Below are 230,686 nucleotides of genomic sequence, written 5' to 3'. Positions count from 1 at the left end.
GCAATATAGTCAATTGCCGCATCAAGCTGTTTTTTTGGCACTCCCATCCCAATTTGTCCAGAAAACCGCCTTCTAGTACAATAGCGGCAGTACATCGAGCATTGGTTGGTGACAAGAAATAATACACGATCAGGATAACGATGTGTCAACCCGGGAACAGGTGAATCTTCGTCTTCATGAAGCGGATCCTCCAGGTCGTATTTCGTTTTGTACATTTCCTTTGAGATGGGAACTGATTGCATTCGAATTGGACAGCGGGGATCATCTGGATTCATGAGCCATGCATAATAGGGTGTTATATTTAAAGGAATCGTTTTTGTCGCAATTTTCACGCCTTCTTCTTCATCTTCTGTTAGGTTGATCACCTTTTTTAAATCGTCGAGAGTTCGAATCGTATTTGTCAGCTGCCAAAGCCAGTCATTCCATTTTTCGTCGGACACATCTTTCCAAAGTTCAATCTCTTTCCAATGTCTTTCAGGCTTATATAAATTGTATTTCATGCAAACTCCCCCTTTATCCTCTTTCATAAATATAGAATGCAAGATTCATGCCAAAGTTTAAAACCTTTGCATTAACATATTCAAAAGACTAAAATCATGCGACTTTGCCGGCTGGCGAGCCTGTTAGCCGACCATTAAGCTTAGCTGCACTTCTATTCTCTGAATATCCGAATGAGGAGGAGTTCTATTCTTTAATGATTTGCCGAATTTTCGGCAGTACTAATATTGTATTTTTGAATTTTGTATTGTAAGGTTTGGCGGGGGATTTGCAGGAATTGTGCTGCCTTTTTGATATTTCCTTCTGAGTCTTCTAGTGCTTGTTGTATTAGCTCCTGTTCAAATTTCATCATCTTCTCCTTTAATGGCGCGGAGCCCATCGCCGCATCCGCTTTTTTGTATTTAAGCATAATGGGGAGATTGGCCTCTGTCAGCATCTGTTCTTCACATAAATTCATCATATATTCGAGCGTGTGTTTTAGTTCTCGGACATTGCCTGGCCAGGAATGGTCTAAGAATATATATTCAGCTTGTTTTGACAGACCTTGCACTTGCTTGCCTAACAAATTATTATATTGTCCGATAAAGTAATTGGATAAATACAGAATATCTTCTTTTCTGTTTCTTAAGGGCGGGAGTTCAAATGTTAATACATTCAGCCGATAAAATAAATCTGCTCGCATCAGCTTTTTTTCAATCGCTTCTTTTGGATGAATGTTCATGGCAGCAATCACGCGTACATTCACAGTTTTGCTTTTTACCGAGCCAACGCGCCGAAGTTCACCATCTTCTAGAATTCGCAGCAGCTTTGCCTGGAGCTCAGGTGGCATTGCATGGATTTCGTCTAAAAACAAAGTCCCTTCATCAGCAAGTTCAAACAATCCTGGACGGTCAAGTGCACCGGTATAGCTTCCTTTCGTTGTGCCAAATAGGATGCTTTCCAATAGGGTTTCAGGAATGGCTGCACAATTTTGTGTTATAAACGGACCTTTTGTAGCAGTCGAGGCTTGGTGAATTGCTTGTACAAATAATTCCTTGCCCGTTCCGCTTTCCCCAAAAACAAGAATCGGTGATGGAGAACTTGCCAGTTTTTTAGCATGCTCCTTAATTTCCATTAACTCTTTATTAAGTGTTAGTAAGTTATCAAATGTATATATATGCTGTGTTGCTTTTTTTCGTTTTTGCTGTGGTGTAAACATAAAGCTCTGTAAATGCAGTAATTTTTCTGAGATGGCTTTTAATCTTGTGTAATCCTTCGCGATCTCAACAGCACCAACTAGTTCGCCATCTACATATAGCGGATAGGTTGAATTGACCGTTTCAATTTTCTTTCCATGGATATTCACATAAACTTGTGTTTCGTTTAAAATCGGCTTACTTGTATGAATCACCCGCAGCAATGTACTTGACTGGCTGTTTAGTGATGGAAATGCTTGAAGTAGCTGCTTTCCAACCACTTCATTCGCTTTCAGCCCGTCGTGATTACTCGCTACATCATTATAATAAATCGTGGTGCCAGTCAGATCGACTACATGAATTGCTTCGTCAATCCCTTTTAAAATCGCATCTAACACCTCTCTTGAAATCTGCTGATTCATGCACACCACCCTCTCCCTTTGCATCTGCCAAAAACTCGGCATATAGTGCCCGTTTTTCAGCAGCCTTAATGAGCAGATAAATCTTTCACCCACACATTCATATCCTCAAGCTTATTAAAAATAAAACAATTTTTAGTTAAACGGCCGCGATATTTATATCCGAGTGAATGAAGGGAAGCATTCATGCCAAATGATAAAGATCTTGCGATGGAGTAAGCACAATAAAAGTTATGCTTCTTTAAAACTTCTTCAAGCTGCACAAGAAGAATTTTCATTAATTGATGCTTTCTATGCTGAGGAAGTGTCGCACAATCTGTCAGCTCTGCATTGCCATGCTCCCAGTCAATTTCGGCTGCAGCAGCACTCACTAGGTCTTTTTCAAAATAAACTCCATAATACACGGTTCCTTCTTCCATTGTTTTACGAATATAAACTGGATCGTGGAGCGGAACTGGATAGATTTCAAATACAGTTTGATAGAGCAATGCCATAGCTTGCACGTCTTCGGCAGAAAGCTCTTTTAATCTATATGGTTTCGGCAGCATAATAGCAGTCTTCTCAGAAACTTCTTTATCCTGCACAGACTGTAATACATCATCCTCTTCTAGCCAGTGCTCACTGTTTCTGCGTTCGCTAGAATAATATTTACAGAAAAAGTACATATCGGTTCCCCTAAAAAACTGATCAATCTTAGCTTCTAAAGAAAAACCCTGCTCCTGAAAAATGGGTAAATCCTGAAGCTTCCCTTTGACAATTAATTTTTCTGCCTGATTCTCCCGGGCAATCTCTTCTGCATACTTTATAGATTCTAAAAGACTTCCTATCAGTTTATCAACACGAATTCTTTTATTAAAAGGGTCCATATATATGATAAGCTTACAAGCATCTTTTTCGAATTCGACTGTTTTGCCCACATCCTCACCATCCAATCATCATTTAGTTTAAGTATATGAAAAGAAAGACCCGGAAAACCGGGTCCTGAATACTGCTTCTATCAATCAAGCTTAATGGTAATAAGCTTCAGCTCAGTCATCTCTTCAATCGCATACTTAATTCCCTCTCTGCCGGTGCCGCTTTCCTTAACACCGCCGTAAGGCATATGGTCTACACGGAAGGTTGGAAAGTCATTAATCATAACCCCTCCAACCTCTAATTTTTTCGCTGCTTGCATTGCATGCTGAATATTTTGAGTGAAGATGCCGGCTTGTAAGCCATATTTCGATGTGTTCACCATGGTAATGGCATCCTCTAACTGTGAAAATGTATTGATGTGAACAACTGGGGCAAACACTTCCTCACAAGAAACCTTCTCCTCTTCGTGCACATTTAGGAGAACAGTAGGCTGAAGAATACCATTCTCTGTGTTTCCTCCCAAAGCCAGCTGTGCTCCGCGGCTTACAGCACTATTAATCCATTCTACTGCACGATTCGTGTCATCCTCTGAGATTAAGGCTGAAAGGTCGGTTTCTTCATTTAAAGGATCACCAGTAACTAAGTTTTTGGCTGCCTGTAAAAATGATTCTGAGAAGCTTTCCGCCAGGGTTTCATGTACAAAGATGCGCTGTACCGAAATGCACACTTGGCCTCCAAATACAAATGCACCAGCTGCGATACGCTCTGCCGCTTTCTTTGGATCTGTTCCTTCATCGACAATTACCGCAGAATTGGAGCCTAATTCGAGTGTCACCTTTTTCAGTCCGGCTTTTTCTCTTAAAGACCGTCCTACGCCTGGACTGCCTGTAAAAGTAATCATAGAGAGGCGTTCATCTGTGACCAAAAGATCACCGATGGTTTTGCCGCTGCCTGAAACTACATTTAGTGCACCTGACGGCAAGCCTGCTTCATGAAAATATTGGGCAATGCGATAGGCTGAAAGGGGAGTTTGCGATGCAGGCTTAAGGACAACCGTGTTGCCTGCTGCAATAGCTGGCCCAATTTTATGAGCGACTAGATTCATTGGGAAATTAAATGGTGTAATAGCCCCGATGATTCCAAGTGGTTCTCTCATCGTATACGCAATACGATTTTCTCCGCCAGGCGCTGCATCCATCGGAATGGTTTCTCCATAAATTCTTCTGGCTTCCTGAGAAGCAAATTTATAGGTCATAATGGTGCGATCTACTTCACCGCGTGCTGTTTTTATTGGCTTAGCTGCTTCATTTGCAATGATCTTAGCACAATCCTCCCGATCTCTTTCAAGGAAACTTGCCACTTTTTCAAGTATATCAGCCCTTTTATGTGCGGGCATCTCTCTAAGTGCAGAAGCAGCTTCCTCTGCTGCTTCAATTGCCAGGTTTACATCCTCTGCTGCTGCAGAAGCTACTTCTGTAATCACCCTGCCGCTGTAAGGACTTTTTAATGTAGAATAAGTATTAGTTTCAACGTTTTTCCCGTTAATCCATAAATGTTGCTTCATCTTTTATCCTCCTGTCTGACAGCATTCCTTTATAACGTCTTCTAAAATTGAGAAGCCTTCCTCCAGCTGTTCATCACTCACAACTAAAGGAGTTAGCAGGCGGACAATGTTGCCATATAAACCAGCACTCATGATAATTAAACCTCTGCTTTGTGCCAGTGCTGTAATGCGCTGAACAAGCTCTTTGTCCGGCTCCTTTGAAACTGATTCTTTAACAAATTCAATGGCACACATTGCTCCTAAAGCTCTAATTTCGCCTACCCTATTATATTGTAAAGGAAGTCTTGAGAATTTTTCAGCAAAAAGGCTTCCGATATGATCCGCGCGTGCGAGCAAGCCATCTTCTTCGATCATGTTAATAACCTCTAACGCTGCGACACAGCCAAGCGGACTTCCGCCATACGTTCCCCCAATCTCTCCTACGCCTGGGGCATCCATTATTTCGGCTCTGCCTGTTACGGCACTAATCGGTAAACCGGCTGCAATTGATTTTGACATCGTTACTAAATCAGGAACAACGTCAAAATGTTCGATTGCAAACATTTTCCCTGTCCGTCCAAATCCTGTTTGCACCTCATCGGCAATAAACAAAATCCCATGTTTTTCACAGATTTTTTTCACCTGCTGTACAAAATACAATGATGGAATAACAAAGCCGCCTTCTCCTTGTACAGGTTCCATAATGACCGCAGCGATCTCTTCTGGAGAGGCTTCATTTAGGAAAAAATCATGAAATTGAGCGAGAAGCATATCATCCAAGCCTTTTTGATCACTATGTTCATTTCGGTAATAGTATGGATATGGCCATTTATAGGTTTCTGGAACAAAGGGCCCAAACTCATATTTATATGGCTTCACCTTGCTTGTCAGTGACATGGACATGTATGTGCGGCCATGAAAGCCGCGCTCGAAGGAGATAATCCCTTTTCTTCCGGTATATTTTCTTGCAATTTTAATCGCATTTTCCACCGCTTCGGCACCTGTGCTTAAGAAAAAGGTCTTTTTATGATGTGATCCTGGCGTTATTTCATTGAGTTTTTCAGCAAGCTTTATATAAGGTTCATACATCATGACATGAAAGCTTGGATGCAGATATAAATCGATTTGTTTTTTTAAAGCATCAACTACTCGCTGTGGACAATGACCTGTATTTAATGAACCGATGGCACCGGCAAAATCAAGAAACGTATTGCCATCAACATCTGTTAACAGTGCTCCGTTTCCTTTTGCTGCGAAGGTTTCTACTGTATTAAACGGACCTCTGGGTACATGCTGTTTCTTTGCTTCAAGCAGCTTTTTTGCCCTCGGCCCCGGAATAGCTGTTTTCAAATAGATATCTGACATCCTCAATCCCCCTGTTCATCACATATTTCGCACCAATTCATGATTGCTTCAGCAATAACTTCAGCAGCCGTAAATACCTCTTTTAATTCGATATATTCGTTTACATCATGTGCTGCGGCTGTCACACCCGGTCCAATGACAACAACTGGTGTATTTCCGACATTAGCGAGCAGACCTCCATCCGTCCCCCATGGAGATGCTTCAATCACTGGCTCAATTCCTTTTACTTTCTTATAAGCTTTTGCTACTGTTTGAATTAATTCATGATTTGTTTCTAAATTGCCCGGCTGCCATCTGGCTCCAAACCATTCTACTTCTGCCGGAAACTCTTCAAACCACGGATCAACATTTGCCAGTTCTTTCAGACAGGTTTCAAGCTGAACTGCAGCGTCTTCCATTTTTTCATGCGGTGCAACTCCAATTCTTCCTTCAATCCAGGCCAAATCAGGAACAGAGGAGGGCCATTGCCCGCTTGTTATTTTTCCAATATTAATCGGAATGGGGATCGGAATATTTTTATATAGAGGATCGGTAATCTGATCATTCCTCACTTTTTCCAATCTGTTTAAAGCATTCATAACCAGAATACTCTTTTCTATCGCATTAACTCCTTCATAGCGTGTGCCGCCATGTGCTGATTTTCCTTTCACCGTAATTCTGAACCACATGGAGCCTTGCTGTTTAGGAAATATTTTCATATTGGTAGGTTCCGGAATGATCGCCCCGTCCGCCTTGTAACCTCTTAAAATAGCTGCCAATGTGCCAGCTCCGCCGCTCTCTTCTTCTATGACACTTTGAAAAATAATATCTCCTTTTAATTGAATACCCACTGATGAAATCGCTTCCATAGCTAATAATAAAGCGACCGTACCGCCCTTCATATCAGTTGAGCCTCTACCATATAGCTTCCCATTTTCGACCACAGCACTATATGGATGATGGATCCAATCTTTTTCATTGCCTTCAGGCACAACATCAATATGACCATTTAGAATAATCGACTTACCGCCTCCGCTTCCCTTTTTTACGGCTACGACATTTGGGGTGCCAGAAAAATCTTTACGGTCACAATAAAATGCCTGATGCTCTTTAAGCTCATCACTGCCAATTTCCCAGATATCAAGTTCAAGACCCAGCTTTCTGCATTTTTCAATAATGACTGCCTGGGCACTGCTTTCATTTTCTCTTACACTATTTTCTTGTACAAGCTGCTGCAGCAGCTTGATTCCTCGATGTTCATTCTTATGCAGCCATTGCTTAATTTTTACCGTTGTATTCACTTTCCTGCCTCCTTTCTGCAAAAGCATTCACTCTTCATGCCATATTACATTTTCTGCGATAGTTAACTGGCAATCGGTGGAATGAATTACATCTTCAATACTGTAAGGCGAAAATACTTCCTTCAGCAGCAGACCTTGCTCTGTTACTTCAATAACCGCCAGATCCGTAATGATTAAGTTGACACATTTAGGGGAAGTGAGCGGCAAAGAGCACTTTGCTGCAATTTTTGATTTTCCGTTTTTATCGGTGTGATTCATTAAGACAACAACCTTTTTAGACTTTTGCGCAAGTTCAATTGCACCACCCATGCCTGGAACCTTTTTACCTGGCACAATCCAATTCGCCAAGTCTCCTTCTTCATTTACTTGTAATGCACCTAAAATGGTCATATCCAATAATCCCCGTCTGATCATTCCAAAAGCAATCGTACTGTCGCAATAGGATCCGCCCTCTTTTAAGGTGACAGGCAAACCGCCTGCATTACATAAATTAGCATCCTCCGTCCCTATTTCTGGGCTTGGACCTATCCCGGTTATACCATTTTCCGCATGAAAAATGACTTGGATTTCATCTGGAAGATGATTCGGCACAAGAGAAGGAATTCCGATCCCTAGATTGACAATCATCCCATTTGTAATTTCAGCAGCGGCTCTTTTCGCCATTTTATTGCGGTGATCTATTCCCAAACCCATTTCCAGTTCACCCCCTCAGATACAACGATATAATCCACAAAAACACCTGGAGTCACAATTTGATCAGGATGAAGTTTGCCCACAGGAACAATTTCCTCTACTTCAGCAATCGTGATTTCCCCTGCCATGGCAACAAGCGGGTTTGTATTTCGTGCACTCTTGTCATAAATTAAATTTCCATATGGATCTGCCTGTTTTGCATAAACAATGGAGATATCAGCGGTTAAAGCCGTTTCAATTAGATACTCTGTGTTCTCCAGCTTAACTTTTGGTTTATGATTTGCTATAAAGGAGTTTTCCGTTCCAATATCAGAAAGGATGGCGGGTATTCCCACTCCGCCTGCCCGAATTCTTTCTGCTAAAATACCTTGCGGTGAAAACTCAATATCCAGCTTACCTTCTGTCATCAATTGTCCAGCAACAGGATTTGAGCCAATATGTGAAGTAATAATCGATTTTGCTCTTCCGGCACAAACAATTTTGCCAATTCCAATGTCTGGGAATCCCGTGTCATTTCCTATTAAATGCAAATTTTCTGCCCCGCTGTCCAAAATCACATCAATTAGTCCAGGAGGTGTCCCAATTCCTCCAAAACCGCCATACATAATCGTCATTTCATTTGTAAATAGATGCTTTATTTTATCGAACGATGTTTTCTTGTTAAAAGGTTTAACCAAATTTATGCACCTTCCTCCTTTGTAGAACTGCTATCAGTCATCATCATTTGAAACGTTTTCTCAAGTCGTTTCCCTAAATCATCCATTTCGGGTTCAGTAATTGTTAAAGGGGGAGCAATTATAATAGCATCGCCATGAATTCCATCTTCACCAGCACCAGCTGGATAAAGAAGCAAACCATTCTTCTGAGCAGTTGAAATGAGACGCTGCGTAAATAGCATTTCACGCGGGAATACAGACTTTTTGATTGGATCTTGCACAAATTCAAGACCAATCATTAATCCTTTCCCGCGAATATCACCTATAAAAGGAAAGGAGATTTGCAGTTTCCGAAGAAGATTCATTAAATAAACGCCTTTTTTTTCTGCCTGCTTTACAAGATCATTCTTCTCTAAATAATCCAAAACAGCTAAAGACACGGCACAGCTTTGCGGATTTGCACTAAGGGTGTGTCCACTCATAATGCTTTTGCTGCCTTTTAGAATTGGTTCCATCACAGAATCACTGACTAAAGCAGCTGCGATCGCCGTATAACCTGCTCCCATCCCTTTTCCTAATGCAACAATATCTGGAGCTGCGTCCCAATGCTCAGCCGCAAACATTTTTCCCGTTCTGCCAAAACCGGTCATAACTTCATCCGCAATAAAAAGAACGCCATGCTTTTTACAGATTTCTTTTATAATCTTGTAATAGTCCTTTGGAGGTGTCAGGGCTGCTCCGGCAGCTCCAACGATCGGTTCGGCAATAAAAGCTGCTATATGTTCTGGTCCAATCCTTTTAATTAAAAGATCAAGCTCATGTGCACAGCTATACTGGCAGCTGCCCTCGATTTCATCATAAGGGCATCGGTAGCAATAAGGAGGCGGCAATACAGGGCAATCTTCGAGAAGAGGCATAAATCGTGCTCGTCGTCCTTTATGTCCTGACATGGATAAGGCACCAAGCGTAATTCCATGATAGCTGATCCATCGTGAAAGAATTTTTGTTTTTGTAAAAACACCTTGTTCCTGCCAATATTGAATGGCAATTTTCATAGCTGTTTCAGTTGCTTCAGATCCGCTGTTAACAAAAAAACTCCAGTTCAATTCACCTTTTGCCAATTCAGCCAATTTTAATGCCAGCTTTTCAGCAGCTTCACTTGTAAATTGAGAGCGATATACAAAAGAGACCTTTTCAGCCTGTTGCGCCGCTGCCTGGATAATCTCTTTTGCACCATGACCAATATTGGATGTTATCGCTCCAGAGCTTCCATCTAAATAGTCATTTCCGTCCATGTCATATAAGTAGACTCCTTTGCCATAATCAATAACCGGATATGTTTCATCAAGCAGTGGTTTAATTAAATAAGAAGGATCCACTGTTCCCACCTCATTCTTGTCAATTCTTTCAATTATATGATCTTAACGACGGTTTCTTTCATACAAAAAAACTGCCTGTAACAGGCAGTTTCTTTGAGTCATACATTTTTTATTTTCCGTAGCAGCTTGCGCCGATAATAATCAACAAGATAAATAACACAACGATTAATGCGAAACCTTGAAATCCGCCTGTATGACCAGTATATGCACCAGCAACTGGGTAGCTGTATCCAGGTGTGTAGCAAGGGTCTCCGCATCCGTAGTTATATCCGTAGTTCATCAATATCCACTCCTCATTTGTATTAGGCATTTTCAATATTAACTTATGTAATAGGTGCTTGACCTGAGTGTGCATTCGCCCATATTCTAAAATTTCCAATTGTTTCTTTATCTTTCATTTATGTTACATTTACGTTACGATAAGATTAGTACATAAATGCGAGGGAAAACTTATATGCTAAAGAAAAAAATCAGAATTTTCGTTTTTATTATTGCTGCAGTTACTGGAATAACGTTTATAATTAATTATTTTTCTTCTTCTAAAGGTGTGGCTGAATCAGCAAATCTTTACGAAAAACTCGCCAAAAGAGAAGAAATCAGCTATTTAATCATAGGAGACAGCATAGGCAGAGGCTCTGGTGCCTCACATAAATCTAAAACCTGGTTCAGAAAAATGGAAGCTGCACTGTTTGCAGAATACAGGGTGAAAACGGAAAGACATCTGCTTGTCCAAAGTGGCGCTACCGCCTTCGAGGGCTTATACAAACTCCAAAACGCAAAGCAGCTTGAACATATTGATCTAATTTTTATCGTCTTTGGTGAAAATGATCGTAAATATATGGATGTCACTCAATTTGCTCACACATATGAGGCATTAATAAGAAAAGCGAAACAGACCTACCCTAACAGTGAAATTATTACGTTTACAGAAAGCTCTTTGACGGAAGATGAATTTGCCGATAGTATTAAAGAAATTACCTATCATTATCATGCTAAAAATATAGATATGCGCCTTCCTTTTTCAAAATCTGAATACCCTGCAGATCAACTGACCACTGATCTGGTCCATCCTAATGACCAAGGATATGAGCTGTATAGCGCTGCCGTATTAGAAACACTACAGGAACTTACTTCTAAACAGGAAAGTATTGCTTACTTGGCAGAACCTATTTTTCCTAATGCGGATATCAGCTTAAAGGAAATACATGATGTGCATATGTCAAGTGGATTTACAAAGGAAAAGAATTATTGGGTTAGCGAATCAAAAGGGGATACACTGGAATATTCCTTTACAGGCACAATGCTCGGTATACGCGCGTTGCGCAGTGAAATAGGAGGAAAAGCAGATGTTTATCTGAATGGCAATTGGATTACCGAAATTTCAACTTGGTGGCCATTTGAAAGAGAAAGATATTTATATATTGCCAGCGGCTTAGAAAATAAGAAACATACAGTTGTTTTTGTATCAAAAGGTGAAAAATCGATTAACAACACAACAGATCATCACACTGTAGCCATATCATCAATCATTACGGATTAGTCATTCGATTCCTATGATAAACAAAAGCCTAAAAGCAATTTGCTTTTAGGCTTTTGTTAAAAAGAGAACGTATATATGTCTCAATTACTTCATTGTTACTGTCATGACGACATTCGATGCTCGCTGAACAGAAGATGCTAACTGTTTTTCCAGTGAAACTTGGTCAGTATTTGTAATAATAACTGGAGTGATCGTGCTTTTAGCTTTTTCTTTTACCAGGTTCATATCGAAAGTTACAAGCTGATCTCCAACTTCTACCTTTGAGCCTTCTGAAACATGTGCTTCAAAGCCCTCTCCATTCATAGAAACAGTCTCTAAACCGATATGAATCAAGATTTCTGCTCCATTTTCAGCTTTAAGCCCAATCGCATGCTTTGTAGGGAACACTTGAAGTACCTCTCCTTTTACAGGAGAAACAACAACACCTTCAGTTGGTTCGATAGCAATACCATCACCCATCATTTTCTCTGCGAACACAGGATCAGGTACAGTTTCTAAAGAAACAGCTGCACCAGAAAGGGGTGCCAAAATGTCTACAGATTTTACTTCTTCTTTCTTACCGAATAATTTTTTAAACATCATAATCACCTTTTACTTTTATTTTTCTTGAAACAATTTTAGATAAACTTCATAGCCCTCTTCCTGCAGCTGATCTTTCGGAATAAATCGTAATGCAGCTGAGTTGATGCAATAACGAAGACCTGAGGGTCCCGGACCATCGTCAAAGACATGCCCAAGATGAGAATCAGCTGATTTGCTTCTTACCTCGGTTCTAACCATAAAATGGCTTAAATCTTTTTTCTCAAGAATTTCTTCGTCTTCAATTGGTTTTGTAAAGCTTGGCCATCCGCAGCCTGCATCATATTTATCAAGTGAACTGAATAGAGGTTTACCTGATACGATATCTACATAAATGCCATCTCCGAATTCATCCCAATATTCATTGCGGAAAGGCGGCTCAGTTCCATTGTTCTGAGTTACATCATATTGCATTGGGCTAAGCTTCTCTTTTAAGTCCTTCTGATTGGTCATTTTTATTCACCCCAATGTCTTTTAATATAGTCCGCTCGACCAGATCCTTGCTGGTAAGCATTATACCGAGTCGGATTCTTTTTGTAAAAATGCTGATGATAATCTTCTGCAGGATAAAAGACAGATGCAGGCAAAATCTTTGTTTGGATCGGCTTTTGGAATTTACCGCTTTCCGCGAGATCGTGCTTTGATTGTTCTGCCAGCATTTTTTGCTGTTCGTCATGATAAAAAATAGCTGTCTGATACGATTGACCACGGTCGTAAAACTGGCCGCCAGCATCCGTTGGATCAATTTGCTGCCAGTATAATTCAAGAAGCTTTTCGTAAGGATATACCTCTGGATCAAATTTAATTTGAACAGCTTCATAATGACCTGTTGTTTCCGAACAGACTTCTTCATAGGTTGGATTTTCTTTCGTGCCGCCTGTATAACCTGACAATACCTCAATAATTCCAGGCTGTTCGTCAAATGGTTTTACCATGCACCAGAAGCATCCCCCTGCAAATGTAGCTAAATTGCTTCGCTGATTTTCCATTCCGTCCACCTCTTTCACATTCTCTTCATACTTATTCCCTATTCGAAGAGGTTTAACGCATTCAACATAAGAGTAAAGAAAAATTAGATATTATGCAAGAAAATAGACTAGATGAAGGCTAAGTACACAGGGAAAAAATCTAGAGGGAGGTTTAAAGATGAAAGTAAAAACTTTATATGGCTGGACCGAATCAAAAATGGACGACAGAATCAATCATTTTATCAATGATCCTCGTATTGAAGTCATTCATATCCAATATGCTTCGCCGGTCTTCTTTTTTAGTGCGATGGTTACTTATAAAGAGAAAAAGGAAATGCTATAAGCCATAAATGCTTACATGGCACCTGATAAAAAAAGTTAATAACAATATAAAAAAGCGCAGGATCCTGCGCTTTTTGCCTTTTATCGCTTATTCGATTGAACTGATACACTTTTCCAGAGTTTTTTTTGTTCTGCCTGTGCCCGCTTATCTTGTTTTCGGTCTAGATAAGCCAGCTCCCTCAGCAATTTTTTATAACTGTTTAACCTTGCTTTTTCTATCTCTCCAGCCTTTATCTTTGCCTTTACAGCACACCCAGGTTCTTTTTCATGCTGACAATCTCTAAATTTGCAATCCATGGCAGCCTTTTCGATATCGCTAAAGCTCTCACTAACTCCATGATCACTATCCCATAATTGCAGCTCTCTCATTCCAGGGGTATCAATTAAAATACCGCCGTTTGGAAGTAAAACTAATTCACGATGTGTTGTCGTATGTCTTCCTTTATCATCTGTACCTCTAATCTCCTGCACTTTTTGCTTTTCATTTCCAAGAAAAAAGTTTGTTAAAGTGGATTTGCCAACACCCGATGATCCCAATAAAGCAACTGTCTTTCCCTGCTGCAGATAAGATGTCAATTGATCAAGACCTTCCTCTGTCACAACACTAACTGAAATGACAGGTACACCAAGCGCTACTGATTCAATTTGAGCAATTTTCGAGGCAAGATCACTGCATAAATCAGATTTAGTTAAAACAATGACAGGATTTGCTCCGCTTTCCCATGATAATAGTAAATACCTTTCAATTCTTCTTACATTAAGATCCTCATTTAATGAATTGACTAAAAAAATAGTATCCACGTTTGTTGCCACAATTTGTTCTTCCGTACTTACACCTGCAGCTTTCCTTGAAAACTTACTTTTTCTCGGCAGGAGACGGTGAATGATGCCACGGTTTTCTCCGCTCATTTCTTTCACGGCAACCCAGTCTCCAACAGCAGGGTAATCTTCTCTTTCGGTTGCTTCAAAAGAAAATTTTCCTGATACTTCACAAAGTAATTCTCTTGTTTCTGTCACTACCCGGTAAGATCGTTTATGTTCTAATGTGACTCTTCCAGCCACATATCCGTCTTTCTCAAATGGTTTAAAAAAACCTTCAAAATGATCGTCATAACCTAAATTTTTTAATGTCAAATTTATTTCCTCCGCTTTCGTTTATAAAATAATAAAAACCATAGGCATACACAGCCCATGGTTTAATAAACGAAAGAGAAAAAAACATACTTTCTTCTATAAACTTTACAGATTAAAATCCATTTGGGCTGTGCTAGTGCATTCAATTAACGTTTGATTTACAAATAAGCTTGCCATAACACATCACCCTTTCACTTTTGATTTTTTTATTATATCACTAAATTCAGAAAAAGCAAACAGTTTATCATGTCATCCTTTATTCTTTGGTTTTTTAGACACTCACCTAATGCATTTCGCATAATCTGCTATTACATACTTTTATAACCATTGTTAGGAGGTCACCATTTTGGAGAATCATACATCAACACAGCCTCATTTTATGAAAGCTGAACACTATAGAATAAAAGCTGACTATTATAAGTACACAGATATTGAAAAGTATACAAAGTATTACCAAAAATACTTACAGCACATCTATTCAGCGATGAAGCATTCCAGAACGAACTCTCTCCAGCCTCTGCATGTCCTGCCAAGCAGAGTTCGCTTGCTTCATGCTGCACATGATGTAGAAAAAGCAGATATATACTTAAATGGTTCTAAGATTTTACAAAACTTTCGTTATTCTAATGGAAGCAGTTACTTAGCTTTGCCTTCCGGTACGTATCAGCTTGATCTACATCCAGCAGGCAATTCCAATCAAAGATTGCTGCACCAAGTGATTGAGATAGAGCCGGGCAAGGCATACACCATTACCATATCAGGTATTGGAGAAGCTATAAAAGGTACAATATTTGAAGATGATCAAATCGTTCCGCATGGTGAAGCGTCATTTAGATTTATTCATTTATCAACAGATGCACCAGCCATTGATCTAGCCGTTAAAAATGGGGATGTTGTGTTTCATAGCATCAGCTACCGGCAAGCAAGCGAATATCTTGGCATCTCTCCCATAACCGTTCATCTGCATGCAAGAGTAGCAGGAAGTGATAATCATATATTTCCAATCGAAAATATAGTCTTTAAGGCAAATACAATTAACACTATTTTTCTCGTTGGATCTATTACAGGCCGCCCTAAATTAGATGTCTTAATGATGTGAAGCTGCATTTAATGACTCTATTTTATACTGCGGAATTCTCATAATAAAAGAGGTGACCTTCTGGCCACCTCTTAAAATAACAGTCTATTCTTTTCGTTCTGCTTCTTACTGAACAGGTACAAGCAAAGAAAAACGAATATCATCTTGCTCTAAATTAAACTCATTTACTTTAACTTTCACATCACTTTTTAGCTTCATATCCGTTAAAGCGACATAAATACGCTCCTCACTAGGTACAATTTCCACCCATTCCGGAATATCATAGTTATCCTTCACAAATTTCATCACATATGATGCTGGAAGCTGCAGCTGACCGACAGACATTTCTTTCTTTTCTAATACAATATCTCCATTTTCCAGGGCAGTAGGCTCAAACGCAAGTTTCATCTGTATTTCCTGAGTAAAAACAGGCAGTGAACCGATTAGTTCCACATCATCATTTAGGAAAATCTGATAATCGAACGCACCTGTCAAACCTTCACTTTCTAAGTAATGGTTTATGACACCATTCAAATCCTGCTTGTTTGCACTAATAGAAAAAGGAGCATATCCACTTTCATTTAATTCTTTTTGTTCATAGGCCTGATGTTCAGTTGGTGTATAAATTAAAAGTGCTAACAAAACGAATAATGCAAGATTTAATCCCAACAAAACGAAAAAAAACAGCTTCCATTTATTCTTTTTCAAATCTCCTCACCTCTTAGCTGTCCATTGACTTCTCTAATAAAATATCTGTTAATGCTCTTTCTTTCACTACCTCATAAATACGATTCCCCATCTTCTCATAGCCTTGATCATTTGGGTGGAAATAATCAGTATATAGGAGGTTTTCCCCTTCTGTTTGAAAAATATCATCTACATCAACAAAAAATGTATTTGAATATTGGCTCAACATGGTCTTACTAGTTTGATTCCAATCACTCATAATTTCATCGATTTCTCTAATATCTGAAAACCAAGTTAAAAAAGGATTATATAAACCGATCAGACCAATTTTAACTCGTGGATTGTATTCTTTAATCGTTTGCAGCACATCCTGGAGATTTTTCTCATACGTCTTCTTTTGCTGAGCAAAAGCCTGCAGATTGAGCGCTGTGAAATTTTCCCTTACGACCTTCATAATATCATTTCCGCCAATAGTAACTAAGACTAGATCTGCTTCTGCAATCGAAGCTTTAACCTCTTCTGTTTTTAATTTTTTTAACAGCTGATCTGAACGATTGCCGCGCACACCATAATTAGCAAATGATGCGTCGCCGATTCCGCGCTCTTTCTCCAGCAGAGTCTCAGTATAGGGAACATAGCCGCCTTTGCCTGTACTATCCCCAACACCCTGTGTTAATGAATCGCCTACTGAAACAATTGCCAGATTTTGCATTAAAAATGCTGGATCGATCTCTTTCTTCTCAGCATAAACAACACTTTTTTCTATATGTTCAGCACTGCTTTTACTTAAGCCAATATTACAGGCAGACAGGAAAAGCATACTTATAATTATAATAATTATTAACAGAGGCTTTACTGATATACATAAATTACTTGCTGTTGAAGGTTTAAAGGTGAATTTTTTTACCATTTCATCACCCCTCTTAGAAGTATATCTATTATAGCATGATCATAAGAGTCTTGAAAAATAGGACTTGAACACCAGCCTTTCATTCTGTCCGCCGTTAAGTCTTATCCTGCAGAACTCATACGAACTGCATTAAGGCCAGTCTATTTATTTAAAACAAGAAAATACCTAAGCTGTAATTTCCCACTCTATCTGCTATCTAATTCATACATTGTATTATTTACGTAGATCATGAAAAAATAGACCCGATAAGAAAGGTCTATTGCAAAGTTTTAATATCGTCTATTATTTCTTCGTATGGAACGCCAGTCACTCCTTCATAATATTTCTGTATAACGCCCTCTTTATTTACAAGATAAAATTTCGTATCATGGATGACTTGTTCTTCATTTTTTGGCTTTTGGACAAGTGCCTTAAAAGAATTCAAAGCAAATTCTTCAATTTCTTTTTGTTCATAACCTGTCAGAAAGTGCCAGCCGCTATAATCAACTTCATATAGATCTCCAAACGTTTTTAATGCATCCGGAGTATCATTTACAGGGTCGACGCTGAAAGAGACAAATTGAATATTTTCGATCCCCTCTTCTTCTGCCATTGTTTGCAGCTTTTTCATATTAGAGGTCATCGGCAAGCAGACAGTATCACAATTTGTAAAAATAAAATCAGATACCCATACCTTGCCTTTTAAATCCTGTAACCCGACTTGCTCTCCATTCTGGTTTGTAAATTCAAAATCCTCCACTTCGTAATCTAAAGCCCCATCAATACCGCCAGCTCCACATGCTGAAAGCATTGCAACTGCAAGAATAGCTATGATTGCAAAATATCTCTTTAACTTCACTTCTTTCACCTGCTTCACTAAAGTTCAAGTTTCATTCTAGCAAACCTCCATGAAAGAAGAAAGAAAAGAATATGACAAAGTTGTGAACGCAGTAGTTATAACTCCCTTTCAACAGGGTTTGTCATGACACGATAGAACGTCTCGATGAATTGTCTATAATCAAATTTGACAGCAATATAATGAACTTGATAATTCTCTTTTTTCTCTGCTGGCAACTTTCTAAAATCTCCAATTGTTTGACCAAATGCGACTCCCTTATCGACAACTACTTTGACTGGCGCTTCAATATATTCAATTGCAGATTCCTCCATAATTGCCCAAAAAGTTAGTAAGTCATGCATGGGACTTCCGGATATATCAGCAAACTGTGTTTGATAGAATTCATAATAATAGTCAATCATCGGTTTTAGGAGCTGGCCAAATTGATTGCCTGTTTCAATAAAATGTTCATGAAGCCGATCCACAAGGGCGGGCGTTAAAATAGCGGACATTGTGACATCCAGCGGAATAATATACACCTTTTTTGGTGCATGTGATAAAACGATATTGGCAGCATACGGATCGCCATAAATATTGGCTTCGGCTACTGGGGTCACATTGCCAGGTACAAAAAATGCTCCAGCCATAATATATATATCGGATACTTGCTTTAATAAATTGGGGTATAAAATAAATGCTGTGGCTAGAGAGGATAATCGGCCGATGTTTACAATTAGAATATCATTTTCATATTGTTCAATAACTCTTTTGATCTCATCAAAATTCTCAAAAAAATCAACATCTACTACAACATCATTAAGAATTGGCCCTAATCCGCTTAGACCGTGAATCTCTGGATAAAATTCAGGCATATCTCCAGTTAGCGGCAGGCCAGCTCCTCCAAATACAGGGATTTCAGTCAGACCGGTAAGATCCCGCAAATAGGCGGCATTTTGCAGAGCTTTTTCTTTAGAAACATTCCCATAATCAGCAACAATGCCTACAACATTTACTTCCTCGTTAAAAACCGCAAATGCAGCTGCAACCATGTCATCAATTCCAAAATCACTAAATAGCAGGATATTTTTAACCTTCACTTTTTCACCCCCTACTATAGTAATATTCATTATGAAAAGAAATAGAAATATTTAACAGTATCATTAGAAAAACAGTGATATTTTCCTACAGGATTTATTAACGAAATGTTTAATTCTAATGCGAGGAAAAACATAAGGGTGATTTGTAAAAAGGCAATACATAAAAAAACAGCAGAGATTTTCCCCGCTGTTTTAACTCTTTAATCCAGATAATACATAAATCCTATAGCTCCTGCACCAGTGTGCGTACTGACAATTGGCGTTGTATCTTCAATTGAAATATCTGTATATCCCGTCAGATCTCCAATTGCTGCTTTTAGCTTAGATGCTAATTCAAAGCCCTCAGCATGAACAAGGCCTACACTTTTAATGGTTTTCCCTTTAGCATCTTCTGCAAATTGATTAGCTAAATACTTTACAATTTGTGCATGGCTTCGCACTTTGGCTACTGGTGTGTAAACACCACCCTCAAGTGATGCAATTGGCTTTATATTTAAAAGAGAACCTAATAATGCTTTACCTTTTCCTATCCTTCCGCCCTTGACTAAGTTTTCAAGCGTATCTACGACAACAAATAATTTTGTTTTCGCTCTAATATCATCAAGTGCTGAACATATTTCCTCAACAGAGCTTCCGTTCATAGCCATTTTAGCACCTTCAACCACTTGGAATGCAAGCGCTTTAGAAATATATCGGGAATCAATAACTTTAACATTGCCTTTTGCCATACTGGCTGCACTGTCCGCAGATTGCACTGTGCCGCTCATCCCGCCAGTCATATGGATGGAAATAATATCATACCCCTCATCAGTCAAGCGGTCATACAATTCTAAGAAAACACCTGCTGGAGGCTGTGAACTTTTTGGCAGCTCGTCTGATTCTTTCATCTTTTTCATAAATTCAACCGGTGTAATATCTTTTCGGTCTAAATAAGTCTCTCCATTAATATGAATGGACAATGGAACAACTTCAATATCATATTTTTGTAAAATTTCATCTTGCAAATCAACTGTAGAGTCTGTAACAATTTTGACTTTATTCACGAATTCACGTCCCTGCTATAACAATTCCATTTCATTATACAATTTTACATATATGAAGAAAAGCAATATCATCAATACAATACCTATTAAACTCAGTCATAATAAACACGAATAATCACTGCATTCCATTCAGATGTCATAATAGTCCGCTCTATTTAGCTGCAAAACCTCCGTACTCCGATGGAAGTAAGCGATCTGAATTAAGCTTACAAATTAGTATTTTTTATATGCTCCAATAAAAAACGAATGACCAGAAAGTGTATCTTCTAATCATTCGCAAATATCACTGAGTTGAATTCTTAGTCCAAGCTCTCTTCATTTTTAGGCATTATTCAGTAATTGCGGCGATTGATAGACTTCTTCATAGATCGTCCATTTTGTCATTCTCTTCATATATTCTTTAAAGGAATAAAATGGTCTTTCTTCTGCTGAAGCATAAATTTGATTCATATAAATCTGCAAACGCGCCTGAACTAGAAAGTAATTCGGATTATTTTTGTCTAGAACAGGAATATCGATGATCTTAACCTTCTGCCCAACAGCATTTTTGAACACTAGGCTTTTGAATAACAAATTATCAATCCTCTTTTTCACCCGTTTAACATCATTATACCCTAAAACTCTATTGAAAATTGTCGATTTTTGCATGCAAATAATTATAATTACAACAAGGTATTAGCCATCTTTGTAAAAATGCCAACTAATCAATAACTTCTTCGGTACCTTGCAGTTCTTCCCACTCTTTCTCTTTCTTGAGCTTTCTCTTATATACAATCTTAGAGAGGTTAATACTGACTTCATACAAGAATAACAAAGGAATTGTCACTAAAATATCTGATATAAAGTCTGGCGGCGAAATCACTACAGAGATGACAACAAGTACAAAATATGCATATTTTCTAATTTTCTGCAGCACATATGGATTTATAATCCCAAGTGTTGTAAGAAACATAGCTACTACAGGCAGTTCAAACAATACACCAAAAGGCAATGTCATATGCATAATAAAGCGGAAATATTTATCAGCCGTAAAGTTTGTTACCATCATGCCTTCTCCAAGTTCAACAAGGAAACCTAATACTGTCGGGAAAATAACAAAGTAACCAAAACAAAGTCCCACAATAAACAAAATAAACAATGCTGGAATATAAGAAAGCGAGACTTTTCGTTCAATTGGCGTTAAAGCCGGTTTAACAAACATCCATATCTGTGCAGCTAAGACTGGGATGGTTCCTGCAAGAGCTACAACACCAGCCAATGTGAAATATACCCAAATAATGTCACTAGGACCCAATACAATCAGTTTAACGTCTAAATCACGAACAACCCATTTATAGATCTCTTCCACATAGATAAAACCTAAGATAAAAAAAGCAAAGAAAGCAACAACTGTATAGATCAGTCTCTTTCTAAGTTCATCCAAGTGATCTATTATATTTAATTCTTTATCTTCCATAATCTTCCCCTGCCTGTCTCAATTTACATGCCCAGAGGCAAGGAAAAGTGAGTGCATCATAAATCCACTCACTGATCCAAAAAGAAAAAGTGTAAGAATGAATCTCACACCTTATTTAACAGTTTTTTTATTCTTATCGTCTTCGAATTCTTCCATAACATCGCTTGTTAATTCACGAGTCGATTTTTTAAACTCACGTAAGGTTTGACCAAATGCACGGCCAATTTCCGGAAGCTTTTTCGGACCAAATATAATTAAAGCCAGTACTAAAATTAAAATTAACCCAGGTACACCGATGTTTGATAACATATAAACATCTCCTTAATATGTCTTGTAAATCTGTCTTCATTATATTACTAATTTAGGCTATTGTGTAGAGGATAGCTAAAAATTCATATTATATACACATTAACAATAATAATATAGTAATGCAATAAAAATCACAGACAGCTAGTGGATCTTGGTTCTTTACATTAAAAAAGAGGATGGGACAAATCGAAATTAATATTTCTAAAACACGAATATTCAATATCTTAGTTTCGGTATTTAATCAAGACCGTTCCATTACGCTGCGGACCCTCGCTTTCCGCGGGGAGCAAGCTGAGCCTCCTCGTCACTTCGTTCCTGCGGGGTCTCACCCTTTGCTCTGCAGCCCGCAGGAGTCGAGGGCCCTCCGCTCCATTTCACTCATGTATATAAAATATATTTTATACTTATAAATAAAAAACCGAATGATTAGAAAGATGCCTTCCTTACCATTCGGTTCAATAGGTGTGTTAGTTACTTATGTCCCAGCCTCCTTTATCTATGAATTCTCCATCTTCACACAAGTAAATGGAACAGTTTCTTATCATTATTAATTTCTTGATAGGAGAATCCTTTCTTATCCATTCTTTGGATCATACCAGAATAGTCTTCTTTATTTTTCAGTTCAATTCCCACTAGTGCTGGACCATTTTCTTTATTATTTTTCTTTGTATACTCAAATCTAGTAATATCATCGTTTGGCCCAAGAACCTCATCAAGGAATTCTCTTAAGGCTCCTGCCCGCTGTGGAAAGTTAACGATAAAATAATGCAAAAGTCCTTCATAGAGTAATGAACGCTCTTTAATTTCCTGCATTCTGCCGATATCATTATTTCCGCCGCTGACAATACAGACGATATTTTTCCCTCTAATTTGATCTTTATAAAGATCAAGCGCAGCTATTGGCAGCGCTCCTGCAGGCTCGGCAACAATCGCATGCTCGTTATAAAGCTCCAAAATGGTTGTACAAACCTTTCCTTCTGCTACTGTCACCACATCATCTACCAGCTCCTGGCAAATAGAAAAGGTTTTGTCGCCAACAGCTTTAACTGCGGCACCATCAACAAATTTGTCTATTTTATGTAACGGAGTAACCTTTTGTTCTAACAAGGATTGTTTCATCGCCGGAGCACCATCTGGTTCCACACCAATCATTTTTGTATGGTGAGAGATTGCCTTAATATAAGCGGATGTTCCAGCCATGAGGCCACCTCCGCCAATACTGGCAAATACATAATCAGGTGCGACCTCACAGTCATTTAAGATCTCAACCGCGACCGTTCCCTGGCCAGCAATCACTTTATCATCATTAAACGGGTGGATAAATGTTCTGCTTTCTTCTTTAGCACAATCTAGCGCTTTTTCGTATGCATCATCAAATGTGTCTCCAACAAGAACAATGTCTACATTTCCACGGCCAAAAAGCTCAACTTGACTTACTTTCTGTCTTGGCGTTGTTGCAGGCATAAAGATTTTCCCGCTAATTCCAAGATGCTTACAAGCATATGCCACTCCTTGAGCATGGTTGCCTGCACTTGCACAAACAACACCGCCGTTTCGTTCCTCGTCTCCCAGTGAGTTTATACAATAATATGCACCTCTTAATTTAAAGGAACGAACATGCTGCAAATCTTCTCTTTTCAAATAAACATTACACTCATATTTTTCAGATAACCGTTCATTTTTTTGCAGCGGTGTATGCGCTACAATATCTTTGAGATGCTGATAAGCAATTAAAATATCTTCCAGCTGCACTCTCTTCTCCTTTATAGCACTATGTTTCATATGGCACCCCGTTTCAAATTCAAGTTTAATTTTTTCATTATAACATGATGAATCTGTAAATCAACGCATTATTTGTAAATTTTAGATTATTTCGTTTTTTGTATAGTGCCATTTTTAATGAACACAAAAAAACCAGGAGGCTCACCCCCTAGTTTATTTTGCATAGATTAAGAATTCGTAATCGTAAGGATTTTTTTCATCCTTTATACCTTGTTCTCTTGATTGCAGTGTCCACCCTGAGATGTCTAGCTCAGGAAAATAGGTGTCTCCGTCAAAGACATCGTGGATTTTTGTGATATAAAGACGGTCAGCTGCAGGTAAGATCTGCTTAAAGATCTCTGCTCCTCCAATGACAAATACTTCTTCTAATTTACCGCAGTATTGTAATAGCTCTTCAAATGAATAAAAGACTGTACAATCGTCACAAGTAAACTGCCGATCGCGAGTAATTACAATATTTTCTCTGCCTGGGAGCGGACGCCCGATGGAATCCCATGTTTTTCTCCCCATTACAATGGGACGCCCCATTGTCGTTCTTTTGAAGAACTTTAAGTCTTCAGGCAGATGCCATGGCAGTTTGTTGTCTTTACCGATCACACCGTTCTCATCCATAGCCCAAATTAGAGATATCATACACTGACAACTCCTTTAATATGCGGGTGCGGATCATAAGCTTCAAGCGTAAAATCTTCATAGCTGTAGGAAGAGATATCCTTTACATCCGGGTTAATAACCATTCTTGGCAACTCTCGAGGCTCTCTGGATAACTGCAATCGAACTTGTTCAAGATGGTTTTGATAGATATGAACATCCCCAAACGTATGTACAAATTCACCAGGCTCCAAATCACAAACTTGTGCAATCATCATAGTAAGTAAAGCGTATGATGCAATATTAAACGGCACTCCTAAAAAAACATCTGCGGAGCGCTGATATAGCTGACATGACAGTTTACCGTCCTGCACATAAAATTGAAATAGACAATGACAAGGTGCCAGCGCCATTTTTGGAAGATCGCCAACATTCCAAGCATTTACTATCAGTCTGCGGGAATCAGGGTTCGTTTTGATCTGATGGATTAGCTCACTAATTTGATCCACAGTTTCCCCATTGCGGTCTGTCCAGGAGCGCCATTGATGGCCGTAAACAGGTCCAAGATCACCGTGTTCATCCGCCCACTCATTCCAAATACGGACACCATTATCTTGCAGGTATTGAATATTTGTGTCGCCATTTAAGAACCAAAGCAATTCATGAATAATTGACTTTACATGCAGCTTTTTGGTTGTAATGAGCGGAAAACCTTCTTGAAGATTAAATCTCATCTGATAACCAAATGTACTGATGGTTCCCGTTCCAGTCCGATCGCTTTTCTCTTTCCCATTATTTAAAACATGCTCACACAATTGCAGATATTGTTTCATGTGTTCCCCAACCTCTCGTTATGCTCGTTATATTGTACCGCACCTTATTTGAGGTTGTCTATAAACACAAAAGTGAGTGGAGCTTTTTCCTTTAGCTGTGCTCGATATTCTTCATTTACGAAAAACATGGCAAAGCTTTCAGCAAAATACTCTTCTGGATAATTCAAAAAGTAATCCATTCCGGAGAATAATGTTGCTTTTTCTTTATTCCATATTTCTAGAAAACGAGTATTATAGCGAATTCCATTATACACATGACGATCGATCGAGTGTGCAAGTTCGTGTAATTCTAAATTAACAGAGCCATGTCCCTGCCCTTTTTCACTTGAGCCAATTTTAACAAGTACTGTTTGGCTTCCTCCGATTCCAGGTACCTCATCCCATGTCTTATTACTAGTATAACCGCGTGGAATAATGCCTTGTAAATGGGAAGCAGTGGGGTTATCTGTCAGTTTACCTGAAAAAAGCTTAATATAAATCCCTTCCTTATTTACTTTTGCCAATAATGAGGAAGGAATTCTGTCGACCCGAGAGATGATGGCAGCTGCTTCTTGCTCGTCAAAAAGTCCTTCAGGCAATATAAAGATATCTCCTATTTCTAGAGGAGATGCAAGATTTAAGTATTCTTCAAGGGTGGAACTGGCCGGGTAATCCTTTAAAAAGATCCCGCTCATTTTCGCTTGGGAATTTCCCATTAACGCGAGTGAAGCAAAGAATATGATTGAAAAAATAGTAACCTTCTTCATGTATGTAGTCCCTTCTGCTTAATTCGGAAGTCACTCATAAGGGATGTATCCGCAAGCTAAATAGTTAGAATATACTAAAATTATATCATAGGATTCTATTAAATTGAGAAAAAACAAGGGTGGGAATTAATGCTAATCAATGAGGCATATCAACATAAAAACAGGCCAAGAATGTGAGAGTCCACACCCTTGACCTGTTCAAGAAACAAATGTATTTAACTTGTAAATCAATTAAGAATAAGTTCTTACAACATCAGCTAATCCGGAAGCAGTTGTTCCTGTGCCGACAGCAGCAAATTTCCAGTCAGTACCATGACGATAGATTTCACCCACAACAAGGCTTGTTTTGCCGCTATAATCATCTGTTAAGTTAAAGTGAATCATTTCTTGATTGTTTGAAGAGTTAACAATGCGAATAAACGCGTTTTGAATCATGCCGAAATGCTGTTTGCGCTTTACACAATCATAGATGTTTACAACAAAAACCAGCTTTTGAATAGACGATGGCACTCTTGTTAAATCAATAAGAACCTGCTCATCATCTCCATCTCCATCACCTGTTAAGTTATCTCCAGTATGCTGAACGCTGCCATCCTTGCTCTTCAGGTTGCCAAAATAGATCACATCATTATTGCTTTTGATCTTATCATTTTCTCCAAGCATAATAACAGAAGCATCACAGTCAATATTTGCACTGCCGCCTCCGCCAAATAATGAACCCAGTAAACCGCCGCCTCCGCGGTTTTGCACAGGATCCCAGCCGAGACCAACAAGAATTTTAGATAAACCCGGATTCCCCTTTGTTAAATCTACGCGCTGTCCTTTTTGTAAGTTAATTGCCATAATTTCTCCACCTCATCATTGTTTATATATTTGTCCATTTATAGAAGCTATCTACTAATTTACAGTAAGCTTCATTATTAAGGCCGTGAATCTAATATTAATTGGCCATTGTTAACCTTGGTGTTTCAATTTTTTGAAGTTGTCCTGAAGCTGTTCAAGCTTTTTCGTTCCTTCTTCGCGAAGGCGCTTGTTTTCTTCCTCAATGGATTTGGTTTCCTGCATTCCTTTGATAATAATGTTCCAGGATTCCTCAATTGTTTCGATTTTGATGCTTGGCCCTCCAGCAAGACGGGCAATATCCGCACTTTGAGTTGAAATGTTTTGTGCATTGCGAACAAGCATTTCATTTGTACGGCGATCAAGCTCACTCATTGAATCAGCGACAAGCTTTTGCCTTTTCGCAGCCACAGCCTGGATTAAGCCGTTTTTAAAAATCGGAATCGTGGTCACAAACGCTGAATTAATTTTACCAATTAATTTCGTATTCCCGCGCTGCAGCAGGCGGATTTGCGGAGCCGTCTGCAAAGCAACCATCTTCGCCATTTCAAGGTCATAAACTCTTTGATCCAGCAAATCAACCGCGTTTCTTAATGTATCTAACTGCATGGAAGCCATTTGATCTCCGGCAGAGGCCCGGCTTTCTAACTGAGGAAGCTGATTTTGCTTTAATTCTTCTGACTTCATTTCTCCAGCAACAGCATACTTCTCCAATGTCAGATAATATTGATAGTTTTGTTCATACATTTCATCAAGCGTAGTTGTGGATTGTACCATTTCGTTTTGGTATTTGGAAATTTCAACATATATTTTATCAATTTCCTGACCCATTGTCTGGTATTTTCCAAATAGCTTTTCTACAAGTTTTTCTCCTCTTTTAAAGAGTTTCCCAAAGATGCCGCCAGACGTTTTTTCAAAGTCTTTTTTATCAAACTTGTCCATCACTTTGCCAAGCTGCTTTAATAGCTCTCCTGAGTCCTCTACCTTAGTTGTCCGCATATTGCCGAGAATTTGGTCAGAAAAACGAGAGATTTGTTCTGCCGGTTCTTTACCAAATTCAAGAATTTGAATTTGGTCTCTCTCATCAATCGTACGAACTAAATTTTGGACATCTGGGTCTTGCCTTAATGCTAATTTAATTTCGGAAGCATTTGCTTCTGTTAATTTATCATCTGTATTTGCTTTTACAAGATCAGTAGGCATTGAATTCATCTTTATCCTGCTCCTTTATAGCTTTTTAAACAATTTAGAAATAGTACTTTTAATAATGGAAGGCTCCTTAAACTCTTGATCAAAAACAACATCCTCGAGCCAGTGCACATCATACAAACTTTCATCAATGAAGTTTTCAATGTCATTGTGTCCTGGAGGGTTATAGATCACAACGTCAATCCCAAATTGGTTTAATAGCAGCAGTAATGCTGCATCTGTGCGGACAAGAAAACCATTTACCTCATTATTATACAGTACTACTTTAGGAACATCTTGAGAATAGTCAAATTTTTGAAAAAGTTTCAGCATACTAGGAGGGATCTGCATGCTTTGTGCAAAGAGATACGTTTTTATATCCTCTTCTGATTCATGCGGCTGCGCTTTTAGGGCAGGGACAGCACAAATATTGCGGATAGCTGTCGCAATCCCAGTTTGCAGACCTGCAGGCAGATGTCCATACTTCCAGTAATGAGCTGAAATCATTTTTTCTGGATCCAAAAGACCAGATTTATCGAGTGCATTTCGGAAATGATAGCGAAAATCATTGTTAATGCTATTTGTAAAAGGAAACCTTTTAATAAGAAGTGTATGATCAAGGGACGTTAATTGCTGAAGCCGATCCCAATATTCCTTTCGATTTCTGCTTACTCCTTGAACTTTAGCAAAAATAGATGGAATACTGACTGTCCCGTCCTTCACCTCAAAATTTGGACGGATCATCGCTTTCTCTTTCATTAATAAATACAGCTCATCATACGTAGTCTTAAGCGTAACAGATACCGGTGTATACTCACGAAGCTGCCATGGTTTATAAAAGCCTGAACCTTCATGATTGAGAATGCTCTCAATCTCTCTGGATGCCCGGTAAGCAACGGTAGCACTCCTTCTCCTTTTTTCAGTCGGAAAAGACGCAGGATCTTTTTCATTTGCATATGTTTCTAAGAAAGCAGCTGTTAGCTCACTTGCCAGCGGAGCAAGCGGATCCTTGCCAGCCGGATTGTAAATAACCATGTCACACCCAAGCTTTAACATAAAGTATAGAAAATAATAGTGGCTTTTAACTGTTTCTCCATACCAAAGGATCTTCGGCATACTTATTTCCGGATTGACTTGGATAAGCTGGCTTTCAAGATGATTAAAAGACCATTTAACCAAGTCTACAAGTACTCGCCTTAATTCTGCATTTTTCAACCCATCTTTTTCATTCGCAGTAAATTGCTTAAGCACCTCAATCATTGCCTCGCGTATTTTACGATGAATGGCACCGTTCTCAGATTTAATTAAAAGCTGTTCACCATCTAAAAAGGCAACAAAGCGGTTGACTGATAAATTTTGCTCGTTATTTATATTGATTATCTTTTGAATGGATTGAAAATGATTGTTATCAATTGTTTTATCCAAATGCTCTTCACTAAGTAAGATAAAACGAATATTTTGTTCGTTTACAAGTGAGAAAAGTTCATTGTAATACTCATCTTCATCCATTTTTACACCCAATATTCGAACAACTACCTGGCCAATTTGCAATAAGCCATTGTTCAAATGATAAGATGGCCTGTTATTTGTCTGTTTCTTTAGTGTTTCTAACCAGTTCTCAGCCGCAACGGTTGTGACTATTGGTTGTATTTGATTATATTCGTTATTCATAACTGAACCTTCCCCTCTCCAGAGCGAAAGAAGTAAAATGATTTACATATGTATAACTACATCATATCATATATATTCTTTTAATCTAAATGATTACGTATATATACGAAGTTTCTGAGAAAAAGTTTCAATTTTATATGTTAAAAAAATCTGCTCTACGTATATAGTACAGCAGAAATTCCTGTTAGCTTTCACCCTTTGCCTATGTTCCGCATATGATTTGGTAAATAAGCGAGAAAAAGGTGAAAAGGCATGAGATTGTTCCTTGATACAAAAAAATACACTCGAAACATCCAGCAAATCGATATAGAGATATTAAATAAAGTATTAAGTTCTGGATATTTTGTATTCCTTGATTTAATCTTCTGGTCATTTCTTCTAACCATGCTGACTTTTGAAGCACACGGTTCTATTTTTATCGGATTCATCATCTTTGTGAGTTCATATGTTTTTGGGGTAATTCTCTATAGCTTGCTAACTTTATGGCTGAAGGAGCAGCCAGGGGATTAGATTGGGATATTAACTGTTTTAATCACAGTATCAAGCATCTCTTCCCCTGCCCAAACTCCTTTGTTTTTAGTAATCTTGCAAGAAAGCTCCTTAATTTCAGGACGCTGCACCAGTTCTCCATGATTCGGAACAAGTGCTTCCTGACAATGTCGCAAAAAATCATAATCTAAGATTGAATCACCAGCGCCAATCATATGATCGATCATTTCACGCTCTTGAATGAATTTCAGAGCCTCTCCTTTACAAATCGGATTCGGCATAAAATACAGCTTCTTACCCTGAAGCGAAATTCTCCAGCCATGCTCAAAAGCAAATTTGCTTATTTCTTCTATATTAATCTGATCAGATACTGAATCTAAAATATAATAGAAGAACAAGTTCTCTGCTTTTTTCAGATTCCCTTGTATGGATAAGCAGGATACCTTATCAATCATATCCTGGTATAGTGTACAATCTTGACCAAGTCGAGCTTTTAGCACATCTTTCCACTCCAGCAGTTCCTGCCCTTTGTAATGAATATTAGCTCCATTTGCTGTTACAGCATAATTGACTTTAATATCCTCTGAAAATATAAAAATTCTCTTGTATTGTTCATACGTTCTTGTCGTAACAGGAACAAACATGAGTGAATCTGCCAATTCCTTTAACATAGCAAAAGAACGTCCTGTCATAAATGCAACATCATTTTCATCTTTTCTTTCCACTGGTACAAGATCAGATAGATGATCCTGAGAAAAAGATTGCAAAGCGCGTTTTGAATAAATTAATGTACGATCTAAGTCGGACGCAAACAGATTTATCATTATTGTTCAACCTTCTTAATTAATCCACAGCATGTGTAATCCATGTCACGATATTCAACCATTTCTACTCCTCTTTCTTCAGCAAGCATTTTTATATGGCGAATAAACGGGCTGTTTTGGTCTTTTACAAGAATTTTCCACGGAACACGTCTTAATAATACACGTGTGGTTTCGCCAACACCTGGTTTAACAAAGTGAGAGGAATCAATCCTAAATTCATCTTGAATGCGTTTCACACTGGCCATTCCGCTAAATGTTACATCAGGCTGCTGCTCCACTATTTTCGAAGCTTTTTCATAGGCTTCATTAAATATATGTTCATACTGTGCAGTGATTACAGAAATATAGTCATTTGATACATCTGCACTGCTTAATTCATCATAATATTTCGCCCCATGGAAATCCTCCGGCCCAATATAATGGTCATTAAGAACTGTTCTGCTGACTAAGCCTGATACGGTTGAATTAAGACAAGCACTCGGAATCAAAAAGTCCTCTCTTGTTCCATAAAGAGTTGTACAGTGACCAGGATCAGCTATAACTGCTAAGGTATCATCCAAAGTTATGCCATACTTGGCTTGAAACTGCTGGCAAGACTTTGTCAGTTCAATGGAAATTGCACCTTTTCCTGTCCACCCGTCTACAAACTGAATTTCCTTGTCCGGATGAGTCTTGAGTATATAATGCAAAGCATTTTCATCAATTCCTCTGTCACGAATAATTGAAATACTATAATGCGGAATGTTTAATTGGTATTTTTGTTTTAAATACCTTTTCATAAGGATTCCGACAGGTGTACCCGCTCTTGCAAGGGATACTAATACAACATCTTTTCCCTTTTTCAGATAAACCTGTTCAGTCACAACACCAGTACTTAGAGCAACTTTTCGCTTGTATGTTTCAAGTGTTTCTAAGAACAGGTTCATATAGGAGTCTGGCGGCTGATATTCAATGGGCAGACTTTCGCTATAATGCTGTCCAGACTGTATATTTTTTTCACGCTGCTCGGCAGGTCCTTCGAGCTTGTAATCACTTAAGTCTTTAAGTAAGAATATAACGTCATCAGAATCATAAGAACCGAATTTCTGTTCTTCCTTTACATGCTTCATCTGTCTTCCTCCCCGTTTAAATATACGACTTTTATATCTGGCACAGCTGAACTTAACAATTCAAGAAACGAAAGGAGCTGCTGCTTAGGCACTTCCCTTTCAAAAAATAGAAATATATCATCATAATTTCCTGGTGCTATGTTATAGACATAATTCATAATGCTTTGATCCTGAGGGTTTGGAAACATAAAAGCATTTTTTGCTCCATATCCTTCTTTATAGCATGGGAAAATGGGACTGCGAGTTGTACTGTGATAAAAAACACCTTCCCCCATATACGAAGCCATTTTCATCGGCAGATACATAAATTCACCTGTTCCCAGTACTAATGATCTGCTTCCTGCTCGCAGTGATTCTAAATAAGCACCAATTTCCCGGAATGCAGGAAAATTAGATTTATTGCTGTGAGCTGACAAACCAAATCTTCCAGTTGCCTGCAGATAAGAAGGAGAACTTTTTTCTGCTAAGGAAGCGGAAGGAATGGATTTGAGCCTATTTGGAAGGATGCTTTGTATATTAATAAAATGATAAGTTCCTTCTTGTCTCTCTGTTTCATACTTTGCGGACTCGCCGTCCAGATTTGCGCTGCCATCCACATTAATTGTACCGCTCATTAAACTAACGCAATGGATGCTGATATTCAGCTCTTTTTCCAGCAGTTCAAACTCTTTTTTATGCTCTGCAGTCCGCCAATCCAAAATAGATACAACCGTATACTGGCTACGAGGGAACTGCTGATGAATTGATTTAATGATATTTATGGCTGTCTTCCCAGTCGTAATCTCATCATCCACAAGAATGATTTCTCTATTATTGTCGATCAAATCCTTCTCGATATAAGTTCTATGTGAGGTCGCATGCGAATGCTCTTCTTCAAAATTAATGACCGATTCTTTATTTTCTATTTGTTCTCGTGTTGTGTGAAAATAATCACCTGCAGTGAAAGCATTAAAAAAAGCATGTCCAAGTGCAGTTGCCGTTTCAGCAAAGCCAATAATAACGGGATTCCACTTGCTGCTGACAAATGCATCTTCATCGTAATGCTGCAATGGATTTAAAAAGGCAGATAGAAGAGTATCCGTTTTGCCTGACGTTTCACCTTTAACTTCTAGTAAGAAACGGTCTGCAAGTAAAGCACCACACACTAACCCAGCGGATGGAGAGATCGGAATATGCTTCCCCAGCACCTTACTGACAAATAAAAATGAACGTTTTTTATTTATTCTTGCTGCCATCTCAAATAAATCTTCAGGTTTAAGTGAATATGGATTGTTTGTAATTGTAATATCAATATTTAACTGATTCAGAATGTTTTGCGTGTATGGTTGACTCAAGAATGTCGATGTATGTGTAGTCCTCATGCAGCACCCCGTATATTAATGATTTTTTGATCGTTTTCTCTGCCCAGTAATAGTGAGGTTTTATTTCGTTCATTTTGTTGCTGTATGAACTCTTTAAAACTCCTTTTTGACCATCTGCCTGTTCTAAGATCATTTTTGCATCCAAATATTCTTCGCAGGAGACGGTATTTAGTGCTTGGACCGCTTTAATATGTGTAGGATGAATAATCGTTTTTCCAATAATGCCATTGGATATATCCATTAAAACCTCTCTTATCAACCCATCCATTTGCTGATCAATTAAGTCTGTTCTTAACTCTAACCCTTTTTGACCATAACGCTGGCGAAATGGCGTTTGCCTTAATTGCGGCTTTAGCCTGCGTTCTTTTGAGGAAAAATGCTCCCACACAGGTCCAGATACTAAGTATGGAGAATCTGAACGCGAAAAAACGTTCAGAATATCTGTTATGCAGTCTCTCATTATCGCTATATCGTATATAGTTGTATCTGTATTTCTGCGAATACCAAATAAACCGCAAAAATCAGTTGCACCAATTCTGACATTTAATACATAATCACTAAATTCATCTAGAACAGCTTTAATTTTAAGAAGCTCGTCCAGTCTTGTTTCTTTATAAATGATTTCTCTAGTTTCAAGAATTGGCATCACATACAATTTAAAATTCTCTCTTTGATGAAGCATTTGGATTTCATTAATAATTTCAGTTCCATTTACCGGATTAAATTTTGGAATAACGATACCAGTCAGCAAACTGAGCGCTTGCTCAGCCTGATTGATAAGCCGAAGAAGCTGTTCATAGCTGCGGATACGAATGAAAAGAAGGGGCAGATCATCTTCTTGAATAAACCCTTTTTTCATATCTTCCTGCAGTCTTAAGAGTTCTTCTACAACAAGCTTCTCAGCTCTTTCAACTTCCCAGTCACCAATTGCATCTTCAAGACAAATAACCATAGAAGTCAAACCTGAATGCTTCTTGGACAGCAAATCCTGATGTATATTTGGTCTTGTAGCAGGCATATAAAGAGTTGCACCTAAAGCATATGCCAGCTGATCCTTATCGGACCGCTTATTAAAATCGACAGGCTGCTTATAAAAAATCTTACCCAGCTCCTCATCGTGCAAATCAGAAAATAACCGCATATACTCAACTCCTTATCAGAAAAGTGGAAGCGCCTTGCTCAGCCCCGACAAGCATAAGACAAGCCAGACGGAAGGTCGTTCTTTGACCTTTGGACTGGATTGGCTTATGACCTCGAGGGGCTAGGCGCTGGAACTAGACAACTTAGAAAAGTGGAAGGCGCTCGCCCAGTAACAATTTGTAATTTGTCATTGCCTGTAAATTAATAATCTGCAAAAATGCTAAATTAGCTGTTTTTTTGAAAAAATAGATAAAAAGAAAGGGAGCGGACAAATGTCTGATCCCTTTTTATACTCTAGTTGATTATAATTCTTGTTTGGCTGCTTCTTTTTTCTTATTTCTAAAGTGAATAACAAATGTAATCGCAAATACTAATACAAGTACCATGAAGAAGTAGATATGATCAATATGAACGCCAGCTGCACTTAAGAGCATTTTTGCTGCAATAAGCAAGATCAATACGTATGCACTTGTTTCAACTTCAGGAACTGCATCAATCAGTTTCAGGAATACTCCTGCAACTCCACGCATCATGATGATTCCAAGCATACCGCCTAGAAGTAGTACCCAAATCTCTTGGCTGACACCAAGAGCAGCTAAAATACTATCAATCGAGAATGCAATATCCATTAACTCAACGGAGATTACTGTACCCCAGAAAGTACCAAATAATCGTATTAAAAGGCCGCGCTGGTTAATTCCTTCAAGTGCCTCGTCATCTTCTGCTTCCTGGGCTTTCTTCTTATCAATAAAGTATTTGATAGCAAGCCAAGCAAGATAGGCCGCACCAAGCACTTTAATCCACCAGAATTCAATTAAGAATACACCTACACCAATCGCTAGGAAACGGAAGAAATAGGCACCTAATAGACCATAAAATAGCGCCTTTTTACGCTGATCTGGCGGTAAATGTTTAACCATTACAGCTAACACTAAAGCATTATCAGCTGAAAGAAGACCTTCCAGGATAACTAGTGTTCCAATTAACAGCCAATTGTCAGGCTGCGATAAAGCTTCTACCCACATGTCCCAATTGAATAGCTGAGAGTAGGTATGTAAAATTCCATCAATAATTTCCATTAAGCTCATTTCCCCCTGAATAGTAAATGTATATTTCATTAGAAAGACTCGGGCTATGCCGAGCCTTTTCCTTTTTTTATCTTAAAGACTATTAACCAATCTGTAAACCAAAATCTTTTGCCAATGCAGCTAATCCGCCTTGATATCCGCTGCCGTTTGCGCTGAACTTCCACTCCCCATTATGGCGGTATAGTTCACCAACTACAACAGCTGTTTCAATCGAGAAGTCTTCTCCCAAATCATAACGAATTAGTTCTTCTCCTGAATCTTCACTGACAATGCGGACATAAGAATTTGAAACTTGTCCGAAGTTTTGGTTTCTGGATTCACCATCATGGATGGTAATGGTAAATGAGATTTTTGATACACTTTGCGGAACAGCAGATAAATCAACTTTTACTTGTTCATCATCTCCGTCACCTTCGCCAGTACGGTTATCGCCTGTATGTACAACGGATCCATTTCCGCCAGTTGTGTTGTTGTAGAAGACAAAATCGCTATCAGATGCTACCTTGCCAGTATCTGCTAATAAGAATACGGATGAATCAAGATCAAAATCATGACCTCCATCGTACTTGTTAACATCCCATCCTAAACCAACAATTACTTTTGATAGACCAGGATTTGTTTTCGTTAGATCAACCTTTTGTCCTTTTGATAAACTAACAGCCATATTTGTTAAACCTCCATTTTTTTAATTCTCATTTCTTACGTACTAAGTACATAAATAGTTTCGAAAATACACTTATATTTTTTCACATATTTCATTTTTTTTCAATTTTTAACTCATCCACTTTGGAGGCGTATTTTTATCCCAGTAAATCGCGCCTAATTCATGATGCTTTTGAAAGTCGTCATGATAGGTGTGGAAATGAAAATTAAACCAATAGCCCTGCTGTGGAGGATGATCTTTTCTTACATGAAAACGAATGACATCCTTTTTGGTTTCATCATTCAAAATATGGAAAATCTTTTCAGAATTGCCTCCCGCTGGAGACTCTGTAATACTTAATTTTTTCAGATCTTCCTCTGGATATTGCTCAGCAATTTCAGCTATTGCTGCTTCAATATTAGGCAAAATACAAACATTGAATTCATCTTCAATAACAGGTTTGATTTTGGTACCAAATTTTTCATATGATTGGTATTCAGCTTCTTTAACCATTTGCTTTATAAACTCCTCCCTGCCATCTAAAAAAGAAACTTCATCATCATTCTGTGAATAATCTTCTTCTGTTTGCAGAAATTCAATATGGTCCTTTTTAGGCGAGCGATCCTGATATGAACTATCGTATAGTAAAGCTGCCTGTGAAGGGGTAACGACCCCAAAGGTAAAAAGAGTAACAAGAATGATAAATGAATTGCGAAGCCATTTTGACATACCTGAAACCTCCTTAACTATTACTGCCTGCTGTCCAGGCATGTGGTGTGATCATCCTGCTGTTTTTGATTTGCATAATGGCTTTATCTAAAATTTCTTCCGGCTGCACCATTGCCATTCTGATAAAGCCTTCTCCATACTCTCCAAAAGCACTTCCTGGTGTGACTACCACATGTGCTTTTTCAAGTAGCTCAAAAGCAAATTCCATTGATGTGTAATTCTTCGGAATTTCTGCCCAAATAAACATTGACCCTTGCGGCGGATCTATATGCCAGCCAATATCAGCAAATCCTGATAGTAAGTAATCTCTTCTTTTTTGCAAATTGCTTCTCATTTCATCTAAAAAGGAAGATTGATCCATAAGTGCTTTTGCTGCGGCCATTTGGAAAGGATGAAAGACACCATAATCCAAATTTGATTTTAGGCTGCCAAGCAGGCCGATTACTTCCTCGTTTCCAGCTGCATATGCAACACGGCAACCTGCCATGCTAAAACTCTTAGATAGGGAGTTCATCTCAATCCCTACATCCATTCCGCCTTCAATCGATAATAAGCTGATCGGCTTGGTTTCAAAATAAAGTTCTGAATAGGCAAAATCATGAAGCAGAACGATATTATATTTCTTTGCAAATGCAATTGCTTCCTTAAAAAATTCCTCTGTCGCCAAAACGGGGACTGGGTTTCCCGGGTAGCTGATAATCATTAATTTTGCTTTTTCGGATACTTCATCAGGTATGAGTGACAAATCAGGCAAGAAGCCATTCTCTTTTTTTAATGGCATAGGATATTTTACAGCACCGGCCAAATTACAGCCTGCTTCGTATGCCGTATAACCCGGATCTGGTACGAGCACATAATCGCCAGGATCACAAAGAACAAGCGGCAAATGAACAAGGCCATCTTGTGAACCCATCAGCAGCGCCACTTGAGTATCATGATTTATTTTCACATCATAATTTCTCAGATAATTGTCTGCTACAGACTTATGAAATTGGTCTGTTCCTTTTAATGTATATTGATACATCGTTGGATCTTTTGCCAAATCTGAGATCATCTCTGTTATAAATGAAGGTGGAGGCGTATCAGGACTGCCGATGCTTAAGTCAATCATATCTGCACCTTCAGAAAGTTTTGAATTTTTACGTTTTGAAAGTTCTGAAAATATACTTTGCTGAAAAGAATTCATTCGCTGTGATTTAATTATATCCATCATTTTGTTCCTCACTAACCTTAAATCTATAAAAATTAATATTATTGGAATCTGGAACTTCTTTTTATGTATCATTAAATGACTCTCATTTAATTTATACTATTTTATCATAATAATAGGGAATATAGATGAAAAAACGTCTTAAAATTAGCGATAATTTTTTGATTTCATTAATAAACATGGTTATAGCTATTTTAATAAGGGAATAATGAATAAACAAAACGGAAAGTGAAGAGGAGGACTTCTTATGGATATGAGTGTAGTGCTTATTGGTGTTATCTTTGTTATGATTGCCTATTTTATTTACCTTGCTATCGCAGATTAGATTAAAATCAGCTTAGTTGCTTTATGCTGTTCATTAATAAAATCAGATACTAATAAAGGATTGACTTGGAAAGAAGTATTCCCCGAGTCAATCCTTTATTAGTTATTGCTTTCTTTTAATTTAATTCCATAGTGAAATTTTGCGCTTTTTCTTTTGATTACTTCAAAGTTGTAATTTATAAATTTTTCACTGCGAAAATGATCCTTTAAAACTACACGATCTTTTGCAACTCTGATCGCTTCATTAATCAATTCAGAAGTAAATGGTTCATATACGGCGAAATTCTTTAATGTTTTAATGCCTTCTGAAGCATCAATGCTTTCCTCAAACATGGGATCAAAATATACACAATCGAAACGGTTATCAGGGAGGTTTTTTAGAACATTTAATGCATATCCCTGCCTGACAGTAATCCTCTTCATGGCTTCATCCATTTCTGCAACGCCAGAACTCCAGGTTCGCAAACCATTCTTTACAATATAAGCAATAAAAGGATTTGCTTCAATCCCTGCCACTTCCCCAGTTGAACCAACCGCATAACTAGCCATTATGCTGTCACCGGCTAATCCTAAAGTACAATCTAAAAATGAGTTTCCTTCAGACAGATTACACGCTGTAAGAAAAGGATCATGTTCATCTCTGATGATTCTTTTCATTCTAAACATCGCTGAATTAGGATGGAAAAAGAAGGGTTCTCTTTCACCTTTTAGGTAAAGTTCCAGTCTTTCTTTGCCAAATACGATGCAATCACTATTTTCCTGTTCTTGTATGCTCTGAATCGATCTCTTTTTTCTGTAAACAAATCGAATTCCCAATTGTTCTGCAGCTTGTCTCGCTTGCTGAATGTTTTGTTCATCTGGTCTACCACATGTTGTTAATAACATAATATTCACCTGCTCAGTTTAATACGAGAAAAAGGATGCCAACTGAGGACATCCTTTTTTAATATAAATTAAAGCTTTTCGTCAAATGCAGTCAGGAGATTTTCCATAATGGTTTCCATTGCATGGTCTTCAATATCATGACGGTGAATAAAATGAACTACTTCTCCGCCTTTGATTAATGCCATCGATGGAGAAGAAGGCGGAATTTCACCAAAAAACTCTCTCATTTGGGCAGTCGCTTCTTTATCCTGACCAGCAAATACAGTCACTAAACGATCTGGTTTCTTTTCTGTATTGATTACAGCTTGTGTAGCAGCAGGTCTAGCCAATCCTGCCGCACATCCGCATACAGAATTCACAACTACTAATGCTGATTCATTATTTTGACTCATAAATTCATTGACATCTTCTGCCGTTAATAGTTCTTCAAATCCTGCTCTGACTAATTCCTCACGCATTGGTTTTACCATTTGCTTCATATATTCTTCATAGGCCATTGACATATTTGTAATGCCTCCTTTTTAAAATTGCAATTCATTTTACTATATAATCTATTTAATGTGCAATGTGGTGAATGAGACTAGACTATTGCTTCTTAAGATCATATTATTTAAGATTTCCTTGACTCTGTCATCTGCTTCCAAACAGATCCTTTAGCTTCTTCGCCCATTTCGATTCTCTCAATGGCAAGCTTGATCTGCAGACTCACTTCAAATTCAGGGTCGTTTTCCGCATCTTTCAAAGCCGGCAGCGCTTGTTCATCGCCTACTTCATATAAAAACATAGCGGCACGCCAGCGGACAAGTTTGCTGCTGTCTTTTAATGCTTCCATCATGGCTGGTGCTGCTTGTTCAAAACCTAAATCTGATAGACAATCTCCTGCTGTTCTTCTGACCGTGACGGTTTTATCGTTTAAGGCTTTATAAAGAAGAGGAAGTACTTGCTGATCTTCAATCATGCCCAAATATACGGTTGCCAATCTGCGGATAGATGCTTTTTCGTCTGTTAATGCTTTTTCAAGTACAGGCAAGTCATTTAATTCAGGATCGTCCATTTGCTCCAGCTTTTGATAGCGTACACGCCAATCCGGATCATTTAGATCCTCCAGCGTAACCTTGCCTTTTTCCTTCTGCTTCAGCTGTTCCTGCTGATCTGGATTATTGGCGATTTCCACTAGAATATCTAATCTTTTCTGAGGATAAGCGGCTAAAAGCTCTTCTACTACTTCTTTTCCAATCGCGTCAAATTCACCATATCTAACGCCTAATTCTTTCCACTTACGTACTACTACAACATTATCGTCTGGACTTTGTGCTTGTCCAACAGCCTGAACAAATGCTTCTGGCAGACCATATCTCTTCTCTTCTGTCCCATTCGTTAATTTCACTTGCATGGGAATGCCTTTATAAACTTGCACTAAAGCGTTTATCTCACCGTAATGCTCATCGATACGCTGCTCATTTTGATTTGCTTCTGTTTCTTCTCCAAAACAGGCTCTAACCTGCTGAAGAAGCTCCTGCCAGTCAAATTTGGCATTTCGTTCAACTGCTAAGAAGTCGGCAACATGATATACACCTTTGATTCCCTGTATCTCCAGGATTTGCTTAATCACATCGGGAGCACCTTCACTTTGATCCTTTTTGTAATTATGGCTTTTTCCCATTGGCAGTTCTTCATGAAGTATGACTTTCATTGTGTTCGGACTCGGTGTTGGTTCAATCGCTTTTATCTTCAAAAGTATCACCCTTTATCACTTGATCTGCATGTAGACTTATTTTATCACAGCAAATCTTCTGAGTTCATACAGAATGCTTACGTTCATTTATTGATCAGCTATCTCAGACAAATAACTCCATCGTTCAATTAAATATTCAAGCTGCTGATTTAACTCATCACTTTCCTGTGTTAAGGACTGGGCCTTTTCAAAATCACTTCCCGTCTTGGAAAGTTCTGCTGCTATTTCTTCTATACGCGCTTCTGCGGCCTCAATTTTACTGTCAATTTCTTCCCATTCTTTCGTTTCCTTAAATGTCATCTTCTTTTTCTTTGGCTTTTCCTGTTGTTGTTTTGGTTTCTCTGAATCTGATTTTTCTTTTACAGGCTGTTTCTGATTTTCTTTTTCCAAGTAATCGCTATAATTTCCGTAGATTGATTCAATAACCCCATTGCCTCGAAGGACAATAAGCTGTTCTGCCACTTTATCAAGAAAATACCGATCATGGGAAACAGTAATGACCACTCCTGAAAAATCATCGAGATAATCCTCTAGCACCGTTAATGTTTGAGTGTCCAAGTTATTTGTAGGCTCATCCAGCAGAAGGACATTGGGTTCTGACATCAGGATCTTTAATAAATACAGCCTTCTTTTCTCACCGCCAGAGAGCTTTCGAATAGGCGTGCCATGCGAATATGGAGGAAAAAGGAATCGTTCAAGCATCTGTGCAGCAGAGATTGTTTTGCCATCAGATGTTTCAACAACTTGAGCAGTTTCCTTCAAATATTCAATCATGCGTTTATTTTCGTCCATATCTTCACTTTCTTGCGTGTAATAGGCAATTTTTACGGTTTGCCCAACCTGAACTTCTCCCGTATCAGGTGCGATATTACCGGCAAGCATATTTAGGAAAGTTGATTTTCCAGTTCCGTTTCTGCCGATGATGCCAATCCGATCACCAGGTTTAATAAGAAGATCATAGGAATTCATAATCGTCTTTTCACCGTATGTTTTGGTCACATTTTTAAACTCAAATACTTGTTTTCCAAGCCTGCTTCCCTGCAGCGACATATCAAGCCTTTCATTTGCTTTTACAGAGGATAACTCGTCGTCCAGCTTATCAAATCGCTGAATTCTGGCCTTTTGTTTAGTTGTTCGAGCTTTTGCACCTCGTCTAATCCACTCAAGTTCACGGCGATACAAATTATTCTGCTTTTCAATGACTGCCTGCTCATTTTCCTCACGCAAAGCCTTTGCTTCTAAAAAGGCTGCATAATTGCCTTTATAGGCATATAATTTACCGCCCTCTAATTCAAACATCCGATTGGTTACAGCATCTAAGAAATAACGATCATGCGTAACAATTAATAAGGCTCCCTGATATTTGCTTAAATAATCTTCAAGCCATTTAACAGACTCATAATCAAGATGGTTTGTCGGCTCATCAAGAATAAGCAAATCAGGTGATTGAATTAAGACCTGAGCGAGTGCAACGCGTTTCTTTAACCCGCCTGAAAGCTCTCCGACTGCCTTATTAAAATCTTCTATTCCGAGTTTAGTTAGTACAGTTTTAGCATTTGTACTCGTTTCCCAGGCATTCAAAGCATCCATTTGCTTCTGCTGCTGAAACAGTCTTTCCTGAACGTTCTGGTCTTCTGGATTCTCATTTAACTTCAGCAGTGTCTCTTCATATTCTCTTAACAGCTTCAAAACAGGAGCATCTCCCGCAAAGACTTGCTCCAAAACAGATAAGTCAGGATTTAAATCTGGTTCCTGAGGCAAATAAGCAATTGAATAATCTTTTGGCGCTGTTATATGACCGGAATCAGGCAAGTCAACACCTGCAACAATCTTCAAAAGTGAGGATTTCCCAGTACCATTTACTCCGATCAAACCTGCTCGATCTTTTTCGGCAATTGTAAAATCAATGCCGCTGAACAAGTCTTTTTCACCATATGATTTATATATATTTTCAAGAGAAATCATTTTCATAATAACCATTCCATTCGTTAAAAAATTGCTGTAAAAAAGTCTCCATAAAATGATGGCGATCATCTGCTATTTTTATGGCTGATTGTGTGTTTAGCCTTTCTTTTAGCTTTAAAAGTTTTTCGTAAAAATGGTTAATGGAGGATGATTTTCCCTGCCGATACTCCTCCACAGTCATTTCATTTCTAACTGTTAAAGCTGGATCATAAATTGGCAGATTTTTAGATCCTCCATATGCAAAGGTTCTTGCTATTCCAACAGCACCCAAAGCATCCAACCGATCTGCATCTTGTACAATCTTTGCCTCTATAGTCAAAGTACGATGATTATTTCCGCCTTTATAAGAAATGCCTGCAATAACATTGATAATCTCCTCTGAAGTTTCAGAAGGCAAAGAAAGTTCTTGTAAAAAGCTGTTCAGCTTTTTTTCTCCTGCTTCTTTTGATTTGTTCAGTTTTTCATCTGCCACGTCATGCAGAAGCGCAGACATTTCTATTATAAACAAATCTCCAAGCTTTTCTTGTTTATGTATATATTTCGCCGTATCCCGGACTCTGTTTACATGATACCAATCATGCCCCGTGCAGTCTTCCTGCATGACTTGCTGCACAAAAAGCTCCGTTTTTTCTATGATTTCTCTTTGATCCACTTGTGCCCCTCCTCATCCTGCTATAATACATATTATCATATAAATAAAAGAAGCCTAACTATGTGAAAAGCAAAAAAGCCGAACCATTAGACAGCGTATTATTAACAGCTGCTAAAATTGTTCGGTTTCAGAATATGATTGTCATTATTAAAATTTTAGCTTCTATATGTTTATTGCTTGTTAAACCAGCTAATTCCCAGTGTATCTTCGCCTGCATGAAGGCCAACTGCTGCTCCCAATGGGTAACAATTCAGCACAAGACCGGGGATTTCCATTTCGATTGTCCTTTTCCATTCTTCTGCTATTTCCCTGTGCAATCCATAAAGGATAAATGCTTCTTTCAGTTCATGCTGTTCATATGCTGACTTTAAATAATTTATCATTTTTTCTTGTGCTTTTTTCTTACTTCTCACCTTTTCTTTCGTGTTTAATTGACCCTGTTCCAGCGAGATGATTGGGGTAATTTGAAGCACGCTCCCTAGGAAAAATTGCAGGCCATTCATCCGTCCACTTCTATGAAGCTGTTCCAAGCTTCCTATTAATACATATAATTCATTCTCGTGTTTTAATGATTCCAGTTTTGTTGTAATCTGCTCTGGCTGCAATTCTTGCTCAGCAAGCTGCATTCCTTTTTTCACCAACCACGTAAGCGGATATGATATCAGCCCAGAATCAATTGTGTAAACAGGAATCTTCACAAGTTCTGCCGCCTGTTTACAGGAAGAAACGGTCCCGCTCAATTTTTCAGAGAGATGTACAGCAATGATGGCATCATATGTCTCCCCCAGCTTTTCAAACAACTGCTGAAACGTTCCGATAGAAGGCTGAGAGGTTTTAGGTACTGCTTTTATACTTTTTAACGTTTCATAAAGAGCTGCCGGTGTAAGGTCCACTCCATCAATATATTCTTGCTCGTCCAGCAGGATCGTAATTGGAACAATATACACATCCGGATGGTTTTGCATTACGTCATCCATTGCAGCTGTACTGTCTGTTACCCACGCAATTTTCATTTCGATCTTCTGCCCCCTTTTTCCATAATATATGTACAAGCATTTAAATAAAGACCGTCAGTGATTGACGGCCTTACTTCTTATTCTTTTAGAAATGGTTTTATCTTTGGAAAAAGCTTTACAGCTGTATTATAAAATACATCTTCATGATATTCTTCCGGTATTAAATCTTTGATAAATTGGATATATGGACCAACCGGAGCAAGCGGCCAATCAGTTCCAAATAACAGCTTATCATAGGAATCAGCGAACACAAGAGCATGTCTTAAATGATCTAAGAAACGGCCTTCGCTTCTTTTTTTCAGTTCCTCTTCAGTACCAACAATTATCCCAGATAAGTCGGCATATACATTCGAATTTTTATAAATGATTTCTGCACCAGTGATCGTCCATGGATCTCCAAAATGAGCCATCATAAACTGCACATTTCGGTGCTTTACAGCTACTTCATCAATTGCAAGCGGATGAGAATATTTTAATAGCCCTCGCTCTGAATATGTGTCGCCTGTATGAAACACGACCGGTACTCCATACTTTTCTGCAAGCTTATATACCGGTTCATATACCTCATCATATGCATAAAAAGGATAATAACCAAGATAGATTTTAATCCCAACCACTCTTGGATGCTGCAGTTCCTGCTCAAGTCTGCCTAAAGCAGCTTCATCCAAATCAAATGGATTTATTCCTGCACAATATACGATCTGTTCCGGCAAAGCATCTCCTAAATCCAAGCCCATTGGCGTTACAGCCTCATGGTCAGGGAAACCCATTTTATCTGTCTCCGTTAGCCCCATAGCGATGCTTAATACAACGTTCGCTTCTTTATATTCATTTATATAGCCATCATAAGAATAATCCACTTTAGAAATCTCTGCGGCAGTATGATGAAAAGATTTTACATTTGAAAAATGAATATGTGCGTCAATGATTTTCATATGTACTCCTTTAACTTTAAAATGTTTGCTTTTATTATAGTAACTGAACGTTCTAATTAATACCATAACATATGGCTTTTGAAAGAAGAGGTGGGACAAAAAGAAAAAAATATATCTAACACATGAAAGTTCAATGTCATGGTTTAGGTATTTAAAGACGCCCGTTCCATTGCGCTGCGGACCCTCGCTTTCCGTGGGGAGGAAGCTGAGCCTCCTCGAAGCAAAGCTTCTGCGGGGTCTCACCTTTTCCTCTATTGCCCACAGGAGTCGAAGGTCCTCCGCTCCATTTCACTCATGTTTGAAAGATATATTATAAAAATAATAACTAGTAAACCGAATGATTATAAAAAGTTGTTTACTAATCATTTAGATTTATCACAATGCTGAATACTTATTTCCCACATTCTTTTTATAGCCTTTTTCACGTATTACATGCTTTATTTATTAAATAACCATCTTTTAAGGGACAGAATTGATATTAACTATTAAAAAATGAAATTCCTCGCAGCTTCTCAAAGCTATCGGCTGTAAGAGGACGGTGATCGAATATCATAAACATTGGCGCAGTTACCGCGGCTGCTTTTTGGGATGAGGTTAATTCAGCAACTTCCTTATTTAAATAAGCTTCTGCTTCACTCTGTTCTTCTGCTGTTAATACATATAATCTTTCTTCCCGGCCATTAGAGCTTATGCTGCTGCCTTCATGCATAAAGATCGACATCTCTTCCATACCAGCTTTAAATATGTGCTGTTTGCCATCAGGCAAATGTACAGCAAGATCACTCAGCTGATCTCCTGTAAAAAAAACATCTGTATTCCAGGTTTCTCCTGCGATTGATTTTCCATTCTGATCATTAATCCGCACAAAATGAGCAACTGCCGGTACACCTGGAAGCACTGCAAAATATTGTGTGAACTGAAAATTCCCCCACGTATCATGCTGCTCAAATACCGTTCGTATCGCCAATGATCTCCACTTATTACCATACGAATCAGACAGATCAACAAATTTGGCATCACGTTTAGCTTGCTGCAGCGAAAATAGACTGATATTTGATGGAATGGTTTTATATCCTCCCGCCCACGGATTCCACCAGCCTTTTGCAATTAAATCCGGATAAGAACTGTGCAGCCACTGCATTCCATTCATCTTAAGCGAATAAATGCCAGCGTAGAAATCTGGTGATGCTTTCAATTCAATGAATTCATTGTGAAGAACGTAGGTGTCATAGTGTTCACCTTTTTCTATTGATGAGTGGACACTCCCACCTGCTGCAAATACCAGCTCCTCAAATCGAATTTCTTCATGATCGCTAAGAAGACTTCCTTTTACGGTTTGAATGCCTACATGATCCTTAAGCTGTAGTGTAGAGCCGAACTCTGTTTTCTCATCCTGCTCAGTCAGCTTTTCTTCCAAAACGACCGCATCATTTACGCGCATCTTCCATTTACCGTTCAAATAATTGTTTCTGGCAGTTTTTAAGACGATGTCTGCTTTGCCAAGAGTAACAACTGGATTGCCGTTATTAATGATAATTTCTTTTTCGAATAATAAAGTTGGCTGGTTATTCACCTTCTTTTTCAAGGCAAAATCACGCTGCTCCTTCCAGGAATGAAATGTACCCATTGCCAGAACAATTGCTGGCAATTCGACCTGTTCACCTGGGACAAGCTTTTCTATATGGAACTCCAGCTGCATTTGCCACCCTTCTGGATTCGCCTTCCAGTCGTCAGCCCAAGAAAGGCCGATTGGCATCTCTTCATGCTCACAAAAATACCAATTTTCCTGCAGATCTCCTTTATGAAGATCACCATATTCCAGCTCTCTTACTCTCGAAAACTTTGTTACACCAGCTTTAAGCGGGAAGATGGCGTTTTCAAGGTCATGATAATTTGCTTGCTGAAGGAAAAGATGATTATATATCTCAGAATGGCTGTTTTTTATTTCAGCCCACCTCTTTACAATGCCTTCACCAAATAAGGATGTATAGACTGCGAGCTGTATTCCAGCAAAATCTTCAGAATCAAATACCATTTTCAACGTAATGCACTCTTCATCCAAAATCCACTCAAGAGAAATAGGTTTTTGCTTTGAAAACTCAAATGAATATGGTTTTCCAAGCTTGGGAATAAAAAAAGCAAAAGGCTGGTCAATTAATTCATTTCTTCCAGCAGCAGTCGAATAATTTTGCTTGCTTATCCTGACTTGGCTGACTCCATTATACAAATGCCAATATTTTTTAGATTCCCCTCCAAATTTCTTTCCAAAGCCTTTTAGACCGAAGCCCACTTCATTATGCAGGAAGACCTGAACACTGCCATCCTTTTTTACAGCTTTTATTTTTATGTCCGGCTGGTAGAACCCATATTCTTTTACAATATAAGGAACCGTTAATAGCGCTCTTTCCTTTGGCTTTAATTCGAGTACAAATTGATTTGTCTTAAGTTCCACATGATTATGTTCACCAATTTCAACAGTAAAGGCTGCTTCTTCCGGCAAACTGTTCTCTACCTCTAGTTCAAAATGAGATAACTCATTTAGAAATGCTAAATTCATAGTTGATTTTCCGGTGATTTTTGCCGGCTGTTTTGGAAACACACCAAGAGATAACAGACAGGATTCTCCGTTAATTTTTACTTCTACTTGAACCACTGGATGCGTTTTCCAGATATTAGGTTCCTCTCCAGCTGCAAGCATCACTGTACCGTTTATAATTGCCTCATCGGCTACATTTAAATTTGAAGATAATTGAAGGGTTGAACGTTCATTGTCTATGCCTTCTGCCTGAACCTCTAAAGTGATTCCACTTTTGTTTTTCACATGCACTTCTACTAGCTCAGTCTGACCTTCTATCATTTCATGAGATGGCACTACAAGTTCAACCGCAAAATCATCCGTTTCAATTGCAGCAATTCCTCTTCCTGTTCGCTCAAATGTTACCCGTACGTTTTTACCATGACTGCTCCATTCATATTCATAAAAAGAAAAACCGTTTTTCTTAACTCCATCCGGCTTAATTTCTATTAATCTCGTACTCGCCTCATACCAATCTGCTTCTGCAAAAAACGGCTGTAAAACCGGCATCTTTAGCACTGATGGAATAAAGTTCATTAAATGTGTAGTATCATCGCGATCTTCCCAAAAAAAGCCGCATTTTTTATAGAGTGGAACTGCTTTCAAATTTCCCGGCCAGGTAAATAAATCTACGCGGGGAAAATCGAGTTCCACGGTTTTAGAAATGGCTTTCATCAATAGCATTTTACCGATCTTCTTGCCATGATAATCCGGGCGTACATTCAAAAGTGGTATATAAAGAGCGCCGATATCCTCCCTGTATTTAGATAGCCCGCAATACCCTACAACCTCATCCTGGTCCATCGCTAAATAGAGGGTAATATTGCCGGAGTTCTCTTCTTTTGTTTTCACATCTTCCGCAGTTGTAACCCTAGAATCTCCACCCCAGCTATCTCTGCTCAGATTCCACATCTTCGCTACTTGTGCAGCATGCTCTTCTCTATATTCGGTAATCACAATCTCATTTGTTTTTACGTTCATTCTCTTATCCTCCTAAGCTAGGTGACTTCTTGTCTTTTCTCCTCATTTTCCGATTTTTGCACAGATGAAATATTCATCAGCTTCTCCTCCTTCTTAATAATAGGAATGATTTCCCTATTTTATACTAGCTGTTCACAGCACAATTGTAAACATTATTCTGATTATTACACAAATACAAACAAGGCGCCTTATAAAGATAGCGCCTTGTTTGCTCAATGAAACTTTCTTATAAGATGATCCATTTCCTTTAAGGTTTTGACCATGTATTCAGCCATGTTTTGAAGGTCATCAATTTGATCTTCCTGGATGTGGCGATTGAAAGAAATGGTTAGTTCATTTTCTACGTGAGCATGTTCATTTAAGGCATTCTTTCTAATATGCTGCAGAACTGAATGATTGGCTCCCCAAATGATTTTTAATCGCTCTGCCGATTTTTTATATAATTCTTCGTTCTCAGGATGTTCGAGAGTTGTTTTAATAAAAACAGAAGCACCACTTTGCTGTACCCCATTTGAAAGAGGCAGCAGTTCAGCTGATAAATTAGCAAGGTCAGCTTGCAAAATAAATGTACAGAATACCTTGCTGCTTGAATTCTTCTTTAGTGTCATTTCAAACTTACGGGAAAGCTTTGCTAAGTTCACCCAATCATTACGGTCAGTAATAATGATTTCGCCATCCAGGTCGTAATCATAGAGACATCCTTCCATTACGACCTTCATATTTTCAAATGCTGTAGGATCAAACATATTAAAATAGTCCAACTGCCTGGCCTTGTTCGTCAACGTCCATCCGCAATGCAGCCGGATTTTTAGGAAGACCAGGCATGGTCATTACTTCACCCGTTAATGCGACGATAAAACCAGCGCCAATCGATGGCTTAAGTTCACGAATGGTAATTGAAAAATCTGCTGGTCTGCCGAGTTTGGAAGGATCGTCTGATAATGAATATTGTGTTTTCGCCATACAAATCGGCAGGTTCCCCCAGCCAAGTTCTTCAAATTGGGTTATTTGCTTTTTGGCTTTTTGAGAATACTCTACTTTTCCAGCTCCATATACTTTTTCCGCAATCGCTGTTATCTTATTTTCGAGAGAATCAGAAAGTTCATATAAAGGGGAAAAGGTTCCTTCATGCTGTTCGATGACTTCAACCAGTTTTTGTGCTAACTCTATTCCTCCGTCTCCGCCTCTTTCCCAAACCTCTGTAACAGCTGCTTCCATTCCATTCGCAGCACATAATTCCAGCATTGTATTCATCTCTGCCTCTGTATCTGTTATAAACTTATTAATAGCAATAACAAATGGCAAACCGAAATTCTGTAACGTCTCAGCATGTTTTTGCAGATTCGCAAACCCTATGCGAATCGCTTCGATATTTTCTTCTTTTAAATGGTCCTTCGCTACTCCTCCATGCATTTTTAAAGCTCGAATCGTCGCTACGATCACGACAGCCTCTGGCTTAATCCCTGAGGTTCTTGCTTTTATATGCAGGAATTTTTCTGCTCCAAGATCCGCTCCAAACCCTGCTTCTGTCACAACAAAATCAGCGAGCTTTGCAGCTGCTTTTGTGGCAATAACACTATTGCAGCCATGAGCAATATTAGCAAATGGCCCGCCGTGAATAAGTGCAGGTGTATGAGCAATCGTTTGAACGAGGTTTGGCTTGATGGCTTCTTTCAGCAGAAGTGTTAACGCCCCTTCTGCACCAAGCTGTGCTACAGTAACTGGCTGCTTGTCCATATTGTAGGCAATGACCATTTTTCCAAGTCGTTGTTTCAAGTCCTTTATATCTTCAGAGAGGCATAACACCGCCATAATTTCGGAAGCAACTGTTATGTCAAAGCCATCTTCTCTTGGCACACCTTGCATGGGACCGCCCAAGCCGATGATAACTTTTCTTAACGCACGATCATTTAAATCCAGCGCACGCTTCCAGACAATGCGGCGCTGATCGATTCTCAGCTCATTTCCCTGCTGGATATGATTATCAATTAAGGCAGCCAGCGCATTGTTAGCAGATGTTATGGCATGGATATCGCCCGTAAAATGAAGATTGATATCCTCCATAGGCAGCACCTGTGAAAACCCGCCGCCAGCTGCACCGCCTTTTATGCCCATTGTTGGCCCTAGGGAAGGTTCTCGGATGGCGATCATTGTTTTTTTGCCAATAGCATTCAGTGCATCACCGAGACCGACTGTTACTGTTGATTTCCCTTCTCCTGCTGGAGTTGGATTGATCGCTGTAACCAAAATGACTTTTCCAGATTCGTTCGTCTTGATTCTCTCTAGTGTGTCTGCTGAGAGTTTTGCTTTATATCTGCCATATAATTCAATATCATCTTCCTGTAAACCGATTGAAGCAGCAATTTCTGTAATCAGTTTCATTTTTGCCTGCTGAGCAATTTCTATATCTGACTTGACTTCAAGTTTAGTGTTCATGCATCTTCCCCCTGCAACATGATGTGATATGTATTTGCCACTTTTTATTGTACCATCACAGTGAGATAATATTTAAAAAACTTAGCAAATTAAAACACATTATCATTGCTGACTATTGCAATCGTTTATATAATGATCTTAATAAAATGGATAAGAGAGCATATTGTTATATATGTATATCGCCTTTCAATTAAGAAAAAATGGGAGTTGATCTTTTGCCTATTAACATACCGAAAAATTTGCCTGCCCGTGAAATATTAGAAAAAGAGCATATTTTTATTATGGATGATGACAAGGCCCTTCAACAGGATATCCGCCCGCTGAATATACTTATTTTAAATTTGATGCCTCAAAAAGAAAAAACGGAAACCCATCTGCTTCGACTTCTAGGCAATACACCACTGCAAACAAACATAACATTCTTAAAAACAGATACACACACATCAAAAAATACAAGCCAGCTGCATCTTGATCAATTTTATTCAACATTTCAAGAGATTAAAGACCGGAAGTTTGACGGCATGATCATTACTGGTGCCCCTGTTGAACAGCTTCCCTTTGAAGGGGTCGATTATTGGCAGGAGTTAAAAGACATTATGCACTGGACAAAATCAAATGTAACTTCGACATTACATATATGCTGGGGAGCACAAGCAGCTTTATATTATCATTTTGGAATCGGAAAATATAATTTAGAAGGCAAATGCTTTGGAGTCTTTCCTCACACCGTATATCAATCAGATGAAAAGCTCCTCAGCGGATTTAATGATTATTTCTGGGCACCCCATTCCCGTCATACAGATGTGTCTTTAGACGAAGTGCTTGCTCATCAAGAAATTACACTGCTTTCTTCATCAGATGAGGCGGGTGCTTTCATTATGTCTGCCAATAGAGGAAAGCAGATTATGATAACGGGTCATTTAGAATATGAAGCTACTACTCTTTTAGAAGAATATGAGAGAGATGCTTCAAGAGGTCTGGATATAAAAATTCCGGTTCATTACTTTCCAGAAGATAATCCTCAAAAAGCTCCAGCTAATATTTGGCGTTCACATGCATTTCTGCTTTTCTCGAACTGGCTGAATTATTATGTGTATCAGGAGACACCGTATAATTGGTCATAAAACATTAGCAAGCCTGGAAGGCATAAGAGTATGCTAAGCTGCCATTGTTCTTTTCACTAAATAATGCTACGGAACTTCTCAATATCCCTGAATCAAAAACAAGCCTGGATGACGAATCATCCAGGCTTGTTTTATTTATGATTGCTGACTGTAGTAAACTTCTTCGAACGGCTGCACGACAACAAATCCATTTCCTTCAAACTTCATTTGAATGGATTCTCCGCTTCCTCTGCCGATAAATGTTTTAAAAGATACATCTGTAACAAATTCCGGCTGAAGATTGCCAGACCAAGCGACTGTTGCATTCGGATCTGTATAAACAGGATTATCCGGAGTGACAAGCAGTGTTAATGGTTCGTAATGTGAGGTAATAGCCACCATTCCTGTACCTTCAAGACGGACATTAAATAAACCTCCGCTCATCATCCCCGCAATTTTTCTCATCAATTTGATATCCCAGTCAATTGACGGTTCAAAAGCGAGCAAATCATTCCCATTGACAAAAATCGATTCGCCATTGAGATGTAAGATGGAGATCTTCTTTCCTTGATCGGCTAAATACAGTTTTCCATTCCCAGTTGCCTTCATTAAAGAAGTGCCTTCACCTGTTAACGCTTTTTTAAACATTTTTCCTAAGCCGTGCTCCAGAATGCCTTCACGCTCAAATTTAATTTGCCCCCGATAAGAAATCATCGCTCCTGATTTTGCCCAAATTTGATTGGATAAGTTGATTTCCAGCATTCTAGGCGTCTCTAATTCAAACAAACCTTCCCCTTTGTCCTCTTGCTTTGTTTGATTTACAAATTGATCAATCGAATATCTGCTCATTTTCTAATTCCTCCTCTTTTCTATTTTTAAGCATAAACACCCACATGAAAGATAGTGCCTGCTTAAGCTCGACTGGAAGTGAACCCTTGGGTACCTGTTCTGCTGCTTTTTTAAAAACGGGCAATTCCGCTATTTTTTCCCATCCATTTTCTAGTGCCAAAGCCTCAAACTCCCATGGCATCATAGTATTGCAGATCACCTGATCGCCATATAATCTTTGAAAACTGCTTTTTCGGGGACCTGCAGTTGGTCCCAGCACACCAACACATGCATAGCCTCCTGGCTTAACCATATGTTTCATATGCATTAATACCTTAAGAGGATCTTCTGTCCATTCCAGCGAATTAATTGCAAGGACTGCGTCATAAGAATTTTCGGGTAATTGAAGTATGGTTATATCGCCTTTGATGAATTGAGAATGGTTCTGTTTGTTTGTTTCTTTTGCTCTATGTATCATTTCATCAGCAACATCATAGCCAGTCACTTCATAACCCTTTTTTGCTAGTTTTAATGAACCATAGCCATCTCCGCAGCCAAGATCACACACTTTTGAATAGGCTGGAACCACTTTACAAAAAAAAGGGATAATATCTTTGCGGCTGCCCTCTTCCCACATCGTTTTGCTGCTTGCATGCCATGTGGCAGATCGTTTATTCCATTGTTTCTCTGATTCTAGACTCCAATTTTGCATATCATCCCTCGCCATCTTCCCCTTTATATACGGTACACTTTCTCAAAAGTTTCATCCTATGTACATTCTAGACTTATTCATAACAATCCTATCTATGTCTGATATAAAAAACTATTTATTTAATCATTAGCCCATATAAGATAAGAATAAACAGCATAACAAAAAGAGTTGTATGCATAAAAGCTTGCATACAACTCTCTTTCACGATAAATCCAGCTGTTTAATCACTGCTGCAGGATTTCCTCCAACGACTGTATTTGAAGGAACATTTTTTGTAACGACAGCCCCAGAGGCAATAACAGCGTTGTCTCCAATTGTTACACCAGGATTGATGATCGCGCCTCCACCAATCCAAACATTGTTGCCGATTGTTACTGGTTTGCCGTATTCTTTGCCCGAGTTCCTCTCTTCAGGGTCAAGAGGATGTGTGGCTGTATAAATATGTACACCCGGTGCCATCATGCAATTATCACCGATTTTGACCTCACAAACATCAAGAATGACACAATCAAAATTAGCAAAAAAGTTTTCGCCAACATGCGTATTGCTGCCATAATCAAAGCGAATATTGGGTTCCATATACACATTTTCTCCTGTAGAACCAAGCAACTCTTTTAACATGCTAGTCCGCTCTTCGTGTTCTGATTCTAATGAAAGATTATAAAGACGCACCTTTTTTCTGGCCTCTGTGCGGGCATGAAGCAATTCAGGATCTAATGGGTCATACATTTCGCCAGCTAGCATTTTATCTTTCTCTGTTCGCATCTTCTCAAGCACTCCCTTATGGTTTATCTAAACATTTATATTGTAAGCCTTTTCTCAAATTCACAAAACAAAAAAACACACAAGACTTCTGTGTATTTTTCTTTCACTTAAGCATTTTCGTTATTTTTTTGAACAATCCTTAGGGCATTTATTCGGTTTTCATCTTCTTCAAAATATTGGACAAGATCCCCAATGCGGTCTATTGCATCCCAGCTTAAATGGTGTTCAATTCCTTCAACATCCTGATATATATTTTCATCTTTCACTCCGATGATTTTGAGAAGCTGTTCAAGCAACTCATGTCTATACACTAACCGCTTGCCAATTTTCTTGCCTTTTGCTGTTAAAACAAGACCTCTATACTTTTCATATACTAAATATTCATCTTTATCCAGTTTCTGCACCATTTTGGTAACAGATGAAGGGTGAACAGATAGCGCTTCTGCTATATCGGATACACGGGCATATCCTTTATCTTCAATCAGTATATATATTTGTTCAATATAATCTTCCATACTTGGTGTTGGCATAGGGTACCTCCTAAAAGAAAAGCGCTAGCGCCATGATTAAGTACTTCCATTTGAGGTACTTGACGCTGAAATAACTTGTCTATTTCTCATTTATATTTATAGCACAATGTAAATATACACTAAGCCATGACATTTATTTGTGATGCAAATACTTTTATCAAGTGCATGGCTAATATGACATTAGCCTTTAAAAAGTTTACTACAAAATGGCAATAGGAGACAAGCTTATGTCTCAAAATTACCATCAAGCCGAGATGTATACAGCAAACATCTCCGCTCTTATTTACACCTGTTTATCGAAAATAAATTTCAGCTTGTGATCTTTCTGATCCCATGCCAGTTTGGCTGAAAACATTTTTTCTTTGCTGGAAAAACCCTCAATTAATTCGGTCTCCCCATTCTTCAAGATCAATTTGACGTTCTTTTGTGTGATCGTTTTATTTAAGATTTTTTTCGATATACTAAAGCCGCAATTGCTTTTTTTATAATTGGAACATCCGTAAAAAGTTCCTTTATCAACAACTTTTCCATCGCAAAGCAAGCATTTTCCTACCGAAGATGTTCTTTTTTGCTTATAGGTTTTCGGTGTAAAATTATCTTGATCCTCTTGTGCAAATGTCCATTTATCCTTATTCTCGGAAGATGCCTGAATCAGATGGAGGACCATTTTATTTGTTTGCTCCATAAATTGTTTAGGTGATGCCGTTCCTTCAGAAATCTGCTGAAGCCTTGTTTCCCACTTAGCCGTCATCTCTGGAGAAGCCAAAATCTCTTCTCCAATTGCACTAATTAAGATTTTCGCTTTTGAGGTAGCATAGACAATGTTTTTTTGGATATCAATATACCCTCGATCCTTTAACATGGTAATAATCCCTGCTCTTGTTGCCTCTGTGCCAAGACCTTCTGTTTTGTTCAGCATTTGTTCAAGTTCTTTATCCTCCAAATGCTTGCCGGCCGTTTTCATTAAAGTGATGAGCTGACCTTCCGTATATCTTTTGGGCGGCTGTGTCTTACCTTCCTTTACTTCTGCCTTTAGCACCTCACCTTTTTCAGCTTTAGATAGAATCGGAAGATTGGGTTCCTTATCTTTCTCTGCTAAAGGAATGACTTTGCGCCAGCCAAGTTCCAGCTGAACTTTTCCTTTTGATTTAAACATCGCTCTTCCGTCTACAAGCGTATCAACCTCTGTATATTCCACGACAGACTTTTCATGAAATGCAGCAATTAAACTGCGGGCAATCATCAAATAAATCTTTTGTTCATCAGAAGAAAGCTTCTCGATTGAAGGCACCTGTTCAGTCGGAATGATTGCATAGTGATCTGTTACCTTTTTATCATCGACATATCGTTTGTTGCCTAAAAGCGATTGTTTTGGCAGAGGGAAATAGGTTTTGAATTCCTTTAAGTTTGATAGTTTTGCCAATATATCTGGAAACATTTCTGCTTCTCCTGCTGTTACATGCCTTGAATCTGAACGTGGATAGGAAACAAAGCCTTTTTGATATAATTTTTGCAGAATATCAAGCGTTTTTTTGGGAGGATATTTATACTTGCGGTTTGCATCTGCCTGCAGAGCGGATAAGTTGAATAGCATAGGAGGCAAATATTCCTTCTTTTCCTTTTTCACTTCTGTTATTTCTGCGTTTTTTCCTTTACAGAAAGCAGCAATTTTCTCAGCAAGCTCTTTTGATTCTGCTCTTGACTCTCCATCTTTGTCCCATTTGCCCTGATATGTTTTGCCATTCATATGAAACTCGGCAGTCACTTCCCAAAAAGGTTCTGAAACAAAACGTTCAATCTCTTTTTCTCTTTTCACGATTAAAGCTAACGTTGGTGTCTGCACTCTGCCGACAGAAAAAACGTCTGAAAAGCCTTTTTCTTTCAACAGAAGACTATAGAGCCTGGACGCATTCATCCCGACAATCCAGTCAGCACATGCTCGCGTATAGGCTTCATAATAGAGATTGCGCGTATCAGACTCTGACCGTAATGATGTAAAGCCTTCTCTTATTGATTTTGGTGTTAAAGAAGAGATCCACAACCGTTTCATGGGCTGCTTTGCACCTGCAACTCGAAGGACATTGCGGATGATCAGTTCTCCTTCTCGCCCAGCATCACCAGCATGAATAATTTCTGTGACTCGCTTATCCTGTACGAGTTTTTTTATGACATTAAACTGTTTTGCCTTATCTTTTGTTACTTCATACTGAAACTGCTCTGGAATAATAGGCAGATTGGTTAGTGACCATTTTTTCCAGGAAGAATGGTATTTTTCTGGTGCTGACAGCTGGCATAAATGGCCAACTGCCCATGTGACAAGGGCTCCTTCGGGGAATAAATCAGCAGGGAGGATTTCAACAAATCCTTGATGTTTTTTCATTTTGAAGATTGAGGCTAATGTTAAACCTTGATCTGGTTTTTCAGCAATGATAAGTTTCATAGCGTTTCACTTCCAAGTGTTCTAATAATAGTTTCTATTTTACCTGTAATTGAGCTGAAGAGAAAGTAAAAAAGAACGACTATTTTTTGTCGTTCTTTCCAATTAAACTATTATTCTTATATAACCTTATTGTTCGGAGCCATATTTCACTTTTTTTAATGCGAATTTTTTAAATAGATACCCTTTTGTTGGAGAAAAGAAGAAGACGAGAGCAAATAATATTCCATTGACTGCGGCCATGCTTCCTGAGATGGATACGTTAAACAGCATAGCAGCATAATATCCTATTATAGCTGCAGCTACTCCAAACACTCCACTTAAGATAAGCATCACACTCATTTTATCTGTTAATAAATAGGCAGAAGCCCCTGGTGCAATCAGCATGGCAACAACGAGAATAGCACCGACACTATCAAAGGATGCGACTGTTGTAAGAGAAACCATTCCCATCAGCAAATAATGAATGAATAGTACTGGGATTCCAATTGCAGCGGCCATAGCAGGATCAAAAGAGGTAATTTTCAGTTCCTTATAGAAAAGGAAAATAATAACCAGAACGATCAGCAATACTGCCGATAACATTAAGAACGCCTTAGGAAGTTCCGGGAGAAAACCAATTTGCACTGTGTCCCATGGCACAAATGCGATTTCTCCCATTAGTGCATGATCCACATCAAGATGCACATCACCTGCATAGAGGGTGATTAATATAACACCTATTGCGAATAGGAACGTAAATACCACCCCGATGGAGGCATCCTCCTGTACACCGCTGCTGTGGAGCAGCTGAACAAAAACAACTGTTAACAGTCCAACAACTGCTGCTCCAATGAGCATATAAATTCCATTCATGCTTTGACTTATTAAAAAGGCCAGCACAATCCCAAGCAAAACTGTATGACTAATGGCATCCGCCAGCATTGAAAGTTTCCGCAAAATGAGAAAGCAGCCTGTAATTCCACAAGTAATGCCAGCCATTGATCCGATTAGAATGATCCATGCCTCGTAACTCATAGGTACTCGCCTCTTTCCTTTTGCATTGTCAGTTCTCTATTAATCTTCTTATGATTTATTTGTCTCTTAATGGCATTCGTTACAATGCCTCTTCCTGGTGCAAAGAACATAGAGAATAAGAATAATGCCGTTGCTGTTACAACAATAAACGGTCCGGTAGCAAGGCCTTCTCCCAAGGTGCTGATTAATGTGCCAGCTACACCCGAGATCGCTCCAAAGATTCCGGATATAACAATCATTTTACCTAAAGAATCCGTCCAATAGCGCGCAGCAACTGCAGGAGTAATAAGCAATGCTGCCATTAAAATAACACCTACTGCCTGAATACCGATCACAATGACAGCCACCAATAAAGATAAAAATACCAGATTAAGAAATCCAGCCGGAAGGCCAAGTCCCTTTGCAAATTCCGGATCAAATGTCAGTACCTTTAACTCTTTAAAGATTAAGGCAGTGATGACAATTAATGCAGCGGCTGTAATGGCCATCATTTTAACATCACTGCCAACAAGTGATGCTGCCTGCCCGAAAATAAAATCGCTTAATCCGCTTTTATTGCCTGCGGGAGATTGCGTTACTTTTGTTAACAGCACAATGCCAAAGCCAAAAAAGACGGAGAGAATTAAACAGATGGCTGTATCTTCTTTAATAATGGAATTGGAGATAACAAATTGAATGCAGTAGGCTGCTAAAAGCCCTGTAATGGTTGCGCCGATCAGCAGAGCAAGCAATGATTTCTCCCCTGTTAGCATGAAGGCAATACATATTCCCGGCAAAGCGGCGTGTGCAACGGCATCTCCAATTAGACTTTGTTTCCTTAATAAAGCGATGCTGCCAAGGACACCGCTCGCAATGCCTAATAGCATTGTGGCGAGCAGTACCCATTGTGTATTAGCATTATTCAAAACCATATTCATCAGATCACTCATTACAGGCACCTCATTTTTGTTCTGCTATCATCTGGCCTTTTTCTAAAAATGCCAGCTTCCCACCGTACGTTTGATGAAGGTTTTCCATTGTAAAAGTGCTTTCTGTTGGACCTGACGCAATTGCTTCAACATTTAAAAGCAGAACATGATCGAAGTATTCTTTTACAGTCTGCAGGTCATGATGAACAACAAGCACTGTTTTCCCCTGTTCTTTCAACTCATTTAGTAAATCAATAATCGCACGTTCGGTTGCTGCATCGACACCTACAAATGGTTCATCCATAAAGTAAACCTTTGCCTCTTGTGCCAGTGCTCTAGCAAGAAATACTCTCTGCTGCTGCCCGCCTGAAAGCTGGCTAATTTGGCGGTCTGCAAAATCAGCCATTCCGACTTTCCTTAAACATTCCAGAGCAAAAGCTTCATCTTTTTTGCCTGGTCTTTTAAACCAGCCAACATGACCATATCTGCCCATCAGCACAACATCAAGTGCATTAGTCGGGAAATCCCAATCAACAGATCCTCTCTGCGGCACATAGCCTACAACCCGATCCTTCGCCCGATACGGTTTGTTGTAGATTTGAATCTGTCCTGCCGCCTTAGGGATTAACCCTAAAATGGCTTTTATTAACGTTGATTTACCCGCTCCATTTGGCCCAATAATTCCAATAAGCTTTCCTTCCGGCACTTCAAAGTTTATATCCTTTAGTACCGGCTTTTCTTGATATGCGACAGTTAATCCTTTTACAACGACTGGATTCATCATTTCCACTCCTTATTTCAGCGCATCAGCAATCGTTTCAACATTATGTCTATACATGCCAATATACGTTCCTTCTTCTGTACCTTCTTCACCCATTGCATCAGAGTATAGCTCTCCGCCAATCGTTACTGTGTGCCCTTTGTCTTTTGCTCCTTCAATAACAGCGTTAATTGATTTCTCAGAAATACTGGACTCAACAAATACAGCCTTAATTTCACGCTCTGTTAATGTATCTACTAAAGATTGTACGTCCCCTAGACCATATTCAGATTCTGTGCTGATGCCTTGTAAACCCATTACTTCCATATCGTAAGCATTTCCAAAGTAGCCAAATGCATCATGAGCTGTTACAAGAACTCGTTGATCTTCAGGAATGCTTGACATTTCTTCTGCAGCAAATTCTTTTAAGTCATCCAATTCAGCATAATATTTCTGAGCATTTTCTTCATAAAATGCCTGATTATCCGGGTCTGCCTCTATAAGACCTTCTTCAATCTTGTTTAAGGCCTGCTTCCAAAGATCGATATCAAACCATACATGGGGATCAGCAGCTGAACGATCTTCGGCATCTTCCAGCAATTCGCCCTCACTGACATTTTCAGCAATTGCGTAAGTTGGCTTATCAGCATTCATTTTTTCAAGGACTTCTAAGATTTTACCTTCTAGGTGCAATCCGTTATAAAAGATAACATCTGCTTCTTCAAACTTCGCGATATCGCCCTGTGTTGCCTTATAAAGATGAGGATCTGTTCCAGGTCCCATTAAACTAATAACTTCCACTTTGTCTCCGCCAATATTTTTCACTCCATCAGCTATCTGCCCAATTGTTGTTGTCACAGTTAGCTTTTCACCGTCTGATTGTGTTGAATCCTCCGATGCTGAATCACCTGAACACGCCGCCAAAACCATTACAAGCATTGCAATTGTTAACCCTAACAGCTTTTTCATTTTCTCCCCATCTCCCTTTGGAAATTATTTAGTTCAGCCTTAGATGAGTATATGCACAAATTTATGCTTAGTGCACACATTTTAACATAAGACATGTTTTTTTTATTAAGCAATAAATGTTTCCTTAGTGCAACATTTTAACTCTTTTCAGATATTTGTCAATTCAAAAGCAAAAAAAAATCGGCATTAGCCGATTTTCACATTAGAACCTTATTCTTTTATAAGTACTTTGCTGCTTTTAACCATTCTTTTTATAAGGAGTGATCGTCATATGTTCAAGCACATAAAAGCGATTCATACTGACAACATTTGATACGGTTAGGATGTGAGAGGGGATTTTTTCAACATGAAACACAATTAACCCAACTCGATCATTCATGATAATAAAAGAATCGCCATGAGAGTATGCCAGGATCTCTTTTCCTATCAGCCGAATAGAGTTGATTATTGCTTGTTTAATATCTTCATCAAGATGAAAGTTTGGAGAAAATCTTAAAATCCATTCTAAATCATCGATTGAAAACCTGAACATCTTTCTCTCACCCTCTTCTCAGAGTTTAAAATATTTGTATGAGGAAGGATGATTTTTATGTATTATTTCTTTAAAAATATTATTTTTTAAATTTTGTTACTATTTTATGTTTTTTTCCAATTATTGCGATCTTGAACCTTGACTGCGGGCAGGCATTCGTGTATATTATAATCATCATTTAACAGAATATATACAATTTATTTTGCAATATGTTTAAGTTGAGTGATAATATTTATCTTAGGCACTAGAGTGTCTTTTAAGGTTTAGGAGGAAAAGTTAACATGCAAAACGGTAAAGTAAAATGGTTCAACAATGAAAAAGGTTTTGGTTTTATCGAAGTTGAAGGCGGAGACGATGTATTCGTTCACTTCACAGCTATTACAGGTGACGGTTTCAAATCTTTAGAAGAAGGTCAAGAAGTTTCTTTCGAAATCGTTGAAGGAAATCGCGGACCTCAAGCTGCTAACGTAGTAAAACTATAATCTTATAATAAACTAGGCTGGCCTTGTGCCAGCCTTTTGTCATATTTTAAACATTCATTTTATTTTACTTTCAGGAAATCAGCACAATCCTTTTCCAATTGATTTTATTTTCTTCCCCACTGTACATTGTGTGATGCAGAAGCGGTGTGCAAAGCGCCTTCCTTTTTCCTCTTTATGATGCTGATGCAAGAAACAGCCTTTACAATATGTTTCCATAATGGATTCTGCCTCTTGGATCACTTTTTTTCTTTCCATAACCTTTACACCTCCGCTCCTTAAATCATTTGCATTTTGCTGTGGATGTTTTTCCCTTCAATTGCTTGAGTGGCAAGTTTATCTGCTTCTTTATTTTCATTTCTTCCCACCGGCGAATATGCTGGTATTAATCCAAGCTTCTTTATTTTTGCTTCGATACGATCAAGCCATCGATTTAAATTTTCTTCATAGCACGGCCACTCGCCAGCCAGCTGATTCAATACGACTTGGGAATCACCTTTAAATTCACAGCTCATATGGCGGACACCCATTTCTTCAAGCATATTAACACAAAAATAAAATGCTGCATATTCAGCTTCGTTATTATCATCAATCTCATGGAGCAATTCATTTGCACGCAGACGGTATTTTTTTTTGCCCTGTTTATAATAAATCACAGCCCCTAATCCTGCCAGCTGTTCCTGTTTATCATAGCCCCCATCAAAATAAACGACGATATCATGGGGTTCTTCCTCAATTTCTTCCAGCAGTTTTCCCAGTTCCTTTAACGTCCAGGATGTACCGCGTTCATCATAATATACCATATCTGAAGCCCGGCCAGACTTAGTAAGTTCTTCTCCTGTTAAAAGAGCCAATTCACCTGTCAGCCAATCTGATGTAAAAAATACATTTGAACTTCCTTTTAATTTATAATTCCATTCTAATTTATATTTCATTTATTTTATCCTTTCTTCCTAATTTGAAGCAAATCATGTAGTTTAGGTGGTCATACTTTTATGATACACTTATTTTTAGCTTACATAATTTACAGGATTTGATGGAGGATCATGAATGATTGAAGTATATATTGACGGAGCAAGTGCCGGGAACCCTGGACCCAGTGGTGCGGGCATATTTATAAAAGCCAATGGCAATGTTGAAAGGCACTCGATTCCATTAGGTATTATGGAGAATCACGAAGCAGAATATCATGCGTTAATAAAAGCTCTGGAAATTTGTATTCAGAAAAATTATCAGACGGTTTCATTTCGCACCGACTCACAGCTTGTTAACGCTGCAATGGAGAAAGAATTTGTAAAAAATAAAAGATATTCCCCATTATTAGAACAGGCATTACTGTTAAGCAAGCAGCTTCCGCTTTTTTTTATAAAATGGGTGCCTAGCTCTGAAAATAAAAGTGCTGATGATTTGGCTCGCGCTGCCATCCGGAAAAATAATACAAAGGATATTGAACAGTGATAAATAATAAACATAGTGTTGCCCACATCTCACTTCTGCTCGTAGCCTTCGTATGGGGCCTGACATTTGTTGTCGTCCAAAATGCGATTGCTTTTTTAGAGCCTTTTACATTTAATGCAATCCGATTTTTTATAGCAGGATTATTATTATTCCTCATACATATTGTTTTTACTAGAAGCAAACCTGGCCATTTCAATAAAAAATTGATTATTGCAGGAATGAAAGTTGGATTCTGGTTATTTATTGGTTATGCTTTTCAAACAGTCGGTCTTCTATATACCACTTCTTCAAAAGCAGGCTTTATTACTGGTTTAAGCGTTGTGCTTGTGCCCTTGTTTTCATGGATGCTATTCAAATTAAACCCAGGCAGAAACGCTCTTATCGGTGCTATCGTTGCTGCAGGAGGATTATATTTACTGACTATGACGGATACCGTTACCTTGAATATCGGTGATGGTTACATATTTATATGCGCAATTGGCTTTGCCATGCATATTATTATGACCGGAAAATACAGCAGCAAGCATGCCGTGCTTCCTTTAACGATTGTGCAACTGATGTTTGTTTCTCTGCTCTCTATGATTTTTTCTATAGCGACAGAAGATTGGCAAACTGTTCTTAACCCATCCATTATGTTTAATATGGATGTTATAATGGCGCTCATGATTACATCCGTATTTGCTACTGCTCTTGCGTTTTTAGCACAAACAGCATTTCAGCAATATACAACACCAGTAAGAGTTGCGCTAATATTTGCGACTGAACCGGTTTTTGCAGCTTTAGCAGGCTATTTATGGAATGATGAACGATTAGCTTCAACCGCCATTATTGGCTGCGGATTCATTTTTGCCGGGATGATTTTTGCTGAGATCCCGAAAAAAAGCAAGAAAGCACAGCTCGAAGCTTAAAGATCTTTATTGTTCACTCAACATTTTAAAAATGAGCCTTAAATATCGGCTCAGGACCTGTTCTGTTAAAGGTCTTATGGCACATGGATAAAAAAGAAAAGGCGTGTGGTTGCACGCCTTCTTAGTCTTTATTCAATTATATGGCAAGCAAATGCTTTTCTTTTACAAATTGTATAGCTTCCTGCCTATTTTTTATACCATGAGTTGTGAGCATTTCAAGTAAGGACATATAAAAACTGCCATCAAATGACTTTTGTATTTTTAGAGTAAGTTCTAAAGCGGCATTCACAAGTTCATCCCCAGCATTCGTATAATGCTTGCCGAAGTAGATAAAACCAATGGCATCTTCCTTCAGCTGAAAGCCTTTGCTTTCTAAAAAACGAACATATTCTTCCACTGTTTTCACAGTCATATTCATTCCTCTCCCTAATTGACAAAGCATTCCTCCTCAAATATTACCGTAAATTTCGACAATTATCTACCTTTTTTTGGTCAAATAATAGCCGATTGTACCTGTAATAACTCCGAGTATCGCTCCACCAATTACCTCTTGAGGCTGATGTCCCAGCATTTCTTTTAGCTTCTTTGGCTTTTCCTCTTTAAATTCAACTGTATCATCTGCATTAATTTTATCAACTAGTTCACCAAGGCTATTTACCTTTAATGTTAGTTCGCCAGTTTGACGGCGTATACCCTGTGCATCATACATAACAATAAGTCCGTATACTAGGGATAACGCAAAATCAACTGTAGGAACTCCTCTTTGTAATGCAATGAATGTTGTCAGAGAGGATACTCCAGCTGAATGTGAACTAGGCATCCCTCCTGTTTGAAAAAAGAGTTCTGGCCTCAATTCTTTCTCTTTTGCATAATGGATCGGAATTTTTAACCCTTGAGCAAGTCCGATACTTAAGAGTGCTATGTAAACTCCTTTATTCATATCATCACCTCCTGTTTATTTTGGAGTTTGTGTAGTGTAATTATTCCTTTTCGGTCATACTACTAAACATCGATCATAAAAGAGAGGTGAATGAAGATATGAGCAGAAGAGGCAATGATAATCGTGGTACAAAAGCATCTGGTGTAAACCCGCAAGGCTACGGTCAAGACGCTGAATTTTCTGAGGAGCCTAAAAGCAAGCTTGAGAATGCAGCGAAGAAGAAAAACACAAAATAAAGTAAGTAAAAAGGCCGATCACTCGTCGGCCTTTTCTATTCCGTATTCTATCACGGAATTTATATTATGCGTATTGCTGTTCTTCCTGTATCAATTTATGAAGACCGCGGAATTCAACTTCTGTAAATTTAGCAAGAACTTTTTCACGATTAATTTTATAGAGTGATTGTTCAAGTGTGCATGTAACAGGGACATCACATTTAATTTCCGCTAACTGCCTGCTTAAGTGGAGCATTTCCAGATCTTGTTCAATTTTCGTTCTTTGCCCTTTTGGAAGCTCTGTTAAATGAGCAAGAACTCCTTCAATATGCTCGTACTGCTGAAGCAGCTTTAATGCTGTTTTTTCGCCGATTCCCTTTACTCCAGGGTAGTTATCACTTGTATCCCCCATAAATGCCTTTAAATCAATCATCTGCTTCGGTGTAATGCCTTTTTCCTCAAAGAATGTATCTTTTGTATGCACTTTATAATTACCATATCCTTTTTGGAGAAGAACAACTGAGATCTGTTCATCCAATAGCTGTAAAATGTCTTGGTCACCAGTCAAGATTATAACATTGCATTCCTTGGAAGCACTTCTTGCAATGGTGCCGATACAATCATCTGCTTCGTAGCCTGATAATCCGATGTTGGGAACATCAAACGCTTCTACCACGTCTTTTACCAGTTCGAATTGTGGCTGAAGTTCAATTGGAGCCTCTGGTCTGTTAGATTTATAGCCATCAAACATTTCTGTTCTAAATGTTTTGCTGCCCATATCCCAGCACACAGCTACATGGCTTGGGTTAAATGAAGACATAGCCGTTAAAAAGTGTTTTACAAAGCCGTAGACTGCATTTGTTGGGATTCCTTTTGAATTGATCATAAATTGACCGCTGACTGCTGTGGCAAAATAGGCTCTGAATAAAAGGGCCATTCCGTCGACTAATAGTAGAGTAGATTTATCTTCTTTCATTTGTATTCCTCCTTGGAAAACTGCGTAGATACTATTATAGCATAGGTTAAGATGTTCTATAAAAACTGGATATAAAATGCCAAAACAGGTTAAAAAAACTATAATACTATGTCTAAAATACGAATTCAATGTCATGATAGGGGTATTATAACCAGCCCGTACCATTGCGCTGCGGACTCTCGCTTTCCGTGGGGAGGAAGCTGAGCCTCCTCGGCGCGCCTGCGGGGTCTCAGCTCCCCACTCGTCCCGCGGGAGTCTCGCACCATTCCGTTCCAATCGTAAGTTTCTTTTCTTATTACAAAATCAATGTGCTTAATAAAGCAAATATACTTACTTCTCTTTAAGCTTCCGTTTTACAATTGACCCTATCAAAGTCCTTTAAATGGTCCCGTTTCCACTTCATTTTCTTCATATGAAATCCAGTCGCTGAAGCTGCCTGGGTATAGTTTGACATGTGGGAAGCCAGCTTCTTTTAGGGCAATGTAGTTTGGTGCGGCTGTGACGCCTGAACCGCAGTAGACGATTAGTGTTTTAGAAGGGTCGATGTCTGTGAATCTTTTTTGCTGTTCTTTTGTATTTTTAAAGGTTCCATTTTCCAGTCCTTCAAACCAAACTTTGTTTATGGCGCCAGGTATTCTTCCTGCCTTTTTGTCTATTGGCTCTTCTATTCCTAAGTATCTTTTCTCCTCACGTGAGTCGATCATTACTATATTATTTGGCTTTTCTCTGACAGCTTCCTTTACTTCTTTGTATGTAGCAATCATGTCATGATTGTAGGCCGGACTATAGCTGACAGGTGCTGGAGTTGGAATTTCGTCAGTTACAACACCATCTTGTTTCTTCCAATCTTCATAACCGCCATTTAAAATATAAACCTTTTCATGTCCGACATATGTAAGCATCCACCATAAACGCGAAGCAAAAGCACCTTGCCCGCCGTCGTATGCGATAACAGTTGTGGTTCGGTCAATGCCCGAACGCTCCAATAACCCGATAAAATGATCCATTGGCGGCAATGGATGTCTTCCGCCATGCTGCTGAACTGGAGCTGATAAATCCTTTTCCAGATCAAAATAAAGCGCACCAGGAATATGATTGTTTTTATATAATTTTTCACCTTCCTCCGGATCACTTAAATTAAATCGGCAATCTGCGATAACGAGTTTTTCATCATTCAAGTGCTGTTTAAGCCAGTTAGCATCAATTGTTCTCAATTGAACTCCTCCTCCATTTCCAGTGTTTCATGTGCAATATGCTGTCATTTTACCAAAAAGCTTATTAGAAAGAGGGATTTTGATTTCAAAACCCCTCTAAAAATTATGAAATTTGCTTTTCAATTTCATATAACTTTTCTATTGGATATTGGTTAGAAAGTGCAGAAAGTAAGCCGTTATAATATTCACTTGTTTGCTCGATCATTGAGTCTGCTAAACGGCTATATTCATTAGCCAGCAGCGGATGATAATGATCTTTCAGCCGCTCTCCTTCCTTCTGTAAGTAGGCAAGCGCAGGATCCTCCATTGCAGTCTGTAATGCTTCGGCCAAAAGCTTCCGTTCATTTTTTTCAAAAAATGCTTTAGGATTTTTAAAATACGATAATGCTTTCTTAAACATCTGCTGATCCAGATCAGAGAAAGCAGTTGTAAATTCTATAGGTTCAAACTTTGCTTTTTCAAATGAAGTAAAAGAGATATTTTGATTGATTTCTTTCATTTCATTCATTAAACGTCCATACTGCTCCTGCAGTATTTTTCCTATAAAAACTTCTGCTCTTAAAGATGTGGCCCTCATTTCTTGTGCAAAATCAAACCCAAAGCTTTTTAGAAAGTCTTCTAAAGCTGCTTCTAATGCACGTTTTAAATTTCTTCCATCATCTTTCAGCAAGGATGGATTAAAAGATTCTTTAACAAAGTCATTGAATCTTAAAAATACTCTCTGTTTTATATAAAAGGTTAGCTCATCGGCTTCTTGAGCAAATCTTTTTTGCAGAAGATCTGTTCTTTGCTCTTTGAGAAGCTGCTGCATGCGCTGCTGCTCTTCAGCCAAAGCTTGAATTTTTTGCTCTTTTAGTGACTGATCTTCCATGGAAGATGAAATAAATGCCTGAAGCTGCTCTTTTGATCTTTCCTGTTCACGTTTAGCACTTAAGATTGATATGTTCATGAGGTCATGATGTATAAATGAATAGAAACGCTCTTCAAACTGCTGCATTCCCTCATGTAATGACCTATTATTTTTCTTTTGCTCTAGCGCCTGCAGACTTGATACACCATAAACGGAAGGAAGGCGCACACCATATTGAGTCAGCTGTTCCTCAACATATGTCCGAACATCTTCAAGCTCATCCTCGTTGTTAGCAAGGTCAATGGCATTGACGATAAAAAACATCTTATCAAGCTCAAAAGAATCCTTTACACGGCCAAGCTGAATGAGAAATTCTCTGTCCGCTTTTGAAAAAGCATGATTGTAATACGTAACAAAAAGGATTGCATCAGAATTTTTAATATAGTTGAACGCCACTCCTGTATGACGGGCATTAATTGAGTCTGCTCCTGGTGTATCAACAAGAGTAATACCGCTTCTTGTCAGCGGGCAGTCATAATACACTTCTATTAAGTCAACAAAACAGGATTTCTCTTCTTTCGCAACATAATCTGCTAATTCGCTAAGATTGGTTGTGATCATTTCCCCAAGATTGTTCTGAAATTCTGAAAAACCTTGTGAAAATGCTTTTAAAAAGGCAAAATGTGTTTTCTCATATGCCTCAAATTGTTGTTCAGGCTGAAAAATCTTATCAATTTTCTGCAGAGCATCACTCAAATTGAATGCAGACAAACCAAAAACCTTTAAAGATTCATTAATATCCTGAGCGAGGATGTCTTCTTTTTTTACATATACCAAAACAGTTCCGTGCCCATGGTCTGTATCAATTGGCATAATCTTATTAATGGCTGCAGTGGTGGGATTTGGTGAAACCGGCAGAACCTTCTCGCCTATTAATGCATTGGCAAAAGAAGATTTCCCTGCACTAAAGGCTCCAAAAAGTGCTACGGTGAACTGCTGATTTTTAATTCGGTCTGCTTTTATGATCAGTTGCTCTGATATGGTTTTAAACCCAGGAACGTCAGCAAGTAAAGTTGAAGTATGCAAAAGCTTTTCAACCAATGCTGATGTATCCTGCTTACTAACTGCGTCTTTTTCTGCTTCAGGCAGATCTATTACCTTTTTAGGGTGTTCCTTTTCTTCCTTTATTGTATATTCTTCAGTAACAATTTCTACATTTGCTTCTTCATTTGCTATAAGATCAGCCCATGTGATCTGAATATTGTCTGGGGAAGCTGCTCCAGTTAAAAGTTCATTCATATAGGACTTTGCTTGCTTTAATTGTTCTTTCACTGTGTGTATTTCCTTTATGGCTCCATCATAGCGTTTTAGTTCAGCAAGATCTGAAGATAGTTGAAGAAGCTGTTTTTCACCCTTCTTTTTAATAGAAGTTATAATTTGATCTTTCATTAAGCGATACTCAGATTTTGCGATTTTTTTAATAGTCTCGGCAACATCATTGGTATATTGAAGCACATAATCACCAGATAATCTTGCGCCGGTCTTAACGGTATTTGATAACAGGCTTTTATCAAACTTCACTTCAAACTGCTGGGCCTGTTCATAAAGAGTATCATTATTGATTTCCAGTTCTTTCAGTGTCTTTTGCAAAAACTGACGCAGATGCCAATTAATCTGGGCGTTTACCTTATCAGAAAAGTCATCATAAAACTGTGTTAGCCGCTGTTCTTTTTCAGCCATAGTCTTTTGTTTGGAAAAAAACAATCCAACTTTAAAATCAGGCTGCTCTGCCTGCAGGTAGTTTTCAGCGAGTTCTCTTGTCTGAAACGGCATCATATAAGCACTTTTAAGAATTTCATCTACCTGGTCATTTAAGTCAGCTTCAATTATTGTAGCCGCTTTCTTTTTTTCATCGATGATCTTATTTATTTCCTGCAGCTTTTCGGGAACGAGCGCTCGCTCACTTTCATTTAAAGCTGCTAACACCCGCTCAAATGAATCTAATTGATCCGCGTTTTGTTCCTCAAGCCATATATGGTGATCCTTCATTAATTTTTCTAAAGAATGATAAATTGACTGTGGCAGCTGCTTTCTTCCATCTTTTAATAAATTCTGCAGATTGTTCTGTAAATCGGTAAATTCATTATGTGGGTGATCATTTTCTCTTAAGGTCGTATAAAAAATCCTGTAGGGAATAACTCCCCATGATGCAAACGAATCTCTCACACCATTTTGAAACTGTTCAAAGCTAAGCTCTTCATCTCTATGCTTATCAATTTGATTGATAACTAGATACACCTTTTTCCCGGCGTTAACAAGTTCTTTAGTAAACAAGAAATTTAATTCAGCTTGAACATGATTATAATCCATCACATAAAAAACGACGTCAGCCAGATGCATCGCTGATTCCGTTGCGATCCGATGGGCATCATCCGTTGAATCAATACCAGGTGTATCCATAACAATTGCATGGGCAGGTAGTGATGTTTGAGAATGACTTATCTCAACTGATTGAATTTGATCTCCATCTTTGCTGTATTTTTTTATTTTTTCATAATCATATGGAGCTTCATAAAGCTTAATCGCACCACTTTTAAAATACACTTTTGCATAGTCATCGCCTGCTTTAATTTTCACTAAATTAGCACTCGTTGGAATCGGACTTGAAGGAAGAAGGTTCTCCCCTGCAACAGAATTGATCATGCTTGATTTCCCGGCAGAAAAATGGCCGCAAAACGCTATGGCATACTCTTCCTTCTGAAGTTTTTGAGCCAGGTCTTTCGCTCTTTCTGCTGTTTTGACATCAGCATTATCATGAAAATATTGATAAAATGAGGTAATTCGTTCTATTAATTGATTTTTGTCTAACTGCTGAAGATCCGTTTGAATCATTTTGAGTTCCCCTTGCCATCTGTATTGTTATTATTGTATATGATTTTTATCACTTTTCCTATGTATGTCTTTTGATTTTTCAAACTTTTTACATTCAAAATAGGCCTATAAAATTAGACAATAAAAAAACCAGGACTTTACTTCCAGCCCTGGTTTTGTATTTCTTATATGTTTGGTTTCACTACATTGTTTAATACGTGTTTCATTACGATCGAATATGCGGCGATGGTGCCAATAACTAAGACTGCTGTCATATGTAACAACACCTTCCTTATTAAAATCCTTTATTGATAATAATTTTCAACCTCAATTAGGATTCTAACATAGAACGAGAATCATTTTCAATATGTTCATGAAATTTTCACACATTTTACTCTCTCTCTAACAGGCGATTTTCTCCTGCAAGATTCAGCAAAGCTTTTTCCTCAGCTGGAATGCGGATCATCATCATCCCAATATTTAATAAAGTGAACAGTACAAATGTTATATATGCCTGAAATAAGAGAGGAATGACCATTAATTCTAATGCTACGATGACATAATTCGGATGTTTGATCCACTTGTATGGACCTTTTCGAACCGCTTCTGCATTAGGCAACACAATAATTTTTGTATTCCAATAGCGCCCTAATGAAAAAAGCGCCCATATCCTTCCTGCCTGCAAAAGAATAAACATCGGCAATAAGATTTTCCAGAGAGATGAAACCGAGTTTTCCAAAAACACCGTTTCTCCAAGCAAGCTAATAAAAAAAGCGGTGTGCAGGAGAACAATGAACGGATAATGAGCTTGTCCAAATTCCAAAGCTCCTCTTTCTTTCATCCACTTTTCATTGTGTTTTGCAACGAAAAGCTCGCATAATCTTTGGAGCACAATTAAGCTAAAGACGATATAAAACACGTTCATTATGATCAACTCCATTCCAGCAACAGCAATTCGGAGCTAAAGCCTGGTCCCAATGCAGCTGCAAGCCCTATATCTCCTTTTTTTCCGCTATGCATGAACCTTCTCAGCACATAGAGAATTGTACTGGAGGACATATTTCCGTATTCTTTTAACACCTGAAGGGATGTTTGAGTCATCTCTGGATTGAAATCAAGTGCTTCCTGATAGGCTTCTATTACCTTTCGGCCGCCAGGGTGTGCAATAAAATGAGTAATTTGTTCCAGCTTTATATGATTATTCTCCAGGAATCCAAGAGCATTTGGTTTAAGCCATTTTTCAACAATCGAAGGGATATCTCTTGAGAAAATGACATATAATCCTTCATTTTTAACATCCCAGCCCATCACATCTGTTGAATGTTTCATGGTAGTAGATTGTGTTGCAATCACTCTGGGTGCTGATTTCTTCATTAAATTAGAAGGTTTTCCTTCATCCCCAGTCACAAGCACACAAGCAACACCATCGGCAAAAAGAGAAGTCCCTACCAGATTGCTTTTTGAAAAGTCATTCCGCTGAAATGTAAGACTGCATAACTCAATCGTCAGCACAAGCACCTTTGCTTTTGGGTATGCAATACAATATTCATAAGCTCTCGCTAATCCCGATGCACCTCCTGCACATCCAAGACCCCAAATTGGGATTCGTTTCGTATGTTCGGAAAAGGGCAGGATGTTCATGATTCTTCCTTCAATGCTTGGTGTAGCAATGCCTGTACTTGAAATGGTAAAAATCGCATCTATTTCTTCAAAAGGAATATCCTCAACCAAAAATTCCTTGCTGGTGAGGCAGGCTTTCATCGCTTCTGCCCCCAATTCAACTGCACATTCTATATAAGCATCATTTTTTTCCTGAAATGTATGGTCTTTTTTAAACCAATTCAAGTCTTTTGCAAAATGCCTTTTTTCAATCTGGCCATTTTGAAACACTTTTAATAATCTTTCAATATCTTTATAGGATTCAGAGAACAAATCTCTCGCAAAATTCATCACTTCATTCTGATGGACGACCTGCTTTGGACTTGCCTCAGCAACTGAAATAATTGATGGCATATAACCGCTCCTTTTCCTCCAATGCGGTTAATTTTTCCAAACCACTTAAAATTATTCATTTGCGATAATAAGTTAAGTTAAGCAGGTATTTCGTGTATAAAAAAACTCCGCCCAATATGGACGGAGCGAATGTTTTGAAGGAGTTGTTGTGCTCTTTTATTATAAATCCTTCTTACCTTCTATTCATTGTATAATCTTTTCCAGTTATCTGATGATTGATTCTGTACATCAATTTTGATTTTTTTACTGACAGGTGTGCTGCATTTCTCACACAAGATTGGTTCATTGTATAATTGCCTGCAATAATCACAATAATATTTTTCCATAGGAACCCCACATTCTAGAAGATTGTGAGATATTATATTCGTATATTGACGAAATGATGCTTACTATGGATAAAATTATTAAAATTGTAATAGAAAAAAAGTTTTCGGATATAACGAAATAAGTAGGTTAAGATAATCGCGTTTCATTTTCCTGCATTCCTCTATTTGATGCGATTATGAAGCCTGCTGCACTTCTATTTCTGTCTCTTTTACTTTTGACTTTTTAACGCCAAATTCGTTAAAGATCAGATTTAATAGAATAGCTGTTAAGCTGCCTGCTACGATTCCGTTTTCTGTTAGAACGCTGATAGCAGCTGGCATTTCAGCAAATACTTCAGGCACAACCGTTACACCAAGACCCATCCCGATTGAGCAAGCAATGATGAAAAGATTTTCTTGAGAAGCAAAATTCACTTGGCTCAACATTTTAATTCCGTAAGCAATAACCATTCCAAACATTGCTACCATTGCACCGCCGAGAACAGATGACGGAATGACTGTTGTCAGAGCACCAATTTTCGGAACAAGCCCAAGCAATACAAGCAATCCGCCAGCGACGTAAATGACATTGCGAGTTTTGACGCCAGACAATTGCATAAGACCGACGTTTTGAGAATAAGTTGTATATGGGAATGAATTGAACAATCCGCCAAGCACGATCGCCAAACCTTCAGCACGATATCCTCTTGCCAAATCCTTTTCATCCAGTTTTTCTTCACAAATATCGCCAAGTGCGAAGTAAACCCCAGTTGATTCAACCAAGCTGACCATTGCGACTAAAATCATGGTTAAGATAGCAGATAGTTCAAATGTTGGCATTCCAAAATAAAATGGTGCCGGAATATGAAGCAAGGAAGCTTCTCCTACCTCCGTAAAATCAACCATACCCATGAAAAATGCAGCCAGAGTACCTGCTCCAAGTCCTAATAAAATAGAAATTGAACGGATAAAGCCTTTTGAAAATTTATATAAGATAATGATAAAGAGCAATGTCCCAAAAGCTAAACCAATATTTTCAAGTGATCCAAAATCAGCGCTGCCTTCACCGCCAGCAATGTTATTCATAGCTACTGGAATTAAAGTAATACCAATAATGGTTACGACAGAACCAGTCACAACAGGCGGAAAGAATCGTACGAGCTTTCCGAAAACAGTAGAAATAAGTAAAACAAATAATCCAGAAACAATAATGGCTCCATAAATAGCGGAAATTCCATATTCGCCGCCAATGGTAATCATTGGGGCAACTGCTGTAAACGTACAGCCTAATACAACAGGCAGACCTACACCAAAAAATTTATTCTTCCATACTTGTAAAATCGTTGCGACTCCGCACATTAAGATATCAATTGATACAAGATAGGTTAGCTGCTCCCCTGTTAAACCAAGCGCACCGCCCACTATTAGCGGTACTACGACTGCACCAGCATACATGGCAAGCACATGCTGAATGCCTAATGATGCGATTTTAAATGAATTCTGTTTCATCGTGTCACTTCCTCCAATTCTTCTTTATTTCTAAATGTGACTTCCCCATTTTCAAGAGATTCAATGATTGCGAGAGATTCGATTCTAATTCCTGCTTCACGCAATAATTTACCTCCACCCTGGAAACCTTTTTCAATGACAATTCCCACTCCGGCAACAGCTGCATTTGCCTTTTTAACAATCTCAACAAGTCCCTCTGCAGCCTGACCATTGGCAAGAAAATCATCGATAATTAGCACGGTATCGTTACTTTGCAAAAACTTTTTCGAAACCGAAATTTCGTTTGTTTCCTGTTTAGTAAAAGAGTAGACGGACGAAGTAATCAAATCCTCAGTTAGAGTCAGTGACTTCTTTTTCCTTGCAAAAACGATCGGCACATTTAAATGCAATCCTGCCATAACAGATGGAGCAATACCAGAAGATTCAATCGTTAAAATTTTTGTTATGCCTGCATCCTTAAAACGGGATGCAAACTCTTTTCCAATATCCATCATCAAATGCGGATCTACTTGATGATTTAAAAAGCTGTCAACTTTCAGTACCGAACTTGATAATACCTTTCCTTCTGCTTCGATTTTTGCTTTAAGTCTCTCCATCGTTCTCCCCCTGTTGTCTATGTATTTTAAATGAAATCTGCCTAATAAAAAAAACCTAAAAGCAATTGCTTCACAAGTTGAGTGAAGCAATGCCTTTAGGTTTTCATCGGAAAAGACAATAAAATAAGAGAGTTATCTCTTATTTTCTGCTCACTCATAGTCGAATCCTTTACGGTGATTCGGTAGAAACTCGCAGGCCATATCCCTGCTATTATATGAATGATTCATTTTTTAATTGTATTAACATTATAACACCGCAAATGAAGATTTCAATAGTAAATCGATTATTTTACGAACTTTATAGTTTAAAATAATCCGAATATTCGTGTTTGTCATATTTTCAACTGTGATAATTATCATAGCGCTCTAATTACCCGCGCTGCGTGCTTCCTTTTTATCATATCTGGTTTCTGTTTTTCTTCTTCACATTTTATTCACAATTTAACGATCTGTATTGTGACATATATCACTGATATATCAATTTTACAACATAAACATAGTGAAAATATTACCAATGAACAGTTTGTGAACTAGTGAAATCTATCTAGATTCTAACATTTAGTCTTGTATGATGGAGTTGTAATCATTCATTTTTCAAAGCTTTGAAAGGAGTGGACGAAGGTGGCGAAAACGGAACTCAGGAAAAATGTAAAAACAGAAGTGGAAGATAGATCTTCTCTTAAAGGGACGTTAGCTTCCGTATTCTTATTAGGTTTCTTTCTAATTGTTTCATGGGTAGGTGTGTTCTTTTTATTTTTAGATCGTTTTTAAGAAGTTGAAAGGGGAAAATAGCCATGCATATGCATAAGTTTGAAAAAGTTTGGCTAATCTTTGGGGTCGGGACATTGCTTGTTTTTCTGACAGTTTTAGGTGTAAGCGCATTCTACCTTGGAAACCAGCCTCCTAGCTGTTTAGCGACAATTGATCCAGAAAAGGTTGAAACACAGGCACCATTTAATGAACCTGGCTTAAAAAAAGTTGAAGGAAAAGCATGGGATTATGAGCTTGTCTTTGTTGCACAGGCATTTAACTATAATCCAGGTGATGTAGAAATTCCATTTGGAGCTACAGTAAAAATTATTGCAACCACTAAGGATGTCATCCACGGTTTTGAAGTTGCAGGCACAAACATCAATATGATGCTTGAGCCAGGCTATATCAGTGAACATATCACAACATTTGATAAGACCGGTGAATACTTAATTCTTTGTAATGAATATTGTGGTGCTGGACACCATTTAATGACTTCCAAAATCGAGGTGGTTGAATCATGATCAACTCAGCAGACAAACTGAAAGTTGACCGCCGTGACGGCAAATTGGTTATGGCACAGATCTATGTTGCCTTTATTGCTTTATTAATAGGAGGACTTGCAGGATTATTGCAGGTGCTTGTACGCTCAGGCAGGTTCGAATTGCCGGCAGGGATTGGCTATTATCAAATTTTAACTGTTCACGGTGTTGTTTTGGGTCTTGTATTAACCACATTCTTCATCATGGGCTTTATGCAGGCATGTGTAAGTAAAACAGCCGGAACATTTACAACTAAACAGCGAACCATCGCATGGATTGGTTTCTGGTTAATGACAATTGGAACAGTGATGGCTGCAGTTATGATTCTTCTAAATGAAGCTAGCGTGCTTTACACCTTCTACGCTCCGCTTCAGGCTCACTTCCTGTTTTATCTTGGATTAACATTAGTCGTTGTCGGCAGCTGGCTGGGAAGTGCTGCTATTATTATGAAATATGCCGAGTGGCGCCGTGCTAATCCAGGTACACCTAGTCCGCTGCTCACATTTATGGCTCTTGTGAATGTGTTAATGTGGATTGTTGCGACTCTTGGTGTAGCTGCAACCGTTTTGATTCAGCTTCTTCCATGGTCTCTTGGATTAGTTGAAACCGTTAATGTCGGTGTCAGCCGTACATTATTCTGGTATTTTGGACATCCGCTTGTTTATTTCTGGTTATTGCCGGCTTATATGGCCTGGTATGTTATCATTCCAAAAATCATTGGCGGCAAGATTTTCTCAGATTCTTTAGCACGTATGTCCTTTATCTTGTTTTTGCTTTTCTCCATACCTGTCGGGTTTCATCATCAGTTATTAGAACCGGGAATTGACGCCGCATGGAAATTTCTACAAGTTGTTTTAACATTCCTAGTCGTTATTCCGTCATTGATGACAGCCTTTTCACTCTTTGCAACCTTTGAGACATTTGGGCGCTCAAAAGGAGCAAAAGGCTTATTTGGCTGGTTTAAAATGCTGCCATGGGGAGATGCACGCTTCGCTGTTCCATTTATCGGAATGCTTTCTTTTATCCCTGCTGGTGCAGGAGGATTAATTAATGCTTCCAACCAGATGAACCAGGTTGTTCACAACACGATCTGGGTAACAGGACATTTTCATTTAACACTAGCAACCGCAGTTGTATTAACGTTCTTTGGAATCACTTTCTGGCTAGTACCGCATTTAACTGGACGTGTATTAACAAAAGCGATCAATAAATTAGCTCTTATACAAGGTGTGCTCTGGGCAATTGGAATGACGTTTATGTCCGGCGCCATGCATGCTGCCGGGTTGTTAGGTGCACCGCGCCGCTCTGCTTTTTCTGAATACGGTGGTGCCCCGCAAGCCGCTGAATGGATTCCTTATCAAGTCGCACAAGCAGTCGGCGGTTCCATTCTATTTTTAGCGATTATTCTAATGCTCTATATCTTTGTGAATCTTGCATTCTTTGCTCCAAAAGGAGAAGAGGAATTCCCTATTGGTGAAATGTCCACTCATGCTGAACCGGCTCCTATGGTTTTTGAAAACTGGAAAATTTGGATGGGTATTACCGTTTTATTAATTTTATTCGCTTATACCATACCATTTATTGACCTTATTCAAAATGCGCCGCCTGGTTCAAAAGGATATAACAATCTCTGGTAAAGCAAAAATAGACATTTTAAAAGCGTCTGCATATCAGCAGACGCTTTTTTTCTCACTAAGAGTGAACTCCTCTATCTTTTGGAACTCTCAACTTTTTGCTGTTTATATTGACGGCAATCACTGACCCAAGAATACAGACAGCACCTAATACTTGGGCATTACCGAAGAATTCACCAAAAACAGCTACTCCAATGACACAGGCAACAACTGGTTCGATGGTTGCTATAATCGCAGCCTTACTACCTTCTGTCTGCTCCAAACCTTTCGTATATAAGATATAGGCAACAACAGTTGGTATTAATCCTAGACCAAGACTTAGAAGCAATACTTCAAATGTCATAAATAACTGTATTTTCTCCCATAGTCTTGTAAAAGGAACTAACGCTACAGAAGCTACTAGAAAGGTATATAAAGTAACAGTGTAGGATGAGTACTTTCTTAAGGCAAATTTCCCAAAGATTGTGTACAATGCATAACCCAAGCCAGATCCTAACCCGATCAGAAAACTGATGGCTGTTAAATTTGAATTCCCTCCACTTAAGCCGGTGATCAGAGCACATCCTAAAATTGTTGCGAATACTGCTATTAATTTCTTCCTATCTATCTTTTCTTTTAAAAAGAAGAAAGATAGAACAGTGACAAAGGCAGGAGCGGTGTATAACAGGATGACCGCAACTGAAACACCTGCCTGATTCATCGTAGTAAAGTAACAAAAGTTAAAAAATACAATACTAAGTATCCCAGTACCGATAAAATAGCGGATATCATGCCATTGTGATAGCTGCATCTCTTTACGATAGGAAAAGACTCCTAAGAAAAAAAGAAAAAATGCAGCCGATATTACCCTGATAGCAACTATTTCCATCGCAGAAAACCCTAGATTTCCTAGCTCTCTTACAAATAAAGCTATACTTCCCCATAATGCAGCACCTGAGGCAATGAAAAGCGCAGGTTTGTATTTATTCATCATTCACATCCCTTTTTGATTGAGATGAGCCCATTAACCTGTCCGAGCAAGGGACCTTTTCTTAGTTTAATTGATATACTTTATTATATTTTTCATATAAATACTCTACTAAATGCTGTGCGTTTAACCCTTCCCCTGTTGCGTCCTGAAGGATTTCCAGCGGTTTTTTCATTTTGCCGAATTGATGTACATGCTTTGTAAACCACTCTTTAATTGGTGTAAGATTGCCTTCTTCTAACAGCTGATCAAAGTGAGGCAAGTCCTTCAGCATTGCATTTTTCAACTGGGCCGCATACATGTATCCAAGTGCATAGGAAGGGAAATAGCCAAAGCTGCCGCCAGACCAATGAACATCCTGGAGCACACCTTTTGCATTATTGTCAGGCACTACACCCAAGTATTCCTTATATTTTGCATTCCACACTTCAGGCAGATCCTTTACTTCAATTTCATCATTGAAAAGGCCCTTTTCAATTTCATAACGAATAATAATGTGGAGCGGATATGTTAGCTCGTCTGCTTCGATGCGAATCAAGGATGGCTTTGCTTCATTGATTGCTGTATAAAAATCTTCTACAGCTACATCATCAAACTGACCGCTGCTATATTGCTTTAATAGATCATAGTTCTTTTTCCAGAATGATAGATCTCTTCCAACAAAGTTTTCATAGAATAATGATTGTGATTCATGAATGCCCATTGATGTACCATCACAAAGCGGAGTTCCAATTAAATCTTTGCTTATATTTTGCTCATATAAGGCATGCCCGCCTTCATGGATTGTTCCAAACACTGCCGTCCGAAAATCATTTTCATCGTATTTTGTCGTGACCCTCACATCTCCAGGGCTCAGACCAATCGCAAACGGATGAACCGTCTCATCCAGCCTTCCCGCCTTAAAGTTATAACCCATTTGTTCAAGAATCTCTAAGCTGAAGTCTCGCTGAGCTTCTTTTGGAAACTGTTCATATAAACATTCCGTCTTAGGCTTTACTTTTGCCTCTGCAATTTGCTTGACGAGCGGTACAATCTTCTCGCGCAAGTTCCCAAACACCTCATCCAGTGTTTCAACAGTGATGCCTGGTTCGTACATATCCAGTAATGTATTATATTTATTTCCTTCGTAACCCCAATACTCAACAAAACGCTTATTCATTGAGACTAGCTTTTCAAGATAAGGTCTAAACATTTCAAAGTCGTCTTTCTCTTTTGCCTCTTCCCAAGTACTTTCCGCCTGTGATTGTAAAATAACATATTCCTTATACTCTTCAGCAGGAATTTTTTTATTGCGGTCATATTCTTTTTGGCATAGTTCAACTGTCTTCACTGTTCGTTCAGACAGTCCTTTTTTCACTTCATCCTGGGAAAGGGCTTGAAGAAACCCAGCCATTTCATCAGAAGTTGAAAGGTGAAATACCTCCGAAGAAAGCACACCAATCGTTTCAGATCGCTGCTCTACTCCTTGTTTTGGTGCTCCCGTGCGCAAATCCCAGAAAATAAGGGAAAGAGCTTCATTATATGCTTCCATTTTCTTTACATAATCAAGAAATTTTTGTTCTGTTTGTTGAATCGTCATCAGGCAGTCCTCCTATGTATTCATCTTCACTTTTACATCTTATCATATTTTTCTGAAATTTTTTCTCAAAATCGTTGAATTCCACATATGTCAAAGCCATTTTAGTACGTTATAATTAGGAAGTGCCTTAACTCTATGAATACATTAAAATATAGGATGAGGAAGTTTAATTCATGAGATTTTTCATTTTATTGATAGTGTTTATTTCCTTTTTTGACATGTTTTCGCAATTGCCCATCATGAGTACATATGCAAAAGGTTTAGGGGCAGGATCTGCCATTATCGGCATAATTGTCGGCATGTATTCTTTTTCTAATATGATCGGCAATATGCTTGCCGGCTATTATATCGACCGCAGCAGAGGAAAAACCATTCTGATGATTGGACTTGGTCTGTGCGGAGCAATTCTCTTTCTTTACCCCTTTGCCGTTACTCCTGCTCAATTATTAGGAATTCGCTTCCTTCATGGTTTTATCAGCGGATTTATTGTTCCTGCTGCCTTTACCATGATTGCGAACAGAAGCGAATCAGGTACTCAAGGCAAATCGATGGCCATTACTGGTGCAGCAGTAGGAATTGCCGCTATCGCCGGACCTGCTTTTGGCGGAATTGCCGGCTCTGGGAATGTTCAGACTGTCTTTATTGTAAACGGAATTTTAATGCTTCTAACAGCTGCCGCAGTCCCTTTTTTCATTCCAAAACAGGGAGTTAGCGGAGCCTCTTCTGAAAAGAAGGCTGCCAATCAGTCTGGCAGGTCCATCAGTTCATTAATGATATTCAGCTTTATCGGTGCCTTTAGCCTGATGTTTGCTCAAGGAGTATTAGCTTATATGCTGCCTCTTCAAGTGGAAATGCTGCAGTTTAGCTCATCAGCAAGCGGTACACTGTTAAGTACATTTGGCATTACGGCAATATGTATCTTTTTACTGCCAACAAATAAGCTTTATGACAAGTATAAACCTTTTCGTTTAATGACTCTGGGAATGTCGGTCATTGGCTTTGCTTTATTGCTTTTAAGCAATAGCACAAGCCTGCTTATGCTATATGTTTCGATGGTTATTTACGGCCTTGGCTTTGCATGGCTGTTCCCATCTATTTCTGCCCTATTGATTCAGCAGACAGCACCAGAAGCAAGAGGAAGAGCATTTGGTTATTTTTATGCCTTTTTCTCACTGGGATCTGTTGCTGGTTCAGCCATTACCGGTGCTCTGACAGTTAGTTTTAAGAGCGGTTTTCTGATTGCAGCCTGTCTGTTGTTTGGTAATGTATTATGGATGTCCTTATATAACCTATGGAAAAATCCCCCTAATATGGTTTAGGGGGATTTTTATGTTGAGTCTATTGCGGCTGTACAGGAACGACCTTTTCTATTGCTGAAAGAGCATCCCTGTTTTCATTTTCCTGTAATAAAATGTGTACTGTTCCTTGATCCTCGTGAGTTCGAATCAGCCTGCCGATCCCTTGGCGAAGCCTTAAAATCATGTAAGGCATGTCCACTTGTTTGAATGGATCCTCTGCTCCTTCTCTTTTAGCAGTAAACACTGGATCATTCGGCGGATACGGCAGAGAAAAGATTATAACATTTTCGAGTGAACGGCCTGGAATATCCAATCCTTCCCAAAGTGTCGTTGAACATAATACTGATTGTTCTTCATTTTGGAATTTAGATACCAAAGTACTAATTTCACTTTCACCCTCAAAGTAGACTGGCCATTGCAGCTTCCCGGCAGCTTGCGCTTTAAAGGCAGCCAATTCAGCCTGATTATTGAAAAGAACGAGTGCCCGTCCTTCTGATTTCTCTATTTGTGCCTTTGTATACTCTATTTTCGCATGTAAATTGTCTGTTTTAAACACTGGCATTTTTATGGTCATACTCTCATCATAATCAAATGGAGATTCTACCGAGAAAGATAGATAGTCTGTCATCCCTAAGCTGTTTGCCATATATTCAAACGATTTGTTTTCAGATAATGTTGCAGAAGAAAACACAAACGGCTGTTTTTGGGAAAAGACTTCTTCTTTCATTATTTCCTCTACCATTTTTGGCATGATGACAAGCGTATGTTCTAAGTTATGGTCTTCAAACCATGTAATACCCTTTAACTCTTTTAAGAATAAGGAAAGGGAATAAGAGATTTGCTCTAAATATTCCTCTACAATTTTCAAATCATATTCATTAATGACATACATTTCACTTTCGAATACCAGCTCTTCTTCTAACGTGCTGATTAAATTAAGAAGTTTCTTTCCTTCCGCCAGAACAGCCGGTGTTTTTTGGATCGTACGTTTTTCAGATCCAAGTTCCTCAGTAGAAGCATTAACCAATTCTGAAAAGAACACTTCGTTCTGATAAATCGTATCTTCGATTGTATTTAATGTTGTTTCCCGTACATCATTTGCCATTAAACGTGTAAGAAGAGATTCTAAAATCTGCTCTGTGAAACGATATGTCAGTGCTTTTTGCGATGCATACTCTAATAAATGGCCTTCATCAAAAACAACACACGAGCTCTCTGGCAAGAGCGGAAGCTGCCCTTCTCGTTTGCGTGATTCTTTTGTCCAAATATGCTCCATATAAAAGTCATGTGAACAAATGATAAGATCACTTGCTTTGCGATAGTGCTCGCGATGCAAAGTCTGTCCGCAGCGGTGACGCTTCTCACATGTGAAGCAGTCTTGCAATGAATCCCAAGCAACATTTCCCCAATGCTCATCTGTTAGGTGCGGATAATCCTTGCGATCACCATACTTGTTAAACTTTTGCATAGAAGATCCACTATGAATAAAATCAGGCAGCATATCAAACACTTCATTGTATACTTCATTATCGTTTGCTGCTACAAGCTGATCAAGCTTGTTTAAACATAAATACTGATCACGGGACTTTGCCAAACGGACATCAACATTTAAATTCAATGCCTTTTCAAGCTTTGCAATATCCCCTTCTTTTTTCACAAGCTGTTCAATTAAGTTTTCATCTGCACATGCAATAATCGCAGGTTTGTTTTTGTATCTGGCATAGGCAATCGCATATAAAAGATAGACAATCGTTTTACCCGTTCCTACTCCTGCCTCAGCAAAGATTATTTTGTTTTCTTTGAAAGCTTTCTCAAGCTGGAAGGCCATAAAGATCTGCTCATCCCGCATTTCAAAGCCAGCTTCAGGAAGAATATCGTAAAAGACATCTCCAATCCACTCACTGAGTTTTTCGTAAAAAGATTCTGTTTTTGCAATTGCAAATGGCATTCGGCTTTGCATGCTACCCCTCCGTATAATCTGCTCTAAATTTATTTAGATCTATCATTTCATTAAACAAATAAAAAACCTTGCACTGGGCATGGTTTTTCTTTATCGTCTTTTTTGTTGATGGAGTTCATATCGTATGCGACAACGTTTTTATACTATCAGAAAGGGATAAATGAGCCTCTCAGAAGAAGGCTCGACATCGTGGCTCATCTTAGGACTTGCCAGCAGGCTATTTAACTGCTTTTTTTGAAAACGAGAATGTCATGGCCTGCTGCAGTTCTAATTGTGCATGTTTGAGTTTATCAAGACCAGCATACGACTGTCCATTCTCCTCAATCATTTTCCCCATAGAGGCATTTAATGCATGAGCAATTTTATTAAAATCTATTCTGCTGTCTTTCATCGTCTTTCCTCCTGCCGAATATAATATAACTATTATATTCAGCAGAGGATCAGTCTATTCTTCTGTTTCAGTGAGTTCCTTAAATAACTATTGCTGCTGACGCGGCGGCCTTTTTCCCCAGAATTGATAATAATCTGTCTTAATAAATCCATTAAACAGCTTTCTCTTTTTCGTTGCCTTTTTTCCAAATACAGTTTCAAACTCTTCGTCGGAAGTCAGCATATAAATAGACCATGTATCATATGGTGAAAGTGCTTGTCCCATTTCCCGGTACATTTTCTGAACATCAGGCTTGTCCCCAAGACGTTCACCATATGGGGGATTGCCAATGATGACTCCATACTCTTTTGTGGTTGTAAAATCTCTCACTTGCATTTGTTTGAATTGAACCAAATCACCCAAACCTGCTTCAAAAGCATTTTCTTCTGCCATTTTCACTAAGCGGTGATCAATATCAGAACCTGTAATATCAAGGGGCTGATCATATTTAGCCAGATCCTCTGACTCTTCTCGCACTTTGTCCCAAATATCCTGTGGTATCCAATCCCATTGCTCTGAAATAAACTCCCGGTTAAAGCCTGGAGCAATATTCTGTCCAATTAATGCCGCTTCAATAGGAATTGTGCCTGAACCGCAAAATGGATCAACAAATGGCTTATCTGCTGTCCAATTTGTAAGCATCACCAAAGCAGCTGCTAATGTTTCTTTAAGAGGGGCTTCACCTTGGTCAATTCTGTAGCCGCGTTTATGCAGTCCGCTTCCTGAGGCATCGATCGTCAAAAGAGCCACATCTTTGTGAAGAGCTACTTCAATTTTGAACATCGGCCCGTTTTCTTCCAGCCAGCCTGGAATTTTATAATGAGTTTTTAGGCGGTCCACAATTGCCTTCTTCACGATTGCCTGACAGTCAGATACACTAAAAAGCTTAGATTTAACAGACTTTCCTGAAACCGGGAAATTTGCGTTTGCCGGCAAATACCTTTCCCAAGGAATGCTTTTTGTTTTCTCAAACAGCTCATCAAAGCTTGTTGCTCTAAATTCTCCGATCTTGATTTTAATTCGGTCAGCTGTTCGAAGCCACATATTGCTTCTCGCAATTGCAGTTTCGTCACCTTTATAAGTTATTCTCCCATTCTCAACCTCGCACTCATAGCCAAGATCTCGCACTTCTTTTGCTACAATGGCTTCTAGACCCATTGCAGATGTAGCAATTAAATCATATTTCGTCATATTCTCACCCTAACATCATTTTCTCTGCAATTACATTCTATGTAAAATTCTTGAGATCGAATTTTATCTGCCAATTTTTAGTTACATACTGCAAGAAAGGCTCTCCTGTGTGGAGAGCCTTTATAATTATTCCCAAAAAAAATCGCAATAATAACGTTCTGTAAGCCATGTTTTGTACCATTGTACTGCAAACGACTTCAGTCTCGTACATAGGTGGTAATCATCTATCTACAAACATATATATGTTTGTCCTTCTCTTCGTTCATTTTCTCAGAGAAAGTGCCCCTACCATAATTTGGGTTTCTCGCTCGTGGGGTTTACCTCGTTCCACCCTTTTCATTTCTGAAAAGGCTACGTCACTGTGGCACTTTCAAGGTATTCACACCATATCAATGATTGACTTAGGTGTTTTCCCTGCCGTCAGCTTTGACACTGCCCTAGCTTATGACTTCGCTAGGCACGAACACTACCGGCATCTCAGCCAGTGCGAGCATGGACTTTCCTCTACAATAAAAATTGCAGCGATTACCCGAACGTTATTAATGACACAAATAGTATTATATGAAATATGTTATGCAATAGCAATGGTTTTTACAAGAAATCTAGAGAAATCCTGTCAATCGTACAGTTTGTTGCCAAAAACATGCTTTTCAAGATTCGAGAGACGTTTTAAAATATCAAAATTTGTTGTACCTGCAGTCTGCGGTGCAGCAGCACGTCTTGGTGTTTCCTCTGCCTGCTTTTTCAATCTCATATTTTCCTGCTGCAGTTCATCAATCATGGAGAAAAATGTTTCGTAATCCTTAATTATGACATCAAGGAATTTATCAACATCTTCTGGTTTATAACCTCTCATTGATGTTTTAAATTCTTTTTCCAATATATCCTTAGCACTTAAATTTAACTTTTGCTCCAACATCATCTTCACCTCAGTATATCGCCAATCATTCTTTATATTTTTTCAAATCTATAGTCTTTTGTCAATTTTAATCATAGCTGTCATGTGAATTCAGTTGTTCTTCTTCAACAAGCACTTGCAGATCATAGAAAGTGATTTGCCTGATCTCATAGTTCTCTGCATCGTCCTTTTGTTTTGCAGCCTCATATAAGAACTTCGGACTTCCTTCTTTTTCTGGATCATAAAATAAAACTAATGTATCGCTTTTTTCAACAACAAATTGATTTTTTAGCCTGAGCTGCTGCGGACCCTCATATGGTTTGTGAGATACCGATTCAATAAAATCAGCACCGGCAAGCACCGATTCATACCATTCTTTATTTTTATCACTCCAGTTTTGTTCTTGCTCGTAAAATGGCGTGATGACTGCGAGCTGCAGTTCATGATATCCTTCAAGCTGCAATTCAAAAACGACTTCAGCCGCCCATAGCTCTGTGCCAAGCTGTCCGCTGATTAAAACCCACTCTAAACCCTCATCTGCTAATTGCAATATATGCTTTTTAAGTGCCAACTTAATAAATTTAACGGAAGGGTGATCCATTTGAAAAATGCCAAGTTCAAACGGCTTGTACCCTGATACCATTGCAACCTTAGCCAAATAAAAAAGCTCCCTATTTAATCACCTGCCTGCAGCAGGGATTATGTATTGACTTTATTTTACCATAACATCACTTCTTTTTGATAAGAAAATTAATCGAAGTGTTTATCAGTCATGTACTTGTCTTTTAATTTTAAAACTTTATTTACTAACAGCAAGAGGAAGACCTGTTTTCATGAAATACAAAAAAGCTCTGGAATGATCTCCATCATTCCAAAGCTTTCAGCAAAAACCTTATTTACGGAAACCGAAACCAGGAGCGCCGAAACCTGGTCCTGGAGTACCGAAGCCTGGTCCTGGAGTGCCAAAACCTGGTCCTGGACCGCCAAATCCTGGTCCTGGAGCACCAAACCCTGGTCCTGGACCGCCAAATCCTGGAGCAGCTCCGAATCCTGGAACTGGACCTGGTCCTGCTACAAATTGCTGGTTCGTTACCTCGTTTACAGTAGAATGAGTTTGCGGGAAGTAATGAACGTGATCATAGTTAATATGGTTGACTGTAGTTGTATGAGTTGGATGAATATGTGGCACCACGTTGTTTTGGAATGTGTTGTTCACACAGCACTTCGTCGGATGCACAACTGCAGGTAAAACATTCGTTTTCTTTGGTCCGCAATGCATAAGTGAAGATCCCCTTTCATCATTTATATTTTATTTACATTAATAATCTATGATGAAGCCGGGTATCTTGTACTAATGAAAGAACCTAATTTAAACCCATTTTGCTATTATAACAAGCTATAAAAACTATCCTTCATGCCTGATAAAAGCAGAGCAGTAAAAATGATCACAGCAAAAAACAAGAATAAAATCGCTTTATACATACTGGCAGTTCACTCACTTTTCCAAGTTTACTCATTATACATATCATTTTACAGCCATTAAGATGTACAGACAACTAGGAAAATGTGGATAATAGAAGAAATTTGTCATTTTTTGTCCATAGAAATCAAAATCAATTGCTCTTTCGATAATTTTGCTTCCAGCCGGTCTAGGCGCTTCTGTATATTTTCATTATTAGGAATAGGGAATTGCTGCTTTGCACTAAGGAGCCTATTGGCTTTATATGCATATTTGCTTGCTTCAGTATAGTCTTTCTCTTTATGTTCGTAGAACTTAGCGATTTCTATACAGGCTGCAAACATTTGCTTTGGCTCACCGTATTCAGCAACCTCTTTCCAAAGGGACAGAGCTTTGTTCACATTCCCATTCTTTTTATACTGCTTTGCTAATTCATATTTCGCTTTAAACTTTTCTGGCTCATTGCCCTTCAGCAGCTTTTTAAATGCTAATTCTGCGGCAGCTGTTTCCCCAAGTGCAGCATACCACCTTCCAGTCTCATATGCAGCCTTCGCTGTTTGCTCCCTTTCAAATTGAAGCAGCTGAAACGATATGTGGGTATACAAACTGATTAGAGATAAGATATCGATTTCATTATGGCGAATAATTCCCAGCATGCCTTCAGGATTTTTACTTTCCAGAAAATCATAATAAATCATTGGAGCCAAGTATCCAGGGATATCATCTTGCCGCTGTACTCCAAGTATTTCTTTTTCTACAATAGATAGCTTCATGCGTTCAAGCTGATGCTTCCATATTCTTCTTGCACCATGATACAAATCAAAATGACCAAAAGGAGGCAGCTTAGGCACCTGGTCACGAATTAAAGTGTGCCGTGTTTTCACTTGAGGCCAGTCAAATGCCTTTCCGTTATATGTCACCATGGTTGTATAATCAACACTTGTTAAAAAGCTTTGGTATAGAGCGACCTCTGCACCCGGATGCGGGAGAACATGCTGTTTTACGATTACTTCATCTCCAGCTATGCTTGCATGCCCCAGCAAAAAGATTGTGTTGCCCGCTCCCCCTCCTAATCCTGTTGTCTCTGTATCAAAGAAAAAAAGATCACTTGGTTTATGACCAGCTGAGGAAAGAGGATGGTTTATATCTGTTTGATTCCAAGCTTCCACAGCATCAATAAACTCATTTAAGGTATACGTGCCATGCCTAGCATGAAGAGGATAACGCTTCTCTCTTACCAAACAATACGTTTGATCAAAATAAAAAGGAAAGAAACCTGCTTTTTCCCATTCCGATTGAAATGGAATCTCAGTTTCATTATGCAGACTTGACGACTTTATCGTTTCTTTTTTAGGCTGCTCTGTTCCAAGAAAAGGCTTAAGCCTATTAAGTTTATTTTTAAGACTCATATTTCTCACCGGTATGAATGGAATTGATCAAAGTAAACACATCTTTTTTAGCAGAGGAAGATGTAATATCCATCCCGATACAGGAAGGACACCCGCTTTCACACTGGCATCTTGTGATTAGTCCTTTTGTCTCGTTCATGATTTGTTCAATGTTATCAAAGATTTTTTCACTCAATCCGACACCTCCAGGATAACGATCATAAAAGAAGATGACAGGAAGCTGATTATGTGTTGCCTTTACCTCCGGCACTACATGAACATCCTGCGGGTCACACATCACAAATAGCGGAACAATATGCTTAATGGCATGTGAGAGTCCAATTAAGCTCTGTTCAAGGCGATTTTGATCACTTTGAAATAAGTTCTCCTGCAGTGAAATCCAAGTTGCATTTGTGTGAAGCTCTTCCTCTGGAAGCGTGATTGGACCTGAGCCTATGTTTTCATGTGTTTCGAACTTGATCTTTTTAAATATAGTAGCCATCGCTCTGACACTTACATCGCCATAACCGATTTCGCCATATCCTCCACTTCTGGATTTGTCCTGTTCTAGCACCTTTAGCTCTACCGCTAGATTGGCATCCGTAAAATAATCAGCGTTTACTTCTCTGACAAACGCCTTTTTTTCCTCCCAATCTAGAAGCTCTACTTGGAATTGTCTGCCTTGATGCAAGTATATGGCCTCATCATGAAGCAAGGTCATCGCTGAAAAACGGTCCATCTCACCAATAACCCTGACATTGGCAATATCGCTTTGATCAATAATCACGACATTTTCCTGTGATGCAGAACGGAGGCTGACATTATGTGCAGGAAAAGCATCATTCATCCAGTAATATTTATCTCCATTTTGATGCAGCACTCTTTCTTCCGCTAAATAATCAAGCACTTCATCTGCTTCAAAGCTGCCAAAAGTATCTCCAAGTTTAAATGGAAGTTCAAATGCAGCACATTTCATATGATCAATCAGAATCACGAGGTTGTTAGCATGAATACGAGCCGTTTCAGGACTTTTACTAAAAAAGTAATCTGGATTACTGATTACAAACTGATCAAGCGGGCTAGAGCTTGCCACCATGATGACTAGCGACTCCTCATGTCTCCTGCCTGCCCGTCCAGCCTGCTGCCATGAGCTCGCAATCGAACCGGGATATCCTGTCATAATACAAACCTGCAGCTGACCAATATCAACACCTAGTTCAAGGGCATTCGTACTGACAACACCGTAAATATCTCCAGAACGCAAACCTTTTTCTATTTCTCTTCTTTCGGTTGGCAAATAACCGCCGCGATATCCTCTAATCGCTTTAGGTCCAAGCTTATGTTTTACAAGTTCCTGCAGATACGTTAACAAAATTTCAACTCTTACCCTGCTTCTCGCAAAAACAATGGTTTGAATTTTATTTTTCAGCAGTGTCCCAGCCAGCTTCCGAACCTCCAGAGTTGCACTGCGTCTAATATTAAGCGGTATATTTACAACAGGCGGATTGTAAAAAACAAAGTGCTTCTTGCCGCTTGGCGCTCCATTATTATCTATAAGTTTTACTTTATTTTCAGTCAGCTCTTCGGCAAGCTCCTGCGGATTAGCAATAGTTGCAGATGTACATATAAAAATAGGGTCGCTTCCATAAAAACGGCAAATCCTTTTCAGCCGTCTAATCACATTAGCTACATGACTTCCAAAAACACCGCGATAAATATGCAGTTCGTCAATAACAACATATTTAAGGTTTTCAAATAGAGATACCCATTTTGTATGGTGAGGCAAAATGGCACTATGGAGCATATCGGGATTGGTAATAACCACATGACCTGCTTTTCGCACTTTTTGCCGTATCCCTGGAGACGTATCTCCGTCATATGTATAGCTGTTTATATTTAAGCCAGTTCCGGCAATCAATTCATTTATTTCTGTTTTCTGATCTTGTGCAAGTGCCTTCGTCGGAAACATATACAACGCTCTTGCATTTGAGTCATTTATAATGGTCTGAAGCACAGGCAGGTTATAGCATAGTGTTTTACCAGATGCTGTCGGGGTAACTGCAACAATGCTTCTTCCTTGCATCACTGCATCATATGCTGATTTTTGATGTGTATATAAATTAGAAATGCCTCTTTCCTGCAATGCCTTTTGAAGTGATGGATGCAAATCATCTGGAAGGTGGGTGGTCTTTGCTTCCTTCTCCTCAATTGTTTTCCAATGAACAATATTTTCATTGAATTGGCTCGAAGAATTTAAATCTTTTAGTATATCCTGCAAACTTTTTTTAAGTTTCATAGCACTCACCCCTCTCTCATCTATTTTAGCGAATAAACGTTCGTTGCAAAAGAGCTTAACCTAAAAAAATTATTTCCAGCAGGAAAAAAGGAAATTGCTTTCTTAAATAGTGAGACCATGAAGAAGTATTGAAGAATTTGAAATGGTAATGGACGGGAAAGCGGCAGCTAGTTTTTTCCTTTTTGCTCACCATTTATTGATCATAAATTCTATTGAAAAGTTCATTTAATAGACAAAAGAGCTGTCTTCTCACCTCTGACATTTTTGTTATGCTAATTATAGGGAAAACCAACAAAATCAAAAAGGTTTCTCTATAAGGAAGTGAAAAGAGATGGGAGAGTTCCTTACTCAATTTTCGGTTTTTAAACAGCTTAACGCGACGGAATTGAAAAAAATTAAAGAGATTTCGATCATAAGGGAAATGAATAAAGGCAGCCATGTTTTTATGCAAGGCGAACAACTGGAGAATGTTTATTTTATAAAAAGAGGACGCATTAAAATATATAAATGTGATAGCAGCGGGAAGGAACAGATTGTTAATATGCTGAAAGCAGGAGATATGTTTCCGCATGTTGGCTTTTTTAGAGGGGGACAGTATCCAGCCTTTGCAGAAGTCATAGAACAAGCTCAGCTTGTTGTCGTACCCAATACAAAATTTGAAAAAATTCTCATGACAAACCCTGAGCTTGCGGTCAAAATGTTAAAAGTGCTGGGTGAAAAAATAGTTGATCTACAGGAGAGACTGGAAGCGCAAGTTTTGGACAATTCTAATATGCAGCTTGTAAAACTGCTGATTATGCTCGCTAAAAAAGAAGGAAAATTGATCGATAAAGAGACTTACCTTCTTAAATTAAAAATGACAAATAAGGAAATCGCCCAAATGATTGGCACATCAAGAGAAACCATCAGCAGGACGTTAACCAAAATGAAAAAAGAAAACATCATCTTAGAGCATAGTACCGGAGGCATCATTATTGAACCAGATCGGCTCCTTGCAGCAATGGATAAATTTTAATGATTTGTGTAATGAGGGGAAGTTTTGTGGATAAAAGAGGGAGCTCTGCTGGATCGACCAATTTCGGCGGAGATACCCCTCTCTTTTTAACTACTCATCTCGGCTAGATCAGTCCCCTTCGGTCGTTTATTTCTCTTTTTAACTACCCACCTCGGCTAGATTCTCTGACTTCGGTGTTTAACCCACGCCCCCTGCCCTTTTATGAAAACCTATCAAACTACCGTTTCCAATGCTCTGGCATTTCAAGTCTTTTCGGAAGCAGGGTTTGTTTATTTCCTATAGCAGCATTCACCTGAGCCTGTGTCTGAAAGAAGCTATCTGTAAGATTTGCTCCACTTAGATCTGCATCACGCAAATCAGCACCTATCATATCTGTCACACGGAGATCAGCATTTCTTAGGTCAGCAGCGATTAGCAGGGCTCCGCGGAAACTCTTGCCTCTAAATTTTTTGCCCGACAGCTTGGCTCCTATAAATTCCATCCCTCTGACCTGCTGCTCTTGTCCATCTTTCGGAAGAAATTTAGAGCGTACCATCTTGCTTGTTTTCAGCAGCAGTTCGTTTACTGCAGCACGATGTTCATCTATATTTATCTTCACCAATTCATCTGGACCTAAAAAAGTGATTCTTTCAGTTTCAGACTGGACTTCTTTCAATGAGGAATGCAGTGAACGGTTTTCTACAAATGATAAGGCCTCTGTCACATACATTAACATTTCATGCAGCTGCTGCATGATTGGAAACACATGAAACATTTCATCTGCTAGGTCTCTATTTTCCCTCCAGTCTCTTCCTTTAAAGGTCACTTGTGAAACTTTTTGACCGGCTCCAAAACATTCGTATACAGCACAGCCCCGGAAATTGCTTCCCCGCAGATTTTCGTGAATGCTGCACAAAAAGTTACTCTGTAAATTCCGGCAGGGTGTACCTGCATTTTTGTTGTATGCAAAGTCAGCAGATTTCGCGTAAGGCAATGCTACACAGCAAAGCCCAAAACAATTCAGACAATCTGCTTTAAAATTAATTTCAGCTGCATTATTTAATACTGCTCTATCAGTCAATCCTGCCACTTCCCTCTTATCATTCCAAACAGCTTTTCTATCATCATATTAACATATTTTCACAGCTGTTGAAGACTGAATCCCTTATCATACAAAATCTAAAATAAAAGAGCGTGAGACAAAACTAAAATAACCACCTTAAAACACGAACAATCAGATTTCCTTAAAAATGTTAAAACAAAGACCGTTCCATTGCGCTGCGTACCCTCGCTTTCCGCGGGAGCAAGCTGAGCCTCCTCGTCACTCCGTTCCTGCGGGATCTCACCCTTTGCTCTTCAGCCCGCAGGAGTCGAGGGTCCTCCGCTCCATTTCACTCAAGCAAATAAAATATATTTTATAATTATAAAAAAACCGAATGATTAGAAAGATCTCCTTCCTAACCATTCGGTTCAATAAGAGTGTTAAATACTTATTTCCCAGCCTTCTTTCTTTTTATGATAAATTCAGCATTTCTTCCATATCCTCTTGGGCGGTTCCAATTAACTTTAAGCCAAATGTTTCCTGTAGAACATTCATTACTCCGTCAGAGATAAATTCCGGCGGTTTAGGTCCTATGCGGATATCTTGAATGCCTAAGCTGAAAAGTCCTAAAAGAATTGCAACTGCTTTTTGTTCAAACCAGGACAGCACAATGCTTACCGGCAGCTCATTCACTTCACATTCAAAAGCGTCTGCTAAAGCAAGGGCAATCTTCACTGTAGAACCAGAATTATTGCATTGCCCTAAATCAATGTATCTAGGAATATCTGTACCAGGCACAGTTCCATAATCGACATCATTAAATCTGAATTTCCCGCAGGAAGTTGTCAGAATAACTGTCTCAGGCGGAAGTGATGTTGCTAACTCACGATAATATTCTCCGCCCTTTCCTGGAGCATCACAGCCAGCTATGACAAAAAATCTTTTTATTTTGCCATCCTTCACTGCTGCAATGACTTCTGGTGCCAAACCTAAAACCGTTTCATGGTGGAAACCGGTTAAGAGTGTTTCATCAGAATCAATAGCCGCTTCTGGCAGCTCCAACGCTCTTTTGATAAGTGCGCTGAAGTCATCACCTTCTATTTTTTGAACATTTTCAAGACCCGTCACCTCATATGTGAACATCCGATCAGCATATGAGCCTTTAATCGGCATGACGCAGTTCGTAGTTGCTAATATAGCACCAGGGAATTTCTCAAATAGTCTTCGCTGATCATACCACGCCTTGCCAATATTCCCTTTAAGATGTGCAAACTTCTTTAAGGCAGGATAGCCATGAGCGGGAAGCATTTCAGAATGCGTATAAATATTAATGCCTAACCCTTCTGTTTGTTTAAGCAGTTCTTCTAATGCATACAAGTTATGCCCTGTGACTACGATGCATTTTCCTTCTATTTTATTTTGTGATACTCTAATAGGCTCTGGTATTCCCAGTTTTTTTGTATGTGCGACATCAAGCATTTCCATTACACGTACAGCTGATTGACCTACCTTCATCGCCATCTCTATATGCTCTTGCACATTAAAATTTGAATTCGTTAAAGTCATATAGAGTGCCTCGTGTGTGACTGTGTCTACATAAGGATCTGTACAGCCAAGCTGATTTGCGTGTGTTCGGTAAGCTGCAATCCCTTTCAGAGCAAATATAATGGTATCCTGCAAACTTGCAATATTTTCATCTTTTCCGCAAACCCCAACAATTTTGCAGCCTCCTGCTGGTGTTTGTTCACATTGATGACAGAACATAATCCTTCATCCCCCTTTAATGTAAAAATACCCTTACCGCGTTCACACCTATTCTTTGAGAAAAATAGGCATTGACGCTTCTGTCTTATTACCTTAGCTTAACGGGAATTTCATCTGTATATAGTGACGTAAATCACTTGATAGACAATTGTCACAAACTATTCATTTTTAAACTGAGCTTACTGAACCATTCCCAAGCTTTAGGCATACGATACAATAAGCAGAATTAAGTGCAAGGGAGGATGTCCGACTATGAGCGATAACAAGAAGAAAGTTCGCAATGAGCCTTTTGGTGACATAATGAAATCTATGAATCAATTTTTTCATGAGAAGCCGGTTAGAGGATTTATGCAAACGATGGATGACTTCTTTAAAAATCCATTCCCAGCTGCCCATTTTCATGTTGAGGTATCAGAAACGGATGATGCCCATATTATTTCAGCAGAACTGCCAGGCATAAATAAAGAACAAATTCAGCTTGATGTTCTCGATAATTATATTACTATTACAATCAACCAATTAGAGAGCCTCACCGAAGAAGATGAAAACCGGCAAATCACTAGAAGACATCAATCTTTCCAGCGTTCCAGCAGAACGATTCCGCTGCCGCAGCCTATTAACGAGAAAAAAGTGAAAGCAAACTATAAAAATGGGCTGCTGCAAATCAAAGTTCCTAAGCAAAAAGGGAAAACCATATTTTTAGAGGATTAAATGTAAAAAAAGCAAACAGCGTTTTAGCTGCTTGCTTTCGTTGTCTCCGGGCAATGATTAAAGTATATGATGAAGTTTTGAAGGTGTTCATACCATTCTATAAATAAATTACTAGCTGACCCATTCATCCCCCACTAGATTTTTTTCACCAATATGCACAGTATATGATAGCTCTTCCTTTTCAAACCTTTCAGCCATTGCCTCGCCGTTTAATTGTTTTCCTTGTTCAACTCCAGGATCTGCATCCTTTTTCATATATACATACGCTCCGCCAGCTGCAAACAGCAGGATTAATATGCCAAATACAATTTTATTTAACGTAACATTCTTCCAGCTCTGTGAACCATACCGCTTTCTTGTCGGCATAATCCGCGGGTCATGTCCAGTTTTTATCCAAGGTGTTCGCTGATAATCTGACTGAAATTTATTTTTCAAGCCGTTTGCTAGCAGACTAAAAGAAATGGTTGTCAAAAGCAGAACGGCGAGAGGGACATATAAAATATGTACATTGCCATAAATATTGCCTTGTGCCTGTCCTACAAGTCCCGCCAGTTCTTTTGTAACCGATAAATATATCGTAGGATCAAAACGCATAATGGTTCCTCCGACAAAAATATTCATCAATGCAAGCTGCCCCATAATCGTAATTACATAGACGACCTCTAAGATAAACATCACGAGCAAAGATTCCTTCAGCTGCGGAAAAATATGCTTCCAGATTAATCTGTTTCTCTTTGCACCAAGTGTTTTGGCGGCTTCAATATAGATCGATTTATTTACTTCTATTGTCTTCAATCTGACAGAAGAAGCAACACTCGGAATACTGATGATCGATGCAATGATTATAAAATATGCTACAAGTGTATCAGACCCTAACACGCTATTCACGCTGATAGGCATTAGAAAAAAATAAAGAATTAAGAATAATGGTATATAACTCCACGCTTTCTCGAAGGCAGTGATCATTGACGGCGTTTTTTTCATTGTTCCGGCATACAAGCCGATTAATGTGCCTCCCGCCATTTTAATTACAGTAACAGCCAGTGCAATAAAGACCGTGTAGCGAATTCCAAATAAGATCATAGAAAGAAGATCATATCCCCAGCGATCGGTTCCTAACAGGTAATCTTTATTCTCAAATGGTTCAAGCGGCGGTGCCAGAACCTTTCCATCCTGATACTGTGTTTCCAAGGTGACATTTAAAGAATGCGGTGCCATTATTGGACCGAAAATACATAAAAACAGGATGAATGTTACCAAAAAGATCCCTAGATAATAAGAGTAATTGATGCTCTTTAACTTATTCATATATAAAACCTCTTTTAAACAAAAAGAATACGAGTTTTACAGACAAAAACACGAGTAAAGAAATAATCAGCATGCATATTAATCCAACGGCAATTGGCTGGATTTCTGCGCTTTGAAAAATAAACTTCGTGATGCCCGGTACATTTAATATGTATTCAATAATAAATAAATTGCCGATCCCGAGTGAAATCACTTTTATAAGCTCAGCAGCAATGAATGGTTCAATATTTTTAAACACATGCTGAAAATTGATGTAATTTAACTTCATCCCTTTCGCAACTGCTGTACGAATGTAATCTTCTCCGCCGGTCTGATAATATTTCACTGCTATTAATTTAAATAAATAAACGGTTGGAGCAAAGCCTGCCAATATGATTGGAAACCATAGATTAAGTGCCCCTGCTTCAGGTCTCATCGAAATAATCCGAATTCCTGTCATTTTATAAAAATTCACAGCCAAGATCATTGACAACAATATGATGATAAAGTCAGGTATGGTCGCTAATATATTTAAAATGACACCAAAAACTCTAGTAATTTTAAACCTGCTGATAAAAATACCAAACACAATACTAGTGACAATGGCAGCATTGACTCCTATCAGCATTATGGAAAGGCTGGTAAAAAAATTATCACTGATATCCTGAGCTATTGATCTTTCCTGATAACCTAGCTGGTATGTACCTAAGCTGCCTTCCATTAAATTCGTAAAAAACTGCCCATAAACCTCTGGCAGCTGCTGAACATCCAGCTTGATCGATTGACTGTCTGGATCTACCATGATCATCATTGGCAAAGAAGCCAAAAAGATAATGAGCAGCAGGATGATGATGATCTGCTGGACAACTCGCCACATACGATTTCCTCCCTATCACTTCCTTTATATATTTTTTCACTATTCTAAAATAATTGTCAATAAAATTTTTTCCATATCCTTTTTCCTGATGAGGAAAATTACAATTAACAGGCTCTGTTAATTGTAATTTTAGCTAAGCTGAAATCATCTTTAGTATGGTTGGGGGTCTAATTGGCAAACTCCCTTTGGAACTTTCTCGTTCAGTAAATCTTTTCACGATATACTAATTCAACAACAAAAAAGTCCCAAAACGGGACTTTTTTCTTCATTATTTACACTTTAAACATTCCGCCCACACCTTTAACCATAGTGGATACCTGGTTTACAGCATTCATCATTTGCCCTGCTGTATCCATCATTTTATTAAAATCAAGCGAACCGTCTTGTCCTTTAAAGGAATTCATAATCGATTGAACACCCGAAGGTTTCTTTTGAATAAAAGACTGTTTTGGATAAGGATTTTGATAGGGATTTTGCTGCATATTGTAATTCTGGTTCTGATAGCTGTTTTCTTGCGGGAGATCGAGCGGATTTTGAAACACATTTGCATTTTGATTCATAAACCCTTGATGATTTTGATAATACCCTTGACCACCTGGCGGAAAGCCCATCCCGCCATTCGATTGCATGTCATATCCATTATATTGAAATGAAGGCGGCGGCTGAAATGACGTTAAGTATGGATTCATTCCTCCATAGTATGCTTGCTGAGGATAGGACTGATGATTTGATTGTCTGCTTTGAGACATATCAAAAGCTGATGATGCATAAGGATTAACATAATTCAATCTTGTACGATTATGGGGGTATTGGACTATTTGCCTTTTGCGTCCAAACATAAGCAGACTTCCTCCTTTTTTAGATCTATACTACAAAATATGATGAACCCGCCTAGCTGGTGATAAACTATTGAAAATCTTTGCTAATGAAAGGGACTGCACATGTCAAAAGATGAAGGTTTTTGTCGGAAGTTTAAATTTTGGAAAAACGAAGATATTTTTTATTCCGTGTTACCATATAGAAAACCTGCACCGTTATAAAACGGACAGATGCAGGAGTGTATCATATGCATGTAGACTTTTGAGGAGGGCACCAAATGATGATGAATATTCACGAGCTAAAACAGAAATTTCAGCAGCTTCGCGATTGTGATCCAGAGCATGTCAATGAATTATTAGATTTCTCAAAAAGAGCGTATATTCAAAATGAAATTTCCATTGAGGTGTATCGTGACCTCGTGCGAGAGCTAGAAGCCCTAGGAGCACAACTTCCTGATCATTTAGAGGACAACTCCCTCATTGGTTCTAATTAAATGACACTCATAAAGCTTACGTATTGTTTTTACAAAGCAAAGAGAGATCCATTTTGCCTGGATCTCTCTTTGCTTTTGCTGAATACTCTTCATCCAAGCTTGTCATTGTCTATTGCAAGAACAATCGTTTGAAGAACATATATTGATGAGCTGACTAAATTTTTGAATCTTGTTCTGCTTGTCTCAGGGAAAAAAGATTGAATGGATATTATTTCAATATGTTCATGGCATGAGTCAATTTGCTGTTCATCGATGTTTTTAGGTCTTTCTGTATGAATCCATTGAATGGCTGCATTTTTCCATTGATCATTTATTTCTTTGACTTCATCTGCAAAGGGTTTCACTTCATTATAAAAGTCGCCTTTTTCTCCACTGATTTTAATTTCTTTGTATTTTTCATCTGCTCTTTTGACATACTCAATCAGTTTTTCTGTTTGCTGCAAAAGATTTTGTTTTTCCACTATATATCACTCCACAAGAACGTGGCTGGGACGAATTAAACTAATCATACTAAAATGAAGAATCTTCTCAACATATTGTAACAATATTTATGTTGATAAATTAGTTAGCTGTATGGACAAGTATGTTCCATTACGCTGCAGACACTCGCTTTCCTCGGGGAGGAAGCTGAGCTTCTCGGCAAGCCTGCGGGGTCTCACCTTTTCCTCTATTTCCCGCAGGAGTCGAGTGCCCTCCGCTCCATTTCACGCGTTTTAAAAATAGTATTCAAACCAACAGAACTATAAACCAAACATTTAATAACAATGTAAAGCATTAATCTTTCGGTTAAATCATCTTTTGAACACTAATGTCCAGCCACTTACAGTATATGCCTTATTCTATGCAAATCAGTAGCCAAGTTCAAGTTTAAGGCTGCGGGTGTTAGTATAAGTTCCTTGGGCAGATGTATCTTTTATTAGCTTTTCTTCTAAATCATTCATTTTTCCGTAACATGAGATCATTTTCTCAGCCTGTTTGTTCATTAATTTTTTACGTGTACGAGCTGCATTTTTTTCCAGAAGTCCTTCCAGTTCATCCAGCTGTCCACAAATCTCAGAAAGCATTGTGAGGAGCTCTTCTTTTACCTTATCATTACTGTTCATTGTTTACCCTCCAATAACTTTAGCCTTTGACTATTACTTTTCGCTGATCTTCTTTTAAATCCTTGTACCATGACAAAACTAGAACTGATTCGGCAAAGAAAGAACTATTCCACCAAGATTAGCCTTCCATTTTCGACACATATTCTGTGTATGAAAGTAAGGGACTTGCACAAAATAATAGCGATGACAATTGTAAAAGCATAATAATGCTTCAGCAAAGCAGTTTGTCATAGCAATGTAATTCACGATAAAGCGAATAAACGGAGGTGTCAGGCATGGCAAAGCAGGAAAAGAAAAACAATATACAGCCCAAAAAACAAAATGAACAAAAAGCAGGATATGGCGACAAAAAACTAGAAGGTCCAGACCGTCCCTCTACATAATCGCCCTAACACTTGTAAGCAAGGAGATAAGACTCCTTGCTTATTTTTAATTACAAAAAATAAATCAGCGATTTTTATTCGTACTAAAAAAGCGAAGAAGAACATTCTTACATGCGTGTGCTAATTGGAGCTGCTCTTGTTTAGAAAAATACCATTCTGTTAGAGAATGTTGCATTGTAATTCCTTTATCTCGTTTGTACCATTGTGATTTTATTGCTGTGCTATTGCTCCAATCCTCAAATTGATGCCGATGATGCCTCACCAAAGGAAAAGTAAGCCGCAGCATTGGTGTTTTCCGATTATGTTTAAAGGGAATATATCTTTCGTAATCATGCCGGGAACCTGTATGTTCTGTTTTCAGGGCAAATTCAAGAAAATCAGCATAGTGTTCATTGCTGAACAAGACAGTGGCTAATGCTTTTCCCAATTCAATACGGTTACTGATATTTTTAAATCCATGCACACTTGCACCATAAAGTTCTCCGTAGATTGTAGGAAATAAGACAACACTGAAATGAAACCAATCCTGCAAGGAAAAGAGTAAGGTTCCAAAAACTTTTTCCCGGTATACACCATATTCAATAACAGGTCTTTGAATGACATTTTGTTCATTAATAATTAATGAAGTCATTAACCTCTGCAGATCTTGATGATGCCAATACAGCATCCATTCTTTTTCCATAAAGGAGGAAACATGAAAATTTCTCAATAAATGAAACAAAGGCTCCCCTATTTTCGTCGAATAATGATAGAGGAGAAGTTGCGGGTAGGCATCTTGAAATATTAGCCAATTTGCTCTTTCATACGTTAAAAACAATCTGCTCCGAAAATTTGCACTGAGGAGATCAGCAAAAAGGTCACCTTCTAAATCGCACATGTTCCAGCCGGCATTGCGAGAAACCATGCTTGCTAAAAACGCCCATTGAATGTCCTGGTGCTGCAAATAATAGTTCAAATAAGCATTTGTACGTGAAAGATTGTCTCTATTGTAAAAAGCAGTTTGATTGTTAATGGCTAAAATTATTTCTTGATGCTCTTTTCCGGAAGCTGGTCTTCTTTTTATCAGCATTACTTTTCCCCCAGCATAATGATTTATGAGGTTAGCGTTTGCTTAATAGGGCTATTTATTCACCAAAACCTTAAGTACATTTGGTATGATAGGTAGTAGTTTGTGAGGTGAATTACAATGAACTTCCATTATCCAAATGGAAAACGTTATGTGCCTGCTGTGAAAAAAACGGCAAGCCAGCCAGCTCAGAAAGAAAAAAAATGGTCTTACAGCAATAGAGGAATGACATTGGAGGAAGATATCAATCAATCAAATGAATACTATTTAACACATGGTATAGCCTGCATTCATAAAAAACCAACACCGCTGCAAATTGTACAGGTCGATTATCCAAGCAGAAGTGCAGCCGTTATTAAAGAAGCCTATTTCAAACAGGCATCAACTACTGATTATAACGGCGTATATAAGGGAAAATATATTGATTTTGAAGCAAAGGAAACGCAAAATACAACTTCGTTTCCGCTTAAAAACTTTCACGAGCACCAAATTAACCATATGAAAAAGGTGTTAAATCAAAGGGGCATCTGCTTTGTTTTGCTTCGCTTCTCTCAAACCAACGAAGTATTCCTGCTGGATGCACTCTATTTGCTTGAATTTTGGGACAGAATGGTAAATGGTGGGAGAAAATCCATAAGAAAAGATGAGATTGCAGAAAAAGGCCATTCCATTCCGCTTGGCTTTCAACCAACAATTGACTATATTAAAATAATAGATTATATTTATAACCTTTAATAGGAAGAAAAGCTGAGACGTATCGTTTTGCTCTGACATCCATATGACTTGAGCAGGACCATAATAAGACGAATACATGAATGTTCTTATAAAGTACATTTGGCTTTTGTAAGAAAGGATGAACATATATGGCAGAGAAATTCCAATCAAGGGAGGAGCGCCGAAAAGAGCTTGCCTCCAAGCCAAAAAACAAGGGCAAAAAGAAATCCAAAAACATCTTTAAAAGGATTTTTCTTACTTTAATTGTTCTTGGCATTGTCGGAATGATTGCTGGTGCTGCTACTTTTGCATTTATGGTAAAGGATACACCGCCACTTGATGAATCCGCCTTAAAGGATCCAATTCCTTCTGAAATCTTTGATAGTGAAGGAAATACAATCGCTAAAGTTGGTTCAGGAAAATTGGATTATGTGAATTACGAGGATATTCCTGATTTAGTAGAAAACGCATTTCTTGCGACTGAAGATGTCCGATTTTATAAACACAATGGTATGGACTTAATCCGCTTAGGCGGAGCTGTGATTGCCAACGTTACTGATGGCTTTGGATCAGAAGGTGCAAGTACCATTACACAGCAGGTTGTTAAAAATTCATTCTTAAATAATGAAAAGACAATCAGCAGGAAAGCACAGGAAGCATGGCTTGCCTTCCAGCTGGAGCGCAAATATACAAAACAGGAAATTTTTGAAATGTATGTGAATAAAATTTGGATGTCACAAGGAAGCCATGGTGTTTTGACTGCATCCAAGATTTATTTTGGAAAAGAATTAAATGAACTTGAACTCCATGAAGCGGCAATGCTGGCCGGAATGCCGCAGAGTCCTGAGAATTACAATCCTTTTAAACATCCAGACAGAGCTGAACAGCGCCGCAATATCGTTCTATCGCTGATGAATCAGCATGGATTTATAACGGAAGAAGAAATGAAAGCGGCACAGGAGATTCCGGTAGAAAGCTCCCTTGTACCGGAGGACCAAAGAGAAACAGATGACATGCCTTACGATTCATTTGTTGATGTTGTGATTGATGAAGTGGAAGACAAATATCCTGATTTAGATATTTTCTCTGACGGCTTAAAAATTTACACGACACTGGATGTAAATGCACAGAAGCATGTTGAAGGATTGCTGAATGGAAATGATGTTATTCAATATCCAGATGACGAATTTCAGGCAGGAATTACCTTGCTTGATACGAAAACTGGGCAAATTAAAGCGATTGGCGGAGGAAGAAATCTGGAAGTCAAACGCGGATTTAACTATGCTGTCGATTTAAGAAGGCATGCAGGTTCTACTTTTAAACCAATCGTTGACTATGGCCCTGTCATTGAAAACGAACAATGGGGCACATATCAAACGATTGTGGATGAACCATACACATATTCAGGCGGCACAGCTATAAATAACTGGGATAATCGCCATATGGGACCAATGTCCATGCGTGAAGCTCTCGCCCGCTCCCGTAATATCCCTGCTTTAAAGGCATTACAGGAAGTAGGACTTGATCAATCGAAGGAATTTGCAAATAAGCTGGGCATTCCTATTGAAACGATGCTTGAATCGTATTCGATTGGTGCTTTTGAAGTTTCACCGCTGCAGATGGCAGGAGCTTATAGTGCTTTTGGCAACAATGGATTCTATACAGAACCATATTCTGTTAAGGAAATTGAAATGCGTGATGGAACAAAGATTGACGCAAAACCTGAAGCTGAAGTCGTTATGAAAGACTATACGGCATTCATGATCAGCGATATGCTGAAAAGTGTTGTCAATTCTTCTTACGGCACAGGCCGTGAAGCAAACGTTCCCGGATTGCCTGTCGCAGGTAAAACAGGGACAACAAACTATACTGCTGAAGAAATTCGTGAGTATGGAGTAACCAATGGCGGTGTACCTGATGCCTGGTTCGCTGGTTACACAACCAATTACACAGCAGCTATTTGGACAGGATATACTGAAAGAAAGAACTTTATTAAAGCTGGCAATGACCAAAGAATTGCGCAGCAGCTGTTCCGCAATGTAATGAGTTATGTCTCTGAAGGCATAGAAACACCTGATTTTGAACAGCCAAGCAGCGTTGAACAAGTACAAATTGAAAAAGGAAGTAATCCTGCGAAGCTTGCGAGTGACTATACACCGGAAAGTCAAATCATAAATGAATATGCAGTCAAAGGTTTTGCTCCAGATGCTGTATCTGATCGATTTGAAAAGCTAAACGCACCAAGTGAACTACAGGCGCAGTATGATCCTGAAACCAATCAAGTTAATGTTGCATGGTCATATCCTGATGATCTTGACGGAGTACAGTTCGATATATCAGTCTCTTTAAATGAAGGAGCTGAGCAGCAGCTCGGGACGATGAGTGACACGTCGTTAACCCTTCAAGACATTGAACCAGGCTCCATTTATCGCTTTACCGTAAGAGCTATACGAGGTTCCCTGCAAAGTGATCCTGCCACAGCCAGCGTTGAAATTCCACAGGCCGATGATAATGAAGAAGATCAGGGATCAGAGAATGATGGTGAAAACCCTGGAAACGGTAATGGCAATGGGAATGGAAATGGTAACGGGAATGGCAATAACAATGGAAACGGGAACGGCAACGGGAATGGAAATGGTAACGGGAATGATTCTGGCAATGAAGATGGCAGTGATGAAGGATCCGGAAACGGTGAAGACGAAGATCAAAACGGATCTGATAATGAAGATGGAGACGGAGAAAATTCTGGCGACTCTGATGGCGGCGGAGATGAAGGCTCCAATAATCAGCAAGGAAGCAATAGCGGCGGTGGACAATAACTCTCCTCTATTCAAAAAGAAAAGCGCTCAATTTGAGCGCTTTTTCTTTTTATATTTCGGCTAACACGGTTATGAAGATGCTATTTGCTCTTCCCTTTTACTGCCAGCATTTTAAAGTATTGTTTCTCCAATTCTCCTATTAACTCACAAAGCTGAACAAATGAATGATAGAGCACTGGCCTTATGAGGATAAATTGAATTCTTTCTGTACTGTTAACCGGATGTATTTTCCATTCATCAAAATGACCTATATTACCTAAATCCACTGTCTTTCCATTCATCCAGTGTATCCATTGGATCGCAAATGCTATTCCGTATTTCATTTGCTCCTCTGCTCCCTCAAACTGGCGCTTTTCAAACTTAACAGCCAATAATTCTTTGATGGATCTCCATTGCTTTAGCATCATTGGAATATAGATGTCCACTTGCTCTGGCGGATAAAGTTTAGAGTAGTTTTTTAAGTACAGAATGTCCGCCAAAAAAGGCACCGTGAGATCTGCAGGTGAAGTGTCTTGTCTAATTGCAATCATTGTGCCTTTTTTATAAAAAGAACCGTGGCAAAAATGCTGAGGAACATCAATCATGAGATCAGCCACTTGCTTGAGCTGCTTTCATTCTTTTTTTGCCTTCACGGCACATCTCTAATAATGGGCATTCTGGACATTGGGGGTTTTGTGCCTTGCAATGATAGCGCCCAAAGAAAATGAGCCGGTGATGTGTAACAGACCATTCTTCTTCAGGAACTTTCCTCATTAATGTTTTTTCAACCTCAAGTACAGAGTCTTTCCATCTGCAAAAAGCTAATCTTTTGCTGACTCTTTCAACATGTGTATCCACAGCAATCGCTGGAACTCCGAAAGCAACAGACATAACTACATTTGCTGTTTTTCTGCCGACACCAGGAAGCTCAACAAGCTCATCTCTTGTCTTTGGCACAGTTCCATTATATTCATCAATTAACATTCGGCATAGCTTCTGAATATTTTTCGCCTTATTGCGGTACAAACCAATGGAACGAATATCCTGCTGCAACTCTTCCAAAGATACCTGCAGATAATCCTCAGGAGTTTTGTATTTTTTAAATAAGTTTTTCGTTACTTTATTTACAAGCACATCCGTACATTGTGCAGAAAGAGCCACGGCTATGACAAGTTCAAATGGGTTTTCATGAACAAGTTCACAATGTGCTTCTGGAAACATTTCACCTATTGTGTCTAAACAGTATCTAATATCTGTTTTATTTAACATAAACCTCACCACTTAGTTTCTTTGTACGTTATTGCTCAAGCCAGTTATAAAAAGGCACTGACTTTGCCTGTGAAGATGAATCTTTGTCAGGGCGGCTTGCCTGCTGCTGGTTTTGCCTGAATTTTTTCCCATAGCTTTTCGCCTGCTCGATGGTTTTAATGCCATTGCGCTTCCATTCAAACAATATGCGATCAATATATCTAAAATTAAGCTTTCCAGACATCACCGCTTCTCTTAAAGCCGCTTTAATAATATGGGGATCATGATGATCATCGTCCAGCCATAATGTTAAAGACTCAATTTCAAATGGAGACAAAGGACGGCCAAATTCTCTTTCAAAACATGTATATAAGTCTGTTTCATCCTGCTGATGTTTTAACTGACTCTCTCTTTTTTCCTTATGCAGAAAGAGATCAATCAGTTTGCCCCAAAGCGGTTCAATATCATATTTTTCAAAGCGGATTCCATCTCTTGTTATTTCCTCTTTTATTTTAATACAGCCCTTTTGAATGAGTCTTCTCAATTGATCTGTACATTCTGAAACGGAAATTGTCATTCTTGAAGATAACTCAACAGGGGTAGGAAAATCATTGCCTTTTTCAATAAATGAAATGACTTGGAGAATTAACACTAATTCACATTCGTTTAAGTTTAAGTCTTTATAATTGGAAAGCAGGACATCAGGAACACTTATGTTACCTTCCTGAAGCCATTTTAATAAATGTTCTTTCGCCATGAATTGGACACCTCCCTTTTAGTATATCATGAAGAATTACATACTGGGTGTTAGAAATAAAGGTAAGTTTTTTCAGCAAGGTCTGTAAAAAATGAAAAATCCGCATTGGCGGATTTTCATTTTTACTATTTGTATTATGGATATAGACGGTTCAGCAAACGCGGGAATGGGATAGATTCACGAACATGCTCCACGCCGCTGATCCAAGCTACTGTACGCTCTAAACCAAGACCAAAGCCGGAATGAGGAACTGAGCCATATTGACGCAGCTCTAAGTACCACTTATATGCATCCATTTCAAGGTTATGCTCTTCTAAACGCTGTTTCAGCAGTTCAAAGTCATGAATTCTTTCAGATCCGCCGATAATCTCTCCATATCCTTCTGGAGCAATTAAATCTGCACATAATACAACATCATCTCTGTTTGGATCTGGCTGCATGTAAAAAGGTTTTAACGAAGTCGGGTAATGTGTGATAAAAACAGGTTTATCATAGCTTTCAGCGATAGCTGTTTCATGTGGTGCGCCGAAATCATCTCCCCACTTAATGTCATCAAAGCCTTTTTCGTGCAAGAATACAATGGCATCATCATATGTTATACGCGGGAATGGTGCTGTAATCTTTTCAAGCTTTTCTGTGTCGCGTCCTAATGTTTTTAACTCAAGCTTACAGTTCTTCAGAACAGCTTGTACAATGTATGCTACATATTGTTCCTGAACCTCAAGGTTTTCGTCAAATTCAGTGAATGCCATCTCTGGCTCAATCATCCAGAACTCAATTAAATGACGGCGCGTTTTTGATTTTTCCGCACGGAAGGTTGGTCCAAAAGAGAAAACCTTTCCTAATGCCATTGCTGCAGCTTCCATATATAACTGGCCGCTTTGAGACAGATAAGCATCTTCATCGAAATATTTTGTTGCGAATAATTCAGATGTTCCTTCCGGAGCACTGCCTGTTAGAATTGGCGGATCAACCTTCGAAAAGCCATTTTCATTGAAAAATTCGTACGTTGCACGAATAATTTCATTACGTATCTTCATCACAGCGTGCTGTCTGCGTGAACGCAGCCATAAGTGACGGTTATCCATTAAGAATTCTGTTCCGTGCTCTTTAGGTGTAATTGGGTAATCAACTGCATGATGAAGCACCTCAACACCTGTTACAAGCAATTCATATCCTAATGGAGATCGCTCATCCTTTTGAACAACTCCTGTTACATATACAGATGATTCTTGTGTAACAGTTTTCGCTGTTTGGAATACATCCTCAGATACATCAGCTTTTACGACAACTCCTTGAATAAATCCGGATCCATCGCGAAGCTGAAGAAATGCTATTTTACCGCTGGATCGTTTGTTTGCGATCCACGCGCCAATTTTAACCTCTTTTTCTGCGTGCTTGTACACTTCTGAAATTGTTGTTTTTATCACTAATGTTCCCTCCAAAACGAAACGCTCTTATGTATCGTAATATATTATACCTTTCACATTGCACTCAAGCAATGCTTTGCTGAGATCAGCCTGTGATTACCTGTCTTTAGCCTTGCTATTTAAATAAAAGATACCCGCCAAAAACCATTCGTAGCTTATGGCGGGGTTCATAAGTGTTAGTTTTCCATTAAATTTTTCCGCCTGACAAGAAAGCAGGTTTCAGTTAGTTTGTTCTATTTTGCTAAGAACAAAGTTTTTTATTCTTGATACTGCCTGCTCAAGGAAGTCTAATGAGCTTGCATAAGAAATCCGGATATTATTTGGCGATCCAAAACCTGAACCTGGAATAACCGCAACCATCGCTTCCTCCAGCAGTGCTGCTACAAATTCATCAACATTCTGATAGCCTGCTGATGCTGCTGCCTCAGCAACATTTGGGAAGAGGTAAAAGGCTCCTTGCGGCTTAATGCATGTAAACCCCGGTATGGATACAAGCTGCTCATAGATAATATTTAAACGCTGTTCAAAAGCGGCATTCATTTCTGCAAGCTTATCCTGCGGACCTGCATATGCTGCAATGGTTCCATATTGAGCTGGTGTAGTTGGATTGGATGTGCTGTGGCTTGCCAGGTTTGTCATTGCTTTAATGATTGACTGATTGCCGGCAGCATATCCAATTCTCCAGCCTGTCATAGAATGGGACTTTGAAACACCATTGATAATGATTGTCTGCTCTTTAAGCTCAGGTGAAATCTGTGCAATGGAAATATGCTTATGGTCTCCATATACAAGCTTTTCGTAAATTTCATCTGAAACAATTAGAACTTTATGTTTTAAACAGACTTCACCAAGCTTTTTCAATTCTTCTTCCGAATATAAAACCCCAGTTGGGTTGGATGGCGAATTAATAATAACTGCTTTTGTTTTTTCAGTGATGGAAGCTTCCAGCTGTTCTGGTGTTATTTTGAATTCATTCTCCTCTAATCCTTCCGTGTAAACAGGAACACCGCCGGCAAGCTTAACCTGCTCAGGATAGCTTACCCAATATGGAATAGGAATGATGACCTCGTCACCTTCATTTAACAAAACCTGAAACAATGTATATAAAGCATGCTTCGCTCCATTCGTCACAATAATTTCAGATGGGTCAAAATGCAGTCCTTGATCATTGTGCAATTTCTTAGCGATTTCCTTTTTTAATAAAGGAAGCCCAGCTGCAGGCGTATACTTTGTATGACCTTCATTCATTGAAGCAGCTGCCGCATCAATGATATGCTGCGGAGTATTAAAGTCAGGCTCTCCTGCCCCAAGGCCAATAACGTCGAATCCCTGTGCTTTTAGTTCCTTTGCTTTTGCTGTAATCGCTAAAGTGGTTGATGGTGTTAGTGCTTTCACTCTGTTTGCCAATTCAAAATCCATTAAACGCGCCTCCTAAAAAATTACAAGTTTTCAATAACTTTTAACTTTTTATTGCCTGTTTCAAAATCAATTAGAAAGTAATTCAGCAAATCTCCCTCAGTTTTATAAGCTATTTCCCATAGTGGGATATTCTTTTCCATCCCAAGCTTTCTAGAAATAACGTCCACTTGCCCTTTTTCTGATAAAAGAATATTCTGAGCCTCTTGTTCAGTAATTCCCTCAGACTGCTTTAACAACTGGATTTCTCCATCATTCTCCGGAACCCAGACAAAAACATTGTCTCCATTTTCATCCTTTCCTTCAATAACAAAGATTGTTTCATTTCCATGATATATTTCAAAGTCTGATACTGACACAAGATTTGTGTCTTCTTTAGCCCTTTTAACAGCTTCATCTTCTGCTGCCTTTACTGGCTCAATTGAATTTAAGTAAATATTAATACCCAATGCGAGTAAAATGACTAAAATGACCGAACATATTAAGATAACCTTTTTCATTATGTACGATAGATCGTGAAAACAGCTTTTTTGTCATCTTGCTTATCTAAAGCTAACCCAAACATTAGGTTTTCACGTTTTAAGGTTCTGTTCAATGCGTCAACAATTTTATACAAATCTGGACTTTGCTGGATTTTAACTGTTGACAGCACTTCAATTTTACTTTCCATACTGGAATTCCTCCCTAGTGACTACAATATTTGTAACTTATATCAGCGTTCATTTCGGATAAAATAGTATTACAATCAGTTGTAAAACTTCTTATATCAGTATAACAGCTATACTTCAACGCTGGAATAACCTAAACCAAAATATTTCTTCTAGTCCAAACACGAAATGGCAAGCTGCGCCTCTATGGCGCAGTGTTTTTTCTTTGTATAGCAGACAGATGCAATCCATTGCTTTAGGATCGTTATTTCAGTCAAAAATCCCTCATAGCCATTTTTCAATCAATTGGACAGTTTCATTAATATTTTTTTCTTGAACGTCTATTGCAGGGACAGACTCGAGAAACGCTCTTCCATATTTAGTGGTTACGATTCTCCGATCAAACACTAGTATGAATCCCCGATCATGTTCTGTTCGGATTAATCTGCCAAAGCCTTGTTTAAAGCGCAGAACGGCCTCCGGAAGGGCATATTCATAAAAAGAATTTCCGCCTTGCTTGCGAATATGTTCTGACTTCGCAGCGTGAATCGGCTCATCAGGCGGCGTAAAAGGCAGGCGCACGATAATTAAGCAGGATAGGTCATCTCCTGGAATGTCGACACCTTCCCAAAAACTGCTTGTGCCAAAAAGAATTGATTTCTCAAAGCGCTGAAAATTTCTCGTTAACCGTGTTCTGCTTCCTCCAGAAATACCTTGTGCAAATAAGGCATATCCTTCAAGCAGCCCGGATTCTTTAATCAGTTCATATGTTTTTCTAAGCATTTCATATGAGGTAAACAGGATCAGCATTCTGCCTTTTGTTGCTTCGGAAATCGTGATTATATGTTCCGTTATTGAAGCGACATAATCTTCTAAAGGCACTGCATTTATTTCCGGTAAATCGGTCGGTACAACAAGCTTCATTTGCTTTTTATATTGGAATGGAGAGGGAATCTGGTTTAATAAACATTCTTCCTTAGTCAGCCCAATTTGATTAAGAAAATATTGAAAAGAATGGTTCACCACTAAAGTTGCTGAGGTTAAAACAACACTTTCCTTTACAGCAAAGAACCTTTCTTTTAGATGTGCTGAAGTCTCAATTGGTTCTGCCAATACAGAAGTCGCATTTTGTGCTGCTCTTTGATCCATTTCAATCCAAATAACAGAATCCTCTTGGTCCCGCAAAAATAAGGAGCGTGTCATTGAGGCGATTTCTTCCAGTTTTAGGACAGACATAGCAGTTTCCTCAAGCAGAATTTTTTCTTCCGGTGCTAATAGCTCCTTTAAAAGAGCTGCTTTTTCTAAGGTCCCGTTCACTGCATGCAGAACATCTTTTAATGAAAATAAGAACCTTTCTGCATTAGCTTTTACGTATTGACTTTCTTTGTTATGGCCAGCATCTTCAAATAGTACCTTTATTCTGTTTTGATGACTTTTAACACTACTGTGTCTTTTCGCATAGATTCCAATCATCTTAAACAATTCATCCATACTTTCAGTCAGAGCAGTCATTAGACGGCTGAATTCAAAAGCATGAATGGTCTTAACGGTATGATTGGACTGTTTAGATAATAGCTTTTCCAGTTTATTTAAAAGCTGATTCTGTTCCAGCAAGCCAATCTGGCTGAGCAGGATGCGAATCGTCAGATAATCAAAACGTTTTCCAAGGTGCTTTCCTGCAGCCTTAACAAAATGATGTGCTTCATCTACCACGACATGCTGATATTTAGGGAGCATTGCTTTTTCTGCTGTTATATCCGACAGCAATAAGGAATGGTTGGTGATAATGACACTGGCACCATTTGCCCTTTTTTTTGCACTGCTGTAAAAGTCCCGTGATTTCCACTCTTTCGTTTCAATAAAAACATTAAGATCGTTTTTAATTCGATTCCAGAAAAGTGAACCGCCGCTCGATAAATTTAATTCATCAACATCTCCCGATTTCGTTTCCGTCAGCCACACTAAGATTTGCATTTTTGTTAATGCTGTATCGTAATTATCTTCTCTTTCTTTAAGTGTGTGCTCAAATTTTTCCATTGAAATATAATGGCCACGACCTTTTATTAACGCTGCATTCACCTGAAAAGGAAGCATTTTATTCAATTTTGGAATATCATTTGTAAGCAGCTGATCTTGAAGCTGTGTTGTATATGTACTGATAATAATAGGTTTTTGTGTTTCTCTTCCATAATAAACGGCTGGCAGCAGATAAGCGATTGATTTGCCGACACCTGTACCGGCTTCAATAAGGGCATGCTTTGATGAACGCAATGCATGATTAACACTGTTCATCATGGTTAATTGTCCTTCTCTTTTCTCGTATCTTTCAAACCCTTTATTTAACACAAACTCTTTATTCAATTGCTCAAAAGTTTCATCTAGTTCGCTCACATGATTACTAGTTACTTCACTATCTTCTTGCTTGCAAATCGCAATTCCCCTAAATATCTCAAGCATAGGAGGAGTTTCTTCAAGCTGTGTTTCTTTGTGCTGCAGAAGCTCTTCTAGTAAAGTATATAGGTCACTTTTCAAGCCGCCTGATAGTCTAAATAGCTGCTTTACCGTTTCTTTGGGCAGCTTTTCCAGTTTATCTAATAACAGCAATAACAGCTCTGCTGTAGCGTATGAATCACTATCCGCCTGATGCGGCCGGTCGTGAATAATTCCGATGCTTTGTGATAGTTCGGAAAGCTTATAGCTGTCTGCTGAAGGAAGCAGAATTCTAGCCAGTTCTACGGTATCTAAGACCGGACCATAAAAGCCGATATAACCAGCATTGATCAGTTCTTCCTGTAAAAAAGATAAATCAAAGAGCACATTATGAGCGACAAAATAGGCATCTTCTAATAAATCATTTATCTCTTCGGCGATTTCCGAGAAAAATGGAGCTGTCTTCACCATTTGATCTGTTAACCCAGTCAGTTCCTCAATAAACGGAGGAATAGGCTGATTTGGATTTACAAGTGAGGAATACTCTTTGGTTATTTTCCCGTCTTCTATGACAACTGCTGCAAATTGAATTATTTTATCCCCTTTTTTGGGGGCATTTCCTGTCGTTTCTAAATCAACGACAACATATTTATTACTCATCTCTTACACCTCGGACGTTCTGTCATTAGAACGGTAACATAAAAAAGTAAAAAGAAAAAGGTTTAGCTACTACCACCTAATTGGCAATCTTGCTATTCAGCATTAAATCGTTTGTTATCTATCCATAGGTGTAGCAAAGGCTGAAGCGGAGAATTTCCCTTCAGCCTTGTTTGCAATTGATCTTTACGATCACAAGCTTATTATATTGGGTTGCATGTGCCCATTTCAAGCATCATCCTTTACATTACAGTGCTCGCTGGCTCCGCATGCAGCAGCTGCTTGATCACATTATTTTCTCCCATGATTGCCACTTTAGGCTGGTGATCTGCCAGTTTTTCTTCTGCAACAAAAGCATAAGAAATGATGATTACAATGTCGCCTTCATGAACAAGTCTAGCGGCAGCTCCGTTTACACAGATTACGCCGCTTCCTCTTTCACCAGGAATAATATATGTTTCAAATCTTGCTCCGTTATTATTATTAACAATTTGTACTTTTTCATTAGGGAGCATGCCAACTGCATCTAAAATATCACTGTCGATTGTAATGCTTCCCACATAATTTAAGTTTGCCTCTGTCACGGTTGCGCGATGGATTTTTCCGTTCATCATTGTGCGGAACATGAGGATTCCCCCTTAGATGGATATGATTGTATTGTCAATTAAGCGTGCCTTTGTGAATTTCACGGCTAACGCAATAATAATCGTTCCTTTGATTTCTTTTACTGGTTTCAATTCCGGGTAGCTGTATAGTTCAATATAATCAATGGTGCCGCTGCTATTTTGCTCAATTCGTTCCTTCATGAATGATAACACCTTTTCAGGGTCTCTTTCACCGTTAATGATTCCCTCTCTTGCTTCATTAAGGGATTTGTTTAAAATCACAGCTTCTTCTCTCTCGTTTGGCTGTAAATAAACATTCCGGGAACTTTTTGCCAGACCATCACTTTCTCTGACCGTTTCAACCGTCTTGAGAGTGACTGGAATATTGTAGTCCGTTATTAGCATATCAATTACCGCGACCTGCTGTGCATCCTTCATACCAAAATAGGCAAAATTTGGAATAACTATATTAAATAATTTTAATAGAACGGCTGCAACTCCATCAAAATGTCCAGGGCGGGAACGGCCGCATAATACGTCGGTTCTGTCCTCAACAGTTACTTTAACGGCCAATGGTCTTGGATACATTTCAGAAGCTTCAGGACAAAATAAGTAGTCCGCTCCACTTTCTTCCGCCAGCTGGCTGTCACGCTCAAAATTGCGGGGATAGGTGCTCAAATCTTCGTTAGCCCCAAATTGAAGCGGGTTAACAAAGATACTGACCGCAACTATATCGTTTTCCCTCCGTGCTTGTTTGATAAGCGTTAAGTGACCTTCATGCAGATAGCCCATTGTCGGCACGAAACCAATAGACTTACCTGAGCGCTTCTGTTCCAGCATTGTATTTTGCATTTCTTTTACACTTCTGATGACTTTCATGCTTTTCCTCCATATAAACCTGATAGCTCCTGATCTTTCATCGTAAAGGAGTGCTCATCTTTCGGGAACAGCTTACCTTTTACTTCGTCTTTATACGCTCGAATAGCGTTCTCCATCATTTCACCGCTATTTGCATACTGCTTAACGAATTTCGGAACCCGGTCGACTCCATAGGTTAAAATATCGTGATAAACAAGCACTTGTCCATCTGCTCCGGCACCAGCACCGATTCCGATTGCGGGAATACCGATCTGTTTAACAATCTCATCTGTTAGCTGTTTCGGAACACATTCAAGTACGACTGCAAAAGCGCCAGCCTCTTCACATTTTTTAGCATCATCGATCAACTTTCGAGCAGCCCCGGCGTTTTTGCCCTGAACTTTATAGCCACCCAGCACACCTACTGATTGTGGTGTTAAGCCAAGATGGGCCATAACAGGCACGCCTGCTTTTGTTAAAGCTTTTATATGGGTGATAACATCATCGCCGCCCTCTACTTTAACAGCTTGTGCTCCAGTTTCCTGGATAAGGCTTGCTGCATTTAACAGTGTGTCTTTTACGGATAAATGATAGCTCATGAAAGGCATATCAATCACAATAAACGTGTTTGGTGCACCTCGTTTAACAGCTTTTCCGTGATGAATCATATCTGCCATTGTGACTGGTACGGTTGAATCGTAACCTAAAACAACCATTCCTAATGAATCTCCTACAAGAATCATATCCACTTCAGCATGTTCAGCTTGTTTTGCGGAAGGGTAGTCGTAAGCTGTCAGCATTACAATCTTTTCTTCTGACTCCTTCATTTTCAGAAAATCTGTACTTGTTTTCATTCTGTATCCTCCTCGATTTGGGGAAGAGGCGATTGATTGACTGTAATGAGATAAAGTGACGAAAATAATAAAATCCTTCAGCTTAAAGCAGAAGGATTGTACATGACGAACTCATTAATGTGTCTCATCCCTCTGTCCCGGTCCATATTGGATCTAGGCAGAACTATTTTCACATAGGATCTTGTTCATAGCTTATCCATTACACAATGAATTCATAGTATGAAACAAGCCTACTTTTGAACTTAAAAAGGGTGCAGTTCAGCATGGATACTGCCCATCAAAAGTATAGCAATATGTAAAAGCTTTGGCTAGAATTTTATTTTGCTGCAGCAGGACAATAAACAGGTCCGTTCCATTTCACTCATGTTGTTAAATAACAAATAAAAAAAGCGAATGATTTAAAAACCTAACCATTCGCTTCTATCATCGTGTTAAATACTTATTTCCCAGTGTCTCTTTATAATTCTATATCAGCCGAATAGATGTGATGCTGTTTTCCGGATTCGTCTTCGATTAAAAGGACTCCATCTTCGGTAATGCCTAACGCTTTACCATGGATGGTTTCACTAATGGATCGGGCGGTAATTTTTTTGCCTATTGTGATGGCATAGCTTTCCCATAGCAGCTTAATCGGTTGAAAACCCTTATCCAAATAGAGCAGATACAGTTTTTCAAGGTGGTATAGAACATGCTGAAGAATCTGGGCACGATCAAGTGGTTTGCCTGCTTCAATGCTCATTGATGTAGCAATAGACTGAAGCTCCTCTGGATAATCTTCATGTTTCTGATTCACATTTATGCCGATCCCAATGATCACAGCCTGAATTCGGTCTGCATCAGCCTGTAGCTCAGTTAAAATGCCTGTTGCTTTCTTTCCATTCAGCAGAATATCATTTGGCCATTTGATGGCTGGATGAAGGCCAGCCTCCTCCATTGCCTGTACAACGGCAACTGCAGTAATTAGCGTTAGCTGTGGAGCCTTTTGAGGGGGAATATTCGGGCGTAATATCACACTCATCCAAATCCCCGTATATTTTGGAGAATGCCAGCTCCGGTCCATTCTGCCTCTTCCAGCTACCTGCTCCTCAGCGATAACAATTGTGCCTTCCGGTGCGCCTTCTAAAACAAGGCGTGATGCGATTTTTTGGGTAGAGCCGACACTTTCCTCATAATGAATATTCTTCCCAAGCTTGTCTGTCTGAAGACCAAACCTGATCTCATCCACTCCAATATGTTCTGGAGCTTTTATAATGCGGTATCCTTTTCGTTTAACTGCCTCAAGAATAAATCCTTCTTTTCTTAATTCTTCAATGTGCTTCCACACTGCTGTTCTTGAGCAATTAAGCACATCGGCCAAATGCTGGCCGGATACAAACTCATCTCCGCTTTTCGTAAAAGCATCAAGCATTTTCATTCGGAGCTCTGATTGCATTTTATAAGCCACTCCTTTATCGATTCCTTGTCATTAGGCAGTTTTTTTAGAATAATGGCTTCTTCAATGCTTTGCAAGTCCGTTTTAATCCATGCTCCTGCCTGCCTGTTTAGCCACTGCATCAAATCAGTTCCAGTTACCGGAATTTCATTTTTGCTTTTAATCGGCAAATCCTGATATTGATCAGCAACATCTTCTAAATGTGCGTTTGCTGGTCTGCGATTCATGATATTAACGATTTTTTCTACGCTAATCGCAGTATCATAGCCGCAATGATACAGATTTAACGGCTGCCATACTGATTGCAGACGTAAATCGAGCCCATTTTGTATCGCTATGATGGTTTTAATTCTTTTGCCCGGCAGCCGCCAGCTTTTTAAAAACGATTGTGCTTCCCGGACATCCTTTTTAAGAATGTGCACCAGCAATGCCCATCTTTCTTCTATATTTAAAGCCGCCTTCTCGATCTCTGCAAAATGAATTAACTGCTGATTATATGGCAGCAATCCCGGCAAATAATGATACAACCCGCTCTCAGCTAACACTCTAATGCCGCCATTGATATTCACTCCAGAGAGGAGCTTTTCAAATTCAGCAAGTTTTCTCTCTACAGCAATATGCTCCAGCAGATGAGCATTTCTTATTAGAGCATTCATCGTATCCTCGCTTATGCTAAAAGAAAGCTGGCTATGAAAACGGACAGCCCTCATCATGCGTAAGGCATCTTCTTTAAAACGGTCTTCCGCTTTGCCTACGGTTTGAATCACTTTCAGGCGGATATCGTCAACTCCATGAAAAGGATCAATTAATTTCCCATTCGCATTCATGGCAATGGCATTCATGGTAAAATCGCGCCTGCTTAAATCCTCATTAAGACTGCGGATAAAATAAACCTCTGACGGTCTTCTAAAGTCTTTATATTCAGCCTCTGCACGGAAAGTCGTTATTTCATAGGGTACACCTTCATGTAAAACAGCAACGGTTCCATGTTCAAGGCCAATATCAATGGTTTTGTGAAAAATAGCTTTGATCTCTTCCGGCTTTGCTGATGTGGCAATGTCAACATCGGCTATTCTTTTGCCGAGAATATCATCTCTGACCGAGCCGCCAACAAAGTAGGCTTCAAAACCGGCTTCCTCTATTTTTAATAATAAAGGGATTGCCTTTTGAAACTCAGGATTCATTTTTCTCATCCCCAGTTAGCAAGGTTTCATAAATATGTTCATATTGTTTTACAATCATGTCTGCACTAAAATTTTTCTGCACATGTGCAATTGCATTATGAGCAAATTCAGCCTGTTTTTCTGAATTGCTTAAAAGCTCAATCGCTCTTCCTGCCACAGCAGCAATATCACCAAGTTCACAAATAAAACCAGTTTTTTCGTCAGCAATCACTTCCGGCAATCCGCCAATATTGGTCACAATACAAGGAACTCCGCAAGCCATAGCTTCTAGTGCTACTAATCCGAAGCTTTCTTTTTCTGATAATAGGAGCATTAAGTCGCTGATTGAATACAAATCTTCTACATTATCCTGTTTCCCTAAGAAGATGACCTTATCTGTCAGCTCAAGTTTCTTTACTAACTTACAAATAGTTGTCATTTCTGGTCCATCTCCAACAAGCAAAAGCTTCGCTGGAATCTTTTCAGTAATCTTGGAGAAAGCATGAATAACATCCGGCACTCTTTTGACTGCACGGAAATTAGAAACATGGATGACCGCTTTTTCGTTGACATCTATTCCTAGTTCTTTGCGAAGGTGTGAAGCTTCTACTTTTTTATACACCCGTTCATCAATAAAGTTATAGACTGCTTCAATCGGTTTATCTGGTTTAATTAAATCATATGTTTGTGCAATCAGCGCATTTGATACGGCTGTTACAGCGTCAGATTTCTCAATGCCAAATTTTATTGCATCGGTCAGCGACGGGTCATAGCCAAGCACGGTAATGTCTGTTCCATGGAGGGTCGTGACAATTTTAACATCCCGTCCGCTCATTTGCTTTGCTAAAATGGCACAAACGGCATGAGGGATTGCATAGTGAACATGCAATAAATCAAGGTCTTCCCGTTTAATAACCTCAGCCATCTTGCTGGCGAGAGCAATATCGTATGGTGCATACTGAAATACAGAATATTGATTTACTTCTACTTGATGATAAAAAATATTATGATACATTTTCTTCAAACGAAATGGCAGGCTCGAGGAAATAAAATGGATTTCATGACCTTTTTCAGCCAGCATTTTTCCGAGCTCAGTCGCGACTACCCCCGATCCGCCAACTGTCGGATAGCAAGTAATGCCAATTTTTAATTTTTTCATGTTATTCTCCAAATAAATCTGAATTGATGACAAGCGCATTTTTGGACTTAAAGCCTTCTGCATATAACACTCCGGCTTGTGTTCCATGTAACTTTTCGCGCGCCTGAATCATCTCTATATACCCGTTTACAAGCGGAGTATCTACCGTATGTTCATCTTTTACAAATTGACTTTTATAAGCATTTAAACTGGCATTTTTCTGTTCCATATACTCTGATATATCAATGAGAAAATCAGGTTTTGCTGTGCTATTGATGAGATAATAGTATGTATTTTTCACTTTATGGGCTTCACCAGCCGCAGGATATTTTTTGATGCCAGCAGAAAAAACGGCTTCTTCTACTAATCGTGCGCAATTGCCATGATCAGGATGACGATCCTCCCAATATGGAGCAAAAACAATCTGCGGTTTGTATTTGCGAATCATTTCTGCCGCTGCTTTGATATAAGAAGCTGATAAAAATAAGCCGCGGTCGGGAAGATCAAGTGTTTCCCGAACGGTAACGCCAAGGATCTCTGCAGCTTCCTTCGCTTCCCTATTTCTTATTTCAACAGTTCCATTAGAAGATAATTCAGCTTTAGTTAAATCACAAATAACAACTTTTTTGCCCTGCTTGGTGTATTTAGCGATTGTAGCACCCATCCCAATTTCAACATCATCTGCATGGGCGCCAAATGCTAATAAATCAATGTGGTGGTCTTCCATTTTATTCACCTTTTTCTCCGTTTGCAACCGAGCGCCAAGCTAAATCTCCTCTATCCAGACCTTTGATGAGCATCTCAGCAGTTCCCATATTCGTAGCAAGCGGCACAGCATAAACATCACATAAACGAAGCAATGCCGTTACGTCAGGTTCATGCGGCTGCGCTGTTAAAGGATCTCGGAAGAATAGCACCATATCCATTTTGTTATTAGCGATCATTGCCCCAATTTCCTGATCTCCGCCAAGCGGGCCTGATTGAAAACGATGAACCTGCAGTCCTGTCTCATCCATGATCCGCTGCCCAGTTGTACCGGTTGCGAACAAATTATGACCCGACAAGCTCCCCTTATATGCAGTCGCAAAACGCATCATATCATCTTTCTTTTTATCATGTGCGATTAATGCAATATTCATCTTATCCCCCACCTTATTCAATAATATTTTCTAATCCGTATACAAGCGTATCTATTTTCACAACCGTATCGACCGCAAGCTTTACACCTGACATAAAGGATGCCCTATTATATGAATCATGTCTAATCGTTAATGTTTGCCCGTCTGCACCAAACATAACCTGCTGATGAGCAATTAACCCAGGAAGGCGGACAGAGTGAATATGCATGCCATCATAATTCGCTCCTCTGGCACCTTTAATAGTCTCTTTTTCTTCTGGATGACCCTGCTGTTTTGTTTCCCTTACTTCTGCAATCATCTCTGCCGTTTTTACGGCTGTTCCAGATGGAGCATCAAGCTTCTGATCATGGTGCAATTCAATGATCTCAACATCCTGAAAATATCTGCCTGCCATTTGCGAGAATTTCATCATTAGAACAGCACCTAAAGCGAAATTAGGAGCGATAATACAGCCAATGCCTTTATCATGACATAGTTCTTCCAGTTCCTGTAGCTGTTCTTTTGTAAAGCCAGTCGTACCTACTACAGGTCTGACGCCATGCTCAAGTGCTGTTTTTGTATGCAGCATCCCCACTTCAGGAGTTGTTAAATCAATCAAGACATCCGGATGCACCTCTTGCATCAGCAATTGTACATCTGAATACACTGGAACATCTATCCCTGCAAAGCCATCAAAATCGCTTAATAAACCTCCCCCGTTTTTGTGATCTAAAACAGCTGCAAGTTCATATCCTTCTATTTCTTGTACAAGCAGGACAGCTTCTCTTCCCATTCGGCCGCGCGGACCTGCAATAGCAATCTTTAAATTTGTCATCTTATTGTTCTCCTTCTTCAATTCTTGTCCAGCGGTCTTTATCCCGCGTATTAAATTTATGCATCACTCTGTCGTGAGCATCCTGCAAATCAATATGTAAGGAGTTTGCCATGCAAATGAGGACAAAAAGGACATCTCCCATTTCCTCTTCTATCGCTTTTTCATCTTCACTATTCTTTTTTGGCTTTTCTCCATAATGATGATTAATTTCTCTTGCCAGCTCTCCCAGCTCTTCTGTTAATCTTGCCGTCATGGCAAGCGGACTGAAATAGCCTTCTTTAAACTGACTTATGTACGTATCTACTTCTTTTTGAAGCTCATTCATTGTTTTATGTTTATTCATTTGTTTTCACCACCAAACTGATATGTGACTGCACCCTTTCATGTTAGCTAAATACTCCAAGTTTTACAAACATTTTTGACGTTTTTCTGCTGATCGGCACGATGTTGCTCTTCCAATTTCTATCCTATATAATAATGTGAGCTAAATAAGGAAGTGGAGGGGTTTTATGGTATTTGGTTTGAAACTTAAAAACATATTCTTTATTTTATTGGGTTCTGCAATCTTTTCCTTTGGGATTGTTCATTTTAATATGCAAAACAATTTAGCAGAAGGCGGTTTTACAGGAATCACGCTTCTCTTATATTTCCTGTGGGAATGGGATCCATCCTATACCAATTTAATCTTGAATATTCCGCTGTTTTTTATTGGCTGGAAGCTTCTTGGGCGAAGTGTATTTCTCTATACCATAATTGGAACTTTTAGTGTTTCCGTTTTTCTATGGATATTTCAGCGCTATCAGATTAATATGCCGCTTAAAGATGATCTTACCTTAGCTGCCCTCTTTGCAGGTGTTTTTATTGGGGTTGGCCTTGGAATCATTTTTCGCTATGGAGGGACAACGGGCGGAGTTGATATTATTGCAAGACTTGCCAATAAATATGCAGGCATCAGTATGGGAAAAGCGATGTTTATGTTTGACGCTGTTGTTATCGCACTGTCATTAATATTCTATTTAACATATCAAGAAGCCATGTATACACTTGTAGCAGTCTTTATAGGCGCACGAGTGATTGATTTTATGCAGGAAGGTGCATATGCCGCAAGAGGGGCGATGATCATTTCTGAAAACACCGGTCAAATCGCAGAGAAGATTATGAAAGAAATGGATCGTGGAGCGACCATATTACGAGGCTATGGACCTTATACAAAGAAGGATAAAGAAGTATTATACTGTGTTGTTGCCCGCAATGAAATCGTCAAACTGAAAAGCGTAATTACGTCAGTTGATCCGCACGCTTTTGTTTCGGTCACTGTTGTGCATGATGTGCTTGGCGAAGGATTTACATTGGATGAAAACAAGAAGCCGATTGAAAGATAAAATAGAATTACACACTACAAAAATACCAGGCCATCACCGACCTGGTATTTCTTTTTTTATTCAGACCTTTGCATACCTGTGTATATGAGCACTAGGCGCAATAGCTCCAAAACAGCCACTGCAGCTGCAGCAACATATGTTAACGCTGCGGCATTTAGTACCTTTTTTGTTTCACGTTCTTCATCATTGCGGATCACACCAAGGGAGACGACTTGATCCATGGCACGATTGGAGGCGTTAAACTCGACTGGCAGGGTAACAACTTGAAATAATACAGCCCCAGCCATAAAGAGAATCCCCAGCAGGACAAAACCGCTGGCTCCTGCAAAAAATCCAATCATAATTAAGATCCATGAAAAGTTCGAACCTATATTTGCTACCGGAACAAGCGTATGGCGCAATCTTAAAAACGAATAACTCTCTGCATCCTGTATAGCATGACCTACTTCGTGAGCAGCAATGGCTGCAGCAGCCACTGAGTGGCCATGGTAGTTGCCTGAAGAAAGTCTAACCGCTTTAGACCTTGGATCATAGTGGTCTGTAAGCTGACCGCGCACTTCCGATACACTCACATCGTAAAGTCCATTTGCATCTAATATTCTTCTTGCGACCTCTGCACCTGTCATATGGGAAGAGGATGCTACTTTTGAATATTTATTGTAAGCTCCTTTTACCTTAAACTGTGCCCAGATCGGAATGATGATAATTATGGCAAAGTATATCAAATATGCTCCCATAATAACCCCTCCTGTTATTTACCTTCTTGTTGTTATCTTCCCCTTATGGCCTCTCATGGAAACATAGAAATTATATTAACTCTCTTGCTTCTTTTGTTTTCTCTTGTCACCGTTATATTTTCTCCAGCCTACATAGGATAATGTAAGTATAATGATGCTGCCTGTCGAAATGATTACCCACCAAAGAGATGGATCCGCTTCATCCTCTGTCATATCCTCAAATATGGACTGCAGGTCGGCTTCCAATGCTTCCAGCTGCTCATTCGGTTGTCCTGATGATATAATATCCGGACGATATTGGTCAATATATTGAACCTGTGTATCAACATTTTGCATTCTCTCTGGAGAAATATTGAGCTTCATGCTTGGATATACAACATGATATAAGTTTAAAAAGGAATTATAGCTAACATGAAATTTTTCAGTGTCTCCACTTTCTGCTGCCTCTTTTGCATCATTAAAAACAGATAAGATCGGTGATTCCATTTCAGTCCACATTGGCTGATATGTAGATGTTACAGCATCCATAACAAGACGGAATTTTGTTAGGCTATTTACTCTGTCCGTATAGTTCATTTCAGAACTCACAGCAGCCTGAAGCGCTTCATGATGAGTGGACGTTACTGCTCTCAGTTCTTCGGATGTAAATGGCCGCTCATTTCCTGTCGCATATACATATTGTTCCGAGAAATAGTCCAGCAGCCTTTTAGCATCATCATACCGCTTCAATTTCATCATTTGAAGTGCTTCGTCCGATATCTCATTTAATTTATCAACAGGTGAACTGCTTTCTGCATACACCGAAAACGGCATAAGAATGAAAAATAATATGCTTATTAATAGTGAATATAGTTTCTTCATACCTTGTCCCTCCTCTAATCCCTATTAGAAAATGTATGAGAAAATGGACAAGGCTAGAACATGAAAAATGATGAAGTGAACAATTCCATTTAGAGAGAGTATATCCTTTTTCACGCCCTCTGGTGATTGCTTTCTTGGTCAGATCCTGAACATCCTCCGGCTATGGATATGCGGAGACTCATCAAGAAGGAATTCATAATTCTTTTTCAGTCAGCAAATTGATATTCTTCAATGACTCAAACGAACCATAAAAAAAACCAAAGAACCTATAGCAACGTTCTCTGGTTTCTTTCCTATATACTTCAATATTAACTCCCGCCTTGCGGAATGATGACAGGGTTAACATCTCCTTGCCCGCTGCTTCCGCCATTAAAATATTGAGGAACCTTACCCGGATAAAATAAATCGCCAACTTTCACCGAGTTTTCCATAACGATATCTCGTTCAACAAGCGGTATGATGACCTTCATTTGCACTTGAACCTTCACATAAACTTCGAGATATGTATTGTTTATGCCTGTTTCAAGAATTTTCGTTTCCACATTTGACATAGAGTGACCTAAAAGCTCAAATTTAATTGGCACTTTTGGCCCTAGATTAGAGAATAATGTTTGCTTTGTAGCCATTCCAAGCGGGATTCGATAGATAATCCCTTTTTCCTTATGAGAAGCTTCATAATCAATATAGGAATCATTGCGAAAGGCTTCAAATTGCTCTAATTCACCCTGCTCAACTAAATCCAGATATTCCTGCACCATCCGGTTCGTATCTGACATCACTTTGTTTACAACCTGCTGATTAAAGCTGTAAGGCGCATTTTCACCATCACCATGGCGAACAATTAATTCGTTTACATCAATCGTTTCCGATAATTCCTTTGTAATGGCATCATTAATGGCTTGAGCTGAGAATTGCTTCGCCCGTGTTTCAGCAATATCCATTAATACTGGTTCAATTTGTTCATCAATCATAAGAAGACCAAAAAAAGTAAGAAGGACAAAAAGGATTAACGAAATGAAGAATACATGCTTAGCTGGTAAAGGTCCTTTAAACAGTCCCTTCCTCTTTCTTCTGAACACATGAAACCCTCCCTTTGTACAATATATGATTGTACAGGGAAAATAAAACAAGTATCGTCTCTTATCCCGACAATTTCATGCACCCATAGAGTCTAGCGAGATCCTTAATTATATGTAATAGTTAATTGAAAGGATTTTTTTCGCAAACATAAGTAATAGGTCAGTGCTATACAGAAAATACTGAGCCAAAATGTAAAGTATCCGATTTCAGGTATGTATAAATCCAAGGTTGGATATCTCGGCAGCATAAAAAAGACATAATCAATCACGTCATTATGCAATGTCCAGACTCCAGCAGCAACTAAGTGCCATGTTTTCAAACGATAAAAGGGTGCGTATAAAATCCCTTGAACCGCCATAGCACCGTGTGAAAAAATCAGCATAAGAGCTGCAGGCTGAATATCACCAGTGACTTGGAAGACAAGCAGATTCATAACAACCGCCCATACACCATATTTCACTAAGGTCACAATGGCAAGAGCTTCAAATAGCGGCCAATTTTTCCCCAGCAAAAAAGCAATAAGAACAAACACAAAAAATAAACTTGCAGTAGGACTATCCGGAACAAATGGAAGAAAATGCAGGGGTGTCTCGACAAGCTGCCCTTCATACCATATATAACCGTAAATAGTTCCTCCTATATTAATTAATAACAGTAATAACAGAATGGTACGATTAGCAAAAAACGGAAATAGCCATTTCATAACTTACCTCATCTCTACCTAAATTTCTCTTTTATCATAAAGTATTCCATTTACAACAGCAACATAAAGGTCATAGCTTTTTTTGCTTATGGTTTACTCAGCAGCAGGTTCAGAACCAATTGAGATAGGGGGAGGCGATTAACCTCCATTTATCCCTCTCACACCACCGTACGTACGGTTCCGTATACGGCGGTTCCGATTAAGTCGAACGCTGTAAGTCATATCTAGCAGAAATACTTTTTAACCCAAGGGAAAGCCAGTAGGCTTTCCCTAATGTTTTATGAAGAATTGGACTTTTGGATATCCTCCAATAAGCCTTTCTTGTATTTCCCCATTCATATGCTTTCCCTTTCGAAACACCTAGTTTAATAAGTTTCTTGACCTTCGTTTGGGGAAGTTTCCATTCCTTCCATCGAATCATTCTTAACCTTCGATTAAGCCATCCTTCGAGTTTTGCGATTACTGAACGGGTATCTGCTAAATGATAATAATTAACCCATCCCACTAGATATTGGTTAAGGTTATGAATCCTATCTTCCATGGCAATTGACCTTCGTCTGCTTGTAAGCTTTCTTATTTTATCTTTAAACCGTTTAACTGATTGGGGAGATATTCTCACCTTCGGTTTTAGATTACTTGTAAAACTGAACCCAAGAAATTTCCTTTTCCAAGGGCGGTCTACAGCACTTTTATCCTTGTTAACCTTCAGTTTAAGATTCCTCTCGATAAAATGGGTCATTGCCTTCATAACTCTTTCTCCAGCTCTTTTAGATTTCACATAGATATTACAATCATCGGCGTAGCGGACAAAGCGATGTCCTCTGCGCTCCAGTTCTTTATCCAGTTCATCCAACACAATATTCGAAAGTAAAGGGCTTAAAGGTCCACCTTGCGGTGTCCCCTCAAGGTTAGGACTGACAAGTCCGCCTTCCATAACACCAGAGGTTAAGAACCGTCTTATTAGTTTGAGGAGAGTACTATCCTTTATCCTCATGGCTAATTTACTCATTAATCTATCGTGGTTAACCTTGTCAAAGAACTTTTCAAGGTCAATGTCGACTACCCATCGATAACCCTCTTCTATATAGCTTTGGGCTAATTTAACAGCCTGGTGCGCTCGCCTGTTAGGGCGAAAGCCGAAGCTACATTCAGAGAAACTAGGGTCATACATTCTGGTAAGCACTTGGGTGATTGCTTGTTGAATGAAACGGTCTGTCACGGTTGGGATTCCCAGTTTCCTCTTCCCTTTGCCGTCTGGTTTCGGGATTTCGACTCGACGGACGGGGGATGGGATATAGGTTCCCTCGAAGAGGGATTTTCGCAGTTCGCTCCAGTTGAGCATAATATGTCCACGAAGAGCAGTGACGGGCATTTCGTCCACTCCATGTTTTCCCTTATTCTTTTCTACTCTTTTAATCGCATTAAGTAGGTTTTCCCGTGACATGATTCGTTCCATTAACATTGATATAACCTCCCGCGTAAATAGGTGTTCTGTTTGTGTCCTTTTCATTCTCCACCCTGTTTAATGACCCCCGCGGATTCACCGTTTCTTTCATTAAACAGGTACTATGTTTTCTGTTTCATCGAATGGAAAGATACGCCTAGTTCCTATTTTCCATAACCGGTTCAGCCCTTCCTTATCCTCTTAAGCGAATAAGTACTATGGCTTCTGCTGACGCCTGTCGTTCAACTTATCCTCACGGATAGGCTTACCGCATGAGTACGGCATATCGACAGGTTCTCCCCGGGTAAGAGTACAGACTTTCCTTCCATGTCTCCGCCTCATTTACTATGTGACACCTTTGGCAGTATGGACTTTGTCTTGTATTGCAGACTCACCCAATGTCATCTAGCCTCATATGAGATTCGTGTTCCTCAGAGCGGAAGTTTGCCGCCGACTTCCTTCAGATAGGAGGGTCACCCCGCATATCCTTGTCTTAAGCTACGGCTACTACTGCCTTCGCCGTTCGGGACTCGCACCCTAGAGCCTGCACCCATGCCGGGCACACAATAAAGAACCGGCAGTCAATTGACATACCGGTTTTTAATTACATTATTCACTCTCTACGCTATCAATAAATTCTACTAGCTTATCAAGTTCTTCCTCTGTGCCTGCAAATAGGCCACCTGGCATTGCGCCACGACCGTTTTGAATAACTTCTTTAATTTCTTCAGGAGTTAGTTCAACGTCAATTAATGCAGGACCAGCTGCACCTTGCAGTTCAGTGCCGTGACATGACAAGCATGTGTTAGCTTCTAGAAGTGCATATCCTTCTGCAGTTGTATCAATCTCAGCTTCCGCTACGATCTTTCCTTGCTGTGCCGCTGCTTCCCAATCATGGTGAGCAACAGATTCCCAAGTTAAGAATGTAATACCTGCAAGCGCCAATAACATAAAACCTGTTGCTAATGGACGCTTTGATGGACGGCGTTCAGGTCCGCGGTCAATGAATGGAGCCAGTAAAAGAGCTCCAAACGCCAAGCCTGGAATAATGAATGCTCCAATCGCATTGTACGGACCAGATGCATACGTATATTTCAGTAATTGATATAAGAATAAGAAATACCAGTCTGGCAATGGAATATAGGCTGTATCACTTGGATCAGCTATCTTCTCTAATGGAGGCTGGTGTGCAATAGTTAAGCATAAGAACCCAATTAGGAATACAGCTCCAACCATCCACTCTTTTAAAAGGAAGTTTGGCCAGAATGCCTCTGTTTTCCCCGGATATTCCGAATAATCTTTAGGAATATTCGGCTTACGCTCAGCAGGAACACGTGAATCTCCTACAAATTTCATACCTTTTCCGCGATGCATTGGGTAATTCCCCTCCTTCGTTCATTATTTTAATTTTACAACGGTCCAGAAATACCCTGCTTTCGAATCATGATAAAGTGGGCCGCCATTAAAGCAAATAATGCAGCAGGCAAGAAGAAAACATGGATAGCAAAGAATCTTGTAATAGTTTGCGCACCAACAATATCTGCATCTCCTGCGATTAGAATTTTCAGGTATTCCCCGATCAGCGGTGTCGATTCAACAATTTGAATTGTAACCTTTGTAGCAAATAACGCTTTCATATCCCACGGCAATAAATAACCAGTTAGACCAAGTGCCAGCATTACGAAGAAAATAAGTACACCAACAACCCAGTTCAATTCACGAGGCTTTTTATAAGCGCCTTGGAAAAATACTCGCAGCGTATGTAAGAACATCATGACAATAACTAAGCTTGCTCCCCAGTGGTGCATTCCACGGACAATTTGTCCAAATGCTACGTGGTTTTGCAAATAATAAACCGATTCCCAAGCATTTTGAATATCTGGAACATAGTACATAGATAAGAACATACCAGATAGTATTTGAATTACAGTTACGAAAAACGTCAGACCGCCAAAGCAATAGACAAACGCAGAAAAATGATGCGCCGGGTTAACATGCTCAGGCACTTCGTGGTCAGCGATATCCCGCCAGATTGGCGTAATATCTAAACGCTCATCTACCCAATCATAAATTTTGTTTAACAATGATTACGCCCCCTTTCGCGGTTCTGCTTTACCTAAATGCAAATAGCCGTCTACATCTTGAATTGGAAATACATCGAGTGGAGCAATTGGAGGAGTTCCAGGCACATTCGTACCATCCTTTGTATATAATCCACCATGACAAGGACAATAGAAGTGTTCAGGATTTGACTCGTCCGAATTCCAGTCAACTACACAGCCTAGATGTTTACAAACAGGTGATAAGGCTACAACTTCTCCATTTTCATCTCTGTAAACCCAAGCAGATCCAGTAACTTCAGAAGTGTACCATGCATCCACTTGTTCAAATGTGTAATCAACTCTTGTTGGTACTTCAGTGATTTCAGAAATCTTTTGTTTTGTTGGAATAAAATCGCTTTCACCCTTATGCTGCAAAACAGGATCCACTGCAAAGCGAACCATAGGCATTAACATCCCAGCTGCCATGAAACCGCCTACACCAGTAAGAGTATAGTTTAGGAATTGACGTCTTGAAACACGATTTTTGCTCATACTTTTCCCCCCTCTATTATGAAGTTGAGTCCAACGGACATAATTCAACACAATATAAAACTAGGACATACCAATGATATATCAATAATTATGTAAGGTCAATATAATCCTGTGCACAAAGATGGAAACAAAGTGATTAATATTGCTTTCATTCATTATTTTGCCATTTCCGGACAAATAAATTCAATAGCTGTTTCACTTGATCTTCCAGAATTTGATTTTTATATTTCTCCTCCATATGTTCTAATGGCAGCGAAGGCAGCCAGATCAAGTCACCTTCCAGGTTTCCTTCATGAATTTTCCAATTACTGTCACTAGTTACATAGAAAACATGTGAAAATCCTTGTGACATTAACTCTGTTTCCCAGTGCTTAATATCACTGACAAGTTTATCTTCATTTGCATTCTTTAAATAGGAAAAACCAGGAAGCATTAATAATCTCCCTTTAAATTGTCTCTCTAATTGAACGGAGAGCAATGATATGAACTCTGTAATGCCTACAGCCTGCTTAATATCATCGCCGAAAGAGACAGGATATAAAGGCAGAACAACTGTATCAATATATTGTTTTTCCTTTATAAACATTTCAATGTCCTCTGAATTCCACTTCACCCAAATCACCCCAAAAAGATACTATTTTAGCTAATCATAACATGTCCAGGAAACGGCAACAATGATCCTATTTCAGCGAATGCATTTTTACAATAATGTGTATGTTTCAGCAGAAGTCTAATCGAAAAAATATAAGTATCCATTAAAAAAAATAAGCCTGCACAATTGTACAGACTCTTTCTATCACTTTTTAAGTTTTTTTAATTGATCTGTTAAAGCTGCAAATGCTTCCTTATCATGACGATCTAATGCCTCATCAATAAGGGACAGCAATTTTTCTTTTTGAAATTTCTCAATGCTCTCAGTAAGGAATCTTTCCGCTATGATACGGTCCTTATCACTTATTTGCAGCTTCTTCGGCATAAATGGATTCTCTTCGAGTACAGCTGCATACTGATGGGCTTGATTTGACGCATGGAAGTTTAACTGAATATAAATCTCTTCTTCTCTGTTTAGCCGGATGTCATGAAACGACTTTTCCGCGTCAGTTGTCATCACATTGCCTTTATAAAAGCGAAAAGGCGCTTCATCTACACAATGTGCTGACATGATTAAACCTCGCGGACAATATTGTGCCTGGTCCACAAAATGAACCTTCTCCATTAAACCATCATGACTCATCAGATAGTTTAAAATCCAGACACATTCCCGTCTCTTCAGTTGATAGTGATTCAAAAACCAGCGAATAAAATCTTTTTTTTCGTTGACAGATACAGGGGCCGTCAATGTGATTCCCTCCTCTGCTAACAGCCAGATTTTTAGAACGATCCTTTACATGTATTCGTCTGTAATCCGTGCCAATACATCCGCATACTCCCCATTTTCCGGATCGAGCTTTATGAGTTGCTTAAAGATTTCTGCAGCTTCCACTCTTTTTCCTTCCTCAATTAGAAAATAACCGTACTCAGAAAGAAAATCCGGCTGCTGTTTAAAATAAGTATATGCAAGCTGATATTTGTTTAATGCCTGTGAAAATTCTTCAAGATGCTGATAAGCTACAGCAGCATCCCATAAAATTTGCGGCTCCTCATTTTCAAACTGCTCCATTAAAGTGACAATTTCAAGCATATCTTCATATTGTTCCTGCTTTAAAAATACTTTATTTAAAGTTAGGGCAGCTTCTGTATATTCAGGATCAAGAGCTAACGCCTGCCTGAATAAATCGACAGCTTCATCTTCTTTTCCCAGTTTCAGCGCAAGCTTTCCTCCATAGAAAAATAGCTCCTTATTAAACTCATCTTGTGCAATGCCTGTTTTAATGCTATTAAACGCATTTTCCAGCTCTTCTTCTCGCTCATAGCTTTTAGCAAGATGATAATAAAGTGAATGATATTCGTGATCTAATTCTTTTAATTCATTAAACTTTTCAATGGCTGTACGATTAAATCCTGCTTGCAAGGCAGTAAAGGCATAGCTGAATAAGGTATTGATCTCAAGTTTATGCTCTAATGCTTTTTCAAAGAAAGGCAATGCATCCTCAAAGGCTCCAGACGCACTTAAAACGTCGGCAAGTCTTTCGTTTACATTTACCCCCGCAATAACTTCATCAGTCTTTAAGACCTTCTGGTAAGCCTTTATGGCGTCAAGAAACTTGCCTTCCTCGGAAAATAACTCGCCGAGCGCAAAATCAATGACACGCTCCTCAGGCAGGATAGACTTTGCCTGTAAAAGCTTTTGTTCGCTTACTTCAAACAAACCCTGCATTTGGTATAAATCAGCAAGGAGCAGAAGAGCTTGGGGGTAACTTGGATCATTGTGATCTATTTTTTCAAGAACAAGAATCGCTTCCTCTTCATTGCCAAGATCGATCTCTATTTCTGCCAGTAAAACGAGCAGCTCCCCTTCTTCTGGATAGGCTTGTAATAAGCGTTCGAACAGGGCTTTTGCTTCTTCAAGAAATCCGAATTGGAGCAGCTCCTCCGCTAACACAAACCTTTCTTCGTGGGATCCATCTTTTAATATATCTTTATAATTGTTAATTGCTTCTTCATGCTGACCGTTTTCTAATAGAGAAATGATTTGCTTAACTTTATCCATGTATTTTTCCTTTCGCTCTCTAATCTCCAAATGTAAAATAAGAAGGAGTTTTAATAAGTACGTGTTCCCCGGCTCCGGGTCTGTACATAACCTCATCACCGGCTCGGATTACTGTTCCTTTATGAACCGTAACCGCTAACCTTTCTTTATGATAATCATTAAGCTCTAATTCTTCAATTTTTATGATTTCCTTGCCAGGAAGATAAAGATTATAGGAAAGCTCACTTCCTATTTGAATTGCCGCTTTTAAAGGATAGATGCCAATTTTCGCCAATATACTTCTGGACAGATTTTGCTTTTCCGGCAGCTCCCCCAATAAGGCAGGGATTTTCTCATTCTTAACAATCATCTTCCACGTCTTTAATGCCAATGTCCGCTCGGAAGGCTGCTCGTATTTTATAACAGGGATCAAAGGGCTATTGTATGGAAACATGGCTTCTCGGATCCAGCCCCAAGGCATATTTTTCAATTCTTCAACACTATCTATTTCTATAAATAATGCGGGAATCCTCTCCTGTTTCGATTTTAACAAAAAAGATGTTGTTAATAGTCTCAGGGGGATGCGCACTCCGATTATATAGTCAATCGGACTGTTAAGCAAATTTGTTTTCAAACGCTTAATATTGGTTTTAAGATCCTTTTCAAAGTGCACATAGACGGATGTCAGCACTGCAGTAGTTCCTTTTAAAATATACTCCTCTGTAAAATAGCTTTTCTGATTAAGATGAGAGCCCAGATTTGGAAATTTTGAATCATACATCACATGGATTGGTGTCAGCAAAAAAGAATTGGCATTCATCCTCATATGCTTATAGCGTGGAAATGCAGTTTTCAACGTGGAAATTTTCCCTTCCTCAACGAAGAGAGAAGACTCTTTAATTGTATCTCCGCTAACAATATTTGCATTTTCAATAATGTACGCCATCAAATCACCCTCTTAACGGTCTTAAGACAAGCTATGAAGATGGTGTGAAAATAATGACTGTTTCTCATCAGAAGAATCCGGGACTCTTAATCCTATAGAATTTTTTAAAAATATTTTTTCACTTAACACCATTTCAAGAAGGTAAAATCAGCCAAAAAATCGAAATACACTAATATATTCCAACAGCCTTCAGAGTTAAGGTGTTAGTTTTATAACATAAACTGTTAATCAATTTAATAAAGGAGTTTTTCAAAATGAATAGCCGACAGGAAAACCTTTTCAGGCAATTAAAAACCTACCGTGAAGAAGTTCTTCATACATTGGAAAACGTAACTGACCATGAAGCAGAATGGATTCCGGAAAATTTCCGCAACAATATAAGATGGCAAATAGGTCATCTTTATCTTGATCAATACTTATGGATTGAGACTTTAACAAAAGAAAACATTGAAATACCCGAATGCATTCGAAAATCTTTTGGGTTTGGAACTAGTCCAGAAAGCTTTGACACCTACATATTCTGAACTTAAAGAATTGCTGAAAAAGCAGCCTGATTTGATCCTTAAACAATATAGCAATTGTTTAGACAAAGAATTTCCGCCAACAGAAATGGGCATGCAAACAATTGAGCAAGTATTAATTAGAACTATTTTCCATGAAGGAATGCATCTGCAGGCAATAAATGATATTAAGAAATGCCTTCATACCAGTAAAATTGCGCCACAGGTATAACCTTCTCTCGTTTACGTCTCAATAGAACAAGCTGGTAATATCTTCATTTTCACAAAAAAACAGCCTGATTGGCCAGGATCTAATTGATCCCTCCTTATCAGGCTGTTTCTTTTCACACAATGATAAAATCAAAACATTATTCTGCAATCAAACTATGCAAGTGCTCAAAAAAATTCGGGTATGAGACCGAGATGGCTTCAGCTTCTTCTAAATGGATCTCTTCTTTGCTGATGGCAGCAGCAATAGCAAGCATCATTCCAATGCGGTGGTCGCCATGGCTTGATACTTTGCCGCCTGAAATAGCCGACTTCCCATCAATCACCATTCCATCATCGGTTGCAGTAATCTTCACACCAAGTTTATGGAGCTCATTCACAACAGTATCAATACGATTCGTTTCTTTTACCTTCAATTCCTCTGCATCTTTAATGATCGTTTGACCCTCTGCTTGACTTGCAAGAAGAGCAATGATCGGAATCTCATCAATGAGCCGAGGAATTAATTCACCATCAATGACAGTCCCTTTTAAAGCCGATGTCTGAATGGTAAGATCTCCAGCTGGTTCTGCCTGTCCGTTTTCGTATGGAGCCACTTGTAAATTTGCTCCCATTGCTGATAACACATCAATCATACCTGTACGCGTTGGGTTTAAACCGACATTTTTCAAGGTGATCTTACTGTTTGGCACGATGGCACCAGCTGCGAGAAAAAAAGCTGCTGAAGATATATCACCAGGAACATGCACCGTTGTGCCTTTAAGCTCTTGACCGCCTTGCACACTGACCTTTAATCCATCAACTTCCACTTTCCCGCCAAAAGCCTTGATCATTTTTTCTGTATGATCCCTTGTTCTTGCCTGCTCGATGATTGTTGTTGTTCCTTCTGCCTGCAGGCCAGCAAACAACAGTGCCGATTTTACCTGTGCACTCGCAATCGGCATTTCATATGTAGTTCCCTGTAAAGGACCGCCCTTTAAAGAAATTGGCGTGAATTCTGCATTTTTTCTTCCTTGAATGCTTGCACCAAATTGCTGAAGCGGCTTTGTTACTCTTGTCATTGGCCGTTTGGCAATTGATTCATCACCAATCAGAACGGAGTGAAAATCTCTGCCAGCCAAAATTCCCATCATTAGTCGAATGGTTGTGCCTGAATTACCAACATGTAAAATATCTTCAGGTTCTTTTAAACCAGCTAAGCCTGATCCTTTAATAACCACCTGATCTTCCTGTAAGTCTATTTGGACACCAAGTTTTCTAAAACAGGAAATTGTGCTTAAACAATCATCCCCTTGCAGAAAATTCGTTACTTTTGTTTCTCCAGTGGCGATTGCCCCAAACATGATCGAGCGATGTGATATTGATTTATCACCTGGCACCTGTACGTTTCCTTTTAATCCAGGAATATCATGTACTAGCTTCACAGTTTTACCTCCTATAACCCTATTGTTGTGTCATATTGTGTATGATGCTTTATACAAGAAATGGCTCTGCTGCGATCTTCGTCTGTTTGAAAGCTGATGACGAGCACACCCATAATATCTTCCCTTGTTTCCCGTATGCTTATATTTGTAATGCTAATTTCTTCTTTAGCTAAGTATCCCGTAATTTCCGAAATGACACCAGGATAATCAGGCACATCTACAAACAAATCATAAAAAGCGGGAATAGCCCCTTTCTGCTTTTGGGGCAGATCATCACGATAATGCTTGGCATCGGCAAAATAGTGATGAATTTCCGAACCACTAGCAGAAGTAAGCATCGTTTTCACTTTTTCCATCTCAAGCTGCCAATCCTCCAAAAGATCGAGCAGGACAGCTTTGTTGTGCAATAAAATGTCTCTCCACATGTTTGGATTACTTGAGGCAATTCTTGTTATATCTCTAAATCCACCAGCAGCTAAACGTGCTACAAGCTCATGCGTTTCGCCAGACCTCTTAGCCTGATGAACAAGGGAGGCTGCAATAATATGCGGAAAATGACTGATAACCCCTGTTAATTGGTCATGTTCTTTTGGACTGACAACTAAAAATCTTGCATTGGTTCCTGAGAGCCAATTTTGCAGGAGATCTAGTTGATCTTCTTTAATATGCTCTTCAGGTGTGAGCAAATAAAAGGCATTTTCAAAAAGCAGCGGGCGAGCTGCAGAAACGCCGCTTTTATGTGAACCTGCCATTGGATGACCTCCAATAAAGGCAATGTTCTTTTCTTTGAATTTCGCACCTGCACGAACAATCTCCTGCTTTGTACTTCCAGCATCCGAAATAATAACATTTTCCTTAAGCTCGAGCCTTAATAATTGATGAAGGATATGCTCGGTTTCTATAACAGGAGCTGCAATTATAATCAAATCAGCCTTCACCGCTTCCTCATCAATTGAGACTGCTAATTCATCTACAACTGTCAGCATCTTTGCTAACCTTCCTTGTTCTTCATTAACATCATAGCCAACAATCCAAGCTTTTTCATGAGCTTTTTTAATTGAAAGGGCAAGAGATCCGCCAATAAGCCCCAATCCGATCATCAATACTCTTCCTTGCATGTTATGACCTCTCCCTTTAAAACGAGTTTCACACTGTACCAATCATTAGTTTCTTGCTTGTAGTAATAAGGAAAGACTCAATTTCTGTTTAAATTGAAAAAAATTCAGAGGCAGATCGATCACCTCTGAAACTATTTTAATTTCGTGCATTCTGAACTTTGAGATATTGCTCCATTGCAGAAATAACTCCTGCATTCTGCTGTTCTGAACCGATTGTTACTCTCACTGCTTCAGGAAATCCAAGCGCTTTACCGGAACGGACAATATAACCTTTTTCTAGTAAATATTGAAAAACTTCATCTGCATCTGCAGCAAAATCGATTAAAATAAAGTTTGCTTGGGAAGGGTAATACTTCAGATTCCTGTTTTTGCAGAAAGTATAAAACTGTTCTAATCCCTTCCTGTTAGCTTCTTTACAGTTTTCAATAAAAGATTGGTCTCCAACGGCAGCTATTGCTGCAGCCTGAGCAAATCTATTTGCATTGAAAGGTTCACGGACAGGCTCTAAGCCGCGAATGATCTTCTCATTAGCAATTCCATAGCCAATTCGAAGACTGGCAAGGCCATATATTTTTGAGAAAGTTCTTAACGCAATGACGTTTGGAAAACGTTCTACAAGTTTTACAGAATCATGATAATCTTCTGCAGTGGTATACTCACAATAAGCTTCATCAATTACAACTAAAACATCTTCAGAAACTTTTTCTATAAATGCAATAAGATCCTTTTCAGGAATATAGACACCTGTTGGATTGTTTGGTGTACAGATCCATACAACAGATGTATTCTCATCGATAAGCTCCAGCATCTTATCTAAGTCAAAGCCGCCATTCTTAAGCGGTGCTTCTCTAATCTCTGCACCTTCAACAATAGCGTTATGCTTGTATTGAGGAAAAGTAGGAGCAGATGTAATGGTGTTCGTCCCAGGACTTAGCAATGCTCTTGCTATCATTAAAATAATTTCATCGGATCCATTTCCAAAGATTAATTGACTTGGTTTTACTTTCAAAAAGCTTGAAAGCGTATCACGCAGTTCCTGTGCATAACCATCCGGATATAAAGCGTAATATGAAAGGTCCTTCTGCATAGCATCAGATGCTGCCTGGGAGCAGCCAAATGGGTTTTCATTTGATGCCAGCTTTGTGATTTCTGCTAAGCCATATTGCTTTTTCACTTCTTCAATTGATTTTCCTGGCTGATATGGTGTTAAACTTAAAAGCTGTTCCTTCCATTTCATCGTTATCCCCACCTCTAATTAAAAAGCCTCATTAATAGTGTTTATTCTTTTTCCGTTTCCGCCAAGTCCGGTCGCAGCGAAATGGCATTACGCAAGTATACATGATTTATTTCCTGCTGTGATCTGTCTGTATTGACATGCATCATCACCCGTACACACAGAGACAAGGATTCTGGCACAGGAATTTCTCGTGTACACATGACAGGAACGTATTTCCAGCCGTCAATTGCTCTCATTGCTTTTGCAGGAAAACACGCAGTCAGATCTTCTGTGACTGAAAAGAGTACAGAGGCAACTTGCTCCGCTTCGAGCTTATTTTCTTTAATTATTTCTTTGAGCAAAATTTCTGTCTCTTCTAAAATGAGCTTTTCACTGTCTTCGTCAACCGTGGTTGCTCCTCTAATCCCTCTGATCACTTTTTTTCCTCCTTTACATCCTGTCTAAGTATTGTTGCTTTTCGTCTTATCCCTTTTTGACAAAACGCTCAAGTTCCATCATTAAAGCTTCATCATCTATTTTCATCATCATTGGATTTCCTATTGCTTCAAGCAATACGAATGTAATGGAAGAACCAATAGTTTTTTTATCTTGCTTCATGCGCAGCAGAAGTTTTTCAGCTGGAATTTCAGCTGGGATCTCTGTTTCGTATCCTAATGAAATTAGCCAGTTTGTAAATTCTTCATCATTAAAAGCGAATTTATTATACTTTTTACTTAATTGGATGGCATACCTCATGCCGACAATAATCGCTTCTCCGTGTGACCAGCCGCCATAGCCCATCTCTGCTTCAACTGCATGACCAAGTGTATGGCCAAAATTTAAAAAGGCACGTTTACCTGTTTCTTTCTCATCTTCTCCTACTATATTCGCTTTAATCTCAATACCTCTAGCTAAAAAAGGCTGTATTAGCCGTGCTTGAATATCTTCTATTGTTTTGACCTTTTCTTTGAGCTCCTCATAAAAAGAGAGGTCATGAATAAGAGCATGTTTGATTACTTCTGCAAATCCAGATCTCTTTTCTCTTTCTGGCAGTGTATGCAAATATTCTAAATCATAAAAAACGGCTTCTGGCTGGTAAAAGGCACCAACCATATTTTTCCCGAGCTCATGGTTAATCGCCACTTTTCCTCCAACCGCACTATCGTGTGCCAAAATGGTAGTAGGGATCTGGATGAAAGGAATACCGCGCATATACGTTGCAGCAACAAACCCGCTTAAATCTCCTACTGCTCCGCCACCAAATGCCAGTATGAGTGATTTACGGTCCAGCTGCTGTTTTAGCGCAAAAGTCAGGCATTCATGGTATACTGCAAACGTTTTTGCATTTTCACCATTAGGAACAATGATATGACTGGATTCAAAGTCTGAAAGCACTTCAAGCAAATCTTGTAAATATAATTTGCCAATGTTTTCATCCGTTATAATCATCAGTTTTGTCAGCTGAGGAAATTCATTATGTAAAAAAAGGGGAAGCTCATGGATGATCTTTTCCCCTATTAAAACTGGATACTCTTTTGAAGAAGTTTGAACAGAAACAGCCTTCATTAAAATTCCCTCGCATATGTTCTTTGCATTTCCACTGTCTCCAGAAGAGTCTCAAAGCGGTCTGCATAAAACTGGCTCACAAGTGCTGAGGCAAGCTCCCATGCCACCGCATGCTCTGCTACAACAGCTGCAGCAGGAACAGCACAGCTGTCGGATCTTTCAATGCTGGCCGTAAATGGTTCTTTTGTTTCAATATCCACACTTTGCAATGGTTTATACAGTGTAGGAATTGGTTTCATAACACCACGGACGACGATTGGCATTCCCGTTGTCATACCGCCTTCAAAACCTCCGAGGTTATTAGACTTGCGGTAGTAGCCATCTGTTTCGTTCCATGCAATTTCATCATGCACTTCACTTCCAGGTTTTCTTGCAGCCTGAAAACCAATGCCAAATTCTACTCCTTTAAAGGCATTAATACTGACAATGGCGGAAGCAAGCTTCGCATCCAGCTTTCGATCATAGTGAACATAACTGCCAACTCCAGGAGGCATGCCTTCAACAATTACTTCAACAATACCGCCAATTGAATCACCATTTTGCTTTGCTTCATCTATTAAGTTCATCATTTTCTGTCCAGCATTTTCATCGAGACAGCGGACAGGAGAAGCTTCGGAAATTTTCATCATTTCATCAATTGGCGGATATTCTTTAATATCTGCACTAATTCCGCCAATTTCACGAACGTGAGAAGTAATTTTTATGCCTAATAGGCTTAGTAGTTTTTTGGCAACAGAACCAGCTGCAACCCGCACAGTTGTTTCACGTGCTGAAGAGCGTTCCAGTACATTTCTCATATCTCTGTGGCCATATTTTAAGGCACCATTCAGATCAGCATGTCCAGGTCTTGGTCTTGAAATGACCCTTTTCATTTCAGCCAATTCGTCCTCATTTAACGGCTCAGCCCCCATTATTTTGGTCCAATGCTTCCAGTCATTATTTTCGACTGCAAGGCATACTGGTGAGCCAAGGGTATAACCATGTCGTACACCGCTTGTAATGTTGACTGTATCTTTTTCAATTTGCATGCGGCGCCCTCTTCCATGACCTTTTTGGCGCCTTGATAATTCTTCATTTATATCCGAATCGACTAGCGGCATCCCAGCTGGTAACCCTTCAATGATCGCTGTCAGCTGTGGCCCATGTGATTCTCCAGATGTTAAGTATCTCAAAACTCTTTCCCCCTTCAACTTGTTAAAGGATTATGTACCAATATAACATATGCCCTTATGTAAAACATAGAAAAATTTTTGAATTTCGAAAATTTTTCTTGTTTGATCAATTGCAGTCATTTTACCATGAAGGCTTTAAGCTGAAAAGCAGAGTGATGGTTGGGAGATGCGGCACTGTCGATAAAAATAAGAGAGTTGGCTGGGGCAAATCTAGATTAATATGTCTTGAACACGAAATTCAATGTTCATGGTTTGGTTATTTAAACTAGCATGTTCTACCCGCTTTCCTCTATTGTCCACAGAAGTCGAGTGTTCTCCGCTCATTACACTTATGAATGAAAAAGATATATTTTAGAAATACAAATAAAAAACGAATGATAGAAAGATCGACTTTCTAACCATTCGTTTCTATGGTCGTGCTATATAATGTCCAGCCTCTTCTTTTCAGCTTTTTTTATAAAAGAATGTATCCTCTGTCTGGAAACCGTATTTTCCCGGATTGAAAATCTGTTCTGTGCTTCCGACAAAAAAGAACCCTTCTGGCTTTAATGCTTGGCTGAATTTATGATAAAGGCCATCTTTGGCTTCTTCCGTAAAATAGATGAGAACATTTCTGCAAACAATTAAATCAAAAGGCCCGCCAAATGAATCAGACAGCAGATTTTGCTTTTTAAATGTCACCGTTTTTTTGATTTCATTTGAAATTTTATATAAACTGCCTTCTTTTTGAAAGTATTTCTGTTTCATTTCAGAAGGAACTTCGTTTAAAGATCTTTCAGGATAAATCCCAATTTTGGCGCGATCAATGACCTTTTCATCCAGGTCTGTTGCGAGAATGTTAATTTGGGAGAACGGCATCACTTTTGACATAATCATAGCAAGCGTATAGGGCTCCTCACCAGTAGAACAAGCTGCACTCCAAACCTTTACTTGCTTTGTTCTTCCGTATATTTGAGGCAGGATTTTATTCTCCAATACCTCCCACCGCTTCGCATTTCGGTAAAATTCCGATACATTAATGGTCATACGGTCCAAGAAATCATCCAGAAGGCTTTTATCCTGGTTGATAGCGTGAAAAAAATCACGAAATGATGTAAATCCTTTTTTATCGTATAAAGACTCCAGGCGTCTTTTCATTTGTGCTTCCTTATATGCCCCTAAGTCAATTCCTGTCTTCTTCTTAATATTCATTATAAATTCCTGATATTCTTGAACCATTTTTATTCTCCTCTATCGATAGTCCTAGTTAGAAGTATAACGGAAAATAGAAGAAAATAGAATCACCTAAATTTTCTCTTAAACATTGTATACGGTTACAAAAAACCACTTGCAAATGCAAGTGGTTTTAAGCTTAGCCATGTTCTTAAATTTATACAATGATTAATTAATCCAATCATTCATTAATTTATTATATTCAACTAATTCTTCTTGTTTAAAGAATAAGCCAATTTCACGTTCTGCACTTTCAGGAGAATCTGAACCATGAATGATGTTTTTGCCGACAATCACACCAAAGTCTCCGCGCACAGTTCCAGGAGCTGCATCCTTTGGATTAGTAGAACCCATCATTTGACGAGCAATTGCAATCACATTCTCGCCTTCCCAAACCATAGCAAACACTGGGCCAGAAGTAATAAAATCAACAAGCTCACCGAAAAATGGACGTTCTTTATGTTCACCGTAATGCTCTTCGGCAAGCTCTTTTGGAATACTCATTAATTTTGCTCCAACTAACTGAAAGCCTTTCTTTTCAAAACGAGAAACAATTTCACCAATTAAATTCCGCTGTACCCCATCAGGCTTGACCATTAAAAACGTCTTTTGCATAGTCTCCACTCCTAAGTTATATGTATATGGCTGTCATAGACAATCCACGAAAATATTAACACTTATTTGACAATTATTCAACTTCAAATTTTTCTGTCAAATAAAATAACTTAGAAAAGTGAAAATCAAGTTAGAATCGCCGCTTCCCGATCACACGCACAAGATCTCGAAATGCCCGCTTTGAGCGGTTAGTTGGAAGTTCGTCAATCAGCACAAGTGCCTTTTGCAAATATTGGTCACTGACCTTTAAAGAGCGTTCGATTGCACCAGAATTTTTAATAAGCGTAATGATTTCTTGTATTTGCTCACGTGTTGTATGCTCTGAAACATTGACCATTTTATCATGTATTTGCTTATTTTCACTCGCAAATAATGCGGGAAGTGTTATATTTCCCTGAAGCAGATCACCGCCAGCAGGCTTTCCAAGCTCTTGTTCTGTTCCGATAAAATCCAGCACATCATCTATGATTTGATATGACATGCCAATATAATAGCCAATTTTATATAATTTTTTGTGCAGCTCTTCCTCTACATCCGCAGCAATGGCTCCAAGCTGACAGCTGACAGCAATTAAAATAGCTGTCTTTCTTTTGATTCTGCGCAAATAACTGCGCAGGTTTTGATCAAAGTTATATTTGTCTTTTATTTGCTCAATTTCACCTATGCAAAGTTCAACTAGTGTATTAGATAATATTTGATGTGCATATGGCTTATCGATATTGGATATTAGTTCAAGAGCTCGCGCAAATATATAATCGCCAGTATACATGGCGATTCGATTGTCCCACTTCGCTTTTATGGTCAGCTGACCTCTGCGCAGCTCTGCATCATCAATCACATCATCATGAACAAGTGAAGCCATATGAATCAGCTCAAGTGAAACAGCAACATCCTTCATTTTGTTGATGTCATAGTCTCCAAATTTACCTGCAAGCAATACAAATACAGGTCGCAGTCTTTTCCCCCCTGCTTGCAATAAGTGCAGAGAAGCCTGGTGAAGCAGCGGTGACTGGGCTTGAATAGCGTTTTCCAATGCTTCTTCTATCACGTTTATATCTGAATTCAAAAATGAGTACATCATTTTCAATTTCATATCTTCATCTCACCTAGCTTATAAATCCCTAATGCATCATACACTTAGTAATGAACAAAGCATTCAGATCCAATATTATTTTTCCTTCATCCCTATGTGAACAGCAGCTACTCCGCCACTGTACGATTTATAATGAACATTCGTCAATCCAGCAGTTTTAAATAATTCTGCAAGCTCCTTCATGCCGGGAAAATCCTTTGCCGATTCGTGCAGCCATGCATATTCATCAAAGCTCTTTGCAAATAGTTTACCAAAAAACGGCATGATATGACGGAAATATAAGTAAAACAGCTGTTTATATACCGGCAGAGTAGGCTGAGACGTTTCAAGACAGACGACCTTTCCTCCTGGCTTAACAACACGGCGCATTTCTTTTAATACCTCCAGATAATCTGGTACATTTCTAAGGCCAAAACCAATTGTTACAAAATCGAATGAATCATCTGGAAAGGGAAGCTCCATCGCATTGCCATGCACTAGCTTTACATGGTTTAACTGCAATTCTTTTACTTTTTGCTCTCCAATTTTGAGCATATTTTTACTGAAATCCAATCCAAAAACTTCCCCTTGATCTCCAACGGCGTCAGCTAATGCAATGGACCAATCAGCAGTGCCGCAGCATACATCAAGCGCTTTTGCACCCTTAGGCACATTCATTCGTTTCATGACATCCTTACGCCATCTAACATGCTGCTGAAAACTAATGACAGAATTCATTTTGTCATAATTCCCATAAATCTTCTCAAACACCTTATGAACGCGTTCTTCTTTTGATTGTTGCATGCTTACCCTTCCTCCGCAAATGATTTCACCTTATGTGTATCATAATCTATCATTGCCTGAATTTTTTGCTGAAGTGAGCTGTTCATATAAGGAATTTGTTTGTACAATTTTTCAATTTCCTGCCTTGTATTTTCTATATACGAATCAGCAACTGATATTAATTCATCTCTATAGTCCAATGAGCTATTTTGCAGATCAGCCTCTGGAAAAACAAGCTCTCCTAATGCTTCAAAAACAATTGAAGGCTTCTCTTTAAAGAAGCGATCTCTTTCCATTAGAAGCTTTTTGTAAAATAAAATATTCGCTGTGAAGCCCTGTAAATTCTCACTATTAAAGTAAGTAAGAACTCTTTCAAAAAGTGCAGATTCTATTTTCTTTACCGAGTCCATTAAGGTTTTAATACTTTTACTATCTTTACGATAGACAGAAATTTTATGTTCATTAACCTCTTTAATTCCTTCTGCAAGCGTACGAATCATTCCTACATCTTCAATTGATGATAAAATTTTATAATAAAGACCGCTATAATAAGTTCCCGCTAAAATAGTCAGCTGTCTGCTTTTATGCAATTCGGCATTCAGTTCTCCATTTTCAACGAGTTCATGAGTGTCTAATGCTATTTGGACGAGCATTGCAGTCACAGCATATTGTTCGGCTTGCATTTTTGGCAGATCATATAGAGAAAAAATTGAAGTGAATAATAAAAGTTTATCTTCATCTATAACGGGTTCATTTATATATTTAAATAAGTATGAGTGTTTGACATGCTCATGTATTTGTGATTTCACATCTGCTAAATTAGTGGTAAGTTTTTGCATGCAATCACCCTTGATTCAAAAGTTTTCATCTATCTACCATTGAGTCAGACAGCCGGTCCTAAAAAACCTCTTTTACTCTTAAGGAATAAGCAATCATGTTTTATTGGCGGAATAGATCTATCTATTATGTTTGGCATTTTTAAAAATAAAATGATATGTATATATAATTTTTACGTTTAGCTTTTTCATTTAATAAACAAGGTTCAATTCTATAAAAAAAGCACCTGAAGCGGTTACTTTTGAACTTGTATTTGACTTTGCCACTGCCCATTTAAGGCAGAGACAATTATATCATAAATCACAGTACCATGTTAGAGGAATATAAAAGGAATTTGCACGCTGCCAGTTTAGCAGCGTGCTTATTTCTTTGCATCGCTTTCAATTTCTCCATAGGATGTCTTTATAATTGCATTTCCTCTAATTTTAATCGCTGATGTATGCTCCGTAAATTGTGCGATCAGCACTTCACCTTCATCAAGTTTTTCAGAGTGATGAAACTTTGTGTCGGAACCTCTTGTAAGTCCAATTACATTTACACCATCTTCAATAGCTTTGATGACAATATAATCATTATTGTTTTTTTCCACCATGATCATCCTTTTTCTTGAAGTACTAAGGCAGAGAATTAATTGTTGAGAATTTCATTGCTGCTCTGCCCATAAAACATGTTCCTTCAGTTTAGCTTGAATTGCTATCGCTTATTTCTTCGCTATAAGTGAAAGTACTTCTGAGCGTGAAATAGCATCCTCTGCAAAAACTCCTCTTACTGCAGATGTAATCGTTTTTGAACCAGGCTTTTTAACACCGCGCATTGTCATGCACATATGCTCTGCTTCAACAACAACCATAACGCCATGCGGCTCTAATGTTTCAAGAATTGAATCTGCTACTGTAGATGTAATTCGTTCTTGAAGCTGCGGACGTTTCGCAACAGCCTCTACTGCCCTTGCCAGCTTGCTTAATCCTGTTACTTTTCCGTTTTTCGGTATATATGCTACATGTGCGACACCAAAAAACGGGACAAGATGATGTTCACACATAGAATAAAACGGGATATCTTTCACTAACACGAGTTCTTCATGATCTTCGCCAAATACCGTCTGGAAATATTCTTTAGGATCCTGATTTAATCCCATAAATACTTCTTCATACATTTTTGCCACTCGTTTTGGCGTATCTAATAGCCCTTCTCTATTGGGATTTTCTCCAATAGCTTCTAGTATGAGACGGACCGCTTCTTCTATCTGTGCAGTATTAACTGATGCCATGATTGTTCCTCCTAATCATCACTGGTTCTTATAGCTCATAACTTTCATATTAGCATAATCTATGACTTACTAGCAAAAACATCTTGCCGAATCGTTTAAGGCCGATCTATTCATCCTATTGTTTATATGAATAATCTCTCTCAAGGTCATGTTGCTAACGGAAGCCCTTTAGCATAAATTTACATTTCTTAAGCACAAACAAAAACCGCGAGAATGATCTCGCGGTTTCTATCGCACATATATGTACTTATTTTACAGCGTCTTTAAGCGCTTTTCCTGGTTTGAAAGCAGGAACTTTGCTTGCAGCGATTTCGATTTCTTCGCCTGTTTGCGGGTTGCGGCCTTTACGTGCTGCACGCTCGCGCACTTCAAAGTTTCCGAAACCGATTAGTTGAATTTTATCACCGTTTTTAAGCGCTTCTAAAATTGTATCGAAAACAGCATCGACTGCTTTAGTAGCATCCTTTTTGGAAAGCTCGCTAGCTTCAGCAACTGCGTTGATTAGTTCTGTCTTGTTCATTACTTTCACCTCCTCCCAAAAACAATATAACTCAGTAAATAGATTCTTACATTCATTTGTAAACAAAATTACTGAATTCTATACGTTGTGACGTATATTTGTTTAAGCATGCCTTATCATATATCAACTCGCGGAATTTTTCAATCAATAACGCAAAAAATCCTTTTGTGATAAGGGTTTAAGCATCACAACAGTAATTCTGTTAAAAGATTATCATAATCATTTATGCATATCAAGAATATTTCACGATTTAATGGGAATCTTTTCTTTTTTGAAATATAACTGTAATACGCCCAACAGAAAGATGTATTCCCCATCTTGCACTTTGACAAACCACTAGAATATATTTATACCATTAAATGCTCTACTTTTTTCTATTTATCCTTCCTATGAATTATTGTAGTTTATTTATGATTAAATGCAAAAAAAAGACCCCTAAAAGGAGTCCGTTGCCTTGCATCCATATACTTATAGGATAATGGCGATTAGGCCGCCAGAACCTTCATTAATGATTCTTTCCAGCGTTTCTTTCAGTTTATAGCGAGCATTTTCAGGCATAAGGGAGAGCTTTGCTTGTATGCCTTCTCTTACTATCGAACTCAGGCTTCTGCCAAAAATATCTGAATTCCAAATGGATAGCGGATCGTCCTCGAAGTCCTGCATTAAGTAACGAACCAGCTCTTCACTTTGTTTTTCCGTGCCAATGATTGGTGAAAATTCGGATTCAACATCCACTTTAATCATATGAATGGATGGTGCCACCGCTTTTAAACGGACTCCAAATCTTGAGCCATGACGCGTAATTTCTGGTTCATCCAAGCTCATATCAGCTAAAGATGGAGCGGCGATCCCATAACCTGTTTGCTTAACCATTGTAAGCGCATCAGATATCTGATCATATTCTGCTTTCGCATGAGAAAATTCCTGCATAAGCTCTAATAAATGATCTTTTCCTCTGATCTCAACACCGACAATTTCCTTAAGCACATCATCATACAAGTCATCCGGAGCAAATAGATCAATCTCCGCTATTCCCTGCCCCATCTCAATCCCTGCCAATCCAGCGCGCTCAATGAATTCAAAGTCTCCAAATTGATGGACAACCCGATCGACATCTCTTAATCTTTTAATATCCTTCACTGTTTCCTTCACAGCTTCCTGGTAGCTCTCACGAAGCCAGTGATCCTCACGGAGTACCATTACCCAGCTTGGTAAGTTAACATTAACTTCGAGGACTGGAAACTCGTAAAGGGCTTCTCTCATTACATTTAGAACATCTGACTCTCTCATTCCCTCCACACTCATCGCAAGGACAGGAATATCATACTGTTCAGCTAATTGCTCTCTTAACGCCTCAGTATTCGGGTGATGAGGCTGTACGCTGTTAATCACCATAATAAATGGTTTTCCAACTTCCTTCAGTTCGTCAATCACCCTAGCCTCTGCCTCTAAATAGCTCGATCTTGGAATTTCACCAATTGTACCATCCGTAGTGATGACGACACCAATGGTAGAATGCTCCTGAATGACTTTTCTCGTTCCGATTTCAGCTGCCTCATGAAAAGGAATCGGCTCTTCATACCAAGGAGTATTGATCATTCTTGGACCATTTTCATCTTCATAGCCCATTGCCCCAGGAACTGTATACCCCACACAATCGACAAGACGAATATTTACGTTAAGACCTTCATCAACATGTACAGATGCAGCCTGGTTTGGAACAAATTTCGGTTCTGTTGTCATGATTGTTTTCCCTGCAGCACTTTGCGGAAGTTCATCCTGAGTACGTGCGCGTTCAGCTTCATTTTCCATGCTCGGTAAAACAACTAATTCCATAAATTTTTTAATAAACGTTGATTTCCCTGTACGAACTGCACCTACTACTCCGAAATAGATATCGCCTCCGGTTCTTTCGGCAATATCTTTAAACACATCTACCTTTTCCAAGTGATCCCCTCCTGAATCTCCGAGTTAGTGGGAAATATTATCCTATTAAGTATATCTGGACACTATATGTTTATGATGTTGTCCTACATCGTTATGCCAACTTTTTTATAAAATTTCCCCTCTCCCTAAAATAAAGTATCTTTCTATATCTCTTATCCTTTGTAAACAGTGTATTCACCAGGTTTGAGAAGCTAATATTTATGAATAGCAGATAAGAACTAATCATGAATGTTAACAAAGGAGTATTGCTGATTACTCGGCAGTATAGTAAAACAAAAAAACCTTTCTCTTACAATATATTTTGTAAAAGAAAGGTTATGACTATTTCACCAAAAAGATTGGTTCACTGTCTTCATTTATTGTGTAAGGCAAAGAATAGGAAGGCACAAAAGGAGAATCTTCCACTAAAATATTCCGGATGTCTTCTCCCTGTTTTAACGTAGTATCCGTTTGATCTACAGCCTCAAATAAATCACTGCGATAATCAACATAAATTTCACCATCACCTGTAATCACAAATGGCAGATTTCTGCCGGAGTACGGGCTGATAGCTACAGGATCCTCTTTATAGCCGAGTTTTTCAAAATCGAGAGTGAATACATGGCTTTCGATTTGCTCTTTAAAAGGAGGGTACTCATGACCTTTTAAACGGATTTTAATTTCGCGGATCGTTTCAGCCATACGTAAATCAAAGATCTTTACAGCAGGCTCTGTTTCGGCATTTACGATGACATATTGAAACACACCACCCATTTCAAAAGCATTTCCTGGCGGTTCGGCCATAAATGCAGGGGTTAGCTTATTAAAATCAATTAAATATTTTTGATAGATTGGTGTATCCATATCCTTCGTTTTTATCGGGAGAAGCCCCGTATTTGTTTCCCTGAATTGGTCGACTGCATTTTGAACAGCAGCAAGCTGATCCTCATATGGAATTTGATTCTGCGCCAGCCGCTCCTGTGGATATGCACAGCCAGCCAAACATATTAATATAGTGGCTGCACCTATTAAACGCAGCAAGCTTTTTTTCATGATTATCAATCCTTTAGTATGTATATCTAGTGTTTTTTGCAAAAGACTTCTGTTCTGAATGGGAACTCCAGACAGCAGAATGATCTATCCCTTAAACAGAATTATTCAGGTGTAGGTCCTCCAAATACGATCAGGAATATAATAATACCGCTAATAATCATAAGAATATAGGCAATAAAGGCTGTAATAAATTTTAGTGTTTTATTTTTTAATTTAAATCGGCTTAAGTATATTAACAAAATGGATATAAACATAAAGCCCATGGATGATAGAGAAATCCACATTTTCATTAAAGAATCTGACATTCATTTCACTCCTTTTTCCGAAAAGTATTATAACATAGAAAAAGCAGGAAATATAGGCTGTACACAAACGTTTTCATGCTTATTAAAACCTTTGCACCCTTCCTTTTCTTTGTATAAAAATAACCGGGAAATCGGAAGGGGCATTTCCAATTTCCCGGCAATATGACTAAATTAACCTACACCCTGATCATGTTACCAGTTTGCTTCGTTGCATTGTATGCAATTCCATTTCTTCCTGTATCGTTTAAATGCCTATATTTTCAAATAAATTACCGCCATTGATCATATAAAGCAAATGAATGATCAGAAGAAAGAAGTCTAAAATGGCGGTTACTGGCCGCCAAGCAAATTTGTAAGGTCTTCCATTTCATGCGTTTTTCCACGTGCCATTAGCAATTCTACAGCGTCTTTTGCACTGACATTCTCAAAAAGCACACTATAAAGCACGTCTGTAATCGGCATTGTTACTTGATATTTTTCAGCAAGCTGATGAGCAGCCTTCGTTGTGCGGACACCTTCAACCACCATGCCCATATTATCAAGCACTTCCTGCAAATTCTGGCCTTTACCGAGTAAGTTTCCCGCTCTCCAGTTTCTGGAATGAACACTTGTACAAGTAACAATTAAGTCACCAATCCCTGTTAAACCAGAGAATGTAAGCGGGCTGGCACCCATTTTAACCCCTAAACGGGCGATCTCAGCCAATCCTCTTGTGATGAGCGCTGCCTTGGCATTGTCCCCATAGCCAAGACCATCTGTAATCCCAGCAGCCAGTGCAATAATATTTTTTAATGCTCCGCCTATTTCAACACCGATAATATCAGGGTTGGTATAGACACGAAAATGCTGATTAATAAATAGATCTTGAATTCTCTCTGCTTCCTCTAATTCTTTGGAAGAAACAGTAACTGTTGTTGGCTGTCTTAAACTGACCTCTTCAGCGTGGCTTGGGCCAGAAAGCACCACTACACTTTTTAAAAGATGGGAGGGTGTCTCCTCTTCAATCATTTCTGAGATGCGCATTAAGCTATTCGGCTCTATCCCTTTACTCACATGCACGATTGTCATCGGGTCTTTTCTGATTACAGTAATTTTGTTGACGACTTCACGGATCGCTTTGGTCGGAACAGCAAGAACAAGCACCTCTGCGTCTTCTATAGCTTCTCCGAGGGATACATGACCGATAATATTTTTTGGCAAAGTTATATCCGGTAAATATTTTTGGTTTGTATGATGTGTATTAATTTCATCAATTTGTTCTGGTTTATGACCCCAAAGCCTTACATCATGTCCGTTATCAGCTAAAACCATGGCAAGGGCAGTACCCCAGCTTCCTGCGCCAATGACGGCAATTGATTCAACACTTTTCATTATCATCACCGCTTTTTAACTTATTGTCCTGCTTCAAGGATTTAGGCTAATCGCCTTACAGAGCCTTTATCACAGATTTGTATCTATAAAACCTGTCCTAATGTACAGTGCTTTTATTGATTTTATTTTCTTTCGCGAGAAAAAATCTTAATCGGTGTGCCTTCAAAGCCAAAAGCATCTCTGATTCGATTTTCTAAGAAGCGTTCGTAAGAGAAATGCATGAGTTCAGGATCATTTACGAAAATAACAAAAGTAGGCGGTTTAACTGCTACTTGTGTTGCAAAGTAAATGCGCAGTCGTTTTCCTTTATCTGTTGGAGTTGGGTTCATAGCAACCGCATCCATAATCACATCATTCAGTATGCTCGTTTCAACACGCAATGCATGATTTTCACTGGCAGTATTAATCATAGGGATCAGAGTATGAATCCGTTTTTTCGTTATAGCAGATAAAAAGACAATTGGTGCATAGTCGAGGAACAAAAAGTGCTCTCGAATATTCGTTTCGAACGCTTTCATCGTTTTTTCATCTTTTTCAACAGCATCCCATTTATTCACAACGATTACCACTGCACGGCCTGCTTCATGTGCATACCCTGCAATACGTTTATCCTGTTCGATTATTCCTTCTTCTCCGTCTATTACAACAAGAACAACGTCAGAACGTTCAATTGCACGAAGGGCTCTTAAAACACTGTATTTTTCAGTTGTTTCGTAGACCTTTCCTTTTTTCCTCATGCCAGCTGTATCAATGATTACATATTTCTCACCGTTGTAAGTCAGCTGGGAGTCAATTGCATCTCTCGTTGTTCCTGCCACATTACTGACGATTACACGATCTTCTCCTAAAATGGCATTTACTAAAGACGATTTGCCGACATTAGGTCTGCCGATTAAAGAGAATTTAATGACATCATCAGCATATTCATTTCCGCCATGTTTTGGAAAATGCTTAGCAGCCTCATCCAAAAGGTCTCCTAAACCAAGTCCATGTGAGCCGGATATTGGGAAAGGTTCTCCAAAGCCTAATGCGTAAAAGTCATAAATCTGGTCACGCATTTCAGGATTATCAATTTTATTCACACCAAGCACAACAGGTTTCTTTGCCTTATATAAGATTTTGGCAACTTCTTCGTCCGCACTAGTAACACCTTCACGGCCGTTAACAAGAAAGACGATAACGTCTGCTTCTTCTATGGCAATCTCTGCCTGCTGTCTAATTTGCTCTAAGAAAGGCTCGTCCCCTATATCAATACCGCCAGTATCGATAATATTAAAATCATGTGTAAGCCATTCTGCAGAGCTGTATATACGATCCCTCGTTACACCGGGAATATCTTCGACAATGGATATTCTTTCTCCTACAATTCTGTTAAAAATAGTTGATTTACCAACATTCGGACGTCCGACAATAGCCACTACTGGTTTTGCCATAACATCACCCCTTCAAGGTTTTTATTTATACTTTAAAATCGTATAGGTTATCAGCGCTGGAGATCATTCGACGCAGTTGCTAATTTGGAATAAGGTATAAGTGCAACTAAGCCTCTGGCTTCGCCTTTCAGGCTTGCCAATCAGCATGTTCTATTTAAGAGCAATATGACGAGTTATTCTGTAATAAACAATGAAAATCATTCATATCTCAAAAATAACCCTTCTATGAAAAAGAAGGGTCTAACTTCATTATTTTATCAGAGCTTCTTCATAGAGGCAACATTTGGATAAGTTTTGAGCTATACTCTTCTGCAATTTATATGATTAGTGCTTAACAATAACATATAATTCCTCTGTTAACATATGGGCGATACCATCTAATATCGCTTCCAGATTTGCTGCGATCGTTTCCATTTCCTGTTTGCTGTCACAATAAAAAACAGCAGTTCCGCCAGGTATTTTGGAAGAATTGGTTGTAATGGCTGCCAATATATATTTTTCTAAAACCATTCTTTATTTCCCCTCGCCTTCTACATGACGTTCGCTTGGCATCCTAATCGCATTTTCAAGGGTTGGAACAGCTCCAATTATTTTAATTGCCCGTTTTATATCCTTTTCCTGCGGCAGAACGAACACCCCAACACGACCATCATCCAAATCTCGCTTAGCAAGCGGAACGAGCGCTGGTGTGCCCGAATCTCTATAAACACCAAGAGCAGTTGAAACATCATGTAAAATCGCTTGACGCTGGCCAAGGTTTGCAATTGTTGATCTGGAATTAAAGTTTTTTGGCTTTAAAATGAAGCCCATTCCATACCGCAGTACTTCTTCTTGCCGCTGAGGAAGACCGATATTCATAATATAAATATTGTCAACGTAAAGACCAGGACCATCAAAACGAGGCTCTACATATTCTATCTCAACAATATCCTTTAAACGCCCGCCGGACATAAGCACTTTAGCGATCAAGACACAAATAATTGCAGCGATCAGGGCAGCCCATACATTTATTAATAAATAGATTAGTGTACTTACTAGTGATGTAAAGATGACAAGATAATTTCTGCTCTCAAACGCAATGGCGATTCCTTCAATATACGTCTTGCCTCTTGGCACCATTTCGTAGCTGTCCAGCTCAGTTAAGGTGTTTCTTTCCATATTGCGAACCTCACGAAATTGAGAGGCTGCTAACGTTAAAAACGTAATGGCCGTAAAATCCTCTTCCATGATTGAAGGGATTGCTACTGTCCCAAGTCCCGCTGCGATAAACCCAAGTGCTACATGAATAATTTTGCCATGCAGATAGGTAGGGTATTGCCGATAATCTGTACGCAGCATGTACATTCTTGTTGCAGTTCCAATAATCAAACCAAACAAAATGGGATATGTATATTCACTCATGATGGTTTTCCCCTCTCTTTTTCAAGCTGGTTAAAGTAAGACCCTAAATAGGCAGTTATATATTCTACTCCATTCCATAAAAGCAGGATCAGAGCAGCCATTGCCAGAACATCTAAATAAACAAAAGACCCTATTGTATAGGGAAAAGAAAATGAATGAAAAATAATTCCATTAACCATTTCTCCATGTATGCCAGCTGATGCAAGCAGCAAGACCCGTTCGAATCTTTTTCTCATTAAAATTAAAGATACAAGCACCATCATGACAGAAAGCATCCATTCTCTGTCCATAATGACCCATACAGGATCAAACATTTCAAACAAATGAAAACTAACATATGCTAAAACTCCAATTAACTGGCACACCAAAAAATAAAAAAGCTTTTTGTTTTTATATTTAGCCAATAATGAATAAACGGTTAGAACGACTAAAATAGCCGAAAAAGAAACAGAAACAGCATCAATAGAAAAGTAATAACCTGAAAAAATAATGAGCAGCAATATCCATGCTGAAAACCCTAGCCTATAACGCTGTTTCTTATCTATTAAAAAGCTGGAAAGAATCCAAATTCCCCACGCTGTAAAATAAAATATTATTCCGTCCAACCCGACACCTCCTATCATTACCATTATGACTAAATCCTATGTATTTTAATCTTTACAGTATAAACTTTCAGGAAAGCTTCATCTTAAACATAGGAGGTGTGTATTATGGGAAGAGATCGTCAAGAAAAGAAGCTAAAAAACAGCGGAAGAGTAGAATCTGATCGTGATCAGGCACTCCACTATCCTGGAGCAACAAAATTACAAAGCCCCAAAGAAGCAAGAGCCCTAAACGACAACATGAAGACACAGCATTAACAGAAAAGCGGAGGCGGCTCGCTCAGCTGCGACAAGCATAAGGCGAGCCAGGCAGAAGGTCGTTCTTTGACCTTTTGACTGGATTGACTTATGACCTCGAGCAGCTAGCCGCCGGAGCTAGACAATAAAGAAATGCGGAAGGCGCTTGCTCAGGGACGACAAGCTTAAGACAAGCCAGGCAGAAGGTCGTTCTTTGACCTTTTGACTGGATTGGCTTAAGACCTCGAGTCCCTAGCGCCTGAAGCTAGACAATACGAAAAGCGGAGGCGGCTCGCTCAGCTGCGACAAGCATAAGACAAGCCAGGCAGGTCAAATCCGTTCTTACAAATAACAAAGATTCATTTTTTTCACACACAAAAAAGCAAGCAGAGATATGTATATATCCCTGCTTGCTTTTTATATGATATGAATCTCAATTACTTGATAGATCTCTGGCTATACATTTCCGTGTTGACGCCTCTTTGCTTTAACCAATGGTGCACATCACCGCTTAGAAGAAGTGGAGCTTGCTGCAGTTGTTTGAGCGTCTTCGCTCCTAATGCGGTCATAATCATTTTTAACTCCTGGTGCAGGAGACCGATTTCATCAATGAGATTCTCTAAATCCCCTTTAATAAGCACCTTTAAGAGGGCACCAGCCATGCCTGCAGCATTTGCACCAAGTGCTATGGATTTGGCAGCCTCTGTGCTCGTTTGAATACCTCCAGATGCTAGGATAGTTATATTTCCTTTGTGCGCTGATGTTTCGGCAATTGAAACGGCTGTCGGAATGCCCCATGAATCAAAAAATGGGATATGTCTTTGTCTCCGTTCATTTTCAATTCTTGAAAAATTGGTGCCGCCAAAACCGCCAACATCTACAATAGCTACTCCTGCTTCTTTTAGTTTCCAAATCGTTTCTTTGCTAATCCCAAATCCAACTTCTTTCACTATGACCGGAACTTCCAAATTATGTACAATGTGTTCAATTCTTTTTAACGCACCAGTAAAGTCACGATCACCTTCAGGCATAACCAGCTCCTGAACTACATTCAAGTGAATCTGAAGAGCATTTGCCTCAATCATATCGACAGCCGCTTTTGCCTGGTCAAGAGTGGCTTCACTGCCCAGATTGGCAAACAGAATGCCATCAGGGTTTTCTTTCCGAACAACTCGATAAGATTCTGCTTCGTTCTGATCTTTTAAGGCTGACATTTGTGAACCCACCGCAATTGCTACACCAGTCTGCCTTGCAGCGATGGCCAGATCACGATTAATCTGGTAGGTTTTCTCTCCTCCGCCTCCAGTCATTGCATTGATAAAAATTGGCGAACTTAATAATAGTTCGCCAATTTCTGATGCTAATGATATGTGATCTAGACTTGTGTCTGGCAGGCTTTGATGGATAAAAGTAACGTCTTGAAAACCGGTTAGTGACTTTTGCCCGGTAGATAGCGCGTTTTGAATATGATCCCATTTCCTTTTTGCTCTAGACACTATTTATCACCATTATTTATTTAAATTCTTTAATTGGTCGCCAATCATTTCACCAAGCTGGAAACCTTTAGATTCTTCTGGCAGTTCATAATCTGTTGGAACTTCTTCCTCTTTTTCCAGCAGATCTTTAATGCTTAAGGACAATCTTTGCTCCTCTTCATTTGCTTCAAGTACTTTTACTTTTACTTGTTCGCCTTCTTTCAGCACTTCATGTGGAGTGCCGATATGTTTGTGAGCTATTTGAGAGATATGAACAAGCCCTTCAACACCAGGGAATACTTCAACAAATGCACCATAAGAAACAAGTCTTCTAACAGTTCCGTCTAAAACAGTGCCTTTAGGCGCTTTTTCGCCGATTTGATCCCATGGTCCAGGAAGTGTTTCTTTAATAGAAAGAGAAATCCGCTCATTGTCGCGATCAACACTAAGCACTTTTACTTTTACTTGCTGGCCCTCTGCCACTACATCAGATGGCTTCTCAACATGTTCATAGGAAAGCTGAGAAATATGAACTAAACCGTCAACCCCGCCGATATCAACAAATGCACCGAAGTCTGTAATTCTTTGTACAGTACCATCCAGCACTTCACCAGCTTTTAAAGAGTCAAGCAATTCGTTTTTTTGCTTTCCTTTTTCTTCTTCAACAACTGCTTTGTGAGATAAAATCAAACGATTTTTTTCTTTATCCAGCTCAACAATTTTAAAAGTCATTGTCTTGCCTTTATAATCAGAGAAATCTTCAACAAAGAATGCTTCAACTAAAGAAGCCGGTACAAAGCCTCGTACGCCTAGATCAACGACAAGACCGCCTTTTACAACATCCTTAATTTCTGCTTCGAAAACTTCACCATCATTGTATCTTTTTTCAAGGTCTTCCCAGGATTTTTCTGCGTCTACTTTTCTTTTTGATAAAATTAACGCTTCTTCTTCAACTTTTAATACTTCTAGCTCAAGTTCTTCACCTTCAGCTACAGCATCACTTGCTTTTTCGATATGCAGGCTTGAAAGCTCGCTGATTGGGATAATCCCGTCCAGCTTGCTGTCTGCAATATGCACAATTACTTGTTTTTCCTCAACTTTTGTCACTTGGCCAGTAACTTTTTCTCCAACTTCAAAGGTTTTCACTTCTACATCATTCATTTCTTCTGACATATGTAATCCTCCTTAATCCAATGGCTGCTTCAGATTTTATGCTGGAAATCCATCCGCAACATTTAATTGTAAATTGAAGCAAAATGGTTATGATCTTATGACACGCACTGCTTAGTTTGTGCCGTATACTCAATGCAGCGATTAATCACTGCACAGCTACTGCAGCTATAGCCTAAAATATGATTAAAGACTATTTTCAGAAAACATTGTATTTAAATGCAATACAAAAAACGCCTTTTATTAAACTTCTTACAAATGGCTGTTTTTGTCAAGCAAGAAGACTTATTGATAAGCATTGATCAGAGTGCGAATTTCATTCATAATCATATCCGTCGTTTCTTCTGCAGATGCCTTTCTATCGCGCAATTCCTGGATGTTGATTGGCTTACCATAAACAACTTTAATTTTTCTAAAGGGTTTATACGGGCCAATTATAGCACATGGAACGACTTCTGCACTTGAGCGGAGAGCAAAAAATCCAGCTCCTGCCAAACCTTTTCCCAGCTCACCATTTTTACTTCTAGTTCCCTCTGGAAACAGACCTAAAACATTGCCCTCTTTAATAATTTTGAGACCATTTCTTAAGGCTTCCCGGTCACTCATTCCCCTTTTAACCGGAAAGGCATGAATTTTAGGCAGCAGCTTCCCCAGCACGGGCACATTGAACAGCTCTTCTTTTGCCATAAAGTATACGGGGCGTGGCGCCGTAATTCCTACTACAGGCGGATCCAAATTATCTATATGGTTGGCACAGAGCAAAACGCCGCCTTCTTTTGGGAAATTTTCTCTCCCGATCACTTCATAACGGTAGATCGGTTTTAATACTGCATTTACAGCAGACCTTGCAAATCCATATAATGTCATATCATTAATTCCTTTCAGCAGCTAAAGCTAAAATACGATCTGCTACTTCCCCAATAGACATAGATGTAGTGTCGATTTCTTCAGCGTCTTCTGCCTTCCTCAATGGTGCAACTTCCCGCTCGGAATCCAGCTTGTCCCTTGTTGCAATTTCTTTCTTTAGCTGTTCTAGGTCCGTTGGGAATCCCTTCGATTGATTTTCAGCATGACGCCTTGCAGCCCGCTCATCTACAGATGCAAGAAGAAAAACTTTTACCTCAGCATTTGGCAATACATGTGTGCCGATATCCCTGCCATCCATCACAACTCCGCCTTCAGCCCCAAATTCCTGCTGTCTGGCAACCATCTCTGCCCGAATGGCACGGTGTTTTGCTACAGCTGATACCGAATTCGTGACTTGAGCTGAACGGATATCATTTGTAACGTTTTCACCATCAAGAATAATAATTTGTCCCTCTTCACCAGGCATAAGCTCTATACTCGTTTTTTGCAGGACAGCAAGTAATTCCTGCTCATTTTCCAGATTCACGTGATTTTGGATCGCTTTATATGTGAGCGCTCTATACATGGCACCTGTATCTATATATATGTAAGATAGTTTTTCAGCAACGATCTTTGCTACTGTACTTTTACCTGCAGCAGCAGGACCATCAATAGCTATTGAGATTTTCTTCATAGTTCCTCCTGTAAAACAATAATATCGAATTTATTTTAACACAGAAATAAGAGAATCGGTGTTCATTTCGTGTGATAATCTCTCAAAATGTAGCATTCCCTATTTTAAAAATATGACTTATTTTTCTATTTGTTAAAGGTGTGCAGATATCATTTCCAAAAAAATCAAAACCTTGCTAAAAATATAAAAAAAGCAAGCAAAAATCTGCTTACTTTTTAGAGTTAAAGGTTTCGAGCAGTTCAGTAAAGTTCTGATCTGTGACTCCTTCATATTGAGTTAGCTGTTTGATTTCAGGAAACACATTCCATTTGTGGAAAAAAAGCTGAGAACATAGCAAGAAAAGAAACTGCACAACGATTATTTTTAAAAGAATACGTTCAAACGTTTTCATAGCAAAACCTCTCGATACTTGTCTGATATTCCAAGTATGGAGAAGTTTTCATTATTTTATGCTTCAATTCCGCGTTTTTTATAGGCAAGCTGACGATCAAAGCAATAGCGCAATAATAATTGCCGTTCATTCGGAGTAATGTTTGAAAACTGAACTGAGATTTTTCGGTTATTCTCCTTCGTATTTATAATACGGACAATCTTGCTCTTTAAGTTTAGATAATGGTATTCGCCGCCATGCATAAGGAGAACAAGCCATAGGTTTACATTCATTTCTGGTTCTACATGAATTTGTGATTTTGTTGAAAAAGAGGCTCCCCCTGCACTAATATCCTCTGTAACACAAACTAAGGGAGGAAAATTCTCCTCAGGCGAATGCAAAGCTGCATCAACAGCCGTTTCAACTCGTACATATTGCCGGCGCTGAATTTTCATCAGCTGTTCATCTCCAGGATATGTAAGCATGATCATCGGAACATTGCGTTTGACTTTGCCGGCAACCTCACTGTCAAATAGGTAAACTGCACCTGCAGCAGCAACAAAAGAAGCTTTTAATTGTGTGCCATCCAATAAGAAGGCCGTTTTATGTGTTTCCATGTTTTTTGGATAATCTATGTATATATAGTGTTCTGACTGATCAATTACTTTACTTTGATACCTCTCCCCGCTTTCAGAGTATTTTGTCTCTAATATAATTGTGTCCCCTATCTTAATCAATTACCGCACTTCCCCTGTCCGAAAGGATAAACTTGTCAGTTAATTATGACATGTGACTCATATATGTTGCAAGACCATTTTACGAAATACACAGGAAATAAGATATAGTTTATAGAAAAAAAAGGAAAAGCTTAGTTCGCTTTTCCTACACCACATCTTCATATACAGGCTCTGCATTCTTTAATTTATCTACTTTTTCTTCAATGCCTGTATCTGCATTAATATAAATTCGATACGTATCTTCCCCTAAAGTACCCATAAACTCATAACAGAGTACTTCTTCGCTTATATCATTGATGATGATTGCCAGCCGGTTCTCCATAACCTCTACTGCTGGATTAATCTTTTCTCGGGCTTCATCAACTGTAATCCCTGGATCAGGAATTTCTCTTGCATGATGCGCTTTTAAATAATCTTCAGCAGAGAAGCCTAAGATTTTGCCATTATCAAGAGCCATTTTCATTTTGATGGAATCCGGATATACACGCACACCATCTTGCGTAGAGACAAAAGTGAAAACACCCATGTTGTCATATTGCGCACTTTCAAAGAGATCAAGATTTTCAAATTGATTCTTCTTTAAAAACTCAACCGCTTTGTTGCTTGCTTCATTTAAACTGATTTTTTGATCTGTTACTTCCCTTGACATAAGGTACCAGATCGGATATCCGCCTTTTTTGGTTATATCCATATTGGCTTCCTGTTTTGATTTTTTATCTTGAAGTGTCACACTAAAGAAGCCGTAGTCAGAGCCATCTCCATTTTCCGTCACTTTTACATTCACATCATTGCCTAATCCAGCATATTCCTTAGCTTCTTTGATCGCTGCGTTTTCTGTAATTTCTTTACCCTCTAGGTACTTAAAGTTTTCATCCTTCTTCTGCATGTTGACAAATGCAGGGCCAAAATCAGTTTCCCCGTATCCATCTACAGTCTTTTCAACCGTTTGAAAGCCGTCAATGATTGTATTATCTCCTGCTTCATCTCCTGCTGCCAATGCCATTTCAACGTCCATCCAGCGCAGATTATTTTCCAGTACCATATGCTGAACTTCACGTAAATCATTTTGAACATCGGCTGCTTGTGTGTATAACTGTTTTAGTGAATCGTATTCTTTGTCTGATAAAGGTTCTTTATTTAAATCTCTGACTGCAGTCTGATAGCTGAAATCTCCTATCTTCGCCAAAAATTCTTCTGTTTTATTGAATGGCAGCAAAGAAAGGGGAAGCTGACCGACATCCGTATGTGCTTCTGAGGTAACCCTCCATACCTCAGCAAGTGCCGGTGACAAAGATTCTCTTGAATTCATTGCTAATGTTGTTCCAATTTTATCGTGCAGCAAATCAATCTGATAGGTTAGATCATGAAATGCTCTCTGATAGTTATTTTCAGCGTTGATTAGGATGGCATTTTTTTCTCTATGCTCCTGATACCCCCAAAAGGCTGTTCCTGCGACTCCTAATGTCAGTACACCAATTAAAACGCCTCTTAGCATGCTTTCACCCCTTATTTACAGAATATATGTTTTCCAATTCTCTTAATTTGCGGACGTGTCCATATCCAGCCGCTTGTTGCCGTGTCTGGGTTAAAATAGTATAAAGCATTTCCGGTAGGATCCCAGCCATTGATGGCATCTAATACTGCTTCACGTGCTTTTTCGTTTGGTGTGAGCCAAATTTGCCCATCAGCTACAGCTGTAAAAGCTCTAGGTTCGAAAATGACGCCAGAAACGGTGTTTGGAAATGTTGCACTTTCTACCCGATTCAAAATAACTGCTGCAACAGCAACCTGCCCAGTATATGGCTCTCCGCGTGCTTCACCATAAACCGCATTTGCCATTAACTGTATATCATTTTCAGAATATCCGTTAGGCATATTTGCTGCCGTTGGTTTTTGCTGAGCAGGAGCCTGATTTGCCGTTCCTCCATTCCCAGTTTGTCCCTGAGTGCCGCCGGTTTGTCCTTGGTTACCGCCAGTTTGTCCCTGAGTCCCGCCGGTTTGTCCTCCGCCCGACTGAGTTCCGCCGCCAGATTGACCTCCTCCTGTCTGTCCTTGTTTAGCAGGCTGTTTCTTTTGGTTTGCGCCACCGGAAGGAGCAGGTTTTTTCTGCTTATTTAAATCTACACCGCCATAATGAGTAAATTTATTACCTTTGTTAATTTGCTCTTTCACAAATTGCTCGTTATAGTTTGAAGCTTTCGCTAACTTTTCTTTCGTTTTTTGACCAGCAAGCCCATCAATAGGCAAACCGAATTCATATTGAAAATTCCTTAATGCCCAATAGGTTCCCCAGCCAAATACACCATCGATTTTCCCATTGTAAAAACCAAGATATTGCAGCCTTGATTGAAGTTCAATGACATCATCTCCAACAGCTCCTTGCTGTATGACCTGATCAGAGAAGGCGGCTGCTTTTTCGCCATTTCCAATCAAAGGAATCATCAGCACAAGAAAGGAGATTATGATCATTATCTTGGATAGAAGCAACTTTTTATTCATGTATAATAACCTCCAAAAGTAATTCTTTATTACATTAACCCTATTTTCTGTAGCGTCTGGATTTTTATACAAAAAACTAGGATCAGATTGAGTGGGGTATTTTACCAATGGAGATCTTTCAAGAAGGAAGTCTGATAAGAGAACAAATAAGAATATGTAGCCACACCTTTGAATTTCTTTCAAACAGCTGTTTACATAGTATTTAATAGCAAAAAAGCACTGATAACATCTAGGTTATCAGTGTTTTTTCATTACAGACCATTTCATCTATAAGATCTTTCTTTACATGTTTAAAGGGGGTTCAAATTTGAAGGCGTCCTGATTTTGCCGGATGGTTAAAACTCTCGCCTTTTTCACCTTTCTCATACCCAGCCACCATAGGAAAATCATAAATGGTACCATGAAGTACGGCCAATACTTGAAAGTTAATAAAATGTAATCGTATGTGCCGTGCAGCAAAAAAGGCACAAATAAGGATAATATAAGCCATTTTCCTCGAGAAGTTGCTGAAAATTTCACTTTTCCTATATAATAACCCATGATTACACCAAAAAGTGCATGACTTGATACAGGAAGAAGCGCTCTGCCTACAGCATGTTCAATGCCAAGTGCAAATAAATATAATATGTTTTCAACTGTTGCAAATCCTAACGAGACAGACACACCATATACAATACCATCGTATGGCTCATCAAAATTCACATGCTGATAGACTGTGTAAAATAAAATAAACCATTTGAAAAACTCTTCCAGCATGCCAGATGAGAGAAATGCACTAATGAAGCTGGAATCAATCATATGCTCCGTTTCCATTACATGCTGGATAAACATGATGGGAAACACCAGCATTGCACCTGACATGAACGTTTTAAACACCATTGAAAAGGGTTCTGACTCATATTGATCTTTCAAGTAAAAATAGCTTAATAAAGCTAATCCTGGGGCAATTCCCGCAGATAATATCCCAAACATGAGCCACCCTCCTTTTCAAATCGTCTCTATAATCGTAACATGATCATATTGGATTGAAAATGCATTACAGCATATTTAATTATATTCTATATTTTTCAAATTAGGGAGGACAAAGCATTGAATCGAAAAAAAATTCTGCTTATACATACAGGAGGCACCATATCTATGAGTGAAGACAGCTCAACCGGTGCAGTCTCAACAAATGAAAAAAACCCATTAACAGATAAAACAAATGAATTGCATGCCCTTGCTGATCTTATAGTAGAGGAGCCCTTTAATTTACCTTCGCCTCATATTACGGTAAAAGAAATGAACATATTAAAGAACTTGATTGAAGATCACGTGAAAAGGAAAGATGTTTCTGGTGTTGTCATTACACATGGGACTGACACATTGGAGGAAACAGCCTATTTTCTGGATTTAACAGTTGATGTGCAGCTGCCGGTTGTACTAACTGGTGCCATGCGTTCAAGCAATGAAATTGGCTCTGATGGACTGTATAATCTAATTTCCTCTATAAGGGTTGCAATGAGTGAAGAGGCTCATTACAAAGGCGTTCTGGTTGTTCTAAATGATGAAATACATACAGCCAAAAATGTCACAAAAACGCATACCAGTAATGTTTCTACATTCCAAAGCCCGCAATATGGACCAATTGGTATTGTAACGAAACGAGGTATTCTTTTCCATCATATGCCAACAAAAAAAGAGCTTTATGAAATTAAGGATTTAAACCAAAAGGTAGCACTATTGAAAGCACACGCCGGAATGGATTCTACCCTCCTGCACGCCATTAAAGAACTCAATTATGATGGTGTGGTTATTGAGGCACTCGGTCAAGGAAACCTTCCTCCTGCTGCAATTGATGGGATTAAAGAAATGACAGCTGCCAACATTCCCGTTGTCATTGTTTCACGGTGCTTTAACGGTATCGCCCAGGATGTCTATGGTTACGAAGGCGGAGGCAAACACTTAAAAGAACTAGGTGTCATCTTCTCCAACGGACTAAACGGCCAAAAAGCCCGCCTAAAACTAATGATCGGCCTAGCCAACCAACAAACCAAACCCGAAATCGAAAAAATGTTTGGGTTATAAGAAAAGCGGAAGGCGCTTGCTCAGGGGCGACAAGCATAAGGCTAGCCGGCCGGAAGGTTGTTCTTTAACCTTCTGGACGGATTGACTTATGACCTCGAGCCCCTAGCGCCTGGAGCTGGACAATTAGAAAAGCGGAGGCGGCTTGTTCAGCCCCGACAAGCATAAGGCAAGCTGGCCGGAAGGTTGTTCTTTAACCTTTTGGACAGATTGACTTATGACCTCGAGGGGCTAGCCGCCGGAGCTGGACATGTAGAAAAGCGGAAGGCGCTTGCTCAGGGGCGACAAGCATAAGGCGAGCCGGCTGGAAGGTTGTTCTTTAACCTTCTAGACGGATTGACTTATGACCTCGAGCCCCTAGCGCCTGGAGCTGGACATGTAGAAATGCGGAGGCGGCTTGTTCAGCCCCGACAAGCTTAAGACAAGTCGGACGAAAGGTCGTTCTTTGACCTTTTGGCTGGATTGGCTTAAGACCTCGAGGGGCTAGCCGCCGGAGCTGGACATGTAGAAATGCGGAGGCGGCTTGTTCAGCCCCCCCGAGAACAACAAAAGGCTGTTCCATTCAGGAATCAGCCTTTTGTTTTTGAACGATAGAAGCTGCGATTTCAGCTCCGTGGAACCTGCCATTTTCAATAAAAATTTCATTGGCATTATTGCCTGCAGCAATAACACCAGCTATATAAATACCCTCTACATTCGTCTCCTTCGTTTCCTCCGTATATAAAGGTCTTCCAGTACTTTCATCAATTCCTATTCCAACGCTCTTTAAGAATTGATGATCCGGATGATAGCCTGTCATTGCAAAGACGAAATCATTCTCTATTTCATGTGTCTCACCATTTACTTCATAAATGACTGTATCATCTTTGATTTCTACTACATGGGACTGAAAAACCATTGAAATCGCACCCGACCGGACCAGTGAATCAAATTCGGGAAGGATCCACGGCTTTACGCTTGGTGAATAAGACTCTCCTCTGTATAAAACAGTCACTCTTGCACCTGCTTTTACCAATTCCAAAGCAGCATCTACACTAGAATTTTTCCCGCCAATAACCACTACATCTTTATCGAAATAAGGATGAGCCTCTTTAAAATAGTGGAACACTTTCGGTAGATCTTCTCCAGGTATGTCCATATAATTTGGATGATCATAATATCCAGTCGCAATAACGACGTATGGTGTTTTATATGTTTGTTTGTCACTAACAACCATAAACTGTCCATCTTCTTTTTTCGCAACAGATAACACCTTTTCATATGCATGAATGTCCAGGTTCTTTCTTTTAACTACTTCACGATAATACGTTAATGCCTGATTCCGGGTTGGTTTATGTTCCACTGTTATAAAAGGCACTTCACCAATTTCAAGTTTTTGGCTGGAACTGAAGAATGTCTGATGTGTTGGATAATGGTAAATGGCATTGACAATATTCCCTTTTTCGATAACAAGCGGTCTAATTCCGACATCCTGAAGAGCAATGGCAGCTGCCAGGCCACACGGTCCCCCGCCTATTATGATTGCTTCTTGTTCATTCAAAAAAATCAGCTCCCCGATCTATAATTAAATTCTGTTATGTATGTAGAATTGCTTTATGTCTCGCAATGCGAATGTAGAAACACATCCGATTTTTATCCTTCTTCAATTCTACAATTGTATACTTACCCTATACGCAAAAGCGACGAGCTTAAAAGATACAAAAAATCTCCCATCCATATATGATAGGAGATTTTTTAAATACATACAATGAATTCACATTATTGTTGAAAATTAAATCCAGCCGCGGAACCTTGATGCTTCAGCCATTTTTCTAACACCAACCATATATGCAGCCAGGCGCATATTCACTCGGCGTGTTTGAGCGAGATCATAAATATTATTAAACGATTTACTCAATATTTTCTCAAGCTTCTCTTCCACTTCTTCTTCAGTCCAATAATATCCTTGGTTGTTTTGCACCCATTCAAAGTAAGAAACTGTAACACCGCCAGCAGAAGCAAGCACATCAGGAACAAGCAGGATGCCTCGTTCTGTTAAAATCTCCGTTGCTTCAAGTGTTGTTGGGCCATTGGCTGCTTCCACTACAATACTCGCGCGGATTTTGTGGGCATTTTCTTCAGTAATTTGGTTTTCAATAGCCGCGGGAACTAAAATATCACAATCCAACTCAAGCAGCTCTTTATTTGTAATCGTATCATTAAATAATTTAGTCACAGTTCCAAAGCTGTCACGGCGGTCCAATAAATAATCTATATCAAGACCTTCAGGGTCATATAACCCGCCATATGCATCTGAAATACCAACCACTTTAGCGCCAGCATCATGCATAAATTTAGAAAGGAAGCTACCTGCGTTTCCGAACCCCTGGACAACCACTCTAGCACCTTTAAGGTCAATTCCTCTCTTCTTAGCAGCTTCATGTATACAAATCGTTACACCTTTAGCAGTAGCCGATTCACGGCCATGAGATCCACCAAGCACTAATGGTTTTCCTGTGATAAAACCTGGTGAGTTATATTCATCTATTCGGCTGTATTCATCCATCATCCATGCCATGATTTGTGAATTTGTAAATACATCAGGTGCAGGAATATCCTTAGTAGGTCCAACAATTTGGCTAATTGCACGTACATAGCCACGGCTCAACCGCTCAAGTTCGCGGAAAGACATATCACGTGGATCACAGACAATCCCGCCTTTTCCTCCTCCGTATGGCAAGTCAACAATACCGCACTTTAAACTCATCCAAATAGATAGAGCTTTGACTTCTTTTTCTGTTACGTGAGGGTGAAAACGTATACCGCCTTTTGTTGGGCCGACGGAATCATTATGCTGCGCCCGGTAGCCAGTAAAGACTTTAACTGTTCCATCATCCATTCGAACTGGTATCTTAACCGTCATTAATCGCATTGGCTCTTTTAAGAGCTCATATACTTCTTCCGGATAACCCAGCTTTTCCAATGCTTTATGGATAACTGTTTGAGTTGATTTTAAAACATCATGTTTGTCTTCATTGTTTTTATGATCAGTACCTTTATCGGCTACCATTTGTAAACCTCCTAGAAAAATCACTTTCTTTAGTTGTCCGCTTTCATGACATAGTATACACTTTTGATTGATTTATGCAAGAAGAAAAAACTTATTTTACGCATTTTTCTATCATTTTATGTAAACGCTACCAACGTTGATGCAGCAAGGGAATTTTCAGTATATTCTAATGATTTCAGCATCAGCTTCTGCTAGTTCTATCAGCTTCTCTTCTTAGTCTTATTCCACTTTGGATTCCAATTCCTTTTTCACTCTGCTAATTGTTCCTATCTTTTTCATTTGAGGAACTGTGAGGGATGAATTACAATCATAAGCCTCCTCTCTAACAGCCAAGTGGAGGCTTACTGTTATGCAGTATTAAGGGCTGCTTTCTAAGATAGCACTCACCCATGAAAGTAATGATGTATATTTTGGATCGCTTTTTCTTTGATTACCGGCTTTCCATATTCAAGTAAATAATGACTGGTAAGACTACTTAAACTGCCGTATTCTTCTGTTAAGGCAAATAATTGTTTTGCAGCTTGTGAAGAATCAGCCTTTAATATACAGAAGTATTTATTGTTCCAGTAGTAGACGCTTCCTCCATCAAAACCATTCCTATACAATGTCCCTGCAAGCAGGATAATGTCATCAAATTCGTTAAATTCATAGACGCTCTCTTCTGTGCTGTCTATTGTGACCTGCATCTCAACAAAGCCTTCTTGCAGCAGTTCTTCTTCTTCAGTATGCTCTTCCATCGTAACGATCATAATCATCCCTTGTGCCTGCACAGAAAAGATTTCCACTGCAACTGATCCATGTATTTCAAACCCAAAAGTTTCACTTGCTTCTTCTAGCATTTCATGAAATAACTGATGCCATTTCAGTGAATCTTTCCAAATATCCTCTTTTGTCAAACCTTTGTCTATTAAATCGTCCAATGAAAGGAAAATTTTGATTTTGTTATAATTCAAACGTTCTAAGCGCATATTTATGCCCCCTGCTGAACCAACTCTTGCGATAGTGTATGAAAGAAATCTGAGATGGTGATTAGTCCAATGCTGTCATATTTAACAATTCATCATTGCTGTTGGCAAACAGGGATTTATACTCACTTTAACACATCAGTTACCATTAGAGATTTGAGTTTTTAATTGTGAGAACATGGGTTTCAGCTTTTGCTCCTAGCCGAAGAGGCAGCGCGGTAGTGCCATAACCATTACTAACCAAAATGGTAGCGGTGTCCGCCTTTTTTATCTTCCCCTTTTCATACAAACCAAATCCTAAAAAATGAATTTGCCCTCCATGTGTATGTCCGCTTAGAACTAAAGAAATACGATGATCATTCTTCAGTTTGCTCATAACTCTTGGCTCATGACTTACTAGTATTCTAAAATCAGCGTCTTCTGCATCTTTTATTGCTAAATCAAGACGATCCTTTTTTAAGCTGATATCATTAATTCCTAATAGCGCATAAGATTCATTTAACGCAGACTTGAAGGTAACAGCACAGTTATCCAATATTTTTACACCGCATTCCATTAGCAATGCATTCAATTTTTTAACATCAACCTCATAATCATTATTTCCCCAAATGAAATATACCGGCGCAACACTCTTTAATTTTTGCAGATTCTCTTTCACTCTTGACAAAGGAACCTTTTTCTCCAGCAAGTCTCCGCCGATAATCACCATATCAGAGTTGGAAGCAGAGGCTTCATTAATAATATCCTCATGGATTTTTCTCTTATGGATATCTGATATAAAGAAAATCTTAACTTCTCCGAACCCGATCGGAAAATCATCAAAAGCTAATTCCTGATGCAGGATTCTATTGGCAAATGCCTCTTTTACCATATATAGAAGCAGAAAAATCATTAATAGTACGAACAGCACGATAAAATAAATCATATGAACCCCCAAAAAAGCTCTCAAAGAGCGTCATCCATTTTCAATTTCGTCAAAGCGACGAATGTTATGATTTTATCACACAATTTTTAAAAGTATAAAGAAAACTCGCCATCATAGGCCAGCTTATTTAAATGACTATTTAGTGTATGTAATGGGAAAGATGGAAGTTCCGAGGAGAATATATAGTTTGCACCTTGTACAATTCAATAGCGGGGCCACACTTATCATGCTTAATTGCCGTCAAGAAATTCTCTTCTTGCAGCTTTTTCTTTTATTATATTTTATTGAAATTGAAAGTATTTTTTAAAAGCAACAATAAAAAACCGGATGATTAGAAAGTGTTATGTTCTAATCATCCGGATGGATCACGGTACTAACTATTTATGTCCCAGCCCATTGCCTCTTACATTTCCTGAATGCTTATAATTCTAAAGCCTGAGCTTTCCAGTTTTTTGGTAAACTTATCTATATTTTCATTCTTTTCGACTTTCATTACAATACGCCTAACAAGCTTATCTGTCTCATCAAAGGTTACTAAGGAAATAATATGCTCGTGGAATTGATGAGCAATTTCTGCAAGCCGTGCAATTCTGCCCTCAGATTCTACCGATGTAAAAGCAATTCTTACTCCTGGGCGATTGGTGCCAAAAGCAGATTGAAACTGTGCGAGGACATCAAATCTAGTCACAATACCCAGGAACTTCTGATTTGGTCCTACTACAGCTAACAGCGGGAAATCTTTTAATTCCAGCAATGTATTTTCAAATACTTCGCTTCCCTCTAAGTATTTGTCTACAAAAGTAACAATATCTTTTGCGAGCGTATTGTTTAGATAATCTTCTTTCGATCCGCCTTTTGAGAAAAACGATTCATAAATGTGATATCTCGTAACAATTCCAGCATATTGTTCGCCTTTTAGTACTGGAAGCGCATCAATTTTGTGTTCCTCCAGCTTCTCCAAGGCAGTTTGTAAAGTTTCATCTTCCTGAATAGTTATACATCCATGCTTAGGAATCATGCTATTTTTTACAAACATTAAAACCACCTCACCTATTCTTTTCAGTATATACGTATATTTCCACATATCCATGAAAATACCTCTTTTATGAGCAAAACTAACTTGCATTTCACATTTAATTCATAAATTATTTTAAAACATTAAAATTGATATCAAATGAATAAGTTTTCACTTGACTGTTACCCAAAAATTAAATTCTTTACCCATTTGTATGATGTAAACCAAGTGCCCGAAGCAATTAAAATAAAATATTCTTCACTGCATACTAATTCCTTTATAAATATATAAAACAGATCCCAATATAGATGGTATTTACGATTTAATGTTATTCCAGAATAAAAAAAAGAAGCTCAGCGCTTCTTTTTTTATTCACTATTTATTTTCATGATATAAATTAACATCAAATGTTTTTTTCATCATTTCATATACCAAGTGGCGATTTTTCCATTCTTCTTCTTTTTTCCATAAATCCTTGCTCTTGTCGATGATTTCACATCTTAAAGCATTAAATTCTTTATCCGCTTTTTCGCGTTTTTCTTTTAAGACATTCATAAAGCCGTATAAAGCAACGATAAAGACCAGCATATACATATTAAATGGCAAATGAACAAATGCAGAAAACATGGCCTCAAAAGAATAAGAGTATGGCTCCATAACATTCTTATATAATAAGAGAAGATATAAGAATGAAGCAATTAACACGGCCCACATGACATATAAATGCCAGAGCTTTAATTTATCAAATTTTTTCTTTTTATCCACGACTTTTTGCAGCATTTGCCTTGTAGCCTGATCTGTTCGGTGATCCAGTTCAATAATGGCTGTTTCCATCCGTCCCCCTCCCTATCATCCGTACATCATATGAGCTTGTACGCTTAAATATGATCAATAAGGGGTAGTTATAGTTATTGATTTAAAGGGATTTTTAAGACTTGTCCAGCTTGAATTTCATTGCTTGAAAGGCCATTAGCCTGCTTAATGATTTCTACTCCATCAGGAGAACCATAATAATTCATGCTGACCCGAAACAATGTTTCACTTGCTTTCACAGTATGATAGACGATTTTCCCTTCTGCTGGTTCACTATTTTGCTTATTGCTCTCATTTGTAATTTCGTCTTGCTGCTTATCGGTCTCGTCTGCTGGCTCTTTTGGATTGTTCTGTTCAGGTTTATTAGAAGAATCAGGTTCAGAGGGCTGTTCAGCAGGATCAGCTTTCTGATCTTGATCCTCAGTTTGCTGCTTGTCCTCCTCTGGCTGTTCTTCTTTGTTCTCGTCCATTTGTTCATCTATTTCAAAAATCACTTCATTTTCATTCTCGTTGTTTTTCCCGTAATCAAACGTCTCAAAGCCTGAAGAAGCTGTCGTCGTTTCACTATCTCCCCAATTCGCATACGTGTAAACAGTAAAAATAATAATTGGAAGCAAAATAAAGAATAGAGCAAGCAGCCGAATCACTGGGTATTTAACTTTAATACCTTTTTTCGTCTGCTTGTTTCTGTGCACCCTGCTCCGTGGAGGAAGCTCCTCTTTCACGACATCTGTTTTCTCAGCAGCTTTTTTGGTAATCTTTTTTCGCAGCCTTTCTGCTTGATCTCTATATGGACCCTCTTTATTCATAAATCATCCCTGCCTATACTGAAGTATTCGTGTTTTTTCCATACTTAATAATGACCCCAAGTAAAAAATCAATCAAAAAGTGCATGAAAATAGTCACAAATAAATTTTCTGTTATAACATAAATATAACCAATAAAAAAACTGAGTGCCACAATATTTAAAAATAAATACCAGTGAAATAAATATCGAAAATGAATAAGGGCAAAAACAGCGCTTGAGATAATAAGCCCAAAATGAGTTTGTATGACACCGCGGAAGAGGATCTCTTCGCTTATGGCCACCACAAGTGAAATAACTGCGATGTGCCATACTGGACGCTTGCTGAAAATTTTTGCATTCAATCCGCCATCATCATAATAAGATTTCGGCAGAATCTTCATCATGATAGTATCAAAAAGAACAACAAGAATACCCGCTCCGCCGCCAATTAACACGATTTCTTTCATATCCCATTTAAACAGAGCGAACATTTCACTGTATTTGTCAAAAAATATCCACGCTAATAACGCTGAAAGTGCTAGCAGAATAACTTGCGTCAAATATAGGTGAAATACAAGCTCACGATCAGAAATTTCCTCCAATAAATCACTTTGGCGATTCTTCAATGCTCTCCCTCTCGTTTCTTCAGCAGTATGTCTGCCAATCTTTCTTTCCAGTTGACCTCTTTGTGTTTGCTTTCTGTATTTTCTGCTTCTATGCGCTCAAATGGCACTATCGAAAATCCGCAATGATCACAGCAATCATTCATCTGCTGCTGCCCCGACTCTTCAAAGTAATCAAGCAGCTGAAGTCTTCTGCACTTTTCCGAACGGATCCAATTGACCATTTCCTCAATTTTACTTTTTTTACTATCCAGACGTTCCCTAATAAAGTTTTTAAATTTAGAACTGAACACTGAGAAGTCATTTCCGTTAGCCAGGCAATTCTTTAAGTAATCAAGAGTTAATCTAAGCTGAATTTCATTCAATCCGCAAATCAATGATAATTCTTCTTCAAACTCTGTCACATTCTGAAGGGTTGGTTTTTGTTCATTCAGCCAGTTTTCAAGAAGGGATATTTGTGATTCATCCGGCAGCTCTCCTTCAATTAACTGATGCTGAAGCATTTCATCTCCCGCACTATAAAGCATAAATGCAATAGAGGGATGACCATCCCTCCCGGCTCGGCCAATTTCCTGCACATACGATTCAAATTGCATCGGCATATGAAAATGAATGACATATCGGATATTTTCTTTATTGATTCCCATCCCGAAAGCACTTGTGGCACATATAAGATCCAGCTGCCCATGAAGAAATTGCTGCTGAATGAGCATTCTAGTCTCCTGCTCAAGACCACCATGGTATGGCATCACATTTCCGACTCCCTGCTGTTTTAAATCAGCAGCTATTTGCTCTGCCAATTTTTTACTTGAAAAGTAAACAATACCGGGTCCTTGTAATCTTTTTGCAAGTTCAATTAAGCGATCCCTTTTTTCCCGATAATGCTGAAAGTGCTCTACAGCAATTGTAATGTTAGATCTGTTAACAGAATAAATAATTTGTTCGCAATCCTGAAGTGAAAGTGAATGAATGATATCAGCACGGACTTCACTTGTTGCCGTTGCTGTCAGGGCAACTGTCAGGGGATTTCCCAGCTGCTCGCGAATATAACCCAGCTTTAAGTAATCTGGTCTAAAATCATGACCCCATTGCGATATACAATGAGCTTCATCAATAACAAACAAGGCGATATTTAAACTTTTCATTCTTGCTAAAACATTTTCTGTCACCAGCATTTCCGGTGAGATAAAAATAAATTTAAATGTATTTAATTGTCTTAAAGCATTCAGCTTTTCATCAAACGATAAAAAAGAATTAATGGCAATGACACTTTTTTCTCCATTTATTTTCAGCTGATCAACCTGGTCCTGCATTAAAGAAAGCAAAGGGGACACAATAACTACTTGTCCATTCAGCATATAACCTGGCAGCTGATAACAGAGTGATTTCCCTGTACCTGTTGGAAGCATAGCCAGCGTATTTTTCCCTGCTAAAAGGGTGGTAATAACTTCTTTTTGACCGCTTCTGAAATGGCTATAGCCAAAACGTTCTTTTAATACTTCTTCAATTATCATAGTGAGTCACCAAATACCGCAAGCACTAACCTTATTTCAAAATACGGTGCATGCGGAACAATCGTTTTAATATGTTTTAGCTGTTTCGATGTTACTTTTTTTACTGCTTCTGCTATTTCGGCCACATTTTTATCAGTAACAAATCTTCCTATTTCAAAATCAGGCTTGTTGAGTGCAAGTTCGACAATATGGTCCTCTATTGTGTTTCTCTTTAGCTTTCTAAAAGTTGCTATTTCTTCAATTGTAAAGCCCTGCTGCAATAATTCTTCCGTTCTTTGCGCAGAGACGGTCATCGTAAATTCAGTTTCAGCAGACTGTATTACTTTATTCAGCAATGGCAATTGAACAGGTTTCTCTTTTATCACCGAGAGCATAGTATGCAGAATACTTTGAAACTGCAGCTCAAAATAATCCTGGTCCATTGAATACTGTAATGCTGCCTGTTCTTTCGTAAGACCAATTGTCTCCGCTCCGGTCAGCCTGCTGATCAAAAACTCCGGCTGTATACTTGTGCTATTTTCTAGACAATCGACCACTTCATTAAACACTTTTTGGGCAAGAACTTGCCTGTCCATCTTCGTGTCCTGTAAAAACTGTTTAAGCCATAAATGTGTTTCTTTTTTACGCTGAATCGGCAAATATTTAGAATTGCTATACATGAGGTTTGAAATAACCTGTACGAGCAATGAAAGTCTTTCCCAAAATACTACAGATAGCTGATGATATTTCCAGCCGTTTAAGTTTACAGGCAGCGGCTGCTTTTTTAATTGTTCCTTTAGTGCCTCTCTGCCCAGGTCTGTAAGACGATACTGAGAAGGTTCATATTCTAAAATCCATTTTACCTTTGTCATTTCTGTCAGGTGCTGATCAAATTGCAGCCTTGTCATAGAAGGATATACACGAAAAAATGGTGTGAGCTGAAAAAGAAAAGCATCTTGGATCGTTTGGGAGGATTTTTTACCGTTTAATAAATGGAAAACTGAATAGACGGTGCGTTCATCTGCTATTCGGTGGAGGCAATATAGGATAATGCTCTTTTTATAACACCCAAACATTGTATTGTATCCCCTTTTCAAATTTCGTATAAATTAAAAAGTGAACAGTTATCTTTTAAACCGTTACGATCATTGTATCATGAAAGAAAAAGGGTTGTTTAATGTAAGCGTTTTATTCGTTTACAAAACACGAAAACCCTACTGTGATAAGTATTCTCAACATCTTTTTATTGAAAAGTTGAAGTTTCAGTTTTACAATAGGAATGAGGGACGAGATTCTGCAGCGCGCAGAAGAACAAGATATATTTCTTTTTTTAATTCATTCAGGAGGTTTTTTTAAGATGGCTAAATATACAATCGTTGACAAAGATACATGTATCGCATGCGGGGCTTGCGGAGCTGCTGCTCCAGATATTTATGATTATGATGATGAAGGCATTGCCTTTGTTACATTAGATGATAACCAGGGTACGGTTGAAGTTCCTGATGTTCTAATGGACGATATGATGGATGCTTTTGAAGGCTGTCCAACTGATTCTATTAAAGTGGCAGATGATTCCTTTGAGGGAGATCCGCTTAAATACGAATAAAAAAGGTTTCTTCTAAAATCTCCTTTCAGCTGAAAGGAGATTTTTCTTTTTAAGGTGTAAATAAAAAGAGCAGCTTCTTAGGCTGCTCTCAGACTGTAGACAAACTCGATGAAAATCGAGTTTGCCTACAGTCTTTTTTGTTTTAGAATAAAAGGAGAATAAGGTTAGAGGTGATGAAAGATGCTTTCCAAACATAATTCGATTCAACGTGATCAGCTTGAAATGGTTACGTTAGATCAACTGGTACCTGAAAACCATTTAGTACGAAAAATGGAGGCTGCAATTGACTTCTCCTTCATTTATGATTTAGTGAAAGATACATATTCAGAAGTAGGTCGTCCAAGTATTGACCCGGTAATTTTAATAAAGCTTACTTTTATTCAATATACCTTCGGTATTCGGTCCATGCGCCAAACCATTGAGGAACTAAAAACAAACATGGCTTATCGCTGGTTTTTAGGATATGGATTTTATGATAAAGTTCCTCACTTCTCTACCTTCGGTAAAAACTATGAGCGTCGTTTTAAAGATACTGATCTATTTGAACAGATCTTCTATCGAATCTTAAAAACGGCCACGGAAAAGAAATTAATTAGCGCTGAACATGTTTTTATTGACTCGACACACGTAAAAGCAAGCGCGAATAAACATAAATTTGCGAAGAAAGTTGTGCGTAAGGAAACACGCGCATATCAAGAACAGCTTCAGACAGAAATCAACGATGACCGTGAAGATCATGGGAAGAAGCCATTTCCACCTGATAAATTTGAAAAAGAGGAAACAAAAGAGATCAAAGAAAGTACCACAGACCCAGAAAGTGGCTACTACGTCAAAGACGAACGCACTAAACAGTTTGCTTATTCGTTTCATGCCGCCTCTGATCGCAACGGATTTATCTTAGGAAATATAGTTACACCAGGAAACATTCATGATAGTGGAATCCTTGAGCCTTTAGTTGAACGAGTGATTGATAGAGTTGGAAAACCTGAAGCCGTTGCCGCAGACGCAGCTTATAAAACACCTGCCATCACGAAGTACTTAATTGAACATGAAATAACACCTGCACTCCCTTATACAAGACCACGTACAAAGGATGGATTCTTCCGAAAGCACGAATATGTTTATGATGAACATTTTGATTGTTATATTTGCCCAGCGGGCAAAATTTTGAACTATTCAACTACCACCAAGGAAGGTTACCGTGAATACAAATCATCGAAACAGACTTGTGGCACTTGTTCATTATTGCACCAATGTACACAGAGTAAGAATCACCAAAAAGTGGTGACCCGGCATATTTGGCAGGAATATGTGGAGGAAGTGGAACATCTTCGCCATCACAAAGATGTAAAACCAATATACGCAAAGCGAAAGGAAACGATTGAACGTGTTTTCGCTGATGCAAAAGAAAAGCATGGAATGCGTTGGACAACGTTAAGGGGACTTAAAAAATTGTCGATGCAAGCGATGCTTACTTTCGCGTCCATGAATTTAAAGAAAATAGCCAACTGGACGTGGCAGGACCCAAAAACAGTATAAATCTTAGGATAGGATAGCTGCATTCTGTCCTCTAAAGGAATAAAAATAGAAAAAAACTTCAAAAGGGGTTCGGAATGAGACCATTCCGAACCCCTTTTGTCTACAATCTGAGAGCAGCTTCTTAGGCTGCTCTTTTTACATTTAAACGGCACTTTTAAGTGCATTTTGACTTTGTTTGGTTATCCATACACTCATTTTAGAGTAAATCAGCATAAATACGGCTGCAATTAATAATCCTTTGATGATATTAAAAGGCAGGATCCCCGTAACAACCATTGTCCGCATTTCAGGAGCGGACATCGCAGGAAAATTCAAAAAGAATGTGTACGCCGGAAGAATCACTATATAATTGAGAACACTCATCATAATCGCCATGATGATTGAACCCGAGATCAGTCCAATTGTCATTCCTTTTTTCGATTTAAGACGATTGAAAATATAGTAAACGGGAAGAACAAATAAGATTCCTGCCAAGAAATTCGATATATGTCCAACAGGAACTCCAGTAGCACTTCCTGTCATAAAATAATCCAGAATATTTTTAAATAATTCAACCAAAATGCCAGCCAGCGGTCCAAAGATTAATGCAGCGATTAGTGCAGGAATATCACTGAAATCAATCATTAGAAAGTTTGGAAATGGCGGCAGCGGGAAGTTCAGCAGCATTAATACATATGCGATACTGCTCAGCATTCCAATTGCTACATAAGCTTTTACATTCAATTTTTTCATTTTTTCCTCTCTCCTTTTTAGGCTATCTCTCCTAAAGAAGAAAGGTTCAGCAAAGTAAGCGGCATAAAAAAACCCCCAAGTGTGTACTTGAGGGAGAAATAGGCACGCTTTAATAAACGCTCAAAATCCTGCATTTTTTGAACGCTTGCGGAACCTCCATCTTCTCCCATCCAGACTGTACTGTCGGCTTTGGAATCGCACCAAATCCTGCTTAATTTAACGTATGGCTTGTGAGTGAAGTGCATCATCACACCATACAATCAGGCTCGCGGGCTTAAAGCATTGCGCTTATCACCGCCGGTCGGGAATTTCACCCTGCCCCGAAGATAGACCATATTAAATTATCATACAGGTACATTATACTGAAGAAAGATCCTTTTGTGAAGAAATAAATCTCAGACCAAGTATTTTAACTCTTTAAAGCGTTTCCTTTTTACATTAGTGCATAATTTAAATTGACAGACTATTGGCGTTCTTGTAAAATAGTCAAAAAAATCGTACTCTCCAGGGGGATCTTATGTATACCGTATTAGTTTCAGATGCTATAAATGCTGAAGGACTCAAACCGCTTCTTGACATGCCTAATCTAGCAATTATTCAGAAGAAAAGTGATGATCCATCCGTTCGTCTTGAAAGCATTGATGCTTTGCTTGTCAGAAGTGCTACTAAAGTTACTGAACAGCTGCTGGATCAAATGCCTAAATTGAAAATTATTGGCAGAGCAGGAGTAGGCGTAGACAATATTGATGTTCCGGCTGCAACTAAGAAAGGGATCGTTGTCGTCAATGCACCAGACGGCAATACAATCTCGACTGCGGAGCATACCTTTGCCATGATGGCATCGTTAATGAGAAGGATTCCACAAGCTTATGTAAGCGTAAAAAACACAGAATGGAAACGCAGTACATTTGTTGGAACGGAGCTTCACGGAAAAACATTAGGAATTGTTGGATTAGGCAGAATCGGAGCAGAGCTTGCAAAACGCGCCAAAGCATTTGGCATGACGATCACAGTCTTTGATCCATTTTTAACTAAGGAACGTGCAGCTAAAATTGGCGTTGAATCCGCATCACTAGAGCAGTTGCTTCAATCATCTGATATTATCACCGTACATACACCACTCACTCCAGAAACCAAAGGACTTATTAATTCTAAAAGCTTATCACTCACCAAGAAAGGAGTATATTTTTTAAATTGTGCACGCGGAGGCATCATTGATGAACACGCTCTCGCTGATTATATTGGGAGCGGGCATGTGGCTGGTGCAGCACTTGATGTTTTTGAATTAGAACCGCCCGGAGAGCACCCGCTTCTTAAATTTGATCAAGTCATTGCCACCCCTCACCTCGGGGCATCAACAAAAGAAGCACAATTAAATGTAGCTACACAAGTTGCAAAGGAAGTCCGGTTATTTCTTGAAGATATGCCTGTTTCCAATTCAATCAATTTACCTGCCATATCAAAAGACTTATATGCTAAGTTGCAGCCTTTTCATCAGCTCGCTAAACAAATGGGAGCGATCCTGTCTCAATGTGTAAAAACCGGTATTCATGAATTGAGCATCACCTATTCTGGATCGGCAACAGACTTAGAAACACCATACTTAACAAAAGCGCTAATTTCCGGCTTTTTCAAGAACAGAATTGATGCTTATGTAAATGAAGTAAATGCCCTGTTAACAGCAAAAGAGCGCGGCATTACAATTGGTGAAAAAATCTCTGTAGACGCATTTGGCTATTCTAATTGCATTACGGTGACAGCTAAAGGAGAAGACTCGGCTTTCACTGTGAGAGGAACATATATTGATCATTATGGTCCTCGAATTGTTTTTTTAAATGGCTTTAATATTGACTTTCTCCCAGATGGAAACCTTCTATATATTCAGCATATGGACCGCCCTGGGGTCATTGGCCGCGTAGGAAAAATTCTGGGTGATTTATCAGTCAATATTGCCACCATGCAAGTTGGCCGGAAAGAAGCCGGTGGAGAAGCGATTATGGTCTTATCATTTGATAATCCAATAGAGGAACAAACATTATCCGCTTTATCTAAGTTAGAGGACATTGTATCCATTAATTCCATTTTGCTTTAGCAGTTGAATACCTTTAACAAAAGCTTAAAGCGCGCCGCAAATATGCAGCGCGCTTTATTATTTTATTTCCTTCTCAATCCGTCTCGTTAGCCAATCGGGTATTCTTTTCTTTCTCCCTTTGAAAAAGTCATAATTGATGTATAACCAATCTCTTTTGCAAGTTTCAAAGCTTGATCAAAGTTCGCTCCGACATGTTCTGGGAAATGGGCATCTGATGATAAAACAATCGGAATGTTTTTCTCGAAGCATTTTTGCAGCAATCTAGGATCTGGATATATTTCGCCAACCGGTTTTCTTAACCCGGCCGTGCTGATTTCTACACAAGTCTTTGACTTCGCTAATGCATCAGTTGCCCGTTCATATTGCTGGAATAAAAATTCTTCATCATCTGGTACATATTTAAATATTTTCACTAAATCAAGATGACCGACGATATCAAATAAATTAGACTCTGCCAATGTAACAACCTGGTCAAAATAAGCCTTATAGACTTGTGCAACGTCTCTTCTGTCCCATTCTTTTCTGTACTCAGCTAAATCAATGCCGAAGTCACCGACCCAATGAATGGAGCCAATCACATAATCGAAATCATAGCTTTTGATAAATTGCTCCATTTCTTTATGCTTTCCTGGAGTATAATCCATTTCTATTGACATTTTGACATCTATATCACGTTTCCAAGCATGCTGAAATAAAGCTTCATAGTCTTTCATATCGTAATAGCGTCTTTCATTTACCCATGGATTCTGTAATATATCAGCCGTCTGGTAAAAATGATAAGCATGTTCTGAAATACCAAAGCTTTCTATTCCAAGTTCTTTTGCCTTACCTGTAAATTTTGTTAAATAATCTAATGATAGCGTTCCGTTTTCCAAATGATTATGATAATCCGTGAGCATGTAATCTCCCCCTTAATTTAGACATCATTATACGCTTATCAGAAAAATCAGGCAATGGACAAGTTTGATTTTCTCACTAAAAAACTCCTGCTCTGTTGAAAAACAGCGATCGAGCAGGAGAAAAATAGGTAGGTTAATTTGAGATCATGATTCTTTCATTTATTTGAATTGTATCGTCTTTTAACATATTTAAATCTTTTAACTCTTGTACTGTAAGATTCTTCTCTTCAGCAATAGAAGACAAGGTATCCCCTCTTTTCACCAAATAAACCTTATCAGGATCTATGTCGGGAATTATTAAACTTTGTTCAGGCTCAATATGATCTGAGTCAAGCTTGTTTGCCTCTTGAATGGAGATGACATCCATTTTATACTGAACTGAAATATCCCATAGGGTTTCACCGCTCTGCACAATATGGGTAATAGACTCATGTTCCTCTGTCTTTTTTGCACTATTGTTTTCATCTTCCTCTGATTCATGATCATAATTCTGTCCTCTTGAACCAAATTCATTGAGTACAGCTGCAGTCCTTATGTTAACAGCAGAATCCTCTCTTCCAAATACTTCGACTGAATCACCCAGTGATTCAGGACCAAAAGCTAAAAATGGATCAAGAGCATTCTCTTTTTCATATGTCCATTCATGTTTATGTATTTCGAAATGTAAATGTACGCCAGAAGAGTTTCCAGTACTGCCCATCTTGCCAATTACCTCTCCTTGTTCTACTTCATCTCCTTCTTCCCCAAGGCGCTCTTGTAAATGGGCATATATCGTTTCAGTGCCATTCTTATGTTTGACAAAAATAACATGACCGTAAGAACCAGAATAATAGGATTTCGTGATCGTACCCTGATCTACAGCGTAAATAGGTGTTCCCGAGTCTGCTGCTATATCAATTCCTTTATGTTTTCCATTTCTTGTCCCAAAAGTATCTGTAATGACTCCATCAGCTGGCCATATCCAGTGTGTTGTTTCGTCCGTAATATTAAACGTTTCAGCTTTTATTGTCTTTCCACCAAGAAACAGCAAACTAACACAAAGCGCCAAACCCCCAGCGATTAATAAACGCTTTATATAATCCTTCAATGTTTTTCCTCCTAATTTTGACTGCAGCTTATTTTCGAAGCTTTAAGCACATATTTTCCAACCAAATAAAGCAGAAATTTATTTCAAATGTGCAGCAGCCTTTTATTCTAAAACTCTCTTTCACAGCCTATGAAGGCATGTACATAATTAGAACATTTAATAATTAAGAGTCTCTCAGCAAAGACACGTTTTTTAGTATGTGTCCCTATACAGGGTGATTATGCAATAAAAAAAAAAACGAGCATATAGGCTCGTTTTAAGGCAACTCTTTTTGATTTGGTGCAATTGGAAGTTCCAGCTCCTGACTGAGGTTAAATCTGCCAATTGTATCAACATCTGCATTTTCCACTCTGACATGCTCGTAATGAAATTCCTTAGCCGTTAATAATAAGGCTTCAATCATATGCGCTGTTTCTTCATTATCTTCGATTACTGACTCATCGGTAAACGTGATCACTACTGTTTCATCATCTACATTCGCTTCAAAATCAATATCTTCTGGAATTGATGCCTTTAGAAAATGTGTATCAACATCTTGTTTCATGAAGTTGAATACTTCCTGAATTGTTTCTGGCTGTTCAAGCTGCACATATGGAACAAACATTGGCTGTTCCTCCTGGTCATTCGGATAAAATAGATAGTATCCAGGATAAGCTGTAACATCATTAGGACTAAACTCTGTGATTGGCTCATTGTGTTCAAAATCAACGCCTGGCTCTCCATCAGTCATTAATGTGATTTTTTCAAGATCAAAATCAGACCATAGATTGCTTAGTACAGTATTGATAAATAGACTATTGGCAGGACCATAGCTATATCCATGATCTTCAAACATGTCAACAGTCAGCGTTTTCTGCTCATCATTATAAATAAGATCAGCTTCCAATGGATAATTGTCGGATAATCCCCATTGTTCTTCTGTTAACAATGGCATTGTTTCTTTATATAAATCAAACTTTGATTTCCCATCTTCTTTAGGAACTAAAACACTGACAGAAACTATATTTTGGACTGCATTATCCAGTATGGGATATGTGAGTACTTCCTGATCCTGAAGTTCCTCTTCATATACAGCTGTTGTATAGTCACTTTCCCGTTGTATTTCCCCCTCGGATTTAACGCCTTGATCATCATCTATAGTATTCTTAGGATTTTCATTACTTGTAAAGTCATTCTCGGATGAACTTGTATCTTCTTCCTGAGTACTTTCAGCTCTATCAGCTGATTCATTGGTAGCAGTACTATATTGCGCCGATTCGTTTGAACCGCTCGAGGATTCTTCAGCGGTATCTTGCCCGCCCATCATTCCAGGGATAAGAATAACCAAAAGAAGCAGTGCGGCAGCGGCCGCTGCTGTAGGAATAAGCCATGTCTGCCGTTTTCGCCGGTTCATTTTCATGGTCACATTTTGATAAACTTCCCGTTTTCCGCGCTGATCTTTCACTTTTGGCATTTGTTTTAATAACTCTTCGATATCCCTATCGCTATGTTCATTCTTCCGCATTATCCACACCCTCCTTTACCATTAATTCTTCCATATGTTTCTTTAGCACTTTTAGTGCCCTATGCTGAGTTGTTTTGACTTTGCTTTCCGTCCAGTTCAACGCCTCAGCCGTTTCAGTAATTGTTAATTCTTGTATATATCTCATCACAATGACAGATCTCTGATCAACCGTACAATAGCCTAGGCATTTATACATTACGCGCACTTCTTCCTTCTGCATGAGGATATCTTCTGGTATAGGCAGATCATCCTTCACTTGATGTGTTGACCAATCAAAGGTTTCGATCAGTTTCTGCTTCCATCCTTTTTGCTTGCGGAATGAGTCGATTGCAACGTTTCGGGCAATCGAAAAAAGCCAGGTTTTTTCACTGCTTTTCCCCTCAAATTTTTCATAGGATTTCAATACTCTTATATATACTTCTTGCACCAAATCCTCGGCCAGTTCCTTGTTTCTTACCATATAAAATAAAAATTGAAAAACGTCATGATGATATTTATTGTATAGGTCATCAAAAACGGAGTCCATCGATTCCCCTCCCCGTTCAATATAATAGTCGTAAATTCAGGATAAAAAGTTACAATCTAAATATAATATTTATCATAGAAAAAAGGAAGGATCACAATGCCATATCCTTCCTTTCTCCTATTCATCATATGTGATTGTTTCTTGTGAATCAAGAACAATCGGCATATTTTTAGCATTTATTCAATATTTCGCGGAATAAATATAGAAAATGTCGTACCATGTCCAAGCCTGCTCTGCACAGTAATATGACCTTTATGTGCATCAATAATATTCTTTGCAATAGCTAAGCCCAGACCTGTACCGGATCTTCCTCGTGTTCTTGCCTTGTCCTCTTTGTAAAATCGTTCGAAGATAAACGGCAGATCTTCTTCCGGAATTCCTGATCCAGAGTCGGCTACCTCCATGTACAAACCGCGTTCATCCATACTCGAGGCAACGGAAATTGTTCCTCTCTCCGGTGTGTGCCGCATGGCATTATCAATTAAGTTTGTTAAAACCTGCTCCAAACGATCCGGATCAAACATAAAGACATAATCTCCTTGCAGCAGCTCTCCCAAAGAGATGCCTTTTTCTTTGGCCAGTCCTTGGAATTTACGGATGATTTTTTGGATAAAAGGAGTTACATCAACCTGCTCTTTTGTTAACTGAATATGCCCTGCTTCCATTCTTGCGAGATCTAGCAGTTCATTTACAAGGCGTCCCATCCGCAGTGATTCATCGTGAATGACCTTAATCATCTCATTTTTTTCTTCCTCTGTGGAAGCTATATTGTCAACAATTGCCTCACTATAGCCCTGCATCATTGCGATTGGTGTTCTTAACTCATGTGAAACATTGGCAATAAAGTCTTTCCGCAGCTTATCGAGCTGTCTTTCTTCTGTCATATCACGAATAACAGCAACGGCTCCGCGAATATTCTTCTGATTATAGAGAGGACTGATGATCATGACCCAGAAGCGGCCCTGGATGGACAATTCGCCAACCTGCTCCTTTTCCGTACTGACTGCAAGCTGAAATAGCTCACTTACTTTTGACGGCACTGCTTCTGAAGTATGATTATGTTCATTGCCTTTTTCAAAATACCAGCTTTGCAAAAACCTCTCTGCAGGTGGATTGGTAATCAATATCGTTCCATCGCGATTAAAGGTAATGACTCCATCTGCCATTCCGCTTAAAATACTTGCGAGCTGTTCTTTTTCCTGGCTCAGGGCATCCATATTAAATTTAAGCTGCCTACCCATTTGGTTAAAGGCGGTAGCCAATTCTCCGATTTCGTCATAAGACAAAAATGGAACCTTCGTATCAAATTTTCCCTTAGCTGCCTCCGAAACGGCTTCCCGCATTTTTCGGAGCGGCGCAGTAATCCTCGTTGATAAGAAGAAAGCAAAAATAGTGGTTAATATGATTGCCACACCAGCCGCCAGAAGGATGAATTTTGTTGTTGTTTTTGTTGTTTCCTGCATTACTTCGATTGATTGATAAATAAAGACGGCGCCATCTTCACTCTCATTAGCAGGAAGCGGAACACCAATTATTAATGCCCTTGCCTCGTCTTCATCTTCTGGATTAGCTGAAAAATAGGAAGATATTTTTCGAACAGTATGATCATCCGTAAAGACTTGATTTAATTCATCATCATCTCTTAAATACGAAATAGGCAATTTTTCTGAATCATTCAAGTGATTGGGAGAATAATAATATTCATCATCTTCCTTAATAATAATGACTTTTGTAACATCATCAATCAATTCCCAGGCAATCTCTAGACCTATATCCTGATCATGTTCTTCTAGAATCCTTGAAATCTTTATGGCTGTGGCTTCTAGTCCCTTATCAGTTTCATCTATATGATAGTTTTCAAAAAACTCTAATAGCATGACTGTTAAAATAAATAAAACAAAGGAAACGAGCAGGATAATGGTAATCCACAGCTTACCTACTACACTTCGCCAAAGCATCATTCATTAATAACCTCGAATTTATAGCCTACTCCCCAAACAGTCACAATCATTCTTGCTGCCTGTTCTGAAACCTTATTCAGCTTTTCGCGCAGTCGTTTCACATGGGTATCAACTGTTCTTAAATCTCCGAAAAACTCATAGTGCCAAACTTCTTTAAGAAGCTGTTCCCGATCAAATACCTTATCAGGAGACTTCGCCAGAAAATACAGCAGTTCATATTCCTTCGGAGTTAAACTAACTTCTTTTCCATCCGCTAAAACTCTATGTGCATCATTATCAATTGTTAAATGCTGAAAAACGATTACATCTTTAGCTGACGGTTCTGCCTGCACATAACTTGAAGCAGAAGAACGGCGGAGCAGTGCTTTTACTCGCAGAACGACTTCTCTCGGACTAAACGGTTTTACGATATAATCATCTGTTCCAACCTCAAAACCTTGGACCCGGTTTACTTCTTCTCCCTTAGCTGTCAGCATGATAATAGGTGTCGCTTTTTTTTCTCTAATTTCACGGCACACTTCAAGTCCGTCTTTTCCTGGCATCATTAAGTCGAGAAGTATGACATCATATTCATTATGAAGTGCTTTTTCTAATGCCTCATTCCCATCTTCAGCTTCTTCAATTATGTAATCTTCTCTCTCTAGGTACATCTTTAATAAGCGGCGAATTCTTTCCTCATCATCTACAACTAAAATTTTTGCATTTTGATCCATGATATTCATCTCCTTATTAAAAGTAACGATTTGTTTTAAAAGAAAGCCTTCACTTTTAATAGTGAAGGCTATGAGATTATGATATAAATCACTTTACATTTCAGTCATGCTGAACAGCTTAGGAACCTGCATAGGAGTGTAATCCGGCAATAACCAGGTTCACGACAATAAGGTTAAACATAATAATGATAAACCCGATTACACCAAGCCACGCTGATTTCTTCCCATGCCAGCCTTTTGAGAGACGCAGATGCAAATAGGCTGCATAAAATAAGAAGGTGATAAGAGCCCAAACTTCTTTTGGATCCCAGCCCCAGAAACGCGTCCAAGCAATTTGCGCCCAAATCATCGCAAACACGAGTGCACCGAGAGTAAATACAGGAAATCCAATTAATACGGAACGATAGCCAATCTCATCAACTAAATCTGCGTTTACCTTCGTTGTCAGAGGCTGAAGAGCTGCTGAAATGCGTTTCCGCAAAATTAATCTTAATAGAAGATATAATACAATTCCCGCCATGATCGACCAAATAACAGTATTTAATTTTTTTGCATTAATGATTCCCGGCATTTCAACCAGCGGCTCCATTGCCCCTTCAGTCAAGCTCTCTCCCTGATTGGGACCAACTAGCGGAGGCAGCTGATACTCGGCAATCGACTCTACATTATTTTTATCTACCCAACTGAAATCCGCTTTATACCCTGAAGCAGAGAATCCTGTTGAAATAAAGATAAATCCTAATGTACATACAAGACCGAACATAACGGCTTCAAGCCAAAAACTTTCTTTAGACTTTTTTGTATGATCAATCACTTTTACCAGGTAAAGAAGACCAGCAGCAAAACTGATGGCTAAGATTGCTTGTCCCATCGCTGCTGTTGTTACGTGAATATGCAGCCAGTGGCTCTGCAATGATGGTACCAGCGGTGCAATATCTCTAGGAAACATAGCTGCATAGCCAATCAGAAGCATTGCAATTGGAAGTGTAAATAGTCCTAATACCGCCGTTTTGTATATAAAGTAGATAACAATAAATGCTCCAACTAGTGACATTCCAAAGAAGGTAGTAAATTCAAACAGATTACTGACAGGAGCGTGCCCAGCAGCAATCCATCTTAAAATAAAGTATCCTAACTGTGAAATGAAACCTGCAATTGTAATGGCAATCCCAGTCTTCGCCCATTTGTTCGGGCCAGTGCCTTTTTCTCTTTCTTTTGCACGTTTATCTTTAATAGAGCCGGCAAAAAATACCGTACCTACTAAGTAGAGCAAAAAGGCTATAAAAAGAAGATTGCCGCTCAAACTTACTAAATCCACCTAAAGTTCCCCCCTATGTTTACTCTTTCTTATCAAGCTGATCTGCTGGTTCGTTCAAGTCTGTTCCATCAATAACAGAAGCTATATCACGTTTAAGACCATGCCAGTTTTTATTTGTATGTCCTGCCATCCAGACTTCGCCATCGACTTTTCGCAGCCAGATTCGGCGATGATTCCAGTAGGATCCTTGTGCGACGCCAATCATAAAAATGAATCCGCCCAGTGCCAGCACCCATAACGTTAAATCTTTTCTGACGGTTAAGGCTGTAACATCTTTCGTTTCTACCGCTTTAAAAGACATTTTGTATTCATTGTCCGTGAAAGGTTCAATGGTTTGCTGTATTGCTACAAAACTCACTTCTCCCTCAGGCTTGTCTGGTGTAAACATTTTAAATACAAATGCTGGATTGTTCGGTATTCTTGATTTTGTAATAGGCTCAGAGTTTTCGTCAAATTCAAAATCAGGGAAATAACTAACAATCTCTACTTGATATCCATTACCAAGATCATAGGTGTCCTTTGGGTCATACAAGTCAATGGTTAAATCTCCATATTCCTCATTTGTTTCTTTGTTGGATAAAGCAAAGGTCATTTGATTTAGCTCATCAAGCTTATAGTCTACTTGATATAAGGCCAAATCTTCGAATTTAAGTGGATGGTTAACACGGATGCTGTCATCTCTTACTTTTTCCAGTTGTGGTGTTTCACCATGAACTGTTTCTCCCTTTGTTTTATACAAAGTGACATCTGACTGGAAGTTCTTCGCCACCATTCCTTTATCATCAATGGCTGCAGCAAATTCTTCTTTAGAATTTTCTTTGTCATACGTCTCAAGAATAAATTCGTGATTTTCAAGATAATATTGGCCATCCGTTTCAGGAATAACTTTTGTTTCGCCTTCCCTCACCCATAAAATTTCATCGACATACATCCCAGGAACAAATCTAAGCATACCGCCTATTAAGAAAATGATTAGGCCAACATGGTTCACATATGGACCCCATCTAGAAAATCTGCCTTTTTCAGCGAGGATATTTCCATCTTCTTCACGTATGCGATAACGTTTTGCTTTTAGCTTTTCTTTAACTGATTCAAACGTTTGATCTTCGCTTCCTGCCTCTGACACACTGAATAGTCTCTGTCTCTTTAAAAACCCTTCATGTCTTGTTACTCTCTGTGTTTTTAAAGACCTGTAAAGAGGAATCCCTCTATCTAAGCTGGCAATAATGATAGAGATTCCAATAGAGGCTATTAAGAGCAGATACCACCAAGAACTGTATAAATTATGAAAGCCAAGTGTATAATATAGTTGCCCTAACCAGCCGTATTGGTCTTCATAGTATTCAGATGCAGGCATAACTGGCGGTATGTACATTTCTTGCGGAAATATTGTACCTAGTGCTGAAGCAATCAATGTGATGACAATTAGCCATACGCCCACTTTGACAGAAGAGAAGAAGTTCCAGATTTTATCAATAATTGTTTTATTGTAGGTTTGAGAACGTCTTGCACTTCCCTCATACCGCATATCCAGCAGCTTTTTATCTTTATCTTTTTCAATTAGAACTTTTCCGCATGATTCACACAAAACGGTACCATGCGGATTGTGGTGACCGCATTCACAAATAACTTCTTTCATTGTAAAAACTCCCCATACACCCTTATGGTTTAATCTCTTCCATGTACCCCTTAATCATTGCTTCCGTCATTCCGCTTTCAAGTCTCTTGATAACGATTCCATCCTTATCAACTAAAAACGTTGTAGGCAGCGGACCAATTCCGTAAGCTTCCATTACTTCCCCTTTATCAATTACAATTGGAAAATCCAGATTATATCTTGAAGTGAATTTATTGACGGCAAAATCCGATTCGTTAATATTCACTGCAAGCACCTGTACCCCTTGCTCCTTAAATTGCTTATATTGGTTGTTCATATATGGCATTTCTTTCTCGCAAGGCTTGCACCATGTCCCCCAGAAGTTGAGGAATACCCCCTGTCCCTCATAATCGGAGAGCTGATGCTTATTTCCTTCCATATCTGTTAGTACAAAGTCAGGAGCCTTCTCATTAATAGCCACTTTTCTAATATCATCACTGCTGAAATTTGCATACAATGTATAAGCTACTGCAGCTCCGAGCAGGAGCAGGATCACCGTTCGTATCACAAGCCGTTTTTTCTTCATCGTTTGCCCTCCCCCATTCAACACAAAAAAACAGAGCGTTAAGGAAACATTTTGTATCTGATCACAAATACTCAGTAAAGCAATTTGTACATAATTATAACATTTTTTAGCATATAGACGTTGTTAACAATGTGAAGTAAATGTGACATTTACACAAAATCATTTCTATATTTTCTATTTTTTTCCTTGGTTTGCTAGTGTTCTAAGCTGTTTCACTTCATGAGCAGTTAACTCTCTTCCATCCCCAGGAGAAAGTCCTTCTAAGGTTAATGCAGCATATCGTTCTCTTTTTAATTTCAGGACATTATGGCCAATTGCTTCAAACATTCTGCGCACTTGACGATTCTTTCCTTCATGAATGACTAATTCAATGATCGAAGTTTGTTTCTTCTTGTCCATTGATAACAGCTTTGTTTTGGCTGGTGCTGTTTTCCCATCTTCTAGCCGAATGCCTTTTTGCAGACTTCTTAAACTCTCTTTTGATGGAATGCCTTTCACCTTTGCCACATATACCTTTTCAATCTCATTTCTTGGGTGCATTAACAAGTTGGCGAATTCTCCGTCATTTGTTAAGAGCAGCAAACCTGAAGTTTCATAATCTAATCGGCCAACAGGGTAGATTCGCTGTTCGATTTGCTGAAAATAATCTGTTACTACTTTTCTGCCTTTATCATCTGATACCGCGGAGAGAACTCCTCTTGGTTTATAAAATAAGAAATAAACAGGCTGCTCCCGTTCAATCGGGATGCCATTAACTTCTACTTTATCATTAGAGCCAACCTTAACTCCCAGCTCTTTGACGACTTGACCATTTACTCTCACATGCCCCTCGCTAATTAATTGTTCTGCTTTACGCCTTGACGCAATGCCAGCATGGGCTATTACTTTTTGCAATCTTTCCATTTTGTCACCTCATATATTTCGACAATACATTTTCTATCCTTATGAATTATGCCATATTCCAGCTTCTTTTCAAAGTAAGCTATACGATAAACTGTAAAAACTCGCAGAAAAATAGCATATGACGATGAAAATATGCTAATTTAAGCTCCATTTCACTATTTTAAAAATAATAAGAAACCCGGCCCATTAAACAGATTTAAACACCTGCTAATGGATCGGGTTTTTTGTTTTATATTATATAGTAATAATCATTTAAGCAAAAAGCAGGGTTACAACAATGATCGCTGCTCCAATACCGACAAGGTCAGCCAGCAGTCCAACCTTTAATGCATCTCCCATTTTCTTAATCCCAACAGCACCAAAATAGACTGTCAGCACATAAAAAGTAGTATCTGTACTCCCCTGCAGCACAGATGCAAGTCTTCCAATAAAGGAATCTGGTCCATATGAAGCAATTAAATCACTCGTCATTCCGAGTGCTGCCGTTCCGGAAATTGGCCGAATGATGGCTAGAGGTACAATCTCAGCTGGAATTCCTACTGCTTCTAATGCCGGTTTAATAAAGCCCATCACATATTCAAGGGCGCCAGAAGCTCTAAATACAGATATCGCTACAAGCATTCCAACTAGAAAGGGAATAATTGATACCGCAATTTTTATTCCTTCTTTACCGCCCTCAGTAAAGCTTTCATAGGTTGGAACTTTTTTTATCGTACCGTAGATAAGTATGATGCCAATTAAAACGGGTATAAACCACAAAGATATAAGTGAGACAATTTGCATACAACCTCATCCTTTTCGAGTTCTTCTATAATAAAAATAGCGGTCTATTAAAATAGCACCAAGAGCAGAGCAAAAGGTTGCAATCAGCGTTGGTCCGACTATATCGGTAGGATTGGCAGAATCATAATTCATTCGGATGGCAATGACCGTCGTTGGAATGAGGGTAATGCTTGAAGTATTTATTGCTAAAAAAGTAATCATCGAGCGGCTTGCATAATCTTTTCCGCCATTTAGCCTTTTCAATTCTTCCATCGCTTTAATGCCTAGCGGTGTAGCTGCATTGCCTAATCCGAATAAATTGGCCATCATATTGGATAAAATATAGCCCATTGCAGGATGATCGTTAGGTACCTCAGGGAATAGCCTTTTGACAATCGGCTTAAACAAGTTTGCCAGCTTTTTCAATAGACCAGCATCCTCAGCAATTCTCATCATTCCGAGCCAGAAGACGAGAATGCTGATCAAACCAATACATAAAGTCACTGCCTCTTTCGCTCCATTAAAGACAGCTTCATTCACTTCACTCATTGTTCCATTGAACATCGCAAACACAATTCCAATCAACGTTAATAGAACCCAAATGATATTAACCATCTTGCTTCACACCCACAATAAAAGAGAATATACTGCGGAATTTATCAAAGAATGATTTTTCTTCTAATTCTTGTTCTTTTTCAAAATAAATGGGCATCGTTTTTATTTGTTCATTATTCAAATAGACAATGGCTTTCCCGACCACATCGGGTATGTCAGCACTTTCTTCCCAACCATCTTTAGGAGTGATTAATTGATACTCCACTTTAAAATTCTCTTTTTCCTCTGCTGTTGCTGGATAGGTATAATGACCTTTTAAATAAATTTTATTTTTATAAATTCCTTCATCTGCCTCTTCAATACTTCCTTCCGATAATATTTCTACCGGTTCGTATGTTTTAAAGGCTGTTTCATACATTTGAATATGGTCATTCCAGTCATCTGGACCATTGAGTGTAACAGCAATAAGCTCTAGCCCATCCTTCTCTGCTGTAGTCACTAAAGTGCGTTTAGCTCTTTTCGTATAGCCCGTTTTCCCTCCAGTTGTATGATCATACAGTTGTGTTAATAAGCGATTTTTATTATTCCAGACACGATCCCAGCTTTCATTTGGATTTGGTGCTTTATGTACCTTTGTTCCAGAGATCTTTTTATACATCTCATTTTCCATTGCATACCGAGTCAGGATTGCCATATCATATGCCGTTGAATAATGGTTTTCATGATCATCGAGCCCGTGAGGATTTTCAAAATGAGTATTTATCATCCCAATTTCCTCTGCCTTCTGATTCATTAAAAAAACAAAACCTTCTAAACTGCCGCCAATATGCTCAGCAATCGCAACGGCCGCATCATTGCCGGAGCGAAGCATTAGCCCATAAACTAAATCTTCAAGCTTTATCTTTTCATCTTCCTGCAAATAGATGGAAGAACCTTCTGCCCTAATCGCATTTCCGCTTACCTTAACCATTTCATCAAGCTTGTCAGATTCTACTGCAAGAATCGCCGTCATTATTTTGGTAATGCTGGCAATTCTTCGTTTCGTATTTGCCTCTTTTCCATATAGAACCCTTCCAGACTCTTGTTCCATTAAGATCGCGCTGCTGGCACTGACTGATATGGCAGCGTCTGCTTTATGCGGGACATTCACCAAAAGAAATGTCAAAGTAATCGATAAAATGACGAGCTTTTTAAAGAGTTTCATTGCCAATCCCCGTTTCACATTATTGTTTGTACAAGTTTATGCAAAATGAAGATGGATATGCCTTGAATTGGAACAAGATGTTTTACTTCGTCTTAAAAAAACAAAAACACAAGGAATATGGAGTATGCATTCCTTGTGTTTCACATTTTTTTTGTTATTAATATGGCTTCCACTTTAATTCAGAAGCTTTTAAGTATCGGTCTTCAACGTCTTTCCAGTTGACTATATTCCACCATTGATCCACATAGTCTGCTTTCTTATTTTTATATTGTAAATAATAAGCATGCTCCCAAACATCTAGTGCAAGCAAGGGAATTGTGTCCCATTGAGTTAAGATCATATGTCTCTCTGATTGAAGGATTTCCAAGTGGCGCGACCTCGGTGACCATACTAGTATCGCCCAGCCTACGCCTTCTACCTGTTTTGCTGCTTCAGAGAATTGCTTTTTAAATTGATCAAAGCTGCCAAAGTATTTGTCTATTTCTTTTAAGAGTGAGCCTGAAGGTTTTCCTCCGCCATTAGGAGACATGTTATTCCAGAATATCGTATGCAAATAATGACCAGATCCATGAAAGGCCAGCTCTCTAGACCAATGCTTTATTAGTGAAAAGTCATTTGTTGTTCTTGCCTTCTCTAATTCTTTTTCTGCTTTGTTCAAGCCATCTACATAAGATTGATGATGCTTATCATGATGCAATCTCATAATTTCTTCTGAGATATAGGGCTCTAGGCTGTTATAAGCATATGGCAGCGGAGGCAGGGCATGTTTTCCTGCTGAAATAAAGGGCTCTTGAGTTGAGAATATATTGCCTAAGCTTGAACGCTCCCGAAAATAATTTTCCATATCCTCCTGCAAGCCCTCTACTTGTTCATGAATACCGTTGATTTCTTGCGCATTTAATGGCTGATTCATTCTGTTCATAATTTCAGTGAAACTGTCCAGCTTTTGCCATAGCTCGTTATTGCGATCCACATTTTCTGATTCCAGAAATTTCTTCATTTCATCATTCCATTTAAAAACATCCTGCACGTATTCATTCATTTTGCTCATCTGAACCTTCCTTTCTTTTCAATGACCTCCTACAATCGTATGAAAGATTGCTTGGCCGCTAGAATGAGAAAATGTCCTGATGAGCAAAAGAACTGACTATTAACCTAACCATCCATTTTGATAAGCTATCATTCCAAAAATAGCGCCTATGATTGCCCATACAAACATAAGCGGTTTTCTATTTCTGACTGTCATCCACAGCACTCCATTCTTCATTTTGCTCATATATTTCTGGATAAAAAAAAGCCGAAAACAACTTTATATGATGGTTTCGGCTGGTTGTCTTGATTATATTCAGGATTTATCTTGATTGGATCATTTTTGTTCTATAATCCGTCTCATAGTATTCTAGTTCTTCTCTAATATGCTGAAAATCAGATTCTAGTCCTTGGAAAAGGTTTTGCACACTATGCGGCACTGGTTCATGAAAACGGATTGAATTTTTTCCAGTGTAAGCAGATCGGCTGTTCTCGAACCAAGTATCATTTTTAGGAGAGAAAAATTCTTCTACACATTGATGATAAATGCGATAAAGCGTCTTTTCTGCAGCTCCCTTCTGGAAGGGTTCACCTAAAATAATGATATTACAAGCATCTAAGCCTTCTTCACAATAAACGAGCAGCTTTCTTATATTAGAAAGAACCTGTTTATAATAATCCTTGTTGCCTTGCTCTTCCGATAATAACCCTGAAACGGTCGTTTCGTTCAGGAAATCTTCAAATACAGATACAGTATTCCCTAGGAAATTTTTAACATCCTCCATTTGCGTCTTAACAATGGCATTTCCCAATACTTACACCTCCAAATGATCAAACAGCACTCTTTTTTTATATTAGCTTATGACAAATTTCCAATTTCGGACATGTAATTGTCCTGAACAATGACGATTTTCCTGCTTGTCCTTCTCTACACTTTGCTAAATAGGATCGTCCCTCCTAGTCTCAATCTGAAGGATCGTACTTCCTATTTAATTTTACCACAAACAAGCTTTAAATGTTTCAGAAAAGTCAATTATCAATCGTTTCCTGGAATTTTTCAAAAAATAAATCTGCTTCGTCCAACAATGATTCATCCTCAACGTCATCTGGGAGCTGAGGAAGCTCATCAATGTGATTGAGGCCAAAATAATCCAGGAATTCTTTTGTAGTGCCATACAAATAGGCACGTCCTGTTCCTTCAGCTCTGCCTACTTCTTTAATCAGCACTTTAGAGGTTAGTGTCTGCAGGGGACGCTCTGTTTTAACTCCGCGGATTTCTTCTATCTCAGCTCTCGTAATGGGCTGTTTATAAGCAATGATGGCTAATGTTTCTAAAGCAGCCTGTGAGAGGGATGCGGTTGAAGGAGATTCGACCAGTTTTTTTAAGTATACGGCATTTTCCTTTTTTGTAGCGAGCTGATATGTTCCTGCCATTTCAACAAGCATAATACCTCTTGAAGTTTGCTCATCATATTCCTGCTTAAGCTTTTCAACGGTTTCAATTGCCTGCAATTCATCAATCTCAAGCACGTTCATAATTTGCTTTATCGATAAACCTTCATCTCCTGCAGCAAAAAGAAGACTTTCTAAGATGCCTTTCCAATTAATTAATTCCATTTACTGCTTCTCCTTCCGTTGCTTCTATAAAAATTTCAGAAAAATTCCCCGCTTGACTTACAGCAATCTCCTGCCTTTTCATTAGCTCTAATACTGCTAAAAAGGTAACAACAAGATGCTCCTTGTCCTCTTTTGGGAATAAGCTGTAGAAGGTTGTACGGCCGCGAGAATTTTTAATAAATGAAATGATTTCTTCCATTCTTGTTTCAATGGGTATTTCCTGTCGGGTAATCTTTGTTGATAGCGGCTTTTGCAGTTTTTTCCTGCGTAATAGCTTCTGAAAGGCTCCCAGCATGTCATATAAAGAAACATTTAGATCTTTTAAATCATTCTGCTCGCTTTCCGCATATACCGCAAGGTCACTCGGAGGCTTAGTGTAAATCATGCCTCTTTCCTGTTCCATCTCTTTTAACTCTTCGGCTGCTTCTTTATACTTCTTATATTCTATTAATCTTTCAACAAGTTCATCCCGGGGATCGTCTTCCATTTCCAGTCCGTACTCATCCTCAAGCTCATTTTCTTCATGTTTAGGCAAGAGCATTTTGCTCTTAATTGCCAGAAGTGTCGCAGCCATTACTAAATATTCACTTGCCACATCAAGCTGCAGCTCCTTCATCGTGTGGATATATAGTAAATATTGTTCCGTTATCTTTGACACTGGAATATCATAAATATCAATTTCCAATCGATTGATTAAGTGCAGCAGCAAGTCCAATGGACCTTCAAAAGCATCTATCTTAACATTATATTGCATCATTCGTACCACCAAAATTTCTTCAAGAATCAAATAGAGAATTATTATGCATGAATATCCATTATGCCATATGATTGTCCTAATGGGTATTTTAATATCATAAGTATGAACAGATATGTCTTTTCTGTATTGACAGCAGAACCTAGTCACAAACAGATTTTCTATATTAGTATATAGGATTCATTGCGGTTATCCAATGCTAAAATTAGGTATGTATTTGTCTTTTTATGATAAAATAATTCAAATAAAGAAAAACTGTTTAAATTGCACGTCAGGATTTATGAAGGAGTGATGACTTGTACCCACTCGAATATATAAAATTTATCGTTCACTTTCACGGAGACCGTGATTATTTTGAATGTCATGAAATTTTAGAGGAATATTGGAAACAAACAGAGGATTACCATAAAAACTCTATTTGGGTCGGCTTTATTTTATTTGCCGTTTCCTGTTATCATCATCGCCGTTTAAACTATCACGGAGCAGAACGGACATTAAAAAAAGCGCTTGATATTTTTTATAACAAAAAAGAGAAAATAACTGGCCTTGGTCTGCAAACGAATGTTTTTCTTGCGGATTTACAGAAGAAGTATACAGAGATCGAAAATAGACAGCCGTATGAAAGCTATAATATGCCTATTAAGGATCCTGTTCTTATTCAGAGAGCGATGGAGGAGTGTACTTCATTAGGATTAGCGTGGTGCTGTGCAAGTGATTTAACAAACCTGGATTTAATCCACCGCCATTCAAGAAGAGACCGCAGTGAGGTAATTGCGGAAAGAGATGCCGCCTTACAGAATAAAAGGTAAACCTTCACTCGTATATGCTGCGGTCCTTACTCAGGATTGGTGGATACAGTTAAAGAAATGAACACATAGAAAAGGCAGTGATTATACACTGCCTTTTCCTGTTTCATTCGTTTGGCATCTATGCAAAAAAGCTTCCGTTTCTTCCGATGGTGTCATAATCTTCTCTGGATACATGTCCTGCAGAGCTTTGATCATCGCTTTTCCGATTCCCTGCTGCCTATGTGATGGATTAACAGATACATGAAGCAGTTCCATTGTATCTTCAGTAAAGGATATACCTACAAGCCCAATAATATCCTCTTCTTCTTTCCACAAAAAAAGCTGCATATGCCGCTCTGTTTCATATAATTTCATAGTTTGCTGCAATTTTTTTAAATCTTTTTCATTAGGCATAAAAGATAAAAGGCCCATTGCAATCTTTTCAAATGTTTTTTTATATCGAATTAACATAATTATCCCTCATTAAATTTGTTTAAAGTCGGGCTTGATCAGTCAAGTGGAGAAATTAAAGTATAAGGATGAAACCCATTTTTCTATTTTCCCCATCTGAACAGCATTATAAACTGTTTGCATCATTATATGTAAGATAGTCTGTATGTTTCTTATATGCTATTGTTCTTCGGTATGCACGTTAGCCAAGAACGATAAAAAACCAATAATATAAACCCCAGAGCAGACCAAACATCAGAATGACGGTAAAAAGGATCCAATTGCTTTTTTTCATATACACCATACTCCTGCAATCTGTAGTGAATGGAAACTATGATTCATTGTACACCATCTGCTCTGATTTTTCCATGTGCTTTTTAGCCGTGCAATTGAAGTCTCACAAAATTGAGATAGGGGGAGGCGATTAACCTCCATTTATCCCTCTCACACCACCGTACGTACGGTTCCGTATACGGCGGTTCCGATTAAGTCGAACGCTGTAAGTCATATCTAGCAGAAATACTTTTTAACCCAAGGGAAAGCCAGTAGGCTTTCCCTAATGTTTTATGAAGAATTGGACTTTTGGATATCCTCCAATAAGCCTTTCTTGTATTTCCCCATTCATATGCTTTCCCTTTCGAAACACCTAGTTTAATAAGTTTCTTGACCTTCGTTTGGGGAAGTTTCCATTCCTTCCATCGAATCATTCTTAACCTTCGATTAAGCCATCCTTCGAGTTTTGCGATTACTGAACGGGTATCTGCTAAATGATAATAATTAACCCATCCCACTAGATATTGGTTAAGGTTATGAATCCTATCTTCCATGGCAATTGACCTTCGTCTGCTTGTAAGCTTTCTTATTTTATCTTTAAACCGTTTAACTGATTGGGGAGATATTCTCACCTTCGGTTTTAGATTACTTGTAAAACTGAACCCAAGAAATTTCCTTTTCCAAGGGCGGTCTACAGCACTTTTATCCTTGTTAACCTTCAGTTTAAGATTCCTCTCGATAAAATGGGTCATTGCCTTCATAACTCTTTCTCCAGCTCTTTTAGATTTCACATAGATATTACAATCATCGGCGTAGCGGACAAAGCGATGTCCTCTGCGCTCCAGTTCTTTATCCAGTTCATCCAACACAATATTCGAAAGTAAAGGGCTTAAAGGTCCACCTTGCGGTGTCCCCTCAAGGTTAGGACTGACAAGTCCGCCTTCCATAACACCAGAGGTTAAGAACCGTCTTATTAGTTTGAGGAGAGTACTATCCTTTATCCTCATGGCTAATTTACTCATTAATCTATCGTGGTTAACCTTGTCAAAGAACTTTTCAAGGTCAATGTCGACTACCCATCGATAACCCTCTTCTATATAGCTTTGGGCTAATTTAACAGCCTGGTGCGCTCGCCTGTTAGGGCGAAAGCCGAAGCTACATTCAGAGAAACTAGGGTCATACATTCTGGTAAGCACTTGGGTGATTGCTTGTTGAATGAAACGGTCTGTCACGGTTGGGATTCCCAGTTTCCTCTTCCCTTTGCCGTCTGGTTTCGGGATTTCGACTCGACGGACGGGGGATGGGATATAGGTTCCCTCGAAGAGGGATTTTCGCAGTTCGCTCCAGTTGAGCATAATATGTCCACGAAGAGCAGTGACGGGCATTTCGTCCACTCCATGTTTTCCCTTATTCTTTTCTACTCTTTTAATCGCATTAAGTAGGTTTTCCCGTGACATGATTCGTTCCATTAACATTGATATAACCTCCCGCGTAAATAGGTGTTCTGTTTGTGTCCTTTTCATTCTCCACCCTGTTTAATGACCCCCGCGGATTCACCGTTTCTTTCATTAAACAGGTACTATGTTTTCTGTTTCATCGAATGGAAAGATACGCCTAGTTCCTATTTTCCATAACCGGTTCAGCCCTTCCTTATCCTCTTAAGCGAATAAGTACTATGGCTTCTGCTGACGCCTGTCGTTCAACTTATCCTCACGGATAGGCTTACCGCATGAGTACGGCATATCGACAGGTTCTCCCCGGGTAAGAGTACAGACTTTCCTTCCATGTCTCCGCCTCATTTACTATGTGACACCTTTGGCAGTATGGACTTTGTCTTGTATTGCAGACTCACCCAATGTCATCTAGCCTCATATGAGATTCGTGTTCCTCAGAGCGGAAGTTTGCCGCCGACTTCCTTCAGATAGGAGGGTCACCCCGCATATCCTTGTCTTAAGCTACGGCTACTACTGCCTTCGCCGTTCGGGACTCGCACCCTAGAGCCTGCACCCATGCCGGGCACACAATTAACAAAAGCTGCCGGTTCCGGCAGCTTTGCTGAAAAAGTATTTATAGGTTCATGTGATTCATTTTACGCTAAAGACATTAATTCTTGATTTTCGTTTGAATAGATAAATCTAAACGGATTAAGTCATCTAATGTTTCACGGCGGACGACTAGCTGAGCTTCACCGTTTTCCACAAAGACAACTGGCGGGCGCGGCAGACGATTATAATTATTGGCCATTGAATAGCCATAAGCACCTGTACAAAAAACGGCCAGCACATCATTGTCATCACTCTCAGGCAAAGGCAAATCCCAAATGAGCATATCCCCGGATTCACAGCATTTCCCGGCAATTGAAACGACCTCATTTGCTTTTTCCAGAGGTCTTCCAGCCAAAACTGCTTCATACTTCGCCTGATAAAGAGCTGGTCTGATGTTATCGCTCATCCCTCCATCAACCGCCAAATACTTTCTTACTTCTGGCACTTCTTTACGTGATCCAATTTTATAAAGAGTTGTCCCTGCATCTCCAACAAGAGAGCGGCCAGGTTCAATCCAAATTTCGGGCATTTTCATGTTATAGTGCTGTGCAAGATTTTTCACTTCTGTAATGATATCTTCCACATATTGTGACGCAGCAATCGGCTCATCCTCATTCGTATAACGAATGCCAAATCCGCCGCCTAAATTTAAAACAGCAGGTTCAAACGATAAACGCTGTTTCCAATCATTTAGTTTTTCAAAGATTTTCTGAGCAGCTAAAATAAATCCAGTTGTCTCAAAAATCTGTGACCCGATATGACAATGGATGCCAAGCACTTCAAATGCTTGAGAATTTAAAGCATTCTGCAGAGCAGCTTCTGCTTGTCCATTTTGCAGATCAAAGCCAAATTTAGAATCTTCCTGGCCAGTTAAAATATAATCATGTGTATGTGCTTCAATTCCAGGTGTAACGCGCAATAAAATGTTAGCCTTCTGCTTTTTTTCTCCGCATATACGCTCTAATAATTGAAGTTCATAGAAGTTATCAACAACTATACAGCCGATTCCTTTTTCCAGAGCCATTTCCAGCTCTTCACGGCTTTTATTATTGCCATGGAAGTGAATGCGTTCCACTGGAAAATCTGCAGCCAAAGCTGTATACAGTTCACCTGCTGAAACGACATCAAGTGATAATCCCTCTTCTTCTACAAGCTGAACCATCGCAATCGTAGAAAAGGCTTTACTTGCATAGGCGACTTGTGCTTTTACGCCAAGCTTGTCAAACGTTTCCTTAAAGCCTCTTGCACGTTCTCTGATTAATGCAACATCATATACATAAAGCGGCGTTCCAAATTGACTTACTAAGTCAAGTGTATCTACTCCGCCAATTTGCAAGTGCCCTTTTTCATTTACCTGTGCTGTGCCATTAAAATACATCCACCCAATACCCCCAAAAGAAAAGCGCACGCACCATGCTCAGTCCATCTAACCATAAATGGCAACGTTGAACGTTGCTGTTTTTTAACCATTTATGACTTACGTGCATCCTAAGCGCTGGTGCTGAACTCTTTTATAAGCATAATAAAATATTCTGTATCCTTTAACGCTTTATTCAGTTGAAAATACTTTAACACAATTCAATCAATCCCGCAACGGAGCATGGGTGGCACACTATTTAACAGGCTGCTTATAACGATTTTTCGCATGTACAATACTTGGTCTGATCTTAGAACCCGGAACAGCTCTTCGGATAAGAATATGAACAAACGCACCAGGATTAAATGGTATAAACGGCCATAAATAAGGAACATTTAAAGATTTTATGCTCGCAAGCCAAAGAATAAAGGCCGTGGTGCCAATTACTAATCCAGGAGTATGGAAGATTGCAACGAGAATTAAAATTCCAAGTCTGACTAACTTATTGGCAATGCTTAGCTCATAGCTTGGTGTTGCAAATGTTCCAATTGCTGCCAAAGCAACATAAAGAATGACTTCCGGTACAAATAACCCAACATCTATTGCAATCTGACCGATTAAAACAGCCGCTATTAAACCCATTGCTGTCGATAAAGGGGTTGGCGTATGAATGGCTGCAATTCTTAAAAACTCAATCCCGACATCTGCTATAAAGAGCTGAATGATGACTGGAATATTTGTTTTTTCATTTGGTCCTATAAACGCTATAGCTTCAGGCAAAAGCGAAGGTTCTAATACAAATAAGAACCAAAGCGGCAATAAAAGAAGTGATGATAGTAGTCCTAAAAATCGAATCCACCTTACAAACGTACCGACTGCCGGTGACTGTCTATACTCCTCTGCATGCTGCAGATGGTGAAAGTAAGTTGTTGGTGTAATAATGACACTTGGGGATGTATCAACAAAAATGACAACATGCCCTTCCAGAAGATGTGTTGCAGATACGTCTGCACGCTCTGTATAACGGACCAGCGGAAACGGGTTATATCCTTGTTTTAACAAGAATTCTTCAATGGTTTTATCTGCCATTGTAATCCCGTCAATGTCAATCGCTTCAATTTCTTTTCTAATAATATCAATTAGATCCTGATCTGCTACATCTTTTATATAACCTATGGCTACATCTGTTTTGGAGCGTTCTCCTACTTTAAGCATTTCAAAACGAAGACGTTCGTCTCGAATCCTTCTTCTCGTTAATGCTGTATTGATAATTATATTTTCTACATAGCCATCCCTTGAACCGCGCACCACTTTCTCTGTGTCCGGTTCTTGCGGTGTACGGCCGGGATAACTTCTGACATCAACGACTAAAGCTGTGTCTTCTCCTTCCATGACAACGACAATTAGTCCGGAAAGAACCTGATCAACAAGTTCATCAAGCGTCTTAATCTTATCCACAGATTGATGAACAAGTCGGTTTTCGATGACGCTGAACAATTTGGTTGAAAGTTTCTCATGGTCATTTATAGCCACTAATTCTTCAACAATCTCAATGATAAATTGGGTGTCTGTCAATCCATTAACGTAGTAAAAATGAACATCTTTGCGCAGAACCTTTAATTTTCGGACTCCCAGATCAAAACTCTCACCCAGTCCAACTCTATTTTTCATATAAGTTTCAATTTCGTTTACCGATATAGGGATGGGTTTCATATTATCCTTCTTTGCTGCTGTCATATTTTCCGCTCCTTTCCAGTATTAGCTTGATGGCTTTAATGGTAATAGGTGAACCAACTGTAAAGTGATCCATTTTCCCCATTTTTCCTATATCTCCAATACCAACGACAATTGGCAGATCCAATTCATCCAAGCAATATACCGTATCTCCTGTGATTCTGCCTTCCTCCATCTCTGGAATGCCATATTTATCTACACCATAGTGTGTAAGCTCTCCAAAGCGATCAATACAGACATCGACATGTGTCCATTCTTCATGCCTTGTTTTAGAGGCAACCGCAATGGCTCCTAATACCTGTATGCTTTCATGATGCGCCACGTATTTCATTGCATGTTCACCTGCCCCCTCACCAACAAACCCGCTATCATCAAACATGACAAGCACTGGATCACACTTTGCCTTATGAATGAGCTTTACAAGTTGAGGGCCGCTCAATACAGAGGGATTTCCTTGAGAAGAAGTTATACATCTGCAGCCAATTTCCTGTGCAGCAAGTTCAACCGCCTTACGGGCATAAACATCTCCATCTGTTATGAGAATGACATTTCGCTTTTCACTCATATCCAAAATCGATCCTTCCTTTTGTCATTCAATCTTTTTTCTACTTTCCTATAAAATAAAACCATTGGTAGAGGCTGCCGGCGATTTTGCCGAAAACAAGGGCCATCAGCAGAATAACAATCTGGCCATCAATGCCAATTCTTTTAGCTAAAATAGGCAGTACGTTCAGAACCTCTGTTAAAGCTGCAGCAAGCATGCCTACAAAAATGCCTGATGATGCACCAAGAGGGATTAATAACCATGGCGGAAAAGCAAAAGCAATATCCCAAAGAGTCGCAGCCGAACCCGCAATAACTCCTAATACTACCGACCATTCATAGTAACGGATCATTTTCATTGTTTTTGTGAGCTGTGTCAGGCGGGGAATAATCCCCAGTACTGTCAGAAAAGCCACAAATCCTGCTCCTACAGCCAAGCCGCTTGCAATGCCTAAGAAGATCACCGCGATGATCTTAATCGTCATCAATGTTTTTCATGCTCTCCTTGTTTTCATTCATAGCCACATAATTATCTAAATCAAGCTGATAATTAAACATCTCTACCTCAAGCGGGCTTGGCTCCTCATTGAGGCGCTTCTTGAATAAATGATTAAAAAAGATAATCATCCCCGCTCCAAGACCAATTGAATACGGCACTTGAAATACGAGCGGCTTTTCGTCTTCAATTCCAGTAATGATGGTGAAAATCTTCAGATGAACTTCTCTCATACTTACATCCTCATGAAAATTCATGATCGTTAAGGCAGCTCCAAAGAATAATAGGAGCCATACTAAAACAAATAACGACATGGACGTTTTTCTTTTTTTTCTGGCCACTTCTACAATCACCTGTGAAGGACCAATGGTTTGAATTTCAAGCATCTGAAATTGGTTTTTTATAAGTTTGATGACCTTCATGATGTCGATAATAATGATGTTATTATCTTCTTCAATGACCTGATGCATTTTTAATCTGCGCAATACAGAAAATAGTTCTTCATCCGCAATGATCTGCGCGATGTCCTCTAAGTGGATCGCCGTATTCGGCCTGACTTGGAGCCGATGGCGCAAACGAATATACACTGTGTGTTCCATTCTTTTCACTTCCCACGCGAGTGATTTCCTTACATATAGTATGAGTTGCAGGTATTATCTTCATGAAAGGCAATAATTTCATGAATTACCATTATGTTGAGACACGATAAAAAAACCGTATGGATTTATAAATCCATACGGTCCTTCATCTGCTGCAATATCTTCTTTTCCAGCCTGGAGACTTGTACTTGGGATATTCCGAGTCTTTCGGCTACTTCTGATTGAGTTTGATCCTTATAATAACGAAGATACACAATCAACCTTTCGCGTTCATCCAGTTCTCTAATCGCTTCCTTTAAAGCAATCTTATCGAACCATTTGCCCTCATTGCCATCATCTATTTGGTCAAGCAATGTGATTGGATCTCCATCATTTTCATAAACCGTTTCATGAATAGACGATGGAATCCGGCTTGCTTCCTGTGCGAGAATGACATCCTCAGACGGAATATCCAGGTACTCTGAAATTTCCGAAACGGTTGGAATTCGTCCTAATGTTTTCGATAGTTCGTCTTTCGCTTTTCGGATTTTATTGCCGAGTTCCTTCAAGGATCGACTTACTTTAACGGTCCCATCATCACGAATAAACCGCTGAATCTCCCCAATAATCATTGGAACAGCATAAGTAGAGAACTTTACATCATAGCTCAAATCAAATTTATCTACAGACTTAAGCAATCCGATGCACCCGATTTGGAATAAATCATCAGGTTCATAGCCCCGATTTAAGAAACGCTGCACGACAGACCAGACGAGTCTCATATTCTTCTGAACAATTGTATCCCGGGCACTCTGATCACCGCTCTGGCTTTGCTGAATTAGTTCCTTGACTTCATGATCCTTTAAATACGTTTGGCCCTTACCTGATTTTACTTCCACATCCATAGCAAGACTCCCTTAATTACATAGCATTTTACTATTTGATAAATGCTTTTTTAAGCGGATTTCTGTGCCTTCCCCTGGGTGTGATACAACCGCTATTTCATCCATGAAATTCTCCATTATGGTAAAGCCCATGCCAGAACGTTCAAGCTCTGGCTTTGTCGTATAAAGCGGCTGTCTCGCTTCATCGACATCGCTAATGCCTAATCCTTCATCTCTAATCGATAGATCAACCAATCCATCTTCTATCGTGACAGAAATGTACACAAGACCATTCGGGTCATTCTCATAGCCATGAATAATAGAATTCGTAACGGCTTCTGATACAACTGTTTTAATTTCAGTAAGCTCATCCATCGTTGGATCAAGCTGAGCAATAAAAGCAGCCACCGTTACACGAGCAAAAGACTCGTTCTGGCTTAAAGCGCTGAATTGAATGTGCATTTCATTTTTCATGTTTAGGCAACCCCCAATCTTTGCAATGCATATTCTTCTGTCGGTTCCAAACGAATGATTTTGAATAAACCGGACATATCGAATAATCTTTGCACAGCTGGGGAGATGGCACAAACAACCATTTCTCCGTGTACTTGTTTTATTTGTTTGTATCTTCCAAGTATGACTCCCAGCCCCGAGCTATCCATAAATGAGAGATGCTCTAGGTTAAGAATGATATGACGGATATGAAATTCCTCAATTGCGGCTGTTGCTTGCTCACGCAATTCGTCTGCTGAATGGTGATCAAGCTCCCCGCTTAATCGAATGCATAAAATTTCATTTTTCACTTCCAGGTTAATGTTAAGACTCACTATTCATAGCCTCCTTATGTGGTATGAAGCCGCTAAATGAAATCGCAGCAGCATTCGGATGCAGAGTGCTTTAAACTGAAGCAGGCTCCTTTATCCGCCTTTAGTGAGTCAATTTCTATATTTCACTTCCGATATCCTTCAAGAAGACAAAACTAGTGTGCTTTCGCCAAAATTAGAAGGAAGCTTGGAACACTTCGACATATTCCTGCCTTCTTTATTCACCAGATTTTGTAAACATACCCATGGACCGTTTAAATAGTGTCCACCAGCTTGCATCAGCACTATCCTCTTTGGCGACAAGTTTGCTTTCTACAATCTGTTTGCCATCCTTTTCAAAAATGATCTGGCCGACTTCATCTCCTTTTTTCACCGGAGCCTTAATGTCTTCTGACAGCTCTATCTTCTGCTTAACGTTATCTATACTTTCTCCCTTTTTTGTTAACAGAGAAATAGGTTCACTCGTCACTGCATCGACAAATTTGTGCTCGCCTTTGCTAACCTTTACCTTGCCTAATGTATGATCTCTTTCAAACACTGAATGTGTTTTATATTGACTAAAAGCATAATCGAGCATTTTCGTTACTTGCGCGTTGCGGTCTTTAGAAGTTGGAGCTCCAAACACTACCGCAATCACACGCATTCCATCTACTTCAGCGGTTGCCGTTAAACAATATTTTGCTTCATTCGTAAACCCTGTTTTTAATCCATCAACACCAGGATAGAAACGAACAAGTTTATTCGTATTAACAAGCCAGAATTTTTTATCTGTACCTTCACGCAAATAGGATTCATACGTTCCCGTAAAACTTGTTATATCTTCATATTTCAGCAGCTCTTTTGCCATTACTGACATATCATGTGCTGTACTGTAATGACCTTCTTCCGGCAAACCTGTTGGATTTTTAAAGAATGTATCTTTTAAACCAAGCTCCTTTGCCTTACTGTTCATCATTTCAACAAATTCATCCTCTGAACCGGCAAGCCGCTCTGCCATTGCCACGGATGCATCATTCCCAGATCCGATTGCAATGCCTTTAAGCATTTCCTTTGTTGTCATTTCTTCACCAGGCTCAAGAAAAATCTGCGATCCTCCCATAGATGCCGCATACTCACTCGTACGAATCTTCTCATCCCATGTAAGCTTGCCTTCATCAATTGCTTCCATAATCAGAAGCATTGTCATCACTTTTGTCATGCTGGCTGGCGGCAGCTGTTCTTTACTATTGTTTTCGTATAAGATCGTTCCTGTATCTCTTTCTATCAAAATGGCTGATTTTACTCCCTCAGCTAATTCTGCTTTCTGCTCTTCAGCGAATGCTGAAGGTAAGAAGCTTGTAAGCATAAGAAAAGAAAGCATCATTAATAAGACAATTTTCTTCATCATATAAACCCCTCCAAAAAATGACACCAGCATAGACTGATGATCGTTTCGTTTGCTACCATCATTTCCATTTGAGGAAAATCTATACCATTCCGGTAAAAATATTCATGAGGAGGAAGAGCACTTAGGAGAAACCTTGATAGGGAAAGATAGAGGCTATAAGAGACTAAATTAGTGGGAGAGCGTTAGTGATTTGTAGCTTTTGGGGTTTGAGGGAAAGAACAAAACTAGAGTTTCTAAATTTAAGGGGGGATTTATTATGGTTGAGCTGGGATAACTAGTCTAAGTTTAGTTAATAGATGAAACGGGACTCTATTATCCAGTTATTAGGTTATTCTGGTGTGATTAAAGCATCTCCACGGCACCTTTTTCCATATAAAGGATTATACTGTCGTGTTTAGTGCCGGAACACACCTCCGTTATCCATTTTTTTGGATTATTCTGTCGTGATTAGAGCATTTCCACGACACTATTTTCCATATATAGGATTTTACTGTCGTGTTTAGCTCCGAAACACACCTCTGTTATCCATTTATTGGATTATTCTGTCGTGATTAGAGCATTTCCACGACGCTATTTTCCATATATAGGATTTCATAGTCGCGTTTAGCTCCGAAACACACCTCTGTTATCCATTTATTGGATTATTCTGTCGTGATTAGAGCATTTCCACGACACTATTTTCCATATATAGCATTTTACTGTCGCGTTTAGCTCTGAAACACACCTCTGTTATCCATTTATTGGATTATTCCTTCGTGATTAGAGCATTTCCACGACACAATTTTCCATATATAGGATTTCATAGTCGCGTTTAGCTCCGAAACACACCTCTATTATCCAATAATGCGTACATTATTACCCAAGATCTGTCCACTTTGCCCTAAAGCCAGACCAAATAGTCTCCAAGATATATTTAAATGAAAAAAAGCTGCCATATATATCTCGGCAGCTCTTTCGTATATAGTAATTCATTTTTTTATTTCGTGATTTCACCATGAATTAAAACTGGTGCACTTACTTTTTCGCTTGTCAGCATGATATTTGCATATAATTTCTCTTTAACATCGCTGACATCTTCAAAATTGCTATAGATGGTTACGAGTGAATCTCCTTTTTTCACTTCGTCTCCGATTTTTTTGCGCAGCATTAATCCAACTGCAAGGTCGATGGTTGATTCTTTTGTTGCACGCCCTGCCCCAAGAAGCATGGCAGCTGTTCCAATTTCATCAGCCACAATTTCTGACACAAAGCCATCCTCTTTTGCTTCAAGTTCAAATTGATATTTTGCTTGAGGCAATTTTTCTGGCTGATCCACAACAGACGCATCTCCGCCTTGAGAGCTTAAGAATGTTTTAAAGGTTTCAAGTGCACTGCCATCATTTATTACTTGCTGCAGCTTTTCACGTGCTTCCTCTACAGTTGCAGCTTTTTTCGCTAAAACAACCATATGGCTGCCAAGGGTTAGGCATAGCTCTGTTAAATCTTCCGGGCCTTCCCCTTTTAGCGTATCAATCGCTTCTTTCACTTCAAGCGCATTTCCGATGGCAAAACCAAGAGGCTGGCTCATGTCTGAAATAACAGCCATTGTGTTCCGGCCCACATTGTTTCCAATGCGAACCATTGCGCTCGCTAATTCTTTGGAATCCTCCAGCGTTTTCATAAAAGCACCAGCGCCTGTTTTTACATCAAGAACGATCGCATCAGCACCTGCTGCAATTTTTTTGCTCATAATGCTGCTGGCAATGAGCGGAATGCTGTCAACTGTAGCCGTAACATCGCGCAATGCATACAGCTTTTTATCTGCAGGCGTTAAGTTTCCGCTTTGGCCGATTACAGCAATTTTATTTTCATTCACAAGCTTAATAAATTCTTCATTTTCAATTTCTACATGAAATCCTTCAACAGCTTCCAATTTATCAATGGTGCCGCCCGTATGCCCTAATCCGCGTCCAGACATTTTTGCAACAGGCACGCCAACTGCCGCTACAAGCGGTCCTAAAACAAGTGTCGTTGTATCACCAACACCGCCTGTTGAGTGCTTATCTACTTTGATGCCTTCTATTTTCTTCAGGTCGATTTGATCCCCGGATTCTACCATAGCCATCGTCAAGTCAGCACGTTCGTTTTCTGTCATTCCTTTGAAGAAAATCGCCATTGTCAAAGCACTCACCTGATAATCAGGAATTGATCCATTTGTATACCCATTTACAAAGAATTGAATTTCTTCTTTTGCTAATTCAATCCCGTCACGCTTTTTTTCAATTATGTCAACCATTCTCATTGTGTGAATCCGCCCTTCTATTCTAAAAGTGCAAGCACCACTGCAAGGTTCATTAAATGGCGCTTTTAACATTAAATGGCGCTTTTAACCTAGTTTGCTTACGCCATATTTTTAACTAAAGCTTTTACATATTGAAGGAAATCTTTTTTCACTTTTTCTGTTGTTTCAATTACTTCTTCATGGTTAAGCGGCTGATCTAAGATCCCAGCAGCCATGTTGCTGATGCAGGAAATGCCAAGTACCTTTAATCCGGCATGGCGAGCAACAATAACCTCTGGTACTGTTGACATACCAACTGCATCTCCGCCTAATACCCGAAGCAATCTAACCTCTGCAGGTGTTTCATATGTAGGGCCCGTATTGCCGACGTAAACTCCTTCTTTTACATTGATGTTCAGCTGCTGTGCAATCTCTTTTGCTGCCTTACGAAGATCTTTTGCATATGCTTCTGACATATCAGGGAACCTTACGCCAAGCTTCGAATCATTCGGTCCGATCAGCGGGTTGCTTCCCATATTATTAATATGATCTGAAATCAGCATCAAATCGCCTGGTGTAAAGGATTCGTTAACACCGCCAGCTGCATTAGTAACAATGAGGATTTCAACCCCAAGCTCCTTCATCACGCGTACAGGAAATGTTACTTTATCAAAAGAATAGCCTTCATAATAATGAAAACGTCCTTGCATGGCAACGACATCCACACCATTTAAATCGCCGAAAACAAGCTGTCCTGCATGACCTTCAACCGTTGACACAGGAAAATCTGGAATTTCGTTATAAGGGATTTTAACTGGTTCAATAATTTCGTCTGCTAATACTCCTAAACCAGAGCCTAAAATTAATCCGATTTTAGGAACCTTCGAGTATTTTTCTTTTAAAAATGAGGCTGCGTTTACAATTTTGTTTACATCCATGATTTAATCTCCTTCGGTTCTATATTTAAAAAAGGATAGTGAATAGATCTTTCCTTCTGTGAGAAAAACTCTCCTCTATTTAACTGTACGTTCTTCTATAAGCTCTTATTTTAATTCCTGCAGGAAGCTTTTCCCGAATGCCGGAAGTTTCACATTGAAATTTTCCGCAACAGTTGCACCAATGTCGGCAAATGTTTCTCTGATCGCCAATTCTTTTCCTTCTGTCATCCCTTTTGAGTAGACAAGCAATGGCACATATTCTCTTGTATGATCTGTACCATAATGCACAGGGTCATTTCCATGGTCTGCTGTTACAATTAGAAGGTCATCCTCATTCAGCTTTGCAAATACTTCATCTAAACGGGCATCATATTCCTCTAAAGCTTCACCATAGCCAATTGGATCTCTTCTATGTCCAAATAGTGCATCAAAATCGACAAGATTTAAGAAGCTTAGACCTGTAAAGTCCATGTCCAATGTTTGAACAAGCTTATCCATTCCATCCATGTTGGAAACGGTTCTTAATGATTCTGTAACACCTTCGCCATCATAAATATCTGAGATTTTCCCAATGGCAATGACATCATATCCACCGTCTTTTAGCTCATTCATCACTGTTCGGTCAAATGGCTTTAGTGCATAATCATGACGGTTGGATGTACGTTTAAATGCCCCTGGCTCACCGAGAAATGGGCGTGCAATAACACGTCCAACCATATACTTTTCATCTAATGTTAATTCTCTTGCGATTTCACAAATGTTGTATTGTTCTTCGATAGGAATGATCTCTTCATGTGCTGCAATCTGCAGTACAGAGTCTGCTGAAGTATAGACAATAAGTGCGCCTGTTTTCATATGCTCTTCGCCAAGTTCATCCAGTATTTCTGTTCCGCTTGCCGGTTTGTTTCCGATCACTTTTCTGCCTGTGCGGTCTTCCAGTTCAGCAATAAGTTCGGGCGGAAAACCATCTGGAAACACTTTAAAAGGTGTTTGGATATTTAATCCCATAATCTCCCAGTGTCCTGTCATCGTGTCTTTTCCATTGGATGCCTCTTGCATTTTCGTATAATAAGCAAGCGGTTTTTCCGCTTTCTGAATTCCTTTGATCTCACGAATATTGCTCAGTCCTAATTTCCCCATGTTTGGCATCTTCAAGCCGTCCATCTTTTCAGCAATATGGCCTAATGTGTCAGAACCTTTATCGCCAAATCTCTCTGCATCAGGAGCTTCCCCAATACCAACTGAGTCCATTACAACGAGAAAAATTCTTTTATATGTATGATTTGTCATTAATGTTCCTCCTATAAAATTGAATACCCTTACAAAATCCATTCTATTAATGTATATCTTTATTGCTTATATTACCCTTTTCAGCTTGAAATACACATATACATACGTCAGAAGTCTGACATCTCTATTGTAACGAATAATCATAAAAAAACAAGAAAAAGCTGCCTTTTTTTCCGGGCAGCTTTGTAAATCTTTTATTAAGCTCTTGGATGAAATTGGCTATATACGTCCTTTAGCCTTGTTTTGGTTACATGTGTATAAATTTGCGTTGTAGATATGTCCGCATGGCCAAGCATTTCCTGAACAGCTCTAAGGTCCGCTCCATTTTCTAACAGGTGGGTTGCAAACGAATGCCTTAGTGTATGAGGAGTTAACTCTTTCTGGATTCCGGCTGCTTGCGCCAATCCCTTTAAGATCTTCCAGAATCCTTGTCTGGACAGCCTCCTGCCATGATGATTTAAAAATAAGGCATCGTCGCGATGCTTTTTGGATTGGAAGACGGGTCTTCCCTTTTGCAGATAGTCATCAAGTGCTTTAGCTGCAGTACGTCCGAGCGGAATAATTCTCTCTTTATTCCCTTTTCCGATGCATCTGACAAATCCCATCGTCAAATGTACGTCTTCCTGGTTAAGATTAATTAATTCACTGACACGGATTCCTGTTGCATATAAAAGCTCCAGCATGGCCTTATCACGCAGCCCATAATGGTTGTTTGTTTTCGGCGAATCCAAAAGTGTTTCAACATCTGCCATATTTAATACCTTTGGCAGAGACTTTTCCTGCTGCGGCGATTCAATATGAACGGACGGATCATGCTCCACTGCTCTTTCACGCAATAAAAATTGATGAAATGCTCGAATCGAGGCAATATGCCGTGCTAATGTTTTAGAAGATTTTCCTTCTTTTTTAAGCGAACCTAAAAACTGGATAATTTGTGCACGCTGCACATCATGCCAAGAAGTCAATTTCTCATTTTCTTTTAAAAAGCGAATATAAAACTTTAAGTCTCTTTCATATGATACAATCGTATTTTCTGCAAGACCCTTTTCCACTGTCAAATAGTGCACAAAGTCCTTTAACTGATCTTCCATTCTTTCATTACTCCCCATTTAGATAGAAAAGAAATAACCTATCCAAGAAATTGCTGTCATGATTTTCTCCGCTTGCCGAAACTTTGACAGCCGCTCCATCGGGCTCATCATAGCGATGATAGTCCTGATATTCTTCATTTAACCACATTATTCCGTAATAGAAAAGAATTGTGCAGCCTGTAAACAGCACAAATACTTTTGTTGTCTGAAAAATCATTTTTAATCCCGATCTCATATATAAATCCTCCAACCCTGTTGCATATTAGTAAAAGATATGCCAAATTGGACAAGAAATATACCTAAGGAAGGAATTCCATTCATTTATTTTAGAAAATGTTCCCCACGAGCTTCAGAATAGGAGATACAATAAAAAATCAATACAAAAAAACCCTTTCTATAGGAAGAAAAGGTTTTAGAATTAATCTTCTGTTTTTGTTTCATCTTCACTGTCCTTATCCTGACAGCGATAGCAAATACCATGAAATGTTAAACGATGATCTTTGATTTTAAAGTTCCAGCGTCTTTCGACCACTTCTTCTACATCTTCAAGCAGATCCTCTTGAATTTCATCAACTGCACCACATTCTATGCATACTAAATGGTGATGGAAATGCGCAGCTCCTTCTTGACGCAAATCATATCTGGATACGCCATCACCAAAGTTAATTTTGTCCACTATTTTTAATTCTGTTAGTAGTTCAAGTGTTCTATATACAGTTGCTAAACCAATTTCAGGCGACTTCTCTTTTACAAGGAGGTAGACATCTTCCGCACTTAAATGATCCTCTTCATGTTCCAGCAGTACACTTACAGTAGCCTCACGCTGTGGAGTAAGCTTATAACTGGATGAATGCAACTGTTTTTTTATTCTATCAATTCTGCTTTCCATACCGAAAGTCCCTCCCTTGCCGCTAACATTCTCATTATAACAGATCACCCGATAGTGTCAAAATAAAATAATTACAAATAACTTTTTAGAATGATTATTATGTAATATATGTGAACAAAACGAGGAGGATCTTCCAGCAGGTCAGAGTTCCCTTAGGTGCTGATAAGAAAAAACCAAGATTACGATTGTATCTTGGTTTTTTCTTTCTATTATTTCTATTGTATTGATTGTATAACCGATTTCATTAATGGCGGTGATATAAATGCTTCAACTCCAGCTGCGGCTGCTATAAAAACTAAAGCGATGGCAAACGATGCAGCATACCGTCCGAATAAAGGAAGCATGGGGTCGCCCATTCTTTTCATAAATTGCTTTTTTATCATTTTTAATGAAAAAGCAACGGCAAGTGTGGCAGCAATAATGAACACCGGGATGATGACTAAGTTTTGCGGCAGGATGGAAACAAAGGACAAGAGGAATCCGTCCCATGCCATCTGATTGACTAGGAAACCAACAGTAAAGCCTACAACCATTCCCTTTATAAATAACATAACCAGAATAACAGGCAAGCCGATAATTGAAATGCCCAAAAGCCAAATCAATCCTATATATTTAGCATTATGAAGCAAGCTTTGTTTAAACAAATCATTAGATGTAGCAACTTCTTCGGCTGAAACCTGTCCGAAAAATTGCGATAAGTAATAAAATAAATCTTCTTTTTGAGTAAAACTTAGGCTATTGACAACAATAGCTCCAAATATAACACCCATGAAAAACAAGACAATCACAAATAAATAGATCGAGGAATGCTCACGAAAATGGGTTGCGGCGACGTTCTGGTACTTTTTTTTCTTCATTGCTAATCCTCCTGTACATATTCAGTTACTCCATTGTATGCCTGTCCTCACAGTGTCATGACTATTTCATTTAATTTCCAGAAAGTTATTGAAGATCAGCCCAATAGCGCCTATAATATTATCAATTTACTTAGGAGGGATACTCCATGAATCCTATACTATTTGATTTTCCGGAAAAAATTGAAACAGAACGGCTGCTGATTCGTCCGTGTCTGCCTGGAGATGGGCAAGTAACTTATGAAGCTATTCAGCATTCTTTAGAGGAGTTTAAGCCATGGTTTCCATTCGCTCATAAAGAGCAAACGCTTGAAGAGACAGAAAAAAACATTCGCATGTCTTATGCTCAATTCATTAGGAGAGAGGATATTAGACTCCATATTTTTAGAAAAGACGACCAAATTTTTATTGGATCAATTGGGTTACATCGTATATCTTGGGAAGTCAGGAAATTTGAAATTGGCTATTGGTGCGACACCCGCTGGACCAAAAGGGGGTATCTGACTGAAGCCGTACAAGGACTTACCGCTTTTGCGTTTGAGGAGCTTCATGCAAACCGGGTGGAAATTCGCTGCGACACACTGAACACAGCCAGCAGGAAGATTCCTGAGCGGCTCGGCTTTACGCTTGAAGGCATTCTCCGCAAAGACTCGATGAGTGCAGATGGAACACAATTGCGTGATACATGTGTGTTTGCGAAGGTAAAAGAGTAGAAGACTGCGAGGTTGCGAGGAATAATAGCTCGCATGACTAAAACAAAAAAATTCCGGCTGCTTTCCGCGCCGGAATTTTCATTCTGAGATTTTCCCGTATTTTCCGCCGCCGCCTGCAGCAAGCGACAGCTTTCCACTCCGTGCCTTTGCGATCAGATTTGCTATTTTTTCCGGGATGACTTGTCCCAGCTGCTCCTCTGACACATGATGCAGCACATTCATTTCTGTTCCAAAATGGTTCAAAAGTTTTTCAAGCATTTTCGGCCCTAATCCTGGTACAAACTCAAGCGGGATCTGATGAATATATGGTGGTCTGTCTGCTTTACCCGCTTCGGCTGTTTTCAGTTCTAGGATCCGCTCGGCCACACCTTTTACAAATGCATGGTGTCCGCAATTTGAACAAGTATCCTGTGCGTTTTGCCACCGTGTTGAACAGGAAGCACATACGGTTTCATGATACTTTCCAAGCAATGGATCCAAGCCGTAGTTAGCGGCAATTTTCCGCCCTTCCTCAATATGGAGAGCCTTTTTCAATTCTTGAAAAGATGGATGCTGCAGATAAAGGGTTTGATACTCGCGTGCAATTTTACTTAATGAATGAGCATCAGAGTTCGTTAAAAAAGAGTAACGATGCAGTTCTCCTATTTGGTCTGCCATTTGCGTATTTGAACTCAAACCAAGTTCAATTCCATCAATTAAATTCGCATCAAATACTTCTGTTAAGCTTTTGTGAACCCCTTTTCCGAATAGACTTTTAAAAGGCGTAAACACATGGGCTGGCACAAATAAACCGCCAAGGTCCTTTACTTTTTGCTGCAGTACTTTTCCGTCAGCATAAATTCTCTGTGAGCTGAGTGTAATATTCTTTAAATGCTGTGATAACCAATGCGAAAAACTCTTCATTTCCATTATTCCAGGAAAATAACATAAAACATGAATAGGGCCTTTACAGTTTTCATCATAAATTTCTATTTCAGAGCCAGGAATGATGGTTAAATCACCATAATCTAATCCGCCTTCTTTTGTTTCAGCCATCTCCCCAGCAGCAATCAGCATCTCCATCTCTTGAATGACTTCCGGTGAATGACAATCAATAATACCGATCATATTCAGCCCTTTTTCATCACGGGCATGATCAATGATATTTGAAAAGGTCAGCGATTTTGAACCTGTAATTTTGACTGGCTTCCCTGTATAGGTTCTTCCGATGTGAATATGCAAGTCGGCATAATAATTTCTCATTTCGATGTTTTCAGCGCCTCTTGAAGTTTTAAATATAATACAGCATAAGCCGTTTTGGCATCATAGATTCTCTGCTCATCCACAAGCTGCTCTGCTTCTGCAAGGGTTAATTCCATCAGATTCACAAATTCATCTTCATCTAGTTCTGCACTATTTTCTTTTTGGCTAAGACCTTTCGCTATGTATAAATGAACAATTTCATCCGCGAATCCCGGTGAAGTATAGAAAGAGGTTAATAGGGACCATTCCGCCGCTTCATACCCTGTTTCTTCCTCCAGTTCTCTTTTCGCACATTCTTGTGGATCTTCTCCCTGTTCAAGCTTGCCTGCCGGAATTTCTACAATCGTTTTTTCAAGTGCTTTGCGATATTGCTCAACCATGATGATTTTCTGTTCATCTGTCACTGCTAAAATAGCAACCGCACCAGGGTGCTTAATTAGTTCTCTTTTCGCGTGCTTTCCATTTGGAAGTTCAACATCATCAACTTGCAGACTGATGATTCTCCCTTTAAAAATAGATTCCGATTTTATTGTTTTTTCTTCAAGACTGCTCATTTCCTGCCACTCCCTTTTATGTACATTACCTGCTCTATTTTATCATACCCATTTTTTTAATGAAGTGTTATGATTTGGCGTCTTGGATTGTCTCCGTTAAAATAAAAGAAAAAACTGGTGGTGGAATGATGGAGAAGAGACAAATTGGCACTTCTGAGCTTCATGCGAGTGTGTTGGGTTTAGGCTGCATGTCACTGGGCACAGATCTGAACATAGGGAAGAACATTATTGAAGCAGCTCTTGATGCCGGCATTAATTATTTTGATACAGCAGATTTATATGATTTTGGCGAAAATGAAAAGATCGTAGGCCAAGCTTTGAAGCCGGTTCGCGATAAAGTGATCATTGCGACAAAAGCAGGCAACCGCTGGAATGAAAACAAAGATGGCTGGAGCTGGAATCCTTCCAAAAAACACATAAAGGAAGCAGTCAAACATAGTCTGCAGAGGCTTCAGACAGATTATATTGATTTGTATCAGCTGCATGGCGGTACAATCGAAGACAATATAGAGGAAACGATTGAAGCATTTGAGGAGCTTGTAACGGAAGGCTATATCCGCTATTATGGCATCTCTTCCATTCGCCCAAATGTGATTCGCGAATATGCGGAAAAATCAACTATCGTCTCGGTTATGATGCAATACAGCATGCTTGACCGCCGTCCAGAGGAACAGGCGTTTCCGCTTTTAGAGCAGAAAAAAATAAGTGTAGTTACACGCGGTCCTCTTGCAAAAGGAATCTTAAACGGCAATCTGGCCAAAGCACAAAAAAACGGCTATTTAAGCTACAGCTATGAAGATTTGCAGCAGCTAATCCCAAGCCTTGAAGAGAAGCTTGGCGATCGCTCTCCAGGTGAAATCGCTATGCAATTTAATCTGGCACAGCCTGCAGTCGCTTCTGTCATTGCTGGAGCAAGCTCGGTTGAACAAGTTCAGCAAAATGCTGCCGCAGTCCGCAAACCGGCCCTATCACTGGAAGAATTGAAAGTGATTCAACAACTAACAAGCAGTACCGGATATTCGGAACACAGGTAATAAAAAAAGGTCATCTTAGCAAATTAAGATGACCTTTTTCTATAAGATTTTTACTTGTATTCACGCCAATTCATATTGCTTTCCCCAAGCAGCTCCTCAAAGCTTTTATTCTTTTCACGCTGTTTACGTTCTTCTTTTTTGCGGCGCTCTTCTTCTTCCCGTTTTTGATCGGCTTCTGCTTTAAGTTCCTGCTTTTTATTTTTCAGCTGATCCATTAAGCTCTCATTTAACATATCTCCGAGCGTAACGGGCTTATCTTCTTGTTTACGGGCCGGCTGCTGTTTTCTCTTCATTGCTTGAATCCTCCGCTTAATTTTTTGCTCATTATAGCAAAAAACTTGTCTCTTGGCGATGTTAAAATCTGAATTAAAAAGCTTCGGTTTTAACAGAGTCATCTACATGTAGCTCCGCTTCTGTTGCCTGTACAACCTCTTCAATTGTATAACCTTTTGCCACTTCGGCGAGCTTTAAGCCTGTTTCAGTCACATCAATAACAGCCATTTCGGTGATAATTCGGTTGACGACCTGCTTTCCCGTCAGCGGCAGCGTGCATTTTTTCAGGATTTTCGATTCTCCGTTTTTATTCACATGATCCATTATGACAATGATGTTATTGGCTCCATGCACTAAATCCATCGCACCGCCCATGCCTTTAATCATTTTTCCGGGGATCATCCAATTGGCAAGATCGCCTTCCTGTGATACCTCCATTCCGCCGAGTATGGCAATATCGACATGTCCGCCGCGGATCATGGCAAATGATTCGGCACTATCAAAATAAGAAGACCCAGGTATTGCGGTGACGGTTTCTTTACCTGCATTGATTAGATCCGCATCCTCTCCGCCTGCTTGCGGATATGGGCCGATTCCAAGTAAACCGTTCTCGGATTGAAGAACCACTTGTTTATTTTCTCCGATATAATTTGCCACTAATGTCGGCATTCCGATCCCTAAGTTTACATAATAGCCGTCTTTAATTTCCTTTTCTGCCCTTCTTGCAATTTTTTCACGGATGGCTGCTTTATCGTTCTTCATATGTACAACTCCTTTCACTTTATTTGCTTACCGTCAAACGCTCAATCCGTTTTTCTTGGGTACCTTGGATCATTCCCTGTACATAAATGCTTGGTGTATGAATGCTATTCGGATCCAGCTCACCGATTTCCTTTAACTCTTCGACCTCCGCAATCGTTACTGTCCCTGCGGCAGCTATCATTGGGTTAAAATTGCGTGCCGTTTTCCGATAGATCAAGTTGCCCATTTTATCTCCCTGCCACGCCCGCACGAAGCTGAAATCTGCTTTCAATGCCTCTTCGAGTAAATATTCTTTGCCATTGAAGATCTTTATTTCTTTTCCTTCTGCTATCGGTGTGCCAACGCCTGCCGGTGTATAAAAAGCGGGAATGCCTGCTCCTCCTGCTCTGATTTTTTCAGCAAGCGTCCCTTGCGGCAGCAATTCTACCTGCAATTCCCTAGACAGCACCTGTCTTTCAAACTCTTTGTTTTCTCCCACATAGGAACCGATCATCTTTTTGATTTGATTGTTTTTTAACAGCAATCCAAGTCCCCAATCATCAACTCCGCAATTGTTAGAGATCACTGTTAAATCTTTTACACCCTTCTCCATTAATGCAAGGATAAGATTTTCAGGTATTCCGCATAAGCCGAAGCCTCCAACCATAATGGTGGCGCCATCGTGTATCTCTTCTACCGCTTCACTAAACGAGCTATAGATAGTTTTCATATTTTCTGCTCCTTTCTTCCTAATAAAGCAAACGCTTACATTTCATTTCTCATTTAAAAAAGATTCATGCTATATCCATATTATTACTTCGTGAAAATCTGCAAAAATCCTTTTATTTTGTCAAAATTCCTATTATTCTTGCATTTACTAAAAAGCCTGCCATACAATGAAGAAAACGCTTTCTTAAAGCGTGCAGAAATGCGCTATTTTCTATGTTAAAGACTATACTTTTTTACTTTATGAAAAAGGAGCTGAAAACATGACGGACAGTCTTCCTGCCGAAGTGAAAATTATTGAAGTTGGCCCGCGGGACGGTTTGCAAAATGAAAAGGAATTTGTTCCAACAGACGTCAAAAAGGAATTTATTGCTAGATTAAAAGAGGCTGGCATTACAGAAATGGAGATCACTTCATTTGTCTCTCCAAAATGGGTGCCGCAAATGCAGGATGCTGATGACATTGCCTTCTCCTGTCTGACAGAACATACAAGGGAGATCATCCTTGTGCCAAATACAAAGGGAATCCTCAGGCTCTATCAAACATCCTGCAAGGCTGCTGCTGTATTTGTTGGAGTCAGCAATTCGTTTAATCAAAAAAACATAAACAAAACAACAGAACAAAGCATGACCGAACTTGTTCCGCTGATTTCTGAATTAAAGGAAAAGGGATATTTTGTGCGCGCCTGTATTTCCACCGCCTTTTATTGTCCATATGAGGGAAAGATCGACTTTCAGGATACGCTAAAGCTTTGCCGCCAATTTGCTGAAGCCGGCGCTGATGAGCTCAGTGTGGCAGATACAATTGGCATGGCTGTTCCTTCAGAGTCCTATCAGCTCTTTTCCATGCTGGTCAAGGAATTTCCGAATACATTATTGACTGCTCATTTTCATGATACCCGCAAAATGGCTCTCGCCAATATCTACGCTGCCCTTCAGGCAGGCATCAGCCGCTTTGATACATCTGCAGGCGGTCTTGGCGGCTGCCCGTTTGCACCTGGAGCTTCTGGAAATGCAGCCACCGAGGATGTTGTTTACATGCTCGAGCGCATGAATATTCAAACGAATATAGATTTAAATAAGCTGCTTCGTGCTGTTGACGCCGTCAAGCCCTATCTTACTCGGCCGATTGAAAGCATGTATTATAAACTTCATACTTAAACTTATTTTAAATACTTCCATGAATAAGTGCCGCACATTTTATCCATCTTAAAAGAAGACCTTATTTAGGAAGGAGCTTATGAAATGAGCCAAAAGCGCGATAAAGGAAACAGCCAAAAAGGAAAACCAAACAGCGATACAGTCAATAACACAATAGCCGCTGAAGAATTAGAAAAGGCAATTCATCCCACCAAAAGACAAAATTCACAACAGTGATTTGTTCTTTAACAAGTTAGGGCCGCTGCTTTAGCAGACGGCTTTTTTTATCATATACCTTTGTTTCTAAACCTTGCTCTATATGAGAAAAATGGAAACTCCTATGCACTTCTTCAGTTGCTTTCCAACATATTCAGCCTGGTTCCTATCAAAATTTTCATTTTTCTATCAAATAAAACTGCTTTCCTATCAAAAATTTTCGTTTTCCTATCAAACAAAATCGCTTTCCTATCAAAATTTTTCGTTTTCCTATCAAACAAAATCGCTTTCCTATCAAAATTTTTCGTTTTCCTATCAAACGACCCCTTCTTCCTATCAGGCATAAATTTATGTTAAGTTTTTTCCTTTTCTACATATCTGTTATCCCTTTGCATAAGACTATATGTGAAGAGATCACATATCTTTATTAATATGAATATATTGTGTAATTTTACATTTTTAGGCTAATCGATAGTTTATTTTTTCTTGGTAATGGTAAAATAAAAGAAAAAAACATTAAGGGGAAATGAATATGAGACGACTTCTCCGTTTTTTACTTTCTTTCATTCTCTTTTTGACTACTCTGGGGGTTTATTTTTCAAATCGCCTAATGTATATGAAGAAGAAGGATGAAAATTTTATTTTAAATCGTGAAAAAGAGGCTGGCCGATTTGATCCCCTTGCCTTCGAAAATCTTCCTAAAAGAGAAGTTTCCATCTCTTCCCCTTTCGGCTATCCATTAAAAACGATTATAGCTGAACCACATGACCGGAAAAAGTACATCATTATTGCACACGGAGTGACCGAAAATAAGATGAACTCGGTTAAATATATGAATATCTTTCTGAAGCGCGGCTATAATGCGGTCATTTATGACCATCGGCGCCACGGTGAATCAGGAGGAAAAACAACGAGCTATGGACATTACGAAAAGTTCGACCTTCAGGCTGTTGTTCAGTGGCTGAAAGCGGAGAAGGGCCCAGATGTTCAAATCGGCATTCATGGTGAATCGATGGGAGCTGCGACTATGCTGCTATACGCGGGTATGCTTGAGGACGGGGCGGACTTTTATATCGCTGATTGCCCTTTTTCCGACTTTGAGGAACAGCTTTCTCATAGACTGAAAACGGAAATGAAGCTGCTGCCGCCGAAATTGTTCATTCCACTTGCGGATTTATTTATACGAGTGCGCCAGCGGTATTCCATAAAGGATGTCTCTCCAATATCGGTGATTGAAAATATTCAAAAGCCTATCCTTTTCATTCACAGCCAACTGGATGACTTTATCCTTCCAACAATGACTGAAGAACTTTTTCAGCGCAAACAAGGACCCAAAAAACTCTATTTGGCGACAAACGGCATCCATGCCCAATCGTATAATGAAAATAAGGAAGACTATGAGCGTGTTATTGATGAATTCTTGGATGAGTATGTCGGTGAAAAAAAAGTAAGAGATGAAGCATTTGCACAGGCAGATATATAAAAAACGGCATGAAGAGTTCCTTCATGCCGGTCTTTTTATACACTTGCTTTTTTCGTTTGATCAATCAGACTCATACGCGGGTTTAAATACTGATTAGGACTTTTCAGCTGAAAGCAGTTAGCTGCTTCAGAAAAATCAATGATGAGTTTTTCATCAAGAAAGACAATTTTAGACTTTTCTATATATATACTGCCTGAAGAAGTTATAACCTCAAGATCATCGCTATCGAGTTCGTCTACAAGCCATAATGCTGCCACACCGCTGACAACACAGCCGCATCCCTCTGTATCATATTTCAGTTTCAAAAACCCTTCTTTTCCCTCTAGTCGCTCTTTTAATTTAACGGCTGCTGTTTCTGTAATTTTAATTTCCATGAATTCTTCTCTCCTTTCATGGCTGAATACGTTATTTTAACATATTTCTTGCCGCTGCTTCTGCTATTTTGCTTTTGCCTGTTGCTTTCTGTCTCTCTTCCTTATACCATTATTGCGAGGGGGATGAGAAAGTATGCAAAAAGTACAAATTAAAGTAAATGATAATGGTTCGCTCCGCATTACTGGTGACGTGGAGTTAGTTGACGCAGAAGGAAACCCGTTTGAGACAAAGCCAGCATTTTCGCTTTGCCGCTGTGGGTTAAGCGCAAAAGCTCCATTTTGTGATGGGAGCCATAAAGGCAAGTTTGAATCTGCCGTTCGCGCACCAAAGCCAGAGGGCTCAGAAGAATAAGATTCCACATGCATATGTTTTCAGTATTCTTTCTGAAGGCATATGCATTTTTTCATACGATCAGGCAGCTAATATCTTGTCTTAAGCTTGTCGTCCCTGAGCAAGCCGCCTCCGCTTTTCTAGTCATCCGCTAATCGCACGTCAACTACACTGCTTAGATCGATGCGGTGAATTTCATGAAATCGGTCAGCAATGTGAAGGCGTTTGTTCATTTCATCCCAGAAGTGGATGGTTCCCATTGTCAGCTCATACTTCTGGCGCCGATAATGCGTGATTACCACATTGCTGTTAAATTCCATCGCTTCCGCCAGCACTTCATTCAGCCTTTCCACTTCTTGTTCATCAAGCTCTTTCTTTTGTTCGTATTGATCCTCATCTGCCCAGTCACGCAACATCTTCACATGTTCTGGCAGCATCATGGCTGTCCATTTAATTCTTCCCCGATCCCGAATCATGTCAAACACCCCTTGTCCTTGTTACATTTTATGCCCGCCTACGAGTTTTGCGCGATGCCTTGCTGTGCCAGCCTCTGTATAGGAAACCGCCCGAAGAAGAGAAGCCGATCCAAAGCGCCTGCGGATTCCATCCATTGTGTAGCCAAGCTTTTTTCTGCGCCATTCATCCAAATCAAATAAGCTCAGCTGCAATTCATGATCATCCTCAATATTGCTTAGTGACATCGTAATCTTCCGCACCGTTTTCCCTTCATAAAACTGCTGAAATAGCTCCAGACAAACATGATAAACATCCATCGTGATATTTGTCGGCCGCTCAATCGTCTTTGAACGATAAAAGCCACCTCCGAGTTCATCCTTGCTATAGCTAACTCCAAAGCTGATCGTCCGGGCTGTTTTGCGGTGTGCACGTGCCCGTCTTGTTACTTCTTCGCACATTTCCAGTATCACATTTTTAATTTCATGCTCTTCTTTATAATCTCTTAATAAAATTTGACCTTTGCCAAAGCTAATCTGCCCTTCCATAATCGGAGCCCCAATCTCAGACAAATCAACACCCCATGCATGAAAATAAAGCTGATTGCCCATAACACCAAATTTCTTCTCAAGCTTTTTCAAATCATAGCGAGCCAGCTGGCCGACTGAAAAAATCCCCATGCTGTTCAGTGTTTTTTCTACTTGGCGGCCAATTCCCCACATTTCTCTTAAAGGAGAGACATTCCAAAGCTTCGTTTGCACATCATCGTACGTCCACTCTGCTATGCCTTTTCCTTTTGCTTCGAGATCAAGGCATAGCTTTGCCATCAGCATATTGGGACCAATCCCAATTGCGGATGGAAGCTGAAATTCCCGTTCAATGTCATCCTTGATCTTTTCCGCAATGGTGATTGCGTCTCCCCATAAATGCAAGACACTGTCAACCTTCAAAAAGCTTTCATCCACACTGTACGTATGAATGTCCTCCTTTGGCACATAACGGTTAAATACACGTGTAATTTCAGTCGAAACCCGCAGGTACGTTGCCATCTTCGGCTCTTCAATCCTGATGCGCGGATCGTTCGGAACTTCAAAAAGTCTCGAACCCGTCTTGATGCCGAATTCCTTCTTGACCTTTGGAGATGCTGCAAGTACAACACTTCCCTTGCGCTCATGGTTGCCGGCAATCACAAGATAGCAGTTCAGCGGATCAAGCCCCAGCATGACAGCCGTACAGCTTGCATAAAAGCTCTTCATATCAATGCATAAGATTTGCCCTTGCGGCAATGAACGATAATCCACCATAGAGGTCCCTCCACCTTGCTTACACATACAATACTTTTTAAAACGAACACTCGTTCTGTTTATATATACCCATTATGATAAGCGAATATACGTTCGTTTTCAATGGAAATTTTACGACGAATTTCTTATATCCCCCTCTGCTGCCAGACAGAAAGCCGTTATAATAAACAAGAGGTGACACAAAGTGGAAAGACGGTATGTATATAAAATGGTGCAAAGCTGCCTTGGACAATATAACTGGGAGAAGGATTCAATTCCCTGCGAAAGCACAGAATTTGCGGAGATTTATGAGAAGGTTATGACAGTAAAAAAAGATGAACCTGAAACGGATTTGCATGATATTGTCAGCGATATTGTGTATGGATATGTAACGGGTTCGCCGTATTTTTAAGATCTGATGCATTTTAATGCGGGTGGGATTTTAAACAAAATTAGGGAAACCATGAATAAGGTTTCCCCTTCACTTATAGACTTATCTTTTTGCATCTACCTGAATGTCTATAACAAATGTGTAGGAAACCGTTCCGTTAGCCCATTCTGCTAAGGCTTCATAGATATACTTCCCTTTACTTGAGGGCACAATTATCTGATTAGCATTTTGTTCGATTTCTTTTTCTCTTCCATTTTCATTCCATAAATAAACTGTAATAGTTGGATTTTCCTCAATCATAATCTCCACTTTTTCATTAGGGTTAACGCTAATTGGTTTCATGTGGTCTGCGATTTGATAAGGCGAGGCGTGGTCTGTTGCCACTACTTCTGTTTCTAAACCTTTTTTTCTTTCCCAGTAATAACCTCCCTCTTCCATCTGATGCTCTATCCCGTTAATGATAATTAGCCCTGTCATAGTTGGAGGAAATTCACTGTTTAAGTCTTCAGTTCCTATATCTGCAACATTATTTGAACAACCCATTATTAAAATGATAAATAATGCTAAAATCGTTTTTAATCTCAAAATATCCCTCCTTTACTGATTTGACGAATGTTACTTTTTAAAGTTTCACTTATTTTTCATGCGTCTCCACTTGCAACACCAACCTAGAATGTTGATTAAATATCGAACATTCAGCGCAATGATTAAAAAATCACTTTTCTATTAAATCACGCAAGATAAAAAGCACTGCTTTGTGTGCAATACTTTTTTCAAATTCTACTCTTCATTAATCCATAACCCATTGA

236 protein-coding genes, 1 other RNA gene, 1 pseudogene and 2 riboswitches (2 of these 240 cut by a window edge) are annotated in these 230,686 nt (G+C 39.0%); of the genes and pseudogenes, 33 read left to right on the top strand and 205 right to left on the bottom strand.

Annotation, left to right across the window (positions count from 1 at the left end; all coding sequences use genetic code 11):
- The 10 genes from kamA to A6754_RS09935 all read right to left on the bottom strand — a co-directional run.
- Nucleotides 1-500 carry the 5' end (the start) of a lysine 2,3-aminomutase gene (gene kamA / locus A6754_RS09980; protein WP_066444561.1) on the bottom strand. It extends 904 nt beyond the left edge of the window, so the window shows 500 of its 1,404 coding nt (coding positions 1-500); its start codon is at nucleotides 498-500; its stop codon lies beyond the left edge, outside the window.
- Nucleotides 501-691: 191 nt separating this feature from the next.
- Nucleotides 692-2,095, bottom strand: a complete 1,404-nt coding sequence (locus A6754_RS09975) for a sigma-54 interaction domain-containing protein (RefSeq protein ID WP_066444554.1) — start codon at nucleotides 2,093-2,095, stop codon at nucleotides 692-694.
- Nucleotides 2,096-2,160: 65 nt separating this feature from the next.
- Entirely contained in the window at nucleotides 2,161-2,958 is a 798-nt protein-coding gene (gene ablB / locus A6754_RS09970; RefSeq protein ID WP_156495859.1) for a putative beta-lysine N-acetyltransferase, read from the bottom strand.
- Nucleotides 2,959-3,089: 131 nt separating this feature from the next.
- Entirely contained in the window at nucleotides 3,090-4,511 is a 1,422-nt protein-coding gene (locus tag A6754_RS09965) for an aldehyde dehydrogenase family protein (RefSeq protein WP_066444546.1), read from the bottom strand.
- 3 nt (nucleotides 4,512-4,514) lie between these two features.
- The gene (gabT, locus tag A6754_RS09960) at nucleotides 4,515-5,855 is read right to left on the bottom strand and encodes a 4-aminobutyrate--2-oxoglutarate transaminase (protein ID WP_066444543.1); all 1,341 of its coding nucleotides are present in this window, start codon (nucleotides 5,853-5,855) and stop codon (nucleotides 4,515-4,517) included.
- 2 nt (nucleotides 5,856-5,857) lie between these two features.
- Complete coding sequence (locus A6754_RS09955) at nucleotides 5,858-7,135, bottom strand: peptidase (RefSeq protein ID WP_066444541.1); 1,278 nt, start codon at nucleotides 7,133-7,135, stop codon at nucleotides 5,858-5,860.
- Between the two features lie 27 nt (nucleotides 7,136-7,162).
- Nucleotides 7,163-7,828 carry a 3-oxoacid CoA-transferase subunit B gene (locus A6754_RS09950; protein ID WP_066444540.1) on the bottom strand — a complete coding sequence of 222 codons (666 nt, stop codon included), beginning with the start codon at nucleotides 7,826-7,828 and terminating at the stop codon, nucleotides 7,163-7,165.
- The gene (locus A6754_RS09945; RefSeq protein ID WP_066444539.1) at nucleotides 7,813-8,505 is read right to left on the bottom strand and encodes a CoA transferase subunit A; all 693 of its coding nucleotides are present in this window, start codon (nucleotides 8,503-8,505) and stop codon (nucleotides 7,813-7,815) included. The genes A6754_RS09950 and A6754_RS09945 overlap by 16 nt, the downstream gene beginning before the upstream one ends.
- A gap of 2 nt (nucleotides 8,506-8,507) precedes the next feature.
- The gene (locus tag A6754_RS09940) at nucleotides 8,508-9,863 is read right to left on the bottom strand and encodes an aspartate aminotransferase family protein (protein WP_066444530.1); all 1,356 of its coding nucleotides are present in this window, start codon (nucleotides 9,861-9,863) and stop codon (nucleotides 8,508-8,510) included.
- A 109-nt stretch (nucleotides 9,864-9,972) separates the two neighbouring features.
- On the bottom strand, nucleotides 9,973-10,143 hold the full coding sequence (locus A6754_RS09935) for a YjcZ family sporulation protein (protein WP_066444527.1): 171 nt from the start codon (nucleotides 10,141-10,143) through the stop codon (nucleotides 9,973-9,975).
- Nucleotides 10,144-10,317: 174 nt separating this feature from the next.
- Here A6754_RS09935 and A6754_RS09930 point away from each other — a divergent pair, with 174 nt between their 5' ends.
- Nucleotides 10,318-11,403, top strand: coding sequence for an SGNH/GDSL hydrolase family protein (locus tag A6754_RS09930; RefSeq protein WP_066444524.1), 1,086 nt, complete (start codon nucleotides 10,318-10,320; stop codon nucleotides 11,401-11,403).
- An 84-nt stretch (nucleotides 11,404-11,487) separates the two neighbouring features.
- On the opposite strand, the gene A6754_RS09925 is transcribed toward A6754_RS09930, so the two are convergent.
- From A6754_RS09925 to msrA, 3 genes are read right to left on the bottom strand one after another with little or no spacing between them, the layout of a single operon-like run.
- Nucleotides 11,488-11,982: a PTS sugar transporter subunit IIA gene (locus tag A6754_RS09925; RefSeq protein WP_066444521.1), complete on the bottom strand. Its 495-nt coding sequence runs from the start codon at nucleotides 11,980-11,982 to the stop codon at nucleotides 11,488-11,490.
- Nucleotides 11,983-12,000: 18 nt separating this feature from the next.
- On the bottom strand, nucleotides 12,001-12,435 hold the full coding sequence (msrB, locus tag A6754_RS09920; protein WP_066444518.1) for a peptide-methionine (R)-S-oxide reductase MsrB: 435 nt from the start codon (nucleotides 12,433-12,435) through the stop codon (nucleotides 12,001-12,003).
- 2 nt (nucleotides 12,436-12,437) lie between these two features.
- Nucleotides 12,438-12,971: a peptide-methionine (S)-S-oxide reductase MsrA gene (gene msrA, locus A6754_RS09915; protein WP_066444513.1), complete on the bottom strand. Its 534-nt coding sequence runs from the start codon at nucleotides 12,969-12,971 to the stop codon at nucleotides 12,438-12,440.
- Between the two features lie 157 nt (nucleotides 12,972-13,128).
- Here msrA and A6754_RS22950 point away from each other — a divergent pair, with 157 nt between their 5' ends.
- A complete protein-coding gene (locus A6754_RS22950; protein WP_180320207.1) occupies nucleotides 13,129-13,293 on the top strand; it encodes a hypothetical protein in 165 nt (54 codons plus the stop codon).
- An 80-nt stretch (nucleotides 13,294-13,373) separates the two neighbouring features.
- Here A6754_RS22950 and rsgA read toward each other — a convergent pair whose 3' ends face one another.
- Complete coding sequence (gene rsgA, locus A6754_RS09910; protein WP_066444512.1) at nucleotides 13,374-14,426, bottom strand: ribosome small subunit-dependent GTPase A; 1,053 nt, start codon at nucleotides 14,424-14,426, stop codon at nucleotides 13,374-13,376.
- 346 nt (nucleotides 14,427-14,772) lie between these two features.
- Here rsgA and A6754_RS09905 point away from each other — a divergent pair, with 346 nt between their 5' ends.
- Nucleotides 14,773-15,525, top strand: coding sequence for a DUF4397 domain-containing protein (locus A6754_RS09905; RefSeq protein WP_066444509.1), 753 nt, complete (start codon nucleotides 14,773-14,775; stop codon nucleotides 15,523-15,525).
- A gap of 105 nt (nucleotides 15,526-15,630) precedes the next feature.
- On the opposite strand, the gene A6754_RS09900 is transcribed toward A6754_RS09905, so the two are convergent.
- The 15 genes from A6754_RS09900 to A6754_RS09830 all read right to left on the bottom strand — a co-directional run bounded on the left by A6754_RS09900 (nucleotide 15,631) and on the right by A6754_RS09830 (nucleotide 29,474).
- Nucleotides 15,631-16,212 carry a YpmS family protein gene (locus tag A6754_RS09900; protein ID WP_066444507.1) on the bottom strand — a complete coding sequence of 194 codons (582 nt, stop codon included), beginning with the start codon at nucleotides 16,210-16,212 and terminating at the stop codon, nucleotides 15,631-15,633.
- 13 nt (nucleotides 16,213-16,225) lie between these two features.
- Nucleotides 16,226-17,101: an SGNH/GDSL hydrolase family protein gene (locus tag A6754_RS09895; protein ID WP_257297437.1), complete on the bottom strand. Its 876-nt coding sequence runs from the start codon at nucleotides 17,099-17,101 to the stop codon at nucleotides 16,226-16,228.
- Between the two features lie 256 nt (nucleotides 17,102-17,357).
- Nucleotides 17,358-17,891: an SCO family protein gene (locus A6754_RS09890; protein WP_066451545.1), complete on the bottom strand. Its 534-nt coding sequence runs from the start codon at nucleotides 17,889-17,891 to the stop codon at nucleotides 17,358-17,360.
- 143 nt (nucleotides 17,892-18,034) lie between these two features.
- On the bottom strand, nucleotides 18,035-19,015 hold the full coding sequence (locus A6754_RS09885) for a nucleoside hydrolase (protein WP_066444498.1): 981 nt from the start codon (nucleotides 19,013-19,015) through the stop codon (nucleotides 18,035-18,037).
- A 200-nt stretch (nucleotides 19,016-19,215) separates the two neighbouring features.
- Nucleotides 19,216-20,058, bottom strand: a complete 843-nt coding sequence (locus tag A6754_RS09880; RefSeq protein ID WP_066444496.1) for a DegV family protein — start codon at nucleotides 20,056-20,058, stop codon at nucleotides 19,216-19,218.
- Nucleotides 20,059-20,379: 321 nt separating this feature from the next.
- Nucleotides 20,380-20,631 (bottom strand): DUF2535 family protein, encoded by a 252-nt coding sequence (locus A6754_RS09875; RefSeq protein ID WP_066444486.1) that lies wholly within the window; start codon nucleotides 20,629-20,631, stop codon nucleotides 20,380-20,382.
- Nucleotides 20,632-20,758: 127 nt separating this feature from the next.
- Entirely contained in the window at nucleotides 20,759-21,514 is a 756-nt protein-coding gene (gene tatC, locus A6754_RS09870; protein ID WP_066444485.1) for a twin-arginine translocase subunit TatC, read from the bottom strand.
- 111 nt (nucleotides 21,515-21,625) lie between these two features.
- A complete protein-coding gene (locus A6754_RS09865; protein ID WP_066444484.1) occupies nucleotides 21,626-21,823 on the bottom strand; it encodes a twin-arginine translocase TatA/TatE family subunit in 198 nt (65 codons plus the stop codon).
- A gap of 513 nt (nucleotides 21,824-22,336) precedes the next feature.
- Nucleotides 22,337-23,605: a threonine ammonia-lyase IlvA gene (ilvA, locus tag A6754_RS09860; protein ID WP_066444476.1), complete on the bottom strand. Its 1,269-nt coding sequence runs from the start codon at nucleotides 23,603-23,605 to the stop codon at nucleotides 22,337-22,339.
- Nucleotides 23,606-23,758: 153 nt separating this feature from the next.
- The gene (locus A6754_RS09855) at nucleotides 23,759-24,238 is read right to left on the bottom strand and encodes a dihydrofolate reductase (RefSeq protein ID WP_066444469.1); all 480 of its coding nucleotides are present in this window, start codon (nucleotides 24,236-24,238) and stop codon (nucleotides 23,759-23,761) included.
- Entirely contained in the window at nucleotides 24,235-25,029 is a 795-nt protein-coding gene (locus tag A6754_RS09850) for a thymidylate synthase (RefSeq protein ID WP_066444466.1), read from the bottom strand. The genes A6754_RS09855 and A6754_RS09850 overlap by 4 nt, the downstream gene beginning before the upstream one ends.
- A gap of 44 nt (nucleotides 25,030-25,073) precedes the next feature.
- Complete coding sequence (locus A6754_RS09845; protein ID WP_066444462.1) at nucleotides 25,074-25,775, bottom strand: anthrax toxin lethal factor-related metalloendopeptidase; 702 nt, start codon at nucleotides 25,773-25,775, stop codon at nucleotides 25,074-25,076.
- A gap of 231 nt (nucleotides 25,776-26,006) precedes the next feature.
- Nucleotides 26,007-26,618, bottom strand: a complete 612-nt coding sequence (locus A6754_RS09840) for a TerD family protein (protein ID WP_066444459.1) — start codon at nucleotides 26,616-26,618, stop codon at nucleotides 26,007-26,009.
- A 111-nt stretch (nucleotides 26,619-26,729) separates the two neighbouring features.
- Nucleotides 26,730-27,827 carry a toxic anion resistance protein gene (locus A6754_RS09835; RefSeq protein ID WP_066444455.1) on the bottom strand — a complete coding sequence of 366 codons (1,098 nt, stop codon included), beginning with the start codon at nucleotides 27,825-27,827 and terminating at the stop codon, nucleotides 26,730-26,732.
- A gap of 15 nt (nucleotides 27,828-27,842) precedes the next feature.
- Nucleotides 27,843-29,474 (bottom strand): YceG family protein, encoded by a 1,632-nt coding sequence (locus tag A6754_RS09830; protein ID WP_066444453.1) that lies wholly within the window; start codon nucleotides 29,472-29,474, stop codon nucleotides 27,843-27,845.
- Between the two features lie 252 nt (nucleotides 29,475-29,726).
- Between A6754_RS09830 and A6754_RS09825 the strand changes: the two genes are divergently transcribed.
- A complete protein-coding gene (locus A6754_RS09825) occupies nucleotides 29,727-29,984 on the top strand; it encodes a hypothetical protein (RefSeq protein ID WP_066444451.1) in 258 nt (85 codons plus the stop codon).
- Here the strand turns inward: A6754_RS09825 and A6754_RS09820 are convergent.
- From A6754_RS09820 to A6754_RS09735, 18 genes are all read right to left on the bottom strand, one after another.
- The gene (locus tag A6754_RS09820; protein WP_257297436.1) at nucleotides 29,981-30,787 is read right to left on the bottom strand and encodes an HAD family hydrolase; all 807 of its coding nucleotides are present in this window, start codon (nucleotides 30,785-30,787) and stop codon (nucleotides 29,981-29,983) included. The two genes, A6754_RS09825 and A6754_RS09820, sit on opposite strands and share 4 nt — an antisense overlap.
- Nucleotides 30,787-31,896 (bottom strand): cysteine protease StiP family protein, encoded by a 1,110-nt coding sequence (locus A6754_RS09815; RefSeq protein ID WP_066444447.1) that lies wholly within the window; start codon nucleotides 31,894-31,896, stop codon nucleotides 30,787-30,789. Before A6754_RS09815 ends, A6754_RS09820 begins: the two co-directional genes overlap by 1 nt.
- Nucleotides 31,893-33,257, bottom strand: coding sequence for a phosphoribosyltransferase family protein (locus tag A6754_RS09810; protein WP_066444443.1), 1,365 nt, complete (start codon nucleotides 33,255-33,257; stop codon nucleotides 31,893-31,895). Before A6754_RS09810 ends, A6754_RS09815 begins: the two co-directional genes overlap by 4 nt.
- On the bottom strand, nucleotides 33,184-34,398 hold the full coding sequence (locus tag A6754_RS09805) for an HpcH/HpaI aldolase/citrate lyase family protein (RefSeq protein WP_066444440.1): 1,215 nt from the start codon (nucleotides 34,396-34,398) through the stop codon (nucleotides 33,184-33,186). Before A6754_RS09805 ends, A6754_RS09810 begins: the two co-directional genes overlap by 74 nt.
- Before the next feature lie 301 nt (nucleotides 34,399-34,699).
- On the bottom strand, nucleotides 34,700-35,476 hold the full coding sequence (locus A6754_RS09800) for a TerC family protein (RefSeq protein WP_066444437.1): 777 nt from the start codon (nucleotides 35,474-35,476) through the stop codon (nucleotides 34,700-34,702).
- Nucleotides 35,477-35,567: 91 nt separating this feature from the next.
- The gene (locus A6754_RS09795; RefSeq protein WP_066444435.1) at nucleotides 35,568-36,149 is read right to left on the bottom strand and encodes a TerD family protein; all 582 of its coding nucleotides are present in this window, start codon (nucleotides 36,147-36,149) and stop codon (nucleotides 35,568-35,570) included.
- Between the two features lie 108 nt (nucleotides 36,150-36,257).
- Nucleotides 36,258-36,857 carry a YpjP family protein gene (locus A6754_RS09790; RefSeq protein ID WP_066444432.1) on the bottom strand — a complete coding sequence of 200 codons (600 nt, stop codon included), beginning with the start codon at nucleotides 36,855-36,857 and terminating at the stop codon, nucleotides 36,258-36,260.
- A 13-nt stretch (nucleotides 36,858-36,870) separates the two neighbouring features.
- Nucleotides 36,871-38,067 carry an LL-diaminopimelate aminotransferase gene (locus A6754_RS09785; protein ID WP_066451541.1) on the bottom strand — a complete coding sequence of 399 codons (1,197 nt, stop codon included), beginning with the start codon at nucleotides 38,065-38,067 and terminating at the stop codon, nucleotides 36,871-36,873.
- Nucleotides 38,068-38,490: 423 nt separating this feature from the next.
- Entirely contained in the window at nucleotides 38,491-39,276 is a 786-nt protein-coding gene (locus A6754_RS09780) for a class I SAM-dependent methyltransferase (RefSeq protein WP_066444427.1), read from the bottom strand.
- A 68-nt stretch (nucleotides 39,277-39,344) separates the two neighbouring features.
- Nucleotides 39,345-39,779: a BrxA/BrxB family bacilliredoxin gene (locus tag A6754_RS09775; RefSeq protein ID WP_066444424.1), complete on the bottom strand. Its 435-nt coding sequence runs from the start codon at nucleotides 39,777-39,779 to the stop codon at nucleotides 39,345-39,347.
- 107 nt (nucleotides 39,780-39,886) lie between these two features.
- On the bottom strand, nucleotides 39,887-41,011 hold the full coding sequence (locus A6754_RS09770) for a conserved virulence factor C family protein (RefSeq protein ID WP_066444422.1): 1,125 nt from the start codon (nucleotides 41,009-41,011) through the stop codon (nucleotides 39,887-39,889).
- Nucleotides 41,012-41,098: 87 nt separating this feature from the next.
- Nucleotides 41,099-42,982 (bottom strand): ABC-F family ATP-binding cassette domain-containing protein, encoded by a 1,884-nt coding sequence (locus A6754_RS09765; protein ID WP_066451539.1) that lies wholly within the window; start codon nucleotides 42,980-42,982, stop codon nucleotides 41,099-41,101.
- Nucleotides 42,963-43,628, bottom strand: coding sequence for an HD domain-containing protein (locus A6754_RS09760; protein ID WP_066444420.1), 666 nt, complete (start codon nucleotides 43,626-43,628; stop codon nucleotides 42,963-42,965). Before A6754_RS09760 ends, A6754_RS09765 begins: the two co-directional genes overlap by 20 nt.
- Nucleotides 43,629-43,798: 170 nt before the next feature.
- Nucleotides 43,799-44,641, bottom strand: coding sequence for a DegV family protein (locus tag A6754_RS09755; protein WP_066444418.1), 843 nt, complete (start codon nucleotides 44,639-44,641; stop codon nucleotides 43,799-43,801).
- 80 nt (nucleotides 44,642-44,721) lie between these two features.
- On the bottom strand, nucleotides 44,722-45,579 hold the full coding sequence (locus A6754_RS09750) for an amidohydrolase family protein (RefSeq protein ID WP_066444416.1): 858 nt from the start codon (nucleotides 45,577-45,579) through the stop codon (nucleotides 44,722-44,724).
- A gap of 478 nt (nucleotides 45,580-46,057) precedes the next feature.
- On the bottom strand, nucleotides 46,058-49,135 hold the full coding sequence (locus tag A6754_RS09745; RefSeq protein WP_066444414.1) for a GNAT family N-acetyltransferase: 3,078 nt from the start codon (nucleotides 49,133-49,135) through the stop codon (nucleotides 46,058-46,060).
- 212 nt (nucleotides 49,136-49,347) lie between these two features.
- Nucleotides 49,348-49,896 carry a hypothetical protein gene (locus A6754_RS09740; RefSeq protein ID WP_156495744.1) on the bottom strand — a complete coding sequence of 183 codons (549 nt, stop codon included), beginning with the start codon at nucleotides 49,894-49,896 and terminating at the stop codon, nucleotides 49,348-49,350.
- Nucleotides 49,883-51,571 carry a formate--tetrahydrofolate ligase gene (locus A6754_RS09735; protein ID WP_066444405.1) on the bottom strand — a complete coding sequence of 563 codons (1,689 nt, stop codon included), beginning with the start codon at nucleotides 51,569-51,571 and terminating at the stop codon, nucleotides 49,883-49,885. The genes A6754_RS09740 and A6754_RS09735 overlap by 14 nt, the downstream gene beginning before the upstream one ends.
- A 215-nt stretch (nucleotides 51,572-51,786) precedes the next feature.
- Between A6754_RS09735 and metA the strand changes: the two genes are divergently transcribed.
- Nucleotides 51,787-52,695: a homoserine O-acetyltransferase MetA gene (gene metA / locus A6754_RS09730; protein ID WP_066444403.1), complete on the top strand. Its 909-nt coding sequence runs from the start codon at nucleotides 51,787-51,789 to the stop codon at nucleotides 52,693-52,695.
- A 135-nt stretch (nucleotides 52,696-52,830) separates the two neighbouring features.
- On the opposite strand, the gene A6754_RS09725 is transcribed toward metA, so the two are convergent.
- The 10 genes from A6754_RS09725 to A6754_RS09680 all read right to left on the bottom strand — a co-directional run bounded on the left by A6754_RS09725 (nucleotide 52,831) and on the right by A6754_RS09680 (nucleotide 62,132).
- Nucleotides 52,831-53,523 carry an AIM24 family protein gene (locus tag A6754_RS09725; RefSeq protein WP_066444401.1) on the bottom strand — a complete coding sequence of 231 codons (693 nt, stop codon included), beginning with the start codon at nucleotides 53,521-53,523 and terminating at the stop codon, nucleotides 52,831-52,833.
- A complete protein-coding gene (locus tag A6754_RS09720) occupies nucleotides 53,504-54,214 on the bottom strand; it encodes a class I SAM-dependent methyltransferase (protein ID WP_156495857.1) in 711 nt (236 codons plus the stop codon). Before A6754_RS09720 ends, A6754_RS09725 begins: the two co-directional genes overlap by 20 nt.
- Before the next feature lie 201 nt (nucleotides 54,215-54,415).
- Nucleotides 54,416-54,979: a sugar O-acetyltransferase gene (locus A6754_RS09715; protein ID WP_066444399.1), complete on the bottom strand. Its 564-nt coding sequence runs from the start codon at nucleotides 54,977-54,979 to the stop codon at nucleotides 54,416-54,418.
- Between the two features lie 107 nt (nucleotides 54,980-55,086).
- Nucleotides 55,087-55,509 (bottom strand): transcriptional regulator MntR, encoded by a 423-nt coding sequence (gene mntR / locus A6754_RS09710; protein ID WP_066444398.1) that lies wholly within the window; start codon nucleotides 55,507-55,509, stop codon nucleotides 55,087-55,089.
- 283 nt (nucleotides 55,510-55,792) lie between these two features.
- Nucleotides 55,793-57,949 (bottom strand): DNA topoisomerase III, encoded by a 2,157-nt coding sequence (locus A6754_RS09705; protein WP_066444396.1) that lies wholly within the window; start codon nucleotides 57,947-57,949, stop codon nucleotides 55,793-55,795.
- Nucleotides 57,950-58,075: 126 nt separating this feature from the next.
- Nucleotides 58,076-58,963: a metal ABC transporter permease gene (locus A6754_RS09700; protein ID WP_066444395.1), complete on the bottom strand. Its 888-nt coding sequence runs from the start codon at nucleotides 58,961-58,963 to the stop codon at nucleotides 58,076-58,078.
- Nucleotides 58,960-59,892 (bottom strand): metal ABC transporter permease, encoded by a 933-nt coding sequence (locus A6754_RS09695; protein ID WP_066444394.1) that lies wholly within the window; start codon nucleotides 59,890-59,892, stop codon nucleotides 58,960-58,962. The genes A6754_RS09700 and A6754_RS09695 overlap by 4 nt, the downstream gene beginning before the upstream one ends.
- A 10-nt stretch (nucleotides 59,893-59,902) precedes the next feature.
- Entirely contained in the window at nucleotides 59,903-60,652 is a 750-nt protein-coding gene (locus A6754_RS09690; protein ID WP_066444391.1) for a metal ABC transporter ATP-binding protein, read from the bottom strand.
- Nucleotides 60,653-60,664: 12 nt separating this feature from the next.
- Nucleotides 60,665-61,600 (bottom strand): metal ABC transporter solute-binding protein, Zn/Mn family, encoded by a 936-nt coding sequence (locus tag A6754_RS09685; RefSeq protein WP_066444389.1) that lies wholly within the window; start codon nucleotides 61,598-61,600, stop codon nucleotides 60,665-60,667.
- A 238-nt stretch (nucleotides 61,601-61,838) separates the two neighbouring features.
- Nucleotides 61,839-62,132, bottom strand: a complete 294-nt coding sequence (locus tag A6754_RS09680) for a hypothetical protein (protein WP_066444388.1) — start codon at nucleotides 62,130-62,132, stop codon at nucleotides 61,839-61,841.
- A 281-nt stretch (nucleotides 62,133-62,413) separates the two neighbouring features.
- Between A6754_RS09680 and cspD the strand changes: the two genes are divergently transcribed.
- On the top strand, nucleotides 62,414-62,614 hold the full coding sequence (cspD, locus tag A6754_RS09675; protein WP_057771282.1) for a cold-shock protein CspD: 201 nt from the start codon (nucleotides 62,414-62,416) through the stop codon (nucleotides 62,612-62,614).
- Nucleotides 62,615-62,692: 78 nt separating this feature from the next.
- Here the strand turns inward: cspD and A6754_RS22345 are convergent, their stop codons facing one another.
- Together A6754_RS22345 and A6754_RS09670 are read right to left on the bottom strand one after the other, a co-directional pair.
- Nucleotides 62,693-62,869 (bottom strand): zinc-finger domain-containing protein, encoded by a 177-nt coding sequence (locus A6754_RS22345; protein ID WP_082851656.1) that lies wholly within the window; start codon nucleotides 62,867-62,869, stop codon nucleotides 62,693-62,695.
- Nucleotides 62,870-62,889: 20 nt separating this feature from the next.
- Nucleotides 62,890-63,546: a ribonuclease H family protein gene (locus A6754_RS09670; protein WP_066444385.1), complete on the bottom strand. Its 657-nt coding sequence runs from the start codon at nucleotides 63,544-63,546 to the stop codon at nucleotides 62,890-62,892.
- Nucleotides 63,547-63,661: 115 nt separating this feature from the next.
- On the opposite strand from A6754_RS09670, the gene A6754_RS09665 reads away from it, so the two are divergent.
- Both A6754_RS09665 and A6754_RS09660 read left to right on the top strand, forming a co-directional pair.
- Complete coding sequence (locus tag A6754_RS09665; RefSeq protein WP_066444383.1) at nucleotides 63,662-64,069, top strand: reverse transcriptase-like protein; 408 nt, start codon at nucleotides 63,662-63,664, stop codon at nucleotides 64,067-64,069.
- A complete protein-coding gene (locus A6754_RS09660; protein ID WP_066451538.1) occupies nucleotides 64,069-64,977 on the top strand; it encodes a DMT family transporter in 909 nt (302 codons plus the stop codon). Before A6754_RS09665 ends, A6754_RS09660 begins: the two co-directional genes overlap by 1 nt.
- A 136-nt stretch (nucleotides 64,978-65,113) precedes the next feature.
- Here A6754_RS09660 and A6754_RS09655 read toward each other — a convergent pair whose 3' ends face one another.
- The gene (locus A6754_RS09655) at nucleotides 65,114-65,395 is read right to left on the bottom strand and encodes a DUF6123 family protein (protein ID WP_066444380.1); all 282 of its coding nucleotides are present in this window, start codon (nucleotides 65,393-65,395) and stop codon (nucleotides 65,114-65,116) included.
- Between the two features lie 60 nt (nucleotides 65,396-65,455).
- A complete protein-coding gene (locus tag A6754_RS09650) occupies nucleotides 65,456-65,917 on the bottom strand; it encodes a divergent PAP2 family protein (protein WP_066444376.1) in 462 nt (153 codons plus the stop codon).
- A 98-nt stretch (nucleotides 65,918-66,015) separates the two neighbouring features.
- Between A6754_RS09650 and sspL the strand changes: the two genes are divergently transcribed.
- Nucleotides 66,016-66,153 carry a small, acid-soluble spore protein L gene (gene sspL, locus A6754_RS09645; RefSeq protein ID WP_066444372.1) on the top strand — a complete coding sequence of 46 codons (138 nt, stop codon included), beginning with the start codon at nucleotides 66,016-66,018 and terminating at the stop codon, nucleotides 66,151-66,153.
- Between the two features lie 64 nt (nucleotides 66,154-66,217).
- On the opposite strand, the gene A6754_RS09640 is transcribed toward sspL, so the two are convergent.
- The 8 genes from A6754_RS09640 to A6754_RS09610 form a co-directional block, all read right to left on the bottom strand.
- Nucleotides 66,218-67,108, bottom strand: coding sequence for a 5'-3' exonuclease (locus A6754_RS09640; protein WP_066444369.1), 891 nt, complete (start codon nucleotides 67,106-67,108; stop codon nucleotides 66,218-66,220).
- A 368-nt stretch (nucleotides 67,109-67,476) separates the two neighbouring features.
- Nucleotides 67,477-68,322, bottom strand: coding sequence for a sulfurtransferase (locus A6754_RS09635; RefSeq protein WP_066444367.1), 846 nt, complete (start codon nucleotides 68,320-68,322; stop codon nucleotides 67,477-67,479).
- A gap of 103 nt (nucleotides 68,323-68,425) precedes the next feature.
- Nucleotides 68,426-72,064 (bottom strand): dynamin family protein, encoded by a 3,639-nt coding sequence (locus tag A6754_RS09630; RefSeq protein ID WP_066444364.1) that lies wholly within the window; start codon nucleotides 72,062-72,064, stop codon nucleotides 68,426-68,428.
- 370 nt (nucleotides 72,065-72,434) lie between these two features.
- Nucleotides 72,435-72,968, bottom strand: a complete 534-nt coding sequence (locus tag A6754_RS09625) for an isoprenylcysteine carboxyl methyltransferase family protein (RefSeq protein WP_066444361.1) — start codon at nucleotides 72,966-72,968, stop codon at nucleotides 72,435-72,437.
- A 5-nt stretch (nucleotides 72,969-72,973) separates the two neighbouring features.
- Complete coding sequence (locus A6754_RS09620; protein WP_066444359.1) at nucleotides 72,974-74,056, bottom strand: type III polyketide synthase; 1,083 nt, start codon at nucleotides 74,054-74,056, stop codon at nucleotides 72,974-72,976.
- Between the two features lie 179 nt (nucleotides 74,057-74,235).
- A complete protein-coding gene (locus tag A6754_RS22945; RefSeq protein ID WP_180320206.1) occupies nucleotides 74,236-74,382 on the bottom strand; it encodes a hypothetical protein in 147 nt (48 codons plus the stop codon).
- A 174-nt stretch (nucleotides 74,383-74,556) separates the two neighbouring features.
- Complete coding sequence (locus A6754_RS09615) at nucleotides 74,557-75,870, bottom strand: nucleobase:cation symporter-2 family protein (protein ID WP_066444356.1); 1,314 nt, start codon at nucleotides 75,868-75,870, stop codon at nucleotides 74,557-74,559.
- Entirely contained in the window at nucleotides 75,867-76,466 is a 600-nt protein-coding gene (locus A6754_RS09610; protein ID WP_066444355.1) for a xanthine phosphoribosyltransferase, read from the bottom strand. Before A6754_RS09610 ends, A6754_RS09615 begins: the two co-directional genes overlap by 4 nt.
- 137 nt (nucleotides 76,467-76,603) lie before the next feature.
- Nucleotides 76,604-76,705: riboswitch (purine riboswitch) on the bottom strand.
- A 382-nt stretch (nucleotides 76,706-77,087) separates the two neighbouring features.
- Here A6754_RS09610 and A6754_RS09605 point away from each other — a divergent pair.
- The 3 genes from A6754_RS09605 to A6754_RS09595 are packed head-to-tail and all read left to right on the top strand — an operon-like array spanning nucleotide 77,088 to nucleotide 79,395.
- Nucleotides 77,088-77,237 carry a cytochrome c oxidase subunit 2A gene (locus tag A6754_RS09605; protein WP_066444351.1) on the top strand — a complete coding sequence of 50 codons (150 nt, stop codon included), beginning with the start codon at nucleotides 77,088-77,090 and terminating at the stop codon, nucleotides 77,235-77,237.
- A 23-nt stretch (nucleotides 77,238-77,260) separates the two neighbouring features.
- Complete coding sequence (locus A6754_RS09600) at nucleotides 77,261-77,740, top strand: cytochrome c oxidase subunit II (protein ID WP_066444348.1); 480 nt, start codon at nucleotides 77,261-77,263, stop codon at nucleotides 77,738-77,740.
- Nucleotides 77,737-79,395: a b(o/a)3-type cytochrome-c oxidase subunit 1 gene (locus tag A6754_RS09595; RefSeq protein WP_066444345.1), complete on the top strand. Its 1,659-nt coding sequence runs from the start codon at nucleotides 77,737-77,739 to the stop codon at nucleotides 79,393-79,395. Before A6754_RS09600 ends, A6754_RS09595 begins: the two co-directional genes overlap by 4 nt.
- A gap of 55 nt (nucleotides 79,396-79,450) precedes the next feature.
- On the opposite strand, the gene A6754_RS09590 is transcribed toward A6754_RS09595, so the two are convergent.
- Complete coding sequence (locus A6754_RS09590) at nucleotides 79,451-80,362, bottom strand: DMT family transporter (RefSeq protein ID WP_066444343.1); 912 nt, start codon at nucleotides 80,360-80,362, stop codon at nucleotides 79,451-79,453.
- Nucleotides 80,363-80,423: 61 nt separating this feature from the next.
- Nucleotides 80,424-81,938, bottom strand: coding sequence for a carboxypeptidase M32 (locus tag A6754_RS09585; RefSeq protein ID WP_066444341.1), 1,515 nt, complete (start codon nucleotides 81,936-81,938; stop codon nucleotides 80,424-80,426).
- A gap of 173 nt (nucleotides 81,939-82,111) precedes the next feature.
- On the opposite strand from A6754_RS09585, the gene A6754_RS09580 reads away from it, so the two are divergent.
- Nucleotides 82,112-83,257: an MFS transporter gene (locus tag A6754_RS09580; RefSeq protein ID WP_066444339.1), complete on the top strand. Its 1,146-nt coding sequence runs from the start codon at nucleotides 82,112-82,114 to the stop codon at nucleotides 83,255-83,257.
- A gap of 19 nt (nucleotides 83,258-83,276) precedes the next feature.
- Here A6754_RS09580 and A6754_RS09575 read toward each other — a convergent pair whose 3' ends face one another.
- The 9 genes from A6754_RS09575 to A6754_RS09540 form a co-directional block, all read right to left on the bottom strand.
- Nucleotides 83,277-85,196: an ATP-dependent DNA helicase gene (locus A6754_RS09575; protein WP_066444336.1), complete on the bottom strand. Its 1,920-nt coding sequence runs from the start codon at nucleotides 85,194-85,196 to the stop codon at nucleotides 83,277-83,279.
- 217 nt (nucleotides 85,197-85,413) lie between these two features.
- Entirely contained in the window at nucleotides 85,414-85,587 is a 174-nt protein-coding gene (locus A6754_RS22745) for a hypothetical protein (RefSeq protein ID WP_156495742.1), read from the bottom strand.
- A gap of 87 nt (nucleotides 85,588-85,674) precedes the next feature.
- Nucleotides 85,675-86,817, bottom strand: coding sequence for a THUMP domain-containing class I SAM-dependent RNA methyltransferase (locus A6754_RS09570; RefSeq protein WP_066444326.1), 1,143 nt, complete (start codon nucleotides 86,815-86,817; stop codon nucleotides 85,675-85,677).
- Nucleotides 86,818-86,973: 156 nt separating this feature from the next.
- An RNA gene (rnpB, locus tag A6754_RS09565) (RNase P RNA component class B) lies at nucleotides 86,974-87,354 on the bottom strand.
- 79 nt (nucleotides 87,355-87,433) lie between these two features.
- On the bottom strand, nucleotides 87,434-87,736 hold the full coding sequence (gpsB, locus tag A6754_RS09560) for a cell division regulator GpsB (RefSeq protein ID WP_066444324.1): 303 nt from the start codon (nucleotides 87,734-87,736) through the stop codon (nucleotides 87,434-87,436).
- Between the two features lie 67 nt (nucleotides 87,737-87,803).
- Nucleotides 87,804-88,358: an SLOG family protein gene (locus tag A6754_RS09555; RefSeq protein WP_066451536.1), complete on the bottom strand. Its 555-nt coding sequence runs from the start codon at nucleotides 88,356-88,358 to the stop codon at nucleotides 87,804-87,806.
- Nucleotides 88,359-88,607: 249 nt separating this feature from the next.
- Nucleotides 88,608-88,994 carry a CotD family spore coat protein gene (locus tag A6754_RS09550; protein WP_066444322.1) on the bottom strand — a complete coding sequence of 129 codons (387 nt, stop codon included), beginning with the start codon at nucleotides 88,992-88,994 and terminating at the stop codon, nucleotides 88,608-88,610.
- A gap of 308 nt (nucleotides 88,995-89,302) precedes the next feature.
- On the bottom strand, nucleotides 89,303-90,583 hold the full coding sequence (locus A6754_RS09545) for a ribonuclease H-like domain-containing protein (RefSeq protein ID WP_066444319.1): 1,281 nt from the start codon (nucleotides 90,581-90,583) through the stop codon (nucleotides 89,303-89,305).
- Complete coding sequence (locus A6754_RS09540; RefSeq protein ID WP_066444316.1) at nucleotides 90,573-92,858, bottom strand: DEAD/DEAH box helicase; 2,286 nt, start codon at nucleotides 92,856-92,858, stop codon at nucleotides 90,573-90,575. Before A6754_RS09540 ends, A6754_RS09545 begins: the two co-directional genes overlap by 11 nt.
- 331 nt (nucleotides 92,859-93,189) lie before the next feature.
- Between A6754_RS09540 and A6754_RS09535 the strand changes: the two genes are divergently transcribed.
- The gene (locus A6754_RS09535; protein ID WP_066444313.1) at nucleotides 93,190-93,873 is read left to right on the top strand and encodes a Crp/Fnr family transcriptional regulator; all 684 of its coding nucleotides are present in this window, start codon (nucleotides 93,190-93,192) and stop codon (nucleotides 93,871-93,873) included.
- A 217-nt stretch (nucleotides 93,874-94,090) separates the two neighbouring features.
- Here the strand turns inward: A6754_RS09535 and A6754_RS09530 are convergent, their stop codons facing one another.
- Both A6754_RS09530 and hcp read right to left on the bottom strand, forming a co-directional pair.
- Complete coding sequence (locus tag A6754_RS09530) at nucleotides 94,091-94,933, bottom strand: pentapeptide repeat-containing protein (protein ID WP_066444311.1); 843 nt, start codon at nucleotides 94,931-94,933, stop codon at nucleotides 94,091-94,093.
- Nucleotides 94,934-95,365: 432 nt separating this feature from the next.
- On the bottom strand, nucleotides 95,366-96,658 hold the full coding sequence (gene hcp, locus A6754_RS09525) for a hydroxylamine reductase (RefSeq protein ID WP_066444309.1): 1,293 nt from the start codon (nucleotides 96,656-96,658) through the stop codon (nucleotides 95,366-95,368).
- A 252-nt stretch (nucleotides 96,659-96,910) separates the two neighbouring features.
- Here hcp and A6754_RS09520 point away from each other — a divergent pair, with 252 nt between their 5' ends.
- The gene (locus A6754_RS09520) at nucleotides 96,911-97,369 is read left to right on the top strand and encodes an Hsp20/alpha crystallin family protein (protein WP_066444308.1); all 459 of its coding nucleotides are present in this window, start codon (nucleotides 96,911-96,913) and stop codon (nucleotides 97,367-97,369) included.
- Nucleotides 97,370-97,480: 111 nt separating this feature from the next.
- On the opposite strand, the gene A6754_RS09515 is transcribed toward A6754_RS09520, so the two are convergent.
- From A6754_RS09515 to A6754_RS09505, 3 genes are all read right to left on the bottom strand, one after another.
- On the bottom strand, nucleotides 97,481-98,677 hold the full coding sequence (locus A6754_RS09515; protein WP_066444306.1) for an ABC transporter permease: 1,197 nt from the start codon (nucleotides 98,675-98,677) through the stop codon (nucleotides 97,481-97,483).
- Nucleotides 98,670-99,533 carry an ABC transporter permease subunit gene (locus A6754_RS09510; protein WP_066444304.1) on the bottom strand — a complete coding sequence of 288 codons (864 nt, stop codon included), beginning with the start codon at nucleotides 99,531-99,533 and terminating at the stop codon, nucleotides 98,670-98,672. Before A6754_RS09510 ends, A6754_RS09515 begins: the two co-directional genes overlap by 8 nt.
- Nucleotides 99,534-99,805: 272 nt before the next feature.
- A complete protein-coding gene (locus A6754_RS09505; RefSeq protein WP_066444302.1) occupies nucleotides 99,806-100,372 on the bottom strand; it encodes a YppG family protein in 567 nt (188 codons plus the stop codon).
- A 263-nt stretch (nucleotides 100,373-100,635) separates the two neighbouring features.
- Here A6754_RS09505 and A6754_RS09500 point away from each other — a divergent pair, with 263 nt between their 5' ends.
- Entirely contained in the window at nucleotides 100,636-100,845 is a 210-nt protein-coding gene (locus A6754_RS09500) for a YppF family protein (protein WP_066451534.1), read from the top strand.
- An 89-nt stretch (nucleotides 100,846-100,934) separates the two neighbouring features.
- On the opposite strand, the gene A6754_RS09495 is transcribed toward A6754_RS09500, so the two are convergent.
- The 3 genes from A6754_RS09495 to A6754_RS09485 all read right to left on the bottom strand — a co-directional run bounded on the left by A6754_RS09495 (nucleotide 100,935) and on the right by A6754_RS09485 (nucleotide 103,400).
- Nucleotides 100,935-101,306 carry a YppE family protein gene (locus A6754_RS09495; protein ID WP_257297434.1) on the bottom strand — a complete coding sequence of 124 codons (372 nt, stop codon included), beginning with the start codon at nucleotides 101,304-101,306 and terminating at the stop codon, nucleotides 100,935-100,937.
- Nucleotides 101,307-101,693: 387 nt separating this feature from the next.
- Entirely contained in the window at nucleotides 101,694-101,948 is a 255-nt protein-coding gene (locus tag A6754_RS09490) for a hypothetical protein (RefSeq protein ID WP_066444290.1), read from the bottom strand.
- 447 nt (nucleotides 101,949-102,395) lie between these two features.
- Nucleotides 102,396-103,400, bottom strand: coding sequence for a DUF2515 family protein (locus tag A6754_RS09485; RefSeq protein ID WP_066444287.1), 1,005 nt, complete (start codon nucleotides 103,398-103,400; stop codon nucleotides 102,396-102,398).
- Nucleotides 103,401-103,517: 117 nt separating this feature from the next.
- Here A6754_RS09485 and recU point away from each other — a divergent pair, with 117 nt between their 5' ends.
- Together recU and A6754_RS09475 are read left to right on the top strand one after the other, a co-directional pair.
- Nucleotides 103,518-104,132 (top strand): Holliday junction resolvase RecU, encoded by a 615-nt coding sequence (gene recU / locus A6754_RS09480; protein ID WP_066444284.1) that lies wholly within the window; start codon nucleotides 103,518-103,520, stop codon nucleotides 104,130-104,132.
- 128 nt (nucleotides 104,133-104,260) lie between these two features.
- Nucleotides 104,261-106,930, top strand: coding sequence for a penicillin-binding protein 1A (locus tag A6754_RS09475; RefSeq protein ID WP_066444281.1), 2,670 nt, complete (start codon nucleotides 104,261-104,263; stop codon nucleotides 106,928-106,930).
- Between the two features lie 80 nt (nucleotides 106,931-107,010).
- Here the strand turns inward: A6754_RS09475 and A6754_RS09470 are convergent, their stop codons facing one another.
- From A6754_RS09470 to A6754_RS09385, 18 genes are all read right to left on the bottom strand, one after another.
- The gene (locus A6754_RS09470) at nucleotides 107,011-107,526 is read right to left on the bottom strand and encodes a YpoC family protein (RefSeq protein WP_156495739.1); all 516 of its coding nucleotides are present in this window, start codon (nucleotides 107,524-107,526) and stop codon (nucleotides 107,011-107,013) included.
- Complete coding sequence (nth, locus tag A6754_RS09465) at nucleotides 107,519-108,178, bottom strand: endonuclease III (RefSeq protein WP_066444271.1); 660 nt, start codon at nucleotides 108,176-108,178, stop codon at nucleotides 107,519-107,521. Before nth ends, A6754_RS09470 begins: the two co-directional genes overlap by 8 nt.
- 28 nt (nucleotides 108,179-108,206) lie before the next feature.
- Nucleotides 108,207-108,914, bottom strand: a complete 708-nt coding sequence (locus A6754_RS09460; RefSeq protein WP_066444269.1) for a DnaD domain-containing protein — start codon at nucleotides 108,912-108,914, stop codon at nucleotides 108,207-108,209.
- A 134-nt stretch (nucleotides 108,915-109,048) separates the two neighbouring features.
- On the bottom strand, nucleotides 109,049-110,341 hold the full coding sequence (gene asnS, locus A6754_RS09455) for an asparagine--tRNA ligase (protein ID WP_156495855.1): 1,293 nt from the start codon (nucleotides 110,339-110,341) through the stop codon (nucleotides 109,049-109,051).
- A 222-nt stretch (nucleotides 110,342-110,563) separates the two neighbouring features.
- On the bottom strand, nucleotides 110,564-111,763 hold the full coding sequence (locus A6754_RS09450) for a pyridoxal phosphate-dependent aminotransferase (RefSeq protein ID WP_066444264.1): 1,200 nt from the start codon (nucleotides 111,761-111,763) through the stop codon (nucleotides 110,564-110,566).
- 20 nt (nucleotides 111,764-111,783) lie between these two features.
- Nucleotides 111,784-112,260 carry a cell wall elongation regulator TseB-like domain-containing protein gene (locus A6754_RS09445; RefSeq protein WP_066444261.1) on the bottom strand — a complete coding sequence of 159 codons (477 nt, stop codon included), beginning with the start codon at nucleotides 112,258-112,260 and terminating at the stop codon, nucleotides 111,784-111,786.
- Complete coding sequence (locus A6754_RS09440; protein ID WP_066444257.1) at nucleotides 112,260-112,430, bottom strand: YpmA family protein; 171 nt, start codon at nucleotides 112,428-112,430, stop codon at nucleotides 112,260-112,262. The genes A6754_RS09445 and A6754_RS09440 overlap by 1 nt, the downstream gene beginning before the upstream one ends.
- 262 nt (nucleotides 112,431-112,692) lie before the next feature.
- Complete coding sequence (gene dinG / locus A6754_RS09435) at nucleotides 112,693-115,497, bottom strand: ATP-dependent DNA helicase DinG (protein WP_066444254.1); 2,805 nt, start codon at nucleotides 115,495-115,497, stop codon at nucleotides 112,693-112,695.
- A gap of 239 nt (nucleotides 115,498-115,736) precedes the next feature.
- Nucleotides 115,737-116,120, bottom strand: a complete 384-nt coding sequence (gene panD / locus A6754_RS09430; RefSeq protein WP_066444252.1) for an aspartate 1-decarboxylase — start codon at nucleotides 116,118-116,120, stop codon at nucleotides 115,737-115,739.
- Between the two features lie 12 nt (nucleotides 116,121-116,132).
- The gene (panC, locus tag A6754_RS09425) at nucleotides 116,133-116,978 is read right to left on the bottom strand and encodes a pantoate--beta-alanine ligase (protein WP_066444250.1); all 846 of its coding nucleotides are present in this window, start codon (nucleotides 116,976-116,978) and stop codon (nucleotides 116,133-116,135) included.
- Nucleotides 116,975-117,811: a 3-methyl-2-oxobutanoate hydroxymethyltransferase gene (panB, locus tag A6754_RS09420; RefSeq protein WP_066444248.1), complete on the bottom strand. Its 837-nt coding sequence runs from the start codon at nucleotides 117,809-117,811 to the stop codon at nucleotides 116,975-116,977. The genes panC and panB overlap by 4 nt, the downstream gene beginning before the upstream one ends.
- Before the next feature lie 457 nt (nucleotides 117,812-118,268).
- Nucleotides 118,269-119,243 (bottom strand): biotin--[acetyl-CoA-carboxylase] ligase, encoded by a 975-nt coding sequence (locus A6754_RS09415; protein ID WP_066444245.1) that lies wholly within the window; start codon nucleotides 119,241-119,243, stop codon nucleotides 118,269-118,271.
- Nucleotides 119,222-120,427 carry a CCA tRNA nucleotidyltransferase gene (locus A6754_RS09410; RefSeq protein WP_066444239.1) on the bottom strand — a complete coding sequence of 402 codons (1,206 nt, stop codon included), beginning with the start codon at nucleotides 120,425-120,427 and terminating at the stop codon, nucleotides 119,222-119,224. The genes A6754_RS09415 and A6754_RS09410 overlap by 22 nt, the downstream gene beginning before the upstream one ends.
- Complete coding sequence (gene bshA / locus A6754_RS09405) at nucleotides 120,417-121,565, bottom strand: N-acetyl-alpha-D-glucosaminyl L-malate synthase BshA (RefSeq protein ID WP_066444236.1); 1,149 nt, start codon at nucleotides 121,563-121,565, stop codon at nucleotides 120,417-120,419. Before bshA ends, A6754_RS09410 begins: the two co-directional genes overlap by 11 nt.
- Nucleotide 121,566: 1 nt before the next feature.
- Nucleotides 121,567-122,271 (bottom strand): bacillithiol biosynthesis deacetylase BshB1, encoded by a 705-nt coding sequence (bshB1, locus tag A6754_RS09400; RefSeq protein ID WP_066444234.1) that lies wholly within the window; start codon nucleotides 122,269-122,271, stop codon nucleotides 121,567-121,569.
- Nucleotide 122,272: 1 nt separating this feature from the next.
- The gene (locus A6754_RS09395) at nucleotides 122,273-122,683 is read right to left on the bottom strand and encodes a methylglyoxal synthase (protein WP_066444231.1); all 411 of its coding nucleotides are present in this window, start codon (nucleotides 122,681-122,683) and stop codon (nucleotides 122,273-122,275) included.
- A gap of 13 nt (nucleotides 122,684-122,696) precedes the next feature.
- Nucleotides 122,697-123,497, bottom strand: coding sequence for a 4-hydroxy-tetrahydrodipicolinate reductase (gene dapB / locus A6754_RS09390; protein ID WP_066444223.1), 801 nt, complete (start codon nucleotides 123,495-123,497; stop codon nucleotides 122,697-122,699).
- 1 nt (nucleotide 123,498) lies between these two features.
- On the bottom strand, nucleotides 123,499-123,840 hold the full coding sequence (locus tag A6754_RS09385) for a nucleotide pyrophosphohydrolase (protein WP_066444221.1): 342 nt from the start codon (nucleotides 123,838-123,840) through the stop codon (nucleotides 123,499-123,501).
- A 166-nt stretch (nucleotides 123,841-124,006) separates the two neighbouring features.
- On the opposite strand from A6754_RS09385, the gene A6754_RS09380 reads away from it, so the two are divergent.
- Nucleotides 124,007-124,879: a YitT family protein gene (locus A6754_RS09380; protein WP_066444219.1), complete on the top strand. Its 873-nt coding sequence runs from the start codon at nucleotides 124,007-124,009 to the stop codon at nucleotides 124,877-124,879.
- Between the two features lie 56 nt (nucleotides 124,880-124,935).
- On the opposite strand, the gene A6754_RS09375 is transcribed toward A6754_RS09380, so the two are convergent.
- The 12 genes from A6754_RS09375 to A6754_RS09320 form a co-directional block, all read right to left on the bottom strand.
- A complete protein-coding gene (locus A6754_RS09375; protein WP_066444217.1) occupies nucleotides 124,936-125,616 on the bottom strand; it encodes a zinc metallopeptidase in 681 nt (226 codons plus the stop codon).
- A 75-nt stretch (nucleotides 125,617-125,691) separates the two neighbouring features.
- Nucleotides 125,692-126,477 (bottom strand): sporulation protein YpjB, encoded by a 786-nt coding sequence (gene ypjB, locus A6754_RS09370; RefSeq protein ID WP_066444213.1) that lies wholly within the window; start codon nucleotides 126,475-126,477, stop codon nucleotides 125,692-125,694.
- 308 nt (nucleotides 126,478-126,785) lie between these two features.
- Nucleotides 126,786-127,556, bottom strand: coding sequence for a sporulation protein YunB (yunB, locus tag A6754_RS09365; RefSeq protein WP_066444210.1), 771 nt, complete (start codon nucleotides 127,554-127,556; stop codon nucleotides 126,786-126,788).
- Nucleotides 127,557-127,660: 104 nt separating this feature from the next.
- Nucleotides 127,661-128,260: a lipoprotein heptaprenylglyceryl N-acetyltransferase LhaT gene (gene lhaT, locus A6754_RS09360; protein ID WP_066444207.1), complete on the bottom strand. Its 600-nt coding sequence runs from the start codon at nucleotides 128,258-128,260 to the stop codon at nucleotides 127,661-127,663.
- A 199-nt stretch (nucleotides 128,261-128,459) separates the two neighbouring features.
- Entirely contained in the window at nucleotides 128,460-129,722 is a 1,263-nt protein-coding gene (gene ltrA, locus A6754_RS09355; RefSeq protein ID WP_066441994.1) for a group II intron reverse transcriptase/maturase, read from the bottom strand.
- Nucleotides 129,723-130,313: 591 nt separating this feature from the next.
- Nucleotides 130,314-131,078 (bottom strand): menaquinol-cytochrome c reductase cytochrome b/c subunit, encoded by a 765-nt coding sequence (locus A6754_RS09350; protein WP_066444205.1) that lies wholly within the window; start codon nucleotides 131,076-131,078, stop codon nucleotides 130,314-130,316.
- Nucleotides 131,079-131,113: 35 nt separating this feature from the next.
- Complete coding sequence (gene qcrB, locus A6754_RS09345) at nucleotides 131,114-131,788, bottom strand: menaquinol-cytochrome c reductase cytochrome b subunit (protein ID WP_066444203.1); 675 nt, start codon at nucleotides 131,786-131,788, stop codon at nucleotides 131,114-131,116.
- Between the two features lie 3 nt (nucleotides 131,789-131,791).
- The gene (locus A6754_RS09340) at nucleotides 131,792-132,298 is read right to left on the bottom strand and encodes a QcrA and Rieske domain-containing protein (RefSeq protein WP_066444201.1); all 507 of its coding nucleotides are present in this window, start codon (nucleotides 132,296-132,298) and stop codon (nucleotides 131,792-131,794) included.
- Between the two features lie 148 nt (nucleotides 132,299-132,446).
- Nucleotides 132,447-132,911 carry a YpiF family protein gene (locus A6754_RS09335; RefSeq protein WP_066444196.1) on the bottom strand — a complete coding sequence of 155 codons (465 nt, stop codon included), beginning with the start codon at nucleotides 132,909-132,911 and terminating at the stop codon, nucleotides 132,447-132,449.
- Nucleotides 132,912-133,094: 183 nt separating this feature from the next.
- A complete protein-coding gene (locus A6754_RS09330; RefSeq protein WP_066444193.1) occupies nucleotides 133,095-133,637 on the bottom strand; it encodes a ReoY family proteolytic degradation factor in 543 nt (180 codons plus the stop codon).
- A gap of 45 nt (nucleotides 133,638-133,682) precedes the next feature.
- On the bottom strand, nucleotides 133,683-134,948 hold the full coding sequence (locus tag A6754_RS09325; protein WP_066444191.1) for a tetratricopeptide repeat protein: 1,266 nt from the start codon (nucleotides 134,946-134,948) through the stop codon (nucleotides 133,683-133,685).
- A 19-nt stretch (nucleotides 134,949-134,967) separates the two neighbouring features.
- Nucleotides 134,968-135,873 (bottom strand): hypothetical protein, encoded by a 906-nt coding sequence (locus A6754_RS09320; RefSeq protein ID WP_066444189.1) that lies wholly within the window; start codon nucleotides 135,871-135,873, stop codon nucleotides 134,968-134,970.
- Between the two features lie 254 nt (nucleotides 135,874-136,127).
- On the opposite strand from A6754_RS09320, the pseudogene A6754_RS23430 reads away from it, so the two are divergent.
- Nucleotides 136,128-136,605: pseudogene (locus A6754_RS23430) on the top strand (DinB family protein).
- A gap of 136 nt (nucleotides 136,606-136,741) precedes the next feature.
- On the opposite strand, the gene aroA reads toward A6754_RS23430, so the two are convergent.
- The 22 genes from aroA to A6754_RS09205 all read right to left on the bottom strand — a co-directional run bounded on the left by aroA (nucleotide 136,742) and on the right by A6754_RS09205 (nucleotide 157,500).
- Complete coding sequence (gene aroA, locus A6754_RS09310; protein ID WP_066444183.1) at nucleotides 136,742-138,025, bottom strand: 3-phosphoshikimate 1-carboxyvinyltransferase; 1,284 nt, start codon at nucleotides 138,023-138,025, stop codon at nucleotides 136,742-136,744.
- Nucleotides 138,026-138,036: 11 nt separating this feature from the next.
- The gene (locus A6754_RS09305; RefSeq protein ID WP_066444180.1) at nucleotides 138,037-139,143 is read right to left on the bottom strand and encodes a prephenate dehydrogenase; all 1,107 of its coding nucleotides are present in this window, start codon (nucleotides 139,141-139,143) and stop codon (nucleotides 138,037-138,039) included.
- A 136-nt stretch (nucleotides 139,144-139,279) separates the two neighbouring features.
- On the bottom strand, nucleotides 139,280-140,380 hold the full coding sequence (hisC, locus tag A6754_RS09300; protein WP_066444178.1) for a histidinol-phosphate transaminase: 1,101 nt from the start codon (nucleotides 140,378-140,380) through the stop codon (nucleotides 139,280-139,282).
- 41 nt (nucleotides 140,381-140,421) lie between these two features.
- The gene (aroH, locus tag A6754_RS09295) at nucleotides 140,422-140,796 is read right to left on the bottom strand and encodes a chorismate mutase (protein ID WP_066444175.1); all 375 of its coding nucleotides are present in this window, start codon (nucleotides 140,794-140,796) and stop codon (nucleotides 140,422-140,424) included.
- Between the two features lie 46 nt (nucleotides 140,797-140,842).
- Nucleotides 140,843-141,925 carry a 3-dehydroquinate synthase gene (gene aroB, locus A6754_RS09290; protein WP_066444168.1) on the bottom strand — a complete coding sequence of 361 codons (1,083 nt, stop codon included), beginning with the start codon at nucleotides 141,923-141,925 and terminating at the stop codon, nucleotides 140,843-140,845.
- Nucleotides 141,925-143,097 carry a chorismate synthase gene (gene aroC / locus A6754_RS09285; RefSeq protein ID WP_066444166.1) on the bottom strand — a complete coding sequence of 391 codons (1,173 nt, stop codon included), beginning with the start codon at nucleotides 143,095-143,097 and terminating at the stop codon, nucleotides 141,925-141,927. The genes aroB and aroC overlap by 1 nt, the downstream gene beginning before the upstream one ends.
- A 444-nt stretch (nucleotides 143,098-143,541) precedes the next feature.
- Nucleotides 143,542-144,315: a CheR family methyltransferase gene (locus A6754_RS09280; protein WP_066444164.1), complete on the bottom strand. Its 774-nt coding sequence runs from the start codon at nucleotides 144,313-144,315 to the stop codon at nucleotides 143,542-143,544.
- A gap of 162 nt (nucleotides 144,316-144,477) precedes the next feature.
- Entirely contained in the window at nucleotides 144,478-144,924 is a 447-nt protein-coding gene (gene ndk / locus A6754_RS09275) for a nucleoside-diphosphate kinase (protein WP_066444162.1), read from the bottom strand.
- Nucleotides 144,925-145,054: 130 nt separating this feature from the next.
- The gene (hepT, locus tag A6754_RS09270) at nucleotides 145,055-146,017 is read right to left on the bottom strand and encodes a heptaprenyl diphosphate synthase component II (protein ID WP_066444160.1); all 963 of its coding nucleotides are present in this window, start codon (nucleotides 146,015-146,017) and stop codon (nucleotides 145,055-145,057) included.
- Between the two features lie 75 nt (nucleotides 146,018-146,092).
- Complete coding sequence (locus A6754_RS09265; RefSeq protein ID WP_066444157.1) at nucleotides 146,093-146,800, bottom strand: demethylmenaquinone methyltransferase; 708 nt, start codon at nucleotides 146,798-146,800, stop codon at nucleotides 146,093-146,095.
- 2 nt (nucleotides 146,801-146,802) lie between these two features.
- The gene (locus A6754_RS09260) at nucleotides 146,803-147,618 is read right to left on the bottom strand and encodes a heptaprenyl diphosphate synthase component 1 (RefSeq protein WP_066444155.1); all 816 of its coding nucleotides are present in this window, start codon (nucleotides 147,616-147,618) and stop codon (nucleotides 146,803-146,805) included.
- 359 nt (nucleotides 147,619-147,977) lie between these two features.
- The gene (gene mtrB / locus A6754_RS09255) at nucleotides 147,978-148,208 is read right to left on the bottom strand and encodes a trp RNA-binding attenuation protein MtrB (RefSeq protein ID WP_066444152.1); all 231 of its coding nucleotides are present in this window, start codon (nucleotides 148,206-148,208) and stop codon (nucleotides 147,978-147,980) included.
- A 108-nt stretch (nucleotides 148,209-148,316) separates the two neighbouring features.
- Nucleotides 148,317-148,886, bottom strand: a complete 570-nt coding sequence (folE, locus tag A6754_RS09250; RefSeq protein ID WP_066444150.1) for a GTP cyclohydrolase I FolE — start codon at nucleotides 148,884-148,886, stop codon at nucleotides 148,317-148,319.
- 247 nt (nucleotides 148,887-149,133) lie between these two features.
- A complete protein-coding gene (hbs, locus tag A6754_RS09245; protein WP_066444147.1) occupies nucleotides 149,134-149,406 on the bottom strand; it encodes a non-specific DNA-binding protein Hbs in 273 nt (90 codons plus the stop codon).
- Between the two features lie 468 nt (nucleotides 149,407-149,874).
- Nucleotides 149,875-151,353, bottom strand: a complete 1,479-nt coding sequence (gene spoIVA, locus A6754_RS09240) for a stage IV sporulation protein A (RefSeq protein WP_066444143.1) — start codon at nucleotides 151,351-151,353, stop codon at nucleotides 149,875-149,877.
- A 321-nt stretch (nucleotides 151,354-151,674) separates the two neighbouring features.
- Nucleotides 151,675-152,385 (bottom strand): YphF family lipoprotein, encoded by a 711-nt coding sequence (locus tag A6754_RS09235; RefSeq protein WP_066444140.1) that lies wholly within the window; start codon nucleotides 152,383-152,385, stop codon nucleotides 151,675-151,677.
- 101 nt (nucleotides 152,386-152,486) lie between these two features.
- On the bottom strand, nucleotides 152,487-152,690 hold the full coding sequence (locus tag A6754_RS09230; protein WP_066444135.1) for a DUF2768 domain-containing protein: 204 nt from the start codon (nucleotides 152,688-152,690) through the stop codon (nucleotides 152,487-152,489).
- A 330-nt stretch (nucleotides 152,691-153,020) separates the two neighbouring features.
- Entirely contained in the window at nucleotides 153,021-154,061 is a 1,041-nt protein-coding gene (locus A6754_RS09225) for an NAD(P)H-dependent glycerol-3-phosphate dehydrogenase (RefSeq protein WP_156495737.1), read from the bottom strand.
- Between the two features lie 122 nt (nucleotides 154,062-154,183).
- Nucleotides 154,184-155,494 (bottom strand): ribosome biogenesis GTPase Der, encoded by a 1,311-nt coding sequence (der, locus tag A6754_RS09220; RefSeq protein ID WP_066444131.1) that lies wholly within the window; start codon nucleotides 155,492-155,494, stop codon nucleotides 154,184-154,186.
- Between the two features lie 324 nt (nucleotides 155,495-155,818).
- Nucleotides 155,819-156,004, bottom strand: coding sequence for a capping complex subunit for YIEGIA (locus A6754_RS09215; protein ID WP_066444128.1), 186 nt, complete (start codon nucleotides 156,002-156,004; stop codon nucleotides 155,819-155,821).
- 3 nt (nucleotides 156,005-156,007) lie between these two features.
- Entirely contained in the window at nucleotides 156,008-156,895 is an 888-nt protein-coding gene (locus tag A6754_RS09210; protein WP_066444126.1) for a YIEGIA family protein, read from the bottom strand.
- The gene (locus tag A6754_RS09205) at nucleotides 156,892-157,500 is read right to left on the bottom strand and encodes a YphA family membrane protein (RefSeq protein WP_066444125.1); all 609 of its coding nucleotides are present in this window, start codon (nucleotides 157,498-157,500) and stop codon (nucleotides 156,892-156,894) included. Before A6754_RS09205 ends, A6754_RS09210 begins: the two co-directional genes overlap by 4 nt.
- 105 nt (nucleotides 157,501-157,605) lie before the next feature.
- Here A6754_RS09205 and A6754_RS09200 point away from each other — a divergent pair, with 105 nt between their 5' ends.
- Entirely contained in the window at nucleotides 157,606-157,755 is a 150-nt protein-coding gene (locus tag A6754_RS09200) for a YpzI family protein (RefSeq protein ID WP_066444122.1), read from the top strand.
- A 416-nt stretch (nucleotides 157,756-158,171) separates the two neighbouring features.
- Here A6754_RS09200 and fni read toward each other — a convergent pair whose 3' ends face one another.
- The 9 genes from fni to prsW all read right to left on the bottom strand — a co-directional run bounded on the left by fni (nucleotide 158,172) and on the right by prsW (nucleotide 166,497).
- The gene (gene fni, locus A6754_RS09195; protein ID WP_066444114.1) at nucleotides 158,172-159,230 is read right to left on the bottom strand and encodes a type 2 isopentenyl-diphosphate Delta-isomerase; all 1,059 of its coding nucleotides are present in this window, start codon (nucleotides 159,228-159,230) and stop codon (nucleotides 158,172-158,174) included.
- Nucleotides 159,231-159,242: 12 nt separating this feature from the next.
- Nucleotides 159,243-160,382 carry a 30S ribosomal protein S1 gene (rpsA, locus tag A6754_RS09190; protein ID WP_066444112.1) on the bottom strand — a complete coding sequence of 380 codons (1,140 nt, stop codon included), beginning with the start codon at nucleotides 160,380-160,382 and terminating at the stop codon, nucleotides 159,243-159,245.
- A gap of 282 nt (nucleotides 160,383-160,664) precedes the next feature.
- On the bottom strand, nucleotides 160,665-161,246 hold the full coding sequence (locus tag A6754_RS09185; RefSeq protein ID WP_066444110.1) for a lysophospholipid acyltransferase family protein: 582 nt from the start codon (nucleotides 161,244-161,246) through the stop codon (nucleotides 160,665-160,667).
- A 4-nt stretch (nucleotides 161,247-161,250) separates the two neighbouring features.
- A complete protein-coding gene (cmk, locus tag A6754_RS09180; RefSeq protein ID WP_066444107.1) occupies nucleotides 161,251-161,919 on the bottom strand; it encodes a (d)CMP kinase in 669 nt (222 codons plus the stop codon).
- A 208-nt stretch (nucleotides 161,920-162,127) separates the two neighbouring features.
- Nucleotides 162,128-162,310 (bottom strand): YpfB family protein, encoded by a 183-nt coding sequence (locus tag A6754_RS09175; RefSeq protein ID WP_066444104.1) that lies wholly within the window; start codon nucleotides 162,308-162,310, stop codon nucleotides 162,128-162,130.
- Between the two features lie 56 nt (nucleotides 162,311-162,366).
- Nucleotides 162,367-163,026 carry a flagellar brake protein gene (locus A6754_RS09170; RefSeq protein ID WP_066444102.1) on the bottom strand — a complete coding sequence of 220 codons (660 nt, stop codon included), beginning with the start codon at nucleotides 163,024-163,026 and terminating at the stop codon, nucleotides 162,367-162,369.
- A 145-nt stretch (nucleotides 163,027-163,171) separates the two neighbouring features.
- Nucleotides 163,172-164,521: a germination protein YpeB gene (gene ypeB / locus A6754_RS09165; RefSeq protein WP_066444099.1), complete on the bottom strand. Its 1,350-nt coding sequence runs from the start codon at nucleotides 164,519-164,521 to the stop codon at nucleotides 163,172-163,174.
- Nucleotides 164,522-164,532: 11 nt separating this feature from the next.
- The gene (gene sleB / locus A6754_RS09160; protein ID WP_066444093.1) at nucleotides 164,533-165,525 is read right to left on the bottom strand and encodes a spore cortex-lytic enzyme; all 993 of its coding nucleotides are present in this window, start codon (nucleotides 165,523-165,525) and stop codon (nucleotides 164,533-164,535) included.
- A 282-nt stretch (nucleotides 165,526-165,807) separates the two neighbouring features.
- Nucleotides 165,808-166,497 carry a glutamic-type intramembrane protease PrsW gene (prsW, locus tag A6754_RS09155; protein ID WP_066444092.1) on the bottom strand — a complete coding sequence of 230 codons (690 nt, stop codon included), beginning with the start codon at nucleotides 166,495-166,497 and terminating at the stop codon, nucleotides 165,808-165,810.
- Between the two features lie 117 nt (nucleotides 166,498-166,614).
- On the opposite strand from prsW, the gene A6754_RS09150 reads away from it, so the two are divergent.
- On the top strand, nucleotides 166,615-167,592 hold the full coding sequence (locus tag A6754_RS09150; protein WP_066444091.1) for an asparaginase: 978 nt from the start codon (nucleotides 166,615-166,617) through the stop codon (nucleotides 167,590-167,592).
- Nucleotides 167,593-168,151: 559 nt separating this feature from the next.
- On the opposite strand, the gene A6754_RS09140 is transcribed toward A6754_RS09150, so the two are convergent.
- The 10 genes from A6754_RS09140 to A6754_RS09095 all read right to left on the bottom strand — a co-directional run bounded on the left by A6754_RS09140 (nucleotide 168,152) and on the right by A6754_RS09095 (nucleotide 178,335).
- On the bottom strand, nucleotides 168,152-169,129 hold the full coding sequence (locus A6754_RS09140; RefSeq protein WP_066444085.1) for a YpdA family putative bacillithiol disulfide reductase: 978 nt from the start codon (nucleotides 169,127-169,129) through the stop codon (nucleotides 168,152-168,154).
- A gap of 231 nt (nucleotides 169,130-169,360) precedes the next feature.
- On the bottom strand, nucleotides 169,361-170,638 hold the full coding sequence (locus A6754_RS09135) for a Glu/Leu/Phe/Val family dehydrogenase (RefSeq protein WP_066444082.1): 1,278 nt from the start codon (nucleotides 170,636-170,638) through the stop codon (nucleotides 169,361-169,363).
- 383 nt (nucleotides 170,639-171,021) lie between these two features.
- A complete protein-coding gene (locus A6754_RS09130) occupies nucleotides 171,022-171,606 on the bottom strand; it encodes a genetic competence negative regulator (protein WP_066444079.1) in 585 nt (194 codons plus the stop codon).
- Nucleotides 171,607-171,751: 145 nt separating this feature from the next.
- On the bottom strand, nucleotides 171,752-172,528 hold the full coding sequence (locus tag A6754_RS09125) for a metallophosphoesterase (protein WP_066444075.1): 777 nt from the start codon (nucleotides 172,526-172,528) through the stop codon (nucleotides 171,752-171,754).
- Nucleotides 172,529-172,931: 403 nt separating this feature from the next.
- Nucleotides 172,932-173,564 carry a CBS domain-containing protein gene (locus A6754_RS09120; RefSeq protein ID WP_066451532.1) on the bottom strand — a complete coding sequence of 211 codons (633 nt, stop codon included), beginning with the start codon at nucleotides 173,562-173,564 and terminating at the stop codon, nucleotides 172,932-172,934.
- A 354-nt stretch (nucleotides 173,565-173,918) separates the two neighbouring features.
- Complete coding sequence (locus A6754_RS09115; protein WP_066444072.1) at nucleotides 173,919-174,377, bottom strand: YpbF family protein; 459 nt, start codon at nucleotides 174,375-174,377, stop codon at nucleotides 173,919-173,921.
- A gap of 74 nt (nucleotides 174,378-174,451) precedes the next feature.
- Complete coding sequence (locus tag A6754_RS09110) at nucleotides 174,452-175,165, bottom strand: LysM peptidoglycan-binding domain-containing protein (protein WP_066444070.1); 714 nt, start codon at nucleotides 175,163-175,165, stop codon at nucleotides 174,452-174,454.
- A 13-nt stretch (nucleotides 175,166-175,178) separates the two neighbouring features.
- A complete protein-coding gene (locus A6754_RS09105; protein ID WP_066444068.1) occupies nucleotides 175,179-175,769 on the bottom strand; it encodes a CPBP family intramembrane glutamic endopeptidase in 591 nt (196 codons plus the stop codon).
- On the bottom strand, nucleotides 175,766-177,280 hold the full coding sequence (locus A6754_RS09100) for a RecQ family ATP-dependent DNA helicase (protein ID WP_066444065.1): 1,515 nt from the start codon (nucleotides 177,278-177,280) through the stop codon (nucleotides 175,766-175,768). Before A6754_RS09100 ends, A6754_RS09105 begins: the two co-directional genes overlap by 4 nt.
- The gene (locus A6754_RS09095) at nucleotides 177,277-178,335 is read right to left on the bottom strand and encodes a YpbB family protein (protein ID WP_066444062.1); all 1,059 of its coding nucleotides are present in this window, start codon (nucleotides 178,333-178,335) and stop codon (nucleotides 177,277-177,279) included. The genes A6754_RS09100 and A6754_RS09095 overlap by 4 nt, the downstream gene beginning before the upstream one ends.
- Nucleotides 178,336-178,616: 281 nt before the next feature.
- On the opposite strand from A6754_RS09095, the gene A6754_RS09090 reads away from it, so the two are divergent.
- Both A6754_RS09090 and A6754_RS09085 read left to right on the top strand, forming a co-directional pair.
- A complete protein-coding gene (locus A6754_RS09090; RefSeq protein WP_066444059.1) occupies nucleotides 178,617-178,865 on the top strand; it encodes a ferredoxin in 249 nt (82 codons plus the stop codon).
- 180 nt (nucleotides 178,866-179,045) lie between these two features.
- Entirely contained in the window at nucleotides 179,046-180,404 is a 1,359-nt protein-coding gene (locus A6754_RS09085; RefSeq protein WP_066441451.1) for an IS1182 family transposase, read from the top strand.
- Between the two features lie 141 nt (nucleotides 180,405-180,545).
- Here A6754_RS09085 and A6754_RS09080 read toward each other — a convergent pair whose 3' ends face one another.
- Complete coding sequence (locus A6754_RS09080) at nucleotides 180,546-181,136, bottom strand: ECF transporter S component (RefSeq protein WP_066444052.1); 591 nt, start codon at nucleotides 181,134-181,136, stop codon at nucleotides 180,546-180,548.
- Nucleotides 181,137-181,290: 154 nt separating this feature from the next.
- Nucleotides 181,291-181,468: riboswitch (FMN riboswitch) on the bottom strand.
- Between the two features lie 185 nt (nucleotides 181,469-181,653).
- Between A6754_RS09080 and serA the strand changes: the two genes are divergently transcribed.
- Nucleotides 181,654-183,228, top strand: a complete 1,575-nt coding sequence (gene serA, locus A6754_RS09075; RefSeq protein ID WP_066444048.1) for a phosphoglycerate dehydrogenase — start codon at nucleotides 181,654-181,656, stop codon at nucleotides 183,226-183,228.
- A gap of 86 nt (nucleotides 183,229-183,314) precedes the next feature.
- Here serA and A6754_RS09070 read toward each other — a convergent pair whose 3' ends face one another.
- The 17 genes from A6754_RS09070 to A6754_RS08990 form a co-directional block, all read right to left on the bottom strand.
- Nucleotides 183,315-184,127 (bottom strand): histidinol-phosphatase, encoded by an 813-nt coding sequence (locus A6754_RS09070; protein WP_066444046.1) that lies wholly within the window; start codon nucleotides 184,125-184,127, stop codon nucleotides 183,315-183,317.
- A gap of 133 nt (nucleotides 184,128-184,260) precedes the next feature.
- The gene (locus A6754_RS09065) at nucleotides 184,261-185,214 is read right to left on the bottom strand and encodes a peptidoglycan DD-metalloendopeptidase family protein (protein ID WP_066444044.1); all 954 of its coding nucleotides are present in this window, start codon (nucleotides 185,212-185,214) and stop codon (nucleotides 184,261-184,263) included.
- Nucleotides 185,215-185,470: 256 nt separating this feature from the next.
- Nucleotides 185,471-186,718, bottom strand: coding sequence for an RsiX family anti-sigma factor (locus tag A6754_RS09060; RefSeq protein ID WP_066444042.1), 1,248 nt, complete (start codon nucleotides 186,716-186,718; stop codon nucleotides 185,471-185,473).
- Nucleotides 186,705-187,244, bottom strand: a complete 540-nt coding sequence (gene sigX, locus A6754_RS09055; protein ID WP_066444039.1) for an RNA polymerase sigma factor SigX — start codon at nucleotides 187,242-187,244, stop codon at nucleotides 186,705-186,707. The genes A6754_RS09060 and sigX overlap by 14 nt, the downstream gene beginning before the upstream one ends.
- A 176-nt stretch (nucleotides 187,245-187,420) precedes the next feature.
- Nucleotides 187,421-189,205, bottom strand: coding sequence for an ATP-binding protein (locus tag A6754_RS09050; protein ID WP_066444036.1), 1,785 nt, complete (start codon nucleotides 189,203-189,205; stop codon nucleotides 187,421-187,423).
- A complete protein-coding gene (locus tag A6754_RS09045; protein ID WP_066444034.1) occupies nucleotides 189,202-189,918 on the bottom strand; it encodes a response regulator transcription factor in 717 nt (238 codons plus the stop codon). The genes A6754_RS09050 and A6754_RS09045 overlap by 4 nt, the downstream gene beginning before the upstream one ends.
- Before the next feature lie 118 nt (nucleotides 189,919-190,036).
- A complete protein-coding gene (gene ccsB, locus A6754_RS09040) occupies nucleotides 190,037-191,236 on the bottom strand; it encodes a c-type cytochrome biogenesis protein CcsB (RefSeq protein ID WP_066444032.1) in 1,200 nt (399 codons plus the stop codon).
- Between the two features lie 19 nt (nucleotides 191,237-191,255).
- Nucleotides 191,256-192,875 (bottom strand): cytochrome c biogenesis protein ResB, encoded by a 1,620-nt coding sequence (gene resB / locus A6754_RS09035; RefSeq protein WP_066444030.1) that lies wholly within the window; start codon nucleotides 192,873-192,875, stop codon nucleotides 191,256-191,258.
- Nucleotides 192,876-192,897: 22 nt separating this feature from the next.
- Nucleotides 192,898-193,419, bottom strand: a complete 522-nt coding sequence (gene resA / locus A6754_RS09030; protein WP_066444029.1) for a thiol-disulfide oxidoreductase ResA — start codon at nucleotides 193,417-193,419, stop codon at nucleotides 192,898-192,900.
- Between the two features lie 174 nt (nucleotides 193,420-193,593).
- Complete coding sequence (gene rluB / locus A6754_RS09025; RefSeq protein ID WP_066444022.1) at nucleotides 193,594-194,322, bottom strand: 23S rRNA pseudouridine(2605) synthase RluB; 729 nt, start codon at nucleotides 194,320-194,322, stop codon at nucleotides 193,594-193,596.
- Between the two features lie 252 nt (nucleotides 194,323-194,574).
- Nucleotides 194,575-195,105 carry a spore maturation protein gene (locus A6754_RS09020; RefSeq protein ID WP_066444019.1) on the bottom strand — a complete coding sequence of 177 codons (531 nt, stop codon included), beginning with the start codon at nucleotides 195,103-195,105 and terminating at the stop codon, nucleotides 194,575-194,577.
- A 6-nt stretch (nucleotides 195,106-195,111) separates the two neighbouring features.
- Complete coding sequence (locus A6754_RS09015) at nucleotides 195,112-195,699, bottom strand: nucleoside recognition domain-containing protein (protein ID WP_066444016.1); 588 nt, start codon at nucleotides 195,697-195,699, stop codon at nucleotides 195,112-195,114.
- Nucleotides 195,692-196,843: a D-alanyl-D-alanine carboxypeptidase family protein gene (locus tag A6754_RS09010; protein WP_066444013.1), complete on the bottom strand. Its 1,152-nt coding sequence runs from the start codon at nucleotides 196,841-196,843 to the stop codon at nucleotides 195,692-195,694. Before A6754_RS09010 ends, A6754_RS09015 begins: the two co-directional genes overlap by 8 nt.
- 157 nt (nucleotides 196,844-197,000) lie before the next feature.
- On the bottom strand, nucleotides 197,001-197,894 hold the full coding sequence (locus A6754_RS09005) for a superoxide dismutase (RefSeq protein ID WP_066444011.1): 894 nt from the start codon (nucleotides 197,892-197,894) through the stop codon (nucleotides 197,001-197,003).
- A 301-nt stretch (nucleotides 197,895-198,195) separates the two neighbouring features.
- Complete coding sequence (locus A6754_RS09000; RefSeq protein WP_066444008.1) at nucleotides 198,196-198,684, bottom strand: YpuI family protein; 489 nt, start codon at nucleotides 198,682-198,684, stop codon at nucleotides 198,196-198,198.
- A gap of 217 nt (nucleotides 198,685-198,901) precedes the next feature.
- Entirely contained in the window at nucleotides 198,902-199,489 is a 588-nt protein-coding gene (gene scpB, locus A6754_RS08995; protein ID WP_066444006.1) for an SMC-Scp complex subunit ScpB, read from the bottom strand.
- Nucleotides 199,476-200,243 carry a segregation/condensation protein A gene (locus A6754_RS08990; RefSeq protein ID WP_066444005.1) on the bottom strand — a complete coding sequence of 256 codons (768 nt, stop codon included), beginning with the start codon at nucleotides 200,241-200,243 and terminating at the stop codon, nucleotides 199,476-199,478. Before A6754_RS08990 ends, scpB begins: the two co-directional genes overlap by 14 nt.
- Nucleotides 200,244-200,539: 296 nt before the next feature.
- On the opposite strand from A6754_RS08990, the gene A6754_RS08985 reads away from it, so the two are divergent.
- A complete protein-coding gene (locus tag A6754_RS08985) occupies nucleotides 200,540-201,052 on the top strand; it encodes a DUF309 domain-containing protein (RefSeq protein ID WP_066443999.1) in 513 nt (170 codons plus the stop codon).
- A gap of 81 nt (nucleotides 201,053-201,133) precedes the next feature.
- On the opposite strand, the gene A6754_RS08980 is transcribed toward A6754_RS08985, so the two are convergent.
- The 18 genes from A6754_RS08980 to spoIIM form a co-directional block, all read right to left on the bottom strand.
- Complete coding sequence (locus tag A6754_RS08980) at nucleotides 201,134-201,502, bottom strand: GNAT family N-acetyltransferase (protein WP_066443996.1); 369 nt, start codon at nucleotides 201,500-201,502, stop codon at nucleotides 201,134-201,136.
- Between the two features lie 464 nt (nucleotides 201,503-201,966).
- Nucleotides 201,967-203,229, bottom strand: a complete 1,263-nt coding sequence (gene ltrA, locus A6754_RS08975) for a group II intron reverse transcriptase/maturase (protein ID WP_066441994.1) — start codon at nucleotides 203,227-203,229, stop codon at nucleotides 201,967-201,969.
- A 628-nt stretch (nucleotides 203,230-203,857) separates the two neighbouring features.
- Nucleotides 203,858-205,177 carry a diaminopimelate decarboxylase gene (lysA, locus tag A6754_RS08970; protein ID WP_066443993.1) on the bottom strand — a complete coding sequence of 440 codons (1,320 nt, stop codon included), beginning with the start codon at nucleotides 205,175-205,177 and terminating at the stop codon, nucleotides 203,858-203,860.
- A 234-nt stretch (nucleotides 205,178-205,411) separates the two neighbouring features.
- Complete coding sequence (locus tag A6754_RS08965; protein ID WP_066443991.1) at nucleotides 205,412-206,893, bottom strand: spore germination protein; 1,482 nt, start codon at nucleotides 206,891-206,893, stop codon at nucleotides 205,412-205,414.
- The gene (spoVAEA, locus tag A6754_RS08960) at nucleotides 206,871-207,455 is read right to left on the bottom strand and encodes a stage V sporulation protein SpoVABEA (protein WP_066451530.1); all 585 of its coding nucleotides are present in this window, start codon (nucleotides 207,453-207,455) and stop codon (nucleotides 206,871-206,873) included. Before spoVAEA ends, A6754_RS08965 begins: the two co-directional genes overlap by 23 nt.
- Nucleotides 207,456-207,495: 40 nt before the next feature.
- Nucleotides 207,496-207,918 carry a stage V sporulation protein AB gene (locus A6754_RS08955; protein ID WP_066443990.1) on the bottom strand — a complete coding sequence of 141 codons (423 nt, stop codon included), beginning with the start codon at nucleotides 207,916-207,918 and terminating at the stop codon, nucleotides 207,496-207,498.
- On the bottom strand, nucleotides 207,908-208,528 hold the full coding sequence (locus tag A6754_RS08950; protein ID WP_066443989.1) for a stage V sporulation protein AA: 621 nt from the start codon (nucleotides 208,526-208,528) through the stop codon (nucleotides 207,908-207,910). Before A6754_RS08950 ends, A6754_RS08955 begins: the two co-directional genes overlap by 11 nt.
- Nucleotides 208,529-208,653: 125 nt before the next feature.
- Nucleotides 208,654-209,412 carry an RNA polymerase sporulation sigma factor SigF gene (gene sigF / locus A6754_RS08945; RefSeq protein ID WP_066443987.1) on the bottom strand — a complete coding sequence of 253 codons (759 nt, stop codon included), beginning with the start codon at nucleotides 209,410-209,412 and terminating at the stop codon, nucleotides 208,654-208,656.
- A 12-nt stretch (nucleotides 209,413-209,424) separates the two neighbouring features.
- A complete protein-coding gene (spoIIAB, locus tag A6754_RS08940; RefSeq protein ID WP_066443984.1) occupies nucleotides 209,425-209,865 on the bottom strand; it encodes an anti-sigma F factor in 441 nt (146 codons plus the stop codon).
- Between the two features lie 2 nt (nucleotides 209,866-209,867).
- Nucleotides 209,868-210,218, bottom strand: a complete 351-nt coding sequence (spoIIAA, locus tag A6754_RS08935) for an anti-sigma F factor antagonist (RefSeq protein ID WP_066443982.1) — start codon at nucleotides 210,216-210,218, stop codon at nucleotides 209,868-209,870.
- A gap of 214 nt (nucleotides 210,219-210,432) precedes the next feature.
- A complete protein-coding gene (locus A6754_RS08930) occupies nucleotides 210,433-211,599 on the bottom strand; it encodes a D-alanyl-D-alanine carboxypeptidase family protein (RefSeq protein WP_066451528.1) in 1,167 nt (388 codons plus the stop codon).
- Between the two features lie 979 nt (nucleotides 211,600-212,578).
- The gene (locus A6754_RS08925) at nucleotides 212,579-213,883 is read right to left on the bottom strand and encodes a pyrimidine-nucleoside phosphorylase (protein ID WP_066443979.1); all 1,305 of its coding nucleotides are present in this window, start codon (nucleotides 213,881-213,883) and stop codon (nucleotides 212,579-212,581) included.
- A 98-nt stretch (nucleotides 213,884-213,981) separates the two neighbouring features.
- Nucleotides 213,982-214,800: a purine-nucleoside phosphorylase gene (locus A6754_RS08920; RefSeq protein WP_066443976.1), complete on the bottom strand. Its 819-nt coding sequence runs from the start codon at nucleotides 214,798-214,800 to the stop codon at nucleotides 213,982-213,984.
- A 105-nt stretch (nucleotides 214,801-214,905) separates the two neighbouring features.
- Nucleotides 214,906-216,090, bottom strand: coding sequence for a phosphopentomutase (gene deoB, locus A6754_RS08915; protein WP_066443973.1), 1,185 nt, complete (start codon nucleotides 216,088-216,090; stop codon nucleotides 214,906-214,908).
- A 197-nt stretch (nucleotides 216,091-216,287) separates the two neighbouring features.
- A complete protein-coding gene (gene xerD, locus A6754_RS08910; protein ID WP_066443971.1) occupies nucleotides 216,288-217,181 on the bottom strand; it encodes a site-specific tyrosine recombinase XerD in 894 nt (297 codons plus the stop codon).
- Between the two features lie 7 nt (nucleotides 217,182-217,188).
- The gene (locus tag A6754_RS08905; protein ID WP_066443968.1) at nucleotides 217,189-217,416 is read right to left on the bottom strand and encodes a YqzK family protein; all 228 of its coding nucleotides are present in this window, start codon (nucleotides 217,414-217,416) and stop codon (nucleotides 217,189-217,191) included.
- Nucleotides 217,417-217,599: 183 nt separating this feature from the next.
- Nucleotides 217,600-218,070 carry a ferric iron uptake transcriptional regulator gene (gene fur / locus A6754_RS08900; protein WP_066443965.1) on the bottom strand — a complete coding sequence of 157 codons (471 nt, stop codon included), beginning with the start codon at nucleotides 218,068-218,070 and terminating at the stop codon, nucleotides 217,600-217,602.
- A gap of 215 nt (nucleotides 218,071-218,285) precedes the next feature.
- Complete coding sequence (spoIIM, locus tag A6754_RS08895; protein WP_066443963.1) at nucleotides 218,286-218,927, bottom strand: stage II sporulation protein M; 642 nt, start codon at nucleotides 218,925-218,927, stop codon at nucleotides 218,286-218,288.
- A 146-nt stretch (nucleotides 218,928-219,073) separates the two neighbouring features.
- On the opposite strand from spoIIM, the gene A6754_RS08890 reads away from it, so the two are divergent.
- Nucleotides 219,074-219,637: a GNAT family N-acetyltransferase gene (locus A6754_RS08890; RefSeq protein WP_066443958.1), complete on the top strand. Its 564-nt coding sequence runs from the start codon at nucleotides 219,074-219,076 to the stop codon at nucleotides 219,635-219,637.
- A gap of 78 nt (nucleotides 219,638-219,715) precedes the next feature.
- Here the strand turns inward: A6754_RS08890 and A6754_RS22940 are convergent, their stop codons facing one another.
- Nucleotides 219,716-220,879: an endonuclease Q family protein gene (locus tag A6754_RS22940; RefSeq protein ID WP_066443956.1), complete on the bottom strand. Its 1,164-nt coding sequence runs from the start codon at nucleotides 220,877-220,879 to the stop codon at nucleotides 219,716-219,718.
- Nucleotides 220,876-221,433, bottom strand: a complete 558-nt coding sequence (locus tag A6754_RS08880; protein WP_066443954.1) for an NUDIX domain-containing protein — start codon at nucleotides 221,431-221,433, stop codon at nucleotides 220,876-220,878. Before A6754_RS08880 ends, A6754_RS22940 begins: the two co-directional genes overlap by 4 nt.
- A gap of 128 nt (nucleotides 221,434-221,561) precedes the next feature.
- Here A6754_RS08880 and A6754_RS08875 point away from each other — a divergent pair, with 128 nt between their 5' ends.
- Entirely contained in the window at nucleotides 221,562-222,467 is a 906-nt protein-coding gene (locus tag A6754_RS08875) for an aldo/keto reductase (RefSeq protein WP_066443952.1), read from the top strand.
- Nucleotides 222,468-222,517: 50 nt separating this feature from the next.
- On the opposite strand, the gene A6754_RS08870 is transcribed toward A6754_RS08875, so the two are convergent.
- The 3 genes from A6754_RS08870 to A6754_RS08860 form a co-directional block, all read right to left on the bottom strand.
- The gene (locus A6754_RS08870; RefSeq protein WP_066451526.1) at nucleotides 222,518-222,760 is read right to left on the bottom strand and encodes a YqkE family protein; all 243 of its coding nucleotides are present in this window, start codon (nucleotides 222,758-222,760) and stop codon (nucleotides 222,518-222,520) included.
- Nucleotides 222,761-222,833: 73 nt separating this feature from the next.
- Nucleotides 222,834-223,502, bottom strand: coding sequence for a CoA transferase subunit B (locus tag A6754_RS08865; protein WP_066443949.1), 669 nt, complete (start codon nucleotides 223,500-223,502; stop codon nucleotides 222,834-222,836).
- A 19-nt stretch (nucleotides 223,503-223,521) separates the two neighbouring features.
- The gene (locus A6754_RS08860; RefSeq protein ID WP_066443946.1) at nucleotides 223,522-224,211 is read right to left on the bottom strand and encodes a CoA transferase subunit A; all 690 of its coding nucleotides are present in this window, start codon (nucleotides 224,209-224,211) and stop codon (nucleotides 223,522-223,524) included.
- Nucleotides 224,212-224,470: 259 nt separating this feature from the next.
- Here A6754_RS08860 and A6754_RS08855 point away from each other — a divergent pair, with 259 nt between their 5' ends.
- The 3 genes from A6754_RS08855 (at nucleotide 224,471) to A6754_RS08845 (ending at nucleotide 227,045) form a co-directional block, all read left to right on the top strand.
- A complete protein-coding gene (locus tag A6754_RS08855) occupies nucleotides 224,471-225,367 on the top strand; it encodes a hydroxymethylglutaryl-CoA lyase (RefSeq protein WP_066443944.1) in 897 nt (298 codons plus the stop codon).
- 84 nt (nucleotides 225,368-225,451) lie between these two features.
- Nucleotides 225,452-225,583, top strand: a complete 132-nt coding sequence (locus A6754_RS23175) for a hypothetical protein (protein WP_257297433.1) — start codon at nucleotides 225,452-225,454, stop codon at nucleotides 225,581-225,583.
- 511 nt (nucleotides 225,584-226,094) lie between these two features.
- Nucleotides 226,095-227,045: an alpha/beta hydrolase gene (locus tag A6754_RS08845; protein WP_066443929.1), complete on the top strand. Its 951-nt coding sequence runs from the start codon at nucleotides 226,095-226,097 to the stop codon at nucleotides 227,043-227,045.
- A gap of 35 nt (nucleotides 227,046-227,080) precedes the next feature.
- Here the strand turns inward: A6754_RS08845 and A6754_RS08840 are convergent, their stop codons facing one another.
- Nucleotides 227,081-227,419: an iron-sulfur cluster biosynthesis family protein gene (locus A6754_RS08840; RefSeq protein ID WP_066443927.1), complete on the bottom strand. Its 339-nt coding sequence runs from the start codon at nucleotides 227,417-227,419 to the stop codon at nucleotides 227,081-227,083.
- Between the two features lie 133 nt (nucleotides 227,420-227,552).
- Here A6754_RS08840 and A6754_RS08835 point away from each other — a divergent pair, with 133 nt between their 5' ends.
- Complete coding sequence (locus A6754_RS08835) at nucleotides 227,553-227,771, top strand: CDGSH iron-sulfur domain-containing protein (protein WP_066443925.1); 219 nt, start codon at nucleotides 227,553-227,555, stop codon at nucleotides 227,769-227,771.
- Nucleotides 227,772-227,890: 119 nt separating this feature from the next.
- Here A6754_RS08835 and A6754_RS08830 read toward each other — a convergent pair whose 3' ends face one another.
- Complete coding sequence (locus tag A6754_RS08830) at nucleotides 227,891-228,226, bottom strand: YolD-like family protein (protein WP_066443920.1); 336 nt, start codon at nucleotides 228,224-228,226, stop codon at nucleotides 227,891-227,893.
- A gap of 21 nt (nucleotides 228,227-228,247) precedes the next feature.
- On the bottom strand, nucleotides 228,248-229,507 hold the full coding sequence (locus A6754_RS08825) for a Y-family DNA polymerase (RefSeq protein ID WP_066443917.1): 1,260 nt from the start codon (nucleotides 229,505-229,507) through the stop codon (nucleotides 228,248-228,250).
- Between the two features lie 184 nt (nucleotides 229,508-229,691).
- Between A6754_RS08825 and A6754_RS08820 the strand changes: the two genes are divergently transcribed.
- The gene (locus tag A6754_RS08820) at nucleotides 229,692-229,898 is read left to right on the top strand and encodes a YqzH family protein (protein ID WP_066443912.1); all 207 of its coding nucleotides are present in this window, start codon (nucleotides 229,692-229,694) and stop codon (nucleotides 229,896-229,898) included.
- A gap of 81 nt (nucleotides 229,899-229,979) precedes the next feature.
- On the opposite strand, the gene A6754_RS08815 is transcribed toward A6754_RS08820, so the two are convergent.
- Entirely contained in the window at nucleotides 229,980-230,462 is a 483-nt protein-coding gene (locus tag A6754_RS08815; protein ID WP_257297432.1) for a hypothetical protein, read from the bottom strand.
- A gap of 205 nt (nucleotides 230,463-230,667) precedes the next feature.
- Nucleotides 230,668-230,686, bottom strand: the 3' end of a protein-coding gene (locus tag A6754_RS08810) for a hypothetical protein (protein ID WP_066443909.1). It continues 695 nt past the right edge of the window; only the last 19 of its 714 coding nucleotides appear in the window; the start codon falls outside the window, past its right edge — the gene reads right to left on this strand; it ends in the stop codon at nucleotides 230,668-230,670.

Source organism: Cytobacillus gottheilii (genome assembly GCF_001636345.1).
Classification (GTDB): domain Bacteria; phylum Bacillota; class Bacilli; order Bacillales; family Cytobacillaceae; genus Cytobacillus; species Cytobacillus gottheilii.
The sequence above is the reverse complement of the archived record's forward strand: the minus strand, read 5'-3'. Positions and strand labels throughout refer to the sequence as shown.

Excerpts from the sequence above, each read along its gene's own strand:
- A6754_RS09975 (WP_066444554.1), bottom strand. The coding sequence starts at position 2,095 with ATGAATCAGCAGATTTCAAGAGAGGTGTTAGATGCGATTTTAAAAGGG.
- ablB (WP_156495859.1), bottom strand. The coding sequence starts at position 2,958 with ATGGACCCTTTTAATAAAAGAATTCGTGTTGATAAACTGATAGGAAGT.
- A6754_RS09965 (WP_066444546.1), bottom strand. The coding sequence starts at position 4,511 with ATGAAGCAACATTTATGGATTAACGGGAAAAACGTTGAAACTAATACT.
- gabT (WP_066444543.1), bottom strand. The coding sequence starts at position 5,855 with ATGTCAGATATCTATTTGAAAACAGCTATTCCGGGGCCGAGGGCAAAA.
- A6754_RS09950 (WP_066444540.1), bottom strand. The coding sequence starts at position 7,828 with ATGGGTTTGGGAATAGATCACCGCAATAAAATGGCGAAAAGAGCCGCT.
- A6754_RS09935 (WP_066444527.1), bottom strand. The coding sequence starts at position 10,143 with ATGAACTACGGATATAACTACGGATGCGGAGACCCTTGCTACACACCT.
- A6754_RS09930 (WP_066444524.1), top strand. The coding sequence starts at position 10,318 with ATGCTAAAGAAAAAAATCAGAATTTTCGTTTTTATTATTGCTGCAGTT.
- A6754_RS09925 (WP_066444521.1), bottom strand. The coding sequence starts at position 11,982 with ATGTTTAAAAAATTATTCGGTAAGAAAGAAGAAGTAAAATCTGTAGAC.
- msrB (WP_066444518.1), bottom strand. The coding sequence starts at position 12,435 with ATGACCAATCAGAAGGACTTAAAAGAGAAGCTTAGCCCAATGCAATAT.
- msrA (WP_066444513.1), bottom strand. The coding sequence starts at position 12,971 with ATGGAAAATCAGCGAAGCAATTTAGCTACATTTGCAGGGGGATGCTTC.
- A6754_RS22950 (WP_180320207.1), top strand. The coding sequence starts at position 13,129 with ATGAAAGTAAAAACTTTATATGGCTGGACCGAATCAAAAATGGACGAC.
- A6754_RS09895 (WP_257297437.1), bottom strand. The coding sequence starts at position 17,101 with ATGGTAAAAAAATTCACCTTTAAACCTTCAACAGCAAGTAATTTATGT.
- A6754_RS09890 (WP_066451545.1), bottom strand. The coding sequence starts at position 17,891 with ATGCTTTCAGCATGTGGAGCTGGCGGTATTGATGGGGCTTTAGATTAC.
- tatC (WP_066444485.1), bottom strand. The coding sequence starts at position 21,514 with ATGGAAGATAAAGAATTAAATATAATAGATCACTTGGATGAACTTAGA.
- A6754_RS09865 (WP_066444484.1), bottom strand. The coding sequence starts at position 21,823 with ATGTTATCAAACATCGGTGTACCTGGGTTAATTTTAATTTTAGTACTG.
- ilvA (WP_066444476.1), bottom strand. The coding sequence starts at position 23,605 with ATGAAACATAGTGCTATAAAGGAGAAGAGAGTGCAGCTGGAAGATATT.
- A6754_RS09855 (WP_066444469.1), bottom strand. The coding sequence starts at position 24,238 with ATGATATCTCTAATTTGGGCTATGGATGAGAACGGTGTGATCGGTAAA.
- A6754_RS09850 (WP_066444466.1), bottom strand. The coding sequence starts at position 25,029 with ATGAAACAATATCTGCAATTGTGTGAGCATGTTTTAAATAATGGGAAA.
- A6754_RS09845 (WP_066444462.1), bottom strand. The coding sequence starts at position 25,775 with ATGAAGAAGGTTACTATTTTTTCAATCATATTCTTTGCTTCACTCGCG.
- A6754_RS09840 (WP_066444459.1), bottom strand. The coding sequence starts at position 26,618 with ATGGCAATTAACTTACAAAAAGGACAGCGCGTAGATTTAACAAAGGGG.
- A6754_RS09835 (WP_066444455.1), bottom strand. The coding sequence starts at position 27,827 with ATGAATTCAATGCCTACTGATCTTGTAAAAGCAAATACAGATGATAAA.
- A6754_RS09830 (WP_066444453.1), bottom strand. The coding sequence starts at position 29,474 with ATGAATAACGAATATAATCAAATACAACCAATAGTCACAACCGTTGCG.
- A6754_RS09825 (WP_066444451.1), top strand. The coding sequence starts at position 29,727 with ATGAGATTGTTCCTTGATACAAAAAAATACACTCGAAACATCCAGCAA.
- A6754_RS09820 (WP_257297436.1), bottom strand. The coding sequence starts at position 30,787 with ATGATAAATCTGTTTGCGTCCGACTTAGATCGTACATTAATTTATTCA.
- A6754_RS09815 (WP_066444447.1), bottom strand. The coding sequence starts at position 31,896 with ATGAAGCATGTAAAGGAAGAACAGAAATTCGGTTCTTATGATTCTGAT.
- A6754_RS09810 (WP_066444443.1), bottom strand. The coding sequence starts at position 33,257 with ATGAGGACTACACATACATCGACATTCTTGAGTCAACCATACACGCAA.
- A6754_RS09805 (WP_066444440.1), bottom strand. The coding sequence starts at position 34,398 with ATGCGGTTATTTTCTGATTTGCACGATGAGGAGCTGGGTAAGATTTTT.
- A6754_RS09800 (WP_066444437.1), bottom strand. The coding sequence starts at position 35,476 with ATGGAAATTATTGATGGAATTTTACATACCTACTCTCAGCTATTCAAT.
- A6754_RS09795 (WP_066444435.1), bottom strand. The coding sequence starts at position 36,149 with ATGGCTGTTAGTTTATCAAAAGGACAAAAGGTTGATCTAACGAAAACA.
- A6754_RS09790 (WP_066444432.1), bottom strand. The coding sequence starts at position 36,857 with ATGTCAAAATGGCTTCGCAATTCATTTATCATTCTTGTTACTCTTTTT.
- A6754_RS09785 (WP_066451541.1), bottom strand. The coding sequence starts at position 38,067 with ATGGATATAATTAAATCACAGCGAATGAATTCTTTTCAGCAAAGTATA.
- A6754_RS09780 (WP_066444427.1), bottom strand. The coding sequence starts at position 39,276 with ATGTTATTAACAACATGTGGTAGACCAGATGAACAAAACATTCAGCAA.
- A6754_RS09775 (WP_066444424.1), bottom strand. The coding sequence starts at position 39,779 with ATGTCAATGGCCTATGAAGAATATATGAAGCAAATGGTAAAACCAATG.
- A6754_RS09765 (WP_066451539.1), bottom strand. The coding sequence starts at position 42,982 with ATGAAAATGATTTCTCTTGAAAATATATATAAATCATATGGTGAAAAA.
- A6754_RS09755 (WP_066444418.1), bottom strand. The coding sequence starts at position 44,641 with ATGAAAATTGCGTGGGTAACAGACAGTACAGCTGCAATGGATGACGTA.
- A6754_RS09750 (WP_066444416.1), bottom strand. The coding sequence starts at position 45,579 with ATGAAAATCATTGACGCACATATTCATTTTTCAAATGTAAAATCTTTT.
- A6754_RS09745 (WP_066444414.1), bottom strand. The coding sequence starts at position 49,135 with ATGAACGTAAAAACAAATGAGATTGTGATTACCGAATATAGAGAAGAG.
- A6754_RS09735 (WP_066444405.1), bottom strand. The coding sequence starts at position 51,571 with ATGAACACTAAACTTGAAGTCAAGTCAGATATAGAAATTGCTCAGCAG.
- A6754_RS09725 (WP_066444401.1), bottom strand. The coding sequence starts at position 53,523 with ATGAGCAGATATTCGATTGATCAATTTGTAAATCAAACAAAGCAAGAG.
- A6754_RS09720 (WP_156495857.1), bottom strand. The coding sequence starts at position 54,214 with ATGCAAAATTGGAGTCTAGAATCAGAGAAACAATGGAATAAACGATCT.
- A6754_RS09715 (WP_066444399.1), bottom strand. The coding sequence starts at position 54,979 with ATGCGAACAGAGAAAGATAAAATGCTAGCTGGCGAAATGTATGACCCA.
- mntR (WP_066444398.1), bottom strand. The coding sequence starts at position 55,509 with ATGCCAACACCAAGTATGGAAGATTATATTGAACAAATATATATACTG.
- A6754_RS09705 (WP_066444396.1), bottom strand. The coding sequence starts at position 57,949 with ATGAAACTTATCATTGCTGAAAAACCAGATCAAGGTTTAACATTAGCC.
- A6754_RS09700 (WP_066444395.1), bottom strand. The coding sequence starts at position 58,963 with ATGAGTTACGAGGCATGGATCATTCTAATCGGATCAATGGCTGGCATT.
- A6754_RS09695 (WP_066444394.1), bottom strand. The coding sequence starts at position 59,892 with ATGAGTGATCTGATGAATATGGTTTTGAATAATGCTAATACACAATGG.
- A6754_RS09690 (WP_066444391.1), bottom strand. The coding sequence starts at position 60,652 with ATGAATCCAGTCGTTGTAAAAGGATTAACTGTCGCATATCAAGAAAAG.
- A6754_RS09685 (WP_066444389.1), bottom strand. The coding sequence starts at position 61,600 with ATGAAAAAGCTGTTAGGGTTAACAATTGCAATGCTTGTAATGGTTTTG.
- A6754_RS09680 (WP_066444388.1), bottom strand. The coding sequence starts at position 62,132 with ATGTTCAGGTTTTCAATCGATGATTTAGAATGGATTTTAAGATTTTCT.
- cspD (WP_057771282.1), top strand. The coding sequence starts at position 62,414 with ATGCAAAACGGTAAAGTAAAATGGTTCAACAATGAAAAAGGTTTTGGT.
- A6754_RS22345 (WP_082851656.1), bottom strand. The coding sequence starts at position 62,869 with ATGGAAAGAAAAAAAGTGATCCAAGAGGCAGAATCCATTATGGAAACA.
- A6754_RS09670 (WP_066444385.1), bottom strand. The coding sequence starts at position 63,546 with ATGAAATATAAATTAGAATGGAATTATAAATTAAAAGGAAGTTCAAAT.
- A6754_RS09665 (WP_066444383.1), top strand. The coding sequence starts at position 63,662 with ATGATTGAAGTATATATTGACGGAGCAAGTGCCGGGAACCCTGGACCC.
- A6754_RS09655 (WP_066444380.1), bottom strand. The coding sequence starts at position 65,395 with ATGAATATGACTGTGAAAACAGTGGAAGAATATGTTCGTTTTTTAGAA.
- A6754_RS09650 (WP_066444376.1), bottom strand. The coding sequence starts at position 65,917 with ATGAATAAAGGAGTTTACATAGCACTCTTAAGTATCGGACTTGCTCAA.
- sspL (WP_066444372.1), top strand. The coding sequence starts at position 66,016 with ATGAGCAGAAGAGGCAATGATAATCGTGGTACAAAAGCATCTGGTGTA.
- A6754_RS09640 (WP_066444369.1), bottom strand. The coding sequence starts at position 67,108 with ATGAAAGAAGATAAATCTACTCTACTATTAGTCGACGGAATGGCCCTT.
- A6754_RS09630 (WP_066444364.1), bottom strand. The coding sequence starts at position 72,064 with ATGATTCAAACGGATCTTCAGCAGTTAGACAAAAATCAATTAATAGAA.
- A6754_RS09625 (WP_066444361.1), bottom strand. The coding sequence starts at position 72,968 with ATGAACGTGTTTTATATCGTCTTTAGCTTAATTGTGCTCCAAAGATTA.
- A6754_RS09620 (WP_066444359.1), bottom strand. The coding sequence starts at position 74,056 with ATGCCATCAATTATTTCAGTTGCTGAGGCAAGTCCAAAGCAGGTCGTC.
- A6754_RS22945 (WP_180320206.1), bottom strand. The coding sequence starts at position 74,382 with ATGGAAAAATATTATTGTGATTATTGCAGGCAATTATACAATGAACCA.
- A6754_RS09615 (WP_066444356.1), bottom strand. The coding sequence starts at position 75,870 with ATGAAACAGAATTCATTTAAAATCGCATCATTAGGCATTCAGCATGTG.
- A6754_RS09610 (WP_066444355.1), bottom strand. The coding sequence starts at position 76,466 with ATGGAGAGACTTAAAGCAAAAATCGAAGCAGAAGGAAAGGTATTATCA.
- A6754_RS09600 (WP_066444348.1), top strand. The coding sequence starts at position 77,261 with ATGCATATGCATAAGTTTGAAAAAGTTTGGCTAATCTTTGGGGTCGGG.
- A6754_RS09595 (WP_066444345.1), top strand. The coding sequence starts at position 77,737 with ATGATCAACTCAGCAGACAAACTGAAAGTTGACCGCCGTGACGGCAAA.
- A6754_RS09590 (WP_066444343.1), bottom strand. The coding sequence starts at position 80,362 with ATGAATAAATACAAACCTGCGCTTTTCATTGCCTCAGGTGCTGCATTA.
- A6754_RS09585 (WP_066444341.1), bottom strand. The coding sequence starts at position 81,938 with ATGACGATTCAACAAACAGAACAAAAATTTCTTGATTATGTAAAGAAA.
- A6754_RS09580 (WP_066444339.1), top strand. The coding sequence starts at position 82,112 with ATGAGATTTTTCATTTTATTGATAGTGTTTATTTCCTTTTTTGACATG.
- A6754_RS09575 (WP_066444336.1), bottom strand. The coding sequence starts at position 85,196 with ATGCAAAGCCGAATGCCATTTGCAATTGCAAAAACAGAATCTTTTTAC.
- A6754_RS22745 (WP_156495742.1), bottom strand. The coding sequence starts at position 85,587 with ATGAAAGACAGCAGAATAGATTTTAATAAAATTGCTCATGCATTAAAT.
- A6754_RS09570 (WP_066444326.1), bottom strand. The coding sequence starts at position 86,817 with ATGACGAAATATGATTTAATTGCTACATCTGCAATGGGTCTAGAAGCC.
- gpsB (WP_066444324.1), bottom strand. The coding sequence starts at position 87,736 with ATGTTGGAGCAAAAGTTAAATTTAAGTGCTAAGGATATATTGGAAAAA.
- A6754_RS09555 (WP_066451536.1), bottom strand. The coding sequence starts at position 88,358 with ATGGTATCAGGGTACAAGCCGTTTGAACTTGGCATTTTTCAAATGGAT.
- A6754_RS09550 (WP_066444322.1), bottom strand. The coding sequence starts at position 88,994 with ATGCATTGCGGACCAAAGAAAACGAATGTTTTACCTGCAGTTGTGCAT.
- A6754_RS09545 (WP_066444319.1), bottom strand. The coding sequence starts at position 90,583 with ATGAGTCTTAAAAATAAACTTAATAGGCTTAAGCCTTTTCTTGGAACA.
- A6754_RS09540 (WP_066444316.1), bottom strand. The coding sequence starts at position 92,858 with ATGAAACTTAAAAAAAGTTTGCAGGATATACTAAAAGATTTAAATTCT.
- A6754_RS09535 (WP_066444313.1), top strand. The coding sequence starts at position 93,190 with ATGGGAGAGTTCCTTACTCAATTTTCGGTTTTTAAACAGCTTAACGCG.
- hcp (WP_066444309.1), bottom strand. The coding sequence starts at position 96,658 with ATGTTCTGTCATCAATGTGAACAAACACCAGCAGGAGGCTGCAAAATT.
- A6754_RS09520 (WP_066444308.1), top strand. The coding sequence starts at position 96,911 with ATGAGCGATAACAAGAAGAAAGTTCGCAATGAGCCTTTTGGTGACATA.
- A6754_RS09515 (WP_066444306.1), bottom strand. The coding sequence starts at position 98,677 with ATGAATAAGTTAAAGAGCATCAATTACTCTTATTATCTAGGGATCTTT.
- A6754_RS09510 (WP_066444304.1), bottom strand. The coding sequence starts at position 99,533 with ATGTGGCGAGTTGTCCAGCAGATCATCATCATCCTGCTGCTCATTATC.
- A6754_RS09505 (WP_066444302.1), bottom strand. The coding sequence starts at position 100,372 with ATGTTTGGACGCAAAAGGCAAATAGTCCAATACCCCCATAATCGTACA.
- A6754_RS09500 (WP_066451534.1), top strand. The coding sequence starts at position 100,636 with ATGAATATTCACGAGCTAAAACAGAAATTTCAGCAGCTTCGCGATTGT.
- A6754_RS09490 (WP_066444290.1), bottom strand. The coding sequence starts at position 101,948 with ATGAACAGTAATGATAAGGTAAAAGAAGAGCTCCTCACAATGCTTTCT.
- A6754_RS09485 (WP_066444287.1), bottom strand. The coding sequence starts at position 103,400 with ATGCTGATAAAAAGAAGACCAGCTTCCGGAAAAGAGCATCAAGAAATA.
- recU (WP_066444284.1), top strand. The coding sequence starts at position 103,518 with ATGAACTTCCATTATCCAAATGGAAAACGTTATGTGCCTGCTGTGAAA.
- A6754_RS09475 (WP_066444281.1), top strand. The coding sequence starts at position 104,261 with ATGGCAGAGAAATTCCAATCAAGGGAGGAGCGCCGAAAAGAGCTTGCC.
- nth (WP_066444271.1), bottom strand. The coding sequence starts at position 108,178 with ATGTTAAATAAAACAGATATTAGATACTGTTTAGACACAATAGGTGAA.
- A6754_RS09460 (WP_066444269.1), bottom strand. The coding sequence starts at position 108,914 with ATGGCGAAAGAACATTTATTAAAATGGCTTCAGGAAGGTAACATAAGT.
- A6754_RS09450 (WP_066444264.1), bottom strand. The coding sequence starts at position 111,763 with ATGGATTTTGAATTGGCAAACAGAGTGAAAGCACTAACACCATCAACC.
- A6754_RS09445 (WP_066444261.1), bottom strand. The coding sequence starts at position 112,260 with ATGAAAAAGGTTATCTTAATATGTTCGGTCATTTTAGTCATTTTACTC.
- A6754_RS09440 (WP_066444257.1), bottom strand. The coding sequence starts at position 112,430 with ATGGAAAGTAAAATTGAAGTGCTGTCAACAGTTAAAATCCAGCAAAGT.
- dinG (WP_066444254.1), bottom strand. The coding sequence starts at position 115,497 with ATGAGTAATAAATATGTTGTCGTTGATTTAGAAACGACAGGAAATGCC.
- panD (WP_066444252.1), bottom strand. The coding sequence starts at position 116,120 with ATGTTCCGCACAATGATGAACGGAAAAATCCATCGCGCAACCGTGACA.
- panC (WP_066444250.1), bottom strand. The coding sequence starts at position 116,978 with ATGAAAGTCATCAGAAGTGTAAAAGAAATGCAAAATACAATGCTGGAA.
- panB (WP_066444248.1), bottom strand. The coding sequence starts at position 117,811 with ATGAAAACAAGTACAGATTTTCTGAAAATGAAGGAGTCAGAAGAAAAG.
- A6754_RS09415 (WP_066444245.1), bottom strand. The coding sequence starts at position 119,243 with ATGCAATCAGAGCTCCGAATGAAAATGCTTGATGCTTTTACGAAAAGC.
- A6754_RS09410 (WP_066444239.1), bottom strand. The coding sequence starts at position 120,427 with ATGAATCCTGAGTTTCAAAAGGCAATCCCTTTATTATTAAAAATAGAG.
- bshA (WP_066444236.1), bottom strand. The coding sequence starts at position 121,565 with ATGAAAAAATTAAAAATTGGCATTACTTGCTATCCGACAGTTGGCGGA.
- bshB1 (WP_066444234.1), bottom strand. The coding sequence starts at position 122,271 with ATGGAAGACCACCACATTGATTTATTAGCATTTGGCGCCCATGCAGAT.
- A6754_RS09395 (WP_066444231.1), bottom strand. The coding sequence starts at position 122,683 with ATGAATATTGCATTAATCGCACATGATAAAAAGAAAGATGATATGATG.
- dapB (WP_066444223.1), bottom strand. The coding sequence starts at position 123,497 with ATGACAAATTTAAAGATTGCTATTGCAGGTCCGCGCGGCCGAATGGGA.
- A6754_RS09385 (WP_066444221.1), bottom strand. The coding sequence starts at position 123,840 with ATGAATAAACATAAAACAATGAATGAGCTTCAAAAAGAAGTAGATACG.
- A6754_RS09380 (WP_066444219.1), top strand. The coding sequence starts at position 124,007 with ATGGTATTTGGTTTGAAACTTAAAAACATATTCTTTATTTTATTGGGT.
- A6754_RS09375 (WP_066444217.1), bottom strand. The coding sequence starts at position 125,616 with ATGGGAGCATATTTGATATACTTTGCCATAATTATCATCATTCCGATC.
- ypjB (WP_066444213.1), bottom strand. The coding sequence starts at position 126,477 with ATGAAGAAACTATATTCACTATTAATAAGCATATTATTTTTCATTCTT.
- lhaT (WP_066444207.1), bottom strand. The coding sequence starts at position 128,260 with ATGAAATGGCTATTTCCGTTTTTTGCTAATCGTACCATTCTGTTATTA.
- ltrA (WP_066441994.1), bottom strand. The coding sequence starts at position 129,722 with ATGTTAATGGAACGAATCATGTCACGGGAAAACCTACTTAATGCGATT.
- A6754_RS09350 (WP_066444205.1), bottom strand. The coding sequence starts at position 131,078 with ATGCATCGCGGAAAAGGTATGAAATTTGTAGGAGATTCACGTGTTCCT.
- A6754_RS09340 (WP_066444201.1), bottom strand. The coding sequence starts at position 132,298 with ATGAGCAAAAATCGTGTTTCAAGACGTCAATTCCTAAACTATACTCTT.
- A6754_RS09325 (WP_066444191.1), bottom strand. The coding sequence starts at position 134,948 with ATGGATAAAGTTAAGCAAATCATTTCTCTATTAGAAAACGGTCAGCAT.
- A6754_RS09320 (WP_066444189.1), bottom strand. The coding sequence starts at position 135,873 with ATGGCGTACATTATTGAAAATGCAAATATTGTTAGCGGAGATACAATT.
- A6754_RS09305 (WP_066444180.1), bottom strand. The coding sequence starts at position 139,143 with ATGCAAGGAAGAGTATTGATGATCGGATTGGGGCTTATTGGCGGATCT.
- hisC (WP_066444178.1), bottom strand. The coding sequence starts at position 140,380 with ATGAAATGGAAGGAACAGCTTTTAAGTTTAACACCATATCAGCCAGGA.
- aroB (WP_066444168.1), bottom strand. The coding sequence starts at position 141,925 with ATGAAGGCTGTTTCTGTTCAAACTTCTTCAAAAGAGTATCCAGTTTTA.
- A6754_RS09280 (WP_066444164.1), bottom strand. The coding sequence starts at position 144,315 with ATGGTTCAAGAATATCAGGAATTTATAATGAATATTAAGAAGAAGACA.
- ndk (WP_066444162.1), bottom strand. The coding sequence starts at position 144,924 with ATGCAAAAGACGTTTTTAATGGTCAAGCCTGATGGGGTACAGCGGAAT.
- hepT (WP_066444160.1), bottom strand. The coding sequence starts at position 146,017 with ATGAAATTGAAAATGATGTACTCATTTTTGAATTCAGATATAAACGTG.
- A6754_RS09265 (WP_066444157.1), bottom strand. The coding sequence starts at position 146,800 with ATGCAACAATCAAAAGAAGAACGCGTTCATAAGGTGTTTGAGAAGATT.
- A6754_RS09260 (WP_066444155.1), bottom strand. The coding sequence starts at position 147,618 with ATGCAAAAACTTACCACTAATTTAGCAGATGTGAAATCACAAATACAT.
- mtrB (WP_066444152.1), bottom strand. The coding sequence starts at position 148,208 with ATGGTGGAAAAAAACAATAATGATTATATTGTCATCAAAGCTATTGAA.
- folE (WP_066444150.1), bottom strand. The coding sequence starts at position 148,886 with ATGGCATCAGTTAATACTGCACAGATAGAAGAAGCGGTCCGTCTCATA.
- hbs (WP_066444147.1), bottom strand. The coding sequence starts at position 149,406 with ATGAACAAGACAGAACTAATCAACGCAGTTGCTGAAGCTAGCGAGCTT.
- A6754_RS09235 (WP_066444140.1), bottom strand. The coding sequence starts at position 152,385 with ATGAAAAAAAGCTTGCTGCGTTTAATAGGTGCAGCCACTATATTAATA.
- A6754_RS09230 (WP_066444135.1), bottom strand. The coding sequence starts at position 152,690 with ATGTCAGATTCTTTAATGAAAATGTGGATTTCTCTATCATCCATGGGC.
- A6754_RS09225 (WP_156495737.1), bottom strand. The coding sequence starts at position 154,061 with ATGAAAAGTGTTGAATCAATTGCCGTCATTGGCGCAGGAAGCTGGGGT.
- der (WP_066444131.1), bottom strand. The coding sequence starts at position 155,494 with ATGGCAAAACCAGTAGTGGCTATTGTCGGACGTCCGAATGTTGGTAAA.
- A6754_RS09215 (WP_066444128.1), bottom strand. The coding sequence starts at position 156,004 with ATGGTTTTAGAAAAATATATATTGGCAGCCATTACAACCAATTCTTCC.
- A6754_RS09210 (WP_066444126.1), bottom strand. The coding sequence starts at position 156,895 with ATGAGTGAATATACATATCCCATTTTGTTTGGTTTGATTATTGGAACT.
- A6754_RS09200 (WP_066444122.1), top strand. The coding sequence starts at position 157,606 with ATGGGAAGAGATCGTCAAGAAAAGAAGCTAAAAAACAGCGGAAGAGTA.
- rpsA (WP_066444112.1), bottom strand. The coding sequence starts at position 160,382 with ATGTCAGAAGAAATGAATGATGTAGAAGTGAAAACCTTTGAAGTTGGA.
- A6754_RS09185 (WP_066444110.1), bottom strand. The coding sequence starts at position 161,246 with ATGACATTATATGGATTTGCAAGGTCTGCTGTAAATGCAGTATTAAAA.
- cmk (WP_066444107.1), bottom strand. The coding sequence starts at position 161,919 with ATGAAGAAAATCTCAATAGCTATTGATGGTCCTGCTGCTGCAGGTAAA.
- A6754_RS09175 (WP_066444104.1), bottom strand. The coding sequence starts at position 162,310 with ATGAAAACGTTTGAACGTATTCTTTTAAAAATAATCGTTGTGCAGTTT.
- ypeB (WP_066444099.1), bottom strand. The coding sequence starts at position 164,521 with ATGCTAAGAGGCGTTTTAATTGGTGTACTGACATTAGGAGTCGCAGGA.
- sleB (WP_066444093.1), bottom strand. The coding sequence starts at position 165,525 with ATGAATAAAAAGTTGCTTCTATCCAAGATAATGATCATAATCTCCTTT.
- prsW (WP_066444092.1), bottom strand. The coding sequence starts at position 166,497 with ATGTTTGGGATATTATCTGCGGGAATTGCCCCAGGATTAGCTTTATTA.
- A6754_RS09135 (WP_066444082.1), bottom strand. The coding sequence starts at position 170,638 with ATGGTAGCCGATAAAGGTACTGATCATAAAAACAATGAAGACAAACAT.
- A6754_RS09130 (WP_066444079.1), bottom strand. The coding sequence starts at position 171,606 with ATGCGCTTAGAACGTTTGAATTATAACAAAATCAAAATTTTCCTTTCA.
- A6754_RS09125 (WP_066444075.1), bottom strand. The coding sequence starts at position 172,528 with ATGATTTATTTTATCGTGCTGTTCGTACTATTAATGATTTTTCTGCTT.
- A6754_RS09120 (WP_066451532.1), bottom strand. The coding sequence starts at position 173,564 with ATGTTTGTAAAAAATAGCATGATTCCTAAGCATGGATGTATAACTATT.
- A6754_RS09115 (WP_066444072.1), bottom strand. The coding sequence starts at position 174,377 with ATGGAAACAGCCATTATTGAACTGGATCACCGAACAGATCAGGCTACA.
- A6754_RS09110 (WP_066444070.1), bottom strand. The coding sequence starts at position 175,165 with ATGAATAAAGAGGGTCCATATAGAGATCAAGCAGAAAGGCTGCGAAAA.
- A6754_RS09100 (WP_066444065.1), bottom strand. The coding sequence starts at position 177,280 with ATGATAATTGAAGAAGTATTAAAAGAACGTTTTGGCTATAGCCATTTC.
- A6754_RS09095 (WP_066444062.1), bottom strand. The coding sequence starts at position 178,335 with ATGTTTGGGTGTTATAAAAAGAGCATTATCCTATATTGCCTCCACCGA.
- A6754_RS09090 (WP_066444059.1), top strand. The coding sequence starts at position 178,617 with ATGGCTAAATATACAATCGTTGACAAAGATACATGTATCGCATGCGGG.
- A6754_RS09085 (WP_066441451.1), top strand. The coding sequence starts at position 179,046 with ATGCTTTCCAAACATAATTCGATTCAACGTGATCAGCTTGAAATGGTT.
- A6754_RS09080 (WP_066444052.1), bottom strand. The coding sequence starts at position 181,136 with ATGAAAAAATTGAATGTAAAAGCTTATGTAGCAATTGGAATGCTGAGC.
- serA (WP_066444048.1), top strand. The coding sequence starts at position 181,654 with ATGTATACCGTATTAGTTTCAGATGCTATAAATGCTGAAGGACTCAAA.
- A6754_RS09070 (WP_066444046.1), bottom strand. The coding sequence starts at position 184,127 with ATGCTCACGGATTATCATAATCATTTGGAAAACGGAACGCTATCATTA.
- A6754_RS09060 (WP_066444042.1), bottom strand. The coding sequence starts at position 186,718 with ATGCGGAAGAATGAACATAGCGATAGGGATATCGAAGAGTTATTAAAA.
- sigX (WP_066444039.1), bottom strand. The coding sequence starts at position 187,244 with ATGGACTCCGTTTTTGATGACCTATACAATAAATATCATCATGACGTT.
- A6754_RS09050 (WP_066444036.1), bottom strand. The coding sequence starts at position 189,205 with ATGATGCTTTGGCGAAGTGTAGTAGGTAAGCTGTGGATTACCATTATC.
- A6754_RS09045 (WP_066444034.1), bottom strand. The coding sequence starts at position 189,918 with ATGGATCAAAATGCAAAAATTTTAGTTGTAGATGATGAGGAAAGAATT.
- resB (WP_066444030.1), bottom strand. The coding sequence starts at position 192,875 with ATGAAAGAAGTTATTTGTGAATGCGGTCACCACAATCCGCATGGTACC.
- resA (WP_066444029.1), bottom strand. The coding sequence starts at position 193,419 with ATGAAGAAAAAACGGCTTGTGATACGAACGGTGATCCTGCTCCTGCTC.
- rluB (WP_066444022.1), bottom strand. The coding sequence starts at position 194,322 with ATGGAAAGATTGCAAAAAGTAATAGCCCATGCTGGCATTGCGTCAAGG.
- A6754_RS09020 (WP_066444019.1), bottom strand. The coding sequence starts at position 195,105 with ATGCAAATTGTCTCACTTATATCTTTGTGGTTTATACCCGTTTTAATT.
- A6754_RS09015 (WP_066444016.1), bottom strand. The coding sequence starts at position 195,699 with ATGGTTAATATCATTTGGGTTCTATTAACGTTGATTGGAATTGTGTTT.
- A6754_RS09010 (WP_066444013.1), bottom strand. The coding sequence starts at position 196,843 with ATGAAACTCTTTAAAAAGCTCGTCATTTTATCGATTACTTTGACATTT.
- A6754_RS09005 (WP_066444011.1), bottom strand. The coding sequence starts at position 197,894 with ATGAGCAAAATGAATGAATACGTGCAGGATGTTTTTAAATGGAATGAT.
- scpB (WP_066444006.1), bottom strand. The coding sequence starts at position 199,489 with ATGGAATTAATTAATTGGAAAGGCATCTTAGAAAGTCTTCTTTTTGCT.
- A6754_RS08990 (WP_066444005.1), bottom strand. The coding sequence starts at position 200,243 with ATGCAATATAATGTTAAGATAGATGCTTTTGAAGGTCCATTGGACTTG.
- A6754_RS08980 (WP_066443996.1), bottom strand. The coding sequence starts at position 201,502 with ATGTTAATTCGATATAAAAAAACATTTGAAAAGATTGCAATGGGCCTT.
- ltrA (WP_066441994.1), bottom strand. The coding sequence starts at position 203,229 with ATGTTAATGGAACGAATCATGTCACGGGAAAACCTACTTAATGCGATT.
- lysA (WP_066443993.1), bottom strand. The coding sequence starts at position 205,177 with ATGTATTTTAATGGCACAGCACAGGTAAATGAAAAAGGGCACTTGCAA.
- A6754_RS08965 (WP_066443991.1), bottom strand. The coding sequence starts at position 206,893 with ATGACAGCAGCAAAGAAGGATAATATGAAACCCATCCCTATATCGGTA.
- spoVAEA (WP_066451530.1), bottom strand. The coding sequence starts at position 207,455 with ATGAGTGAAAAGCGAAATGTCATTCTCATAACAGATGGAGATGTTTAT.
- A6754_RS08955 (WP_066443990.1), bottom strand. The coding sequence starts at position 207,918 with ATGACGATTAAGATCATCGCGGTGATCTTCTTAGGCATTGCAAGCGGC.
- A6754_RS08950 (WP_066443989.1), bottom strand. The coding sequence starts at position 208,528 with ATGGAACACACAGTGTATATTCGTTTGCGCCATCGGCTCCAAGTCAGG.
- sigF (WP_066443987.1), bottom strand. The coding sequence starts at position 209,412 with ATGGATGTGGAAGTAAAATCAGGTAAGGGCCAAACGTATTTAAAGGAT.
- spoIIAB (WP_066443984.1), bottom strand. The coding sequence starts at position 209,865 with ATGAAAAATGAAATGCACATTCAATTCAGCGCTTTAAGCCAGAACGAG.
- A6754_RS08930 (WP_066451528.1), bottom strand. The coding sequence starts at position 211,599 with ATGAAGAAAATTGTCTTATTAATGATGCTTTCTTTTCTTATGCTTACA.
- A6754_RS08925 (WP_066443979.1), bottom strand. The coding sequence starts at position 213,883 with ATGAGAATGGTTGACATAATTGAAAAAAAGCGTGACGGGATTGAATTA.
- A6754_RS08920 (WP_066443976.1), bottom strand. The coding sequence starts at position 214,800 with ATGGATGTAAACAAAATTGTAAACGCAGCCTCATTTTTAAAAGAAAAA.
- deoB (WP_066443973.1), bottom strand. The coding sequence starts at position 216,090 with ATGACAAATCATACATATAAAAGAATTTTTCTCGTTGTAATGGACTCA.
- xerD (WP_066443971.1), bottom strand. The coding sequence starts at position 217,181 with ATGGAAGATCAGTTAAAGGACTTTGTGCACTATTTGACAGTGGAAAAG.
- A6754_RS08905 (WP_066443968.1), bottom strand. The coding sequence starts at position 217,416 with ATGAGATCGGGATTAAAAATGATTTTTCAGACAACAAAAGTATTTGTG.
- fur (WP_066443965.1), bottom strand. The coding sequence starts at position 218,070 with ATGGAAAGCAGAATTGATAGAATAAAAAAACAGTTGCATTCATCCAGT.
- spoIIM (WP_066443963.1), bottom strand. The coding sequence starts at position 218,927 with ATGAAGAAAAAAAAGTACCAGAACGTCGCCGCAACCCATTTTCGTGAG.
- A6754_RS08890 (WP_066443958.1), top strand. The coding sequence starts at position 219,074 with ATGAATCCTATACTATTTGATTTTCCGGAAAAAATTGAAACAGAACGG.
- A6754_RS22940 (WP_066443956.1), bottom strand. The coding sequence starts at position 220,879 with ATGAGAAATTATTATGCCGACTTGCATATTCACATCGGAAGAACCTAT.
- A6754_RS08880 (WP_066443954.1), bottom strand. The coding sequence starts at position 221,433 with ATGAGCAGTCTTGAAGAAAAAACAATAAAATCGGAATCTATTTTTAAA.
- A6754_RS08875 (WP_066443952.1), top strand. The coding sequence starts at position 221,562 with ATGGAGAAGAGACAAATTGGCACTTCTGAGCTTCATGCGAGTGTGTTG.
- A6754_RS08870 (WP_066451526.1), bottom strand. The coding sequence starts at position 222,760 with ATGAAGAGAAAACAGCAGCCGGCCCGTAAACAAGAAGATAAGCCCGTT.
- A6754_RS08865 (WP_066443949.1), bottom strand. The coding sequence starts at position 223,502 with ATGAAGAACGATAAAGCAGCCATCCGTGAAAAAATTGCAAGAAGGGCA.
- A6754_RS08860 (WP_066443946.1), bottom strand. The coding sequence starts at position 224,211 with ATGAAAACTATCTATAGCTCGTTTAGTGAAGCGGTAGAAGAGATACAC.
- A6754_RS08855 (WP_066443944.1), top strand. The coding sequence starts at position 224,471 with ATGACGGACAGTCTTCCTGCCGAAGTGAAAATTATTGAAGTTGGCCCG.
- A6754_RS23175 (WP_257297433.1), top strand. The coding sequence starts at position 225,452 with ATGAGCCAAAAGCGCGATAAAGGAAACAGCCAAAAAGGAAAACCAAAC.
- A6754_RS08845 (WP_066443929.1), top strand. The coding sequence starts at position 226,095 with ATGAGACGACTTCTCCGTTTTTTACTTTCTTTCATTCTCTTTTTGACT.
- A6754_RS08840 (WP_066443927.1), bottom strand. The coding sequence starts at position 227,419 with ATGGAAATTAAAATTACAGAAACAGCAGCCGTTAAATTAAAAGAGCGA.
- A6754_RS08835 (WP_066443925.1), top strand. The coding sequence starts at position 227,553 with ATGCAAAAAGTACAAATTAAAGTAAATGATAATGGTTCGCTCCGCATT.
- A6754_RS08830 (WP_066443920.1), bottom strand. The coding sequence starts at position 228,226 with ATGATTCGGGATCGGGGAAGAATTAAATGGACAGCCATGATGCTGCCA.
- A6754_RS08825 (WP_066443917.1), bottom strand. The coding sequence starts at position 229,507 with ATGGTGGATTATCGTTCATTGCCGCAAGGGCAAATCTTATGCATTGAT.